The 230,686-nt window shown below is 62.0% G+C and carries 211 protein-coding genes, 3 tRNA genes and 6 pseudogenes (1 of these 220 cut by a window edge); 72 read left to right on the top strand and 148 right to left on the bottom strand.

Going from position 1 to position 230,686, the window contains the following annotated elements; genetic code table 11:
- On the top strand, positions 1-401 hold the 3' portion of the coding sequence (locus tag AAC071_RS01100; RefSeq protein WP_339828961.1) for a SprT family zinc-dependent metalloprotease. 316 nt of this gene lie to the left of the window's left edge; 401 of the gene's 717 nt are visible here — the last part of the coding sequence; its start codon lies beyond the left edge, outside the window; the stop codon is at positions 399-401.
- A 228-nt stretch (positions 402-629) separates the two neighbouring features.
- Here the strand turns inward: AAC071_RS01100 and AAC071_RS01095 are convergent, their stop codons facing one another.
- The 8 genes from AAC071_RS01095 to AAC071_RS01060 all read right to left on the bottom strand — a co-directional run bounded on the left by AAC071_RS01095 (position 630) and on the right by AAC071_RS01060 (position 10,793).
- Positions 630-1,523: an Abi family protein gene (locus AAC071_RS01095; protein WP_339828959.1), complete on the bottom strand. Its 894-nt coding sequence runs from the start codon at positions 1,521-1,523 to the stop codon at positions 630-632.
- Between the two features lie 500 nt (positions 1,524-2,023).
- Positions 2,024-3,064 (bottom strand): hypothetical protein, encoded by a 1,041-nt coding sequence (locus AAC071_RS01090; RefSeq protein ID WP_339828958.1) that lies wholly within the window; start codon positions 3,062-3,064, stop codon positions 2,024-2,026.
- Positions 3,065-3,066: 2 nt separating this feature from the next.
- Positions 3,067-3,285, bottom strand: a complete 219-nt coding sequence (locus AAC071_RS01085) for a KTSC domain-containing protein (RefSeq protein WP_339828957.1) — start codon at positions 3,283-3,285, stop codon at positions 3,067-3,069.
- Positions 3,286-3,301: 16 nt separating this feature from the next.
- Positions 3,302-5,194, bottom strand: a complete 1,893-nt coding sequence (locus AAC071_RS01080) for a DUF87 domain-containing protein (protein WP_339828955.1) — start codon at positions 5,192-5,194, stop codon at positions 3,302-3,304.
- Positions 5,184-6,386: an SIR2 family protein gene (locus AAC071_RS01075; RefSeq protein WP_339828953.1), complete on the bottom strand. Its 1,203-nt coding sequence runs from the start codon at positions 6,384-6,386 to the stop codon at positions 5,184-5,186. The genes AAC071_RS01080 and AAC071_RS01075 overlap by 11 nt, the downstream gene beginning before the upstream one ends.
- A gap of 353 nt (positions 6,387-6,739) precedes the next feature.
- On the bottom strand, positions 6,740-8,575 hold the full coding sequence (locus tag AAC071_RS01070; protein WP_339828951.1) for a ThiF family adenylyltransferase: 1,836 nt from the start codon (positions 8,573-8,575) through the stop codon (positions 6,740-6,742).
- Positions 8,568-9,614, bottom strand: coding sequence for a cyclic GMP-AMP synthase DncV-like nucleotidyltransferase (locus AAC071_RS01065; RefSeq protein WP_339828949.1), 1,047 nt, complete (start codon positions 9,612-9,614; stop codon positions 8,568-8,570). Before AAC071_RS01065 ends, AAC071_RS01070 begins: the two co-directional genes overlap by 8 nt.
- 3 nt (positions 9,615-9,617) lie before the next feature.
- Positions 9,618-10,793 carry a patatin-like phospholipase family protein gene (locus tag AAC071_RS01060; protein WP_339828947.1) on the bottom strand — a complete coding sequence of 392 codons (1,176 nt, stop codon included), beginning with the start codon at positions 10,791-10,793 and terminating at the stop codon, positions 9,618-9,620.
- A 130-nt stretch (positions 10,794-10,923) separates the two neighbouring features.
- Between AAC071_RS01060 and AAC071_RS01055 the strand changes: the two genes are divergently transcribed.
- The 9 genes from AAC071_RS01055 (at position 10,924) to AAC071_RS01015 (ending at position 20,047) form a co-directional block, all read left to right on the top strand.
- Positions 10,924-11,304: a helix-turn-helix transcriptional regulator gene (locus AAC071_RS01055; protein ID WP_339828945.1), complete on the top strand. Its 381-nt coding sequence runs from the start codon at positions 10,924-10,926 to the stop codon at positions 11,302-11,304.
- Complete coding sequence (locus AAC071_RS01050; protein ID WP_339828943.1) at positions 11,304-11,828, top strand: ImmA/IrrE family metallo-endopeptidase; 525 nt, start codon at positions 11,304-11,306, stop codon at positions 11,826-11,828. Before AAC071_RS01055 ends, AAC071_RS01050 begins: the two co-directional genes overlap by 1 nt.
- 4 nt (positions 11,829-11,832) lie before the next feature.
- Positions 11,833-13,200 carry an exonuclease domain-containing protein gene (locus AAC071_RS01045; RefSeq protein ID WP_339828941.1) on the top strand — a complete coding sequence of 456 codons (1,368 nt, stop codon included), beginning with the start codon at positions 11,833-11,835 and terminating at the stop codon, positions 13,198-13,200.
- A 798-nt stretch (positions 13,201-13,998) separates the two neighbouring features.
- Entirely contained in the window at positions 13,999-14,694 is a 696-nt protein-coding gene (locus AAC071_RS01040) for a TnsA endonuclease N-terminal domain-containing protein (protein ID WP_339828939.1), read from the top strand.
- Complete coding sequence (locus AAC071_RS01035) at positions 14,691-16,955, top strand: Mu transposase C-terminal domain-containing protein (RefSeq protein ID WP_339828937.1); 2,265 nt, start codon at positions 14,691-14,693, stop codon at positions 16,953-16,955. Before AAC071_RS01040 ends, AAC071_RS01035 begins: the two co-directional genes overlap by 4 nt.
- A 3-nt stretch (positions 16,956-16,958) precedes the next feature.
- The gene (locus AAC071_RS01030) at positions 16,959-17,927 is read left to right on the top strand and encodes a TniB family NTP-binding protein (protein ID WP_339828935.1); all 969 of its coding nucleotides are present in this window, start codon (positions 16,959-16,961) and stop codon (positions 17,925-17,927) included.
- A gap of 4 nt (positions 17,928-17,931) precedes the next feature.
- A complete protein-coding gene (locus AAC071_RS01025) occupies positions 17,932-18,894 on the top strand; it encodes a TniQ family protein (protein ID WP_339828933.1) in 963 nt (320 codons plus the stop codon).
- Positions 18,895-19,104: 210 nt separating this feature from the next.
- Positions 19,105-19,548: a hypothetical protein gene (locus AAC071_RS01020; RefSeq protein ID WP_339828930.1), complete on the top strand. Its 444-nt coding sequence runs from the start codon at positions 19,105-19,107 to the stop codon at positions 19,546-19,548.
- A gap of 4 nt (positions 19,549-19,552) precedes the next feature.
- Positions 19,553-20,047 (top strand): hypothetical protein, encoded by a 495-nt coding sequence (locus tag AAC071_RS01015; protein WP_339828928.1) that lies wholly within the window; start codon positions 19,553-19,555, stop codon positions 20,045-20,047.
- 54 nt (positions 20,048-20,101) lie between these two features.
- Here AAC071_RS01015 and AAC071_RS01010 read toward each other — a convergent pair whose 3' ends face one another.
- The 15 genes from AAC071_RS01010 to AAC071_RS00940 form a co-directional block, all read right to left on the bottom strand.
- Entirely contained in the window at positions 20,102-20,560 is a 459-nt protein-coding gene (locus AAC071_RS01010; RefSeq protein WP_339828926.1) for a hypothetical protein, read from the bottom strand.
- A 5-nt stretch (positions 20,561-20,565) separates the two neighbouring features.
- Positions 20,566-21,924 carry an MBL fold metallo-hydrolase gene (locus AAC071_RS01005; protein WP_339828924.1) on the bottom strand — a complete coding sequence of 453 codons (1,359 nt, stop codon included), beginning with the start codon at positions 21,922-21,924 and terminating at the stop codon, positions 20,566-20,568.
- Between the two features lie 97 nt (positions 21,925-22,021).
- On the bottom strand, positions 22,022-23,233 hold the full coding sequence (locus AAC071_RS01000; RefSeq protein ID WP_339828922.1) for an HlyD family efflux transporter periplasmic adaptor subunit: 1,212 nt from the start codon (positions 23,231-23,233) through the stop codon (positions 22,022-22,024).
- A 3-nt stretch (positions 23,234-23,236) separates the two neighbouring features.
- On the bottom strand, positions 23,237-25,600 hold the full coding sequence (locus AAC071_RS00995; RefSeq protein ID WP_339828920.1) for an FtsX-like permease family protein: 2,364 nt from the start codon (positions 25,598-25,600) through the stop codon (positions 23,237-23,239).
- 3 nt (positions 25,601-25,603) lie between these two features.
- On the bottom strand, positions 25,604-26,314 hold the full coding sequence (locus AAC071_RS00990; protein ID WP_339828918.1) for an ABC transporter ATP-binding protein: 711 nt from the start codon (positions 26,312-26,314) through the stop codon (positions 25,604-25,606).
- The gene (locus AAC071_RS00985) at positions 26,311-26,913 is read right to left on the bottom strand and encodes a hypothetical protein (RefSeq protein WP_339828916.1); all 603 of its coding nucleotides are present in this window, start codon (positions 26,911-26,913) and stop codon (positions 26,311-26,313) included. Before AAC071_RS00985 ends, AAC071_RS00990 begins: the two co-directional genes overlap by 4 nt.
- Before the next feature lie 64 nt (positions 26,914-26,977).
- Positions 26,978-27,634 carry an isoprenylcysteine carboxylmethyltransferase family protein gene (locus AAC071_RS00980; protein ID WP_339828914.1) on the bottom strand — a complete coding sequence of 219 codons (657 nt, stop codon included), beginning with the start codon at positions 27,632-27,634 and terminating at the stop codon, positions 26,978-26,980.
- Positions 27,624-27,878, bottom strand: coding sequence for a DUF2933 domain-containing protein (locus tag AAC071_RS00975; protein WP_339828911.1), 255 nt, complete (start codon positions 27,876-27,878; stop codon positions 27,624-27,626). Before AAC071_RS00975 ends, AAC071_RS00980 begins: the two co-directional genes overlap by 11 nt.
- A complete protein-coding gene (locus tag AAC071_RS00970; protein ID WP_339828909.1) occupies positions 27,859-28,326 on the bottom strand; it encodes a hypothetical protein in 468 nt (155 codons plus the stop codon). The genes AAC071_RS00975 and AAC071_RS00970 overlap by 20 nt, the downstream gene beginning before the upstream one ends.
- 23 nt (positions 28,327-28,349) lie before the next feature.
- Positions 28,350-30,872 carry a heavy metal translocating P-type ATPase gene (locus AAC071_RS00965; protein ID WP_339828907.1) on the bottom strand — a complete coding sequence of 841 codons (2,523 nt, stop codon included), beginning with the start codon at positions 30,870-30,872 and terminating at the stop codon, positions 28,350-28,352.
- The gene (locus AAC071_RS00960; protein ID WP_339828904.1) at positions 30,862-31,089 is read right to left on the bottom strand and encodes a hypothetical protein; all 228 of its coding nucleotides are present in this window, start codon (positions 31,087-31,089) and stop codon (positions 30,862-30,864) included. The genes AAC071_RS00965 and AAC071_RS00960 overlap by 11 nt, the downstream gene beginning before the upstream one ends.
- 2 nt (positions 31,090-31,091) lie before the next feature.
- Positions 31,092-31,373 (bottom strand): DUF5676 family membrane protein, encoded by a 282-nt coding sequence (locus AAC071_RS00955; RefSeq protein ID WP_339828900.1) that lies wholly within the window; start codon positions 31,371-31,373, stop codon positions 31,092-31,094.
- A gap of 101 nt (positions 31,374-31,474) precedes the next feature.
- Entirely contained in the window at positions 31,475-32,023 is a 549-nt protein-coding gene (locus AAC071_RS00950; protein ID WP_339829251.1) for a plastocyanin/azurin family copper-binding protein, read from the bottom strand.
- 101 nt (positions 32,024-32,124) lie between these two features.
- Positions 32,125-32,835 (bottom strand): copper resistance protein B, encoded by a 711-nt coding sequence (locus tag AAC071_RS00945; RefSeq protein ID WP_339828897.1) that lies wholly within the window; start codon positions 32,833-32,835, stop codon positions 32,125-32,127.
- Positions 32,835-34,604: a multicopper oxidase domain-containing protein gene (locus AAC071_RS00940; protein ID WP_339828894.1), complete on the bottom strand. Its 1,770-nt coding sequence runs from the start codon at positions 34,602-34,604 to the stop codon at positions 32,835-32,837. Before AAC071_RS00940 ends, AAC071_RS00945 begins: the two co-directional genes overlap by 1 nt.
- 729 nt (positions 34,605-35,333) lie before the next feature.
- Between AAC071_RS00940 and AAC071_RS00935 the strand changes: the two genes are divergently transcribed.
- Positions 35,334-36,098 (top strand): AraC family transcriptional regulator, encoded by a 765-nt coding sequence (locus tag AAC071_RS00935; protein ID WP_339828889.1) that lies wholly within the window; start codon positions 35,334-35,336, stop codon positions 36,096-36,098.
- A gap of 13 nt (positions 36,099-36,111) precedes the next feature.
- Here AAC071_RS00935 and AAC071_RS00930 read toward each other — a convergent pair whose 3' ends face one another.
- The 6 genes and pseudogenes from AAC071_RS00930 to AAC071_RS00905 all read right to left on the bottom strand — a co-directional run bounded on the left by AAC071_RS00930 (position 36,112) and on the right by AAC071_RS00905 (position 43,576).
- Positions 36,112-36,975, bottom strand: a complete 864-nt coding sequence (locus AAC071_RS00930; protein ID WP_339828886.1) for a sterol desaturase family protein — start codon at positions 36,973-36,975, stop codon at positions 36,112-36,114.
- Positions 36,976-37,071: 96 nt separating this feature from the next.
- Positions 37,072-37,254, bottom strand: a pseudogene (locus tag AAC071_RS00925) (MFS transporter); the annotation flags it as partial.
- A 107-nt stretch (positions 37,255-37,361) separates the two neighbouring features.
- Complete coding sequence (locus AAC071_RS00920) at positions 37,362-40,595, bottom strand: CusA/CzcA family heavy metal efflux RND transporter (RefSeq protein WP_339828883.1); 3,234 nt, start codon at positions 40,593-40,595, stop codon at positions 37,362-37,364.
- Positions 40,585-41,841, bottom strand: coding sequence for an efflux RND transporter periplasmic adaptor subunit (locus tag AAC071_RS00915; RefSeq protein WP_339828879.1), 1,257 nt, complete (start codon positions 41,839-41,841; stop codon positions 40,585-40,587). Before AAC071_RS00915 ends, AAC071_RS00920 begins: the two co-directional genes overlap by 11 nt.
- Positions 41,838-43,127 (bottom strand): TolC family protein, encoded by a 1,290-nt coding sequence (locus tag AAC071_RS00910; protein WP_339828876.1) that lies wholly within the window; start codon positions 43,125-43,127, stop codon positions 41,838-41,840. Before AAC071_RS00910 ends, AAC071_RS00915 begins: the two co-directional genes overlap by 4 nt.
- A gap of 53 nt (positions 43,128-43,180) precedes the next feature.
- Positions 43,181-43,576, bottom strand: coding sequence for a hypothetical protein (locus AAC071_RS00905; protein ID WP_339828873.1), 396 nt, complete (start codon positions 43,574-43,576; stop codon positions 43,181-43,183).
- Between the two features lie 48 nt (positions 43,577-43,624).
- Between AAC071_RS00905 and AAC071_RS00900 the strand changes: the two are divergent.
- A pseudogene (locus AAC071_RS00900) lies at positions 43,625-43,826 on the top strand (transposase); the annotation flags it as partial.
- 373 nt (positions 43,827-44,199) lie between these two features.
- Here the strand turns inward: AAC071_RS00900 and AAC071_RS00895 are convergent.
- The 5 genes and pseudogenes from AAC071_RS00895 to AAC071_RS00875 form a co-directional block, all read right to left on the bottom strand.
- A pseudogene (locus tag AAC071_RS00895) lies at positions 44,200-45,224 on the bottom strand (IS110 family transposase).
- A gap of 90 nt (positions 45,225-45,314) precedes the next feature.
- Positions 45,315-45,461 (bottom strand): hypothetical protein, encoded by a 147-nt coding sequence (locus AAC071_RS00890; protein WP_339828871.1) that lies wholly within the window; start codon positions 45,459-45,461, stop codon positions 45,315-45,317.
- Between the two features lie 96 nt (positions 45,462-45,557).
- On the bottom strand, positions 45,558-45,899 hold the full coding sequence (locus AAC071_RS00885; RefSeq protein ID WP_339828868.1) for a hypothetical protein: 342 nt from the start codon (positions 45,897-45,899) through the stop codon (positions 45,558-45,560).
- A 584-nt stretch (positions 45,900-46,483) separates the two neighbouring features.
- Positions 46,484-46,963, bottom strand: a complete 480-nt coding sequence (locus tag AAC071_RS00880; protein ID WP_339828865.1) for a hypothetical protein — start codon at positions 46,961-46,963, stop codon at positions 46,484-46,486.
- A gap of 112 nt (positions 46,964-47,075) precedes the next feature.
- Entirely contained in the window at positions 47,076-47,489 is a 414-nt protein-coding gene (locus AAC071_RS00875) for a helix-turn-helix domain-containing protein (RefSeq protein ID WP_339828862.1), read from the bottom strand.
- A gap of 84 nt (positions 47,490-47,573) precedes the next feature.
- Here AAC071_RS00875 and AAC071_RS00870 point away from each other — a divergent pair, with 84 nt between their 5' ends.
- From AAC071_RS00870 to merA, 4 genes are read left to right on the top strand one after another with little or no spacing between them, the layout of a single operon-like run.
- The gene (locus AAC071_RS00870) at positions 47,574-47,963 is read left to right on the top strand and encodes a mercuric transporter MerT family protein (RefSeq protein ID WP_339828859.1); all 390 of its coding nucleotides are present in this window, start codon (positions 47,574-47,576) and stop codon (positions 47,961-47,963) included.
- Between the two features lie 28 nt (positions 47,964-47,991).
- Positions 47,992-48,324, top strand: coding sequence for a cation transporter (locus tag AAC071_RS00865; RefSeq protein ID WP_339828856.1), 333 nt, complete (start codon positions 47,992-47,994; stop codon positions 48,322-48,324).
- Positions 48,317-48,562, top strand: coding sequence for a mercury resistance system transport protein MerF (gene merF, locus AAC071_RS00860; RefSeq protein ID WP_339828853.1), 246 nt, complete (start codon positions 48,317-48,319; stop codon positions 48,560-48,562). The genes AAC071_RS00865 and merF overlap by 8 nt, the downstream gene beginning before the upstream one ends.
- 4 nt (positions 48,563-48,566) lie before the next feature.
- Positions 48,567-49,988, top strand: coding sequence for a mercury(II) reductase (gene merA, locus AAC071_RS00855; protein WP_339828851.1), 1,422 nt, complete (start codon positions 48,567-48,569; stop codon positions 49,986-49,988).
- A 188-nt stretch (positions 49,989-50,176) separates the two neighbouring features.
- Here the strand turns inward: merA and AAC071_RS00850 are convergent, their stop codons facing one another.
- Together AAC071_RS00850 and AAC071_RS00845 are read right to left on the bottom strand one after the other, a co-directional pair.
- Positions 50,177-53,311: a CusA/CzcA family heavy metal efflux RND transporter gene (locus tag AAC071_RS00850; RefSeq protein ID WP_339828848.1), complete on the bottom strand. Its 3,135-nt coding sequence runs from the start codon at positions 53,309-53,311 to the stop codon at positions 50,177-50,179.
- Entirely contained in the window at positions 53,308-54,864 is a 1,557-nt protein-coding gene (locus AAC071_RS00845) for an efflux RND transporter periplasmic adaptor subunit (RefSeq protein WP_339828845.1), read from the bottom strand. Before AAC071_RS00845 ends, AAC071_RS00850 begins: the two co-directional genes overlap by 4 nt.
- A 209-nt stretch (positions 54,865-55,073) precedes the next feature.
- Here AAC071_RS00845 and AAC071_RS00840 point away from each other — a divergent pair, with 209 nt between their 5' ends.
- The 11 genes from AAC071_RS00840 (at position 55,074) to mazG (ending at position 65,897) form a co-directional block, all read left to right on the top strand.
- On the top strand, positions 55,074-55,286 hold the full coding sequence (locus tag AAC071_RS00840) for a hypothetical protein (RefSeq protein WP_339828842.1): 213 nt from the start codon (positions 55,074-55,076) through the stop codon (positions 55,284-55,286).
- A 413-nt stretch (positions 55,287-55,699) separates the two neighbouring features.
- Complete coding sequence (locus AAC071_RS00835; protein ID WP_339828839.1) at positions 55,700-56,044, top strand: DUF6634 family protein; 345 nt, start codon at positions 55,700-55,702, stop codon at positions 56,042-56,044.
- Positions 56,045-56,708: 664 nt separating this feature from the next.
- Positions 56,709-58,469 carry an acetate--CoA ligase gene (gene acsA / locus AAC071_RS00830; RefSeq protein WP_339828835.1) on the top strand — a complete coding sequence of 587 codons (1,761 nt, stop codon included), beginning with the start codon at positions 56,709-56,711 and terminating at the stop codon, positions 58,467-58,469.
- Positions 58,466-59,461, top strand: a complete 996-nt coding sequence (gene pdhA / locus AAC071_RS00825) for a pyruvate dehydrogenase (acetyl-transferring) E1 component subunit alpha (protein WP_339828832.1) — start codon at positions 58,466-58,468, stop codon at positions 59,459-59,461. Before acsA ends, pdhA (AAC071_RS00825) begins: the two co-directional genes overlap by 4 nt.
- Positions 59,413-60,450 (top strand): alpha-ketoacid dehydrogenase subunit beta, encoded by a 1,038-nt coding sequence (locus tag AAC071_RS00820; RefSeq protein WP_339828829.1) that lies wholly within the window; start codon positions 59,413-59,415, stop codon positions 60,448-60,450. The genes pdhA (AAC071_RS00825) and AAC071_RS00820 overlap by 49 nt, the downstream gene beginning before the upstream one ends.
- A complete protein-coding gene (locus AAC071_RS00815; RefSeq protein ID WP_339828827.1) occupies positions 60,447-61,709 on the top strand; it encodes a dihydrolipoamide acetyltransferase family protein in 1,263 nt (420 codons plus the stop codon). Before AAC071_RS00820 ends, AAC071_RS00815 begins: the two co-directional genes overlap by 4 nt.
- Positions 61,706-61,957 (top strand): acyl carrier protein, encoded by a 252-nt coding sequence (locus AAC071_RS00810; RefSeq protein ID WP_339828824.1) that lies wholly within the window; start codon positions 61,706-61,708, stop codon positions 61,955-61,957. The genes AAC071_RS00815 and AAC071_RS00810 overlap by 4 nt, the downstream gene beginning before the upstream one ends.
- Before the next feature lie 56 nt (positions 61,958-62,013).
- Positions 62,014-62,790 (top strand): glucose 1-dehydrogenase, encoded by a 777-nt coding sequence (locus AAC071_RS00805; protein ID WP_339828821.1) that lies wholly within the window; start codon positions 62,014-62,016, stop codon positions 62,788-62,790.
- A 96-nt stretch (positions 62,791-62,886) separates the two neighbouring features.
- On the top strand, positions 62,887-63,537 hold the full coding sequence (locus tag AAC071_RS00800) for an MBL fold metallo-hydrolase (protein WP_339828818.1): 651 nt from the start codon (positions 62,887-62,889) through the stop codon (positions 63,535-63,537).
- 129 nt (positions 63,538-63,666) lie between these two features.
- Positions 63,667-65,088 carry an MFS transporter gene (locus AAC071_RS00795; protein ID WP_339828816.1) on the top strand — a complete coding sequence of 474 codons (1,422 nt, stop codon included), beginning with the start codon at positions 63,667-63,669 and terminating at the stop codon, positions 65,086-65,088.
- 8 nt (positions 65,089-65,096) lie between these two features.
- On the top strand, positions 65,097-65,897 hold the full coding sequence (gene mazG, locus AAC071_RS00790; protein ID WP_339829249.1) for a nucleoside triphosphate pyrophosphohydrolase: 801 nt from the start codon (positions 65,097-65,099) through the stop codon (positions 65,895-65,897).
- A 78-nt stretch (positions 65,898-65,975) separates the two neighbouring features.
- Here mazG and AAC071_RS00785 read toward each other — a convergent pair whose 3' ends face one another.
- From AAC071_RS00785 to dusB, 10 genes are all read right to left on the bottom strand, one after another.
- Complete coding sequence (locus AAC071_RS00785; RefSeq protein WP_339828814.1) at positions 65,976-66,806, bottom strand: inositol monophosphatase family protein; 831 nt, start codon at positions 66,804-66,806, stop codon at positions 65,976-65,978.
- An 8-nt stretch (positions 66,807-66,814) separates the two neighbouring features.
- Positions 66,815-68,140, bottom strand: a complete 1,326-nt coding sequence (gene hflX, locus AAC071_RS00780; protein WP_339829247.1) for a GTPase HflX — start codon at positions 68,138-68,140, stop codon at positions 66,815-66,817.
- 104 nt (positions 68,141-68,244) lie between these two features.
- Positions 68,245-68,493, bottom strand: a complete 249-nt coding sequence (gene hfq / locus AAC071_RS00775) for an RNA chaperone Hfq (protein ID WP_339828811.1) — start codon at positions 68,491-68,493, stop codon at positions 68,245-68,247.
- 211 nt (positions 68,494-68,704) lie between these two features.
- Positions 68,705-69,562, bottom strand: coding sequence for a D-amino-acid transaminase (locus AAC071_RS00770; RefSeq protein WP_339828809.1), 858 nt, complete (start codon positions 69,560-69,562; stop codon positions 68,705-68,707).
- Positions 69,563-69,573: 11 nt separating this feature from the next.
- Positions 69,574-70,950, bottom strand: coding sequence for a Trk system potassium transporter TrkA (trkA, locus tag AAC071_RS00765; protein ID WP_339828807.1), 1,377 nt, complete (start codon positions 70,948-70,950; stop codon positions 69,574-69,576).
- Between the two features lie 25 nt (positions 70,951-70,975).
- Positions 70,976-72,370: a sigma-54 dependent transcriptional regulator gene (locus AAC071_RS00760; RefSeq protein WP_339828805.1), complete on the bottom strand. Its 1,395-nt coding sequence runs from the start codon at positions 72,368-72,370 to the stop codon at positions 70,976-70,978.
- Complete coding sequence (locus tag AAC071_RS00755; RefSeq protein ID WP_339828803.1) at positions 72,360-74,690, bottom strand: PAS domain-containing sensor histidine kinase; 2,331 nt, start codon at positions 74,688-74,690, stop codon at positions 72,360-72,362. Before AAC071_RS00755 ends, AAC071_RS00760 begins: the two co-directional genes overlap by 11 nt.
- A 170-nt stretch (positions 74,691-74,860) precedes the next feature.
- Positions 74,861-76,303, bottom strand: coding sequence for a nitrogen regulation protein NR(I) (gene ntrC / locus AAC071_RS00750; protein ID WP_339828801.1), 1,443 nt, complete (start codon positions 76,301-76,303; stop codon positions 74,861-74,863).
- A 13-nt stretch (positions 76,304-76,316) separates the two neighbouring features.
- Positions 76,317-77,447 carry a nitrogen regulation protein NR(II) gene (locus AAC071_RS00745; RefSeq protein ID WP_339828798.1) on the bottom strand — a complete coding sequence of 377 codons (1,131 nt, stop codon included), beginning with the start codon at positions 77,445-77,447 and terminating at the stop codon, positions 76,317-76,319.
- Entirely contained in the window at positions 77,444-78,466 is a 1,023-nt protein-coding gene (gene dusB, locus AAC071_RS00740) for a tRNA dihydrouridine synthase DusB (protein ID WP_339828796.1), read from the bottom strand. Before dusB ends, AAC071_RS00745 begins: the two co-directional genes overlap by 4 nt.
- Before the next feature lie 127 nt (positions 78,467-78,593).
- Here dusB and AAC071_RS00735 point away from each other — a divergent pair, with 127 nt between their 5' ends.
- Genes AAC071_RS00735 through AAC071_RS00725 form a run of 3 tightly spaced genes read left to right on the top strand, consistent with a single transcriptional unit; the run spans position 78,594 to position 80,730 of the window.
- Positions 78,594-79,742 (top strand): bifunctional 2-C-methyl-D-erythritol 4-phosphate cytidylyltransferase/2-C-methyl-D-erythritol 2,4-cyclodiphosphate synthase, encoded by a 1,149-nt coding sequence (locus AAC071_RS00735; protein ID WP_339828794.1) that lies wholly within the window; start codon positions 78,594-78,596, stop codon positions 79,740-79,742.
- A complete protein-coding gene (locus AAC071_RS00730) occupies positions 79,739-80,239 on the top strand; it encodes a phosphatidylglycerophosphatase A (protein ID WP_339828791.1) in 501 nt (166 codons plus the stop codon). The genes AAC071_RS00735 and AAC071_RS00730 overlap by 4 nt, the downstream gene beginning before the upstream one ends.
- Positions 80,236-80,730, top strand: coding sequence for a CinA family protein (locus AAC071_RS00725; protein ID WP_339828789.1), 495 nt, complete (start codon positions 80,236-80,238; stop codon positions 80,728-80,730). The genes AAC071_RS00730 and AAC071_RS00725 overlap by 4 nt, the downstream gene beginning before the upstream one ends.
- A 6-nt stretch (positions 80,731-80,736) precedes the next feature.
- Here AAC071_RS00725 and AAC071_RS00720 read toward each other — a convergent pair whose 3' ends face one another.
- The 10 genes from AAC071_RS00720 to eno all read right to left on the bottom strand — a co-directional run bounded on the left by AAC071_RS00720 (position 80,737) and on the right by eno (position 91,385).
- The gene (locus AAC071_RS00720) at positions 80,737-81,228 is read right to left on the bottom strand and encodes a type II toxin-antitoxin system RatA family toxin (RefSeq protein ID WP_339828787.1); all 492 of its coding nucleotides are present in this window, start codon (positions 81,226-81,228) and stop codon (positions 80,737-80,739) included.
- Between the two features lie 8 nt (positions 81,229-81,236).
- Entirely contained in the window at positions 81,237-82,199 is a 963-nt protein-coding gene (gene lipA, locus AAC071_RS00715; RefSeq protein ID WP_339828785.1) for a lipoyl synthase, read from the bottom strand.
- 82 nt (positions 82,200-82,281) lie between these two features.
- A complete protein-coding gene (locus AAC071_RS00710; protein ID WP_339828782.1) occupies positions 82,282-82,791 on the bottom strand; it encodes a PAS domain-containing protein in 510 nt (169 codons plus the stop codon).
- 62 nt (positions 82,792-82,853) lie between these two features.
- On the bottom strand, positions 82,854-84,401 hold the full coding sequence (locus tag AAC071_RS00705) for a sulfatase (RefSeq protein ID WP_339828779.1): 1,548 nt from the start codon (positions 84,399-84,401) through the stop codon (positions 82,854-82,856).
- Positions 84,402-84,426: 25 nt separating this feature from the next.
- Positions 84,427-85,824: a dihydrolipoyl dehydrogenase gene (gene lpdA, locus AAC071_RS00700; protein WP_339828776.1), complete on the bottom strand. Its 1,398-nt coding sequence runs from the start codon at positions 85,822-85,824 to the stop codon at positions 84,427-84,429.
- Positions 85,824-87,107, bottom strand: a complete 1,284-nt coding sequence (locus tag AAC071_RS00695) for a pyruvate dehydrogenase complex dihydrolipoamide acetyltransferase (RefSeq protein ID WP_339828773.1) — start codon at positions 87,105-87,107, stop codon at positions 85,824-85,826. The genes lpdA and AAC071_RS00695 overlap by 1 nt, the downstream gene beginning before the upstream one ends.
- Before the next feature lie 10 nt (positions 87,108-87,117).
- Positions 87,118-88,485 (bottom strand): pyruvate dehydrogenase complex E1 component subunit beta, encoded by a 1,368-nt coding sequence (locus tag AAC071_RS00690; protein ID WP_339828770.1) that lies wholly within the window; start codon positions 88,483-88,485, stop codon positions 87,118-87,120.
- Positions 88,475-89,536, bottom strand: a complete 1,062-nt coding sequence (gene pdhA, locus AAC071_RS00685) for a pyruvate dehydrogenase (acetyl-transferring) E1 component subunit alpha (protein WP_339828767.1) — start codon at positions 89,534-89,536, stop codon at positions 88,475-88,477. The genes AAC071_RS00690 and pdhA (AAC071_RS00685) overlap by 11 nt, the downstream gene beginning before the upstream one ends.
- Before the next feature lie 173 nt (positions 89,537-89,709).
- A complete protein-coding gene (locus AAC071_RS00680) occupies positions 89,710-90,027 on the bottom strand; it encodes a septum formation initiator family protein (RefSeq protein ID WP_339828765.1) in 318 nt (105 codons plus the stop codon).
- Between the two features lie 83 nt (positions 90,028-90,110).
- On the bottom strand, positions 90,111-91,385 hold the full coding sequence (gene eno / locus AAC071_RS00675) for a phosphopyruvate hydratase (RefSeq protein ID WP_339828762.1): 1,275 nt from the start codon (positions 91,383-91,385) through the stop codon (positions 90,111-90,113).
- A 186-nt stretch (positions 91,386-91,571) separates the two neighbouring features.
- On the opposite strand from eno, the gene queC reads away from it, so the two are divergent.
- From queC to AAC071_RS00645, 6 genes are all read left to right on the top strand, one after another.
- Positions 91,572-92,285: a 7-cyano-7-deazaguanine synthase QueC gene (gene queC / locus AAC071_RS00670; protein ID WP_339828759.1), complete on the top strand. Its 714-nt coding sequence runs from the start codon at positions 91,572-91,574 to the stop codon at positions 92,283-92,285.
- 11 nt (positions 92,286-92,296) lie between these two features.
- Positions 92,297-92,926, top strand: coding sequence for a 7-carboxy-7-deazaguanine synthase (queE, locus tag AAC071_RS00665; RefSeq protein WP_339828756.1), 630 nt, complete (start codon positions 92,297-92,299; stop codon positions 92,924-92,926).
- Complete coding sequence (locus tag AAC071_RS00660) at positions 92,923-93,294, top strand: 6-carboxytetrahydropterin synthase (RefSeq protein ID WP_339828753.1); 372 nt, start codon at positions 92,923-92,925, stop codon at positions 93,292-93,294. The genes queE and AAC071_RS00660 overlap by 4 nt, the downstream gene beginning before the upstream one ends.
- 13 nt (positions 93,295-93,307) lie before the next feature.
- Positions 93,308-93,769, top strand: a complete 462-nt coding sequence (gene queF / locus AAC071_RS00655) for a preQ(1) synthase (RefSeq protein ID WP_339829243.1) — start codon at positions 93,308-93,310, stop codon at positions 93,767-93,769.
- A 90-nt stretch (positions 93,770-93,859) separates the two neighbouring features.
- Positions 93,860-94,492 (top strand): TetR/AcrR family transcriptional regulator, encoded by a 633-nt coding sequence (locus AAC071_RS00650; protein ID WP_339828750.1) that lies wholly within the window; start codon positions 93,860-93,862, stop codon positions 94,490-94,492.
- Positions 94,479-95,387, top strand: a complete 909-nt coding sequence (locus tag AAC071_RS00645) for a phytanoyl-CoA dioxygenase family protein (protein WP_339828747.1) — start codon at positions 94,479-94,481, stop codon at positions 95,385-95,387. The genes AAC071_RS00650 and AAC071_RS00645 overlap by 14 nt, the downstream gene beginning before the upstream one ends.
- Here AAC071_RS00645 and AAC071_RS00640 read toward each other — a convergent pair.
- A pseudogene (locus AAC071_RS00640) lies at positions 95,384-95,551 on the bottom strand (3-deoxy-8-phosphooctulonate synthase); the annotation flags it as partial. The gene AAC071_RS00645 and the pseudogene AAC071_RS00640 sit on opposite strands and share 4 nt — an antisense overlap.
- Before the next feature lie 134 nt (positions 95,552-95,685).
- Here AAC071_RS00640 and AAC071_RS00635 point away from each other — a divergent pair.
- A complete protein-coding gene (locus tag AAC071_RS00635; protein ID WP_339828744.1) occupies positions 95,686-96,081 on the top strand; it encodes a response regulator in 396 nt (131 codons plus the stop codon).
- Here AAC071_RS00635 and AAC071_RS00630 read toward each other — a convergent pair.
- Genes AAC071_RS00630 through AAC071_RS00620 form a run of 3 tightly spaced genes read right to left on the bottom strand, consistent with a single transcriptional unit; the run spans position 96,073 to position 97,670 of the window.
- Positions 96,073-96,447 (bottom strand): response regulator, encoded by a 375-nt coding sequence (locus AAC071_RS00630; protein ID WP_339828740.1) that lies wholly within the window; start codon positions 96,445-96,447, stop codon positions 96,073-96,075. The two genes, AAC071_RS00635 and AAC071_RS00630, sit on opposite strands and share 9 nt — an antisense overlap.
- 24 nt (positions 96,448-96,471) lie before the next feature.
- On the bottom strand, positions 96,472-97,263 hold the full coding sequence (locus AAC071_RS00625) for a M23 family metallopeptidase (RefSeq protein ID WP_339828737.1): 792 nt from the start codon (positions 97,261-97,263) through the stop codon (positions 96,472-96,474).
- Entirely contained in the window at positions 97,260-97,670 is a 411-nt protein-coding gene (locus AAC071_RS00620) for a response regulator (protein WP_339828734.1), read from the bottom strand. Before AAC071_RS00620 ends, AAC071_RS00625 begins: the two co-directional genes overlap by 4 nt.
- Before the next feature lie 278 nt (positions 97,671-97,948).
- On the opposite strand from AAC071_RS00620, the gene AAC071_RS00615 reads away from it, so the two are divergent.
- Together AAC071_RS00615 and AAC071_RS00610 are read left to right on the top strand one after the other, a co-directional pair.
- The gene (locus AAC071_RS00615) at positions 97,949-98,941 is read left to right on the top strand and encodes a hypothetical protein (RefSeq protein ID WP_339828732.1); all 993 of its coding nucleotides are present in this window, start codon (positions 97,949-97,951) and stop codon (positions 98,939-98,941) included.
- A 156-nt stretch (positions 98,942-99,097) separates the two neighbouring features.
- Positions 99,098-100,126 carry an ATP-binding protein gene (locus AAC071_RS00610; protein ID WP_339828729.1) on the top strand — a complete coding sequence of 343 codons (1,029 nt, stop codon included), beginning with the start codon at positions 99,098-99,100 and terminating at the stop codon, positions 100,124-100,126.
- A gap of 2 nt (positions 100,127-100,128) precedes the next feature.
- Here the strand turns inward: AAC071_RS00610 and AAC071_RS00605 are convergent, their stop codons facing one another.
- From AAC071_RS00605 to tpiA, 9 genes are all read right to left on the bottom strand, one after another.
- A complete protein-coding gene (locus tag AAC071_RS00605; protein WP_339828726.1) occupies positions 100,129-100,788 on the bottom strand; it encodes a response regulator transcription factor in 660 nt (219 codons plus the stop codon).
- Positions 100,789-101,085: 297 nt separating this feature from the next.
- Positions 101,086-101,919, bottom strand: a complete 834-nt coding sequence (kdsA, locus tag AAC071_RS00600; protein ID WP_339828723.1) for a 3-deoxy-8-phosphooctulonate synthase — start codon at positions 101,917-101,919, stop codon at positions 101,086-101,088.
- Positions 101,920-101,941: 22 nt separating this feature from the next.
- Positions 101,942-103,570, bottom strand: coding sequence for a CTP synthase (locus AAC071_RS00595; RefSeq protein WP_339828720.1), 1,629 nt, complete (start codon positions 103,568-103,570; stop codon positions 101,942-101,944).
- A 103-nt stretch (positions 103,571-103,673) separates the two neighbouring features.
- Positions 103,674-104,081: a preprotein translocase subunit SecG gene (gene secG / locus AAC071_RS00590; protein WP_339828718.1), complete on the bottom strand. Its 408-nt coding sequence runs from the start codon at positions 104,079-104,081 to the stop codon at positions 103,674-103,676.
- A 153-nt stretch (positions 104,082-104,234) separates the two neighbouring features.
- Positions 104,235-104,429: a hypothetical protein gene (locus AAC071_RS00585; protein WP_339828716.1), complete on the bottom strand. Its 195-nt coding sequence runs from the start codon at positions 104,427-104,429 to the stop codon at positions 104,235-104,237.
- Complete coding sequence (locus tag AAC071_RS00580; protein ID WP_339828713.1) at positions 104,426-104,587, bottom strand: hypothetical protein; 162 nt, start codon at positions 104,585-104,587, stop codon at positions 104,426-104,428. Before AAC071_RS00580 ends, AAC071_RS00585 begins: the two co-directional genes overlap by 4 nt.
- 20 nt (positions 104,588-104,607) lie before the next feature.
- On the bottom strand, positions 104,608-104,832 hold the full coding sequence (locus tag AAC071_RS00575) for a hypothetical protein (protein WP_339828710.1): 225 nt from the start codon (positions 104,830-104,832) through the stop codon (positions 104,608-104,610).
- 55 nt (positions 104,833-104,887) lie between these two features.
- The gene (locus tag AAC071_RS00570) at positions 104,888-105,097 is read right to left on the bottom strand and encodes a cold-shock protein (protein WP_293506055.1); all 210 of its coding nucleotides are present in this window, start codon (positions 105,095-105,097) and stop codon (positions 104,888-104,890) included.
- A 207-nt stretch (positions 105,098-105,304) separates the two neighbouring features.
- Entirely contained in the window at positions 105,305-106,063 is a 759-nt protein-coding gene (gene tpiA, locus AAC071_RS00565) for a triose-phosphate isomerase (RefSeq protein ID WP_339828703.1), read from the bottom strand.
- Between the two features lie 584 nt (positions 106,064-106,647).
- Between tpiA and AAC071_RS00560 the strand changes: the two genes are divergently transcribed.
- The 4 genes from AAC071_RS00560 (at position 106,648) to AAC071_RS00545 (ending at position 111,372) form a co-directional block, all read left to right on the top strand.
- Positions 106,648-107,016, top strand: a complete 369-nt coding sequence (locus AAC071_RS00560; RefSeq protein ID WP_339828701.1) for a hypothetical protein — start codon at positions 106,648-106,650, stop codon at positions 107,014-107,016.
- 157 nt (positions 107,017-107,173) lie between these two features.
- The gene (locus tag AAC071_RS00555) at positions 107,174-109,066 is read left to right on the top strand and encodes a SurA N-terminal domain-containing protein (protein WP_339828699.1); all 1,893 of its coding nucleotides are present in this window, start codon (positions 107,174-107,176) and stop codon (positions 109,064-109,066) included.
- Positions 109,063-110,574: an anthranilate synthase component I gene (trpE, locus tag AAC071_RS00550; protein WP_339828697.1), complete on the top strand. Its 1,512-nt coding sequence runs from the start codon at positions 109,063-109,065 to the stop codon at positions 110,572-110,574. The genes AAC071_RS00555 and trpE overlap by 4 nt, the downstream gene beginning before the upstream one ends.
- Before the next feature lie 342 nt (positions 110,575-110,916).
- Positions 110,917-111,372: a CBS domain-containing protein gene (locus tag AAC071_RS00545; RefSeq protein WP_339828694.1), complete on the top strand. Its 456-nt coding sequence runs from the start codon at positions 110,917-110,919 to the stop codon at positions 111,370-111,372.
- A 30-nt stretch (positions 111,373-111,402) separates the two neighbouring features.
- Here the strand turns inward: AAC071_RS00545 and AAC071_RS00540 are convergent, their stop codons facing one another.
- Positions 111,403-113,634, bottom strand: coding sequence for a S8 family serine peptidase (locus AAC071_RS00540; RefSeq protein ID WP_339828690.1), 2,232 nt, complete (start codon positions 113,632-113,634; stop codon positions 111,403-111,405).
- Positions 113,635-113,894: 260 nt separating this feature from the next.
- On the opposite strand from AAC071_RS00540, the gene AAC071_RS00535 reads away from it, so the two are divergent.
- From AAC071_RS00535 to lexA, 7 genes are all read left to right on the top strand, one after another.
- Positions 113,895-114,488, top strand: a complete 594-nt coding sequence (locus AAC071_RS00535) for an aminodeoxychorismate/anthranilate synthase component II (protein ID WP_339828688.1) — start codon at positions 113,895-113,897, stop codon at positions 114,486-114,488.
- Between the two features lie 232 nt (positions 114,489-114,720).
- Positions 114,721-115,749 (top strand): anthranilate phosphoribosyltransferase, encoded by a 1,029-nt coding sequence (trpD, locus tag AAC071_RS00530; RefSeq protein ID WP_339828685.1) that lies wholly within the window; start codon positions 114,721-114,723, stop codon positions 115,747-115,749.
- Positions 115,742-116,539, top strand: a complete 798-nt coding sequence (trpC, locus tag AAC071_RS00525; protein WP_339828683.1) for an indole-3-glycerol phosphate synthase TrpC — start codon at positions 115,742-115,744, stop codon at positions 116,537-116,539. Before trpD ends, trpC begins: the two co-directional genes overlap by 8 nt.
- Positions 116,540-116,781: 242 nt before the next feature.
- Complete coding sequence (locus tag AAC071_RS00520) at positions 116,782-117,294, top strand: GNAT family N-acetyltransferase (protein ID WP_339828681.1); 513 nt, start codon at positions 116,782-116,784, stop codon at positions 117,292-117,294.
- Between the two features lie 2 nt (positions 117,295-117,296).
- The gene (gene moaC, locus AAC071_RS00515) at positions 117,297-117,782 is read left to right on the top strand and encodes a cyclic pyranopterin monophosphate synthase MoaC (protein WP_339828679.1); all 486 of its coding nucleotides are present in this window, start codon (positions 117,297-117,299) and stop codon (positions 117,780-117,782) included.
- A gap of 3 nt (positions 117,783-117,785) precedes the next feature.
- Positions 117,786-118,997 carry a gephyrin-like molybdotransferase Glp gene (gene glp / locus AAC071_RS00510; protein WP_339828675.1) on the top strand — a complete coding sequence of 404 codons (1,212 nt, stop codon included), beginning with the start codon at positions 117,786-117,788 and terminating at the stop codon, positions 118,995-118,997.
- Positions 118,998-119,116: 119 nt separating this feature from the next.
- Entirely contained in the window at positions 119,117-119,830 is a 714-nt protein-coding gene (gene lexA, locus AAC071_RS00505; protein ID WP_339828672.1) for a transcriptional repressor LexA, read from the top strand.
- Here lexA and AAC071_RS00500 read toward each other — a convergent pair.
- Complete coding sequence (locus AAC071_RS00500; protein ID WP_339828670.1) at positions 119,824-121,863, bottom strand: ComEC/Rec2 family competence protein; 2,040 nt, start codon at positions 121,861-121,863, stop codon at positions 119,824-119,826. The genes lexA and AAC071_RS00500 overlap by 7 nt on opposite strands.
- Before the next feature lie 387 nt (positions 121,864-122,250).
- On the opposite strand from AAC071_RS00500, the gene gltX reads away from it, so the two are divergent.
- Both gltX and gltA read left to right on the top strand, forming a co-directional pair.
- Positions 122,251-123,663, top strand: coding sequence for a glutamate--tRNA ligase (gene gltX, locus AAC071_RS00495; protein WP_339828668.1), 1,413 nt, complete (start codon positions 122,251-122,253; stop codon positions 123,661-123,663).
- Positions 123,664-123,775: 112 nt separating this feature from the next.
- Positions 123,776-125,092, top strand: a complete 1,317-nt coding sequence (gene gltA, locus AAC071_RS00490) for a citrate synthase (RefSeq protein WP_339828667.1) — start codon at positions 123,776-123,778, stop codon at positions 125,090-125,092.
- A gap of 53 nt (positions 125,093-125,145) precedes the next feature.
- Here the strand turns inward: gltA and lpxB are convergent, their stop codons facing one another.
- The 25 genes from lpxB to AAC071_RS00365 all read right to left on the bottom strand — a co-directional run bounded on the left by lpxB (position 125,146) and on the right by AAC071_RS00365 (position 151,768).
- Complete coding sequence (gene lpxB, locus AAC071_RS00485) at positions 125,146-126,324, bottom strand: lipid-A-disaccharide synthase (protein ID WP_339828665.1); 1,179 nt, start codon at positions 126,322-126,324, stop codon at positions 125,146-125,148.
- Positions 126,321-127,190 (bottom strand): UDP-2,3-diacylglucosamine diphosphatase LpxI, encoded by an 870-nt coding sequence (lpxI, locus tag AAC071_RS00480; protein WP_339828663.1) that lies wholly within the window; start codon positions 127,188-127,190, stop codon positions 126,321-126,323. Before lpxI ends, lpxB begins: the two co-directional genes overlap by 4 nt.
- Positions 127,191-127,207: 17 nt before the next feature.
- Positions 127,208-128,008, bottom strand: coding sequence for an acyl-ACP--UDP-N-acetylglucosamine O-acyltransferase (gene lpxA / locus AAC071_RS00475; RefSeq protein WP_339828661.1), 801 nt, complete (start codon positions 128,006-128,008; stop codon positions 127,208-127,210).
- On the bottom strand, positions 128,005-128,481 hold the full coding sequence (gene fabZ, locus AAC071_RS00470) for a 3-hydroxyacyl-ACP dehydratase FabZ (RefSeq protein WP_339828659.1): 477 nt from the start codon (positions 128,479-128,481) through the stop codon (positions 128,005-128,007). The genes lpxA and fabZ overlap by 4 nt, the downstream gene beginning before the upstream one ends.
- A gap of 53 nt (positions 128,482-128,534) precedes the next feature.
- The gene (lpxD, locus tag AAC071_RS00465; RefSeq protein WP_339828657.1) at positions 128,535-129,596 is read right to left on the bottom strand and encodes a UDP-3-O-(3-hydroxymyristoyl)glucosamine N-acyltransferase; all 1,062 of its coding nucleotides are present in this window, start codon (positions 129,594-129,596) and stop codon (positions 128,535-128,537) included.
- Positions 129,597-129,643: 47 nt separating this feature from the next.
- Positions 129,644-130,243, bottom strand: a complete 600-nt coding sequence (locus AAC071_RS00460; RefSeq protein ID WP_339828655.1) for an OmpH family outer membrane protein — start codon at positions 130,241-130,243, stop codon at positions 129,644-129,646.
- A gap of 57 nt (positions 130,244-130,300) precedes the next feature.
- Entirely contained in the window at positions 130,301-132,733 is a 2,433-nt protein-coding gene (bamA, locus tag AAC071_RS00455) for an outer membrane protein assembly factor BamA (RefSeq protein ID WP_339828653.1), read from the bottom strand.
- A complete protein-coding gene (gene rseP / locus AAC071_RS00450; RefSeq protein WP_339829241.1) occupies positions 132,730-133,884 on the bottom strand; it encodes an RIP metalloprotease RseP in 1,155 nt (384 codons plus the stop codon). Before rseP ends, bamA begins: the two co-directional genes overlap by 4 nt.
- 138 nt (positions 133,885-134,022) lie before the next feature.
- Positions 134,023-135,243 (bottom strand): 1-deoxy-D-xylulose-5-phosphate reductoisomerase, encoded by a 1,221-nt coding sequence (locus AAC071_RS00445; protein WP_339828651.1) that lies wholly within the window; start codon positions 135,241-135,243, stop codon positions 134,023-134,025.
- Positions 135,234-136,103, bottom strand: a complete 870-nt coding sequence (locus tag AAC071_RS00440) for a phosphatidate cytidylyltransferase (RefSeq protein ID WP_339828649.1) — start codon at positions 136,101-136,103, stop codon at positions 135,234-135,236. Before AAC071_RS00440 ends, AAC071_RS00445 begins: the two co-directional genes overlap by 10 nt.
- A gap of 3 nt (positions 136,104-136,106) precedes the next feature.
- Positions 136,107-136,853, bottom strand: coding sequence for an isoprenyl transferase (locus AAC071_RS00435; protein WP_339829239.1), 747 nt, complete (start codon positions 136,851-136,853; stop codon positions 136,107-136,109).
- A gap of 101 nt (positions 136,854-136,954) precedes the next feature.
- A complete protein-coding gene (frr, locus tag AAC071_RS00430) occupies positions 136,955-137,518 on the bottom strand; it encodes a ribosome recycling factor (protein ID WP_339828646.1) in 564 nt (187 codons plus the stop codon).
- Positions 137,519-137,560: 42 nt separating this feature from the next.
- Complete coding sequence (gene pyrH, locus AAC071_RS00425; RefSeq protein WP_339828644.1) at positions 137,561-138,286, bottom strand: UMP kinase; 726 nt, start codon at positions 138,284-138,286, stop codon at positions 137,561-137,563.
- Between the two features lie 118 nt (positions 138,287-138,404).
- On the bottom strand, positions 138,405-139,331 hold the full coding sequence (gene tsf, locus AAC071_RS00420) for a translation elongation factor Ts (RefSeq protein WP_339828642.1): 927 nt from the start codon (positions 139,329-139,331) through the stop codon (positions 138,405-138,407).
- 43 nt (positions 139,332-139,374) lie between these two features.
- Positions 139,375-140,133: a 30S ribosomal protein S2 gene (gene rpsB, locus AAC071_RS00415; protein WP_339828640.1), complete on the bottom strand. Its 759-nt coding sequence runs from the start codon at positions 140,131-140,133 to the stop codon at positions 139,375-139,377.
- A 239-nt stretch (positions 140,134-140,372) separates the two neighbouring features.
- On the bottom strand, positions 140,373-143,792 hold the full coding sequence (gene dnaE, locus AAC071_RS00410; RefSeq protein ID WP_339828638.1) for a DNA polymerase III subunit alpha: 3,420 nt from the start codon (positions 143,790-143,792) through the stop codon (positions 140,373-140,375).
- 180 nt (positions 143,793-143,972) lie between these two features.
- Positions 143,973-144,110, bottom strand: coding sequence for a hypothetical protein (locus AAC071_RS00405; RefSeq protein WP_339828636.1), 138 nt, complete (start codon positions 144,108-144,110; stop codon positions 143,973-143,975).
- A 260-nt stretch (positions 144,111-144,370) separates the two neighbouring features.
- Positions 144,371-144,613, bottom strand: a complete 243-nt coding sequence (locus AAC071_RS00400; protein WP_339828634.1) for a hypothetical protein — start codon at positions 144,611-144,613, stop codon at positions 144,371-144,373.
- Positions 144,614-144,732: 119 nt separating this feature from the next.
- Positions 144,733-145,446 carry an SDR family NAD(P)-dependent oxidoreductase gene (locus AAC071_RS00395; RefSeq protein WP_339828632.1) on the bottom strand — a complete coding sequence of 238 codons (714 nt, stop codon included), beginning with the start codon at positions 145,444-145,446 and terminating at the stop codon, positions 144,733-144,735.
- Positions 145,443-145,862 (bottom strand): DUF393 domain-containing protein, encoded by a 420-nt coding sequence (locus tag AAC071_RS00390; protein ID WP_339828629.1) that lies wholly within the window; start codon positions 145,860-145,862, stop codon positions 145,443-145,445. Before AAC071_RS00390 ends, AAC071_RS00395 begins: the two co-directional genes overlap by 4 nt.
- 67 nt (positions 145,863-145,929) lie before the next feature.
- Positions 145,930-146,640: an ABC transporter ATP-binding protein gene (locus AAC071_RS00385; RefSeq protein WP_339828628.1), complete on the bottom strand. Its 711-nt coding sequence runs from the start codon at positions 146,638-146,640 to the stop codon at positions 145,930-145,932.
- Positions 146,633-147,925 carry a lipoprotein-releasing ABC transporter permease subunit gene (locus AAC071_RS00380; RefSeq protein ID WP_339828625.1) on the bottom strand — a complete coding sequence of 431 codons (1,293 nt, stop codon included), beginning with the start codon at positions 147,923-147,925 and terminating at the stop codon, positions 146,633-146,635. The genes AAC071_RS00385 and AAC071_RS00380 overlap by 8 nt, the downstream gene beginning before the upstream one ends.
- Before the next feature lie 259 nt (positions 147,926-148,184).
- On the bottom strand, positions 148,185-149,504 hold the full coding sequence (gene proS / locus AAC071_RS00375) for a proline--tRNA ligase (RefSeq protein WP_339828623.1): 1,320 nt from the start codon (positions 149,502-149,504) through the stop codon (positions 148,185-148,187).
- A gap of 63 nt (positions 149,505-149,567) precedes the next feature.
- Entirely contained in the window at positions 149,568-151,268 is a 1,701-nt protein-coding gene (locus tag AAC071_RS00370; RefSeq protein ID WP_339828621.1) for a hypothetical protein, read from the bottom strand.
- 77 nt (positions 151,269-151,345) lie between these two features.
- On the bottom strand, positions 151,346-151,768 hold the full coding sequence (locus tag AAC071_RS00365) for a hypothetical protein (protein ID WP_339828619.1): 423 nt from the start codon (positions 151,766-151,768) through the stop codon (positions 151,346-151,348).
- A gap of 188 nt (positions 151,769-151,956) precedes the next feature.
- Between AAC071_RS00365 and AAC071_RS00360 the strand changes: the two genes are divergently transcribed.
- Positions 151,957-153,249, top strand: coding sequence for an NCS2 family permease (locus AAC071_RS00360; RefSeq protein ID WP_339828616.1), 1,293 nt, complete (start codon positions 151,957-151,959; stop codon positions 153,247-153,249).
- A gap of 298 nt (positions 153,250-153,547) precedes the next feature.
- On the opposite strand, the gene AAC071_RS00355 is transcribed toward AAC071_RS00360, so the two are convergent.
- The 20 genes and pseudogenes from AAC071_RS00355 to AAC071_RS00260 form a co-directional block, all read right to left on the bottom strand.
- Entirely contained in the window at positions 153,548-153,820 is a 273-nt protein-coding gene (locus AAC071_RS00355) for a DUF1467 family protein (RefSeq protein WP_339828614.1), read from the bottom strand.
- Between the two features lie 17 nt (positions 153,821-153,837).
- Positions 153,838-154,242 (bottom strand): methylmalonyl-CoA epimerase, encoded by a 405-nt coding sequence (gene mce / locus AAC071_RS00350; protein ID WP_339828612.1) that lies wholly within the window; start codon positions 154,240-154,242, stop codon positions 153,838-153,840.
- A 71-nt stretch (positions 154,243-154,313) separates the two neighbouring features.
- Positions 154,314-156,002 (bottom strand): ribonuclease J, encoded by a 1,689-nt coding sequence (locus AAC071_RS00345; RefSeq protein ID WP_339828610.1) that lies wholly within the window; start codon positions 156,000-156,002, stop codon positions 154,314-154,316.
- A 9-nt stretch (positions 156,003-156,011) separates the two neighbouring features.
- A complete protein-coding gene (locus tag AAC071_RS00340; protein ID WP_339828607.1) occupies positions 156,012-156,779 on the bottom strand; it encodes a biotin--[acetyl-CoA-carboxylase] ligase in 768 nt (255 codons plus the stop codon).
- Positions 156,780-156,785: 6 nt separating this feature from the next.
- Positions 156,786-158,234, bottom strand: coding sequence for an NADH-quinone oxidoreductase subunit NuoN (nuoN, locus tag AAC071_RS00335; protein ID WP_339828604.1), 1,449 nt, complete (start codon positions 158,232-158,234; stop codon positions 156,786-156,788).
- 12 nt (positions 158,235-158,246) lie between these two features.
- Positions 158,247-159,791, bottom strand: coding sequence for an NADH-quinone oxidoreductase subunit M (locus AAC071_RS00330; protein WP_339828602.1), 1,545 nt, complete (start codon positions 159,789-159,791; stop codon positions 158,247-158,249).
- Complete coding sequence (gene nuoL / locus AAC071_RS00325; protein WP_339828601.1) at positions 159,791-161,722, bottom strand: NADH-quinone oxidoreductase subunit L; 1,932 nt, start codon at positions 161,720-161,722, stop codon at positions 159,791-159,793. The genes AAC071_RS00330 and nuoL overlap by 1 nt, the downstream gene beginning before the upstream one ends.
- Positions 161,723-161,728: 6 nt before the next feature.
- On the bottom strand, positions 161,729-162,037 hold the full coding sequence (gene nuoK, locus AAC071_RS00320; RefSeq protein ID WP_339828599.1) for an NADH-quinone oxidoreductase subunit NuoK: 309 nt from the start codon (positions 162,035-162,037) through the stop codon (positions 161,729-161,731).
- A gap of 62 nt (positions 162,038-162,099) precedes the next feature.
- The gene (locus AAC071_RS00315) at positions 162,100-162,714 is read right to left on the bottom strand and encodes an NADH-quinone oxidoreductase subunit J (RefSeq protein WP_339828596.1); all 615 of its coding nucleotides are present in this window, start codon (positions 162,712-162,714) and stop codon (positions 162,100-162,102) included.
- A gap of 31 nt (positions 162,715-162,745) precedes the next feature.
- Positions 162,746-163,237 (bottom strand): NADH-quinone oxidoreductase subunit NuoI, encoded by a 492-nt coding sequence (nuoI, locus tag AAC071_RS00310; protein ID WP_339829237.1) that lies wholly within the window; start codon positions 163,235-163,237, stop codon positions 162,746-162,748.
- 38 nt (positions 163,238-163,275) lie between these two features.
- Positions 163,276-164,289 (bottom strand): NADH-quinone oxidoreductase subunit NuoH, encoded by a 1,014-nt coding sequence (gene nuoH, locus AAC071_RS00305; RefSeq protein ID WP_339828593.1) that lies wholly within the window; start codon positions 164,287-164,289, stop codon positions 163,276-163,278.
- 7 nt (positions 164,290-164,296) lie between these two features.
- Positions 164,297-166,339: an NADH-quinone oxidoreductase subunit NuoG gene (gene nuoG / locus AAC071_RS00300; RefSeq protein ID WP_339828591.1), complete on the bottom strand. Its 2,043-nt coding sequence runs from the start codon at positions 166,337-166,339 to the stop codon at positions 164,297-164,299.
- A gap of 4 nt (positions 166,340-166,343) precedes the next feature.
- Positions 166,344-167,630, bottom strand: a complete 1,287-nt coding sequence (gene nuoF / locus AAC071_RS00295; protein ID WP_339828589.1) for an NADH-quinone oxidoreductase subunit NuoF — start codon at positions 167,628-167,630, stop codon at positions 166,344-166,346.
- On the bottom strand, positions 167,630-168,250 hold the full coding sequence (gene nuoE / locus AAC071_RS00290; RefSeq protein WP_339828586.1) for an NADH-quinone oxidoreductase subunit NuoE: 621 nt from the start codon (positions 168,248-168,250) through the stop codon (positions 167,630-167,632). The genes nuoF and nuoE overlap by 1 nt, the downstream gene beginning before the upstream one ends.
- A complete protein-coding gene (locus AAC071_RS00285; protein ID WP_339828584.1) occupies positions 168,247-169,425 on the bottom strand; it encodes an NADH-quinone oxidoreductase subunit D in 1,179 nt (392 codons plus the stop codon). Before AAC071_RS00285 ends, nuoE begins: the two co-directional genes overlap by 4 nt.
- A 3-nt stretch (positions 169,426-169,428) precedes the next feature.
- Positions 169,429-170,031: an NADH-quinone oxidoreductase subunit C gene (locus AAC071_RS00280; protein ID WP_339829235.1), complete on the bottom strand. Its 603-nt coding sequence runs from the start codon at positions 170,029-170,031 to the stop codon at positions 169,429-169,431.
- A gap of 73 nt (positions 170,032-170,104) precedes the next feature.
- Positions 170,105-170,605: pseudogene (locus tag AAC071_RS00275) on the bottom strand (NADH-quinone oxidoreductase subunit B family protein); the annotation flags it as partial.
- 50 nt (positions 170,606-170,655) lie between these two features.
- Positions 170,656-171,021 (bottom strand): NADH-quinone oxidoreductase subunit A, encoded by a 366-nt coding sequence (locus AAC071_RS00270; protein ID WP_339828582.1) that lies wholly within the window; start codon positions 171,019-171,021, stop codon positions 170,656-170,658.
- A gap of 280 nt (positions 171,022-171,301) precedes the next feature.
- A tRNA-Asp gene (locus AAC071_RS00265) sits at positions 171,302-171,378 on the bottom strand.
- 103 nt (positions 171,379-171,481) lie between these two features.
- Positions 171,482-171,557: transfer RNA gene (locus AAC071_RS00260), tRNA-Val, on the bottom strand.
- Positions 171,558-171,706: 149 nt separating this feature from the next.
- Between AAC071_RS00260 and AAC071_RS00255 the strand changes: the two genes are divergently transcribed.
- A complete protein-coding gene (locus AAC071_RS00255) occupies positions 171,707-172,981 on the top strand; it encodes an MFS transporter (protein ID WP_339828580.1) in 1,275 nt (424 codons plus the stop codon).
- Between the two features lie 53 nt (positions 172,982-173,034).
- On the opposite strand, the gene AAC071_RS00250 is transcribed toward AAC071_RS00255, so the two are convergent.
- The 11 genes from AAC071_RS00250 to AAC071_RS00200 all read right to left on the bottom strand — a co-directional run bounded on the left by AAC071_RS00250 (position 173,035) and on the right by AAC071_RS00200 (position 187,214).
- Entirely contained in the window at positions 173,035-173,310 is a 276-nt protein-coding gene (locus AAC071_RS00250) for an HU family DNA-binding protein (RefSeq protein ID WP_304735974.1), read from the bottom strand.
- A gap of 193 nt (positions 173,311-173,503) precedes the next feature.
- On the bottom strand, positions 173,504-175,951 hold the full coding sequence (gene lon, locus AAC071_RS00245; RefSeq protein ID WP_339828575.1) for an endopeptidase La: 2,448 nt from the start codon (positions 175,949-175,951) through the stop codon (positions 173,504-173,506).
- Positions 175,952-176,205: 254 nt separating this feature from the next.
- Positions 176,206-177,471, bottom strand: coding sequence for an ATP-dependent Clp protease ATP-binding subunit ClpX (gene clpX, locus AAC071_RS00240; protein WP_339828573.1), 1,266 nt, complete (start codon positions 177,469-177,471; stop codon positions 176,206-176,208).
- A gap of 328 nt (positions 177,472-177,799) precedes the next feature.
- Complete coding sequence (locus AAC071_RS00235; RefSeq protein WP_339828571.1) at positions 177,800-178,432, bottom strand: ATP-dependent Clp protease proteolytic subunit; 633 nt, start codon at positions 178,430-178,432, stop codon at positions 177,800-177,802.
- A gap of 190 nt (positions 178,433-178,622) precedes the next feature.
- Positions 178,623-179,135 carry an N-acetyltransferase gene (locus tag AAC071_RS00230; RefSeq protein ID WP_339828569.1) on the bottom strand — a complete coding sequence of 171 codons (513 nt, stop codon included), beginning with the start codon at positions 179,133-179,135 and terminating at the stop codon, positions 178,623-178,625.
- 90 nt (positions 179,136-179,225) lie between these two features.
- Positions 179,226-180,509: a type III PLP-dependent enzyme gene (locus tag AAC071_RS00225; RefSeq protein WP_339828566.1), complete on the bottom strand. Its 1,284-nt coding sequence runs from the start codon at positions 180,507-180,509 to the stop codon at positions 179,226-179,228.
- Positions 180,510-180,808: 299 nt separating this feature from the next.
- Entirely contained in the window at positions 180,809-182,278 is a 1,470-nt protein-coding gene (gene tig / locus AAC071_RS00220) for a trigger factor (protein ID WP_339829232.1), read from the bottom strand.
- Between the two features lie 34 nt (positions 182,279-182,312).
- Positions 182,313-182,397, bottom strand: a tRNA-Leu gene (locus AAC071_RS00215).
- Between the two features lie 224 nt (positions 182,398-182,621).
- On the bottom strand, positions 182,622-184,148 hold the full coding sequence (locus AAC071_RS00210) for an NAD(P)H-hydrate dehydratase (RefSeq protein ID WP_339828564.1): 1,527 nt from the start codon (positions 184,146-184,148) through the stop codon (positions 182,622-182,624).
- 119 nt (positions 184,149-184,267) lie between these two features.
- On the bottom strand, positions 184,268-186,532 hold the full coding sequence (locus tag AAC071_RS00205; protein ID WP_339828562.1) for an arylsulfatase: 2,265 nt from the start codon (positions 186,530-186,532) through the stop codon (positions 184,268-184,270).
- 100 nt (positions 186,533-186,632) lie between these two features.
- Positions 186,633-187,214 (bottom strand): histidine phosphatase family protein, encoded by a 582-nt coding sequence (locus AAC071_RS00200; RefSeq protein ID WP_339828560.1) that lies wholly within the window; start codon positions 187,212-187,214, stop codon positions 186,633-186,635.
- Positions 187,215-187,411: 197 nt separating this feature from the next.
- On the opposite strand from AAC071_RS00200, the gene AAC071_RS00195 reads away from it, so the two are divergent.
- Positions 187,412-187,819 (top strand): PH domain-containing protein, encoded by a 408-nt coding sequence (locus AAC071_RS00195; RefSeq protein ID WP_339828558.1) that lies wholly within the window; start codon positions 187,412-187,414, stop codon positions 187,817-187,819.
- 61 nt (positions 187,820-187,880) lie between these two features.
- On the opposite strand, the gene AAC071_RS00190 is transcribed toward AAC071_RS00195, so the two are convergent.
- The 3 genes from AAC071_RS00190 to AAC071_RS00180 form a co-directional block, all read right to left on the bottom strand.
- On the bottom strand, positions 187,881-189,434 hold the full coding sequence (locus AAC071_RS00190) for an acetyl-CoA acetyltransferase (RefSeq protein ID WP_339828556.1): 1,554 nt from the start codon (positions 189,432-189,434) through the stop codon (positions 187,881-187,883).
- 121 nt (positions 189,435-189,555) lie between these two features.
- Positions 189,556-190,227: a phospholipase gene (locus AAC071_RS00185; RefSeq protein WP_339828554.1), complete on the bottom strand. Its 672-nt coding sequence runs from the start codon at positions 190,225-190,227 to the stop codon at positions 189,556-189,558.
- On the bottom strand, positions 190,224-191,399 hold the full coding sequence (locus AAC071_RS00180) for an aminotransferase (protein WP_339828551.1): 1,176 nt from the start codon (positions 191,397-191,399) through the stop codon (positions 190,224-190,226). Before AAC071_RS00180 ends, AAC071_RS00185 begins: the two co-directional genes overlap by 4 nt.
- A gap of 305 nt (positions 191,400-191,704) precedes the next feature.
- On the opposite strand from AAC071_RS00180, the gene AAC071_RS00175 reads away from it, so the two are divergent.
- Together AAC071_RS00175 and glnA are read left to right on the top strand one after the other, a co-directional pair.
- A complete protein-coding gene (locus AAC071_RS00175; RefSeq protein WP_293510435.1) occupies positions 191,705-192,043 on the top strand; it encodes a P-II family nitrogen regulator in 339 nt (112 codons plus the stop codon).
- 141 nt (positions 192,044-192,184) lie between these two features.
- On the top strand, positions 192,185-193,591 hold the full coding sequence (gene glnA, locus AAC071_RS00170) for a type I glutamate--ammonia ligase (RefSeq protein WP_339828543.1): 1,407 nt from the start codon (positions 192,185-192,187) through the stop codon (positions 193,589-193,591).
- Positions 193,592-194,109: 518 nt separating this feature from the next.
- Here glnA and AAC071_RS00165 read toward each other — a convergent pair.
- Positions 194,110-194,877, bottom strand: coding sequence for an MBL fold metallo-hydrolase (locus AAC071_RS00165; RefSeq protein ID WP_339828541.1), 768 nt, complete (start codon positions 194,875-194,877; stop codon positions 194,110-194,112).
- Positions 194,878-194,894: 17 nt separating this feature from the next.
- On the bottom strand, positions 194,895-196,196 hold the full coding sequence (locus AAC071_RS00160; RefSeq protein ID WP_339828539.1) for an NADH:flavin oxidoreductase/NADH oxidase family protein: 1,302 nt from the start codon (positions 196,194-196,196) through the stop codon (positions 194,895-194,897).
- Positions 196,197-196,349: 153 nt separating this feature from the next.
- Between AAC071_RS00160 and parE the strand changes: the two genes are divergently transcribed.
- Positions 196,350-198,386, top strand: a complete 2,037-nt coding sequence (gene parE, locus AAC071_RS00155; protein WP_339828537.1) for a DNA topoisomerase IV subunit B — start codon at positions 196,350-196,352, stop codon at positions 198,384-198,386.
- A gap of 6 nt (positions 198,387-198,392) precedes the next feature.
- On the opposite strand, the gene AAC071_RS00150 is transcribed toward parE, so the two are convergent.
- Complete coding sequence (locus AAC071_RS00150; RefSeq protein WP_339828535.1) at positions 198,393-199,505, bottom strand: ATP-binding protein; 1,113 nt, start codon at positions 199,503-199,505, stop codon at positions 198,393-198,395.
- A 378-nt stretch (positions 199,506-199,883) separates the two neighbouring features.
- Here AAC071_RS00150 and AAC071_RS00145 point away from each other — a divergent pair, with 378 nt between their 5' ends.
- Entirely contained in the window at positions 199,884-201,443 is a 1,560-nt protein-coding gene (locus tag AAC071_RS00145; RefSeq protein WP_339828533.1) for a DEAD/DEAH box helicase, read from the top strand.
- 72 nt (positions 201,444-201,515) lie between these two features.
- Here the strand turns inward: AAC071_RS00145 and AAC071_RS00140 are convergent, their stop codons facing one another.
- Positions 201,516-202,979: a coniferyl aldehyde dehydrogenase gene (locus tag AAC071_RS00140; protein WP_339828530.1), complete on the bottom strand. Its 1,464-nt coding sequence runs from the start codon at positions 202,977-202,979 to the stop codon at positions 201,516-201,518.
- A 306-nt stretch (positions 202,980-203,285) separates the two neighbouring features.
- Here AAC071_RS00140 and AAC071_RS00135 point away from each other — a divergent pair, with 306 nt between their 5' ends.
- The 3 genes and pseudogenes from AAC071_RS00135 to AAC071_RS00125 all read left to right on the top strand — a co-directional run bounded on the left by AAC071_RS00135 (position 203,286) and on the right by AAC071_RS00125 (position 206,109).
- A complete protein-coding gene (locus AAC071_RS00135; RefSeq protein WP_339828527.1) occupies positions 203,286-204,341 on the top strand; it encodes a GGDEF domain-containing protein in 1,056 nt (351 codons plus the stop codon).
- Positions 204,274-205,272 (top strand): annotated as a pseudogene (locus AAC071_RS00130) (enoyl-CoA hydratase-related protein). The gene AAC071_RS00135 and the pseudogene AAC071_RS00130 overlap by 68 nt, the downstream one beginning before the upstream one ends.
- A gap of 45 nt (positions 205,273-205,317) precedes the next feature.
- Positions 205,318-206,109 (top strand): enoyl-CoA hydratase/isomerase, encoded by a 792-nt coding sequence (locus AAC071_RS00125; RefSeq protein WP_339828524.1) that lies wholly within the window; start codon positions 205,318-205,320, stop codon positions 206,107-206,109.
- 89 nt (positions 206,110-206,198) lie between these two features.
- Here the strand turns inward: AAC071_RS00125 and AAC071_RS00120 are convergent, their stop codons facing one another.
- The 9 genes from AAC071_RS00120 to AAC071_RS00080 are packed head-to-tail and all read right to left on the bottom strand — an operon-like array spanning position 206,199 to position 213,867.
- On the bottom strand, positions 206,199-206,585 hold the full coding sequence (locus AAC071_RS00120; RefSeq protein ID WP_339828521.1) for a TfoX/Sxy family protein: 387 nt from the start codon (positions 206,583-206,585) through the stop codon (positions 206,199-206,201).
- Between the two features lie 5 nt (positions 206,586-206,590).
- Entirely contained in the window at positions 206,591-206,950 is a 360-nt protein-coding gene (locus AAC071_RS00115) for an iron-sulfur cluster assembly accessory protein (RefSeq protein ID WP_339828518.1), read from the bottom strand.
- An 11-nt stretch (positions 206,951-206,961) separates the two neighbouring features.
- On the bottom strand, positions 206,962-207,342 hold the full coding sequence (locus AAC071_RS00110; protein ID WP_339829230.1) for an SUF system Fe-S cluster assembly protein: 381 nt from the start codon (positions 207,340-207,342) through the stop codon (positions 206,962-206,964).
- A 25-nt stretch (positions 207,343-207,367) separates the two neighbouring features.
- Positions 207,368-208,612, bottom strand: coding sequence for a cysteine desulfurase (locus AAC071_RS00105; RefSeq protein WP_339828515.1), 1,245 nt, complete (start codon positions 208,610-208,612; stop codon positions 207,368-207,370).
- Entirely contained in the window at positions 208,609-209,961 is a 1,353-nt protein-coding gene (gene sufD, locus AAC071_RS00100) for a Fe-S cluster assembly protein SufD (protein WP_339828512.1), read from the bottom strand. Before sufD ends, AAC071_RS00105 begins: the two co-directional genes overlap by 4 nt.
- A complete protein-coding gene (gene sufC / locus AAC071_RS00095; RefSeq protein WP_339828510.1) occupies positions 209,933-210,682 on the bottom strand; it encodes a Fe-S cluster assembly ATPase SufC in 750 nt (249 codons plus the stop codon). Before sufC ends, sufD begins: the two co-directional genes overlap by 29 nt.
- Positions 210,683-210,705: 23 nt before the next feature.
- Positions 210,706-212,154: a Fe-S cluster assembly protein SufB gene (gene sufB / locus AAC071_RS00090; protein WP_339828507.1), complete on the bottom strand. Its 1,449-nt coding sequence runs from the start codon at positions 212,152-212,154 to the stop codon at positions 210,706-210,708.
- 1 nt (position 212,155) lies between these two features.
- On the bottom strand, positions 212,156-213,349 hold the full coding sequence (locus tag AAC071_RS00085; protein WP_339828504.1) for a cysteine desulfurase family protein: 1,194 nt from the start codon (positions 213,347-213,349) through the stop codon (positions 212,156-212,158).
- Positions 213,350-213,387: 38 nt separating this feature from the next.
- Positions 213,388-213,867, bottom strand: a complete 480-nt coding sequence (locus AAC071_RS00080) for an Rrf2 family transcriptional regulator (RefSeq protein ID WP_339828501.1) — start codon at positions 213,865-213,867, stop codon at positions 213,388-213,390.
- A 315-nt stretch (positions 213,868-214,182) separates the two neighbouring features.
- Here AAC071_RS00080 and AAC071_RS00075 point away from each other — a divergent pair, with 315 nt between their 5' ends.
- A complete protein-coding gene (locus AAC071_RS00075) occupies positions 214,183-214,839 on the top strand; it encodes an alpha/beta hydrolase (protein ID WP_339828497.1) in 657 nt (218 codons plus the stop codon).
- Between the two features lie 3 nt (positions 214,840-214,842).
- Here AAC071_RS00075 and AAC071_RS00070 read toward each other — a convergent pair whose 3' ends face one another.
- Complete coding sequence (locus AAC071_RS00070; RefSeq protein WP_339828494.1) at positions 214,843-215,958, bottom strand: anhydro-N-acetylmuramic acid kinase; 1,116 nt, start codon at positions 215,956-215,958, stop codon at positions 214,843-214,845.
- An 80-nt stretch (positions 215,959-216,038) separates the two neighbouring features.
- Between AAC071_RS00070 and tyrS the strand changes: the two genes are divergently transcribed.
- Positions 216,039-217,295 (top strand): tyrosine--tRNA ligase, encoded by a 1,257-nt coding sequence (gene tyrS / locus AAC071_RS00065; protein WP_339828492.1) that lies wholly within the window; start codon positions 216,039-216,041, stop codon positions 217,293-217,295.
- A 123-nt stretch (positions 217,296-217,418) separates the two neighbouring features.
- On the opposite strand, the gene AAC071_RS00060 is transcribed toward tyrS, so the two are convergent.
- Complete coding sequence (locus tag AAC071_RS00060) at positions 217,419-218,555, bottom strand: ferritin-like domain-containing protein (protein ID WP_339828490.1); 1,137 nt, start codon at positions 218,553-218,555, stop codon at positions 217,419-217,421.
- Positions 218,556-218,645: 90 nt separating this feature from the next.
- Entirely contained in the window at positions 218,646-222,182 is a 3,537-nt protein-coding gene (locus AAC071_RS00055) for an AsmA-like C-terminal domain-containing protein (RefSeq protein ID WP_339828487.1), read from the bottom strand.
- A 241-nt stretch (positions 222,183-222,423) separates the two neighbouring features.
- On the opposite strand from AAC071_RS00055, the gene bcp reads away from it, so the two are divergent.
- The 8 genes from bcp (at position 222,424) to AAC071_RS00015 (ending at position 228,706) form a co-directional block, all read left to right on the top strand.
- Positions 222,424-222,990, top strand: coding sequence for a thioredoxin-dependent thiol peroxidase (bcp, locus tag AAC071_RS00050; protein ID WP_339828484.1), 567 nt, complete (start codon positions 222,424-222,426; stop codon positions 222,988-222,990).
- 4 nt (positions 222,991-222,994) lie between these two features.
- Positions 222,995-223,816 (top strand): ferritin-like domain-containing protein, encoded by an 822-nt coding sequence (locus AAC071_RS00045; RefSeq protein ID WP_339828481.1) that lies wholly within the window; start codon positions 222,995-222,997, stop codon positions 223,814-223,816.
- A 100-nt stretch (positions 223,817-223,916) separates the two neighbouring features.
- Positions 223,917-225,308 (top strand): peptidoglycan DD-metalloendopeptidase family protein, encoded by a 1,392-nt coding sequence (locus AAC071_RS00040; protein ID WP_339828478.1) that lies wholly within the window; start codon positions 223,917-223,919, stop codon positions 225,306-225,308.
- A 28-nt stretch (positions 225,309-225,336) separates the two neighbouring features.
- Positions 225,337-225,858 (top strand): polymer-forming cytoskeletal protein, encoded by a 522-nt coding sequence (locus AAC071_RS00035; RefSeq protein ID WP_339828475.1) that lies wholly within the window; start codon positions 225,337-225,339, stop codon positions 225,856-225,858.
- A gap of 498 nt (positions 225,859-226,356) precedes the next feature.
- On the top strand, positions 226,357-227,196 hold the full coding sequence (locus AAC071_RS00030) for a DUF3883 domain-containing protein (protein ID WP_339828472.1): 840 nt from the start codon (positions 226,357-226,359) through the stop codon (positions 227,194-227,196).
- Positions 227,197-227,499: 303 nt separating this feature from the next.
- Positions 227,500-227,871, top strand: coding sequence for a hypothetical protein (locus AAC071_RS00025; RefSeq protein WP_339828469.1), 372 nt, complete (start codon positions 227,500-227,502; stop codon positions 227,869-227,871).
- A 3-nt stretch (positions 227,872-227,874) separates the two neighbouring features.
- Positions 227,875-228,300: a hypothetical protein gene (locus AAC071_RS00020; RefSeq protein WP_339828465.1), complete on the top strand. Its 426-nt coding sequence runs from the start codon at positions 227,875-227,877 to the stop codon at positions 228,298-228,300.
- A complete protein-coding gene (locus AAC071_RS00015) occupies positions 228,284-228,706 on the top strand; it encodes a hypothetical protein (protein WP_339828463.1) in 423 nt (140 codons plus the stop codon). Before AAC071_RS00020 ends, AAC071_RS00015 begins: the two co-directional genes overlap by 17 nt.
- Positions 228,707-229,213: 507 nt before the next feature.
- Here the strand turns inward: AAC071_RS00015 and AAC071_RS00010 are convergent.
- Entirely contained in the window at positions 229,214-229,936 is a 723-nt protein-coding gene (locus AAC071_RS00010) for a copper resistance protein B (RefSeq protein WP_339828460.1), read from the bottom strand.
- The coding region (locus tag AAC071_RS00005; protein WP_339828457.1) for a multicopper oxidase domain-containing protein at positions 229,936-230,686 on the bottom strand (751 nt) is incomplete at its 5' end. The genes AAC071_RS00005 and AAC071_RS00010, both read right to left, overlap by 1 nt.

The following is a 230,686-nucleotide window of genomic DNA, read 5'->3' as shown; positions in this document are numbered from 1 at the left end:
CGCTCATACGTGGCTTCATCACAGTGCAAACGCATCGGCCGGGACGACCGAACGTGACGCGAGATCTGGTTGAGGCATGGTATCGAGAGAAAGCGCATCTCAAATTTCGCGAGCGCATTGAGGCCAATCTCCAGCGCTTTTCGAATCCGGAAGCGTTCCGTCCAGAGGGGCTGATTGTCCGTCATCTGCGGCAGCGGTGGGGCTCAATGTCACCCTCACACCGACTGTTGCTCAATCATCGCCTTATTGAGGCGCCGGTCGGCGCCATCGACTACGTCATCACCCACGAGCTCTGCCACATAGCGGAACCGCATCACGGGGCAAAGTTTTTTGCTTTAATGGACCGCGCGATGCCCGACTGGCCCAAGCGCAAGGGACGACTTGAACGATTGATGGCATGAAAGCGCTATTAGTCCCGTCGTATGGCCGCCTTCTGCGTTTGGGGAATAAAAGGACAGGCTCATTCGAACCAGCCCTGATGGTCAATGTTGTTATTTGTTTGTGAGGCAGGAAGCCGTAACCTCACGCAAGCAGCTGCATTTTTATGTATAAGGGACCAAATTGAAGTGTTAAGGACAAAACGTCAGCTGGGCAGCTCAAGGCCCTAGCCTTGGATTGGCAATCTGAGGTTAAAATCCGGTCTCCGCCAAAAATATCTCGGGATATTGACGTAAGAGCCGACTAACCCTTGCCTCAACCCCTACGGAGGCGCCCCTTGCAGTCATCATGTAGTCTAGGCACTGCAATAAAGCTCGGAGCTTGTTATTCTGGCCGCCAGCACTAGTCGGCACCCCCCGAGTCCTGAAGATCTCCGGCTGCTTTTGGAAAGTCCGGTTGAAGAGCCGGTCGTGATGTGCGCAGATATTTCGCAAGTCGACCAGTGCCTCGACCCAGTTTTCTAGCATTTGGTCAGATGGCAGGCCGAAGTCCTTTGCGATCGCTGTGACCACCGGCCCATTCAACGCCTTGATCAGTTTTGAGGTTGTGCCGAAAGTGAGAAATTCTTTCAGCGTCCATATGGCCGGAAGGGGTGGGTTCGAGTAACTCTCCTTGTAGTGCTTGGCCCGCTTATCTTTTGATGCGTTGTAGACTGAACTGAGCTTCTGCATGGCGTCCAGATGCGCCTCCTTGCTCTTGAAGGCGCTCGTGTCGAAGTATGGGTGGCTACCGAAGCGAGTGCTCAGCTCTTCAGACAGCCGGTTCCGGAGGTGAATTTCGAACTGACCAACGGCTGCGAAGCAGATAGCGCGCAGTTTGGTGTCACATTCATAAATTCTAAGCACATCATGATAGCTCGTTCCAGGAGTGAACGGCTTACCTGGTGCGGTGGAGTCGCGGCGGCTCAGAAAGTAAATTCGTAACCGCTCATAGCCGATCAGCTCGATCTTTCTAGCAGCGACTTTCGGCCGAGGAACGATAAGCCCTTTGTTCCGTAAATGGAGAACACGGTCAGCCGGGGTAGCATGGCGCTTCGTAAACGCAGGAAGGGTCATCTGATAATAAAAGGGGCCGCCCTTTTGCACTCAGCAATTCGACCGAGTGTGGCGACCCATGACAAGGTTGAATATATACCGCAACTCATCACATTTCAAGTGGAATGTGAAAGTTCACAGGCATGGCTCTTTGTTAAGATAGGCTAATCAACATGTTGTCGGCAAGGCGGAGATGCCGCCTCATGGCATAATCCTTGGAGTTTCCGTCGAAGAAGCCTCTTGACTCGGGATGCGGCACATGTTTTGTTCTTGTTATGTTCTAATCATGTCCGTAATCTGCTTTCACTCAACAAGGAGGACGGGCCTGGACCACTCAGGGGGCCGGTCATTTGCGCTCTCGAAGATTTCTTCGGGAGTTAGTTGTCGGGATCGGCGCGCCTACGGACACCAAGCCCCGATTCAAAACAGGAAACGCCGGCAGATTACCGCCGGCGCTCCGTCGAATCGACATTTACTGTAGGGGCTGGCTCATTCGAACCAGTTTCCCGATTCCAAGCTGCGGCTAATGTCCCCGTCGCGCCAAGAGCGGACTATCCGACGCCAAGGGCATTGATTTCCTTCTCTATTAGACGAAAACGGTCCTTAATCTCTTCTCCCGCGTAGAAATCGAGCAGGTCTTCTTTTGAGAGCGTACCTTCGGCAAGAAACTTGACCAGATACCTCTGGCTAAACTCCATCAGAAGCATACTTTTCTCGATTTGCGCGATTATCTTCCTGCAGTTGTCTATGTTTGAATGCACAAGCGCCTTAATCGCCGTCACATCGTTTATATCCTTGATAATCCTGTTCATGATCACATTCAGGATTTCCTTATCGATCATCACTTCCTTGCTGTTGAGCGCTACGTCTCTTGCCAACATGTATGCGATAGCAAGATTTTTATAGTCACCCTTCTGGGAATCTATTATCGCGACGAAACCCACGGCCGGAATGAATCGGACGTCCTGCACTGCGCTTAAAATGGAGCTGTCTACGAGCGATAGATCAAAAACAATAATTCCGACTTTGCCTTCACGGTTAGCCTGAGCTTCCAGGAGTTGACTCCAAGCTGTATCAACCTTCTTCGTGAAAACGTCCTTGGTCTGAATGTCACCCAACCGAATGCCTTTATCGAATTTGCATTCGATGGCTATTTTCATCCCGCCGTCCCCGCTCAGATGACAGACGATATCTCCGGTCTTGTTCCGATGCAGTTTTCCGGCCACGTTGCCAAACAGCTCAATCCTGTCCGCAATTTTTTGTTTCGCCAAGAATTCAGCGAGAAAATTGGCGATGTCCTCTTCGGCAAGAACGCCTTTTACCGAGGTGCGGTAGAAAAGCTCCTTCTTCATGTCGAAGATGATCTTGAGACTCTCCAGTTCCGTTCCGAGTTCATTGGCCGTCTTGGCTAGGAAGCTGGACAGCCTGTCCTCCATGAGCGCCAGAACGCCGATATACAAAGCTTTGTGGAACTGCTCATCACGATCATTTACGCCGAGCTTGTTGAAAAATTCGAACAGTATCTTGTTCTCAACCTCGAAGGATGAGACCTGAACCCTGCCCGATTTTTGATCTAAGCTAACGATTCCCATGATCAGACTTTGCTGTACCGATAGTGCCCCTTGATTGAGGATGCGAGAAACGATCCTTTGGATTCGGCGCGTTCTAACTCATCTGCCACCTGAGATGGAACATCGTAGTAGTGATACGTACCTCCGTTGTGGAATCCGACCTCAAGTGTGGCCTGTTCATTGTCGTATCTTATCAATGCGATGTTGGAAGATGTGAATGAAGGAAAATCTCTCCACGCCATGATGTAGTTTCCTTTGCTATTTTTTTGTTAGAACAGGATTTTGCTGAAGCCATGTTTCGACGAAGTCGCTGTAGTCAGGTGTTTGCAGGCGCCGAATGTTCCATCCGCCCGGTGCCATGGATTCGTCCGGATGCACCTCATCGCACACCACCGGATCTTGGCTATCGGGCCGCCTGTCTTTGGATGGCGCCTGAATCATCGTTCTCATCGGAAGCCCCACTGCTTCGCCGAGGATGATCGCTTCCCCCGTCCGGAGTATGGGAAGCATATTGGTCAGCCCCTCTAGGTTGTCCGACAATGCTCCTGTCACATGCGAGCGATCAGTAGCATTGCTCAGCCGCATCGCGAAAAACGTGCCGCACTGCGACAAGATAGTTGGGTTGATTTCGGAGGGTCGCTGGCTGACTATCATTGCGCCAATGCCATATTTCCGTCCCTCTTTCACAATCCGTTGGGTAACGATCGATGCAGCTCCGTCGAAATTATCGTTGAGGTAGGCGTGTGCTTCCTCCATCACGACGAGCAGTGGCCGCTCGCGGCCGCCCTCGGAAAGTTTTCGCGCCCAGAATAACCCATCATAGAGCACCCTAAGAACGGTGCCGATGATGTCATTGGTCATCGAAGATGGAATGCCGGATAAATCCAAAATTGTGATCGGCCGGGAACTGCCCAACCATCCCAACATCAACTCGGCCAAGCCCTGCCGAACAACACCATTCAGATCGGGATGCCAATCGCCCGCCTTCAGCAAGAAGTCGTATCTAGAGACTCTGAGCTTGGAGCCGAGGGACTCAAGCGGCCCTCTAATGTTCAAAGAGTCGGGAATGTAATTAATCTTCTCAGTATCCTCCTTGACGTTTTTGACCTTTCTAAACCGAGGAGAGATGCCTCTTTCGGCGCTGCCCACAAGATCGTTTCCGCCGTCTCCATCCTTCTCATATGCCCAGTTGGCCGGATCGGTAGGGCTGCCTATGCTACTATAATACGTCCCGAACTCCGTGCAGTAGAGATCGTACCAAAGCCGGTTCAGAGAGAATGGAACGGGGCTGTCGGCGCTGACATCTTCTGCGGTGGCACCCCGGATCGGATTATCGATTAAGCTTTGGCGCTTCGCGGCGATCACTCTTTCCAGAATGACATTTCGCGCTTTCCCATCCGCGGGCAAGGGGCCGAAGGTGACACGAAGAAGCTCATCAAAACTTAACGCCCAAAACGGAATGCAGAGTTTGTATTCGTTCTCCGTATCGTGATCCGGACTGATCTTGAAGATATTTGCACGATCTCTGAGCGCTCGTGAATATTCGCCGTGAAGGTCGAGCACAACAATTCTGGCAGACGGGAACCGATCAGCGTTCGACAGAACGTTGAGAATGCCTGCCACGGTGGTGGATTTACCCGATCCGGTCGTACCCACAACGGCTGAGTGCCTGGTGATGAGCTTGTTAATGTCGACCAGTGCGTCGATTGATTCACTGCCCGCAATATGCCCCACCTTCACCAAGTGGTTTTGTTCTCCGAGCTTGCCGTAAATGGCCTGAAGATCCGTTTCTGAAACCAGATGGACCTCGTCATCAATGGTTGGATATTGCGAGATGCCTCGCTGAAACTTTCTGGATCTGAATCCTTCGCCAACCAGCTGGATGGTCATCCATCGCAAGCCATTGGGCATGCTCTGTGCCAAACTTTCGGGCACTGCGCTCGCTCCAACCTGCGAAACGATCCCGAACAGATCAACATAGCCCACCGGTATCTTCACGAAGCTACCGATCTGGCCAATCTTGTAGCCTTGGCCCTGAACGAAGCTCAGACCCGAGAAGCGGTCAGATTTCAATGTGACGCTCACGGAAGTCCCGCTCACGTCTTGGACGGTGCCGATTACCGTAGCCTTGCCGGTGCTTTCAATCTTCATTGGGCCCATCCTTCGCTCCGGAGACCCCGCGAAGAAGGCTTCCAAGCGCAGCGAAGTCACCGAGTTTCAGCGATATGATCGCGTCATCTTTGACGAGTATGCCCGGAGGCAAGGACAGAGCATTGACATCTTCCGTGTGCCACTCGCCCAAGTTGCGTCCCACAATACCTTTGTCAAAGGCCAGCATGCTCAAATTAGGTGTGGAGAATGCACACTTTCTTCCCAACGCATATTTCGGCTCATCCAACTTTCCGAATACGAACGCAAACACGTGGGCCGTTGGGTTTGTCTCCAAGCTTCTGCAAATGATGTCGTTGATATGCTCATCGGAAAAGGAATAACCGCAAATGAATAGCAGCGCCGATGGATTGAGCAGGAATGCCTTGAGCCGATCAAGCATCGCCAGATAAGGCATCTTCCGACTTTGATCGTATTTCAGATGCGACGGATAGATAAGGTAGGACTGCTTCTCGGTCTTTTCGTCACTTCGAATAACGGTCTTGCCATCCTCAAGCCGCCAGTTAAGCGAGCCATGGATCTTCCAGAGTCGGGTCCAACGCGGTGGTAGGAGGCGTTCGTCCTCCACCGCCCCCAAGTCGAAGAACGCCTTTCGAGATCCAATGAAGCCATCGAAGTAGGGTGTAGAGCTTTCTTCGAGCGCCTGCTCCAGCAAAAGGTCGTAGTTGGTCGTAAAAAGATGAACGGGCCGTTCGCGACTAATCGAACGGCTCCAGATCGCAAGGTTGTGGTACGGAGTATCTTCACGAGGCAGAAGCTTATTTACCTCCTCCGAGATCACCTTGCAGACCTGTTCATCCAGGTCGTCCAATTCCTTGGCTTCCATGCCACGCACAGTCCCCCCGCCCGCGACGCTCTTGAGAACGCGAATTTTGCTCAGTAGCTGCTCGATATTGTTGCTGTCGCCTCCATCCTCCTTCACGACATCTACGATCCTGTCCCAGCTTGAGGGGTTTTCTTTATCATCGCTCCTGAGGTGGCCGGCAATGATCTCCGTCAGTCCCGCGACATCCCTGATGAGAGGATCGCTTACGGTCTTGCCATTCTCTTGGCGTTCGTTGACGCGAACAGACAATGGGCATCCTGCACCGACGAAGAACCCTATCGGCTTTCGATTCTGTGACAGTGCTTGCTGTATGAAGCCGATCTGGCGAATTGGATCGTGTGATTGCATGCCCCGGCTGCCCCTAACATTGATGTTTCCGCACAATAGGCGGCTTTTGAATCTGTCAAACCACAATATGCCGTACGCCAAAACAGAGATGAAACGGAGTGTTCTCCTTCCTGCAGCCCTGATCAACTATAATTAGTTCGTAGACGTTGAGTTGCGTACGCGCTCATCAATGAGGAGGGTTGTTGGTGTCCGCTTCGGGTCAGAAGCTTCCTTCAAACGATGGGTCTGGCCGACTCGCCGACTCCGCACCAGAAGCTGACGTCGCGCCTCTGGCTGGCCAAGTGACCTGAATACGGCGCACCACACGATCAGTTCTCCGCCGGGAGGATATCGGTACCAGCACGGATTGCTTGTTAAGCCATTTTGATTGAGGTCTGGATTCCACATGCCGCGCAAGCCATAGGCGGCCAAGGCCTATCAAGGGTTCGAACACCAAGATCACCATGCCCTTGTTCAGCCAACCATTCATCGCTCCAGCGCCCACCGAGGGCGTCGAGACGACGCTGCGAGGTGGTGTATACGCGGTTGAAGGACCGAGTGGGTGGATCAAGAAGGCAATCCAGCGCGAGATCGCTGATCATCGTAGTCACGTGGTTGAGCTCGACAGGACCGTAGGGTTGATAGTGCGCACCGCAGGCGGGCTCTTCTTGACTTGCATCGCCGCCGTCCGGCCAGGCTACAACTCTGAACGAAGGCGATCCCGTTCGCCCGATATGGCACTGGAGACAACCTCCTTCACCGCTGACTACAACGGCATGCCCAGCGCAAGCATGTGCTTCCGTCCATCCGTAAAGAACTGGATAGTGCCGTCCTTGACCAACATGCCAATGGTTCAGGGCGCTCTCTGCACTCCAGCTGCCCGTCGCTGCGATGATCAGATGGGCATCCTTCAGAAGGTCGGCATCTGTTCGGATCACTTCGTGGAGGCCGCAAGCACGGCCTTCTACATGGAGGTGAGGAAAATCGACCTGCAATCGCTCGGCCAAAGCCTGGGCCTTGTTCCGGCCGACTGCCGACGCGCCAAGCGGGTGCCGACCGACGTTCGGCCAACTCAGAATGTCGGGATCCACGAGAATTATTTTCCCGATGCCAGCCTGTGCCAAGGTGCCCGCAACTGGCGCGCCAACTGATCCGCACCCAAACAGAACGACGGTTGCGCCAAGTAGGTGCTCGGTTCGAGCATCTTGCCCCCTACCATGTACCCAATTTGCGTCGGCCCGCTGGACACCGGTACGTATAACGGGCCCACTTCCGAAGTAGCGATTGAGCAAGATGGAAGGCTCAGTTTTGCCGGATCGAAATCCCTTCGATACTGGCACGGCGACCGATCGAGAATGGTGCCGCATTCGTTTGGGATTCGGCACCCTGACTCCGATTAACCCGGATCCTCGGCGACCTGTCGCACCCAAAACCGCGACAACATCGTCTGGTTCATCCAACGCGGCTTGCTCAAGTGTGGTCACTGCATCGGCACCAATCGCCGTTGCAAGTGCGTACAACTCAGATGCAGTTTCGGGATAATCTGTCGGGAGAGGCGCTTGGGGGAGCCACAGGAACGCGGCCTTCTCGGTGTTTGTTTTGACATTGGCGCCGAAACGGTGCTGGACCCAGCGGGTTAGACTCTCGGCATCCTCCTCCACGACTTCGATGCTGTTGCCCTTCCAGACCTGGACAACGCGGGACGGAGGTTCAGGCGCAAGCAAGCTAAAAAAGCGAGCCCCATCATTGTGGGCTTTGTACGCCCAATAGGTCAGGAACTCTTCCCGGAAGTCCCGCTCAATGATCGAGCCCTCGAGCAGTTCTTCTACTAACCGAATTGACCGCCCCAATAAGTTTTCGGCCACGGCCGAAGGATCGTCCGGATCGCACTCTGCCATATTGGGAAGGAGACACAATATTCCATCACTCTCGACGTGGGGCCATGTCATAAATTCGGGATGGTCGACCAACGCTGTTCGAACTGGAACCGACGGAAACGCTATGCTGGCCAAGACGTCGATACGCCGCACAATATTGTCTGAAAAGCTCACGCTGACTCGCCAACCTGCGACCCATGGTCGCCTCGGGTAGCAACGGTTGATCGTCTGTGCATCAAGACGCTCGGGAGCCTGCCCCGTTAATTTCCGCAGCCGCGCTTCGAGTTTTAGAGCTTGCTCTCGCCACTTGAGCGGGAGTTCTTCTTCAGGCATGGCGACCCCCGCCCGCACTACTCACCGCGGCTGCCGCCCGCGATGTCTCTGAGAGGAGTGCGGTAGAACTGACAATCGCAGGGGCGGCCACCGCAGCGCGCTTCTCGTTTTCAAGTTGTTCGCCGAAGAAGGTGGTAGAGAAAACCTTGCCCCAACACTTGAGCGCTTGATCGCGGGTGCAGTCCGAACCGAACAACGGTTGCAGGGTATCGATAGCTTCGGTGAGCTTGTCGCGAAAGCTTCGGGCTCGGGCATCGTCACTTCCGCTCGTAATATAGTCACCGGGTGTAACCGGATGGGCGATCTGGAGGTTCCATTTAAGTCGATCGCGAATCGACACCATGGTGTCATAGAGGGCACAATCTTCACGCTCAGATTGCCTGTAGCATTCGGTTATCAATACCGAGATGCCGAAGCCGCTGAGAATACCGCTACGCCAGCTGGAACGACTGCGGGCATATTTTTTCAAATCGCGGTTGATACGCCGAAGCTGCTGACCGTCTGCAGAATTCGAACGCTTGTCCTCGTACCAGTCAGAAACATCTCGCGCATCTGACCGCTTCCAGCCGCCGCCCGCAGCAAGCTCATAGTAGGTCTCATCACCGAAGATGGTTGATTTCATGACACGACGATAGACTGGCAGATCGACGTGATATCCAGCTTCGTAGAACACACGTACACAGTTGGGGCGCACTTCAGGGGGCTGTTTAAACTTGCCGTCGTCAACCGCGTCACGCACCATTTGCCGTGCTTGAAGAGTTGTCATTTCGGCGCCACGTTCGCCGACGAGATCCTCCTTGGCGAAATAGACACCGTCGTCGACGTCATAGTCGTTGTTCTGGTCACGGATCATCGTCTTCATGGCGTAGCTTCCCTGCTTGACAAACTCAAGCGGACCGGGCTTGCTCGCCTTCACGAGTCCGTTGCGCAACCGCGTTCGGTTGGAATTGCGCCGGTCACGCATCTGATCTTGCTCTGTCTTCGGCAGGGTCACATGCTGATCGTGATAAGCGCGGACCTCTTTGGCGCAGTCGAACATCACTCATCCTTTCACTGCATTGGTGGAGGTGCGGTCCCATACCGCTCCGGTCACCGGCATCGCCGGTAGGTCGTTCATGAGTCGCAGGATCATCTGGCCGTCGGCGTTGTTCCGATCGTCGCAGGCACTCTTAGTCAAGTCAGCGTCGGTGTGAGCCTGCTGGATCAAGCGATCCATCGCTTCCCGTCGGGTGTCATCCAGCGCCAAAAACGGCATCATGCTGGCCGGGACGGGTTTGTTGGGAAAGCGAACTCTGCGAATCGGGCGCCCGCAGTCGCTCATGGCGTTCGCCAGTAACCTCGCCATGTTGTCGAAAGCGAACTCCTGGGCAGAGATGCTCAGCGGCGCGACGTCAGCACCGAGCGACCAATCCAACATCGAACGGTGGGCAGTTTCGGCATCAAGGTGATCACCGTCGGGACGTGGACATGTTCCAAGCGAGAATATATCGATGGGCTGGTCAGGGGTGGCTATCGTCAGGGCGTCCACCAAACCGACCATGATGGGGTTATTGGCCCAGAGGCCGCCATCCGCGAAGACCTGCTGAGGTCCTCCTGGTGCATTCGGGTCGTTGATGGCCGCAAGTGATCGATAGATAGGGGCAGCGCTGGTTGCCATGCAGACATCCACGAGCGGATAGTTATCGTCGCGTACCCCACTTTGGGGGGTCTTCTTGAAGACCCATGCGCGATGCTCGCTCATCAAGACAGCGGGTATCGACAGAGAAATGCCCCGTCCACCAAACACATCAAGCATTGTGATGTCACCGAGCGTCGCCTTGAGCGCTTCTCGGAGTGCCCTGTCGCCCTGTCGCACATACCGGCTGCCTTGCGCAGCCCGAAATGCAGCACTCGCCTTCCCCGTAATCCGGTGCGGGAAAATCTTTGGGCCATGGTTGCGGTAGAGTTCAACGATTTCCGGCATGGGGCGACCGACGGCGAGCGCACAGCCAACGATCGCGCCGGTGCTGGTTCCGGTGATCAAATCGAAGCCGATTCCCAGATCGAGCGCTGGCTCACCTCTGATGCGGGCGAATTGATCCGTCAACCGAGCGAGGAAGGCGGCGGTATAGATGCCCCGCATGCCGCCGCCATCGAGGCTGAGAACGCGGAACGGGCGCGGTGCTTCGCCGCTATCAGCTTTCAGATCGGTGGGTGAGGAGTCATCAATGTTCGCCATATTCAAACCATGACTCCGCGAGAAAGCATTAGTCCATCAAAAAATACATTAATTTTTTGTCATGATTGTAATACAATCTAATTGTTTGTCCTGTTGACATCTGTTGCGAACAGGGCTTGCCTTGCACACTATGATCGAAGAAGACATCTATAAGCTCTTAGGACGTAATATTGCGTCGCAGCGTAAGCGCCGGGAGCTGACGCAGGCTCAAGTAGCCGAGCGCCTGGGCTTGACCAGGGCTTCGCTCGCAAACATTGAAACAGGACGGCAGCGGGCGATGTTGCACCACATTTATGAGGTGGTGGAAGCACTGGATCTCGATTCCATCGCAGACCTGCTTCCGGCCAAGCTTCCGGAGTCGTGGCGGCCGGCCGGTCGGAGCAAACCAGGTAGGCCTAGGGGAGAGACGGCAATGAAGTTTGTGGGCAAAACATTGAGCTCTGTCGAGAAGGCGCAGGTAGAAAATGTCATTACACAGGCGCTTGGCGCCAAAGTTGATCGGCGACGCTGATGCGCGCCGATACAGCAGGAGCGAGAGCCGCTGCCAGAGCAATGATCGTTGAGTACAGCGTAAAGACTGCTCCAGTGCCGGTAGAGCGGATCGCACGGATCATGAAGGTGAGGGTGCAATATTCACCGCTGGATGGTGACCTGTCGGGTATGGTGACGATCCATGATGGCGTTCCGATCATAGGCATCAACGCGCTACATCACCCCAATCGCCAGCGGTTTACACTAGCTCACGAAATGGGACATCTTGTCCTGCATCGCGAAATTCTCGAAGGCTCGGTGCATGTCGACAAGCAAATCTTGCATCGCGACATCATGACCGCGACAGGTGCTGATTGGCGAGAGATCGAAGCCAATGCGTTTGCCTCAGAGCTTCTGATGCCGGAACCTCTCATGCGCGTGCAAGCAACCGCGAACGTTATTGCCTTCGAGGATGACGAGGCCATTGCCTCGCTTGCAAAGAAATTTCGTGTGAGTGACGCAGCAATACGTTTTCGTCTCTTTAGTCCGGGGGTTAGGGAGTGATTCTATGGGCTTCGTACTCTACGACGTAGAGACGACCGGGCTGAACCCTGCCTTCGATCAGATCGTTCAATTTGCCGCGATCCGGACAGACAATCAGTTGCGTCCCCTAGATCGCTTTGAAATCAAGATCCGCCTGATGGATCACATACTCCCTAGTCCTGACGCACTCTGCGTCACCGGTACAGGAATCGACGAACTCCTCTCTCCTGCCAGACCTTCATTTTTTGAGGCGATGTGTCTTGTCTATCGGACGTTGCACTCTTGGTCGCCGGCGACATTCATCGGCTACAATTCGATCCGTTTCGACGAAGCATTTCTTCGTCACGCATTTTATCAGACGCTCCATCCCGCTTACCTGACAAGTCGGCACAATAATGGCCGCGGCGATGTGCTTCGCTTGGCTCGAGCGGTGGCGGCCCTCAGGCCCGAGAAACTCTTGCCGGGGATTAACGAGAGCGGAGCAGCCAGCCTGCGCCTCGGTGATCTCTGCGCGGCCAACGGTTATGCTCTGACAAATAGCCATGATGCTATGGCGGACGTAGAATCGCTACTGTGGCTATGCGACTTGCTCGCCAACGGCGCTCCGGACATCTGGTCCCAGTTCGCGCGTTTTACGAACAAAGCGGCAGCAAGAGATTTCCTAACAAGTGAAGACGCGTTTGTTCTGGTTGACCCCCGAGGGGCGGATCCCGGAATGAGGTTTCTGGCCTACCTAGGCGACAGTAAGAAAGACGCCAACCTGCCGTTCTGCGTAGACCTGACTTACAACCTGACCCCCCTGCGCCAACTGGATCATGATGCGCTCTTGCAGCACCTAGCATCGCGAGGCACGCCGATACGCAGAGTGCGAGTTAACGCCGGTCCGCTGATGATACCCATCTTCGAGGTGGAAGGACTACAAGGCGCACCGAGCGAAGCCGCATGCCTGGAACAGGCCACGCTGCTTAGGTCCGACCCAGACTTTCTAGAAAAGCTGCTCACCGCCGCGCGCGCAACGGAGGTCGCGTACCCGTCATCTCCTTATGTAGAAAGTCAGCTCTATGAGCGATTTGTTGACGAGGAGGGCCGCATGGAAGCTTTCCATCAGGCTTCATGGGAGGCCCGCCCTGCGCTCATCCGGGAATTCCAAGATGCACGTCTTTTCCAATTGGGACGCCGTATTCTCTTTGCGGAGCGCCCTGACCTGTTTGAGGAGGACGCACGACAGAAACTGGCCGCGGCAGTTAAGGAACGTCTTTCGGTCCCAAAGGACGTAGAAGTTCCTTGGATGACGATTGCGACCGCTCGTGCCGCGTTGGCCAATCGGCCTACGGACGAACGATACCAAGCGAGTATCCTCGACCCTTACATGGCCTATCTCGACCGCCTTTAGCCCGAGATGAGAACAACGCGTACCGAACGTCCGCTTCTGGCGCAAAGCGGACCTACGATGTAGGCACACTGCAAGGTGCTTATCCCGTTGTCCCATCTATTCAAGATGTTGAACCGACCGGATTGTGCGCAGTTTTGGTGTGGAGATTCAGACGCCGAAGGCGTGACTAGACGGCGGCGGCACGGCCCTATCGCGGATTGTCTAGATCAATGCTTTCTCAGCAGCCGGTCGGGCGCATCTGGTCGGTAGACCCCTATCTACAGTAGGTGGTTGGAACAACGACATAAGCCGCGTAGCCCGCGTTGCCCCCGCCCTATGCTCGGGGGCCCCGCCATTCCCAGCACTATAGGACTCAGGCCGGCCGGCGGGTTCCCCTTCTCACTACTCCGGCGCCCTCGCGGATGGACCATCTGACCTGCGTTGGCCCCTGCCCCGCCGGGACCGCGGCCGCCTCTGCCCGTTCACAAGAGATTTCGGGACGTACCGAAAAGACTTCGGGACGTACCGAAATCGTTCCGAAGCGAAATTCGGCCCTTGGCAGAAATTTTTTCGACCCATATCGACTCCGCGCCGGACTGCGTGAAGCCGGTCTCTGAGCCCGTTGAACCTGCATTGGGCCAAATCCGGATGTATTCGAAGCATACAAAACGCCATCTAAATTATTTCTAAAAAGAAAATACAGGTGTTTTTCCATTTACACTTTCGATTTATCAGCTTTGACTCCGACTGCTCGTTTTCTGTACTTTCTATGCGGATCTTATTACTGAACCTAACCTCGCAAGAAAGAAGGGGACGACCATGATCGAGGAAGCAGACCCGGGATACGCAGTGACGATCGAAAAGTTCGGGCCCGAAGGCGCCCGACCCGTCCTCACAGGACGACGCGATATCCCGACGTCCATGGTGGTGACGAAGTTCGGCAAGCAGGTCATCTGCGAGCACAATGTCGAACGGGATTTCGTGCGGATCATCGACTTCGATCGCCGGATCAAAGGCATTCGCCACCAGCCACACCGGCTCTCATTCGTCTATGCCGGCGAGCGCATCCGGTACACGCCCGATTTCGCACTCGAGACCGCGCATGGCGACATCATTGTCGAGGTCAAGACAAGGGCCGAGTTCCAGGCAAAGGAAAAAGTTCGCACGCGAATGGCCCAAGTGCGCGAAGTCTACCAAAGCGTGGCGATCCCGTTCCATATCGCATTTGACGATATCATCCGCGTCGAGCCACGCTTCTCGAATATCAACGAGATAATGCGCTATCGCACGGTCGCGGTCGCGAGCGAGGATCGGGCAAGAGTTCTTGCCCACCTCAGCGAACGCGGTTCCGACTGCTTCCGGAATTGCGCTGCCTTGATCCGGAGCGGCCAACATGGCCCCTCAGCGATCCGCGCGCTCGCCGCACGTCACGACATCGCTTTGGATATCTCCCTTCCAATATCGGAGGAGACGCTTTGCCTGCCGGGTTCAACGACCTGGGAGGCAAATCAATGAGCAATTCGAAAGCAATTGCCACGGCGACTGACTCCGAGGCCTTTCCGCTTCCGTTCAGGCTTTCCGGCGGCGAGATCGTCTCGATTGAAGGCGACCGATTCGAGTTTATGAAAAGACTCCCGACGGGGCGATACGAGTTACGTAACCTGAATACCGATGAGCCATTTGTCATCGACTCGCGCAAACTTCTTCTGCTCTTTATAGAGCGCAGGCTTCGCTTTCACGGCAACGGCGAAATGACGGCGGTCGAAATCAGCCGCATCGATCTCGATCTGAGCTTGCTGGAAGAGAAGGAAAAAGACGAGCTACAGCGCTGGCAGGCCTACATCAGACGCTTTCGCGAACAGCCGTGGAAGAAGACAGCGGAGGCGCTTGCGCCTCTTATCACCGCGGTTGCGGAAGAGATCAACGACCCCAAACCCCCGTCATGGACGCACCTGGTACGCAAGATCCGTGAATACGAAGACGCCGGATGTGACGCGCGTGCGTTGATCCCCCTGAATCGGCATAAGGGTTCACGTGGTCTGTCCCGGTTATCGCCGGAACAGGATGACATTATCGAGGAAGCGATCAACTCCGCCTATCTGACAGGTGCAAAACTCAACAAGGGCGCGACGGTCAATCGCGTCAAAAATCTGGTTGCCATAAAGAATATAGCCAGGGGACCGGGGATGACGCCCATTCCCGAGCCCCATCGGTCGACCATCTATCGGCGCATCAATCAGGTGAACAAATATATCGAGGCGGTCGCACGTGACGGACGGCGCGCCGCCGACGAAACGTTCAAACCGACCTATTTCACCCCGCGAGCAAAACGCATTGGTCAGGTCTATGAAATCGACCATCACCGCATCGACACTTCCATGATCGATGAACGCACCGGGTTTCTGCTCGGTCGCCCGTGGCTGACGGTCGTCGTCGATCGATATAGCCGGGCAATCGTGGGGTATTACCTGAGCTTTCAAGCGCCAAGCTGGCACTCGATTTCAATGGCCTTGCGGCATGCAATCGCTCCGAAGCCGAATGTTAGAGTTTCTACGGGAGGGACGTTCGTCAGTTGGGATGCGTTCGGTATCCCCGAAAGTATCGTCATCGACAACGGTCGCGATTTTACTTCGATAGCCCTCAAGCAGGCCTGCCTGGCTCTCTCGATCAACATAGAGTACGCGCCCCGATGGCGGCCCCAGTACAAGGGGCAAATCGAAGGCTTCTTGGGCAAGATGACAAAGCAGCTTGCACAGAAGTTTCCCAACACGACGAGGTCCAATCCCACGGAACTCGGAAACAATCAACCCGAGGTTCAGTACGCAGTCGGGCTTGAGCTTTTCAATGAGAAGTTCGTCGAATGGGTGCTCTGTGACTACAACCGGACCATCAACCGGAACATGAAATCAAATCCGGAGACGCGATGGCGTGAGGGGGCAGCGATGCACCCGCCCCTGCTTCCGAAGTCCATGGACGATCTGAATACGCTGTTAATGTATGTCAAAAAAAGAACGTTGCGCAATGACGGCGTGCAACTAGATCACCTTATGTACAACAGCAATGACGTTGCACGTATTCGCGCCGAATGCGGCGGAGAAGTCAGTGTGCAGGTACGATATGACAGGACAAATCTCAAAGAGATTTACATCACCGACCCGACGACGGGAAAGCAAATCCCGATTCCCTCTAAAGATCCCGAATATACCGACGGGCTTTCCTACGACATGCATCGCGCCGTCTGGGCCTATGCGACGGCGGCTGCGAAAAGGCAAGTAAACGCGACCGACCTAGCGCGTTACCGAGACGAAGTCACTCTCAGCCATCAGAAGGCGATGGGCGATCGAAAAATGACGGCCCGTCGAAAGGCGGCGATCATGCTCGGGTTGACTTCCACGGGCTATATGCCGGGGAAAGTTCGTGTCAGCGACGTTGAGAGCGGCATGAAGCTTTTCGACCAGATAACCGCGGAGGTCGAAACCGACGCGATCGAAGCTGAACCCCAGGAAAGCCATGCGCCGCAGTTCCCAGCGGTCCAGGCGTATTCCGCAACGGTGGTCAAGAAGCCGAAAGCGCCGGCCGGGAAGAAGTCGAAACGCCTGCAGCCGGTCGGTACAGCGCAACCGATCGACGCACAGGAAATACCTCCACCCATGTCGTCGTTGCTCAAGGACGAGCGTCTGACATTTATCACGGGGCTCGAAGACGGGACAACCGGCCTCCCGATGGCACAGTTGAACGCGCCGAAAAAGCGCCCTTCAGAAGAACAGGAGAGCTGATACGTGACCAATGACTCCGTGCAAATCGAGCAACTGACCCGGAAGCGCGCGCAGGCGATACGCGAAGCCGTGATGCTGTTTCCGAAAGTGGATCACGCGCTAAAGGAGATCAACATGCTGCACAAAAGAGGGGTCGTCGGGGAACGAGCGGATTGTCTCGTACTCTACGGCGAGTCCGGCGCGGGCAAGACACAAGCCCTGCAACTCTACCGTCAGAATTTTGCGCCGCATATCGCGCAGATGGCCGGAAACGGCGACCCTGCACACCGCGGCTCATTCCTGAAGAGTGAAGTCGTGTTTGTCGAGACACCCTCGCCGGCTTCACGAAGGGCTCTGATCGACAGGATACAGGCCTCCCTTGAGCCCGAACCCCTGTCAGTCAAGATGACGCTCGGACAGCGTCGGGAGCGCCTCATTAAAATGCTCGAGAAAGCAGGGGTCGAGCTGCTGATCATCGACGAGTTCCAGCATCTCTTCGATCGGAAAAGCCAACAGATCGTTCAAGACGCAGCCGATCTCATCAAGTCGCTGCTCAATGCCGCGGTGTGTCCGATTGTACTCGCGGGAACGCCGGATATCCTCAAAGTGCTGCAGGAGGCCACCCAGCTGAAGAACCGCATGTATTCCAGTCCGAAGCTATCAACTTTCAACTGGGATGACCCGAATGAACAACATCTCTTCTGTTCCTATCTGGCCGAGGTCGAGAAGAAGCTGGCGTTTGACGAGGACTCCAATCTCGCCGATCTGGATTGCGCAAAACGAATTCACTACGCATCGAGGGGGCTTATCGGAGAGGTCGCCCGGCTGCTCGTCAAGGCGTCCGACGTAGCGACCCGGGCCGGCCTTCCCCGCATTACAAACGAATGTCTGGCGGCGGCCATCGACTACGCATGGATTCTCGACAACAGCATGCCTGTCAATCCGTTCCGGCAGAAGACCTTGCCCACCCGTCAGATCGATTACGCGGCGTAAGAACATGTCCAATTTGCTGTTTCGTCTTGAGCCGATCCGCGATGAGAGCCTTCTGAGCTTCGTCGCAAGAACCGCCGATGCAAACCTGTTGAGACCCGGCGACATGGCCAGGCTGGCTGGCGTCAGCGCAGATGCGGTCCTGCCGCTGCTCCTTGGAAATTACGATTCACAGCACCTGGCCCAGCTGCTCGGTTGTGCGCGTGAGGAAGTCGAATACCGGCGGTACCTGTCGACGAGCGATGGTCAGCATTCCTTCTTCGGTGTCGCCGTTGATCGCGATCACCTGTGTCCGACAAGCAGACGTTTCGCCCCTCGTGCGCTTAGTCGGAGTGCATTTCATCGCGCGCACTGGGACATCTCATTCATCTTCACGGACCGCGACACAGGCGAACTGCTTCAGTCGCTGTGTCCGGAGTGCGGAACCGAGCAGACCTGGCGGAGTGGTTCGCTGGTCGAATGTCGGGAGTGCGGCTTCGACATCAGAAACGCGCCTGAACAGGCGACCCCCGCAGCCTTGAAAGACCTCGATGTCTTCCTTCACGGAATTGTCGACCCCTCCGCAGAGGTTCGCGAGAAAACGCGGGACTATCTCTCGCCGCCGCTGAGGTCGTCCGGCGTCACTTGTCTGATCGAGATCATGACGCTGATGGGCGGGTTGATGCTCAAACACCGTCCGGACAAAGCCCTCTGCATTCAGAACCTGATACTCGATCGGCAGATCGAGATGATGATGAATGGCCACAGGCTTCTTCCCGACTGGCCGTCTTCGGCAACCTTGCTGATCGAGAAGGAACTCAGCCAGTTTGCCAAAGGCCGTCAGAAAGAAGCCCTGACCTTCGCGGCAGCCGTCGCCTTTGCAAATCGTGCCCAGTCGAAGGAGGCGCAAACGTTGCTGGTCGAACTCATTTTTCGCTTTCTGATGAAAACAAATGCGGCCGGCAACCCCGGCCAGCCTGCCATCCGATGAAGCCCGACTTTGCCAGTCCAGCCGGTCCAAGGTTGGGGGGCAAGGTCATCATGGCCAGGACCATGCCTCAGGAAGGACCAAATCAAAGGGTGCAGGCCAAGATCCAACACTCAAGTGGAATTGCGCCAAATTTGTCGCCGGCTTGATTGTTTGCTCGAAAACCACCATGTTCCAGAAAGTTCCAGTTCTGCTTTTATGTGGTGACCGGCCATGACCAATCCGACTGCCGAAGACGACGCGCCGGCCTTTTCCGGGGATATCGACGCGCAGGCCTCGATCACGGTGAACCGAAAGGGCGGCTCTCTCACGGCCATACTGAAAAAGATTCTGGCAGACAAAATCGGCCTTCGCGGAAACCGCTTGTCGGCCGCCACTGTGGATATTGGGTCCGGCCACTCTGTCCTTCTGATGATGGGCGCGCGGGTCGCGTCGGGGCACGTGAAGGTTCTACGCTCCGGCAAGAACCGGGTTGAGCTCGTGGCCACGAATGACGATGAGGTTGAGATTGACGATGTAACGGAAGCCTTCCTCAATCTCAAAATCGCTCAATTCAAGAAAGGCGGATTGAATCTTACGGGTCCGGTGTCGCCCGAGGACTGGAAGGCGCGTTCGGAACAGGCTTTCGCCAGCGCGACGAAGGCACAAGAAACATAATCGATTGAATATGGCGATGCGGGGCACGGTGGACTTCTACATCGATGAGGCAAGCTTTGGAGGACCTCGTGACCGAACGATCAGTGAGGCCGTGTCGGCGTTGATTGGCGCTGGCCGCAAGGTGCGTGGCGCCAGCAAAGGAAGCGAAGCCCTCCAGCGGGATATTGAAGACCTGAAAGAATTCGACCGAAGACTCGAGGATCTCGTACGGACCGGAGAATTCAACAGCCTGCCGATCCTCAGGAACAAGTTCTGGCGGCGCATCGCGAATTGCCGCCATCTGACGGTCGGACCATGGCGTGGAGTGTTTCTTGTGGACTCCGGTGGTTCGGCGGTTGCCGGAATGCTGTTTTCGCATGAGCCGCATGACTTCTACGACCGGCTGGACGAACTGCTCGGCACTCATCTCGCAAGACTTCATGAGATGTCTTCGAAGAAGGCGGGACGATCTCTTCTTCCGGAGAATACCGCCTCTTCATCGTCCGTCGCCCTTCCATAGGGCCGGACTCTAAACCCATCTGGGAGAAAATCTCAATGGCCGGTCACGGCGCTTCTACTTTCCCCATACGCGGGCGATCCACCAAAAGGCCAGACCGGGCAGGACGATCCACTGGGCGACCGGCGAGAGGCCGGTATCGAGAACCGGGATCACCGGCATCAGGTCGCGATAGGCCCATGCGGCGCGGATCTCGATGTTGAGCCATTCGCTGAACAGAGTGTAGGCGAGGCCGATCGCGATGGTGGCGACGGCGACGCGGCGATAGGTCTGCGCCGGCCAGAAGCCGTTGCCGAACAGGAAGAGGGCCGCAATCAGTGCGGCAAGCGCGATCAGGATGTCGCCGCCGGTGCAATGGATCGCGGCGAAGGCGATTTCGCGCGGTGTTCCGGTTTCCCAGAGCGTGTAGAGCGGCATATGCGCGAATTCCCAGGCGAGATTACCCAGCGCCATGAGGGCGATGTAGCGCCGCAGGAAAGAGAGCCAGGCGCTTTGGCCGTTGTTCAATATCAACATCTGTCTCACAGCGTGAAGACCTGATCCTGACGGGGAACGGCGACGTTCCAGCCAAGCTCCCGGTCGATGCGGATGCGCAAGGCTTCCGAGGCGTCGGGCTCGCCATGGACGACAAAGGTCTGTTGCGGCGGGCGGCGAAGGCCGGAGAGCCAGCGCATGATTTCGTCGCCATCGGCATGGGCCGACAGCATCGGCAATTCCGCGACCTCGGCGCGGACCTGCACCCATTGCCCATGGATCTTGGTTTCGCGGGCGCCCTGCAGCATGGCGCGGCCGCGCGTGCCGGCGGCCTGAAAGCCGGAAAAGAGGATCGTGTGCTTGCGGTCCGGCGCGAAAGACTTCATGTGATGCAGCACGCGGCCGCCGGTCGCCATGCCGCTCGCGGAGATGACGATCTTGGGATAGGCGTTGGCCGTGACCTCCTTCGAGTCGTCGACCTCGCGCACATAGGTCGCGATGTTACAAATGTCCTTGCACAGTGGCGGCGACAGTCGGTGGTCGTCGAGATGGGCGCAAAGAAGCTCGCTCGCATTGATCGCCATCGGGCTGTCGAGATAGACCGGCACGTCGCGGAGGCGCCCGGCCTGCTTCAACGCCCAGATGTAATAGAGGAGCGACTGGGCACGGCCGACCGCAAAGGCGGGGATCACGACCGTGCCGCCGCGCGCCACCGTGTTCTCGATCACGGCGCCGAGTTGTTCGACCGGTTCGGCCCCGTCATGCGCGCGATTTCCATAGGTCGATTCAACGACGACATAATCGGCCTCCGGCACCGGTTCGGGATCGACCATCACCGGATCGTCATAGCGGCCAAGATCGCCGGAAAAGAGAATCTTCTTGCCGCCCCAGCCGATCTCGGCCGTGGCGGCGCCAAGAATGTGGCCGGCATGACGGAAGGTCAGCGTGGCGCCGCCGGGCAGTGAAACGGATTTGTGGTACGGGACGGCGGTGAATGCCTCGATTGCGCGCTCAGCGTCGCGGATGCCGTAGAGCGGCAGCGCCGGCTTGTGCTTCGAATAGGCCTTGCGGTTGGCATATTCGGCATCCTTCTCTTGGATGTAGCCGCTATCCTTTAGGATGAGCGCCGCCACTTCGCGCGTCGCATCGGTCGAGAAGATGCGGCCGCGGAAGCCCTCACGCACGATCTTCGGTAGATAGCCCGAATGATCGAGATGGGCGTGGGTGAGCACGATGGCGTCGATCGAGCTGGGATCGACCGGGAACGGCGCCCAGTTGAGCTCGCGCAGGTTTTTCAACCCCTGGAACAGGCCGCAATCGACGAGGATGCGGTGGCCGTCCAGCGTCAGCAGATGTTTCGAGCCAGTGACGGTGCCCGCGCCGCCCAGCGAAGTCAGAGTGAACATGTGACGCTTTCTTTTGTTGAATGCGGGCTCGATTGCCGGCCGCGTTTCCCCGTCCGGCTTGCGCCGGGATTATTCCGATCGGTCAGGCGCGGCGCGTTCAACGGATGACACGCTCGGCAACCGCCGTACCCTCTTCCACCCTGTCGCTCGGATGCAACACAACCCGGTCGCCAGCTTCGAGGCCGTTCTGCACCTCGGCGACGCGATTGTTCCGCCGGCCGATTTCGACGGGCGTGATCCGCGCGCGGCCGTCCCGGACCGCGTAAACGGCCCAGTTGTCGCCCTTGCGAAAGAGCGCCGCGACCGGAACAGCGACGGCCTCTTCGGCGCTCCATGCCGTCACGTGAACGACGACGTGGAAGTCGTGCCCGAGCCGCGACCAGGTTTCCGGCGGATCGACAAGATCGATGACCGTGCGGACCCGCTGTTCCTCAATACCGAGCGTCGAAATCTTCGTGAAGCCCGCAGGGTCGATGCGCGCCACCCTGCCCTGAACCGGCGCGCCGCCCCAGCCGTCGATGCGCACCGGGGAACCCTCCTCAATCTGCACGGCATCGGTGGACAGAAGGTCCGCCACCACTTCAAGGTCGCGCGGGTCACCGATCTCGATCAAGGGCGTCCCCGCATGGACGACCGACTCGCTCTCCTGAACGATCCGCAGGACCCGGCCGCTGACCGGCGCGCGCAGCTCGATGCGCCAGCCGGTCTCCTCGGGCGCTGCGTCGGTCGAGGGGTCGGTCAGGCGCGCCATGACGCTTGCCCGCTCGCCGCGCCGCATGTCGAGCTGCGCCTTTGCGCTGGCCAACGCGGCGACGCTGGTTTCGGCGTCGAAGCGCGCCTTGTCGAGCGTTCTCGGCGAAACCACGCCGCGGCGCGCCAGTTCCTCGGCGCGGCGAAGCTCGCTTCGGGCAAAATCGCGCGCGGCTTCGATGCGGTGGATTTCGTGTTCGGCGAGTTCGATACCCGCTTCGGCGGCGACAAGCGCGGCCTGCAGTTCCTCGCGCGTGCGTGCGTCGAGGAATGCCGGCGCCATGGGCTGCATCGCCGCCACGACCGTTTCGTCGACCACGACTTCGTCACCGACATAGCGTGGCGTCCGCAAGACCTTGCCGGCGATCGGCGCCGAGACGGTGTAGACGTGGCGCACGCGGGTGCGGCCGGTGTCCTCGACCGTGACCTCCATGGGACCCCGGACAATTTCCGCCATGTCGACCGCGACCGGTTGCGGCCAGGCGAACCAGACGAGGAATGCGGCGGCCACCGCGACCGCAAGGCCCGCCATTATTCTCTTCAACCCAATCGTCTGCATGATTCAATCCCGCGTTTTGAGAACGGCCACAAGATCCAGCCTGTTAATCCGGCGGCGCATGACAAGCGCCGAGAGCGTGGCCGCGGCGAGCACGACCAGACTGGCAAACACATAAGTCGCATTTTCGATGTTCAGCGGCGTGCGCATCAGCTCGCCGGCCATGTTGGCATTGAGGAGCCCGGCCAGGCCGTAGCCGATCGCCCATCCCGGCGGCTGGGCGATGAGCACGATGAGCGCCAGTTCAAGCAGCAAGAAGCGCAAGGCCTCCGCCCGGGAGAAGCCCAGGACACGAAGACTGGCCAGTTCGCGGGCCCGCTCCGAGAGAGAAATCCGGGCGCTGTTGTAGACCACGCCGAAGGCGATGACGGCCGCAAGCCCGGTGTAGATCGCCGCCATGGTCGTCACGATCGTGACCATGGCCTGGCGGAAATTCGCCAGCGAAACGCGCTGCAGGGCGACGCCGCTGACGACCGGCATGATCTTCAGCGCATCGTAGAGCGTGTCGAGCATGGTTTCGTCGAGGCTCAGATGAACGCCGTTCACCGTCGGTGCCTCGCGCATCAGACGCGACAGCGCATCGGCGTCCATCATGCCGCTGATGCCGAAATAATCCTCGACCCGCGCCGCGACCGGCAGCGAGACGGTTCGGCGCTGCCCCTCCAGAATATCGATTTCGACGAAATCGCCGACGCCGACATCAAGGACGGAAGCCAGCCAGTCCGAAATCGCCAGGCCCGTTTCGGGCGGGACGACGGGGCGCAGATCGACGTCGATGATGCGGCTCAGATCGGCGCTCCGCGTGCGGCCGCCGATCATCACCCGGCGCTCGATGCTGCCGTTGCGGATGCGCACGGGGACGCCGCGATAGGGCTCGGCGTCGAGAACGCCCGGCAGACGCGCCATCTGGAGGACGGCGTTGCTGGGCCGTTTCTCGACGAAGCTGACCGTTGCGTCCTGCCGGTCGGCCATGAAGTAGGTGACGTCGATCAGCTCATTCATGGCGTCGTTGATGAAGAGCGAGACGATGAGGATGCCGGTGCTGAACGCCATGCCGAGCACCGTCAGCGCGGCGCGCACCGGATGCTGGGTCAGGTTGCGCAGCATCATCACGGAGGGCTGCGAGAGGAAACCGCGAAAGGAAATGCCTTGCGGCAGCAAGCGCCGGAAGCGCGGCGGCGATGGCGGCTGCATTGCGACCGCGGGCGCCAGCCCAACGATGTCGCGGAGCGAGCGGGCGGCGCCGATGGTCGCGGCGGCGATGCTCAGTGCCGCGCCCGCCACATAGATGTCCGGGCTCTTGATGAAGACCAGAAAGGGGAACCGGTAATATTCGGCAAGGAGGCTCGTGATGTGCCCACCGAGCCAGGTGCCGGCGACGCTGCCGATCGCGAGGCCCGTCACGGCGATGGCAAGCACCAGCTTGAGATAATGGATGGCGACGGCCGCGTTTCCATAGCCGACCGCCTTCAGGAGGCCGATCTGCTCGCGTTCGAGCGCGACCAGCCGGCCGAGCGTGAGATTGACCAGGAAGGCGGTGAGAAGAAGGAAGATCGGCGGCAGCGTGCGGCTCATATTGCCAAGCATGTCGAGCGAGTGATCGAGAAAGGCGTGCGAGGTCTGGTTCTTCCGACCATAGGCCGCCGTACCGCCATAACGATCCAGCAAGGCGTCGAGTTGCTGAATGACCTCGCGTTCGGAGGCATCGCGCGAGAGCTTGAGGCTGACGGAGGAAAAGGCGCCTTCGAGATCGTAGATGCCGGCAAGCGCCTTTTTCGACATCCAGACAATGCCGAAACGGCGGTCGTCGGGCATGCGGTCGCCCGGCCCGATTGCGTAGACGAATTCCGGCGAGAGCGCGATGCCGACCACGATCACTTCGCGCTTGCGGCCGTTGAGGATCGCCGAGAAGCGCGAGCCCGGCGTAAAGGCATGGGCCTTGGCGAAGGACTCGTTGACGACGACCTCGTCGGCCCGGGCCGGGTCCGGCATCCGGCCGAGACGCAGATAGAGGCGGTTGAGAACCGGCTCGCCGCTTTCGGGCAGGGAGATGAACTGGCCGGTCGCCGGCTCGCGCACGCCCGCGATGTCGAGCAGGGCGAGACTGGCAACCCGCGTCTCGACCGCGATGACGCCGGGGATTTCCGCGATGCGCGCGGCGAGCGTGTCCGGCGCACGGCGGACCGTGGCGAAGACGTCGGCAAAGCGATAGCGCTCGTAATAGGCCAGGCGCGTCTCGTCGAGCGAGCGGTAGGACCCGACAGCAAGGATGATCGTGGCGACGCCGCCGGCGACGACCAGGGCGATCGCCAGCACCTGCGCCCGGAGGCGGATCAGGTCACGAAACAGCTTGATGTCGAGAATGCGCATGGCTCACCAGGTGATCTCGTCAGTCGCCTGCCGCCGTTCGTTCTCGACGGTCCCCGACACCCGGCCATCGGCAAAGGAGATCACCCGATGCGCGAGCTTTTGAATCGCCGCATTGTGCGTGATGATGAGGGTCGTGGTTCCCAGTTGCTCGTTGACGCCGAGCAGGGCTTCGATGACGCGCATGCCGGTCACGGAATCCAGGGCGCCGGTCGGCTCGTCGCAGAGCAGCACCTCCGGCCGCTTCGCGATCGCACGCGCCACGGCAACGCGCTGTTGCTCACCGCCGGAAAGCTGCGCCGGAAAATGGTCCATGCGCTGTTCAAGCCCGACCAGCGCCAGGGCCTCTTCCGGCGACATCGGGTTGTCGGTTATTTCCGTTACCAGCGCGACATTCTCGCGCGCCGTCAAGCTCGGGATCAGATTGTAGAACTGGAAAACGAATCCGATGTGCCGCCTGCGATAGGCGGTGAGGCCGCGGTCGTCCAACGCCGTGATGTCTGTGTCCCTGAACAACAGACGGCCGCTTGTCGCGTGATCGAGGCCGCCGGCGATGTTCAGCAAGGTCGACTTGCCGCTTCCCGACGGCCCCAGCAAAACGACCACCTCGCCGGTCCATATGTCGAGGTCGACGCCGCGCAGCGCGTGAACTTCCACCTCGCCCTGCGTGTAAACCTTCGTCAGTCCCTCGGCGGCGAAAAGTTTCTGCCTGGTCACGGCAGTTGCCGCACCAGACCCGGATGGCGGTTGAAGGCGAGCTTCTGGACCAGCGAACCATCGACGGTGACGATTTCGGCCGTGATGCCGCCATCAGCCGCCTTCGCGATCTTGCCGATCTTCAGGCGCGGGTTGGCGTGCCATTCGAGCCGCTTTTCGAGGAAGGTGCGGACGCTTTCGGGCGTCATCTCTTCCGATGCGCCATGCGGCATGCCGTAGAGCAGGCCCGGCCCGCCCATCATGCCCTGCATGTCGGCGCCGGCACGCATGCCCATCATCATCTGCATCGAAGGGCACATCATCATGGCACTTTCCATGTTCATGCCGCCCTCGCCTTTGGGCCCGCCCATCATGCCCTGCATCATCTTCATCATCTCGGGCGTCATCATGCCTTGCATGCCCTTCATGCCGGACATGCCCTGCATTCCCTCCATCCCGCCAGCCGCATCGCCAGCGGACGCAGCGGACGCAGCGGCCGGCGCTTCAGCGGGATGATGGGCGTCGTGATCGTCGGGGTCTGCAGTCTGGGCGGCGACGGCCCCCGCGCCGAAAACCAGCAGCGCGGCAAGCGCGGCCGCGCGCAGCGAATATATTCTCATGGCATATGTCCTCATGGATTTCGTGCTCCTCGTTCGGTGTTGCAGACGTCCGGCGTGGGCCGGGTCATGATGCGCCCTCGCCCGACAAGCCGGAGAGGCGGGGAATGAAGGCCGGAACGCGCGCGGCGTAGCGGCGGTAGATTTCGCCGAACTCAGCTTCCATCTCGCGTTCCTCATGCCTGGCGAGACGCCAATACATGACGAGAAGGACCGGCAGCATCAGGCCGGTCACCAGGGTCGGCCATTGCAGGAAAAAGCCGATCATGATCAGTGCGAAGCCGGCATATTGAGGGTGGCGCAGGCGGGCATAGGGCCCGGCCACCGCCAGCTTTCCTTCGCCCTGCGCTTCGTGGAGCCGGCGCCATGCGGCCGCGATCAGAACGAAGCCGCCGCCGATCAGCACGAAGCTCAGGAGATGGAACGGACTCCAATGCGGGTTCATGGACCAGCCGAAAAGCGCCGGCCATAGATGCCCCGCATCGTGGGACAACGGATCGAGTGCGGGGAATTGATTGCCGGCCCAGCCCGCCAGCAAATAGAGCGTCAGCGGAAAGCCGTACATTTCCGCAAACAGCGCCACGATAAAGGCGGAAAAGGCACTGAGCGAGCGCCAGTCGCGCGGCGTTTTCGGTTTGAAAAAGCTGAAGGCGAAGAGGATGAAGATCGCCGCATTGACGGCCGCCAGAAACCAGAGGCCATAGGCCGGTACGTCACCGTTCATCGCCCGGTCCTCCGTCGCTACCGCGGCGATCATGGCCGCCATGAGATCGGTGACCACCGTGACCACGGTGCATGAAGAAGTGCATGCCGCCGCACAGGAGAAGGAACAAGAGCGGCCACGCCCCCAGAAGATGTGCGCCGTGTTCGAGCACCAGAAAGAGCGCCCCGACCGCGAGGAAGACGCCGAGCGTCAACCCCGCAGGCGAGCGCCAGAAGACAGTCCTGTCATCGCGTCGGATGTTCATAGGAAAACTCCATGTTCACGGGTTGGCTCTGTTCCGGCAGGGAGATTGTCAGCCGAATACGATAAGGACCGTCGGCAAACATAAAATAGTTTCCATAGGTGATGGTCCCGGCGATGGTCATTGGATTGAGGGGTCGTGTCGTGCCGGCGAGACCCAGCGGGAACACGCGGGCCCGGACGGTGGCATTTTCAATCCGGCTTCCGGTCCGAGCGTCGAAGACCGCAACCGTCAAATGATGGGCATTGCGGCCGCCCGGCACACCACCATGCATCGACGTCTCCGCGTGGTCGACTTCATGTCCCTGAATCATGGCCGCCGGCAGCACGCCAATATAGACGGCAAAACCCTGTTCGACTTTGTAGCCGTCACCCGGCGCTGCGGCGGCGGGTGCAGCCAGAATCACGAACATGACCGATGCCAGCAGAACCGAGCGGTTCAATATCTTCACTGCGCTCCGGCGTATTCCGATTTTCATCTGTCCACTCCGAGCTTCGCGCGCTTCAGCAACAGCGAATTGCCGATGACCGAGAGCGAACTGACCGTCATGGCGACGACGCCGACCATCGGATGCAGCAGACCGAAGGCTGCGATCGGGATGGCCGCGACGTTATAGAACCAGGCCCAGAAGAGGTTTTCGACGATCTTGCGGAATGTCACCTTCGAGAGGCGGATCGCCTCGACGACCTTGGTGAGTTCGCCGCCCACCAGCGTGACATCGGCAGCCTCGATCGCAACATCGGCGCCGGCGCCGATGGCGATGCCGACATTGGACTGCTTCAGCGCCGGCGCGTCGTTGATGCCGTCGCCGACCATCGCAACCTTGTCGCCATATTTTTCCTGAAGTGCGCGAATGGCGTCGACCTTGCCCTCGGGAAGCACGGCGGCCATCACCTCTTCGATGCCAACCTGCCGGGCGACATGACGTGCGGTGCGCTCATTGTCGCCGGTGATCATCACAACATGGATTCCCATCTTCAGCAGGACGGCAATGGCGGCGGCCGAGTCGTCCTTGACGGTGTCGGCCACCGCGACGATTCCGGCCGCTCGATCGCCGATCGCCACCAGTACGGCGCTCTTGCCAGTGGTTTCGAGCTCGGCCAGCGGCTTTTCCAGCGCCGCAATGTCGATGCCGGCCTCGCCGAGATAGCGGCGGTTACCGACGCGCACATGCCTGCCGCCAACGCGGCCCTCGACGCCGCGTGCGACATGCGCCGTGAAGCCCTCGACCTTCGGAACATCGATGCCCCGGCCCCGCGCACCTGTAACCATGGCCTGACCCAGCGGATGTTCAGAGCCCGCCTCCACAGAGGCCGCGGCGGTAAGCACCTCATCTTCGGCGAAACCGTCGGCCGCCACGACATCGGTCAGCGCGGGCTGGCCGCGGGTGATGGTGCCGGTCTTGTCGAGCACAACCGCCCTGATGTCCTTCAGGGTCTGGATCGCCTCGCCGGAACGGATCAGCACGCCGCGCTCGGCGCCGAGGCCCGAGCCCACCATGATCGCGGTCGGTGTAGCGAGGCCAAGCGCACAGGGACAGGCGATGACGAGGACCGCGACGGCGGAGAGAATGCCGACCATCAGCGGCGACAATTCGGGGTTCACCCAGGGCAGGAAGGCAGCACCCCAGAAGAGGATCGGCCGCAGGCTCTCGCTGAAGAAAAGCCACATCGCGAGGCTGCCGAGGCTGATCAGGATGACCGCCGGGACGAAGCGCGCCGTCAGCCGGTCTGCGAATTCCTGGATCGGCACTTTCGAGCCCTGCGCCTCTTCGACCAGACGGATGACCTGCGACAGGAAGGTTTCCGCGCCGATTTTCGTGGCGCGGATCTTCAGCATGCCTTCCTTGTTGATGGTGGCGCCGATGACAGGGTCGCCCGGCCCCTTCTCGACCGGCACGGATTCGCCGGTTGCAATCGACTCGTCGAGATGACTGTCGCCCTCGACAATCTCGCCATCGGTCGGAACCTTGGCGCCAGGCCGCACGACCATGATGTCGCCCTTGCGGAGTTCGGCGACGGGCACCTCGACCTCGGCACCGTCGCGCAGCACGGCCGCGGTCTTGGCGCCCATGGTGATCAGCCGCTTGATCGCCTGACTGGCGCGACCCTTGGCGCGCGTCTCCAGATAGCGGCCCAGCATGTGAAAAGTCATGATGGTGGCGGCCATCTCGATAAACGACGTCATCGGATAAAAGAAACCGACAAGGCCGATCAGATAGGGCGGCAGGCTGCCCATCGAGATCAGCACATCCATGTTGGCGGTGCGATTGGTCAGCGAGAGCCAGGCCGAGCGATGCGTGGCGAAACCGCCGTAGAGAAACACCACCGGGAAGGCGAGAATGGCGACAATCGCCAGGTAACCCGGAATCGGCTGCCAGAACATGTGCGGCGCCATGATCAGCATGATTACCGATGTCGGGACCGCCGCTATCCAGAGCCGCTTCGAGGCCTGGGCCAGATATCGCTCCTCGACATCGTCCTGCCCCGCCGGCGACGATGCGCTTGCCTCGTCCACCGTTGCCACATCGTAGCCGGCCTGCTCAATGGCCTTGCGGATGCCCGCGGCGTCGATTCGGTCGCGGTCAAAGCGAACCGTCACGCGGTGATTGGCTATGTTCGTGCCGACATCGGTAATGCCGGGAAGCCGACGGATGGATTCCGAAACAAGTCCGGCGCAGTGACCGCTGCCCATACCGGGAACGACAAGATGAATCTCCGTACTTTCCCCTCGCTTGTCGGCATCGATCCGGTCGACCTCGTAGCCTGCCCGTTCAATAGCCTGTCTCAAGACATCGACGTTCAGACGATCCGGATCAAAGCGGACGCTGACCCGGTGATTGGCGATGTTGGTCGTTACGTCGCTAACGCCATTCAGCCGCTTGAGCGAGGTAGCCACAATGCCGGCACAATGATCGCTCCCCATGCCGGGCACGACAAAGTAGGCCGTTCGCTCTTCCGATTCCATGGCGCTGCCGGATGCACGACTACTGTTCATGATCATTCTCCGAAAGATCCCGCGGCTGTCGCTCGAGCATCAGCACCCAGATCACAGCAAGGGGGCAGGCGATCAAGAATGCAAGGACGACGAAACTCCACAGATTGAGCCCGAACAGGGCAAGAACCAGCACCGCTGCAAGCAGCCCGACAAGTAAGCATATCCGGAGCAAACGACCGCGTGTGGCAACAGATGTGGAACGGCTACCTTTCGACATGTTCAGGTGTTCCCGGATTTTTCGCCGCGCGCGACAAAGAAATTGTAGATCGGCGCGAAGATCACCGCGACGTACCAGCCGAGCACGAACATCCAGACAAGACCCAGCAGAAAGCTGGGCCATGTGAGCCATGTGAAACCAGGCAACAACGTCGACAAAAGTTGGTGCATCCCCTGGGACGACACCAGAAGTCCGAAGAGCACGCACAGAATGTAGGTGATGACGAAGAACGATGAAATGGTCATCCCCAGCGGGACGATCGCGATACGTCCGGTCTTGTTCATGGTCACTCTCCCTTGGTTCAAGTACGATCAATTTTTGGTGGCGCCGGATGGGATGCCTTTACGGCCACAATCCTTTTCGGTCTCGCCACCTTCGCCGCTGCTCAGTTCACAACGATCCCGCCCTTCATTCCGACCTCGGAATGACCGATCAGGTTGCAAGAGAACTCAAAGCTACCTGTCTCTGTGAAGGTCCAGACAATTTCCTTCGTATCGCCGACATCCAGCGTGACAGTGTTGCCGGCGGAGGCATGCATGGCGGCATGTTCCGGCGTGACCGGGTCCATGCCCATCTCGATCATATGCGCCATCGCCTGTCGCGCCCGTTCCTGATAGGCGGCGTCCCCGATCGTGAATTCATGCGGCTGCTCGCCATTGTTGACGATCACAAAACGTATCGTCTCGCCGACCTTGAAGTCGAGTTCGGCGGTATCGAACCTGATTTCAGAGGCTTCGATAATGACGGTCCTGGTCACCTTCGAGATGTCGCCTTTCCGACCGAACGCCGACGTGTCGGCCATCTGCCGATCCATCTCCTTCATCATCTCCGCCATATCCTGGGACATGCCGTGACCTGCACCATGTACCGAGCCATGACCATGGTCTTGCGCGGCGATGGCCGGGCTCACCGTCAGTCCCATGACGGCGGCCACCAAGAACGACTTCCGAATTGAATGTTTCAATTTCCTCTCCTTGAGGTTTGCTTTGCAGCTCCGCCTCATCGATCTCTTTTCGTGGCGGAAGCCTGTCGTTATCAAAACCAGGCCCTCACGCCGAAGCGCAAGGTGGTGTCCTCAACATCTTCGCCGTTCGCGCGGGCGATCGATGCTGTCTCGCCGAGCTTTCGTTCCCAGACCAGATCGAGATAGGGCGCGAATTTTCGGATGATTTCGTAGCGGAGCTGAAGACCGACCTCGATATCGCTGAAGCCGGCGCCGACGCCGCGCGCGGGCACGTCCTGCGCAAATACATTCACTTCGACATGCGGTTGGGCGATCAGCTTCTGCGTGATCGGAAGATCGAAGCTCTGTTCGAAGCGCGCCGACAGATCGCCTTCCGTCGATAGGTAGGCGGTAGCCTCGGTTTCGAAGAAGTAAGGCGCCAGGCCGACAATGCCGGTGGCCAGATATGTCTCGCCGCGCGGCTCGAAATCCTGCCGGACGCCGACCAGCAGATCCCAGAAGGGATGGACATTGCGGCCGTAGAAAAGCTGCGCTTCAGCCTTTTCGAAATCGCGGTCAACGATCTCGCCTTCCGCCCTGATCCAGAGGCGTTCGACATCGCCGCCGATCCAGCCATCGAGGTTTCCGTTCCAGAGGCCACCATGCCTGTCGGCGTAGTCGACCTCGACCTTGATCATATTGAAGAGATCGGGTCCATGATCGTCCGGCACAGGTTCCTGTGCGTGTGACGCCGAGGCGATGCCGACAGCGAGGATGAGAGCAAGCGCAGGGGGCTTTTTCATTACATGCCTCCATGCCCGGCATGCGACCCATGCGCCGCGCCGTCTGTCGTGACACCAATCGGCACGACCGTGCCATTCGGTGTGATTGCACTGTCGACTGTGTCCGGCGGCTCAACGATGAAAGTCGTCATCATGCCCGAGGCCATGTGATAGAGCAGATGACAGTGAAGCGGCCAGCTGCCGACTTCCCGCGCGGTCAACACAACCGAGACCGACTTTCCCGGCGGCACGATGACCGTGTCCTTCAGCGGCCGGCGATCCGGGCTGCCGGTTTCGAGTTCGAAGAACATGCCGTGCAGGTGCATCGGATGCGCCATCATCGTCTCGTTGACGAAGGTCAGCCTGACGCGTTCGCCATAGCGCACACGGATCGGTTGCGCCTCGACGAAGCGCGCATCGTCGAGCGTCCAGACATAGCGCTCCATATTGCCGGTGAGGCGCATTTCGATGGTCCGGTCCGGCTCGGCGTTGTCCGAATTAGGGCGCAACGCACGAAGATCCTTGTAGGCAAGGACCCTCGAATCCGGCGGAAAACCCGACTCCCAGCCGACCGGCCAGGTTTCAGGCGCGCCGTTCTCCATGGCCTTGCCCGGGGCCGCGTGGTCCATCGCGCCATGGTCCATAGTGCCGTGGTCCATGGCGCCGGATTCCATGCCTGCCATGTCATGTCCTGCGTGTGCCATGCCCATATCGGCCATGCCGAGCAGCGCGCGGGGGCGCCGTTCGGGGACCGGCCCCGCCTCGCCTTCCGACGTCGCGAGCGTCGCGCGCGCATAACCCGCGCGATCAATCGACTCGGCAAAGAGCGTGTAGGGCATATCCTCCTCAGGCGTGACGATGACGTCGTAGCGTTCGGCGACGCCGATCCTGAGTTCGTCGACCGGCACCGGGTTCACGTCGTTGCCGTCGGCGGCGACGACCGTCATCTTCAGGCCGGGGATGCGGATGTCGAAAAGGGTCATCGCCGCGCCGTTGATCAGGCGCAGGCGAACACGTTCGCCCTTGCGGAAGAGAAAGGTCTCGTTCTCTGCCGGTGTGCTGCCGTTAACCAGGAAGGAATAGCCGGTGACATCGGCGAGATCGGTCGGATCCATGCGCATGGCACCCCATTCGAGGCGGTCCTTCATGGCGGCGCCGAGGCCCGCGTCACGCGCGTCGCGGAAGAAATCGAGCAGTGTGCGCTTGTTGTAATTGTAGTAGCCGGGATCGGCCTTGAGATTGCGCAGCACCGCGTCGGAATTCTCGGGCGTGATGTCGCCAAGCAGGACGACATAATCGCGATCCGTCTTGAAGGGCGATGGCCTTGCCGGCTCGATCACGATGGCGCCCAGCACCGTCTGATCCTGTGTGCCCGAATGGCTGTGATACCAGTAGGTGCCGCTCTGGCGGATCGGGAAGGTGTAGGTGTAGGACGCACCGGGAGCGATGCCCATGAAGCCGTTGAAACCCGGGGAGCCATCCATGATGCCCGGCAGGAGAAGTCCGTGCCAGTGGACAGAGGTCGTCTCGCTCGTCTTGTTGACGACCGTGATTGTCGCGTCCTCACCCTCTTGCAGCCGGAGCGTCGGACCAGGGATGCCGCCGTTGATCATCATCTTGTCGACCATGCGGCCGCCGACCTCGACTCGAGCGTTCTCGACGGTCAGGTGGTAGACACCGGCGGCGGCTGGAGCGGCACCCGGCAGCGCCCAGAGCAGCGTGGCGCCAAGGATTGCAATCGTTCGTCCACGCAAAAGAAGCGCAGGGCCGAGAAAAATTTTCGGAAGCATCACGAAGCACTCCATTCAATGGCAGAAAGGACGCACAGGCGTCCCATTCCAGAGAATGGAAGCTCTAGATCAGCAGGCGCCCGGTGCGGGCGAAGGCCTCGGCATAACTGTGGAGGGAATGCGTTCGTCGTTCGGGCGGGCCCCGCGACGTGAACGCCCCTGCCGGGGCGGGAAAAGCCGCCTCAATCGCCGGGAGCAACGCGAAACTCTTCGACGAAGGATGATCCGGCCCCGATACTGAAGCCGGTGTCAGCGCCGGCGCAGACTCGTCGAGCGCACAGACTACCTCGTCTCCGATACAACCGTTGACCGATGCTTTTTCAGCCTGCCCGTGATGCTCATGCCCAGCGGTATGCTTATGATCATGATATTGTACTGTATCTGCGGGAGCGGCAGATGCATGAGCAACGGGCCAGCAATGACCAATCGCCACAAGCGCGACGCTCAGGACGTAAAGTCCTGATATATGTGCCCGGACCCGTTTCATATTTTTAGTATGCAACCTTCCCGCGCGGCAAGGTCAAGCAGCAAATGCACGAACGACAATCGGTCGCATCGAATATAGTCCGAAATCTTGCACAGGCTATGCGTGTCTCGACGGCACCACAGAATGTCATATGTGCTGACCCATTATGACTGTCTGCTTAATTTTTAGCGCATTTCTCGAACCATTCCCATTCCTGGTATAGCCTTCACCCGCGGCGACAGCCCCCAAACCGGAGACAAGATATGTGGGCTGGACAAATTTTGGTCGGAAACGGATGGGCGGTCTACAAAGGCCCCGCAGGCAGCACGGAAGTGCACGCACATCATGCCCTTCAGCTCACAATTTGTCCGCGCGGCGTATTTGCGGTCGACCTGCCCGAAGTACCAGGAATGAGTTCGCAAGGTATATTGCTCGCAAGTGGAGAGCGTCATTCTCTTCCAGCCCAATCTCACCCGCTCATTTTCGTCTACATAGAGCCGATGAGCAGGGTCGGACAGGCCGCACGCGAACTGCTTTGCGGACGTCGATATCTAAAACTCGATGAACAGCAGGTTCGACAGTTGATGACAGGTTGGCCATCGGTCACCGGTATTCCATTCGCACATTCGGCAGCGATCTTCCACGCGCACATCGCACGTACGCTGTTTAAGGTCGACACAGCAAAGATCGAACCAGGCGATGCACGGATCGCAGAGGCGCTTGAACACATTCGCGCGGGACTAGACGGACGCATGCGCCTCTCAGCAGTTGCTTCCAGGGTGAATCTCTCCGCGAGCCATTTTTCTCTACTATTTCGTCAACAGACAGGTCTGCCACTGAGAGCCTACATCTTGTGGCTTCGGCTGCAAAATGCGGTGGCGGCATTCGCTGCCGGGGGTAACGCAACCTCGGCCGCGCATGCCGCCGGTTTCTCCGATCAAGCCCACTTCACGCGTACATTCGTTCGCATGTTCGGCGTGACACCATCCACAAGCCTCCTTCGTAGCGAGGTGATCGATGCAAGATGACTCTCCCGCCGATTTATGTCGCTCTGCGTTGTCGACGAAATGGTTCGATAAGCTGGGCGCCGTAGCTCATCGGATAATCAGGCCGGTCTCCGATACCGAGGTCTTCGCTACGGAAGATCTTCTTTCGATCGAACCAGTAGCTTCCCAATATGCGGTCTCCTAATGTTGTGAACAGACCGAAATTAACATCGCCTGCACCGGCTTCCTTCTGGTGGTGAAACCTGTGTACCGAGTTGACTGCGAGAATGTACCGCAATGGTCCAACGGCATAACGCACGTTGGAATGCTGGAGTAGAAGCTGAACCAGTACAGCCAGCCCCAGGACGGCACCGACATTGTAAGGAAGGCCGATCAACACCAGCGGTGCGGTGCCCACTGCCATTTCAATCGACTGGTGTACCGGATGCTTCATCAAACCATTGAAGCCATACATTCTCTTGACGCTGTGATGCACAGCGTGGAACCGCCAGAGAAACGAGATTCTATGGCTGGCAAAGTGAGCAAACGTGATTCCAAGGTCGAGAATCAGGATTGCACCAAGCGCCTGGAGCCAGAACGGCCAATCGCTGGGCCAGAGGTCAAACAAGGCAAGATGGACAGCGATGACCGGCACTGATGCGATGCTGGCGATGTTGAGCGCTTCATTGACAACGGCGTGCCATGCATCACGCCGTCCATCGCCGATATTCCGATTCCAATCGTCGCGGTAGGGAACCACTCGCTCGGCCATAAAGGATATCAGAATGGCGAGAATTCCGAGTGGCACGAGAGACCATTTCGGCCACCCCCATTCAATCAGCAGAATACCGCTGCCGATTGTACCGAGCAGCATTGCCGGGAGATACAGATAGCGAAGCAGGAACCGTACGAATGCCATTTTACTCACCCATTTGGTCATGTGATGGCATCACGATGAATACACATGCCGGTATGACGCTTGAACGAATGAACGATGGACCACCTCTCAGGGGCTGACCAAGACGCACAGCGTCCTTCGCGGCGAGTGCGCCGCTAAGGCCGTCGTAACCGGAGCTATCCCAAAATAGGCAATCATCTTGATCGCAAGCGCCGTTCCGAGAACGGCGCCGGCCTCGGCACCGGCGATCTCATAGGCGAGGAGGCCAAGAGCCACCATTGCGAGGCCGGTGACGATCAGGGCGAGCGCCTGCGCGACGAATAGATGTCTTTAAGTTTTTTTCCTGAGTACTCGGAGCATGACGCCACCTGAAGAGTGGCACTACGTGTTCCAGCGAGGGAGTTTTCCTACCTTCCATCGGGCCGACCTCCCGCCGGGATCATACGCGGATCGGCCTTCGGCTCGCCAGTTCCTCGCTCGTCTTTCGCGTGCACAAGACGATAGAGCGCGGGAAGAACAAGCAGCGTAAGTATCGTCGAGGACAGTATACCACCGATGACGACGGTCGCGAGTGGCCGTTGGACCTCGGCTCCCGCTCCGACATTGAATGCCATCGGCACAAAACCGAGGCTTGCGACAAGCGCGGTCATGAGTACCGGCCGCAATCGTGTCAGCGCACCTTCGCGAATTGCCGAGTCGAGGCCGCTGCCGTCGGCGCGAAGCTGACGGATGAAACTGAGCATCACCAGACCATTAAGGACGGCGACACCAGAGAGGGCGATGAAGCCGACGCCGGCCGATATCGACAGAGGAAAGCCTCGCAACAGCAAGGCCGCGACACCGCCGGTAAGGGCCAGCGGAACGCCGGAAAAAACAATCGCGACATCTCGCGCAGACCGGAACAGGGCGTAGAGCAAGCCGAGAATCAACAACAAGGCAGCTGGAACGACCAACCTCAATCGCTGTGCCGCGGATATGAGCTGCTCGAATGTACCACCATAGCTGACCCAATAGCCGGCAGGGATTTCGACTTCCACATCCATGCGGTCGCGCAACTCGTTCACAAACGAGCCGAGATCGCGGCTGCGGACATTGGCGGTGACGACAACCCTTCGCTTGCCGTCCTCCCGGCTGATCTGGTTGGGACCGATCACGATGTCGATTGCCGCCAGGTTCTCAAGAGGCACAAACTCGCGCGGCCCTGACCCCGACAGGGGAAGCGGCACGCGCAATCTTCCGATCCGGTCAATATCGCGCCGCTGGGCTTCGGGCAAACGCACAACGATATCGAACCGCCTGTCCCCGTCGAATATCTGCCCGGCGGTCCTACCGCCAATCGATATTGAAATGACGTCCTGGACATCGCTGATATTGAGACCGTACCGAGCGAGCGCTGCGCGATCCGGCGTAATCTGCAACACCGGCAACCCGGTGATCTGCTCAATACCTACATCGACAGCGCCGGGGATGCCACTTACCACGCTCTCGACAGCCTCACCGAGACGCAACAGTTCATCGAGATCATCGCCAAAGACCTTGACGGCGACATCCGCACGGACGCCGGACAGAAGTTCATTGAACCGCATCTGGATCGGCTGGGTAAATTCATAGTTGTTGCCAGGCACGGATTCGGCGGCAGCCTGCATTTCCGCAACGAGCTGCGCGCGCGGCTTTCTCGGGTCCGGCCATTCGCTGCGGTCCTTGAGCATGATGAAAGTATCGGCGACCGAGGGCGGCATCGGATCCGTTGCCACTTCCGCGGTCCCCATCTTCGTCACGATCCGTTCGACCTCCGGGAAGGGCGCGAGTTCTGCCTCGAGCACCTGCTGCATCCGGATCGCCTGACTGAGGCTTGTCCCCGGAATGCGCAAGGCATGTAGAGCTATATCGCCTTCGTCCAGGTTCGGGATGAACTCCGATCCCATCCGGCTCGCCGCAAGTGCCGATATTACAACCAAGACGACAGCTGCTGCGACCATCGAGATACGAAATTTCAACGCAGTATCGAGGACCGGGGCATAGAGCCGCCGTGCCCAGCTCATCAACCGGCTGTCCTTTTCCTCAACCTTTCCGGTTACGAACATCGCAACGGCCGCCGGAACGAAGGTAAGGGACAGAAGGAGCGCGGCCGTCAACGCCATGACGACGGTAATCGCCATCGGATGGAACATCTTTCCTTCGACGCCGCTCAGGGCGAAGATCGGTAAATAGACAAGGGTGATGATTGTCACGCCAAACAGCGAAGGCCTGATGACCTCGCTGGCGGCGGATGCCGTAAGCACGAATCTCTCGTCCCGGTCGAGCAACCGTCCCAGGCGGTACTGGGCCTCGCCCAGCCGGCGCAGACAGTTCTCGACGATAATGACCGCGCCATCCACAATGAGCCCGAAGTCGAGCGCACCGAGGCTCATCAGATTGCCGGAGACTTTCGACTGCACCATCCCGGTGACCGTCAGCAGCATCGAGAAGGGAATGACGGCGGCAGTGATCAAGGCCGCGCGGATATTTCCGAGCAGCAGAAAGAGAACCACGATGACGAGCAGCGCCCCTTCGAGTAGGTTCTTTTCAACGGTCCGGATCGTGCGTTCGACGAGGTCCGTGCGGTCGTAGACCGCTACGGCCTCGACACCGGGCGGCAAGGCTTTCGCCGCCTGTGTGAGACGCTCGGCCGCGGCGCGCGCCACGACGCGGCTGTTCTCTCCCGCCAGCATGAATACCGTCCCGAGAACCACCTCGCGACCGTTCTCGGTTGCCGCCCCCGTTCGCAATTCCTCGCCTGTCGCGACACCGGCGACATCCGCAATGCGGATCGGCGCTCCAGAGCGATGAGCAACGACGATCTGCTGCAAATCCTCGATCGCCGATGCCTGACCGGGAACACGGATCAAGTATTGCTCACCGTAGCGTTCCACATATCCCGCACCGACATTGGCGTTGTTCTGCTCGAGCGCGGCGACGATTTCGCTCATCGTGATGCCATATGCCGACAGCCTGTCCGGATAGGGCGTCACGTGGTATTGTCGCACGAAACCACCGATGCTGTTGACCTCGGTAACGCCCGGCGTGTTCCTGAGCTGCGGACGGATGACCCAGTCCTGCAGGGTCCTCAAATCCTCGGATGTATAAGCAGTCCCATCCGGTTTGCGCGCCTCGGGATGTGCCTCAAGCGTGTACATGAATATCTCGCCGAGGCCTGTCGCAATGGGACCCATTTCCGGACTGACGCCTTCCGGCAGCTGACTGCGCGCGCCCTGCAGCCGTTCGTTGACGAGTTGGCGGGCAAAATAGATGTCGGTGCCGTCGTCGAAGACAGCCGTCACCTGGCTCAGTCCGTAGCGGGAGATCGAGCGCGTGTAGTGCAAACCGGGGAGGCCCGCGATGGCCGTTTCGACCGGAAAGGTAATGCGCTGCTCCGACTCGAGCGGCGTGAAGCCCGGTGCCTCGGTATTGATCTGGACCTGGACGTTGGTGATGTCCGGCGTCGCGTCGATCGGCAAACGCTGGAAGCTCCAGACGCCGATGGCTGCGGAAAGCAGAACAAGCGCCAGCACCCCCCAGCGGAAACGTATGGAACCGGCGATGATGCGTTCGAGAAGTGGCGGCCTCGTCGCACCGACCCCGGCATTTGCGTCAATGGTCATGGCTGGCTCCCGACTTCTCGATATCAGCGCGGATCAGGAAGGCGCCGTCTGTCACATATTCGGTGCTGGGTTCGAGTCCGCCCAGCACTTCGGTCCATTCGGGAGTGCGTCGTCCGAGATCAAGCATCCGCACCTCGTAGGTGTCGTCGACCCTGGCGTAGACAACGATGAAGTCGCGGAAACGCTGCAACGCTCTGGTACGAACGGCGAGAGGAACCTCCCCGGATGCAACCTCGACGGAGGCTTCAACGCTCATGCCGGGGCGGAAATTTTCCGCGGCCGATGGGGGCAAGGCGACATGTGCAACAAGTGTCTGACTGTTGACGTCGGCGACAGGCAATACGACTTCGACTTCGCCCCGCGTCCGGGCGTTGTTCGAGAAGCCCCGAACGTCAACGGTCTGACCGGCTCGGATCTTTTCGGCATCCCCCGGATAGACAAAGAGTTCGGCATGAAGCCGAGTTGGGTCGGTGACGACGAACATCGGTCGGTCGCCCGTAAGGTCACCAATATTGGCGCCCTTCGCGACGATCACGCCGTTCATCGGCGCGAGAACGGAATATGCCCGAAGGCTGTGGCTTGCCTCGATGCGGGCAAGAATTTGCCCCTCGCCCACTACCTGTCCCAGTTCGGCCCGCATTTCCAGAATGCGCCCGGGATACTGGGCGCGAATCTCGTTTTTGCCTTCCGGCACAATTTCGACCCGTCCGGCCAGATCGACGAGGTGGCTGATAGTTGCGGGGCCGGCAATTTCCGTTTCGATTCCGCCGGCACGTGCCGCCTGCGCCGAAATGATCGTCCGGCCCTCATGGGATTCGTAGGACCACTCGTGCTGCAGGCCGCTCTCCGCTGCCCGGACATGGACATCGAATGAATGCGGCTCCACGACCACGCCGTCCCCGCGAAGATAATCGTCCTGGGGAGTAAACGCGAAGCGGTCGACACGCCCTCCGAGTCGGTGGAGCTCAATGTCGAGATCGATGCTGGCCGGAGCGATCGGCTTATCCGACCGGTAGGCGTAGACACGGAACTCCGGATCTGCCCGATCCTCGAAGATGGTGATTTCTAACGCGAAATCGTCGTGGCGAAGCATTCGGCCACGATGAGGGCCACGCTCATAATCCTGATCCACCGAGAGTTCGTCATGGCCGTGGCCACGCCCGGAAGAAGGAGAATCGTCACAACCCGCGATCATCGCGAGCACTGTGATCGCCGCCATCAGGCGGCCGATGAAGGCATGAGTCATTGGTTATGCTCTACATTGGAAAGGATGGAAGCGTGGCGGTCCCTTAGGCGATCGAGACGCATGCCGTCGAGGTGGAAACGGCGGAGCAGTTCGATCCGGCGGGAATACGCATCGGTCAGGGCGCGTTGGATTTCCGTTACCTCAAGGAGCGAGAAGGCGGTGCCGCCCCGGTTGAACCCCTGGCGGACCAGCTCTACCGCCCGTTCAAGTCGGGGAAAGACCTCGGCATCAAGCTGTCTGATTTCATCGGCACCGGCGGATTGCGCGGCAATCAGCCGGGCTATCTCACGCTGTCGTCTGTTCCGCGCCGCGGCGATCTCGATCTCCGCCGCCAGCTGTTCGGCTTGAGCACGCTCGATTCCGCCCCGGTTGGTATCGTAAATACCGAGAGGTATCGACACCCCGAAAACAACCGCGACATCGTCGTCGGCCGAGAAGTGGCGAAGTCCCGCGCGCAACGAAACGTCCTGGACGCTATTGGCTCTTTCGAACCGGACACGAGCGGCTGCCGTCTCACGCGCCGCCGTCAGGAGGGCGAGGTCTGTGGGATCGTCGTCGAGTTCTCCGTACATCGCGAGCCGGGTGAACTCGGTCTCATCCAGCCGGAAATTCCCGTCCCCTCCCCAATAGGAGGCGAGCGTCGCGCGGGCGGTCTGCGCGGTCAGCACTGCCTGCGCACTGTCTATCTGCGCCTGAGAGAGCGTTGCAAGGATACGCTCATGCGCGAACTGCGGATCGAGAGCCCGGTCGGTGCGGCGTTGAAACTCGCGTCCAATCTGTTTGACCGCCGCGAGACGATCTTCGGCAAGCGTCGCCGCGACCTGCGCCGCAAGCGCTTCAATCCACGCGGCCTGCGCCTCGGCTGCCAGATCGAGCAGGTTGGCGGTTCTTCGCTTTTCGGCCAGTGTCAGTTCCGCTCCGGCGATATCCGTTCGAGCTTTTCGTTTGCCGCCGCGCTCCCACAACTCCTCGTAATAAAGTGTGGTCGACGTCTCGTCAAAACGCGAATAATTGCCCGATCCGGCGAAATCCTCCATTTCGATACCGAGAACCGGATTGGGCCTCGTATCGGCCTGGTCGAGATTGGCCTCGGCGGCCCGGATACGTGCGGCACCGGCTCTCGCTGTCGGGTCGTAACTAATTGTCCGCGCGAGGACGTCGGACAAGGTTAGAGTCTGAGGTTGTGCGACAGCGTCGGTCCCTGAAAACAGTGCGAGAAGTGCACCACCGAACGGTAACACAAGCCGGTAGAGCGCCAGACGGCGCGCATCGCGGATGAGCGGCATGATATGATCTCACAGGCAGACATGAATTAGGCCGCATCCGGGGATGCGGGCGGTCAAACGCTGGCTGAGAGATGTTTGGGAGGACGTTCGGGGCCGTAGATTGGCATATCGGACAAGGCGCGCTCCGGCGCAATCGCTAACCTGTCCTCGTTCCGATCAATGCATATGCCCGCGCTGGCCCAGATGGGCAAATTTGGCTGACCGTCCCCATGGTGATGATGTCCGGGGCCTGCAGTGCCATCCCGGTCCGCCTTGTCGCCGCTTCCGTCGATTCCGGCGAAGGCAGCAGCAAGCTGATTGACCGGATGATGATCGTGTTCGCCCGCCGCGTCCCACTGATGCTCCAGTTCGTGCAAGGCCTGCACGGTGGACGCCGCTGAAAAAGTGGCCATCAAGACAATGCACAGCACCGTCAAGGAAGCTTTCAGCGAGGATTGGCGGCGCGTCATCCGGCGATCTTATGGACGAAGCGCAAAGATGGCAAGGCTCCGCAACCCTTCATCGAAAGCCTCAATAGCAAGTTCCGGGCGGAGTGCCTGAATGCCAACTGGTTCCTGAGCCTCGACGAAGCGCGATCAAAAACGCGGGGCTTGGCGTAGAGACTACAACGAGGTCCGACCGCACAGTGCGATCGGAAACGAAGTGCCGATCAAGCTTCATCTTCCGGCCGGCAACCCCGGCCAGCCTGCGGTCAGATGAAGCCGGAATTTACCAGCCCACCCGGTCCAAGGTTGGGCAAAAGTTCTTTGACTAGAATTTTCAGGCTTCAAACGGTCCAGTTTCCAAGGGGCATGTGTGGACGGCCCCCTTTTGGCAAGGACTTTTGGATAGAGAACGCTTGGGTCGGTGGCGGTCATGTGTCCGGCCTTTGATGTGCGGCAATGTTATGCCGCTGGCCATGATGAAGTCCGCAAGATCAGATCCCATTCAGGTCATCGCGTTCAAAGACGCAGCCACTGTTAGACGGGTTCTTCTGATCCCGGGTGTCGACCCGTATCGTCATCACATCCTCAGCACCTCACCAATTCACTGTCCATCAAGTTCAAGTCAAGTCAACGTCGTCCCGGCGATGTCAGCTTGCCAGCCGTGGCCGGAACTCTTCCTGTCGCGTCATGACCGCCCAGACGATCCGCGCCATCTTGATTGCCAGCGCCGCGGCGGCGACCTTGTAAGGCTTGCGGCTGAGCAAGTTCGCCGCCCATTGTGTCGTTCGACCGCCTTGCCCTTTGTGGGCAAACCGCAACATGGCAATGGCACCGGTGATGAGCAACCGGCGGAGATAGCTGTCACCCTTTTTGCTTATGTGCCCCAGTCGTTCCTTGCCGCCGTTCGAGTTCTGGCGGGGAACAAGGCCAATCCAGGCGGCGAGGTCTCGGCCGCTGCGGAAGAGGGTGGGATCCGTGATCGTCGCCACCATCGCACTCGCTGTGATCGGTCCGATCCCGGGGATGGTCTCAAGCCGCCGGCTCTCTTCATTTGAACGATGCCAGACCAGGATTTGCCGGTCGATCACCGATATCCGTTCATAGGCGTCGCGCAACTGAGCCACCAAACTCAACAAGGCTTCCCGGGCAATCTCCGGGAAGAGGTCATGCTCGTAATCTTCGACCAGCGTCATCAAGGTCGAGACCCCGGCGATGCCTTGCCGCATGACGATCCCGAACTCCGCCAGATGCGCCCTCAGTCCATTGATCAGCATCGTTCGCTGGCGGATAAGGAGCTCCCGACTTCGGTGAAGCATCAACACGCCCTGCTGCTCGGCTGACTTCACTAGCACAAACCGCATGTTCGGCCGGGTCACGGCCTCGCAGATTGCCTCGGCGTCCGCGGCATCGTTCTTCTGACGCTTGAGATAAGCCTTCACATAGGTCGGCGGCATCAGCTTCACCTCATGACCCAGTTCCATCAGAACTCGAGCCCAATAATGCGAAGTCGCGCAGGCTTCCATGCCAACCAGGCAGGGGGTAAGCCAAAGAACCCAGCTACATCCCCGCGCCTCAAGTTCCGGCGGATAACGATACCTCCCGACCCATCAATCCCGTGAACCTGAAATACGTTCTTGGCGATGTCCAAACTGATCGTGATAATCTCGCTCATGGGCGGCTCCCCTGATTGTGTTGAACAGCAAACCCAATCTTGGCACTCAAATGCCGAAGGCGGGAGCCGTCCACACCTTCAGGTCAGGAGCTATCCCTTCCTCGGACCTGAAAACAGATACTTCACAAGGGCGGCGACGCCGAGGACGAGGAGGGCGATAACGAGGATCCAGAAGAATCCCATCCCCCACATCATCCAGCCCATTCCCTCCATATTCATGTTGCACCACTCAGCCATCTGATATCTCCGTGCGTTGCGGTTGACGCCGTCCATCGGCGTGGCGAGGGAGAATGGAACCGCGAGGCAGTGCCCCGCGGTTCCAGGCTTGGTCGGCTACCGCTTCCGGTAGGTGTTCGCCGGCTGGCCGGAGCCATGCACACTCATCGGCACGCTCTCCTGCGCGTCGGCTCCGTGCATCATCCGCCTCATGGCAGGCGCGCTCTTGCCATAGCGCTGATGCGTGACGCGGCAGCACGCCGTCATGCGGTCATGGCTCATCATGACCGTCCCTGCCGGCGCCTTGGCCGCCACGGGCGCAGCCGGCCGGCCGTCGATCGGTACGGTCTGCTGGCCGTGCTTGACATTCGAACCGGCGAGCGCCGCCCCGCTCATCAGAAATGCGGCCGAAAGACCGATAACGCCGGCCATGACAAAGGTTTTGAACGTTCTGGACATTTTGTCCTCCTGGTTTGGGACGCAAATTGCGCCCGATTGTTTTGTTCATCGACTTGGCAAAGCTCCTAGGCAGGCCTTCGGCGGTGGCGGGTCCGGACGCCGCGTAACGAACGAGACCCACAAGGGCAGCGTTGCGTTGGCGGCTACCTGCTGCCTCTCTTCCATCTGCCCCGTCGGCGACAGGATGGCGTAGCAAGCAGCCGAGGTCGCACAGAGCAGGCCGACCGCGTGCTCGTCAGCGGCGTCCGCGGGAGCGCTCTCGACGGGTAAATGCGTCATCGCGGCCGGCGATGCGGCAGCCGACATGGGGGCAAGGCAGAACCCCGAGAGGACGGCGCCCAGCCACAGGGCAAGCGCGGCAAGAACGGCGACACCTCGCCAGTGCCGCAAACCGGCAAGACCGTTTCCTGCTGTGGTATGTCTGCGCCGCCTCGTCATTCTCCTCTGCCTCCGTAATGTGCGCGCGAAATAACAGGAGTCGCGGTGGAACACGGCAGGCGCCGTCATGGGCGGCTTGCACGCGTCGCTCCAGCCTTGCCGTCCCGGAACACAGCCAAGGCTGCGTCCGCGAGCGTCAAAGGGATTTACGAGAACCGGGGAGGAGTAAGGTTGGGGGAAGCCGGACGGCCGCTCCGATGAAAATGCACGGAGCGGTATGCGCTCTGAGCGCCGAGCGCGGACAGGACCAACATCTCGGGCAGGTTCAGCGCACCGGCCGACTGGCAGAAAGACCCCATGCTGGTGCATGTGCTATCGGCGGGTTCATTGCAGCCCGGGCACATTCCATTTGCCGTGTCGGCGGTCATGCCGCCTCTTTCGGCGCAGGCGCCCATGTCGGCACTGGCGCCCGAGGCTACCACCGACGCGCCGATTTCCACAAGTTCGGCCGCCACGCCGCGCGCCGCCGCGAGATTCGTTCCCGCCGCCAGGCAAACTGCGAGGAGGATGATGAACCAGCGCTGAGGCGACCGTCTGACCATGCGGCAATTGTAAGAGGGTTGGCCGCCGGAGTAAAAGTCAAAATAGTCGTGAAGATCGTCGGGCGTCGATGGAAGCCGCGTCAAATCGACCTTCCCACGCGGGAAGGTTGGACAGAGCGTTTCCGGACGGCGAGAAGGTAGCAGCCCGCTCGGCCCTCGAAAACGTTCGGCAACGCGGATAGCGTTGCCATTCGGTTCAACGCGCCAATGCCTCCAGCACGGGGCAGTGCGGAACATCTTCGCCGGAGCATTGCGCCGCGGTCGCCGTCAGCACCTCCTCGATACGCATCAGGTCCGCGATCTTCGCGCGCACATCGGCCAGATGCCGCATGGTTCGCTCCTCGACCTCGGCACAGGTTTGCGTGCCGCCGTCCACGAGGTCGAGCAGCCCCCGAACCTCCCGGAGGGAGAAACCGAGTTCGCGGGCGCGCAGGATGAAGCGGAGGCGGGCGGCATGTCTCTCGTCATAGACCCGGTACCCTGCGGCGGTGCGCGGTGGATCGGGGATCATGCCGGTTTTCTCGTAATAGCGGATGGTTTCGAGATTGCAGCCCATCAGGCGTGCCAATTTGGCCCGCTGCAATTTCCTCCCGGAATTGTGATCGCTCATCGGCCGGAACCTTCTTGAGTCTGTAGTCGATACAGACCGTACGCTGCCTTCATCGAAAAATCGAGGACCGCGAGGATTGGACATATGAGCAGGACGGAAACCGGAACGACTCCACTGGAAAACGAGGCGGATCGAAAGAAAGACTGGTTCGCGGCCGGTGGCATCATCGGTGCGATCCTGGCATCGGCCTGCTGTGTGGTGCCGCTGGCTCTGGTGACGCTCGGCATCTCCGGCGCCTGGGTCGGCAACCTTACGGCGCTCGAACCCTACAAGCCCTACGTTGCAACGGTCACACTCGCTCTAATCGGGCTCGGATTCTGGCATGTCTATTTCAGACAGAAGCCCGAATGCGTCGAGGGTTCCTATTGCGCGCGGCCTCAATCATCGCTCATCACGAAATCGGCCCTCTGGATCGCAACGGTTCTGGTTCTTCTGGCGCTCTCGATCGACTGGTGGGCGCCGCTCTTCTACTGACCGCATATCGACAAAAGGAGAAGCACATATGAAACGACCCCTCATCATCGCCGCCGGCGTCCTCGCCCTCGGCGCCGCCGGCATTCTGTCCATGATGGCCGTGTCGCCGATTTCCGCGCAATCGGCATCGACGCAAGTCGCGACTGTTGAGACCGAGACCTTCGCCATCGAGAACATGACCTGCGCCCTTTGCCCGGTCACTGTGAAGAAGGCGATGCAGGGCGTCGACGGCGTCCGCTCGGTCGACATTGACTTCGATGCAAAGACGGCAACCGTCGCGTTCGATCCGGCGTTGACGAACGCGGACACGATTGCCGCTGCGTCCACGAATGCGGGCTATCCGGCCAGCTTGCGTGGTTGAAGGCGTGTCTGAGCATAGTGCCCGCAAGCTGGTCGCAGTGGGAATCATCGGCACACTGATCGTAGCGTTGTGCTGCTTCACGCCGGTGCTGGTGGTGCTGCTTGGGGTGGTGGGGCTCTCGGCGGTGCTCGGATGGATCGATTTTGTGCTGCTGCCGGCACTCGCCTTCTTCATCTTACTGACGATCTACGCCGTCTGGCGGCGGCAACAACGACTGAATATCCGAAAGAATGGATGATCCAATGAATAACGATTGTTGCACGCCCAAAAGCAATTTCGATCTTGCCGTGATCGGTGCGGGGTCGGCCGGCTTCTCCGCCGCGATCACGGCGGCCGAGGCCGGCACGCGCGTGGCACTGATCGGGCACGGGCTGATCGGCGGGACGTGTGTCAATGTGGGCTGCGTGCCCTCCAAGGTGATGATCCGCGCCGCCGAGGCGATCCACGGCGCGAAGGTAGCGAAGCGGTTTCCCGGGCTTTCGGGTATGGCGCAGGTCGATGACTGGGCCGCGCTGATAGCGGGCAAGGATGCGCTTGTGACGGGCTTGCGCCAGAAGAAATATGCAGATCTGCTGCCGGGATATGAGAACGTCACCTATATCGACGAGGGCGCGGCGCGGTTGGTCGAGGGCGGCGTGCAGGTCGGTACGCGCCGGATCGCTGTGCCAAAGATCGTCATCGCCACCGGCGGCCGTCCATCATTGCCCGCAATTCCGGGGATCGCCGATGTGCCGACGCTCGACAGCACCTCGCTGCTGGCGCTGGAGACCCTGCCCGAAAGCCTCGTCTTTCTCGGCGGCGGCTATATCGGCGCAGAACTGGCGCAGATGATGGCGCGGATGGGAGTCAAAGTGACGGTGGTCTGCCGCTCGCGTCTGTTGCCGCAGGTCGAGCCCGAGGTATCGGAAGCGCTGACGCAGGTGTTCCGCGGCGAAGGCATCGCAATGCATTGCGGCGTGACCTATGACGCCTGTCACGCGGACGGAGGTCGCGCGGTGCTGTGCATCGAAGAGGATGGCCGCCGCCTGGAACTGACCGCCGAACATCTCGTCGTCACCGCCGGGCGGGCGCCCAATACCGAAGGATTGGGGTTGGCGGAAATGGGCATCGAAACGGACCGGCGTGGCGCGATCATGGTTGGCGACGACATGGCGACATCACGGGCGGGCGTCTATGGCGCGGGCGATGTCACCAACCGCGATCAATTCGTCTACATGGCCGCCTATGGCGCAAAGCTCGCGGCGACGAACGCCATGGGCGGAGCGGAGCGTTATGACAATTCCGCCATGCCTTGGGTGGTGTTCACCGACCCGCAGGTGGCGGGCGTCGGGCTGACCGAGGAACAGGCCATTGCCGCGGGATATGAGGTGAAGACCTCCGTCCTCGGCCTCGACAACGTGCCGCGCGCGCTCGCCGCACGCGACACGCGAGGGGTCATCAAGCTGTTGGCAGACACAAAAACCGACCGTCTGCTCGGCGGGGTGATCATGGCGCCTGAAGGGTCGGACAGTGTTCAGACCCTTGCCATGGCGCTGAAGTTCGGGATGACGGCGAAAGCCCTCGGTGAGACGATCTTCCCCTATCTCACGACGGTCGAGGGGCTGAAGCTCGCCGCGCAGACCTTCGACAAGGATGTGGCGAAGCTGTCCTGCTGCGCGGGATGACATGGACCTTCGTATTTCATTTTGATCCGTATCAGGAAGACAGCCACGCCGATAACCTGCTCCCCGGAAACTGGACCGTTTGAAGCTGGAAAATTCTAATTTTGCGTCCTCGGTCGGGCGGCGTATCGTCGAGCCCCTTGTCCAAGCGTGGAGGTGGGCGCGGTCGATCGAGGTGCTTTCACTCGCGCTCAGCCGCCGCCTCCGGCGTTGTCATCGGGCAACCTCATACCGTGGACGATGGCATAGATCGCCGGGATCACCACCAGCGTGAGGATGGTGGACGACACCATGCCGCCGATCATCGGCACGGCGATGCGCTGCATCACCTCGGCGCCGGTGCCGGTGGCCCAGAGGATCGGCAGCAGGCCCGCCATAATGGTGATGACGGTCATCATTTTCGGCCGCACGCGCCCGACGGCACCCTCCATGATCGCGCCGTTGAGGTCGGCGCGGGTGAAGGCCCGGCCCCCGGTTGCGGCCAGCGCCCTGGCATCCCGCAGGGCGTGGTCGAGATAGAGCAGCATCACGACGCCGGTTTCGGCCGCAACCCCCGCCAGCGCGATGAAACCGACAGCAGCCGCGACGCTCATGTTGAAATCCAGCGCCGCCATCAGCCAGAGGCCGCCGACCAGCGCGAAGGGCAGCGACAGCATCACGATAAAGGTTTCGGTCAGCCCTTTGAAGTTGAGATAGAGGAGGAGGAAAATCACCAGCAGCGTAACCGGAATGACGACGGCAAGGCGCTGCTGGGCGCGCGCCAGATATTCGAACTGGCCGCTCCAGGCGATCGTGTAGCCGGGCGGCAGCGCGATTTCGCCGGCAACCACGCGCCGCGCCTCGCCGACATAGCCGCCGAGATCGCGACCGCGGATATCGACAAAGACATAGACGACCGGCTGGCCGCTTTCGGTGCGCACCATGGTGGGGCCGCGCGCCCGCGTGATATCGGCGATCTCGCCGAGCGGAATGGCGGCCCCTGCGGGCGTCGTGACGAAAACCTCGCGCGCGATCGCCTCCGGATCGGCGCGCGCGGATTGCGGATAGCGCAGCACCACGTCATAGCGCTCGCGGCCCTCGACCGTGGTGGTGAGGACCTTGGCGCCCAGCGCCATCGCGATCGTCTCCTGCACCGTTTCCATCGAGAGGCCGTGGCGGGCGATGCGGTCGCGGTCGGGCTTGATGTCGAGGAAATAACCGCCATTGACGCGCTCGGCATAAGCCGACGAGGTGCCGGGAACGGCGCGCAGGACGGTTTCGACCTCGCGGGCGAACCGTTCGAGTTCGACGAGGTCGGGCCCGAAAATCTTGACGCCGACCGGCGTGCGGATGCCGGTCGATAGCATGTCGATGCGGGCCTTGATGGGCATCGTCCAGGCGTTGGAGACGCCCGGAAACTGGAGTGCGGCATCCATCTCGGCGATCAGCTTGTCGAGATTCATGCCCGGCCGCCAGTCGCGTTCGGGTTTCAGATTGATGATGGTCTCGAACATTTCCATCGGCGCCGGATCGGTCGCCGTATCGGCGCGGCCCGCCTTGCCCCAGACCGAGGCGACCTCGGGAAAACCGGCGATGATCCGGTTCTGCGTCTGCAGCAGCTCGGCCGCCTTGGTCACCGAAAGACCCGGCAGCGTCGTCGGCATGTAGAAGAGCGTCCCCTCGTTGAGGTTCGGCATGAATTCCGAACCGATGCGGCTGAGCGGCACCACCGTGACGGCAAGCACGAGAACGGCGGCGAGGATGGTGACGCCCTGGGCGCGCAGCACCAACGCGATCACCGGCCGGTAGAGCCAGATCAGCGCCTTGTTGAGCGGATTGCGGGCTTCCGGCACGATCCGGCCACGGATGAAGAGCGTCATCAGCACCGGCACCAGCGTGATCGAGAGCAGAGCCGCCGCCGCCATGGCGAAGGTCTTGGTCGCGGCAAGCGGCTTGAAGAGGCGGCCCTCCTGCGCCTCCAGCGTGAAGATCGGCAGGAAGGAAACGGTGATGATCAGCAGGCTGAAAAAGAGCGCCGGGCCGACCTCTTGCGCCGCCGCGATGATGACAGCGCTGCGCGAGGCGCCGGGCGGCGCATGTTCGAGCCGCTTGTGGGCGTTTTCGACCATCACGATCGCCGCATCGACCATGGCGCCGATCGCGATCGCGATGCCGCCCAGGCTCATGATGTTGGACGGGATCCCGAGCGCATGGGTCGCGGCCAGCGCCATCAGAATGCCGACCGGCAGCGTGACGACGGCAACAAGCGCGCTGCGCGCATGCCAGAGAAAGAGGAAGCAGACCAGCGCCACGACGATGCTTTCCTCGACCAGCGTGCGCACCAGCGTGTCGATGGCGCGGCGGATGATCTCGGAGCGGTCATAAACCTCGACGATTTCGGTGTTGCCGGGCAGGCTCGGCGCAACCGCCGCCAGCTCGCGCTTGACGTTTTCAATGACCTCGAGCGCATTGGCGCCATGGCGCTGCAGGGCGATGCCGGAAACCGCTTCGCCCTCGCCGCCCATTTCGGCGACGCCGCGCCGCTCGTCGGGCGCGAGTTCGACGCGCGCCACATCGCGCAACAGCAGCGGCGTGCCGCCCTCGGCGCGGAGCACGATCCTTTCGATATCCTCGATGCCGCCGAGATAGCCGCGGCCACGGATCATGAATTCGGTTTCGGCAAGCTCGATGGTGCGGCCGCCGACATCCATGTTGCTGGCCCGCACCGCGCCGGCGATATCGGCCAGCGTCAGCCCTGTGCTTTTCAGCAGCAGCGGATCGACGATGATCGCATATTGCCGGACGAAGCCGCCCACCGTTGCGACCTCGGCGACGCCCTCGGCGCGCGAAACGGCGAAGCGGACCTGCCAGTCCTGCAGCGAGCGGAGTTCGGCAAGGTTCAGTTCCGAGGATTTCAGCGCATATTGATAGACCCAACCGACACCGGTCGCGTCCGGCCCGAGTGCCGGCGTGACGCCGTCGGGCAGGCGCTCCGATGCCGCGCTCAGATATTCGAGGACGCGGCTTCGCGCCCAGTAGAGATCGGTGCCATCCTCGAAAATGATATAGACGAAGGAAACGCTGAAGAAGGAAAAGCCGCGCACAACACTGGATCGCGGCACGTTGAGCATCGCGGTCGCGAGCGGGAAGGTCACCTGGTCCTCGACAACCTGCGGCGCCTGGCCGGGATAATCGGTGACGATGATCACCTGCGTGTCCGACAGGTCCGGTATCGCATCGAGCGGAATGCGCGCGATCGAGTAAATGCCGGCGACGATCGCAAAAAGCGTGCCGATCAGCACCAGTACGCCGTTGCGCGCCGACCAGCCGATGATGCCCGCGATCATGGCGCCGCCGCCTCCGTCGTGAAGACCGAAAGCGCGGTCTGGAGATTGCTCTCGGCATCGATCAGGAAGATGCCGGAGGTGACGATCTCCTCGCCGGCGGCAAGCCCCTCCTTGATCGCGACATCGGCGCCGGCGCGAGCGCCGAGCCGAACGTCACGCGGTTCGAAAAGCCCGTCGCCGCGTGCGACAAAGACGATCTGGCGGGCACCATCGTCGATGACGGAGGCAACCGGAACCGCGAGCGCCGCTTCGTCGCCGACCGGCGCTCCGATCTCGACGCGCACGAAATGGCCGAGCTTGAGGCGCCCGTCCGCATTGGGCACGACGAGCCGGACCCGGCCCGAGCGGGTCGTCCTGTCGATATCGGGATAGACGAAATCGACAATCGCCACGCGCCTTTCGCCGGGCATGGCCGGCATCGACAATTGCGCGTGCTGACCGGGCCGGACAAGCGCGAGGTCCTGTTCGGCGATTTCGGCCATCACCCAGAGCGTCGACAGGTCGGCGATCCGGAAGAGCGTATCGCCGGCCGCAAAGCGCATGCCGTCGAGCGAGGGTTTTTCGAGGACCGTGCCGCCGAGCGGCGCCTCGAAGGTCACCACCCGCGCCGGCGCGCGCGTGCGCGCCATTTCGGCGATGGTGGCGTCGGAAATGCCGAAGAGGCGGAGGTTTTGCGCGGCGCGCTCGATGTCGCGGCCGCCGCGCGACAACGCCGAGAGATAGTCGGCCTGCTTGCGCAGCAATTCGTCGCTTTCGATCCAGGCCGTCAGAAGCGGCTCGCCCGCCGCCACCGTACCGCCTGTCGTGCGGACATCGAGACGTTCGACGAAGCCGTCGAAACGCGCGGTCACCAGCGCGACGCGGGCTTCGTCCGCCGTCACGGTGCCCGCACCCCGGACCCGACGGACGAGATCGCGACGCTCGACCGCCACGGTCCTTACGCCGGCGCGCTGCATCTTTTCGACGCTGACGCGGACGGTTCCGGCGGTGCCCGCCAGTTCATCCTCGTAAACGGGAATGTAGTCCATTCCCATCGAGTCCTTCTTCGGCACCGGCGATATGTCGGGCAGGCCCATCGGGTTACGGTAATAGCGTATCTTTCGGTCCCCTGCCGCTGGCGCGGCAGGGGTTGCATCGGCTTTTTTCTCGACGGCCGTGTAGATGACGACGCCCTTGACGGGCGCCGGAACACCGTCGACTTCCACTTCGATGGTGAGCGCCCATCGGCCGGCCATCACGATCTTCGTTTCGAAGGCCAGGACATCCGCGCTGTCGGCGGGAACCGGCGTGAGCGGTGTATCCATCATCGCCATGCCGTCGGGACCCATATCGAGCCGCGTCGAGACGACATCGACGTTCTCCGACGGTACCGGCTTTCCGTCGGGATCGAGCAACCGGACCTCGATCCGAACGCCCTCGCCGACAGATATTTCATCCGACACGGCCTCGAATTTATAAGCTTGAGACTGCGCGCCGGCGACGCTCCATATGCCGGCCGCCGCCGCAACCGCTACAAGCACGGCGATCGCGGACGCTTTGGGTAAGCGAACCATAAGACTCTCCTGAAGCTGATGTGACGATGGACGCGCGCCGGGAAAGCCGCGCGCCGGCGTGTCACACCGCTTTGGGAGGCCGTCGCAAGGGAGAGGGAGAAAGATCGGCCCGGCCGATATCCGGCGCGCGAACCGCCCTGATTGCATGCCTGGCCGGGACAAATCCGGAGGCAGCGGCGAGTTGAAGCGGCAGCTTGCCGCAAGCGGTCATGCAGAGGGCCGAGCTGTCGCAGCTTGTCGTGTCGGCACGATCGCAATCGTCGCAGCACGGCCCCGCCATCCCGGTGATGGCATCCGCCGCAGGCGGCGCGGTGCCGCTGTCGGCCATCATGTGTGCCGACATCATCATATTGAGGCCGGTCATCGGCGCCGCGACACCCGTCAACAGCACGGCAAAGGCCAGCAGCGCCGCGAGCCAGTGACGGCGGCGGGCGACACACCTGTTTCGAGGGCGGCCGAGGCTTCGTTTCATGCGATCAGGTTAGCACGGACATCTTTACGGCGGGCTACACAAAAATGTCATAGGATTAGAGCGCCCCGGCCACGCTTCAGGCGAACGTTGCCGCGATTGACCAGACCCCGAAAGCTGGACCGTTTGAAGCTGGAAAATTCCAGTCTCCAGTCTTTGGCCGGGGGCAGCGGCAGTCCGTTGACGTCACTCCGCTTAGGTAAGACCCGCACTCAACAAAAAAGTCCGGCTTTGTGATCTCGAAAACTGGCGTAATCCCTCATGTTTTCGCTAGGAGTATTCCCCGACTCGGGATATCGCCCATATCTTTGTTCTTGTTGTGTTCTAGTCGTGCCGATAGCCTGCCCTCAAACACGGAGGACAGATATGCTCATCTATGTCGGACGAGACGGCGTTCAGCGTCCTGAACATCTGAACGAAGAACTGGCGTGGCTCAAGTCACTTTGCATCGATCTGGAGTGTCTACGAGCCGGTGTTCCACCATCATCCGCCAAACTGGACGCCGCGCCCTTCATTGACGACTATGAGTTCGCTCAACGCGGTGTGACGGTCCTCGCCGGAGAGGTCACCGGTCATCCCCCATTCAAGACAACCAGAACCATCACGTCGGATCTGTGCCTATTCGCACCGGATCTCGGCTGGGCGCGGACATTCTCTCGTTACTACAGGCTCGGCTCACCGTCCCACAAGATCGCGCGATGGTTCACGTAACCAGGGGTATCAATGTTCGCCATCGATCCACACACTATTGTGCTTCCGGCGGCAAGGTTCCTCGCCGGGCGTTGTGGCGCGGCAGGTGTCATCCGCGTTGCGGACATGGCAGCGCCACTTTATGCTGACGTTGTCGCTTCCGCTAAACGAAGCGAGGATGTCCCGGAGACCCGTTTGATCTCAGCCTGTTGAATGCTTTGGCGTGGCGGTTGAGCAAGACGAGCACCATCCGTGTTTCGAAAACCGCCAAAGCCGGAAAGGCTTGAAATTCAATGGGTTGTGTCTCGACGTTGACCTGACCGGCTACCGCGATCGTTGTAGCTGAGCCTTTGATTCATTTTCTGCGCAACGGAAGGTCAATGGATTCAACTTTTGTGCGAATAGATTCATATTCCAGGCGACATCCCCTCCAGAAATTTCAATAACTTACAGACCGGCAAGATTCGCTTTCTATGCGAAACGCCAGACGGCTTCGACCAAGGCACGCGGCGACACCCCTGCCGCGGCTCATCTGCAGTGCCGCGCCAGACCAATTCGTCCTGACAGCCGTCGGCGTTGCCGTCCGAGTGACGTGCTGTCGCAGGACTGGATGCCGCGTTGATCGCAACGCGACAACCGCCCATCATCCATGCGGATCGCGGCGCCGCCGCGCGGGAGGATCAGCATGGCAGGACATCCGATCATCCATCAGGCGCCTTCGCCCGACCGGCCACCCAATGTCGAGGACTACCAGGCGCTGTGCGACCGGTTTCGCTGGGCGGATGCCGCGGCCGAGCTCGACGGGCTTCCCGGCGGCAAACTCAACATCGCCCATGAAGCCGTGGACCGGCATGTGCAGCATGGCGCCGGCGACAAGACGGCCATTCGCTGGATCGCCAAAGACGGGACGGTGCGGCCGATCCGCTATGCGGAACTCAAGGAGCTGAGCGACCGCTTCGCCGCCCTGCTCCATCGGCTCGGGATCGAGAAAGGCGACCGCGTCTTTTCGCTGCTGGGCCGCGTGCCCGAACTCTATGCGGCGGTGCTGGGAACGCTGAAGGCCGGCGCCGTCTATTCGCCGCTCTTCCCCGCATTCGGTCCGGAGCCCGTCAAGGCGCGCATGCAGATCGGCGCCTGCCGCCTGCTCGTCACCACCGAGACCTTCTACAAGCGCAAGATCGCGCCCATTCGCCAGGAGCTTCCGGCGCTGCGGCATGTGCTTATCGTCGGGCCCGTTTCCGAAGCGCTGCCGGAGGGCGTCCATTCCTTCGACACGCTGATGGCGCAGGCGGACGGCGGAAGTGAAATCACAGCGACCGTGCCGGAGGACCCGGCACTGCTGCATTTCACCAGCGGCACGACCGGCAAGCCGAAAGGCGCCATCCATGTGCACCAGGCCGTGCTCGCGCATCACATTTCCGGCAAGCTGGCGCTCGACCTGCATCCGGACGACATCGTCTGGTGCACCGCCGATCCCGGCTGGGTGACCGGGACGTCCTACGGGATCATCGCGCCGCTCACCAACCAGACGACGATGATCGTCGACGAGGCCGAGTTCGATGCCGCGCGCTGGTATCAGATCCTGCAGGATCAGAAGGTTTCGGTCTGGTACAGCGCGCCGACGGCCATTCGCATGCTGATGCGGGCCGGCGCCGAACTGGCGGCAAAATACGATCTCTCGGCGCTGCGCTTTCTGGCCAGCGTCGGCGAGCCACTCAATGCCGAGGCCGTGCTGTGGAGCCAGGCGGTTTTCGGCCGCGCCTTTCACGACAATTGGTGGCAGACCGAGACCGGCGCGATCATGCTGGCCAATTATGCCAGCGGCGACATCAAGCCCGGATCGATGGGCCGCCCCCTGCCCGGCATCACGGCCGGGATCGTGGAACGTCTGCCGGATGGCGGCGTGCGGGAAATCACCGACCCCGACACACCCGGCGAACTGGCGCTGCGCAGCGGCTGGCCGTCGATGTTCCGCGGCTATCTCGGCGAGGAAGAACGCTACCGCAAGTGTTTCGCCGATGGCTGGTATCTGACAGAGGATCTCGCCAGCCGCGACGCCGACGGCTATTTCTGGTTCGTCGGCCGCGCCGACGACATGATCAAATCATCCGGGCATTTCATCGGTCCGTTCGAGGTCGAGAGCGCGCTGGTGGAACATCCTGCCGTCGCCGAAGCGGCCGCGATCGGCGTGCCCGACGAACGGGCCGGCGAAATCGTCAAAGCCTTCGTGACGCTTCATCGCGGCCATGAGGCCAGCGCCGAACTCGAAAAGGAGATCATGGCGCATGCGCGCAAGCGGCTCGGGCCGGCCGTCGCACCGCGCATCATCGCCATCGCCGACAGCCTGCCCAAGACGCGCAGCGGCAAGATCATGCGCCGGCTGCTGAAGGCGCGCGAGCTCGGGCTTCCCGAAGGCGATACCTCGACACTGGAGGCATTCGCATGAGTGCCGGCAAAGCCGAGGCGCCACATCCCCGCCTGACACGCGCACATTGCCTGCACCTGCTGAAGCAGATGATCCGCATTCGCCGGTTCGAGGAGAAGTGTGCCGAACTCTATACGCAGGAAAAGATACGCGGCTTCCTGCATCTCTATATCGGCGAGGAAGCGATTGCGGCCGGCGTGATGGACGCGCTGGAAGACGACGACGCCGTTCTGGCCACCTATCGCGAGCATGGACATGCGCTGGCGCGCGGCCTGCCGATGAACCAGGTGATGGCGGAAATGTATGGCAAGCGCGACGGCTGTTCCGGCGGCCGTGGCGGGTCGATGCATATCTTCGATGCCGAGAAGCGGTTTATCGGCGGCAATGCCATTGTCGGCGGCGGCCTGCCGATGGCGGTGGGGCTTGCGCTTGCCGACCGGATGCAGGGCCGGGCGCGTGTGACAGCCTGCTTCTTCGGCGAAGGCGCCGCCGCCGAAGGCGAGTTTCACGAAAGCATGAATCTCGCCGCGCTTTGGAAACTGCCGGTGCTGTTCGTCTGCGAGAACAATTTCTATGCGATGGGCACAAGGCTCGATCTCTCGGAATCGGAAACCGACATTCACGCCAAGGCGGCCAGCTATCGCATGCCGTCGGAGACAGTCGACGGCATGAACATCGTCGAGGTGGAAGCCGCTGCGCGGCGCGCCGTGGCCGCCGTGCGGGCCGGCGACGGGCCCTATTTCCTCGAATGCCGGACCTATCGCTTCCGCGCCCATTCGATGTTCGATCCGCAGCTCTACCGCTCCAAGGACGAAGTCCGGGAATGGGAGAAGAAAGGCCCGATCGTGCGCTTCCAGGGCTGGGTGCTCGATGCCGGCATCCTGCATCAGGACGATGTCGATGCGATCGAAGCCGAAGTGGCGCAGGAAATCGAGGCGGCGGTCGCCTTTGCCGAAGCCAGCGAATGGGAGGCGGTCGAGACATTGCTCGAGCATGTGGGGGCCGCGCCGTGAGCGAGGAGATCACCTATCGCGAGGCCGCGGGGGCCGCCATTCACGACGCCATGGCGGCGGATTCGCGCGTCTTCATCATGGGCGAGGATGTCGGCCATTATGGCGGCACCTATGCGGTGACCAAGGGGTTGCTGGAGACATTCGGTCCCGAGCGGGTGCGCGACACGCCGCTTTCGGAATCGGGCTTCACCGGTGCCGGCATCGGCGCGGCGATGGGCGGGATGCGGCCGATCGTCGAGATCATGACCGTCAATTTCAGCCTGCTGGCGCTCGACCAGATCGTCAACAACGCGGCCACGCTGCGGCACATGTCGGGCGGGCAGTTCAACGTGCCCGTGGTGATCCGGATGGCGACCGGCGCCGGGCGGCAGCTGGCGGCGCAGCATTCGCACAGTCTCGAAAACTGGTATGCGCATGTGCCGGGGCTGCGCGTGCTGGCGCCGGCGACCGTGCAGGATGTCTATTCGATGCTGGCGCCTGCGCTTGAGGACCCAGACCCGGTGATCCTTTTCGAGCATGTGATGCTCTACAACCGGAAAGGCCCGCTGGACCGCAATGCCGCCGTCGATCTGCGTTCGGCCGCAATCCGCCGCGAAGGCCGCGACATCACGCTGATCAGCCATGGCGGCAGCCTGTGGAAGACGCTGGATGCGGCGGCGCTGCTGGCCGAAGACGGCATCGAGGCCGAAGTCGTCGACCTCCGGGTGCTGCGGCCGCTCGACAGCGCGACCTTCCTTTCGTCGGTGCGCAAGACGCGGCGCGCCGTGATCGTCGATGAGGGCTGGCGGACCGGCAGTCTTGCCGCCGAAATCTCGGCGCAGATCATGGAAGAGGCCTTCTGGGAGCTGGATGCGCCGGTGGGCCGGGTCTGCGCGGCCGAGGTGCCGATCCCCTACCCGCGGCATCTCGAAGAGGCCGCGTTGCCGCAGGTGCCCGCCATCGTTGCCGCCGCCCGCGCCGCGCTGGGTAAAAAGGGAGGGCCCGCGTGAGCATTTTCAAGATGCCCTCGCTCGGCGCCGACATGGATGACGGCGTGCTGGTCGAATGGGACGTCAAGCCCGGCGACCATGTCAGCCGCGGCGACATCGTCGCCGTGGTCGAGACCCAGAAAGGCGCCATCGAGATCGAGATCTTCGAGAGCGGGACGATCGCCCGGCTGCTGGCCGCGCCGGGCGACACGGTTGCCGTCGGCGCGCCGCTGGCCGAACTCGACGGTGCGGCAGGGGTTGCCGGGAAAGCCGAAGCGGCCGAAGCTGCCGCCGAAGCGGCACCCGAAACGCCCGTCGAAACGCCGTCCGAAGAGCCGTCTGTACCGGCGGCCGAAACACCCGCCGCGCCGGAAGCACCGCGCAAGACCCCGGCGCCGGCCGCAAAGGCTGCGCCGGCCGCAGAAGCGGCAGTCGCCAGCCGGGTCCGGGCTTCGCCGGCGGCACGGCAGCTTGCGGCCGAACGCGGCATCGATCTCGCCGGCATCCGGGGCACGGGCCCCGACGGCGCGGTGGTGCGCGACGACGTGACCGGCGCGCGCCCGGCCGCCCCGGCAAAGACCGCCGACACGGCGGGACCGGCGCGGCGCGGCTTCGATGTCGAGGAGATGCGCAAGGCGATCGCGGCCGCCATGTCGCGGTCGAAGCGCGAAATTCCGCATTACTATCTCAGCCACACGATCGACATGCGCGTGGCCAGCGGCTGGCTCGACGCAATCAACGCACAACGTCCGCCCGAAGAGCGGGTGCTGATCGGCATGCTGCTGCTCAAGGCCACAGCGCTGGCGCTGACGCGGTTTCCCGAATTCAACGGGCGCTACGAGAACGAGGCCTTCGCGCCGGCCGCTGCCGTCCATGTCGGCATGGCGGTGGCGATGCGCGGCGGCGGCCTCGTCGCGCCGGCGCTGCATGATGTCGACCGGCTGTCGCTGGAAGAACTGATGGCCAGGGCGCGCGACCTGGTGGCGCGCGTGCGCAGCGGCAGGCTGCGCAGTTCGGAATTCACCGATGCCGGCATCACGGTCACCAGCCTCGGCGAGCGCGGCGTCGACACGGTCTATGGCGTCATCTACCCGCCGCAGGTCGCGATCGTCGGCTTCGGCACCGTGGCGCTGCGTCCGCTTGCGACCGAAAACGGCGTCGATGCGGTGCCGGCCGTCTGCGCCACGCTGGCCGCCGATCACCGCGTCAGCGACGGCCGGCGCGGCGCATTGTTTCTGCGCGAAATCGAAAAACTGCTGCAGGTTCCGGAGGCATTGTGACAGACCAGGAATTACGCCAGATCTTCATCGAGGAACTGATGTCCATCGCGCCCGATATCGATCTTGCGGGCGTGCCGGACACGGCCGATCTGCGCGATGCCGTGGATCTCGATTCCATGGACATCATGAATCTGCTGATCGCGCTGCATCAGCGGCTGGGCGTGGAAATTCCCGAGGCCGATGCGATCCAGCTCACCACGCTGGGCGGCGCGGTGGCCTATCTCGCCGAAAGAACTGCCGCAACATGAGCAATCCAGCGCCGCATCGCACGATGCGGCCTCATCCTCGAACCCGGGAGAAGCAGATGGGACGCGTCGAAAAGAAGGTTTGCATGGTCACGGGCGCCGCCATGGGGCTCGGCGAAGCGACAGCACGGCTGCTCGCCCGCGAGGGCGCCCGGGTCGTGCTGACCGATCTGAAAGATGCCGAAGGCGAAGCGGTGGCGGCCAGCATCCGCAAGGCGGGCGGCGATGCGCTCTATCTGCATCACGACGTCGCCGACGAAGGCGCCTGGGAAGAGGTGATGAAACAGACCGTCGCCGCGCATGGCCGGCTCGATGCGCTGGTCAACAATGCCGGCGTCGTTCGCGCCTGCCCGCCGCATGAACAGACGCTGGAAAGCTGGCGCTGGCTGATGTCGATCAATCTCGACGGCGTGTTCCTGGGCACCAAACACGCGATGCGGACGATGATGGCGGCCAATCCGGGCACGGGTTCGATCGTCAACCTGTCGTCGATCGCCGGGCTTGTCGGCATTGCCGATATCAGCGCCTATTGCGCCTCCAAGGGCGCGGTCTCGACCTACAGCAAGGCCGTCGCACTTTATTGCGGACGGGAGAAACTGGGAATCCGCGTCAATTCGGTGCACCCGGCCTATATCTGGACGCCGATGGTCGAGAACCATCTGAAGTCGCTCGGCGATCTGGCGGAAGGACGCAAGGCGGCCGATGCGGCGCATCCGATCGGTCATATGGGTGCGCCCGACGACGTCGCCTATGCGGTTCTCTATCTCGTTTCCGACGAGGCCAAGTTCGTCACCGGCGCCGAAACGGTCGTCGATGGCGGCTATACCGCGCAGTAGCGGCGTGCGGCGGTCCTGTCGCGCGACCGGGTTGGACAAGAGGAAACGCTGCCCCTACCCTGCGGGCATCGATATTGCCAATCTGCGAGTTGTTCCATGAGTCTCAAGGCCGCCATTCTTCCCGTGACGCCGTTCCAGCAGAACTGCACGCTGGTGTGGAACGACGAAAACATGCGCGGCGCCGTCAGCGATCCCGGCGGCGATCTCGACCGGATCAAGGCGGCAGCCGCCGAGACCGGCGTTACCATCGAGAAGATCCTGCTGACGCATGGCCATCTCGACCACGCGGCGGCGGCCGGCGATCTGGCGCGCGAACTCGGCGTGCCGATCGAGGGGCCGCACAAGGACGATCTCTTCCTGATCGAGGCGCTGCCGCGCCAGGCGGCGCAATACGGGTTTCCGCCCGTCGGTGCCTTCCTGCCGGACCGCTGGCTCGAAAACGGCGATACGGTGGAGGTCGCCGGCCTGACCTTCGATGTGCGCCATTGCCCGGGTCACACGCCCGGGCATGTGATCTTCTTCCACGCGCCGTCGCGGCTGGCGCTGGTCGGCGACGTGCTGTTCCAGGGCTCGATCGGGCGCACGGATCTGCCGCGCGGCGATCATGGCGCGCTGATCGAATCGATCCGGGCCCGGCTGTGGCCGCTGGGCGACGATGTGACCTTCGTGCCGGGGCATGGGCCGCTTTCGACCTTCGGTGCCGAGCGGCGGAGCAACCCCTTTGTCGGCGACGAAAATTTCGCCTGAGGCCCGGCCCGCCCCTCCGGAAACGATAGACAAATGAACGGCAATCGGGTTCCTTTGCCGGACTGACAATTCGTCAACAAGAACGTCCAAAGGACGCGGAACGGTTTGGCCGGCGGCCAAGGGAAGCGCATGCAGCAACAGAAAAAGGTGACGCGGTGGCAGATCGGCGCCTTCGCCCTGCCCTCGATCCCCATGGCGGCGCTGGGGCTGCCGATCGTGGTCTATCTGCCGCCCTTCTATGGCCACGAAATGGGCATCGGCCTCACCGTGGCGGGCACGGTGTTCATGCTGGCGCGCTTCTGGGACGTGTTCACCGACCCGGTGCTGGGCATGGTGTCGGACCGGTTTCCGAGCCGCTGGGGACGGCGGCGACACTGGATCGTGCTGTCGACGCCGATCCTGCTGCTGGCGGGCTACATGCTGTTCATGCCCTCGCCGCCTGTCACCTGGGTCTATCTCGCGGCCTGGATGTTCGTGCTCTATATCGGCTGGACGCTGCTGACGATTTCGCACATGTCGTGGGGCGCCGAGCTTTCGGCCGAGTATGACGAACGCTCGACCATCCAGGGCGTGCGCGAGTTCCTGCTGATCCTCGGCATGTTCGCGGTGCTGGCGCTGCCGGCGGTGATCGAGGGGATGTCGGAAGACGGCGCCGGCGGGCGCGAAAAGGTCGCCGCGATGGGCTGGTTCATTCTCATCCTGCTGCCGATCACGGTCGGCATCGCGGTCTGGCAGGCACCGGAGTTCAAGAGCGCACCACAGGCGCAGATCCCCTGGCAGAAGGCCTGGGGCATCATCGCGCGCAACCGGCTGCTGCAGCGGGTGCTGGTGGCCGATCTGCTGGTCAATATCGCGCCGGCGATCACCGGGTCGCTCTATATCTTCTTCGCGGCCTATGTGATGGAGCTGCCGCGGCATGCGAGCCTGCTGCTGCTGATCTATTTCATCTTCGGCTTTGTCGGGATTCCGTTCTGGATCCGCCTCAGCCACATGGCCGGCAAGCACAAGACGCTGGCAATCGCCATGGTCTATGGCGCGGTGGCGCTGCCGCTGGTGATCTTCTTCCCGCGCGGCGAATTCTGGTGGCTGTTCATCGGTAACTCGCTTTACGGCATCGCCTATGGCGCGGGCTCCTTCCTGCTGCGTTCGATCATGGCCGATGTCATCGACACCGACTATCTCGAAACCGGCCAGCGGCGGACGGGGCTTTATTATTCGCTACTGACCATGACGGCCAAGATCGGCGCGGCGCTGGCGGTCGGCATCACCTATCCGCTGCTCGATCTGATCGGCTTCGTGCCGGGCGGCGGCAATTCGCCCGAGACACTCGACAATTTCATGCTGATGTATGTGACGCTGCCTGCGATCACCATGCTGGCGGCCGCGGCGGTGATGTGGGGCTTTCCGCTCGACCGCAAGGCGCAGAACGCGCTGCGCGACCGCATTCGCGAAATCGAGGGCGAGCACAAGCCGCATGATGCGGCGGATGCGGCGGCCGCCGTGGTGCAGGTCGGCTCGGCCGGCGGCATCGTCGACCGCAGCGGCGACTAGGAGACGGTATCTTGAGCGCGCGCCCCATCGACAGGCTTCTCGGGATCATGGCGCGGCTGCGCGACCCCAATGGCGGCTGCCCCTGGGACCTCGAACAGGATTTCGCCTCGATCGCCCGCTACACGATCGAGGAGGCCTATGAAGTCGCCGAGGCGATCGAGCGCGCCGACATGGGCGAGCTGAAGGACGAACTCGGCGACCTGCTGCTGCAAGTGGTTTTCCATGCGCAGATGGCCGCCGAACAGGGATCGTTCGGCTTCGACGATGTGGCGCAGGCCATTTCCGACAAGATGGTCAGGCGGCATCCGCATGTCTTCGGCGACGAAACGCAGCGGGCGGCCGGCGCCGTCAAGGAGCGCTGGGAAGAGATCAAGGCCGAGGAACGCGCCGCCAAGGGCGGCGGGGCGACGAGCATTCTCGACGACGTGCCGCTCGCCCTGCCCGCGCTGTCGCGCGCGGTCAAGTTGCAGAACCGCGCTGCACGGGTCGGCTTCGACTGGCCCGAGACGCGCATGGTGATCGAGAAGCTCAACGAGGAGATGCTGGAGCTTTCGGAAGAAATCGCCAAGGGCGGCGATGCCGACCGGCTGGAAGACGAGATGGGCGACCTGTTGTTCGTCTATGCCAATCTGGCGCGGCATCTGAAGATCGATCCGGAAGCCGCTCTGCGGCGCGCCAACGCCAAGTTCCGACGGCGGTTCGGGCGGATAGAGGAAAAGCTCGCGGCCGCAGGCAGGCGCCCCGAGGACTCGACGCTTGAGGAAATGGACGCCTTGTGGGATGAGGCCAAGGGCGAGGAACGGCGTTAGAGCGAGATGTCGCTCCAGCCTTCTTGCTCTTGCGGAATTCCGGACCGAAAACCGGATTCCACTTTTCCTGGAACAGCCTTAGAGATGCGCGCGCAGCGCGCGGATGCGGGCTGCCGTCTGTTCCCAGCTGTCCTCGTCGCGCGCTACGAGATGTGGGCCTTTCAAGGTGCGGGGCGCATAGTCGAGACCGGTTTCGATGTCGCGCACTACACCACCCGCTTCGCGCAGGATCAGCGTGCCCGGTGCGTGATCCCAGGGCAGCATGCGGTAATAGGTGACGAAATCGTGGCGGCCGCGCGCGACCGATGTGTAGTCGAAGGCCGAGCAGAGATTGGATTCCTTGCGACCGATGCCGCCGGCATGCCGCTCGATCGGTCCCTTCCAGTCGTCCGGCATGAAGCGGACATAGAAACTTGCCGATTGATCGGCGGCGGCAGGCGCCGCGCGCCCCGAAGCCATGCGTGCCGTCGAGCCCCCGGCCATCCAGAAGGCGCCGGCGCCGCGCTCGGCCACAGCGACTTCATCCGTGACCGGAAGATATATCCAGGCGTGGGTCGTTTCGCCCCTCTCCGTCAGCGCGATCATGACGCCGAAGGTCTCGCGGCCGGCAACGAAATTTCCTGTGCCGTCGACCGGGTCGACCGTCCAGAGTGCCCGGTCATCGGCCAGCCGATCAAGCAGCGCCGGATCGGCGGCAGCGGCCTCCTCGCCCAGCACATGCGAGCCGGACACCAGCGCCTCAAGGCGCGGCGTCAGCCAGCGTTCCGACGCGCGGTCGGCGACCGTCACCAGATCGCCCTTCGATTTTTCCTCAATGTCGCTTTCGGCCAGCGCCCGGAAACGCGGCATGATTTCGCGTGCCGCGACTTCCCGCATCAAGGCGGTCACCTGATCCGCGAGGGTTGACATTCGCTGCTCTACTCTGCCGCTTCGATTGTGTCGATCGCGGCTTCGCCGAGGCGGCGCGCCAGATCCGGAAAGCGCTTTTCGAAGCGTCCGGTCATGATCGGCGTCATGCCGATTTCGAGACGGACGACGCCGTCGTCGCGATCCTCGCGCTGGCGGACATGGGCGTGGGCATGGAGCCAGGCGATTGCCTCGCCTTCACCCGCCGGCATGTCGAAAGCGACCATCCGCTCGTCGTCGACGATCAGACTGTCGATCAGCTGCAGCAGTTGGGGCACACCCTGCCCCGTCAGCGCCGACACAGCGACCGCGAGCGGCGCGCGGGCAGCCGCGTTGAGCGCGGCGGCGCCGGCTTCGTCGAGCAGATCGATCTTGTTCAACACATCGACGACATGCTGACCGCTGGCGGCGGAGGATTCCTTCGTCACGCCGAGCGAGGCCAGCACCTGTTCGACGTCCTTCTTCTGCAGTTCGGTTTCCTCATGCGCCGCGTCGCGAACATGAAGGATCACTTCGGCTTCCAGCACCTCTTCGAGCGTGGCACGGAAGGCGGCGACCAGATGCGTCGGCAGATCGGAAATGAAGCCGACCGTGTCGGACAGGATGATCTTGCGGCCGCTCGGCAGCAGCAATGCGCGCATGGTGGGATCGAGGGTCGCGAAGAGCAGGTTTTCGGCGAAGACGCCGGCTTCGGTCAGCCGGTTGAAGAGCGTCGACTTGCCGGCATTGGTGTAGCCGACCAGCGCGACGACCGGGTAAGGCGCCTCGCGGCGGGTCTTGCGGTGCAGTTCGCGGGTGCGTTTGACCGTTTCGAGCTGGCGCTCGAGCTTGGCGATACGTTCCTGGATCAGGCGGCGGTCGGCCTCGATCTGGGTTTCGCCGGGGCCGCCGAGAAAGCCGAAGCCGCCGCGCTGGCGCTCGAGGTGGGTCCAGCTGCGGACGAGTCGGGTTTTCTGGTAGTTGAGGTGGGCGAGCTCGACCTGCAGGGTGCCCTCGCGCGTGCCGGCGCGCTCGCCGAAGATCTCGAGGATCAGGCCGGTGCGGTCGAGCACCTTCAGGTTCCAGGCCTTTTCGAGATTGCGCTGCTGACCGGGACCGAGCGGTCCGTCGACGATGACGAGTTCGACCCGCAGTTCGGCGAACTGGCCTTTCAGTTCCTCGACCTTGCCCTCGCCGAACAGGGTGGCTGGCCGCGGATTGGCCAGCGGGACGACCGCGCTGCCGACGACATCGAGCGCAATGGCGGCGGCAAGCCCGACCGCCTCATCGAGACGCGATTCCGGCGAGCGAGCGCCCTTGCCCTCGCCTTTGGGGCGGGATTTCAGCCAGGGGACCAGAACAAAGGCCCGCGTCGGTTGCTTCGGCTTCAGGCCGGAACCGCGTTCGGCGCGTTTGCGCCCGCCATGGCCGATCTCAGTTTCGTCGTTCAATCGCGGTCTCTTCAGGCCTCCTCGCCGTTCGTTTCGGGTTCGAATAGCTGAACGGGCTGGGCCGGCATGATGGTGGATATGGCGTGCTTATACACGAGCTGCGAATGGCCGTCCCGGCGGAGCAACACACAAAAGTTGTCGAACCAGGTGACAACGCCCTGAAGCTTGACGCCGTTGACCAGGAAGATGGTCAGCGTCGTCTTGTGCTTGCGCACATGGTTCAGGAAGGTGTCCTGGAGGTTATGGGTCTTCTCGTTCATGGGTAAACCCCATTTGTCGGTCGATGGGGCCGGGCCTTCGCCGCGCGGACCGGCTTTTTGTTGGCACCCCGGCCGAGGCATGGCGAGGGGCTGCGGCTCTCAGTTCTACAGTCGGGCGTTTCAATTCATGCTGCAAGTGCGAAATTGGCTTTCGCACCCGCAATCGGAACGATTCCGCCCAGGCACCCATCCATTCGGGCGGTTTCCGGACTCAGGTCAGGCGCCCGACGCGCCGATAGGCTTCGCGCAAGCGAAGCGTCAGCGATCCGGGCTCCCCATTTCCTACGGGCTGGCCGTCGATCCGGACCACCGGAATGATAATCGCTGAGGAGGCGCTGATGAAGGCTTCGCGAGCCGATCGGGCCTCGTCGGGCGTGAACGGCCGCTCGACGACCTCGATCCCCTCGGCCCTGGCGGCTTCAAGCAGGACCTGGCGCGTGACGCCGTTCAGGATGTCGTGGCCAGCCAGCCGGGTGATCAAGCGGCCGTCGCGGTCGACGATCCAGGCATTGGTCGAGGCGCCCTCGGTCACGAAGCCCTCGGGATCGACCAGCCAGGCCTCATAGGCGCCGGCCTCGCGGGCGGCCTGTTTGGCCAGAATGTTGGGCAGCAGCGCCACCGACTTGATGTCGCGACGGGCCCAGCGGATGTCCGGCATGGTCATCACCGCGACGCCCTTTTCGACGGCCGCGGCAATCCGCGCCGCATTGAGGCGCTTTGCCGTCACAACAAGGGCCGGCAGCACGGGGATCGCCGGAAACGGGTGATCGCGCGGGGCGACGCCGCGCGTCACCTGAATGTAGACAAGGCCGTTCGAAATGCGGTTTCGTCGTACGACCTCGCGCAGGACATGGCGCAGCGCCGTCTCCGGCATCGGCATGGCGATGCGCAGTTCGCTCAGCGAGCGCGCAAGACGCTGAAGATGCAGCGCCTCGTCCATGAAACGCCCATCGCGCAGACCGCAGACTTCGTAGATGCCGTCGGCGAACTGGTAGCCGCGGTCCTCGATGTGAACCGCCGCCTCGGCATGGCGCAGGTAGCGGCCGTTGACATAAGCGATACGGGACAAGTCCTTGACCTTCAGAAGAACTCGAGGCTGACGCGGAACATCTGTTCGACCTTCTTCACCTGATCGGACCGCGCAAAGATTACGACACGGTCGCCCGCCTCGATTTCCGTGCTGCCACGCGGGATGATCACCTCGCCGTCGCGAATGACCGCGCCGACCAGAATGCCGTCCGGCAGATTGACTTCGCGCAGCGGCTGGCCGACCAGCGGCGAGGTTTCCAGCGCTTCGGCCTCGATGATCTCGGCGGCACCGTCATGCACCGACTGAAGTCCACGGATGCGACCGCGGCGCACATGCTGCAATACTGTCGAGACGGTGGTGCCGCGCGGATCGATGAACGCGTCGATGCCGAGCGAACGCATCAGCGGGGCATAGGTGTTGTTGTTAATCAGCGCCATGGTGCGCGAGCAGCCTTCACGCTTGGCCACAACGCAGGAGAGGATGTTCGCCTGATCGCTGTTGGTCAGCGTCACCATGATTTCGGTTTCCCCGATACCGGCCTCCTGCAACAACTCGGGATCGAGCCCGTCGCCGTGCAGCACAATGGTGCGCTTCAGCCTGTCGGCAACATGGATCGCACGCTCGCGATCGCTCTCGATGACCTTGACGCGGACGCCTGGATGATTTTCCTCGAGCTCGCGGGCGACATAGAGACCGATATTGCCGGCGCCGACAATGATGACCCGGCGCGCAGTCCTTTCCTCATGGCCAAAAATGCCGAGCGTCCGGCGCACGTCGCGTACGTCGGCGGCAAAATAGGCCTCGTCGCCGACCAGCATCTGGTCGTCGCTCTGCGGAACAAAAAGCTCGCCGCCGCGCACGATGCCGACGACGCGGGAGCGGAGATCCGGAAAGAGATCGGTCAACTGGCGCAGCGGCGTGTTGACGATCGGGCAGTCTTCCTCCAGCGACACACCGACGACACTGACCTTGCCGTCGGCGAAATTCAGAATGTCGAGTGCACCCGGAATGGCGAGACGGCGCAACACGGCCCGGCCGACTTCAAGCTCCGGCGAGATCACGACGTCGATCGGCAGATGATCCTGCGAGAAAAGATCCTGAAAGCCGGGCTGCAGATAGGACTGCGCGCGGATACGTGCGATCTTGGTCGGCAAATGGAACAGCGAATGCGCCACCTGGCAGGCGATCATGTTGACTTCGTCGTGAAAGGTCACGGCAATCAGCATGTCGGCCGACGCCGCACCGGCGCGCTCCAGCACATCGGGATGGGCGCCATGCCCCACGATCGCGCGCACATCGAGTGCGTCGGATATCTGATGCACAAGCTGGGGCGACTGATCAATGACCGTCACGTCGTTCTGTTCGGCCGCGAGCTGACGCGCGATGCCAAAGCCGACCTGACCGGCGCCGCAAATGATGACTTTCATGGTCTCGCCTCGGTTCGCGAAAGGGTCATGCCGGCATGTCGAGCCGATTGGCGGTCGCGACGCCGAGCGATTTCAGTTTGCGATGGAGCGCCGAGCGCTCCATGCCGATGAAAGCAGCCGTCCGCGAGATATTGCCGCCGAAGCGGCTGATCTGTGCCATCAGATATTCACGCTCGAAGGTTTCACGCGCTTCACGCAAGGGAAGCGCCATGATGTGGTCTCCGCCGGCGCCGTTGACCGTCATCTGAGCCGAGGCCCCAACTTCCGCAGGCAGCATGTCGGCCGTCACCACCGCATTGGGATCGCCCGATGTCAGGATCAGCAGACGCTCGATATTGTTGCGGAGCTGGCGGACATTGCCTGGCCAGTCATGGGCCTGCAGCGCAGCCAGCGCATCTTCCGAAATACGGCGCGGCGGCAGACCGGTCGCGTTCGATATCTGGCCCATGAAATATTCGACCAGCAGCGGAATATCCTCGCGCCGGGCCGAGAGCGGCGGCACGGCAATCGGCACGACATTCAGGCGATGAAACAGGTCTTCACGCAGCCGGCCTCTGGCGATCTCGTCGAGCAGGTCGCGGCTCGACGAGGAAACAACGCGCACATCGACCTTGACCTTCGGACCGCCGCCGACGCGCTCGAAAGTCTGGTCGACCAGGACACGCAGAATCTTGCTCTGCGTTTCGATCGGCATCTCAGCAACTTCATCGAGAAACAGCGTGCCGCCATGCGCCTGTTCAAACACACCGACCTTACGCGGCCCGGCGGCGCTCTCCTCCGTGCCGAACAGTTCCACTTCCATCCGTTCGGGCGCCATGTTGGCCGCGTTGATCGCCACGAATGCGTTGACGGCACGTCGCGAGCGCGCATGGAGAAGCCTTGCGACAACCTCCTTGCCGCAACCGGACGGACCCGTGATCAGCACACGGCTGCCGGTCGGTGCCACCTTGTCGATGGTCTGGCGCACCTGTGCCATGGCGGGCGAAAAGCCGATCAGGGTCGTGTCATCGCCGGCGCGGGCGCGCAACTCGCTGTTCTCGCGGCGCAGACGGAATGCCTCCAGGGCGCGGCGCACGATCAGGATCAGGCGGTCGGCCTTGAATGGCTTTTCGATGAAATCGTAGGCACCCTTCTTGATGGCCGACACCGCGGTTTCGATATTGCCGTGACCGCTGATGATTACAACCGGCACTTCGGGATGACGCTCCCGAATGATATCGAGAAGTTCGAGACCATCGAGCTTGCTACCCTGCAGCCAGATATCGAGGATGACCAGCCCCGGACGACGCGCCTCCAACGCCGCCAGCGCGCGATCGCTGTCGGCGGCGCTGCGGGTGTCGTAGCCTTCATCGTTCAGGATGCCCGCAACCAGTTCGCGGATGTCCCCCTCGTCGTCGACGATAAGAATATCAGACGCCATTCACAGCCTCTTTCACTTCATTCGTGCCCGCGGCGCTATCTGCTGCGTCGCCAGACGACGTCTCATCCTGTCCCACCACGCGGCGGCGCGGGAATACCAGTTTCACGCGCGCGCCCGAGTCCCAACCGTCGCTCCGCGGCGCATCTTCCAGAATCAATTCGCCGCCATGCTCTTCCATCACCTTGTTGACGATCGCAAGACCGAGGCCCGTGCCCTTGGAGCGTGTCGTCATATAGGGCTCGGTCAGACGCGTCCGGTCTGTCTCGGGAAGCCCGCAACCTGAATCGGTTACAACGATCTCGACATCGTCATCTTCCATTGTCAGCGCAATCTCGATGCGACCAATCTTGCTGTCGCCCGACGGCACCGCTGCACGTCCATCCTCGTCATCGTCGTCGTTTCCGCGGATCGCCTCGGCCGCATTCTTCAGGATGTTCGTCAATGCCTGGCTGACCAGACGCCCGTCGCATTCCAGGATGACGGGATCGTCCGGCATCTCCATCCGGTATTCGATGTCTGGATGACCGACGCGCTGCAGGAACACCGATTGACGAAGAATTTCGTTGATTTCAAGCGGCTTCATGGCGGCCACGGGCATGCGTGCGAAGGACGAGAATTCATCGACCATTCGGCCGATATCCGCCACCTGACGAATGATCGTTGCCGTGCACTGCTCGAATATCTCGGGGTCGGACTTGATCTCCTTGCCATATTTGCGGCGCAGACGCTCGGCCGACAGTTGAATCGGCGTCAGCGGATTCTTGATCTCATGGGCAATACGACGCGCCACATCGGCCCAGGCGGACGTACGCTGCGCCCGTACAAGCTCGGTGATATCGTCGAAGGTCAGAACGAAACCGCCCTGTCCCGAGTCGGTGACTTCGCGCGTGATGCGCAAATTCAGTGTGCGATCCTGGCCTTCGCTCGCGATCATGATCTGCGCCTGCGCCCGGCGCTCCGGATGGGCGCGTGCATCGATGACGACCGTGGCCATTTCCGGTGCCGCGGCGGTGATGTCGCGACCGATCATGCCGGCCTCCGGCTTTCCGAAGAAACGCTGGGCCGCCCTGTTTGCGTGGGTAATACGCCCTTCATTGTCGAGTCCCAACACGCCGGCACTGACGCCCGACAGGACCGCTTCCGTGAACTGGCGGCGCTCGTCGAGCTGATGGTTCGCCGCGATCAGGTCATTGCGCTGGCTTTCGAGCTGGCTCGTCATCCGGTTAAAGGCGCTGGTCAGCATGTCGAGCTCGTCGCCGGTCTGACCAACATTCACCCGGGCGCGCAGATCGCCGGCACTGACGCGTTCGGCTGCGCGAACAAGCTCCGATATCGGATCGACGATGCGGTTCGCGGCCCAGAGCCCCAACCATATGGCCGCGAGCAGCATGATCAGCGAGAATATCACGTAGATCAAAGCAAAGGTGACCTGGAACTGGATACGGCGGCTTTCGAGGCTTTCATATTCATCGACCGCCGCGCGCGTCTCGGCCAGGTGATCGAGTACGCGCGCATCAACCAGACGTGCGACATAGAGATAGGTATCGTCGAGCGTCGGGATCGTCACCAAGGCTCTTACCTGGCTATGGTCTTCGACGGTAAAGAGTGCCGCATCGCCCTTTCGGGCCACATCGAAAAGTTCATCCGCCGGCATGCCCAGTTCGACGCTGCCGCGCGCCTTGGTCAGAATCCGGCCATCGGAATTGATCAGATAGGCACCATTCAGGGCGCGCAAATGCATCTGGTCCGAAACCAGCTGGAAGAACAGGCCCGGATTGCTGGAAAGAAGCCCTGAGTTGCGGTTGATGTCGTTGGCCATGGCAAGCGAGTCGCCGCGTAGCACATGGTGATGCTCGCTCAAATAAGCCTCGGCGACCGTCTCGGCATTGGAAATGATCAACTGCACGCGCTCGCTGAACCAGGTGTCGAGGCCGCGGTTCAGAGTCATGGCCGCGAAGGCGGCCACGATGATGGCTGGCATCACCGCCACAATGGCGAACATGGTGACGAGGCGGGCATGAAGCTTGGCGCCCGTCGTGCCACTGACGCGCGCCATGATCAGCCGGATGACGCGCCACGAGATCAGCCCGAACAGGACCAGGACGATGGTCAGATTCGCCAGCAGGAGCGAGATCAGAATGACGCGTGTGGGGGCGAACGGCGTCAGGCCGGTCAGCAGCATGTAAGTGAAGGAGCCGAGCAAGACAGCCGCCACGACCAAGCCGACCGATACGCCGGCCGAGAACCCGCGACGGCCGACCAGCCGCCAAAGCCGATCCTCCCAGCTCGCTGATCTATCGATCCGATCCGTGGCCGTCATCCTGTTTCCCGAGCGGCGGCAACCGGTGTCGATACTGTCGACGTTTGCGTCCGGTCATGTGCCTAATCCGCCACGCTCCCTTGCGGCAGGGCGACATTCTGTATCGGCAAGAGATACCGTTCAACAACAATGTTGCCGGATTACATCAGTGTAAGTTGTCTGGATGCCTGTTATTTCAGCCCACGCATGACCTGAATATCGAGTTCCCGAATCTTCTTCCGCAATGTATTACGGTTAATCCCAAGCAGATGCGCTGCCTTGATCTGGTTGCCGCGCGTTGCTGCCAGGCTCAACCCGAGAAGCGGTCGCTCGACTTCCTGCAACAACCTGTCATAGAGGCCGGGCGGCGGGAGCGAATCGCCATGGGCGGCAAAGATGCGGCCCAGCGTTCGCTCGACGGCGGCGCTCAGCGGTTCATCCACGGCCGGCTGTTCGGCCGATTTTCCAAAATCAGGTTCGGCCAGCTCGGCCTGAAGGATCGTCGCTCCGATGACTTCCTCGGTGTAGAGCGCGGCCAGCCGGCGAACGAGATTTTCCAGCTCGCGCACGTTGCCCGGCCAGCGATAGCGCTTCAACAGCTCCATGCCTTCGGCGTCGATCGTCTTGGGCGGCAGGCCCTCATCTTCTGCCTGACCAAGAAAATGGCGAATGAGATCGGGAATATCTTCCGAACGCTCACGCAATGGCGGCAGGCGGATCGGCACGACGTTCAACCGGAAGAAAAGATCCTCGCGGAACAGGCCCTGATTGATCAGCTGGCGCAGATCGCGATTGGTCGCGGCGACAATACGGACATCCGTCTTGATCGGCGTCCGGCCGCCAACCGTCGTGTATTCACCCTGCTGCAATACGCGCAGCAGGCGAGTCTGCGCTTCCATCGGCATGTCGCCGATTTCGTCCAGGAAGAGCGTGCCCCCCTCGGCCTGCTCGAACCGTCCCGTGGCGCGCTGGCTGGCCCCGGTAAATGCCCCTTTTTCATGGCCGAAGAGTTCACTCTCGATCAATTCACGCGGAATGGCGGCCATGTTGACCGCGACGAAGGGACCGTTGCGACGCCGGCCATAGTCATGCAGGGCACGGGCAACCAGTTCCTTGCCGGTGCCACTCTCGCCAGAGATCATCACCGTCAGATCGGTCTGCATCAATCGCGCAAGCACACGGTAAATGTCCTGCATCGCCGGCGATCGGCCGATCAGCGGAATCTTCTCGTCTTCCTCCGGTTGCTGACGCGACACCGCCGGCTCGCGCGGCGCCGTCAAGGCCCGGTCGACGACCCGGATCAGTTCGTTGAGGTCGAAAGGTTTGGGCAGATACTCATAGGCGCCGCGCTCTGCTGCCGTGATGGCGGTCTTCAACGTATTCTGTGCGCTCATCACCACGATCGGAAGCTCGGGACGGACGCGCTTGATGCGGGGGATCAGGTCAAACGCATTTTCATCGGGCATCACCACATCCGTGATGATCAGGTCGCCTTCGCCCTGACTGACCCAGCGCCACAGCGTTGCCGCATTGCCGGTCGAGCGAACATCGTAACCGACCCTGCCGAGCGCCTGGTTGAGTACCGTGCGGATGGCCGCATCGTCGTCTGCAAGAAGAATGGTTCCGCTGGGCATCTCTGTTTTCCTGTCAGTGCAACGCTTCGTCCTTGATGACGGTCGCGCCGGTATGCATGGGCAGCAAGACACGGAAGACCGTGCCGCGTGGCAGGCTCTCGCACTCGATGATCCCGCCATGATCGCCAATGATCTTGGCGACGAGCGCAAGGCCAAGGCCGGTGCCTGACGCTTTGCTTGTCACAAAGGGGTCGAAGAGATGTTCCATGATGTCGAGCGGCACGCCGGGACCGTCGTCGATCACACAGATTTCGAGCGGCAGGCTGACACGGTCGCGACTGCCCGGCATCGAAAGCCGCACACCCGGCCGGTACGCGGTCGTCAGCACAATCTCGCCGTCAGGCTTGCCGATCGCTTCGGCCGCATTCTTGACCAGATTGAGGAAAACCTGAATGAGCTGGTCCTTGTCACCGAGTACCGGGGGCAGCGACGGATCGTATTCCTCGACAATGCGGATGCCCCTGGCAAATCCCGTGGCGGCCAGCTGCTTCACATGCCCCAGGACCAGATGGATGTTGACCGGTTCACGCGGCACCGGCCTCTCGTCGGAAAAGACTTCCATACGATCGACCAGCTTGCAGATACGGTCAGTCTCCTCACAGATCAGCCGCGTCAATGTCTTGTCCTCGGTCGAGGCAGCCAGCTCAAGCAACTGCGCTGCCCCTCGAATCCCGGAAAGCGGGTTCTTGATCTCATGCGCGAGGATCGCTGCCATGCCGGTGACCGAACGGGCGGCACTTCGATGCGTCAACTGCCGGTCCATCTTGTGCGCCATGGTCCGCACCTGGAGCAGCAGCAACACATGGCCCGGATACTCGGCAAGAGGCGTCACCTGAATATCGACCTGCCGGTCGCCCATGCGCGGGGTTCCGATCTCGACGCCATACTCATTGACCGACACGCCGCGCTCGAATACCTGCTCGATCAGCGACAGGACCGGACTGCCAAAGGCGACAACATCGCTCAACGGATGCCCGACAAGCATTGCCGAACTTGCTGCGAAAAACTCTTCCGTGCTGTCGTTGACATATTCGATGCGACTGTCCCGATCGACGAGGATCACCGGATGGGGAATCGATTTGAGAATGACCGTTGCCTCGGGCGGCGCGCCTATGGGGACACTCTGTACAGCCTGGGACGTCATGCTGCCTCCCTCGATGCCGGGCCCGGTTCGCGTCGAACGGCCTCACCGTAGAATGCGTCGAGCGCCGCCAGCACATCGTCCGGCTCGCTCATGCGTACAATATTTCTTCGCGTCGCCAGCGCTTCCTCCGGAAATCGGCGCGAGGCCTCGTCGAGGTACCAGACGAGATGCTTGCGGGCGACACGCACCCCCAACGCCGAACCATAGTGATCCAGCATGTCGCGGTAGTGGCCGGTCACGATGCTGTGCTGCGTGTTCCATGACGGTGCGGGCAGGCGGTCGCCGGTCGCGAAGTAGTGTGCGACCTGGGCGGGGAACCACGGCCGGCCCTGCGCCCCACGGCCGATCATCACGCCATCGGCTCCCGAGACGTCGAGGATCGCACGTGCGTCGTCCTCGCTCACGATGTCGCCATTGGCCACCACCGGAATCGAGACAGCCTTCTTGACCTCGGCAATGAAACTCCAGTCGGCACGCCCCTTGTAGAACTGGCACCGGGTCCGGCCATGGACGGTGACCATCCGGATTCCGGCCGCCTCGGCGCGATGCGCGAGTTCTGGCGCGTTGCGCGTTCCCTCGTCCCAACCGGTGCGCATCTTCAGCGTGACCGGCACAGAAACGGCACCGACCGTGGCTTCGATCAGGCTTTCCGCGTGGTCAAGATTCCGCATCAGGGCCGAGCCGGAAAGACCGGTCGTCACCTGCTTGGCCGGGCAGCCCATGTTGATGTCGATGATGTCGGCACCAGCGGCCGCAGCCAGCCTGGCGCCCTCCGCCATCCAGTGCGCCTCGCGTCCTGCCAGTTGAATCGCCAGCGGCTCGACTTCGCCGGCACCGGCAGCCCGGCGCAGGACATCCGGCCGCTCGCGGACCAGTGCATCGCTTGCGACCATCTCCGAAACGACCAGCCCTGCGCCAAGCCTGTGCGCCACGCGGCGAAACGGCAGATCGGTCACGCCAGCCATCGGCGCGAGCAGAACCGGATTTGCCAGAACGTGACTGCCAATTGATATGGTCAAACTTTAGGCACCCTCATTAAGTGCACAAATAATATTCAAAATAGCGCCTGCCTAAAGTTCGGGCAAGGCAAATCGACAGGCACAAATCCGCTTGCGAAAGGCGGGTCGGGGTGCGAAACGAGCAGATATGATCGTCGTTGCCCTCATTGTGGCGGCCGGCCGCGGCAACCGTGCCGGACCGGGTGCGCCCAAACAGTACCGTCTACTCGACGGTGAACCGGTCCTGCGCCGGACCCTGGCAGCCTTTGCCGGGCATTCCGGCATCGATGCCGTGTTGACCGTGATTCACCCGGATGACCGGACCGACTATGAGGCGGCTGCCGCGGACCTGCCGAAACTGCTTCCGGCCTGCATGGGCGGCGATACGCGACAGGCCTCGGTACGGTCCGGGCTCGAAGCCCTGGCCGCCACCAGACCGACCCATGTTCTGATTCATGACGGGGCTCGGCCCTTCGTGTCGTCGCGCCTGATCTCCGCCTGCATCGACGCACTCGCCACGCATCGCGGCGTACTGGTGGCCCTGCCCGTCACCGACACCTTGCGGCGTGCAGCAAACGGGCTGGCGGATGGCACTGTTTCGCGCGAGGGTCTGTGGCGCGCGCAGACCCCGCAGGGATTCCAGTTCGAGGCAATCCTCAAGGCGCATCGGCAGGCCGACAGACAGTCCGCCACGGACGATGTCGAGATAGCGACCATGGCGGGTATCGAGGTGTCGATGATCGAAGGCGACGAAGACAACTTCAAGATCACCAGCCATACCGACATGGCGCGGGCAGCACGCATCGCCGCAAGGGGCGGCGAAGTGCGCACAGGATCCGGTTTCGACGTGCACCGTTTCGGTCCGGGCGACCATGTCTGGCTTTGCGGCGTCAGGGTGCCGCATTCTGCAGGACTTGTCGGCCACTCCGATGCGGATGTCGGATTGCATGCACTGACCGATGCCATCCTCGGTGCCATCGGTGCCGGCGATATCGGCAAACACTTTCCGCCCGACGAAGCGAAATGGGAGGGAGCGGCTTCCGATATCTTTCTCGCGCATGCCGGCAACCTGGCGGCCCGCGCCGGAGCGCGCATCGCCAATCTCGACGTGACGCTGATTTGCGAACGACCGAAGATCGGTCCGCATGCCGAAGCGATGCGTGACCGGATTGCCGAAATTCTCGACATCGAAAGAACGCGCGTCAGCGTCAAGGCGACGACGACGGAAGGTCTCGGATTCACAGGACGTAGCGAAGGCATTGCCGCACAAGCCCTCGCTACTCTGATATTCGGATGAACCGCTTCACCCCCCTGCCCGCCGGCCTTGCTTTCCGCCATCCGGCGACACTTCTTGCAACGTGGTTCGGCGCCGGCCTTCTCCGCCCCGCGCCCGGCACGTGGGGCTCCATCGCCGCTGTTCCGTTTGCCTATGCGATTGTGCATTTTCTCGGCGCGCCGGCGCTTGCATTCGCAGCACTCACCGCCTTTGCAGTCGGCATCTGGGCGTCGGAACGCTATTGCACCGCAGCCGGAACGGAGGATGCTTCCGAAGTCGTCATCGACGAAGTCGCCGCGATGTGGCTGGTGCTGGCGGCCCTGCCGCTGTCGCCCGTCAACTGGATCGCCGGATTTGTCCTGTTTCGAATCTACGATATCTGGAAACCTTGGCCGATCCGCAATGTCGAACGGCGCTTCAAGGGCGGTTTCGGCATCATGGCCGACGATATGATCGCGGCAATCTATGCAGTGTTGGCTTTCGTCTTTTTCGACATCCTGATCACGGTCATCGCATGAGTATCTTTCCGCGCCGCCTGATTCATCTTGCCGAATTGACGCTTGCCGATGCGCGCGAGGCCAAACTGAAGATCGTGACCGCCGAATCCTGCACGGGCGGATTGATTGCCGGTCTTCTGACCGAGATCGCCGGTTCGTCTGATGTCGTGGAGCGCGGATTCATCGTTTATTCCAATGAGGCCAAGCGCGACATGCTGGAAGTACCCGGCGACCTCATCGCGGATTTCGGCGCCGTCTCGGAACCCGTGGCGCGGGCCATGGCTGAAGGCGCATTGAAGAATTCACGTGCACATATTTCTGTCTCGGTGACCGGCGTTGCAGGACCGGGCGGCGGTACGCCGATGAAACCGGTCGGCCTGGTTCATTTCGGTGCCGCACGGGCCGGACGCAGCATTCTTCACGAAATGCAGCGCTTCGGCGACATCGGGCGCGAAGAGATACGCATCCGCAGCATCGAGACGGCGTTGAATCTCGTCCGGCGCATGATGTGAGGCTGGCTATTCGGCTGAAGAGACGGGAGCGCCAAATGCTGGGGTTGCTTGTGCCCCGTGCAGTGCATCGGCGCGATCGACAAAGGCCTGCATCAGACGGCCGAAGGCCTTGGCAAAGACCGCATTCATCATCTTCTGCAACGTCTTGCTGCGGAATTCGAAATCGATAAAGAAGTGTATGCGTGTTCCACCGTCCGCCAGAGGTTCGAAATGCCACTTGTTGTGAAGGTGGCGAAAGGGCCCCTCGACATAGGCCACATCAATCAGGCGCGCCGTACGGTCGAGCGTGACCTTGCTGGTAAAGCGCTCACGGAACAACTTGTACGACACGATGAGATCGGCCAGCAGCACCTCCTTGTCGTCCTGCGCATCGCGGCGGCGAATGCGCGCGCCGCCACACCACGGAAGGAATTCCGGGTAGCGCTCGATAGCGGCAACCAGCGCGAACATGTCGTCCGCCGCGTGGGGAACATCGCGGGTCTGTTCGTGAGCCGGCATGATTTTTTCTAACCCTGCGAGAGGGCGGCGTTGCGCGCCGCGCTCAAGCGCGCGAAGTCCTCATCCGCGTGATAGGATGAACGGGTCAACGGACTCGATGAAACCAGCAGGAAGCCCTTCGTCCGTGCAATTGTTTCGTAGGACCTGAATTCATCGGGAGTCACGAAACGATCAATCGCGGCATGTTTGCGCGTCGGCTGCAAATACTGTCCGATGGTCAGGAAATCGATGCCGGCCGAGCGCATGTCATCCATCACCTGCAGCACTTCCTCGCGCGATTCGCCAAGTCCCACCATGATGCCGGACTTGGTGAAGATCGTCGGATCGATTTCCTTGACGCGCTGGAGCAAGCGCAGGGAATGAAAGTACCGCGCCCCGGGGCGAATGTTCAGGTAGAGCCGCGGCACGGTCTCAAGATTGTGATTGAAGACATCGGGCTTCGCCGCCACCACCATTTCGATAGCGCCGTCCTTGCGCAGGAAATCAGGCGTCAGTATCTCGATTGTCGTCCCCGGTGAACGGCGGCGGATCGCCTCGATCACTTCGACGAAATGACGTGCGCCGCCATCGTTCAGGTCGTCGCGGTCAACCGAAGTGATCACGACATGCCGCAGCCCAAGCATGGCCACCGCATTGGCGACATTCTCGGGTTCCGAAGCATCCAGCGGCGCCGGCAAACCGGTCTTGACGTTGCAGAAGGCGCAGGCCCGTGTACAGGTGTCGCCCATGATCATCATGGTCGCATGCTTCTTGGTCCAGCATTCGCCGATATTCGGACAGCCGGCTTCCTCGCAGACAGTGACGAGATTGTTCTCGCGTACGATGCGGCGGGTCTCGCTATAGACCGGCGAGCCCGGCGCCTTGACGCGGATCCACTCCGGCTTGCGCAGGATCGGGGTATCCGGCCGGCGAGCCTTTTCGGGGTGCCGGGGCCGCGGCGCGTCCTTCAGCGTATCGATGACGGTGACCATAAGTTTGCTCGGGTGTTCCTGTCGGGACATGGATAGACGGTCAACCCGATTCAAGCAAATCTGCCCGATTCTGGTGATTTTATCAGTCCGGCCGGGCCAGATCGTAGAGCCCGCCTATGACCTGAAGCCCAGTCTCCGCCAACGCCGGCAGATAGATCGCCTCGAAGCGCGCATATTCAAGGTCCACCCCCAGAAAGCGGCCCCGAAGGACCGCTGGCATCCGCGCCTCCATGACGCGGTTGTGCAGGGCGATCTGGATGGAGGCCATATGCGCGATATAACACTCGGAAAAAAGCCTGCCGGTGAAGGTCATGCCGAGGCGCCGCTCGTTTGCTGCGCCGACCAGCCGGTAGCGCATATCGAGCCCGCCGTCGACGGGTTCCACAACGAACATCCCGCCCATCAGCCGCGGCATGTCGAGCGGATTGAAGTCGCAGCGCGACAGCAAGCCGTCGGAACGGCGCCGCGCCCGCCAGTAGTCGAAAATCTGGCAGCATTTCGGATGTTGTGGCTCCGCCATCTCGACCACTTCGTGGTCGATTTCCGAGCCTTTCGGCACGGCCGACGGACGTCTTTCGAGAACTGGCGCCATCTCCAACCTCCGCCCGAAAGCGTAGGGCGGCAAAAGTTAAACAATCCTTATTTTACCCATGATCAGGCGAGGCCGAGTCGCTCAAGCTGCGCATCGGGAGCCCCGATTTCAATCAGGGCCGCACGCAGGCGCTTCGCGTATTCGGCCGCCAGCGGTGTCGCCGCCAGGTTCTCTTCCTCTGTCGGATCGGTTACCAGATCGTAAAGATGATCGCCGGAAAACCGGGCGCGCGCCCAATAGGGTATCGCATCGTCTTTTTCCCAGCGCTGGTGAATGACGGGAATGCCGCTGCCCGGCATCCGATCGAGAAAGGCCCGTTCATCAGGCAGCGGCAGTTCCTGCTCGCGGGTCAGGAAATGGGTCGGCATGGTCGACCACCGGTTCGACATCATCACCAGCGGCTGGTTGTCTCCCGACGGCGCGCGCGCATATTTGAAGCGGTCGTCGATGTAGTGGACCTCGCGCCCCCAGACGCCGGTCAGCAGCCAATCCCGAATGCCGGTCTTCTCGCCGCGGAGCAGCGGCAGCAATGAGTGCCCATGAGTGCGCTGACGAACCGTCGCGCCAAACAAATCGGCCAGCGTCGCAAACAGGTCGACGCTTGTGGTCAACGCATCGCAGGTGCCGGGCGCGACGCCTGGATGAGCAATCATCAGCGGAATGTGCCCCAGCGTTTCATAAATCGGAACGCCAGGTTTCCCCCAGATGTCCTTTTCACCAAGATAGTGGCCGTGATCGGTACAGAGGATCACCAGCGTATCGTCCCAGAGATTGTTGCGATCGAGTTCGTCCAGCACCCTGCCGAACCAGCGGTCGATCATGGTCAGCTTGCCGCCATAACTGGCGCGAATTTGCCGTGCCTGCCGCGCGTCGATCACGCCCTTTTCGATGCCGCCTTCGACGTAGGGCGGCCAGATCAGATGAGCCCCCTCCCATTCGGCATCATACATCGAGGCATAGGGCTCGGGCGTGTCGAACGGCTCGTGCGGGTCGAACTCGTCGACGAAGAGCATGAAGCGCTCATGCCGACCCGCATTGTCAGCGAGCCAGCGCGCGGCCGCGCCCATCGTCCTCGGGCCCGGAAAATCGGCCTCGCCACGAAAGTAGCCACGGGAATCGTCATAGGGCATGTGCTTGCGCATGAAGTTCGGAGCACCGGCCCAACTGGGATCCGCGACCGTCTTCCAGGGGTCGCCTTCATGACCGCGCTGATAGTCCCATGCGGTGAAATCGACATGGTAGTTCTCACCGCCGGTTTCGAAGAGATGCGGGTGGTCGGATATCAACTGCGTGACGACGCCGGTCTTGCGCAATTCGTAGGTGATCGCGTCTTCCCATATCTCGACCGATCCCCATGGGCGCCAGAGAAAATCGAGGGCGCCGCAGAGAATGTCGTGACGCGCCGGCATGCAGGGCAAGGAGCCGGTGAAATGTCGGATAAAGCGCGTGGCGCGGGTAGCGAAGCGGTCGAGGTTGGGCGTCGCGAATTCGGCACCGCCATAGGCACCGAGCATATGCCTGTTGAGACTGTCGAGAAGGATGACGACTGCGTTTTTTGGCGCATTCTCCGGCGCATTCGGCGATGCGCCGGCCGCTTCTTCTCCGCCCATGATTTCTCCCCTTGAGCCGTTTCGCTCAAGTATGGAGAACGCGACCTTCGGCGTCGAGCACGGCTTCGCTGATCATTTCGGAGAGCGTCGGATGCGGGAAGACCGCGTGGATCAGGTCGGCCTCGGTCGCTTCCAGCGTCCGGGCGATGCCAAATCCCTGAATGAGTTCTGTGACTTCGGCGCCGATCATGTGAGCGCCAAGAAGCTCGCCTGTTTTTGCATCGAAGACGGTTTTGACGAAGCCCTCGGTTTCGCCGAGCGCGATGGCCTTCCCATTGGCGCGGAAGGGGAAGCGGCCAACCTTCACTTCGTAGCCCTGCTCCTTCGCCTTCGCTTCGGTGAGGCCGACGCTGGCAATCTGTGGCGTCGAATAGGTGCAGCCGGGGATTTTCGTCGTGTCGATGGGATGGAGGCCCTTCAGGCCCGCCATGTGTTCCGCCGCGAGCACACCCTCATGGCTCGCCTTGTGCGCCAGCCAGGGCGGACCGACCAGATCGCCGATGGCATAGACGCCCTTTGCGCCCGTCTCCAGCCATTCATTGACAACAACATGGGTCTTTTCGACCTCGACGCCGGCGTCCTCCAGTCCGAGATTCTCGACATTCCCGACAATACCGACGGCCGAGATGACGATTTCCGCGTCGATATTCTCTGTCTTTCCGCCGCGCGCAATCGTCGCGGAAACGCCGTGCTTGCCCTTCTCGACCCTTTCAACGGTTGCGCCCGTCAGCAGACGGATGCCGCGCTTCTTGAAGGCCCGTGCCGCCTCTTTCGAAATCTCCTCGTCTTCGACGGGAAGAATCCGCTCAAGCATTTCGACGACCGTTACCTCGGTGCCGAATGCGCGATAGAAGCTCGCGAATTCGATGCCAATGGCGCCGGAGCCGACGACGATCAGCGATTTGGGGATCGATTTCGGCACCATCGCCTCACGATAGGTCCAGATGCGCTCGCCGTCCGGTTCAAGTCCGGGAACGGTGCGCGCGCGGGCACCGGTGGCGAGGATGATGTTTTTCGTGGTCAGTTCGCTTTTCTTGCCGTCCTTGCTTTCGACCGCGACCTTGCCTGCGTCGGCGAGTTTTCCGCTGCCCTCGATGACGTCGATCTTGTTCTTCTTCATCAGGAACTTGACGCCATTCGACAGCTGCGCGGCAACCTTGCGGCTGCGTGCGACGACGGCCTCGGCATCGAAACCGATATTGTCCGCCTTCAACCCAAACTCGTCGAGGCGATGCAGCGTTTCGTAGATTTCGGCCGATCGCAGCAGCGCCTTGGTCGGGATGCAACCCCAGTTGAGGCAGATGCCGCCCAGCGCGTCACGCTCGACAATCGCCGTCTTGAGTCCGAGCTGCGCGGCGCGAATCGCGGCGACATAGCCGCCGGGGCCGGAACCGATCACAACGAGGTCGTATTGATCCGCCATCACAGCAGCATCCTTGCCGGATATTCGACGAATGACTTGAAAGCTTCGAGGAACTGCGCGCCAAGCGCGCCGTCGACTGCCCGGTGATCGCAGGACATGGTGACCGTCATTACGGTCGCCACTTCGAGCTTGCCGTCATGCACGACCGGGCGCTCCTCGCCCTTGCCGACGGCGAGGATCGCTGCTTGCGGCGGGTTGATGACGGCGGTGAAGTGCTTGATGCCGTACATGCCGAGATTGGAAATCGAGAAGGAACCGCCTTCATATTCCATCGGCTTCAGCTTGCGGTTGCGTGCCCGTTCGGCGAGCGATTTCGCTTCGGCGGCAATTTCGGCGAGGCCCTTGGTTTCGGCGGCGCGGACGATCGGCGTGATCAGACCGCCTTCCAGCGCCACGGCAATGCCGATATCGGCATGCTTGTGTTTCAACAACGCATTGCCGGCAAAGCTGACATTGGCCATCGGCACCTTCACCAATGCCAATGCGGCTGCGCGGATCAGGAAGTCGTTGACCGAGAGCTTGATGCCATCGCCAGCTTCCTCATTGAGCTTCCGGCGCACCTTCAACAGTTCGTCCAACCCGCAATCGACGGTCAGATAAAAGTGCGGAATCTCCTGCATCGACTGGGTCAGGCGGCGCGCGATGGTCTTGCGCATCCCGTCGAGTGGAATTTCCTCGTAAGTGCCTTCGGCGTAGAATGCGCGCGCGTCGATGGTGGATGCCGGGGCAGGTGCGCCGGACGTTGTGGCGGGTTTGCGAGTGCCGGGCTTGGCACTTTCGATGTCTGCCTTGACGATGCGGCCGCGCGGGCCGGAGCCTTGCACGGACGAAAGGTTGATGCCTTTCTGTTCGGCGATGCGGCGTGCCAGCGGCGAGGCAAAGATGCGACCGCCTTTTCCGTTGGCCGGTCCGACCGGTGCCGGCTTCTGTTCTGCCTTCGTCTCGGCCTTCGGCGCTGCCGGCGCCACAGTCTTTTCCACGGGTTTCGGCTTCTCCGGCGCCCTTGTCGCTTCAGGCATCTTCACGTCGGACGCGCTTTCGCCTTCCTCGAGCAGAACGGCTATCGCCTTGTTGACGGCGACGCCTTCTGTTCCCTCGGCGACCAGAATTTTTTCAATACGGCCCTCCTCGACCGCTTCGACTTCCATCGTCGCCTTGTCGGTCTCGATCTCGGCAATCACGTCGCCTGCCTTCACCTCGTCTCCCTCTTTCACCAGCCACTTGGCAAGCGTGCCTTCTTCCATCGTCGGCGAGAGCGCGGGCATCAGGATTTCGATCGGCATGTATGCCCCCTCAGCGGTAGCAGACGGCCTTCACCGCCTCCACCACCTCATCGGCGCTCGGCAGCGCCAGTTTTTCGAGATTGGCCGCATAGGGCATCGGCACGTCCTTCTGCGTCACGCGCAGGATCGGGGCGTCGAGGAAATCGAAGGCGTCGGCCTGCACGCGCGCGGCAATTTCGGCACCGATGCCGCAGACCGGCCAGGTTTCCTCGACCGTGACCAGACGGTTGGTCTTCTTGACGGAGGCAATGATCGTACCGATGTCGAGCGGACGGATGGTGCGCAGATCGATCAACTCGACATCCAGACCCTCTTCCTCGAGTTTTGCCATCGCCTCAAGGCAATAAACGATGCCATGACTGTGCGAGACCAGCGTGACATCGCGGCCTTCCTTCATCACGCGCGCCTTGCCGATCGGCAGAACAAAATCGTCGAGCTTCGGGACCTCGAAGCTCTTGCCGTAAAGCACCTCGTTCTCGAGGAAGATGACCGGGTTCGGATCGCGGATCGCTGCCTTCAGCAATCCCTTGGCGTCGGCCGCCGAATAGGGCGCGATGACGATGAGGCCCGGAATATGCGCATACCAGGCCGCATAGTCCTGACTGTGCTGGGCGCCGACGCGCGAGGCCGGACCGTTCGGACCGCGAAAGACGATGGGCGACGACATCTGTCCGCCCGACATGTAACGCGTCTTGGCGGCGGAGTTGATGATCTGGTCGATCGCCTGCATGGCAAAATTGAACGTCATGAATTCGACGATGGGGCGTAACCCGGCGAAAGCCGCGCCGACGCCGAGGCCGGCGAAGCCATGTTCGGTGATCGGCGTATCGACCACACGCCTGTCGCCGAACTCGGCGAGCAGGCCTTGCGTGACCTTGTAGGCGCCTTCGTATTGCGCGACCTCTTCGCCCATCACGAAGACGCTTTCGTCGCGACGCATTTCCTCCGCCATCGCGTCACGCAACGCCTCGCGAACGGTCTGCGTCACGAATTCGGTGCCTTCGGGAAGTTCGGGGTCGGCCGCGGTCTCGACAGCAGGCGCTTTCGGCGCTGCCTTTCCCTTCTTCCTTTCGCCTTTGCCGGGCGCAAGTTCGGCCTCGGCAATCGGCGCCGGCTTTTTCGTCGCCGTCACGGCCTCGTCGCCCGCCAGCAAGGCAATCACGGCATTGACCTTGACGTTTTCCGTACCCTCGGCGACCACCAGCTTCTCGACGGTCCCCTCGTCTGCCGCCTCGACTTCCATCGTCGCCTTGTCGGTTTCGATCTCGGCGATTACGTCGCCCGACTTCACCTCGTCACCCTCTTTCACCAGCCATTTGGCCAGTGTGCCCTCTTCCATTGTCGGCGAAAGCGCGGGCATCAGGATTTCAATCGGCATCGCCGCACACCTCCGCCAGCACGTCGGTCCAGAGTTCCGACGGATCGGGCTCCGGGCTCGACTGCGCGAATTCGGCCGCGTCGTTGACGATGGCCTTGATCTCCTTGTCGATCTCCTTCAACCCATCCTCTGTCACCTGCTTGTCGCCCAGAAGACGCGTGCGAACCTGTTCGATCGGATCGTGCTCCTGACGCATTCTAGCGACTTCTTCCTTCGCCCGATATTTCGCGGGATCGGACATCGAGTGGCCGCGATAACGATAGGTCATCATTTCCAGAATGTAGGGGCCCTTGCCCGAACGGCAGAATGCGACGGCCGCTTCGCCGGCCGCGCGCACGGCCCGCACATCCATGCCGTCGACCTGCTCGCCGGGGATGTTGAAGCTTGCACCGCGTTTCGAAAGGTTGGTCTGGGCGCTGGAACGCGCCACACTGGTCCCCATCGCATATTGATTGTTCTCGATTACATAGACGACCGGCAGTTGCCAGAGCTCGGCCATGTTGAAGCTTTCATAGACCTGGCCCTGATTGGCCGCACCGTCGCCAAAATAGGCGAGGCAGACGCGATCGTTGCCGCGATAGCGGTTGGCGAAGGCGAGGCCGGTGCCGATCGGGACCTGCGCGCCGACAATGCCGTGGCCACCATAGAAATTCTTGTCGCGGCTGAACATGTGCATCGAGCCGCCCTTGCCGCGCGAATAGCCGCCTTCACGGCCCGTCAGTTCGGCCATCACGCCCTTCGGGTCCATGCCGGTCGCCAGCATGTGACCGTGGTCGCGATAGCCGGTTATGACCTGATCGCCCTCCTCTATCGCCATCTGCATGCCGACCACGACGGCTTCCTGGCCGATATAGAGGTGGCAGAAACCGCCGATCAGTCCCATGCCGTACATCTGACCGGCCTTCTCCTCGAAGCGGCGGATCAGCAACATGTCGCGATAGGCCTGCAGTTCGGCCTCTGGCGACAGCGTGGTGGCCGCTTTATCCGGTTTGGCAGAAGGTTTCTTCGCCGGTTTGCGTGATGCAGATCTGCCGGGAGTTCGGGACGCCATTCAGATGCCTCGGCGACGTTGAAACACGGTAGCGAAATGGCTAGCGCGGTTCGCCAGCCCGTTCACCATACTTTAGAAGTGTATGATAAAGGTTTGGTTTCAATGCAAAAATGTCGAATTAACTTGATTTCAGTTAAATGACATCGGAGCCGGATGTCTCACGCCAGACTGCTTCAGCGGCGATCGAGAAAAATCACCACCTCATTGGGGCCGGCATAGCCGAGCGCCGCACGGGCCCTTTCGTCCAGCAGATCCGGATCAAGGCTTTCGGGCCGCAGCAGTGCCACCTGGCGGTCGAGCTGTTCGCGCTGACCGCGCAGCTCGACCAGCTGATGTTCCAGCGTGTCGACGCGATTCTGAATGTCGAGCCAGGCGATGAAGCCATGACGGCCATAAACGGCATGATAGGCAAAATATCCGAGGACCACGAGACAGACGAGCGGGATCAGTGCCTGTCTCAGGCGCAGCGGCTCGCGGGCTCGAATCAGCAACTCGTTTTCCATCCACAGCAGGGAATCACATAGCGATTCCAACGGTCAAGCGGGATTTCCCGATTTCCGCAACAAAGCGCCGATCAGGCCCTCAGAATGCTGCGTCCCGCATACTCGGCGGACGGACCAAGAAGCTCCTCGATACGGATCAGCTGATTGTACTTGGCCAGGCGGTCGGACCGCGCCAGCGACCCCGTCTTGATCTGCCCGCAATTTGTCGCGACCGCCAGATCGGCGATGGTCGCATCCTCGGTTTCGCCCGAGCGATGCGACATGACGGCCGTGTACCGCGCCTTGTGCGCCATTTCGACGGCACCCAGGGTTTCGGTCAGCGAGCCGATCTGATTGACCTTCACAAGGATCGAATTGGCCGTTCCGCTGGCAATGCCATCGGCGAGGCGCGCTGTGTTGGTGACGAAAAGATCGTCGCCGACCAGCTGCACCTTCGAACCGATGCGTTCGGTCAGCGCCTTCCAGCCGTCCCAGTCGTCTTCCGACATTCCGTCCTCGATCGAGATGATCGGGTACTTGCCCACCAGCGCTGCCCAATAATCGACCATGCCGCCGGCATCGAGCTTCTTGCCTTCACCTTCCAGATTGTAGACGCCGTCCTTGAAGAACTCCGTCGCGGCAGCGTCGATGGCGAGGCAGATGTCGTCGCCGGGCTTGTAGCCGGCCTTTTCAATCGCCTTCATCACGAAGCCGATCGCCTCTTCGGTCGAGGCAAGGTTTGGCGCGAAGCCGCCTTCATCGCCAACATTGGTATTGTGGCCGGCGGCCTTCAACTCGGCCTTCAGCGTGTGGAATACCTCGGCACCCATCCGTACCGCATCGGCAATCGATGCGGCGGCAACCGGCATGATCATGAATTCCTGGATGTCGATCGGATTGTCGGCATGCTGGCCGCCATTGACGATGTTCATCATCGGCACCGGCAGGATGCGGGCCGCAGGGCCACCGAGATAGCGGAAGAGCGGCTGGCCGAGCGACGCCGCTTCGGCCTTGGCGACTGCCAGCGACACGCCGAGAATCGCGTTGGCGCCGAGCCGCGCCTTGTTCGGCGTTCCGTCGAGATCGCACATGGTGCGGTCGATCAGAATCTGCTCGCTGGCGTCCATGCCACCGATCGCGTCGAAAATCTCGCCGTTCACAGCCTCGACGGCCTTCAGCACACCCTTGCCCTTGTAGCGCGGGCCGCCATCCCGCAACTCGACGGCCTCGTGCGCGCCGGTCGAGGCGCCGGAGGGAACCGCCGCACGGCCCAGCGCGCCATCCTCGAGCAAAACATCAACTTCAACCGTCGGGTTGCCCCGGCTGTCCAGAATTTCCCGGCCAATGATGTCGATGATGGCAGCCATGTCCGTCCGCTCCAGTCTCTCAGCTTCGATGTGGCGGTTTCATAGCGGAGAGGGAACGGCAGCGAAAGGGGCTATATCAGCCGCACCGGGCGATTCCAGCAGGTTAACGCCGGGTCCTCGGCCCGCTCTGCTGCTTGACGCAGCTGGGCCCCTCCTGTTCAACACCCTTGAACGGAGCGCGCGATCATGGCGAAACACGAAAATTCCAGGGCACTGGTACTCTTCTCAGGCGGGCAGGATTCGACCGTCTGCCTCGCCTGGGCGCTGGCCCGCCATGATGTCGTCGAGACGGTCGGCTTCGACTATGGCCAGACCCATGCGGTAGAGCTTGCCTGCCGGGAAACGCTCAGGAACGGCGTTTCCGCGCTCTCTTCCGACTGGGCGGCACGGCTGGGCTCCGACCATCTGATCTCGCTGCCGGAACTGGGCGCGCTCAGTGAAACGGCCCTGACCCGCGAGGTCGAGATCGAAATGGGTGAAAACGGCCTGCCCACCACTTTCGTGCCCGGCCGCAACCTGCTGTTTTTTACCTATGCGGCGGCGCTGGGCTACCGCCGGGGGGCGTCTGTACTGGTCGGCGGCATGTGCGAAACCGACTATTCGGGCTATCCGGACTGCCGCGCGGATACGATTGCAGCGCTGGAACGGGCAATATGTCTCGGCATGGACCGGGAATTCCGGCTTGAAACGCCCTTGATGCGGATCGATAAAGCCGCCACATGGCAGCTTGCCGAGGAACTCGGCGGCCAGGCGCTGGTCGAGCTCATTGTCGAGGAAAGCCATAGCTGCTATCGCGGCGACCGGTCGCAGCGCCATGACTGGGGCTATGGCTGCGGCACCTGCCCCGCCTGCGAGCTGAGGGCGCGCGGTTATGCAGCCTATGCCGGCGGCAAGGCCTAGAGAAGCAGACGATGTATTCGGTGAAGGAAATTTTCTACACGTTGCAGGGCGAGGGCGCCAATGCCGGGCGCGCGGCCGTGTTTTGCCGTTTTGCCGGCTGCAATCTCTGGTCGGGGCGGGAGGAAGACCGCGAGAGCGCCGTCTGCCGTTTCTGCGACACCGACTTCGTCGGTACGGATGGCACGGGTGGCGGCAAGTTCGCCGATGCAGCGGCGCTGGCCGCTGCCGTCGAAGACAAGTGGGAAGGCGCAGACGGCGCGCGCTTTGTCGTCTGTACCGGTGGCGAACCGCTGCTGCAACTCGATGCAGCACTGATCGCCGCCCTGCATGCGCGCGGCTTCGAGATCGCCGTCGAGACCAACGGCACGATTGCGGCACCCGACGGCCTCGACTGGATCTGCGTCAGCCCCAAGGCCGCGGCGCCCTTGAAACAGACACAGGGCGACGAGTTGAAGCTCGTCTACCCGCAGGCGACGGCAAGACCGGAGCTTTTCGAGGCGCTCGACTTCGAGCATTTCTTTCTGCAACCGATGGATGGCGACCGGACCGACGAGAACACTCGGGCGGCGACGGCCTATTGCCTCGCACATCCGAAATGGCGGTTGAGCCTGCAGACACACAAGCTGATCGGTATTCCATGACCCGCATCTACAAAGAGTTCCATTTCGACGCCGCCCATTTCCTTCCCTATGCGGAGGAAGGCCATCCCAATCGCCGGATGCATGGGCATTCGTTTCGCGTCGTCGTCTGGCTGAAGGGCAAGCCTGCGCCGGAAACCGGTCTTGTGCGGCATTTCGAGGATCTCGAGCGCGAAGTCATGGCCGTGCGCGAGAAACTCGACCACCATCTTCTCAATGAAGTCGCCGGCCTCGAGTTGCCGACGCTCGAGCGGATTGCGGCCTGGATCTGGCATGAGCTGGCAGCCCCCCTGCCCGAGATCGCATGCGTCGAGGTCCATCGCGGCTCGTGCCGCGAGGGTTGTGTCTATGACGGTCCGCAGGACGAATGAAGGAGCGCGCATGATGGCCAAAAAGCCGACAGGACTGACTCAGCTCGGCAAGGCGTCATCGGTCCCTTCGATGCCCGACAAGGCCGATCTCGAACGAGTAGCCAATCCGCACCCCGACACCGACTATGTCGCCCGCTTCACCGTGCCGGAGTTCACGTCGATCTGTCCGGTGACCGGCCAGCCGGATTTTGCCCATCTCGTCATCGACTATGTGCCCGGCAAATGGCTCGTCGAGTCGAAGTCCCTGAAGCTCTATCTGCAGTCCTTCCGCAATCACGGTGCCTTTCACGAGGACTGCACCGTTGCCATCGGCAAGCGCCTCGTCGACACATTGAAGCCGAAATGGCTCCGCATCGGCGGCTACTGGTATCCGCGCGGCGGCATTCCCATCGATGTCTTCTGGCAAAAGGGCAAGCTGCCGGCCGGCGTCTGGGCACCGGATCAGGGCGTCGCACCCTATCGCGGGCGCGGCTGATCGAACCTCATCCAGGTTGAAGCGCCTGCTGAAAGGGATCTTCGGCATATCCCTCTTGCCTTGGCGCATGATTTTTATATAATCACGGTTATGCCAAAACTGATCGACCATGACGCCCGTCGCAGAGACATCGCCAGAGCTGCCATTGCGGTGATCGGCGACCAGGGCATCGACAATACGCGGCTCGTCGATGTCGCCCGTGCGGCGAATGCCACGACGGGCGCGATCACACATTATTTCGAGGACAAGGACGCAGTCCTGCTCGCCGCGCTCGATCATGTCGCCCAGGGCATACTCTTCATGCTCAAGCATCCTGAGAAACCGGATGATCTTGTCGCGCTTGCGCAACTCATTCTGCCTGTGGACGAGGAACGGCTGCGCGACTGGCGCGTCTGGATGAGTTTCTTCGGCCGCGCGATCGGCGATCCGGCCCTGGCCCGGATCAACAAGGCCTATTACGACGAATTCCGCGACGGTCTCGCCGCCATCATCCGCCGCCACCAGCGCGAAGGCAGGCTTGCCGCCCATATCGATCCGGCCGTTACGGGCGACGCCATCATCTCGATCATCGACGGCTTCTGCATCCGTGCCACGCTCGAACGCGAGGACTGGCCGGCGAAGCGGCAGAAGGCGCAACTCGAAGCCATGCTGCGGCCCTTGCTGCCGAAACCGGAAACGCCGCGCCGCAACGCCAGGAGAGGAAAGAAAAATGCCGAAACTTGAAACGCTGCCTGCGACTGCACCGACCGACGAAATCCTCGCCGTCCTGAAGCGCGATGGCGCGCTGATCCTGAAGGACGCGCTGACGCCCGCGCAGCTTGCGCAGGTGCGCGACGAGACCATGCCCTATATCGAGGCGACCGATTTCGGCCGCGACGATTTCACCGGCGACAAGACGACACGTACCGGCGCGCTGGTCGCCCGCTCGCCAGCCTGCCGCGGCATGGTGGCCAACAAGACCATCGTCGAGGCGGCCAATGCCTTCCTCAAGCCCTTCTGCGAGCGCATCCAGTTGCATCTGACGCAGGTCATCCGCATCACGCCCGGTCAGAAGAAACAGCAGATCCATCGCGACCGCTGGGCCTGGGGCACCTACCTCAAGGGCATCGAGCCACAGTTCAACACGATCTGGGCGATTACCGATTTCACCAAGGAGAACGGCGCGACGCAAGTCTGTCCCGGCAGCCTCGACTGGCCGGACGATTATCAGCCCTCGGACGAAGAGATCGGTTATGCGGAAATGAGCGCCGGTTCCGTGCTGGTCTATTCGGGCGGCGTGTTTCATGGCGGCGGCGCAAATGTTTCCAATGGCGACCGCATCGGCATCAACATCACCTACACGCTGGGCTGGCTGCGGCAGGAGGAGAACCAGTACCTCTCCTGCCCGCCCGAAATCGCGAAGACACTCGACCCCGAATTGCAGGCGCTGATCGGCTATGCGATGGGAAGCTATGCGCTGGGCTATTACACGCCGCCGCTGCCGGCCGGTCAGGGTCCGGAAGTGGTGCCGCCGGAATTCGCGCTGGGCAAGCTCGATGCCAATGCCGCACAATTCGGCTCGGCCGAATTGCTGGCCGAGGTGTCAGCGCAGATCAGGGGCGAGAAACAGACGGCCTAGGCGGCCTTGGCGAGTGCATCGAACCGCTTGAGGCGCGCCAGCAGCGCCTCAAGTTCCGACAGCTTGACCATGTTCGGTCGGTCGGAGGGCGCATTGTCCGGGTCCTGGTGGGTTTCCATGAAGCCCGCGCCGATGACGACGGCAGCGGCGGCGATCGCCGGCACCATGCGCCGGTTGCAAAAATGCGCCAGCACGGCACTTTGTCGCTCGCCTGCCGGATCGATTCGGATCACCATTCCAGGGTGATTTGCAGGAAATCGGGGCGTAACAATCTTGCGACAATTGGAGGAAATTGCTGATGTCGGGTTCAGGCGACGGCACGCGTCCAACCGTGCTTCTGGTCGAGGACGACCGGACCGTAAGCACGGTCGTGAGCGAAATGCTCGCGGCGCTGGGATACTCCGTCATCAGTGCAGAAAGCGGCGACGAAGCACTTCAGTGCCTTGAGGCTCACTCGACAATTGAGCTCGCCCTCACTGACCTCACGATGCCTGGCGGGATATCGGGCGATCAACTCATTCCGATGATCGAGGACCTTCGACCAAAAGTACGCTGCATCGTCATGTCAGGGTACATTTCCGCCGATCGACGCCATGCATTGATGCAGCGACCGGATATCGTGGTTCTACCGAAGCCCTTTACGATGGCTCAGCTGAAAAATGCCCTTGAAGAAGCCGACTTGCGTTTACCTTGAAATGCAGTGGTCGATCTTCATTTTCATCTGCTGAATAGTAAAGGGCTTCGCAATAGAATCATCGGCACCCAGGGCACATGCGGCCTCGAGGTAGAATGTTCTGCCAAGTCGCCGCCACCCCGACATGACGATGACTGGTGTTTGCGGTGAGGCCTCCTTGATCTTTCGAAGGACCCCGATGCCATCGATCTCCGGCATGACGATGTCAGTGATGACCAGCGCCACGTCTTCGGCCAGGAATTTTCTTAACCCCTCCCGACCATCTGATGCCGTGATGACACGATAGCCCTGTGCCGCAAGGGCGAAATTCAACGTCTCGCACATGGCGTTTTCGTCATCGATCACGAGAATTGATAGCGGCACCATTGATGATTCCATTGTTATGAACGGTCAGGAGAGAGCCGCAAGCCAGACCAGCGGATCGCGGGGACCATTTTTTGACATCACATCGAGGTACAGGATTACCCGGCCACTCGGGTTGAATTCCTCGTCAAGCGCAGCGGCATTCTTGTGTGTTGTGCGGCCAAGTTCCGCCCCCTTCCCTATATGGGCGCCGCGGGTGACCATCAGATTCGCAAGGCCGGCAACGATCAGATATTCCGATATGCCATGCTTCACGATAATCGTCTGTCCATAGCCCGAGAAGCGCTGCGCAAAAACCACTTCGCCGCCGATCGGACTGCGGATCAAGCAATTCCCCGGCACGACGACCGCAACGCCCGATTTCCGTGTTGTCGATATCACCTCGGCATGGTGACCTCCGTCCTGTTCATGATGTTGTTTCTTCCCGAGAAGAAGATCTGGTTCCCATGTGCACCCCCGCACCGGTCGCTCAATCGGCACCGGAAATGCCGTCCGGCGCAGCGCGACATTTTCCGGAGCCGTCCATTCCCGTCGATCCGGCGGAGACAATGGCAAGGCAGCGCGTTCGGCCGACTTGCCTACGGATCGCTGTTTGTCTTGCCCCTGTCGTTGTTGCAGGGCCTGACGTCCGGCCGACATAACGGGGATCCGCAGGTCATTGCAAATGTTGGTCGGATCGACAGTTACCAACTCCGCACGCAGACAATTTGCCAGATTGGGAAATGCCGACATCTCGTCTCCTGCCTGTGCCATGGGACCGGCGATGATCGTGGCAATGGCGGCCAGAAACACCAGGCAAGGCGATCGCTCCGACGTCATGATGCAAGCCGACATTGTTCCGGACATGAGGGGCGGATATGGCTCATGACTCGAACGAGAGCGGTCGCAAGATCAAGCCGTGTGAACGGCTTGCGCACCGTCACCAGCGCACCAAGCATCTCAGCACTCTTGAGAGGATTGAATTGCGGCAAGAGCACGCTTCCGCCCGATATAGCAAGAATGGGTGTGCTGGGAAGATGTTGCCGGGCGGCCCGAACGACCTCGATGCCGTCGCAGTCCGGCATGAAGATATCTGTGATAAGAAGATCCCAGTGCCCGCCTCGTATCAAATCGATTGCAGATGTTCCGTCCGCGACAGCCAGGACGTCGCAGCCGGCGTCTTTTAGAAATTCGCAGATGATCTCGCGCACTTCGTCATTGTCGTCCACTACAAGTACTGAATACATCCGAGTTCCCGCTATCTTTCTGCGTACCCCCGAAGACCTTAGCGTCATGTCCGCCGAAAGATCACGTGCGATTCGGTCGGCCCACAAAGGTGCATCGGTATAGCACTGCCATACGAACGTATATGCCTTTGGAAAGGCGGCGGTTTGGATACGTTGGTATGCATACGTCTTCATCATTCCCGATTCAGCGCTTGTTTACTGTCGCCGCCGCCTCATGGCGTCGAGGGGTACATCTCCGATCCGAACTTGTCGGACGTATGAAATTCAGGGTGACAAGGATGAACGACGCAGCTTTCGCCAGCGAGGAATGGGGCGCGGATGCTGAAATGCCGCCATGGAAAGGGCGAGAAATGCCCTCTTTTGCCATTCTTGGACTGGTCACACTGGGAATCCTGACAGCGGGAATACTGACCCTGTCATCTGTGTTCCCGGTATTTCCCAATCTGCAGCCCGTAGCGACCGCGTCGGCGTCGGTCGGGACCGCTTCGACACAGACGCCCACGCAGTCCACGAGTGCACGGATCGCACATTCGGCACTGCCACCTGCCTATGCCATTGCCGTCAGCTCGGAAGCCACGCTTACTGGCCTGCGCAGCTATCTCCTGAGCGGTGAGGACGAATTCCATGCAGGCTGGGCCAAAGCCGTCGCGCAGCTTCGCAGCGAGATCGACCGTCTTCGCGAGGCGTCAAGCCACTGGTCTGACGGCGAAGATCTTCGTCATCTCAGGCAATTCGAGACCAGGATCGAGACCCTGTTGAGAGAACAGGGCGTCATAGCGGCTCTTGTCCACAGTCCGAACCGGTTTCCCGGATACCGTCTCTACCGCGAAGATGTGGAGCCGCAGCTTCATGAAGCTGAGCGCCTTTGCGAGGAACTTCTTGCGACTCTTCTGTCACGTTCCACAGAGGCCAACGCCGGTACAATTGACATCCTGGCCAGATTGCGTGCTTCCCTGCGCAATACTTCAACTGATATCGCGCGTTTCGTTGAGCTGGGCACAAGGATTTCCCCGGATGAAATGGCCGGACGTGTCGTTGAAATGGAGGAAATCGCGACGCTCCTCAGCGAGGAAATTCGTCGCCTGCCTCCTGCCGATGGCGAGGTCGCGCGTCGGCTTCATGCCGCTGTGAGCGCCATGACCGGGCCGCTCGACAAGATCATGATACTGCGAACCCAGCCTCAATGGGACTATGCACGCTTCGTCTTTGATGAAAAAGTTCTTCCCGAGTACCGCGATATGCTCGTTGCGCTGAAACGATTTGAACAGTGACATAACCCCACGCCTGAACGGCATCAACGACAGGGCTCCACAATGGATCGCGGCGCAGATTCGGCTCTCGAGTTCACACGACGGTTTGCGCGAACGCTTGCGCATGACGCCAATAATCTCACTGGCGCTATCCTGGTCTTGTCGGAACTTCTGCAGATGGCGGACAGTGGAAATCAGGCGCGCGTCAGAGATCTGGCACAGAAGATCCGCAAGGCATGCTGGCAGCTTCAGATCAGGATCAATCAACCCGTTGCACTGGATCACCTCGTTTGGGCGGGACGTGGCCGCGTCAGCGTGGAGAGACTGCAGGCGATGGCGCATGATCTCGTGGCATCGCTGGTTCCGAAAAAGGTTTCCGCGCGCATTGAGGTTTCGGCGGCCGATATCTCGATTGAAGGGACTGAACTTCTTCTCGCAATCGCGATGTTCAATTTGCTGCGCAATGCGGTGGACGCACTGGACGAAACGGGCGGCGAGATCAATATTCGTCTCGTTCGGCACGATCCTGCTCACGAGTCCGAAGGTAAGATTCTTCTCCAGCACGGAACGCTGGCGGGGGAACGCCGGTATCTGCGCCTCACGATCGAAGACAGCGGACCGGGCTTTACGACCGAAACAGCCGAGATTGCCTTTCTGCCGTTCTACACGTCCGACGAAACCGGCCGGAAGCTGGGCCTTGGTCTGCATTTCGTTGAAACGCTGATCGACGGGTTGGGCGGCGTCATCACGCTGAGGCAGGTGCCGGCGACGTGCTTCGACATATTTCTTCCCATTGCCGAAATACGGAATGCCGAACCGTCGGACCCGGCCAGCGACCTCATTCCGGTCCTGCGCCATGTTGCTGTTGTGTCGGCCGACAGTGCCTGGGCGGGGCGTTTCACGACGCTGGCCACGGCCATGGGTGCCCGTGTTTCAGTGTTCAACGAACCTGCGGTCGTCGACCCGCAATCCGACACGGAGCGCTCCTTCTCAGCCCTTGTCCTGGTCGGCGAAGGCGCGCTGAGCCCCGCCCTGATCGAGGAGATGCAGCAGATGCGCGTTCCCTGCATTGCCATTGCCGATACGACATCACCGGCGGCAAGGACCCGGATCGGAGACATTCGCCCGATGAACCTGATTGACCCGTCGGACGCATCTCCGGCCGAGACGCTCCATCGCCTTCTGGCCCATGGCGCCATCCAGTAAGATTATTCGTTAAGTGGAACAAGGCCCTCGGCGATGGCAAGAGACACAGCCTGAACGCGATTGCGAACGTTCAGCTTGTCGAAAATCCGGCTGGTATGCATTTTTATTGTGACTTCCTGCAAGCCGAGCTGCCTCGCAATCTCCTTGTTGGTCATGCCTGATGCGAGGTGCTGCAGTATTTCCCTTTCCCGCGCCGTCAGATCCGGATGATCGCGTGCCGGAGCCGTCGGACGGTTGCGACCGGCGACCGGTTCCGATGCCTGCTCATCGCGCGCGGGCCTGTAGGTTCCGCCATTCATCACGACCGAAATCGCACTGACGATCGCTTTGCCGCTCATCGACTTCGGAACGAATCCCTGCACGCCGGCAGCATGTGCCTCCCGAATTTCGATATTGTTGATGAACCCCGACAGAATGACCATCGACACATTCGGGAATTGCTTCCGGATATGTCTCACAGAGGCAATGCCGTTCATTCCCGGCATATCCCAGTCAAGAACGAGAACCCCGACGTCGTTGCTCTTGAGCTCGTCAAGTGCGGCATCAAGCGTCTCGACACAAATACAGTGGGCCCCTTCGACGACGGATGCGATCTGATCCGCGATCGCCTCGGAGAACAGCGGGTGATCGTCCGCGATCAGAATTCTCAACTGCTGGTCCACTCTCCCTCCGGAGACAATACCTGCCTGGCCTCCACCCGCCCTCAATGTCCGTTCGAGTTTCTTGTTCCGCTTCGATGAGCATGACTGCTTATATAATCCAGTATATAATAATGGCTTGGAACGGGCCTGCCGGCAAGAAACGCCTCACGTTGCGCTTGCCTGGTTGCAGTGTCGAGGATCGGGTGCCGGACCTGCCGGCCTTCACGAAAGGCATGGGAAATCTGCCTTTCAAACCCGCTCGCGCGGTCGGGAGGCAAATCGGCTTCTCTCGTGGTCGTTCGGAACGGTCAGGACGGCCTAGGCGGCCTTGGCGAGTGCATCGAACTGCTTGAGGCGCGCCAGCAGCGCCTCAAGTTCCGACAGCTTGACCATGTTCGGTCCGTCGGAGGGCGCATTGTCCGGGTCCTGATGGGTTTCCATAAAGACCGCGCCGACGCCGATGGCGACGGCAGCGGTGGCGATCACCGGCACCATGCGCCGGTCGCCACCGGAGGCCGTGCCCTGCCCGCCCGGCTGCTGCACCGAATGGGTCGCATCGATCACGACCGGGCAAAGGCACTGCTCCTTCATGATCGGCAGCGCGCGCATGTCGTTGACCAGCGTGTTGTAGCCGAAGGAGACGCCGCGTTCGGTCGCCAGCACGTTAGGATTGCCGGCGTCGACGATCTTGGCGACGACATTCTTCATGTCCCAGGGCGCCAGGAACTGACCCTTCTTGACATTGACGACCTTGCCGGTCTGGGCGGCCGCTTCCAGCAGATCGGTCTGGCGGCAGAGAAAGGCCGGAATCTGCAGCACGTCGACGACGCTCGCGACCTCGGCACATTGTTCGCGCTCATGCACGTCGGTGAGCACCGGCAGGCCGAGTTCCTGCTTCAGATCCGCAAAGATCGGCAGCGCCAGATCGAGGCCGAGGCCGCGCGTCGCGTTGCGGCTGGTGCGGTTGGCCTTGTCGAAGGAGGTCTTGTAGATGAAGCCGATGCCGAGCCGATCGGTGATCTCCTTGACCGCGCCGGCCATGTCGAAGGCATGCTGGCGCGATTCCAGCTGGCAGGGCCCGGCGATCAGCACGAAGGGCTTGTCGTTGGCGATCTCGAGCTTGCCGACCTTGACGGTCTTGTTGGCGGACATGGAGGCGCTCTTTCTGTACGAACTAGACCAGCCGGCTCTGCTCAACCGCCGCTTCCACGAAGGAGCGGAACAGCGGATGCGGGTCGAAGGGTTTCGACTTCAGCTCCGGATGGTACTGGACGCCAATATACCACGGATGTTCCGGTATCTCGATGATCTCGGGCAGGAGGCCGTCGGGCGAAACGCCGGACATCACGAGGCCGGCCGCCTCGATCTGGGCCCGGTAGGTCATGTTGACCTCGTAGCGGTGGCGGTGGCGCTCGTTGATCCGGGTCGCGCCATAGATCTGCGCCACGCGACTGCCTTCGGTCAGCACCGCGTCATAGGCGCCGAGCCGCATCGTGCCGCCGAGATCGCCATGGGCGGCGCGCTTGACCAGTTCGTTCTCGCGCATCCATTCGGTCATCAACCCGACCACCGGTTCGCCGGTCGGCCCGAATTCGGTCGAGCTTGCGCCTTCGAGACCGCCGATATGGCGCAGCGCCTCGATGACGGCCATCTGCATGCCGAAACAGATGCCGAAATAGGGCACGTTGCGGGTGCGGGCGAATTGCGCCGCGCGGATCTTGCCTTCCGAGCCGCGCTCGCCGAAACCGCCTGGCACCAGGATGCCGTGCACATCCTCGAGATAATAGGCCGTGTCCTCGGTGTCGAAGACTTCCGACTCCACCCATTTGACGTTGACGCGCACCTTGTTGGCGATGCCGCCATGCACCAGCGCTTCGGAGAGCGACTTGTAGGCGTCCTTGAGGCCGGTGTACTTGCCGACGATGGCGATGGTCACGTCGCCTTCGGGCTCGCGGATACTGTGGGTGATGGTCTGCCACTTGGCGAGGTCGGGTTCGGCCGCGTCCCTGATACCGAAGACTGCCAGCACCTCGCTGTCGAGCCCTTCCATGTGATAGGCATGCGGCACGTCGTAGATCGTGTCCACATCCATCGCCTGGATCACGGCCGTCTCGCGCACATTGCAGAACAGCGCGATCTTGCGGCGTTCGTCCCTGGGTATCGGCCGGTCGCAGCGGCACATCAGCACATCGGGCTGGATGCCGATCGAGCGCAGTTCCTTGACCGAATGCTGCGTCGGCTTGGTCTTCATTTCGCCGGCCGAGGGGATGAAGGGCAGCAGCGTCAGATGGATGTAGCAGGTCTGGCCGCGCTCGAGTTCGTTGCCGAGCTGGCGGATCGCCTCGAAGAAGGGCAGGCCCTCGATATCGCCCACCGTGCCGCCGATCTCGCAGAGCACGAAATCGACATCCGCGTTGCCGGCCAGCACGAATTCCTTGATCGCGTCGGTGACATGCGGGATCACCTGCACCGTGCCGCCCAGATAGTCGCCGCGGCGTTCGCGGGCAATGATGTCCTGATAGATGCGGCCGGTGGTGATGTTGTCGGCGCGGCTGGCCGGCACGCCGGTGAAGCGCTCGTAATGGCCGAGATCGAGATCGGTCTCCGCCCCGTCATCGGTGACATAGACCTCGCCATGCTGGATCGGCGACATCGTGCCCGGATCGACATTGAGATAGGGGTCGAGTTTCCGCAGCCGCACGGAATAGCCGCGCGCCTGCAGAAGCGCACCGAGCGCTGCGGAAGCGAGACCCTTGCCGAGGGAGGAAACCACGCCGCCGGTGATGAAGATGTACCGCGTCATGGGCCCCTAGATTACAGCAAGCAAAACGATTCGAAGCACCAAACAGCGCCCCGGCGGAAAATAGTCGGCCGGGGCCATGGCGGCCCGGGCCAGCGGCAGCGGGTTATTCGGCCCGGGGCACAGCCGGTTCGGCCGGTTCGGCCGGTTCGGCCGGGGCGGCTGGTTCGGGATCGGCCACGGGGGCCGCGGGCACGAATTCGGAGCCGAGCGGCGCCGGCACCTCGGGCAGGTCTTCGTCGGAAAGCGTCTGGGGAGCGACCACCCGGTCGAGCACCGAATTGGCCGAGCCGCCGCGCGAGGCCAGGATGCCCAGCACAAGGCTGGTGGTCATGAACATGGCGGCCAGGATGGCGGTGGTACGGGTCAGCATGTTGCCGGCGCCGCGGTTCGACATGAAGCCGTCGCCACCGCCGCCGATCCCGAGCGCCCCGCCCTCCGAGCGCTGCAGCAGCACGGACGCCACCAGCGCGATCGCGATCATCAGATGGATTATGAGAATGATGGTCGCCATGATGCTCCGCGGGGTCCGAAATATCGCCAGATGGCCATCCGACCGGCCCTTGCGGGCCGGCCGGTCGCGGCCGGGTTGTAGCGCATGAGCGCGCCGGTTTCCAGCCCTCGTTGCGGCCGCCCGGAAAGGCGCCCGAGGGGCCGGTCCGGCCGGTTAGCCCAGCTGGCCTTCGCGGACCATGCGTTCCTGGCCGTCGGTCACACTCTTGATGCGGTACTGGTAGTCGACGCCTTCGGAGGGGAGCTGGCGCAGCACGATATAGCTGCCGCGCGCCGCCGGCGGGTAGGAGCCGCCGGGATTGAACTCGACCGTCTCGCCGATATCGAATTTGTGCTTCTGCGACGTCATTCCGCGGATTCCTCTTCAGGCGCGGCGTCATTGCCCTCGCCCGGAGCCTTGCGCAGCGCGGCTTTTTCTTCGCGCTCCCGGGCCTTCTTTTCGGCCTTGGCGGCCTTGGCGCGGTTGCGTTCGGCGCGTTCGTGATTGTAGTTGGGCTTGAAGGCCATCGGTTCTCCGTTCGGGCGGATTATTTCCGGCCGGCGCGGTCGATCGACTTGACGCGGCCTCTCGGTCTGCCGGATTTCTCGGCGATCTCGCGGTCCTGGGCCTCGATGATCGCGCGCGCGGTCGCGGTATCCTTGACGCCTTCGAGTTCGGCGGTCGGCACTTTCCGGTTCGAGCTCAGCGAGCCGTCCTCATAGACGACGTTGAACATCAGGAAATCGCCGTCCATCGGCTTCTTGCGCGCCATTACGTGCTGCTCCGGATAAAAAAAAGGGGCGCCGAAGCGCCCCTTTTTCGGGCAATCAGGCCGAGCGCAGATTCGCGGCCGAAACCTTGCCGCTGCGCTGATCGGTCTCGAGATCGTAAGCGATCTTCTGGCCTTCGTTGAGCGTGCTCATGCCGGCGCGTTCAACCGCCGAAATGTGGACGAAAACGTCCTTGTCGCCGCCGTCCGGCTGGATGAAGCCGAAACCTTTTTGACCGTTGAACCACTTAACTGTTCCGTTCGCCATAGTTGGCATTCCTTCGTGTGTTGAGATAGTGCCGCCGTCGCACGTGCGACAGCGAATCAAACCTTGCGGGATCGGGAAAGACAGGTCCGGCGCTCGATCGCGAGCGTGGAGAGCAGCCGAACCAGTAAAATTCGATTTCGGGTATATAGGCGCTTTGCCGCCAACTTACAAGGATTATAAGAAATCCGCGGCTTTCGGCGGCTTTATTCAGCAATAAGCCGAAATGATCCCCCAGAAATCATCCGCTTTCAGGCTCGCCCCGCCGACCAATGCGCCATTGACGTTGGCGACACCCATCAGTTCGGCGGCGTTGGAGGGTTTCACCGAGCCGCCATAGAGAATGCGCATCTTCGCGCCTTCGGCGCCGAAGCGCGCTTCGAGCGCCTTGCGGATCGCGGCGTGGACCTTTGCCACATCGTCGGCCGTCGGCGTGCGCCCGGTACCGATCGCCCAGACCGGCTCATAGGCGACAACCGTCGTCCTGGCGGTCGCGGCGTCGGGCAGCGAACCCTTCAACTGGCCCTTGATGATCGCCAGCGTCTTGCCGGCGTCGCGCTCGGCTTCCGTCTCGCCGACACAGACGATGGCGACGAGGCCCGCCCGGTGCGCGGCTTCGGCCTTGGCCTTCACCATGGCATCCGTCTCGCCGTGATCGGCGCGGCGCTCGGAATGACCGACGATGACATGGCTGGCGCCGGCATCCTTCAGCATCTCGGCGGCGATGTCGCCGGTATGGGCGCCCGAGGCCCGCGCGTGGCAGTCCTGGCCGCCGATGGCGATCTTCGATCCCTTCGCCGTTTCCTTCAGTGTGCCGATCAGTGTCGCCGGCGGGCAGACCAGCACGTCGCAGGCCGGCTTCTTCCTGCCGGCCAGCTTGCGCTTCAGCGCGGCCACTTCCTTCCGCGCGGCCTTCAGGCCGTTCATCTTCCAGTTGCCTGCCACCAACGGTTTGATCCGCGCCGCCATTCGTGCCTCTCCATCGCCTCGAAATTCGTCGCGCATCCTTTACCAGAGCGCCGCACCAGCGCCAACTGGTGCCCTCTGCGATAAATGGAACACAGCGGCGACAAAATTCTCCATTGCCATGATTATTTGTTTGGCAAGTAAACGACTCGGGCGTAGCTTGCGCGCCATGACCAAGCACCTCATGCATTGGGCCTTCGGGGCCACCGTTCGACACTACTCGCCTTCGGGGCCGGGTCGCTTGCGCGCGCGCTGATACAGCCTGCAAAATCGACACTTTCGAGCCCCATCCCACCAGATCGGGGCTCTTGTGTTTTCAGGGTTCCGGTCCGTGATCCAGTCTCACGTTTCCGGAGTTCCGTCATGCCTTTCCAATACTTCGTCCGGCCCGCGCGCTGCGGTCCGCGCCATTCCGTTTCCGGATCGATCCCGGCATCGGAAATCCGCGGCCCGCCGCCGTTCTAGGTCACGACCCGGCGGACAGCCCGGCAGGCCCGGCTTCGGCCCGCGGCAGAGGGGCTCGCCGCGAATACTTTGCAATGACTTGTGACCTTCTTCGTCTCGGCGAAGAGGGAAGGAGAAGACTCATGACCAGCTTCACCATCCGCGCGGCCCGGCACCCGGCGCTCTGGCTCGCGCGCAACCCGCGGATCGGCGGCGTCGGCGCGGCACTACCCGCCTTCCTGATCCTGGCGCTGCGCGGCCGCCCGCCCGGCGATGCGCTGGCGGCCCTGATCGTCATCGTGCCGGCGCTGCAGGCCGCCTTCTTCGCCTTCATCGCCGCCTGCGCGGCCGAGGATCGCGAGGCGCCGGGCGGCGCGGCGGCGCTGCGCGACTTCGTCCTCTGGTTCGGGGCCAGCTTCATCGTCATCTGGATGATCGTCGCCTCGACGCGGGCCAGCATCGATGCCTATGTCCGCTTCGGCGCGCCGCCGATCGTCGGTTACGCCTGGTGATGCCCGCCGGGGCTGGCGGGGCCCGTTTTCCCAAGAAAATCAAGCCGGAAGCCGCCGCGATCCGCTTGCGGGGGGCGGGCCCCGCACCTATCATGCCGCCCCTCAAGGAAGCGCCGCGCGCCGCCCGACACCACGACCGGAAAGAGAAAGACCAGACATGCTCGATATGCTGCGAAAAAGCGCCTCCGGCTTCATCGGAATCGCCATTATCGGCCTGCTGGTCATTGCCTTTGCGCTCTGGGGCATCAACGACATCTTCACCGGCTATGGCGGCGATACGGTCGCCACTGTCGGCGACGAGAAGATCGATGCGGTATCCTACCAGCGCGAGCTGCGCGCCGAGATGGATCAGTTCGGCCAGCGCCTCGGCCAGCCGGTCACGCTGGAAACGGCGCGACGCTTCGGCATCGACCGCCTGGCACTGTCGCGGCTGATGAGCCTGGCCGCGCTCGACGGCGCCACCCGGCAGATGGGCCTGACCGTCGGCGACGAGATCGTCGGCGCCGACATCGTCAACGACCCGGCCCTGACCGGACCCTTCGGCAGCTTCGACCGCGAACTCTTCCGCCAGGCCCTGCGCAACCAGGGCGTCAGCGAGGAACGCTTCGTCGAGCAGCGGCGCAAATACATGGCCCGCCGCCAGTTGATCGACGTCATCGACAGCGGTGTCGTCGTGCCCGAAACGATGATCGGCGCGGTCAGCCGTTTCCAGGAAGAGACGCGCACGGTCGGCTACGTCATCCTGCCGCCGGCACTGGCCGGCAATCTCGGCGAACCGGACGAGGAAACCGTGCAGCGCGTCTATGAGGCCGGCGCCGCGGCCTTCACCCTGCCCGAGACCCGCGATTTCAGCTTCATGGTGCTCGAACCCGAAGACATCACCCATACGGTGACGATCTCCGACGAGGAACTGGCCGAAGCCTTCGAACAGCGCCGCGGCGACTACGACCGGCCCGAACGGCGCGACATCGTCCAGCTTCCCTTCGCCAGCGAGGCGGCCGCGGCCGAGGCGCGGGCGAAGCTCGCCGACGGCACCCCCGTCGCGGCCATCGTCGCCGAACTCGGCCTTTCCATGGCCGATGTCGAACTCGGAACGGTCACGCGCGACGCCCTGCTTTCGGACGAGCTGGCGGCGGCCGCCTTCGCGACGCCCGAAGGCCGGTTCAGCGAGCCGGTGCGCGGTCCGCTCGGCTGGGCCGTCCTGCATGTCCGCAAGATCGAGCCCGGAATGCTTGTCGACCTCGAAACGGTCAAGGACGAGCTGCGCGCCGCACTCGAACTCGAGATGGCCCGCGACCAGGTCTACGACATCCAGAACGCGATCGAGGACGAGCGCGCCGGCGGCGCCTCGCTCGAGGAAGTTGCCGCGCGCAACAATCTGACCGTGCGCCAGATTGCGGGCGTCACCGCCGACGGCAAGACGCGGGCGGGCGATGCGGTCGAACTGCCCGACCTGCCCGAATTGCTGCGCCTCGTCTATGAGACCGAACTCGGCGATGCGGCACCGCCCCATCACACCGATGACGGCTACTACTGGATCCATGTCGACGACATCGACCCGCCGCTGCTGCGTCCGCTCGACGAGGTGCGCGAGGAAGTCGTGCGGCTGTGGCGCGAACAGACCCGCGATGCGAAACTGATCGAACTGGCCGAAACGCTGACCGAGCGCGCCAACAAGGGCGAAAGCTTCGAGGCGATCGCCGCCGAAATGGGCCGCGCCGTGCTGACGGCGCCGGGCATGCGCCGCTATGGCCAGAGCGACACCTTCTCGCGCCAGGCGGTGGCCAAGGCCTTCGCAACGCCGGAAGGCGGCACCACCTGGGGGCCGGTCGGTCTCGGCGACGGGTTGGTGCTGATGCAGGTCAGGGACATCAGCGACCCGGAAATCGATCCGGCGTCCGACGCCTATGCGCAGACGCGCGATCAGGTGCTCGACGCCATCAAGTCCGACATGGTCTCGACCTTCATTTCCGGCTACCAGAATGAATTCGGGTTCGACATCAACACGCGCCTGTACGAACAACTGACGGCGACGGATTCCGGACTATGATCTCGCCGTCTTTCGACGAATTCGAGCGTGTCCATGCGACCGGCGCGGCGCAGGTCGTCTATCGGCGCCTGGTCGCCGATCTCGACACGCCGGTATCGGCGATGCTGAAGATCGCCGACGGCAAGCCCAACAGCTTCCTGCTGGAATCGGTTGAAGGCGGCGACGCGCGCAACCGCTATTCGATCATCGGCCTCAATCCCGATGCGGTCTGGCGCGCCCGGGGCGATTCTTCGGCGATCAACCGCAAGGCCCGCTTCGACGCCGACGCCTTCGAGCCCTGCGAAGGCGGCGCGCTCGCATCCTTGCGCGCCTTCATCGAGGAAAGCCGCATCGAGCTGCCGGAAGACCTGCCGCCGATGGCAGCCGGCGTCTTCGGTTACATGGGCTACGACATGGTGCGGCTGATGGAGCGCCTGCCGGACGAGAATCCGGACGCGCTCGGCCTGCCCGACGGCCTCTTCGTGCGGCCGACGATCATCGCGGTCTTCGATTCCGTGAAGGACGAGGTGACGCTGGTGACGCCGGTGCGCCCCGAGCCGGGCGTCACCGCAAAGGCGGCCTATGCGCGCGCCGAGGAACGTCTCAACGATGTCGTCGCCGATTTCGACCGCGCGCTGACCCATGCGCCGCAGCAACTCGATGTCGAAGCACTCGCCGAGCCGGCATCGAACACGCCGAAGGAACATTATTTCTCGATGGTCAGCCGCGCGAAGGAATATATCGCCGCCGGCGACATCTTCCAGGTCGTGCTGTCGCAGCGTTTCGAGACGCCCTTCGCGCTGCCGCCCTTCGCACTCTACCGGGCGCTGCGGCGGATCAATCCGTCGCCCTTCCTCTATTTCCTCAACTTCGCCGATTTCGCCATTGTCGGCTCGAGCCCCGAGATTCTGGTTCGTGTGCGGAACAACCGCGTCACCATCCGCCCGATCGCCGGCACGCGCCATCGCGGCCGGAACCGCGCCGAGGACGAGGCGATCGGCGAGGAATTGCTGGCCGACCCGAAGGAGCGCGCCGAACATCTGATGCTGCTCGATCTCGGGCGCAACGATGTCGGCCGCGTCTCGAAGATCGGCTCGGTCGAAGTGACCGAGAAATTCGCCCTGCAGCTGACCTCGCATCTGATCCACATCGTCTCCAATGTCGAGGGCGATCTCGACCCGGCTTACGATGCGATCTCGGCGCTGGTCGCCGGCTTCCCGGCCGGCACGGTGTCGGGCGCACCCAAGGTCCGCGCGATGGAGATCATCGACGAGCTGGAACTCGAGAAGCGCGGGCCCTATGCCGGCTGCGTCGGCTATTTCTCGGCCGCCGGCGAAATGGACACCTGCATCGTGCTCCGCACCGCCATCGTCAAGGATGGCCGCATGTATGTGCAGGCCGGCGGCGGCGTCGTCGCGGATTCAAGCCCTGAAGGCGAGTACGAGGAAAGCGTCAACAAGGCCAAGGCCCTCTTCCGCGCCGCCGACGAAGCCGTCCGCTACGCCTCGCAGGCGGGCAAGCGGCAGTAGGCGGGATTTTTTCTCTGTATTATTGGCCAAAACAAAAGTGTCACCCCCTGAGTTCACAAACGAAGTGCAACACCAGCCTGGGCACAAGGTGTTGCGATCGGGCACAAATACAGACAGTTCACTCTCGAAGACCGGTGCGAGATTGCCCGCCTGCGTGGCGAGGGCCGCACGATCCGGAGAATCGCTGCCGCTCCGGATCGGCTGCCTCGGCCTGTCGATCACGCATCTTCCCGGACAGCGCACGCCAATGCACGGACATGTGATGCGCATTGATTGGGCCGGGCGGCGATAGAGATCGAAACTCCGGGGGAGACAGCATCAATCCACCCCAGGAGCATCCAGATGATTATCGACGATATTCTCAAGGCCAGCGAGTCCGGCCTGGTGACAGCCAGCGGCGACACGCCCATGCAAGATCTGCTTTCCATGATGATGTCGGCTGGCGTCGGCTCAGTGGTCGTTCTCGGTCCCGGTGCCGCGGCACTTGGCATCGTGACAGAGCGGTCCATCATATCGGCCCTCGCGCGGAACGGGTCCGGGACATTCAGCCAGACAGCGCGCAGCTTGATGACGTCACCCGCACCGACATGTCGCCCGGGTGACAGTGTCCGTCAGGCCATGCAGACAATGACGCAGCTGCGGACAAGACACCTGCTTGTTACATCGGAACGGAAACTGCTCGGCCTCGTCAGCATCGGCGACCTTGTCAAATTTCGCATTCGCGATACCGAGCTGGAAAACTCGGTACTGCGCGATCTTGCCGGGGCGCATATGCTCGATTCCGGTCTTCGCGATTGACGGTCCCGCGTCCGTGCAATCCGCCTTCGCCTAGAAGTTGAGGGCGAACCCGGCGCCAAGCGCCAGGCCGGTTTCACCGTCGCCGCCAAGATCGCTGTCGATCAGATCCAGCGCCAGACCGAAAGTGCCGGCCCGTGTCGCCGCGAAATACTCGATCCGCGCCTCGACCGGCAGCGCATTGCCGTCGAAGCTCGAACGGCGCCGGTCGTAATTGACCGTGCCGTCAAGTTCGCGGCCCACCGGCACGCGGGCCGAAACCGTACCATCCGTGATCTGCAGCGGCTTGACCAGCGACAGCCGCAACAGGCTGTTCTCGTGGAGAACGTTCTTCGCCGCAAAGGTTGCGCCGAAATGATCGGCGGTCCAGCCATCGGCGGCGTCGAAAAGCGAACCGGCCGTGCCGAAGCTGTCGATGCTGGCGCGCGTATAGAAGGCGCTCACCGAATAGTTTTCGTCGATCTCGCCGGCAATGTTCAGACCCTGGAACTGTGTCAGCGCCTCTTCGCCGAGCGAGAGCGCCCCTTCCGAGACGATGCCGGCGACGCTGCCGCGCTCGTGAAGCGCCGCATAGGAGGCACCGACCGACCAGCCGTCGGCAATGCGATACGAAAGACCAAAGGCAGCAAAGCGGCTGTCGCCCTCGTTCTCGCCGGAGTTTTCGAGCAGGACCGGCGCATAGGGATCGTCCGCCGCGCCCGCCGCCGTCATGCCGAAGAACAAACCGTCGAGCCGCTCGGAAATCGGCGCCCGGAAGCTGACCGACATGGCGTTTTCGAACAGCAGGCCCGCCTCGCCGAGCGAGGAGAACATGACCTGCGAGAAGCGCTGCGGCGCGGCCGCGCGATTGTCGCTGGGCATCTCGGTCAGGAAAAGCTCCGGCGAGCCGAGGCCGGCATTCAGTTCATAGCCGTCGGCGACCATGTGGATGGCCGAACTCGGTTGCCCGTCGAGGCCGGTCACCGTCCAGGCCAGGACCGCCCGCTCGCCGCTGTCGAAATTGATCGTCTCCTGGCGCGAGACCAGACCCAGCACCGCGAGGCCCCGGCGCGACAGCGCGCGCGGCGCGGGTTCGCTCAGGCTGGCGGGATCGGCTTCGAAGGGACGCTCGAAAGCGTCGAACACGACGAGGCCCGAAAGCAGGTTCGGATCGCCGGCGCCCCGACGCGAGAAGAACGGCCGCCGCAGCCGCGGCCGGCGTTGCGCCGCAGGCGGCGTGACGGTCGGTCCGGTCGCAATGGTCGTGCCGCCGACCGCGGACAGCGCCGCCGGAACGTTGAGCAGGCCCCAGCCATAAACGGCATCGACGCCTCTTGCGCCGAGATCGGTCGCCGACTGCTTGATGATCGAGGCGATCTGGGACGGCGTCAGCGCGACATTCTTGTTGAGGCCGTCATGGGCAACCAGCGCAACGGCGCCGGCCACATGCGGTGCGGCCATCGAGGTGCCCGACGCCCAGGCAAGCTTCTGTCCCGGAATGTCGGACAGGATATCGTCGCCGGGCGCCACGATGAAGAAGTTGGCGATCCTCTCGCTGGCCGCACATCTGTTTCTCATCGCGATGCAGGCATTGCCGGGCCTGTTCGAAAAGCTCGAGATCCTGTTGTTGGCATCGACGCTGCCGACAATCAGCAGATGCGAGAGATCGGCGCTTGCCGTTCCGTTGTAACGCACGAGAGCCGCATTGGCGCCGTCATTGCCGGCGGCGCGGACGATGACGAAATCGTCCTTGTAGCCGGCAAAGAGCGGCAGCTCGCCATTCATGAAGATGACGCGGTAGGCCGACGGCCCGTAGCTCATGTTGACGGCCTTGATATTGGCACCGCTCACATTCTGCTGCCTGACGCTGTTGAGCGCGGCGCGCGCACCGTCATCCGCCACCCACCAGCGGTCGTCGAAGACGGCATAATTGTGGATATAGGCACCCGGCGCGACGCCGACGATGCCGATACCGTTGGCGCTGCCGCCGGCGATGCCCGAGACATGCGTGCCGTGGAAGTCGAACGCCGTGTAGGTGCCGGGATAGAGGATGTGGTTGGTGGTCTTGCCGGTCAGATCGACATGATGGCGGTCGGCCAGTGAGTCGAAGACGGCAATGCCGACGCCGGTGCCGTTGACCGTCTGGTGCAGCGTCCGGGTCACACCGATCTGTCCGAGATTCTTCTGGTAGGTCGAGGAATACTCGAAATCACTAGCCGTCGCGCCGAAGGCCGCGACGCAAACCGAAAGTCCCGCTGCAAATGCCGTGATGCCTGACCGTGTCATGTCTCTGCCCCTCGCTGTGCCCCCGCCGGGGCATGTAAGGTGCCGAATGCGGCTCCTGCCATATTGAGCCCTTTTCCGGACGAAGGAAACGTTAACGACGATGCTCAAATCGTCATCAATCGTGATTTCCTGCCGGGCTCCCGCACACGGGGACCGCAAGGCCCCGACCGCCGCCGCTTCGCCTTGCCCCGGAAGGCCCCGAAAGCCTATATAAAGCCTTGCGCGGCTCCCTCCGGGGCGGCAATCCGGGGATTTCGGCCATGCTGGTGCTGATCGATAATTATGACAGTTTCACCTACAACCTCGTCCATTTCCTGGGCGAGCTTGGGGCGGAGACCCGCGTCCACCGGAACGACAAGATCACCGTCAATGAGGTTCTGGCTGCCGCGCCGCAGGCCATTGTGCTGTCGCCCGGACCCTGCGACCCCGACAAGGCCGGCATCTGCCTCGATCTCATCCAGGCGGCCGCCGCCCACCGCATCCCGCTTTTCGGCGTCTGTCTCGGCCATCAGGCCATCGGTCAGGTCTTCGGCGGCAAGGTCGTCCGCGCGCCGACCCTGATGCATGGCAAGCTCAGCGCCATCCATCATGGCGGCAAGGGCGTCTTTCAGGGCCTGCCGAGCCCGATCGAGGCGACGCGCTACCATTCGCTGACCGTCGAGCGCGAGAGCTTTCCCGATTGCCTAGAAATCACCGCCTGGACCGCCGACGGCGTCATCATGGGCGCGCAACACAAGGAGCTGCCGATCCACGGCGTCCAGTTCCACCCCGAAAGCATCGCGTCCGAACACGGCCACGACATCCTGCGCAACTTCCTGCAACTCGCCCGCGTCAACACGCGCGAACTGGCGTGAGAGGGCGGCCTGCGATGAACGGTTCGAAAGCATCGGCGTTCGGCATCTCTTCCCACCCGCCCCTGGGGGGCGGGTCGAAAAATTCGAGCGCAAGCGAAGAATTTTTCGGGGCGGGGGCTGGGCTTCGACGGCGACCCCGCCCCGAAATTTGTTCCGCTCACGCTCCACAAATTTCGACCCTCCCCCAAGGGGAGGGTGGTCTTTCCATCGAACCTGCGAGAGCGCCGGCTCCATGACCGATCTCAAACCCACCATCGCCCATCTGGCGGACGGCAAGACGCTCGACCCGGCGGAAGCGCGCGCGGCCTTCGAGATCGTCATGTCGGGCGCGGCGACGCCGGCGCAGATCGCGGCCTTTCTGATGGGCCTGCGGGTGCGCGGCGAAACCGTCACCGAGATCACGGCCGGCGCCACCGTCATGCGCGAAAAGGCGCTGCGCGTCACGGCGCCGCGCGAGGCGATCGACATTGTCGGCACCGGCGGCGACGGCGCGGGCACTTACAACATCTCGACGGCGACCGCGCTTGTGGTTGCCGCCTGCGGCGTGCCGGTCGCCAAGCATGGCAACCGCAAGGCCTCCTCGCTGTCGGGCACCGCCGACGCGCTGGAGAGCCTCGGCGTCAAGCTCGATATCGGTCCCGCCGTCATCGCCGACTGCATCGACCAGGCCGGCATCGGCTTCATGTTCGCGCAGGCGCATCATGCGGCGATGAAGCATGTCGCGCCGGTGCGCGGCGAACTCGGCATCAAGACGATCTTCAACATGCTGGGCCCGCTTTCCAATCCGGCGCTGGTCAAGCATCAGCTTCTCGGCGTCTTCGACGCAAAATGGGTCGAGCCCTTCGCCGAAGCGCTGCGCAATCTCGGTTCCGAAAGCGCCTGGGTGGTGCATGGGTCCGACGGCCTCGACGAATTGACGACTACGGGGCCGAGCACGGTCGCCGAACTCAAGGGCGGCGAGATCCGCGTCTTCGAGGTGACGCCGGAAGAAGCGGGCGTCAAGCGCGCAAGCGCCGCCGAGCTCAAGGGCGGCTCGCCGGCGGAGAACGCGCAGGCGATCCTGCGTCTGCTCGACGGCGAGAAAGGCCCCTATCGCGACATCGTCATCCTGAACGCCGCAGCGGCGATGATCGTTGCCGGCAAGGCGGCGACGCTGAAGAAGGGCGCCGAACTTGCGGCGCTCGCCATCGACAGCGGCGGCGCGAAAGCCGCGCTCGACACACTGATCGCGGTTTCGAACGGGAACCCGTTCCATGGCTGACATTCTCGAAGAGATCGGCGCCTACAAGCGCGACGAGATCGCGGCGGCCAAGCGCGCCCATCCGATTGCCGATGTCGAGGCGGCGGCGCGCGCGGCCGCGCCGGTGCGCGGCTTCACGGCGGCGCTCCGTGCACGGATCGATGCGGGCGGTTACGCGCTCATTGCCGAAATCAAGAAGGCCAGTCCCTCCAAGGGTCTGATCCGCGCCGATTTCGATCCGCCTTCGCTCGCCCGCGCCTATGAGGCCGGCGGCGCCGCCTGCCTCTCGGTGCTGACCGACGGCCCCTCCTTTCAGGGCGCGCCGGATTATCTCGCTGCCGCCCGCGCCGCCGTGTCGCTGCCGGTCATCCGCAAGGATTTCATGTATGACGCCTATCAGGTCGCCGAAGCGCGTGCGATGGGCGCCGACGCGATCCTGATCATCATGGCCGCCGTTTCCGACGCGCAGGCGCGCGAGCTCGAAGACGCCGCTTTCGGCTGGAAGATGGACGTGCTGGTCGAGGTTCACGACGAGGCCGAGCTGACCCGCGCGCTTGCGCTCAGCAGCCCGCTCCTCGGCATCAACAACCGCAACCTCAAGACCTTCGAGACGACGCTTGAAACGACCGAGCGTCTGGCTCCGCTGGTTCCGGCCGGCCGGCTGATCGTCGGCGAGAGCGGCATCTTCGCGCCGGCCGACCTCGCCCGTCTCGCGAAAGTCGGTGTACGGACGTTTCTGGTCGGCGAGAGCCTGATGCGCCAGGCCGATGTGGAGGCAGCGACCCGCGCATTGCTGGCCGGTCCCGCCTGACCCCCGGGGACAAGTTGCGGGCATTTTTTGCGCCGCAACATCAAAACCGGGGATAAGTCCGACTTATCCCCGCCTCCGGGACCCCTCTCACCGGGTCTCGAAAATGGTTTGTGACAGTTTTGTGACAGTTGCGTGACAGAGGGGGGGTCTGCTGCCGATTCCACTGTCTCTCCGCCGTCACTTATCCCCGGTGCGCTGCTTCCGTGTCACCCTGTCATGCTGCCTGGAATCCGGAACGGAAAATGACCTGTGAAATCCGAAAGGCGCGTGCGGACGAGCTTCCGCTGTTCGCCGAAATCGAAATCGCCGCCGGCGCGCTCTTTGCGGAGGCCGGTCTCGGCGCCATTGCCGAGCATGGCGCGGCCGAGCCGCGCTTCGTTCAATCCGTTGCCCGTGCCGCAGGCATTTTCGTCGCCGTGACGGAGGGCAAGCCGGTCGGTTTCATCCTCGCCGCGCCGCTCGATCTTCATCTGCATATCTACGAATTGTCCGTACACCCCGATCACGGTCGGCAAGGTCTCGGCCGGCGCCTGGTGGAAGCGGTCTGCGCGGATGCCGCGGCGCGCGGTTTCAGGGCCGTCACGCTCTCGACCTTCCGTGACATCGCCTGGAACGGACCGTTCTATGCCTCATGCGGCTTCCGCATTCTCGACGAAAGCGAGTGGACGCCCGCCTTCTACCTCGCGCATTATCACGAAGAGGAACTCGGATTGCCGCTCGAACGCCGCTGCTTCATGCGCAAGGATCTGGACTGACGATGGCGAAGAAACCGAAGCTGACGCATCTTGATTCAAAGGGTGCCGCGCGCATGGTGGACGTTTCGGCCAAGCCCGCCACCTCGCGCAGCGCGACCGCCAAAGGCCGCGTGACGATGAAGCCTGCGACGCTGAAGCTCATTCTCGAAGACGGGCTGAAGAAGGGCAATGCGCTCGAAGTGGCGCGACTGGCCGGCATCATGGCGGCCAAGCGCACAGCCGATCTCATTCCGCTCTGCCACCCGCTGGCGATTGCGAAAGTCGAAGTCGATCTTCGTCCGGATACGAACAATTCATCGGTCGAAGTCGTGGCGACTGTGAAAGTGACCGGGCAGACCGGCGTCGAGATGGAAGCGCTGACCGCCGTCAGCGTCGCCTGCCTGACGCTTTACGACATGGCCAAGGCCGTCGACAAGGCGATGACGATCGGCGACATCCGGCTGACCGCCAAGTCCGGCGGCAAGTCGGGCGACTACAAGGCGAAATAGCAGATGGGACAACAACCTCTTCTTGCTGTCGATGAGGCGCGGACGCGCATTTTCGCCGCGCTTTCGATCACCGGCAGTGAAACGGTTGCGCTGTCCGACGCGCTCGGCCGTGTGCTGGCGGAAGAAGCGATTGCCCGCCGCACGCAGCCGCCGGCCGATCTCTCGGCGATGGATGGATATGCCGTGCGCGCCGATGATGTGACGCAGATCCCTGCCCGGTTGCGTATCGTCGGCGAAGTTCCCGCCGGCGGTTTTCACGACGGCACTGTCGGCAAGGGAGAGGCGGTGCGCATCTTCACCGGCGCACCGCTGCCGAATGGCACCGACAGCATTGTCATTCAAGAGGACACGGCGCGCGACGGCGACGTCGTTGTCGTCAACGAAGCGGGCGCGCGCGGCCAGCATGTGCGCGTTACCGGTCTCGACTTCCGGACCGGCGATGCCGGCCTTCCCGTCGGGCGCAAACTTTCATCCGCCGACATTGCCTTCGCCGCGGCGATGAACCTGCCGACGCTCGCCGTTCACAAACGCCCCGTCATCGCCTTCTTCTCGACTGGCGACGAACTCGTGCCGCCGGGAACCGAACCCGGACCGAACCAGATCGTCTCCGCCAACAACGCCGGGCTCGCTGCGCTGGTTGCCGAAGCCGGCGGCATACCGCTCGACCTCGGCATTGCCCGCGACGACGAAGACGATATTCGCGCCGTCGCCGCGCGCGCGGCCGATGCCGACATGCTGGTGACGCTCGGCGGCGCCTCGGTCGGCGAACATGATCTCGTCCAGCGGGCCCTCGCTCCCGCGGGCCTCGACATCGATTTCTGGAAGATCGCGATGCGTCCCGGCAAGCCGCTGATGTTCGGCAGGCTCGGCGATTTGCCGATGCTCGGTCTGCCCGGCAATCCGGTGTCGGCCTTTGTCTGTGCGACGCTGTTTCTCCGTCCCGCCATTGCGCGGATGCAGGCCGGCGACAGCGCACTCCACACCGCGCAGGCGCGGCTTGGCCGGGCGCTCCCCGCAAACGGCGCGCGCGAGGACTATATCCGCGCCGCGCTCGACCATGTTCCAGACGAGCTTCCGGTCGCCACGCCCTTCGAAACGCAGGACAGTTCGATGCTCTCGGTCCTCGCCCGCGCGGGCTGTCTGGTGATCCGGCCGGTTGGCGCGCCCGCCGCGCAAGCCGGTGAAACCGTTACGGTTTTGCCGCTGCGCGCCTGACTTATCCACAATTGCGCTTGACAGGCCATTGAGAACCAAACTAGAACGTTTCATGTCGTTTTTGTTTTGTTCCCGAGGTGCCCTGGGTGTCCCGCGAACATGGGGAGAGGCTGCAATCGATGCTGACACGCAAGCAACACGAACTGCTGATGTTCATCCATGAGCGGATCAAGGAGAGCGGCGTCTCACCCAGTTTCGACGAAATGAAGGAAGCGCTGGACCTGCGCTCCAAGTCCGGCATTCATCGCCTGATCACGGCGCTCGAGGAACGCGGCTTCATCCGCCGTCTGGCGCATCGGGCCCGCGCACTCGAAATTCTCAAGCTCCCCGAATCCGCCTCGCCGAGCCTCGCCACCATGCGCGGCAAGGGTTTCTCGCCCAGCGTCATCGAAGGCGGCGGCCGGGCCAAGGCAACCAGCCGCGACCTTGCGCCGGCGCGCAATGCCGAGGAGACGATGACGCTGTCGGTGATGGGCCGCATCGCCGCCGGCACGCCGATCGAAGCGCTGCAGGAAGAAAGCCATCAGGTCAGCGTTCCGCTCAACCTGCTCGGCAGCGGCGAGCACTATGCGCTCGAGGTCAAGGGCGATTCGATGATCGAGGCCGGCATTCTCGACGGCGATACGGTACTGATCCAGCGCTGCGATACGGCGGCGAGCGGCGACATCGTGGTCGCGCTGGTCGACGGCTATGAGGCAACGCTGAAACGGCTGCGCCGCAAAGGCGCGTCGATCGCGCTCGAAGCGGCCAACCCCGCCTATGAAACGCGCATCTTCGGTCCCGACCGCGTCAAGGTTCAGGGCAAGCTTGTCGGGCTGCTGCGCCGCTACTGATTCCGGTTTGCGAACTGGCGCTGCACCCAGGGACGGGCGCCGCGCATCTGCCGCGCTGTGGCGATATCGATGCCGCCATCGGTGCCGAAGGTCAGTGTCGTTGCGCCGCCCCGCCACAAATCGAAGTAATCCAGAACGAGTTCCGCACCGCATGACCGCCGGATACGGGGCGGGATCGGCACTTTGGCAATGACAATGTCGGCGAGCGTGCAATCGTCGATCGCACCTTCCAGAGTCGAGGCAAAGGCAACGATCGGACGGCCGGCCTGACGATAGACACAGCCATCGGCATCGCAGTTCATGTCGGGCGAACGCGCAGCCTCGCCGGGCGTGCGGTTGTCGCCATCATGCCGAAGCCATTGTTCGGCCGTATAGGCAGGACGGGCGGCAGCCAGCACCAGTCTGCCATCCGTGGCACGAACGGCAAGAAGCGCGGCATCGCGATCGATCAGCACGTCGGGCCTTGGCGTGGCTCCCCAGAGCGCGAAGCCGAGCAGCATTGGCGCCAGCCCCAGATAGCGCCAGCTCTCGCGCCAAAGGGCCAACCAGAGTCCGCCGAAGACCAGCAGCAACAGGGCAAGAAACGGCGCGTCGGCAACGAAACTGTCGGCCCCCTCCCAGCTTGCAACCTCATGGGCGACGCGCAGCATGCCATCGACTCCGGCGCCCATCACCCAAAGGGCCGGCGCATCGAGACCGAAAGGCATCAGCAGCAGCGCCAGCAACGCCATCGGCATCACCACGATGCCGACCAGCGGCATGGCCGCCATATTGCCGGCAAGGCCATAGACCGCGACACGATTGAAGTGAAAGGCCCCGATGGCACCGGTCGCGGCGCCTGCGACGATGCTGGTGAAGGCGAGGCCGAGCGCATAGGCCCCGATTCGGCGCGGCAGGTTTTCCAGTCCAAGTCGGTTCGGGCTCGATGTCAGCCGGCGCACGGTTTCGCTTTCATAGAAGGCGATCAGCGCCACGACGGCGGCGAACGACATCTGGAAACTTGCGCCAAGCAGGCTCTCCGGCCGCCAGAGCAGAATGACGATTGCGGCCAGCGCCACATTGCGCAGGCTGAGCGCCGGCCGGTCGAGCATGATGGCGACGAACATCAGCGTGATCATGATCCATGCCCGCTGCGTCGCGATGGCAGCACCTGAAATCGCCAGATAGAAGGTCGCCCCGACAAGCGCGACCGCCGCCGCCCATTTCTTGATCGGATAGCTGAGCGCCAGGCGTGGCACCAGTGCGAGACCGGCGCGCACCAGCCAGAAGACCGAACCGCCGAAAAGCATCATGTGCAGGCCGGATATGGCAAGCACATGCGCCAGACCCGCCGCGCGGAGGTCGGCGGCTGCGGCCTTCGGGATCGCCGCGCGCTCGCCGGTCACCAGTGCGGCCGACACTGCGCCCGCCGTGCCGCCGATCACCTCGCGGATGCGGGCACCGATACGCGTGCGCATGTCGGCCAGCATCGCCGCCGCGCCGTCCGGCGGCTCCACCTGTTCCGGCGCCGTGAACGCAAAGCCGACGCCGCCCAGGCCTTCGAACCAGACCTGTCGCGCATAGTCGAAGCCGCCCGGCATGACCGGTTCCGGCGGCGGCATCAGTCGTGCCCGAAGCCGCACCACAGCACCCGGCTCGATCATCATATCCTTCAGCCGAATGTTGACACGGACCCGCCTCGGCAAACGGTTGGCGGGCAATCCTGCAAAGGATCGCGGTGCAATGATGGCGATGCGTCCACCGGTGTCGGTCTCCTCAACCGCATCAACCCGTCCGACCAGTTGACCGGCCAGGGGTTTATCGAGGACCGGTCCGGCAACCAGATGCGTGCGTAACGAGGCGGCGGCAAGGCCGAGTGCCAGGCAAAGCAGGCCCGCCGTGAGGGGCGCCAGCAGCCCTCGCTGGCGAAGTGCGACATACCCGCCGGTCAGGACCGCCGCAAGCGCCCAGAGGATCATCGGCGATGGCTCGAAACCGACCGCGAAATAGGCCGCCACCCCCGTGGCGAGCAGAACCGGTGTCCAGAGAAACATCCGGTCGCCGTCCGCAACCATGCAGGCCCGCAGCCATGAAGCCGGTCCGGCTCTGCCGCCGGCAAACCCGATCCCGCTGGTCCAGGGCCATTGCCTGCTACTGTGCCACCCTGAAAGCACCAATCCGTCCTCCCTGGTAAGGAAAACAGGCGACAGCCAGCCTTAAAAGGCCGCTCCAAGACACCGGGAACAAAGGCGTTTTCGCTCCGCCATGAAGCGGGACGGGGGAGCGCGTTTCGGGCTTACGCTGCGTTGCCGCAATGTGCTAGAAATCCCCCTGCCCGCAGCGGACCCCAAGGCCTCGCGCCCCAGTTTCCGGGTCGAAGCTTGCCAACATTTACCGGAATTGCCTAGCCGCGCGGCCGCGAAGCCGGATCGCAGGAGATGATGAGCGAAAAGAAGACAGTCATTACCCGCTTCGCACCCTCGCCGACCGGCTATCTGCATATCGGGGGTGCGCGCACGGCCTTGTTCAATTGGCTTTTTGCGCGCCATCACCAGGGACAATTCCTGCTGCGCATCGAGGATACCGACCGGCAGCGCTCGACCGAGCCGGCCGTTGCGGCCATTTTCGAAGGCCTGCGCTGGCTCGGGCTCGACTGGGACGGCGAGGTCGTTCATCAATTTTCCCGCCAGGCCCGTCATGTCGATGTGGCCAACGAGCTTCTGAAGCAGGGCAAGGCCTATTACTGCTATGCCAGCCCCCAGGAACTCGACGAAATGCGCGAGAAGGCTCGCGCCGAGGGTCGGCCCGTGCGCTATGATGGCCGCTGGCGCGACCGCGACCCTTCCGATGCGCCTTCAGACATCAAACCCGTCATCCGGTTTCGTTCGCCCGACGAAGGCGAAACCATGGTGCGCGACAAGGTGATGGGTGATGTCCGCTTCCCGAATGATCAACTGGACGATCTCATCATTCTGCGAAGCGATGGCACCCCGACCTACAACCTCTCCGTTGTGGTGGACGATCACGATATGGGCATCACCCATATTGTTCGCGGTGACGATCATCTGACCAATGCCGGGCGCCAGAGCCAGATTTATGCGGCCCTTGAGTGGCAGGTGCCGGAATTCGCCCATGTGCCGCTGATCCACGGACCCGACGGCGCGAAGCTTTCGAAGCGCCATGGGGCACTTGGTGCCGAAGCCTATCGCGATATGGGGTATCTGCCGGAGGCCATGCGCAACTATCTGGTCCGCCTCGGGTGGAGCCATGGCGACGACGAAATTTTTTCGACCGAGCAGGCCATCGAATGGTTCAACCTCGAAAGCATCGGCCGCTCACCGGCCCGCTTCGATTTCGCCAAGCTTGAGAATCTGAACGGCCACTATATCCGCGAGGCCGACGATATCCGGCTTGCCGACGATACCATTGCCCTGATGCAGCGGCTTGAAGGCTGGGCGAACGATGCCGCCCTGCGGGCCAAGCTGATCGCCGCCATGCCCGGTCTGAAAGAGCGGGCCAAGACGCTGCTGGAAATCGGCCAGGGTGCGGCATTCCTGCGGGCCCAGCGGCCCATCGTCCTCGACGACAAGGCGTCGCAGCTTCTTGACGGCGAGGCGCGCGCCTTGCTGAAGCGTCTGCTTGACCGGCTCGAAGTTCGGAACGACTGGGCGGTTGGCGATATCGAGGCTACCGTGCGCGGTTTCGCCGAAGACGAAAATCTGAAACTCGGCAAGGTCGCGCAACCTCTGCGCGCAGCTGTGACCGGAAGTTCGGTCTCTCCGCCCATTTTCGACGTACTCGCAACACTTGGCAGGGACGAAGCGCTCGGCCGGATCAGGGATCAGGCCGCCTGATCCCTGCCTTCAGCAGGGTGACGGCCCAAACAAATATGGTATTCAACACACGGACCGGCCCACCACGAGATCAAGGCGGTCCGGGCAGACAGACAGGGACAGGCAGGCAGACATGACAAAATTCGGAACCAAGGCCGGCGCGATTTCGAACGCGACCCTTTCGGTGGACGGCAAGTCCTACGAACTTCCTGTCTATGGCGGATCGCTTGGCCCGAGCGTCGTCGACATCTCGTCGCTCTATGGCAAGAGCGGTCACTTCACCTACGATCCGGGTTTCACCTCGACAGCAAGCTGCGAGTCCGACATCACCTATATCGATGGCGAGGAAGGCATTCTGCTGTATCGCGGCTACCCGATCGACCAACTGGCCGATCATGGAAATTTCATCGAGACCTGTTACCTGCTGCTGAATGGCGAGCTTCCGAATGCAGAGCAGTACCGAGAGTTCGAACGCGCTATCACCATGCACACCATGGTGCATGAGCAGATGACCTTCTTCCTGCGTGGCTTCCGTCGTGATGCCCATCCGATGGCCATCATGTGCGGTATGGTTGGAGCCTTGTCGGCCTTCTATCACGACTCGACCGACATCAACGATCCGCTGCAGCGCATGATTGCGAGCCGCCGTCTGATTGCCAAGATGCCGACCATCGCTGCGATGGCCTACAAGTACTCGGCTGGACAACCGATCGTCTATCCGCGCAACGATCTCGATTATGCCGAGAATTTCCTCCATATGTGCTTCTCGGTTCCGGCCGAAACCTACAAGGTCGATCCCATCCTTGCGCGCGCAATGGACCGCATCTTCATTCTGCATGCCGATCACGAACAGAATGCCTCGACCTCGACGGTTCGTCTTGCAGGCTCCTCGGGTGCAAATCCGTTCGCCTGCATTGCAGCCGGCATTGCCTGCCTCTGGGGGCCGGCGCATGGTGGCGCCAACGAGGCTGCGCTCAACATGCTGCAGGAAATCGGTACGGTCGATCGCATTCCTGAATACATCAAGAAGGCGAAGGACAAGGATGATCCCTTCCGTCTGATGGGCTTCGGGCATCGCGTCTACAAGAATTATGACCCACGCGCACGGGTCATGCAGCAGACCTGCCACGAAGTGCTGAAGGTCCTCGGGATCAAGGACGATCCGATGCTGGATGTCGCGCTGGAACTCGAGCGGATCGCCCTCAACGACGAGTATTTCATCGAGAAGAAGCTCTATCCGAACATCGACTTCTATTCGGGTATCACACTCAAGGCGATGGGCTTCCCGACGACGATGTTCACCGTTCTCTTCGCCCTGGCGCGTACCGTCGGCTGGGTCGCGCAATGGAACGAGATGATCGAAGATCCGGGCCAGCGCATCGGCCGTCCGCGGCAGCTCTATACCGGCGCACCGCAGCGCAACTATGTCGAGGCTGGAAAACGAAAATAATTGAGCGATGGCCGTTCGAGAATCCGGGGCGCCTCGAAAGAGGCGCCCTTTGTTCATGACGGAGGCAGATCAAGTACTTCGAGAACGGCACGCGCGGCCCGTCGGCTCGGCGCTTCTCCGCCCACACCCATACGGCCCCGCAGCTCGTCCAAATCTGCCAGTGCACGCGCACGCGCCGGCGTATCGTGCAGCAATGGAATCAATCCCTCAGCCAGCGCATCCGGACGACACCGGAATTGAAGATATTCCTGCACCGATGGCCGGTCCAGAATGAGATTGACCAGAACCACCGAGGGTATCTTCAGAATGTTGAGCGCAAACCACCCGACGACAGCCTCTGCGCGATAGGCGATAACCATCGGGACGCGGGCAAGACCAAGCTCCAATGACACGGTTCCGGATGCCGCAAGCGCCGCAGTTGCCGCATCGAATGCCGCGCGTTTTTCCATTTCATCTTCGACGATCGTCACCGCAACCGGCCAGTCAGCGACCTCGGCCTCCACGCGCTCGCGGACATGCGACACCACTGGAAGAATGACCTGCAGACCCGGTACGTCCTTTGCCAGTCGCGTGACGGTCTCGCCGAATATGCCAATCAGATGCTTGACTTCATTGAGGCGGCTGCCCGGCAGAACCAACAACAGGGGGGCTTCTTCCGGCAGGCCGTGCTCCGCCCGAAAGCGCCTGCCCGCACCCTGCACCGGCAGGCGATCGATCGCCGGATGACCGACATAGACGCAATCGACGCCGACCGTTCGAAGAAAGGCCGGCTCGAATGGCAGCAGCGCCAGAACCCGACGGATGTATTTCCTCATGGCGCGTGCGCGGCCGCGTCGCCATGCCCAAACGCTCGGGAGAACGTAATCAATGATCGGAACAGACGGCGCGCGCCGGGCAACGCGCCGAGCTACCATGTGCGTAAACTCTGGGCTGTCGATTACGATCAGGACATCCGGCCGTTCGATCACAGCATGTCTTACCGTCTGACGGATGCGATTGAAGATGAGCGGCAGGCGCGGAATGATTTCGCGTGGCCCCATCACCGAAATATCCGTCATCGGGAAGATCGAGGTAATTCCCTCGGCGCTCATGCGCGGGCCGCCGACTCCCGAAAAGCGAACCCTTCCGCACGTCATGTCGCGCAGAGAGGCCATCAGTTCCGCTCCGAGCGCATCGCCCGAGGGTTCGCCCGCGACCAGCATGATGTGCAGATCGTTGTCCGTGGCATTCATCGACGTGCATCCGCGATACGACGCGCACCGAACCCAACGACAAAAATGCCGCGGGCATTCGCGGCCGCGGCGACAGCCTCACTGTCGACAATCAAAGTGCCGCCGGCCTCTACAGCGATGCCCGCAAGCCCGGCATCTGCAGCGTTCTCGACCGTTTTCACGCCGATTGTCGGCATGTCGACACGTCGTTCCTGCCCGGGCTTTGTCAACTTGACAAGAACTCCGGCCGGCCGGCCCGGCTGACCGCGCATGGCCGGGTCCATTTCTGCCACCCGTGCGAGCATGGCGTCGGTGCCTGCCGCATCTTCGCACGCGAGCACGGCACCGCGACAGGCGACGGCACCCTGTCCGATATCACGCGCTCCAATATCCAGCGCTGCGTGAATCGCGAGGTCGATGTCGGCTTCATGCTGCGGTTCCGGGGCAGCTCTGGTCAGCACCGCTTCCGGTGCCAGCAGGCTGTCGGCCACCTCATGCGCCCCGATGACGCGAAGACCATGGTCCCTTTCGAGATATTCGGCAATGCCCCGAAGCAAACCATCATCACCCTGTGCCAGCCAGCGAACCAGGCGCGGTAATAGCTTGATGCCGGCAAAATCCAGACCGATCTTCGTCAGATCCGGGCGATTGATTCCGCCGATCAGCACAATATCCTGACAGCCACTTTCCTTCAGCAACCGCAAGAATTCGCCATGGGCACCGATACGAACGCGGGCATGGGGATATCGATCGATCTCACTGCTTGTTTCACCGTCGATCGCGATGATGAATACGTCGCGCCCTGCGGCCACTGCCGCGTCGGCCAGCGCGACCGGCAGCGGCCCACGTCCCGCCACAATACCCAGTTTCCGGGGCTTACCCGTCATGACGGCGGCGCATGGCGCTACCCGGCCCGATCGGATCTGGGCATGCAGATTGCCCGGTCCGATTCCGCCCGGATGAAATCGACGATCTCCATCACGGCGGTATCGGTCGCATAGCGCTCGGCGACACGCGCCAACCGATCACGCAACGTGCTTTCGTCGGCAAACAATGCACCATATGCGTCGCGCATCGCATGAATCTGCTCGCGAGAAAATCCCCTGCGCTTCAAACCGATCAGATTGAGGCCCATCAGAACAGCGCGGTTTCCGACGACAAGTCCGTAGGGGATGACATCATTCTCGACGGCACTCATGCCGCCAACAAATGCGTGTTTACCGACCCGGCCGAACTGGTGAAGCGCGGCACCACCGCCAAAGATGACGTAGTCGCCAATCTTGCAATGCCCGGCCAGCATCACATTGTTCGAGAACACCACATGGTCTCCAATGATGGAGTCGTGCCCGACATGCGAGCCCGCGAGGAATGCGCAATTGCTGCCAACCCGCGTGACCATTCCGCCTCCCTCCGTTCCGGGATTCATGGTCACATGCTCACGGATGAGATTGTCAGCCCCTATGTCCAGCCGGCTCGGTTCGCCCTTGTACTTGAGATCCTGTGGCGCATGACCGATGGATGCAAAAGGGTATATCTGCGTCCGCGCCCCGACGCTCGTTCGCCCTTCGACAACAACATGTGAATGGAGCACAACCCCCTCATCCAATGTCACGTCGGGCCCAACGAGACAATAGGGACCAATACGAACATCCGGCGCCAGCCGGGCTTTCAAATGGACGGTTGCTGTCGGGTGGACTTCCGTCATTTCTCTGACCGGCTAGCAATCATTGCGCCAAGGTCGCATTCGGCGACAAGCTGCCCGTTGACGCGCCCCTCGCCATGAAACTTCCAGACCGTGCCGCGACTCTGCAGCTTGTTGACATGTATGTGCAGCACATCGCCAGGCACGACCGGCTTGCGAAACCGCGCGCGATCAACCGTCATGAAATAGACGAGCTGATTGGTGCCCGATGTACCGAGATGATTGACGACAAGCGCGCCGGCCGTCTGCGCCATCGCCTCGACAATCAGGACACCTGGCATGACCGGATATCCCGGAAAGTGACCCTGAAAGAAAGGCTCGTTGTTGGTGACGTTCTTGATTCCGATCGCCGATTCATCGCCCTTCATCTCGATAATACTGTCGATCATCAGCATCGGATAACGATGCGGAAGCAACTCCAGCACACGTTGAATATCTGCGCTTCCGAGTTTTTCCGTTGCCTCTGTATCGCTCATGCCTTGCGTCCCTCAAAGATCCGCACCAGATTCTCGCAGCCTTAGGCCGCACTTCATTTGCCGTCGTCCCGGGCCGGCTTGGGTCGCCTGCCGAGCCTTCGCAGTTCCACGACCTCTCGGCGCCATTCTGCAATCGGACGTGCCGGCACACCGCCATACTGCTGGCCGGCCGGAACGTCATGCACCACAGCGCCCCGCGCTGCAATCTGTGCACCGGAATTGACTGTCAAATGGCCCGTCACACCGACCTGCGCCGCAAGCACCACATAGTCGCCCAGCTTCGCGCTGCCGGCGAGTCCGGTCTGAGCGGCGATGACGCAATGGCGACCGATCTCGACGTTGTGACCGATCTGCACGAGGTTATCAATCTTGCTTCCTTCGCCGATCACAGTATCCGGACCGGCCCCGCGGTCCACCGTCGAGTTGGCGCCGATCTCGACGTCATCCTGGATGATCACGCGCCCGAGTTGCGGCACCTTTTCGTGGCGCGGCAGCCCCATGGCAAAGCCAAAGCCGTCCTGTCCGATACGTACGCCGGGGTGCAACAACACGCGGTCGCCGATATGGGCGTGGCTGATTGTGACGTTAGGGCCGATGAAACAATCCTTCCCGACGGTGCACCCCTTGCCGATACTGGCGTTGGCACCAATCACCGAGCCGCGGCCGATTTCGACGTTTGCGCCAATTGCGACACCGGGCTCGATGGTTACGTCGGGCGCCAACCGCGCCGTCGGATGAACCGCAGCCCGTGCATCGACCAGCGCCGGCGCGCCGAAGGTATCCGCGCCCTTGACGGTTTCGGGATGAAACATCTGCGCCGCAAGCGCATAGGCCCGATAGGGCTGTGGTGACAGAAGCAGCAACAGACCGGGCGGCGCCCTGTCCGCAAAACGCGGATGCACAATGCAGGCGCCTGCCGATGTTGTTGCAAATGCGCCGGCATATTTCGGATTGTCCAGAAAACTGAGTTCATCCGGACCGGCCGCATCGAGTGCCGCAACGCCGTCGATGCTTCGCGTTCCGTCAACACCCGGAGCAAGCTCCGCACCTACCCGTTCGGCGATGACACCGAGCGAAAAAGGACCGCTATTCGCAAAGAAGCGTTTATCCGCCATGGCCGTCGCATCTCGGCGGCCGCATCCCGGCACGCCTCTCCGTCAGATTAATTGCCGCTCTGTTGCTGCGCCTGCAATTCCGCAAGAGAAACCGGCTTCACCTCAATCGTTGTCATCTTCTCATTCAGACGCTTCAGCACTTCCGCTGTAATGTCGAGATCCGAGCCGCCCGCAAGCACAACCTGCTGGTCGAGCAGAACCGTGGCACCTTTCTCCCTCATGACATCCGCGAAGATCGGCTGCATAGCAGCGCCGACCTTGTTCTCGGCCTGCTTCACGCCCAGTTGAAGCGCCTGCCCCTTTTCCTGCATCGACTGCTGATATTCCATCACACGCTTCTGCAGCGCCTGGGCCTTCTTCTGAAAATCCTCCGGCGAAAGGAGGGCCCGCTCCTCACCCAACTTCTTGTCGTCGGCCTGCAATGCGCTTTCGGTCTTGGCGCTCTCGGCCTGGAGCTTCTTGGCCTGCTCCTGAAACTGGGTGCGGATGCTCTGCCCCACCTTCGACTGCGCATAAACCGACTCACTGTCGACAATCAGAATGACGGCCGGTTCGACGGCGAGAGCCGGTGCCGCAGTCAATGGAACCGCAACCAGCGATACAATCGCAGCTGCCGCGAGGGTACGCGCAATTACAGACTTCAACATCATCTCGAAGCATCCCTTGCTGTGTTGGTTACGTGTTGCCGGCGGCGCCGACAGACATCAGAACGACGTACCGGCACTGAACCGGAACGCCTCCTTTTCATCATAAGGTTCATCCAGAAGCACGTTCGCGAAATCGAGCCGTATCGGCCCGAAGGGCGATTGCCAATAGAGGCTGAGGCCGACCGAGGCGCGCGGCGCGAAGTCGTCGACGATATTCGACCCCGGAAAGAGTGATCGGTCATAGTCAGAGATTCCGATGTAGCCGCCATCGACGAACACCGACGTGCGGATTCCGAGTGCCTCGGGCAGGCCGTTGGGAAAGGACAGTTCCGAAGTACCGAAAATATAGGCCGTCGCGCCCACAGCGTCTCGGTTCGGCGAAGCAAGGTCGCGCGGACCGACGCCAGCGCGTGCAAATCCGCGAATCGTGTTGCCACCCTTGAAGAAATGATCGTTCAGCTGGACATCCTGACCTAACCCATAAATGTAACCGCCGTCGAGGCGCCAACTCGTCAGGAATCCCTCGGTGATTTGATAGTAGTAGCGCGCCAGAACTTCGGTCGACACATAACGGACGGTGCCGCCCAGACCTGCAAAATTCTGCGTAAAGAGGAAGTCCCAACCGCCAGTGGGGTCAACGGGATCGTCGCGATTGTCGTAGTAGTAGTCGTAACCGACGATCGAACGGTATTCGGTGCCCTCTGCAGCAAGAACAATCGGAGAAGTGGATGTTACGTTGAATATCTCATCAAAACGGAACTGGTAGCGTGCGAGGAAGCGGCTCTTTTCAGACAGCGGAAAACCGAACCGGAAGCCGAAGCCCTGCGAACGGGAGTCAAACGACGACTCGTTCTGGAAGTTGGTTTCGCTGCCGAAAATGTCGATACCGCCAACAAGATCACGATCCAGGAAATAGGGATCCGTGTAGTGGAACTCGACCAGCTGGCGGCGCTTCGAAATCGAAAGGGATGTGCTCAACTGGAGACCACGGCCCAGGAAGTTTCGTTCGGAGAGCTGAATGCCCGCCACAGCATTGTCCAGCGTCGAGAAGCCGGCGCTCAATGACAGCGAACCTGTTGATTGCTCCTGAACATCAACGTTCAGGATTGTCTTGTCGGGCGCTGTGCCTGGATCCTGCGTTACGGTGACCCGGCTGAAATACTGCAGAGCACGAATATTTTTCTCCGAGTCGTCCAGCAACACCTTGTTGAACGCATCGCCTTCGGACATCCGCATCTGCCGGCGCACAACCTTGTCCAGCGTGCGTGAGTTGCCGGTGATGTTGATTCGCTCGACATAGACCCGGGGGCCCTCGGTGATCTGGAACGTCAAGTCGATGATACGCTCATCCGGACGGCGGCTGACGCGCGGCCGAACTTCGGCGAACGCATAGCCGCTGGTGCCGGCGGCAAAGGTCAATGCGTCAATCGTCTTGTCGATCAAGCCGGCATTGTATATCTCGCCAGTCTTGGCCAGAACGAGACTCTCGAGCTCTTCCTGATCAAGTTTGTCGATTGCCGTCGCGACCTTGATGTCGCCGAACTCGTAAACCTCGCCCTCATCGACCGTAAAGGTGATGTGGAAGGCCGCGTCATCGCGGCTCAGATCGGCGACGGCCGAAACGACGCGGAAATCGGCATAGCCACGCTGCAAATAATAGCGGCGCAGCAATTCACGGTCATAAGTCAGACGATCGGGATCGTAGGTGTCCGATGACGACAGAAACTTCCACCAGGCCGACTCCCCGGTCGATATGACTTCACGCAGCTTTCCGTCGCTGAACTGGCTGTTGCCGATGAAATTGATCGACGCAATCTTGGTCTTGGGACCCTCGGCGATCTCGAAGACGAGATCGACCCGGTTTTGAGGAAGCTGAATGACCTTGGGCTCAACCGTCGCGGAAAAGCGTCCGCTGCGACGATACAGCTCAATCATGCGGGTAACATCCGCCTGAACCTTGGCACGCGTATAGACAACGCGCGGCTGAAGTTGCACTTCTTTCTGAAGGTCCTCCTCCTTGAGCGCACTGTTACCCTCGAAGGCGACACGGTTGACGATCGGGTTCTCGACGACCGACACGATCACGCGACTGCCTTCCTGGCGCAGCGTGATGTCGGCAAAAAGGCCTGTGCCGAAGAGCTGTTTGAGAGAAGCGTCGGCGATCGACGGATCATATGGCACGCCCGGACGAAGCAGCATATACGACCGCACGGTATCGGATTCGATACGCTGGTTGCCCTGTACTGCTATCTCTGTGATGACAATCCCTGTCGATGAATCCTGCGCCCGTGCGGCGCTGAAATCTCCGACACCAGAAACTGCTCCAGCGAAAACAAGTGCGACGGCCATCCCGCCGACACGCGCCATCCCGATTACCAATCCGGCCAGTCGCCCCATCCTGTCCCCTGCCTGTCCTTGATGCGCCGGTCTACAGCCAGCGACATAATCCACATCGCCCTCGCCGTCAGCCGGCGAGAGCGAAACACTCAACTAAAAAGGCCTGTCAAAAACGAAAAGACCTGAAGATGAACCAGGTCGTTCCATGTCGCAAAAACCATCAACATCATCACAAGCGCAAGACCGATCCGGAAACCGTATTCCTGCGCCTGCTCTCCCAGCGGGCGCCCCCGTATGGCTTCCACCGCGTAATACAGAAGATGCCCGCCATCAAGCAGCGGTACCGGAAAGAGATTGAGCAAACCAATGCTGACCGAGAGTACCGCCACCATGCTCAACAGCGCCATGAAGCCGATGGTCGCCACCTGTCCGGAAACCTGCGCAATACCGAGAACACCGCGCAACTGATCGGCGCTTTCGCGGCCGGTAACAATGCCACCCAGATAGTTCAGCGTCCTCTCTGCAACAAACCAGGTTTCCTTGGCACCAAGCCAGAGCGCATTCACGGGGTCGCTGCGAACAATCTCGATATTGCCGGTGCTACCGTGACGCTGGATACCAAGGCGCGCAACACGATGGACATTGCCGAAATTGTCGACGACTTCCTGGACTTCCGGGGTCGCACGGAGCAGCACCTCGACACCACCCCGGTCCACACGGAAATTAAGCTCCGACGAGCTAGTCGATACGACGCGTTGCATCTCTTCAAAGCTCGCAACAGGCCTGCCATCGATCGAAATGACCCTGTCGCCCGCCACAAACCCGGCCGCAGCCGCCGGACTTCCCGGCATGACTTCATCCACAAGCGGTGTTGCCACTGTGCGTCCCACGAATGTGAAAACGCCCGCAAAAATGACGATGGCAAGGATGAAATTGGCAATCGGTCCGGCGGCAACGATCGCTGCGCGCTGGCGCAATGGCTTGAAATGGAAAAGATGCTCGCGGTCGCCCGCCGGGATTTGCGCCAGCCGTTCACGATCGGGAACACTCGCGGCATTCTCGTCGCCGGCAAACTTCACGTAGCCGCCAAGCGGAATCCAACTGACTTTCCAGCGCGTCCCATGCCGGTCATTCCAGCCAAAGATTTCGCGTCCAAATCCGATCGAAAAAGTGTCAACCTTTACGCCGCACCACCGCGCCACCAGAAAATGCCCGAGTTCGTGGAAAAAGACCACGACCGTCAGCACGAACAGGAAGGGAATGAGGTAGCCTCCAAGGCCACCGATACCTGCAAGAAAATCCATCGCGTTCAAGCCACAATCCCACTCATACCGATCCACGCCACCCTTCATCTCGTCGAGAGAAGAGCGCCCCCTGTGCCTGCAACTGTCGCCGCCCATCCGACGCGGATCAAGCGTGGCCGTCCGGCGACACAGCCTACGTCAGCGGCCGCTTTTTTGCACCATTTCCTCGGCACGAATCCGGGCAATTCGGTCAAGTTCGTAAACTCCAGCAAGGTCCGCAGGCGCGGTCCCAAGCGCTTCAGTATGCCCCAGGACAGCCGCCGTGACCGTCACAATCTCGGAAAATCCTATGCGTCCCGCCAAAAATGCGGCAACGGCGACCTCATTGGCAGCGTTGAGGACCGTCGGGGCACCACCAGCGGTCCTCAGCGCCTCGCGCGCCAAGGTCAAAGCCGGAAATCTTTTTAAATCAGGTGCTTCGAAAGTTAACTGACCAATTTGCGCGAGGTCAAGGCGGGCAGTCGGTGCCGCCATCCGCCGGGGCCATGCCAAGGTATAGGCAATCGGTGTCCGCATGTCGGGCATGCCCAGTTGGGCAAGCACGGATCCGTCAATATAGGCCACCATGCTGTGCACAATGGATTCAGGATGAATGACAACATCAAGGCGTTCTTCGCCCACGGGAAATAGATAATGGGCCTCGATCAGCTCGAGTCCCTTGTTCATCAATGTCGCTGAATCAACCGAAATCTTCGCTCCCATGTCCCAGCGCGGATGGGCAACTGCCTGCGCTGGCGTGGCCACAGCCATCTCGGCGGCGTTCCAGGTCCGAAAAGGACCACCTGAAGCCGTCAACACGATCCGCTCAACCGACTCCAGCCGATTGGCGTCGAGTACCTGAAAAATCGCATTGTGTTCAGAATCGACGGGTAACAGCGTTGCGCCAGAGCCGTTCACTTCCTTGAGGAAAAGCGGGCCGGCCGAAACAAGGCATTCCTTGTTTGCAAGTGCAACACAGGCCCCCTGCTTGACCGCCGCAAGCGTCGGTGCCAGTCCGGCCGCCCCAACGATCGCAGCCATGACCCAATCTGCAGGCTGGGAGGCAGCGGCAATAACCGCCTCAGCGCCCGCCGCGATCTCGATCCCGGTACCTGCCAGGCCGGCTTTCAACTCCGGGTAGCCGGCCGGGTCAGCAACGACGGCAAGGCGCGGTCTGTATTCCCTTGCCTGCTCGATCAGTGTGCGCACATTGCGGTGGGCGGTCAGCGCAACAAGATCGAAGTGCGATCGATTACGTCCGATCAAATCAAGGGTCGAACAGCCGATAGAGCCCGTCGACCCCAGAATGGTCACGGCTTTTGTTCCGGCGGCAATTACCTCGGTTGGGCTGTCCGATTGCGCTTCGGCTGTCAGGGCCAAATCAAAACTCCCGCACCCGGATGAGCGGCATTGTGCAGAAATGCCAACAGGGCCGAGCCAACAGCGACCGCCACCAATCCATCCACGCGGTCGAGGATACCGCCATGACCCGGGATGAGATTACCTGAATCCTTGACGCCGGCGCGGCGTTTGAGGGCGGATTCGAAGAAATCACCCGCCTGCTCGATCACCGTCATGCCCACGCCGATCAAAGCCAGCAACAGTGGCGATCCAATTCCGATCCAGAGTGACGTCGCAATGCCGACCATCGCTGCCCCGGCCATACCACCCAGGAGTCCGGCCCAGGTTTTTTTGGGCGAAATGCGCGGCGCGAGCTTCGGTCCGCCGATGAAGCGGCCGGCGAAATAGGCAAAAACGTCGATGGCCCAGACCGTGGTCAGCAGCCAGAAGATTGCGGCAAGCCCCCATTCGGGGTCGCTTCGTAGCCAGATCAACGCCACAAGCGCCAGAACCAGATAGGGATAGGCAACAAGCGGTGGCCCAAAGCTGCGGCCTGTCCAGCTTCGGCCGGCCAAGGCGAAAGCCAGTATGGCACCGCCCGCGGCCAGCGCACCAGCCGGCATTCCGGCCGTAGTCAGAACGATTGCGGCCAGCCCCGCGACCACCAGACCCGCCGATCCACGCCAATCGACAGGTCCGACTTCAGGATGACCGTAGAGGAGCCGCGTCAATTCCTGTGCCATGAACACCGCGGCAATGGCCAGCAAGGCCGAAAAGTACCACCCCCCGGCCCAGGCCGCAGCCAGCGCGACGGGCGCGAGGAGAGCCGCCGACACAATGCGCTTTTTCAGTTCTGCGCCAGGATTCCCGGCGGGCCGATCCGTGCTGTCGGCTGTCATTGGCTATCCCTCGCCGAGCGTTGGCGCATCCGATCCGGAGCCGCCGTATCGACGGCTGCGGCGCCGAAATTCATCTACCGCCGCGCGCAGCCCGTCCGGCGTGAAGTCCGGCCAGAGGTCGTCGGCAAAAACGAGCTCGGAATAGGCGCTTTGCCAGAGCAGAAAATTCGAAAGTCGCATTTCGCCGCTTGTCCGGATAATCAGATCGGGATCCGGAACTCCGGCGGTATCGAGGTGGTCCGAGACTGTTTCGGGCGTAATTGCTTCAGGATCGAGGCTGCCCGCCTGAACTTTGCGCGCAATGCGCCGCACTGCGGACGTGATCTCCGTCTGACCACCATAGTTGAAAGCAATTATGAGCTTCAGCCGATTGTTGTCACGGGTCAATGTCTCGGCCTCGCCGATCATCGCGACGATATCGGCATCGAGATGATCGCGTTCGCCAATCACGCGAACCTGGACGCCATTCTGATGCAATTCCGCCAGGTCACGACGAATAAAGAGCCGGAGCAACCCCATCAAGTCGCTGACTTCTTCAGGCGGACGCTTCCAGTTCTCCGAACTGAAACCGTAGAGCGTCAGGTATTCGATCCCCAACTCGCCGGCCGCACGGACGATGACACGAACGGTCTCCACGCCCTGCCGATGACCGGCGACCCGCGGCAGATGCCGCTTTGCCGCCCAGCGTCCGTTGCCATCCATGATGATCGCGACATGCCGCGGCACCGTGCCCGGTGCGGGGTCGCTCATCGTGTGGCTGGATCTCAGCATCATCGTTCAGAGCTTTTCCTTGAAAGACACACGGTTACCGCATTATCTCCATCTCGCACAGCAAAGTGTCCGCACGCAGCCTATACCTGCATGATCTCGGCTTCCTTGTGAGCAAGGGCGGCATCGATCTCACCAATGATCTTATCGGTCAGTTTCTGGACCTTGTCGGTCCAGGCCTTGTGATCGTCCTGCCCCATCTGCCCATCTTTCTCGAGACGCTTCAACTCGTCCATCGCATCGCGCCGCACATTGCGTACGGCCACACGCGCCTGCTCAGTGTACTTGGCGGCGATCTTTGAAAGCTCGCTGCGTCGCTCCTGATTGAGCTCCGGGATCGGCAAACGGATCAGTGTGCCGTCGATGTTCGGGTTGAGGCCAAGCCCCGAGTTGCGGATCGCCTTCTCGACGGCGGCAACCATTCCCTTGTCCCACACCTGCACCGTCAGCATGCGGGACTCGGGAACGCCGATCGTGCCGACCTGATTGATCGGCATGCTCTGACCATAGGCCTCTACAATGATTGGCTCGAGCAGGCTCGCAGAAGCGCGGCCGGTACGCAGGCCGCCAAATTCCTGCTTCAGCGCCTGTAATGCGCCACGCATCCTGCGTTCGACATCGTCGAGATCGAAATCAGTATCAGCCATTTCCTGTCCTTCCGGTCTTTTCCGTCGTCGGTCGTGGCACGTTCAGGCCGCGTCCGAAATGATAGTGCAGCGGCCCGCACCTGTCAGAACGTTGATGAAACCACCCGCGTCGTCGATCGAATAAACGATGATCGGAATGCCGTTTTCGCGCGCCAGAGAGATTGCCGAAGCGTCCATCACCTTCAGATCGCGGGACAGCACATCCATGTAGGTCAGGCGCTCGTAGCGTTCGGCATTGGCCACCTTGTGAGGGTCCGCCGAGTAGACGCCGTCAACCTGTGTACCCTTCAAAAGGGCGTCGCATCCCATCTCGACCGCCCTCAGGGCGGCAGCCGTATCGGTGGTGAAGAACGGGTTGCCGGTACCGGCCGCAAAGATTACAACGCGACCTTTTTCCATATGGCGAACCGCACGACGACGAATATAAGGCTCGCACACCGTCATCATCGGAATCGCCGACAGGACCCGCGTCGGAACCCCGATGCTTTCGAGCGATTGCTGCATAGCCAGAGAATTCATGACTGTCGCCAGCATGCCCATGTAGTCGGCACTCGCCCGCTCCATGCCCTTAGCCGCCCCGGACAGGCCACGAAAAATGTTGCCGCCGCCGATAACCAGGCATACCTGGACGCCTGCATCGGTCACCTGCTTGATCTCGTTCGCGATGCGCCCGACGGTCTCGACGTCAATGCCGTATTGCCCGTCCCCCATCAGGGCCTCACCCGAGACCTTCAGCAGAACACGTGAATAGAGTGTTTTCGGGGGCATGGTACCTATTCCATCAAGACGTGACAGGGCAGCCGGATCGAATCCGCAGGACGTCCCAACAATAACGCCCCCGACGCACAATGGCGAAGGGGGCGTCAATGCGAATGCCGAAACCCGCCTAACCGCGCGCGGCCGCTGCCACTTCTGCGGCGAAGTCCGAATCTTCCTTCTCGATACCTTCGCCCAGCGCGAAGCGCACGAAACCGACGACATTGACGGGAGCGCCAATACCGGCTTCGGCAGCCTTGACCGCCTTTTCGACGGTATTGTCGGGGTCAATGACAAAGGCTTGCGAGAGCAGAACGACCTCCTCGTAGAACTTCCGGATCCGACCCTCGACCATCTTCTCGATGATGTTATCGGGTCGGCCGCTTTCCTTGGCTTCAGCGATCAGGACGTTGCGCTCGCGCTCAACGACTGCCGGATCGAGTTCGTCAGTCCGGGTCGCAAGCGGATTGGTCGCTGCGATATGCATCGCGATCTGGCGGCCCAACTCCGAAAGCTTCGCCTTGTCACCAGTCGACTCGATGCCAACGAGGACACCGATCTTTCCAAGCCCCGGCACGACCGCATTATGCACATAGGCTGCGACGATTCCGTCGGAGACTGAGATCGAACCGACACGGCGCACATTCATGTTTTCGCCGATGGTGCCGACCATTTCGGTGACATAGTCTTTCACCGACTTCGAGGTTCCAGGATAAGTCGAGGCGATGAGCTTGTCGAAATCGCCGTCGACCGCCAGCGCAGCGGTTGCGATGTCGCTTACCATCGTCTGGAACTGCTCGTTGCGCGCAACGAAGTCGGTCTCGGAGTTGACTTCGACGACGGCACCCTTCGTGCCCTCCGCAACGACGCCAATCAGACCCTCAGCCGCGACGCGGCCGGCCTTTTTGGCCGCCTTGGCAAGACCCTTGGTACGCAGCCAGTCGACCGCCGCCTCCATGTCGCCGCTCGTCTCGTTGAGCGCCGACTTGCAGTCCATCATACCTGCGCCGGTCTTTTCGCGCAGTTCCTTCACCATGCTCGCGGTGATGTCAGCCATTGAATTTCCTCGATAATCGTTTGAAGCGGTGCAGCCGGACGCCTTATTCAGCGGTTGCCGGCACCTCGACAACAGGCTCGGCCTCGGCGCCGACATCCACGCCTGACGCGACATGGCTCTGCGAAATGCCATCAATGACCGCGCGCGAAACCAGGTCGCAATAGAGAGCGATCGCACGCGCGGCATCGTCGTTGCCGGGCACGGGATATGCGATGCCGTCGGGATTGGAATTCGAGTCGAGGATCGCGACAACGGGAATGCCGAGCTTGCGGGCTTCCTGAATCGCGATTTCTTCCTTGTTGGTGTCGATCACGAAAATCAGATCCGGAAGGCCGCCCATGTCCTTGATGCCGCCAATGGCACGCTCGAGCTTGTCGCGTTCGCGCGTCAGGTTCAGGACTTCCTTCTTGGTCAGGCCGCGGGCCTCGCCGGACAGCATCTCGTCGAGCTGGCGCAGGCGCCGGATCGAATTCGAAATGGTTTTCCAGTTGGTCAGCATGCCGCCGAGCCAGCGATGGTTGATGTAGTACTGCGCGCACTGGCGGGCCGCCGCGGCAACCGGGTCGGAGGCCTGGCGTTTGGTACCGACAAACAGAACACGTCCGCCACCGGCAACCGCATCGCGCACCGCGACAAGCGCCTGATGGAGGAGCGGCACGCTCTGTGCCAAGTCTATGATATGTATGTTGTTTCGGCTGCCGAAGAGGAAGGGTTCCATCTTCGGATTCCAGCGATGTGTCTGGTGGCCGAAGTGAACGCCGGCTTCGAGAAGTTGACGCATAGAGAAATCGGGAAGTGCCATGGCACTTTTGCTCCTTTTCCGGTTGAACCTCCGCGGGGAGTGAACGACTTGGCGTCGCACCGGACCGACTAACCCTATGTTTTCCTTGGTAAAAAGGAAGTGGGTGCGCCGAACCCCGCGTGTGGAATGGCGCCTTGATAGGCGCAAAACGGGCAAAAAGCAAGCGCTGACAGGCCGTTAGCACAACAGCGCTGACGACAGCCGTACCCCCCCTCTGTCACGCAACTGTCACGAAACTGTCATATTTCCTGAACCTCGACGATGCCGGGGATCGCCTTGACCGCGCCACGGACCTGCGGCGTCACCCGGTAGCGTCCCTTGAGACGCAGCTCGACCTCGCGCCCGCCCTCGCCCATCAGCACCAGCGAGACCAGGCCCTTGCCGCGCTCGCCGAGACGCGCCCTGATGGGCTCAAGCGCGGCCGGATCTTCGAGGAAGATCCTCAGCCCCTCGCCGGCATCCTTCACCACCTCGTCGACGGTGCGGATCGACTGGGCGCGCAGCTTGACCTCATCGCCGGCGCGGTCGATCTCGACGCCGATCACCACCGAACTGCCCGGCTCCATCAACTGGCGCGAGCGGGCCAGCACTTCGGAAAAGACCACGACCTCGAACTGGCCGCTCGCATCGGAGAGACTGAGAAAGGCAAAGGGGTTGCCCTTTTTCGACTTGCGCTCCTGGCGGGCGGTGACGGTGCCGGCGACGAAGCCGGCCTGCACGCCGCGGGCCAGCAATTCGGCGATGGTCGCCACCCCGGCGCGACGCAGCGAGGTGCGGTAGTCGTCGAGCGGATGGCCGGAGAGATAGAAACCGACCGCATTGAATTCCTCGGTCAGGCGCTGCACCGCCAGCCAGGGCTCGACCGACGGCAGGGCCGGATTGGCCGGCTGGGCGCCGCTGTCGCCGCCGAACAGGCTGTCCTGCCGGCTCTCGCGCTCCTGGGCAGACGCATTGGCCGTGCCCAGCACAAGATCGACGGCGGCCAGCACCTGGGCGCGGTCCGGGTTCAGACAATCGAAGGCGCCGGCGCGGGCCAGATTTTCGAAGGCACGCTTGTTGACGATGCGCGGATTGATGCGGCGGGCGAAATCGAACAGGTCGCGGAAGGGGCCGCCCTCGCGGCGGACCTCGACCAGATGCTCCATCGCCTGGCGGCCGACATTCTTGATCGCGGCCAGCGCGTAGAGGATTTCGCCATCGGCGACGCCGAACATCGCTTCCGAGCGGTTGACGCAGGGCGGGCGCACCGCAATGCCGAGACGCTCGGCCTCCTGCTTGAAGAGACCGAGCTTGTCGGTGTTGCCGAGATCGAGGCTCATTGAGGCGGCGAGAAACTCGACCGGATGGTTGGCCTTCATCCAGCCCGTCTGGTAGGCGACCAGCGCATAGGCGGCCGCATGCGACTTGTTGAAGCCGTAACCCGCGAACTTGTCGACCAGCTCGAAAATGTTTGACGCTTGTCCCTTGTCGATCCCCTTGGCGACGGCGCCGCTGACGAAGCGTTCCTTCTGCGCCTCCATTTCGGCCTTGATCTTCTTGCCCATGGCGCGGCGCAGGAGGTCGGCTTCGCCAAGCGAATAGCCGGACAGGATCTGCGCGATCTGCATCACCTGTTCCTGATAGATGATGACGCCGTGGGTTTCCTTCAGCACCGGTTCGAGCAGCGGGTGGAGATAGTCCGGCTTTTCCTGCCCGTGCTTGCGGCGGACATAGCTCGGAATGTTGTCCATCGGCCCCGGGCGATAGAGCGCGACCAGCGCGATGATGTCCTCGAAGCGGTCGGCTTCGAGCTTCCTGAGCACGTCGCGCATGCCCGAACTTTCAAGCTGGAACACGCCGATCGTCTCGCCGCGCCCCAGCATCTGGAAGGTCTTTTCATCCGCCAGCGGAAGATTGAGCAGGTCGATCTCGATGCCGCGGCGGGCGGCGAGCTTCACCGCCTGGTCAAGCACGGTCAGCGTCTTGAGGCCGAGGAAGTCGAACTTGACGAGACCGGCGGGCTCGACCCATTTCATGTTGAATTGGGTGACCGGCATGTCCGAGCGCGGATCGCGATAGAGCGGGACCAGCTCGTCGAGCGGCCGGTCGCCGATAACGACTCCGGCCGCATGGGTCGAGGCGTGGCGGTAGAGCCCTTCGAGGCGCAGACCGATTTCGAGCATGCGGGCGACGCCCTCATCGCTTGCCTGTTCCTCCTGCAGCCGCGGCTCGTCGCGGATCGCTTCGGCCAGTGTGACGGGCGCCGCGGGGTTGTTCGGCACCAGCTTGCAGAGCCGATCGACCTGACCATAGGGCAGTTGCAGCACGCGGCCGACATCGCGCAGCACGGCGCGCGCCTGCAGCTTGCCGAAGGTGATGATCTGGGCGACGCGGTCCTTGCCGTAGCGGTCCTGCACGTAGCGGATCACCTCGTCGCGGCGGTCCTGGCAGAAGTCGATATCGAAGTCCGGCATCGAGACGCGTTCAGGGTTCAGGAAGCGTTCGAAGAGCAGGCCGAAGCGCAGCGGATCGAGGTCGGTGATGGTGAGCGCCCAGGCGACGACCGAGCCGGCACCCGAACCGCGGCCGGGCCCGACCGGAATGCCCTGCCCCTTGGCCCATTTGATGAAGTCGGCAACGATCAGGAAGTAGCCCGGGAAATCCATCTTGATGATGACGTCGAGCTCGAAGCGCAGACGGGCCCGATATTCCTCTTCGGGGGCGACGGTTTCGAGCGTGGCGAGACGCTGCGTCAGGCCCTCCTCGGCCTGGCGGCGCAACTCGTCGGCCTCGCTGGTGCCGGCAGCGAATTTCGGCAGGATCGGGTCGCGCTTCATCGGGCGGACCGCGCAGCGGCGCGCAATCTCGACCGTGTTCGCGATGGCCTCGGGCAGGTCGGCAAAAAGCGCGACCATCTCGGCCTGCGTCTTGAAGCGATGTTCGGGCGTCAGGCGGCGGCGGTCGGCCTGCACGACATAGGCGCCTTCGGCAATGCAGATCAGTGCGTCATGGGCCTCGTAGTCGGCCTCGGCGACGAAATGGGGTTCGTTGGTGGCAACCAGCGGCAGGGCATGCGCATAGGCCATGTCGATCAGGGCCGGTTCGGTCTGGCGCTCGCGGGGCTGCCCGTGGCGCTGCAACTCGACATAGAGCCGGTCGCCGAAGGTCGCCTTCAGCTGCAGCAGCAGCGCCTCCGCCGCCGGGCGCTGCCCATTCTCCAGCAGCCGGTTGACGATGCCGTCCGGTCCGCCCGTCAGGCAGATCAGGCCGGCCTGAAATTCCGCCAGAAGCGCCAGCGGCACATGCGGGGCCTCGCCGGCCTCCGGACCGAGGAAGGCGCTGCTCGAAAGCTTCATCAGGTTGAGATAGCCCTGCTCGTCCTTGGCCAGCAGGGCCAGTGTGCCGGAGGGTTCGCGGCGCAGCGGGCCGCGGGCCGGTTCCTCGCCCTCGTCGAGCAGGATCGGCAGGGTGCAGCCGATAATCGGCTGGATGCCGGCCTCGGAGAGGGTTTCGGCAAATTCCAGCGCGCCGAAGAGATTGGCCGTATCGGTGATGGCAACGGCCGGCATGCCGTCGGCCTTGCAGAGCTTCGGCACGTCCTTGACGCGGATCGCGCCCTCCAGCAGCGAATAGGCGCTGTGGAGGCGCAGATGGATGAACTGGGGGGACGAGTCGGGCATGGGGCATTGTCGGGCGCCCTGCCCGGAGAGTCACGCGGGGAGGACGGCGGAGGCGTGCCAAAGCTGTGGAGAACCCCTGCTTGGCAGCCCTCAAGCGTCGAGTCAGCGCCCCCGTCCCGAAATTTGCGAGAGCAAATTTCGACCCGCCCCCAGGGGCGGGTGGGAAGGCGAGATCGCCCCTCAGCCAACCAGCGCTTCGGCAATGCCGACCCAGGCGCCCGCCGCCCAGATGAAGGCGGTGACCGACACCAGCGCCGCCACGTCCTGAAGCCAGCCGCCGGCCTCGCTGTCCACTGTCCGGTTCCACAATCCGCGCATCGCTCGCCCTCCAGATGAGTTCATGTAATGTTCTCATCCGGAGAGTTGCCTGTTTGTTCTTTCCTGTCAACTGGCCGGCGGCGGTCCAACCTCCGTTCGGAGGACATGGGCTACAGGCGTTCGGAGAGATGGGTTACAGAATCCGCGCCCCGCGCAAGCCGCGACCGGCGCAAAACACGCCGACCCACGGGCGGGCCATCGGCGCATGGATACCGGCTTGCTCCAACGGGACCGTTTTCGGCCTTCCGGCCGACCGTGCCCTAGCGGCGCTGGAGCCGGGGACCGAAGGCCGTGCGAACCGGCCGGGCCGCGGAAGGCCCCTTCGCCGAGCGCCCCGCCGGATGAAGCAGCAGCGCATATGCAAACAGCATCACCGCGACCGCAATCCAGCCCCAGGTCGCCAGACCCGCATCCGCGGGTACCAGCGGCGCCACGCGATCAACCAGGGCCGCAAAGGCGCCATGGATGTCGTCGGCGACAAGTTGTTGCGTCTCCCCCCTCAAGGATTCGCCCTCCCTCGTTATCTCCCACGCAACGATGCTAAGCCGATTTCCCGACTCGATGAAAGGGTCTTTTGCCATTGCACTGCAGCAATCGTATGCATGCCGAACCGATGGCGGCGCTACCAGGGGACGGGCTTGCCATGATGGTCGAAAAAGCCGCCGGACTGTTCCGGACCCAAGGCAGCGAGCACGGCCAGAAGGCGGGCGGCGGCGGCGGCCGGCGACTGAATGTCTCGTCCGGTGCCGGCGAAGGGCGCCGACAGGCCGGTCGCGACCGTGCCGGGATGGAGCGCGACACAAAGGGCCTCCGGGCGCTTGCGGGCCAGCTCGACGGCGGCGGTGCGCAGAAGCTGGTTCAGCGCCGCCTTCGAGGCGCGGTAGCCGTACCAGCCGCCCAGACGGTTGTCGCCGATGCTGCCGACCCGTGCCGACAGGGTGGCGAAGACCGCCCGCCCCTCGCGCGGCAGCAGCGGGAGCAGATGCTTCATCAGCAGTGCCGGTCCGATCGCATTGACCGCGAAGGCATGGGCCAGCGCGGCCGGATCGAGTTCGCGCCAGCTCTTTTCGGGCCGCCGGGTTTCGTCGTGGAGGAAGCCGGTCGCGTCGATCACCAGGCGCAATTCGCTGGCGGCGGCGATTTCGGCTGTCGCCGCCGCGATGCTCGTCTCGTCCAGCAGATCGATCGGCGGCGCCGTGTGGCGGCCGAGAGCGATGACGCGGGCAAAGGCCCCTTCGGTGCGCAGCCGATCGAGCAAGGCGGCGCCGATACCGCCGCCGGCACCGACAACAACCGCCACTGCATTCGGCGGCGGTGCGGCCGGCCGCGCGGTCATCTGCGTACCCGGCCCGCAAGCCGGCCGGCGCACCATGACAGAAACGGCCGCAGCGGAAGGAACAGACGATAGCCGGTTTCGAGCAGCCACATCGCGCCCGGCAGGCCGGCCAGACGCGCCGCCCAGCGCCAGCGCGGCAGGAGCCGCCAGATGGCGACGAAGGCCGCCGCGCCCGACAGAAGCGAGCCGTCGGCGCTACGCACATGAAAACGCGCCATGGCCTGTTCGCGCGTCAGGCCGGGACCGAGCGGGCCCGGCGCATGCGCGACATCGCGAAAGCAGAGTGCCGCCGCGCCCTCTTGCGCCGCGTAATGCGCAATCTCGGCGCGACAAAGCGGACAGGCACCGTCGAAATAGACCGTGGCCTCGGGAGCGCCCGCGCCGCTTGCGATTTTCGTTTCCGCCCGTTCCGGCATGCCTTCACCTTCCGCTTCGATCCTTGTACGGCGGGGGAACGGGCATGGACCAGTCGGTGTGCGGCGTTCAGAGGCTCTGGAAGGCGGCTGCCAGATCGGCGCCTTCATGGAGGCGGCCTTCATGGAGCAGGACGATGCGGTCCATGTGGCTCGCCAGATCGAGATTGTGGGTGGCGATCAGCGCCGCGACGCCCTGATTGCGGCAGATATCGAGCAGCTCGCCGAAGACCATGCGCGCCGTCTTCGGATCGAGATTGCCGGTCGGTTCGTCGGCCAGCAGGATGCGCGGGCGATTGGCCAGCGCGCGGGCGATGGCGACACGCTGCTGCTCGCCGCCGGAGAGCTCGGCCGGACGGTGGACGGCGCGATCAGCCAGACCCATGCGCGCCAGCAATTCGCGCGCGAAGGTTTCGGCGCGGCGGCGGGGCACGCCGGCGATCATCTGCGGCAGGACGACGTTTTCGAGCGCGGAGAATTCGGGCAGCAGATTGTGGAACTGGTAGACGAAGCCGATCTCGCCGCGACGGATCGCGGTGCGGCGCGTATCCGACAGCTGGACGGCCTCGTGGCCGCCAATCCAGACTTCGCCTTCGTCCGGCGCTTCGAGCAGGCCGGCAATGTGGAGCAGCGAGGACTTGCCGGAGCCGGACGGGCCGACCAGCGCGACGATCTCGCCGGCGAAGACATCGAGATCGGCGCCGGCGAAAATGCGCAGCACCTCCTCGCCCTGCTTGTAGGTGCGGGTGATCGAACGGAGGCTCAGAACGGCGTCACTCATAGCGCAGCGCCTCCACCGGATCGAGCGAGGCGGCACGCCAGGCGGGATAGAGCGTCGCGGCGAAGGAGAGGAAAAGCGCCATCAGCACGACGGCCGTGACTTCGCCCGGGTCGATCTCGGCCGGCATCCGGCTCAGGAAATAGACTTCGGGCGAGAAGATCTCGGTGCCGGAGAGTCGCGACAGCCATTGCCGCAGGGTTTCGATGTTGAGGCAGAAGAGCGTGCCGAGCGCAAAGCCCGCCAGCGTGCCGGCAACGCCGATGGAGGCGCCCGAGATGAAGAAGGCACGCATGACGGCGCCGCGGGTGGCACCCATGGTGCGCAGAACGGCGATGTCGCGCCCCTTGTCCTTCACCAGCATGATCAGGCCCGAGACGATGTTGAGCGACGCGACAATCAGGATCAGCGTCAGGATCAGGAACATCACGTTGCGTTCGACCTGCAGCGCGCTGAAGAAGCTCTGGTTGGTCTGCTGCCAGGTCAGAACGTCGCAGCAATTTCCGGCGGCGGCGCGAACAGCCGGCGCGACCGCGTTGACGCGGTCGGGATTGTCGATGCGGATTTCGAGCGCGCTGACGCCTTCGAAGGTGCGGAAATAGTTGCGCGCCTCATCGAGCGGCATGAAGACGAAGCTCGCGTCATATTCCGACATGCCGATCTCGAAGACGGCGACGATTTCGTAGGCAGCGACGCGCGGCGCGGTGCCGAAGGGCGTGATGGCGCCGCGGGGCGAGAGCAGCGTGATGCTGTCGCCGACGATCAGGCCCAGCGACTGGGCGAGACGCGAACCGATGACCACGCCGCCCTCGTCGAACCCGTCGAGCGAACCGGCCACAATGCTGCTCGAGACGGTCGTCAGGCCCTTCAGGTCGCGTTCGCGCATGCCGCGGACGATGGCACCGCCGGCATTCTGCGGGCTCGATACCATCACCTGGCCCTCGACCAGCGGCATGACGCTGACGACGCCCGGTATCTCGCCGATGCGGCCGGCCATGTCGTCATAGTTCATCACATGGGTGCCGACGCCGCGCACGAACATGTGGCCGTTGAGGCCGAGAATTTTCGACAGCAATTCGGTGCGGAAACCGTTCATCACCGACATCACGATGATCAGGGTCGCGACGCCGAGCAGGATGCCGGCAAAGGAGAAGCCGGCGATGACCGAAATGAAACCCTCGCGGCGGCGGGCGCGCAGATAGCGCATGGCCAGCAGCCATTCGAAGGCGCCGAAGGGGCGGCTTTTTCCGGTGGGGCTTCCTTCGCGAGGATAAGAGGCGTCAGTCATTTTCTATCCTGCCTTGTGCCCGGCTGAAGTTCAGGGCAGCACCCTTCTCTTGAACGAGGGTCGAAGTTTGCGAGCGCCAGCGCAGTAAATTTCGGGGAGGGGTCTCCGCCATCGGCGGATGACTCGCCTCCCGTTTCCCTCGCTTACCCCTCCCCAAAATTTGCGATGCAAATTTTGACCCTCCCTCAGGGGGAGGGTGGTCCAGATGGAAAGGCTTGCGGGTTACATTCAACAGTCTCGTTTCAACCTCTATCAGCTTTCACCCAGCGATCCGGGCCAATGCCGCCTCGGGCGACAGTTCGGCGCGCTCGCCGCTGGCGCGATTCTTCAACTCGACTACGCCGGATTTAAGGCCGCGCGGACCGACGACCAGCTGCCAGGGCAGGCCGATCAGGTCCATGTTCGAAAATTTGGCCCCTGCCCGTTCGTCGGTGTCGTCGTAAAGCGTGTCGATGCCCGCCATGGCGAGCTTCGCATAGAGGTCCTCGCAGGCCGCGTCGGTGTCGGCATCGCCCGATTTCAGATTGATCAGGCCGACCTTGAAAGGCGCGACCGCTTCCGGCCAGACAATGCCGTTTTCGTCGTGACTCGCCTCGATAATGGCGCCAACGAGGCGCGAGACGCCGATGCCGTAGGAGCCCATCTGGGCCGGGACTTCCTTGCCATCGGGGCCGGCGACGACGCAGCCCATGGCGGCCGAATATTTCGTGCCGAAGAAGAAGATGTGGCCGACCTCGATGCCGCGCGCCGCCAGACGCTTGTCGGCCGGCACCTCGGCCTCGAAGCGGGCGACGTCGTGCTTCTCGTCGGTCGCCGCATAGAGATCGGTGCGGGCGCGGATGACGGGCTCGAGATCGCTCTCATAGTCGATATCGTCGCCGGGGACGGCCATGTCGACCAGATCGCGGTGGCAGAAGACGGCGCTTTCGCCGGTCTCGGCCAGGATGATGAATTCATGGCTCATGTCGCCGCCGATGGGGCCGGTATCGGCGGCCATCGGGATCGCCTTCAGGCCCATGCGCTCGAAGGAGCGCAGATAGGCGACGAACATCTTGCGATAGGCGCGGCGCGCGCCCTCGACATCGATGTCGAAGGAGTAGCCGTCCTTCATCAGGAATTCGCGGCCGCGCATGACGCCGAAGCGCGGGCGGATCTCGTCGCGGAACTTCCACTGGATGTGGAAGAGGTTGCGCGGCAGGTCGCGATAGGATTTCACGGCGCCCTTGAAGATGTCGGTGATCATCTCCTCGTTGGTGGGGCCGAAAAGCATGTCGCGCTCGTGACGGTCCCTGATGCGCAGCATTTCGGGGCCATAGGCGTCGTAGCGACCCGACTGGCGCCAGAGATCGGCCGATTGCAGGGTCGGCATCAGGAGTTCGATGGCGCCGGCGCGCGCCTGCTCGTCGCGGACGATCGCCTCGATCCTGCGCAGAACGGCCAGCCCGAGCGGGAGCCAGGCATAGATGCCGGCCGCCGTCTGGCGGACCATGCCGGCGCGCAGCATCAGCCGGTGCGAGGGAATTTGCGCCTCGGCGGGGTTTTCCTTCAGGGTGGGCAGAAAATATCTTGAAAGGCGCATGATCACCTGACCGCGGGGCACCAGCCTTGCGGCGGCCGCCGAGGCTTCGGATTGGCCCAAGTTTTAGGGGGTTGCGACCGGATTCGCAATGTCCGCCGCGGCCGCCGAACGGCGGGCCACCAGGCCCTCCAGATAAGCCTTCACATCGATCTCGGGGCCCTCGACGACGCCCCGACCGGTGCGCGGGCCCCAGGGGCCGCGCTCCAGATCGTCGATGGTGTAGCCCATATCGACGTCATAGGTGCGGTCGATCTGGTTGCGCAGGAAACGCTGGGCCTCGTACCAGCGGGTCTTCAAGACGCTGTCGTTGCAGGTGGCGAGTTCCTCACCGCTGGCGCCCCAGCGGCGCTCGATGCATTGATAGGGATCGAAGGAGAGGTCGTAGAGACGGCCGACGATGTCGTCGACGGTCAGCGTGACGGTGCGGCCGGCGGAGTTTTTATAGTCGATGCGGCAAAGCCCGTTCTGCTCGTGCCAGGCCGCCAGCAGATCGCCCGGCAGGTCGTCGCCCTCGTAGTGGAGGCGCGGCGCATCGACCAGGTCCATCCTGATGAAATCGACGACCAGATCGTACATCTCCTTGAAGGCGGTCTTCAGGCGCGCGTCGCGCGAGGGCGTCGAATAGAGTTCCCAGACGCCATGCGTGCCATAGATGTTGTCCGGCAGGCGATGGGGCGGATCCTGGTTCTGAATGCCGCGGGCGGTTGAAATCTCGATCGCGTGCTTGCGGGCGCGAAGGTCGAAGCAGATCGACTGCATCATGCCGCGCAGTTCGACGACCGGATGGTATTCGAGTTCGCCGATCGACATGCGTGCGCGCAGATAGGTGTAGAAGTCCATGCTCTCGCCGTTCCAGACCCATTGCGCGGTGCCCCAGGCATAGGGATTGACGGGCGGATTGCCGGCATATTGTTCGAGCGAGAAATCCTCCAGATCGGCATTCATCACCGGCACGATGCGGCCGCCGACCAGCGCGCCGTTGGCCGCGCGCTTCGCACCGACCACCTCGATCGGGCGGAACTTCTGGAAGATCGAGCCGAGTTGCGGGCCGGTGCGCAGGAATTCCTTGCCCAGAAAGGTGCGGCTCAGCGAATGATCGGGATGGGAGGAAAAGATCAGGATGCGGCCGCCGGATTCGACGCGCCAGACCAGCGAGGCATGACCGTTGACGTCATAGGCGATGGTGCCGGGACGGATCGCGGCGCGGTCGAGGCGCGGCGAATAGGTGTCGGTGAACATGACCGGATCGTCGATGGTCGCGTCGCGGCGGAACATCGCGGTCGAGACGAAGTTGACGATGTTGTGCAGGATCGGCACGGCGCGGACGCCCGATGCCGTGCGCGGCACGGAATCGCGCGCGACAATGGTGTTGCCCTCAAGCGAATAGCGAATATCCGTTCCCGGACCATCATCCGCGCGCATGGCCGACTGCCAGGCGAAAGGCAGGCCGTTCTTCCAGGCGAAATAGGCGCGCAGGACATAGGGCATGTCGGCGCAATCGGCATAGAACTTCGTGCGGGGATCGGTGTGACGGTAGGGATTGGCCGGGCTTTTCAGGCACGCGTCGAGGGTCCAGCAATCGGCCGCACCGAGGCCGGCGACGAAATCCTCCCAGGCCTTTTCGTCGGCCGCGTCCCAGCGCTCCTTGGTGATGCGCCAGAGACCGTCGCCCGCCGCAGCCGCCGGCGCGGCCGCCAGCAGGACCAGCGCGGCGAAACCGACGCACAAAGACAGAATGCCGGATATCCGGCGCCGGAAACGCATGATGCCACCCACCCTTCGAGGCGCCAAGCCTGTGGGCGGGGGACGCCGGTGTCAACAAGAGCCGGATCGTGACAGCGTCATTTCACCGACTTGTGATGCAATCTTGCACAGGCTTCGGCGACGGCATGGTCGGCGCCGGCGACGTCGTGGCCGTCGATGGTCATGCGGCCGGTCGCCATGTCGATGCGGACGCGCGCAACCGCCATCTGCGTTGTCGACGCGAAGGCGGGATTGAGGGCCGCGACCGGGTCGAGCGTGATGTCGAATTCGTAAACGGGGCGCTGGCCATAGCGATGGCCGCCATCGAGATCGGCGGGCGCGACCGCGCTGCCGTCGACGGCGACGCCCGGCACATAGTCGGCGCCGCCCGGCAGATAGGCGGCAATGGCGGCGCAGTCGGCGGCCGAGACATATTCGATGTCGGCGCCGGCCAGTTCCCCGGCCAAGGCCGGGAGCGCCAGCAGAAAGACCGCGCCCGCGATGATGACCTGTTTTCTCATACTTCCATCCTGCCCGGCTTCGCCTTAAAGGAGTGTTGCGGGGATTTGCCGCCGACACAAATGGGGATCGGCAACGGTACCAAAAACCAACATGGAGAGGGGTGGCACCGCCGCGACCCCGCCCCGAAATTTGCGATGCAAATTTCGACCCTCCCCTTGGGGGAGGGTGAGAAAAAAGGGGAGCAGATATGGTTTTCGAGCGCGTGTTCAATCTCAGCGCCAACGGGACGAATGTCCGTACCGAGATTCTTGCCGGCGGCACGACCTATCTGACCATGGCCTATATCATCTTTGTCAATCCGACGATCCTGGCGGCGGCGGGGATGGATTTCGGCGCGGTGTTCGTCGCCACCTGTCTGGCGGCGGCGACGGGCTCGGCGATCATGGGGCTCTATGCCAATTATCCGGTGGCGCTGGCGCCCGGCATGGGGCTCAACGCCTATTTCGCCTTCACGGTGGTGCCGGCCTTTGGCGGCGACTGGCAACTGGCGCTGGGCGGGGTTTTCCTGTCCGGCGTTCTGTTCTTCCTGCTGTCGCTTTCGCCGCTGCGCGAACGCATGGTCAATGCGATCCCGCTTTCGCTGAAATATGGCATCGGTGCCGGCATCGGGCTGTTCCTGGCGCTGATCGGCCTCAAGAATGCCGGGATCGTGGTTGCCGATCCGGTGACACTGGTGACGCTGGGCGATGTCGGCGCGCCAGGGGCGCTGATGGCGGCGGGCGGCTTCATGGCGCTGGTGGCGATGCAGGCGCGGCGCGTGCCCGGCGCGATCATGCTGACGGTGATCGGCGTGACGGCGGTTGCGATCGTGGCGGGGTTTCAATCCTTCACCGGCGTCGCGGCGCTGCCGCCCTCGCCGCTGCCGACGCTGCTGCAGATGGATATTGCCGGCGCGCTGCAGATCGGGTTCGTCAGCATCATTTTCGTCTTCCTGCTGGTCGATCTCCTCGACACGACGGGCACGCTGGTCAGCGTGGCGCAGCGGGCCGGACTGCTGGACGCCGAAGGCCGGCTGCCGCGCATCCGCAAGGCGATGCTCGCCGATTCGACCGCGACGATGATCGGCGCCGCGCTCGGCACCTCGACGACCACCAGCTATATCGAGAGCGCGGCCGGCGTCGATGCCGGCGGGCGGACCGGGCTTGTGGCCGTCACCGTGGCGGTGCTGTTCGTCGCCAGCCTTGTGCTGGCGCCGCTGGCCGCGGCTGTGCCGCCTTATGCGACGGCGCCGGCGCTGCTGCTCATCGCCTGCCTGATGGCGCGCAGCCTGGCCGATATCGACTGGCCGGATGTCAGCGAGGCGGCCCCGGCCGTCGTGACGGCGGTCGGCATTCCGCTGACCTTCTCGATCGCCGACGGGATCGGGCTCGGTCTCGTCACCTTCGTCGCGGTCAAGCTGCTGGCCGGGCGGCCCGGCGCGATCCACCCGGCCGTCGCGCTGCTCGCCGCCGCCTTCACGGTCAAGCTGGCGCTGCAATGAACGCGCTTCCGGCGCCCGGTTTTCGACCGGAAATTACCGACGGCGCGACTCGGATTTACGGAAATTGCGCGGCGGAACAAAACCTGCGTGACACGTCGCCGCAGGGTCGGTATAGTCCCCACACAAAAGAGGGAAAGCGCAGCAAGCGCGGCCCAGGTTTAGGGAGGAAACGCTGACTTTGCCCGCCGGAAACGGGCGGCAGAGGCGCGACAAGAGGGAACACTACGACAAGCAAGGCCGCGCGAGCGACCTTGCTTTTTTTTGCGCTCTGTCCGCTCCGCGGACGGGGGGCAAGACTTCAGTAGCGGTCGCCGAAAGACGGCATGAAGGGAATGCTGTCGAAGGAGAGCGGCTGGGCGATGATCAGCCAGGCAATCAAGGCCCAGACCAGCGCCGCCAGGACGGTGGTGACGATCACCTTGCGCAGCAGCAGCGGCGCGGCCGGCGCGCCGGGCTCGACGCCCGGCGACAGTTCGGACGACGTCTGCGGCCGGACGCCCCAGGGCAGAACCGCAAAGAGCACGGTCCACCAGACGACGAAATAGATCGCGAGGCCGGCCGTCCAGGTCATTCAATGTCTCCCGCGGCTCACGCCTGTTCGAGTTCGACCAGCGTGCCGTTGAGGTCCTTGGGGTGCAGGAAGACCACCGGCTTGCCATGGGCGCCGATGCGCGGCTTGCCGGTGCCGGTGATGGTGACACCTTCGGCGTTCATCTTCTCGCAGGCCGCGTCGATGTCCTCGACCTCGATGCAGATGTGATGGATGCCGCCCTTGGGGTTCTTCGCCAGGAAGCCGGCGATCGGCGAATTCTCACCCAGCGGCTCCAGCAATTCGATCTTGGTGTTGCCGAGATCGACGAAGACGGTGGTGACGCCGTGATCGGGCTGCGGCACCGCGTCGGAAACCTTCGCATTGAACTTCGTGCGATAGGTCTCGGCGGCGGCATGGATATCCGGAACGGCGATGGCGACGTGGTTGAGAGGGCCAAGCATCGGTTTTTCCTCGGGCTTCGGGTTCTGATCGTTCCTGTTTAGGCCGGTTTCGGCGACGGAGCAAGGCAGGCTCAGATGCGGGTCACGACGACCGCCACCTGGGGTTTCTTGCCCCATTCGCGGCGCAGCGCCCCGCGCACGGCGCGGCGCAGGAATTCCGCAACGGCATCGTCGTCGTCGCGGCGCTTCGCCGGCAGGCGGTCCAGCGCCTCGTCGATGGCATCGAGGGCGCGGTCCTCGAAGTCGAGGCCGGTGCCGTCGGTTTCGGGCAGGCCCATCAGCCGGACCTGCGGGTCGCCGCGGACCTGACCCTTGCCGTCGAGCACGATGCTGACGAAAACCGAGCCTGCGAAGGCGAGGCGGCGGCGCTCCTGCACCGCGCCTTCGTCGGACGCGGTCAGCACCTCGCCGTCGAGATAGAGCCGGCCCGACGGCGCCTCGTCGACGATTTCGGCCGGGCCGGGCGCCAGACGGACCATCAGACCGTTGCGGATGACGACCTGCTGCGGCACCTGCAGTTCGCGCGCCAGCGCCGCATGTTCGGCCAGGTGGCGGGCCTCGCCATGAACGGGGATGGCGATTTCGGGCCTGATCCACTGATACATGCGCGCCAGCTCGTCGCGGCAGGGATGGCCCGAGACATGAACGAAGTGATCCTTCTCGGTGATCACGCGGACGCCGCGCAACGCCAGCGTGTTCTGCAGATCGAAAATCGAGATCTCGTTGCCGGGGATGACGCGCGAAGAAAAGATCACGCTGTCGCCCTGTTCCAGCACGATGTTGGGATGGCTGTCCTCGGCGATGCGGGCCAGCGCGGCGCGCGGCTCGCCCTGGCTGCCGGTGCAGATGAAGAGCACCTTGTCGCGCGGCAGATAGCCGGCATCGTGTTCGGTCAGGAAGGGCGGCAGGTCGTTGAGGTAGCCGGCATCGCGCGCGGCGGCGACGACACGAAACATGGCGCGGCCGACCAGCACGGCATGACGGTCGCAGGCGGCGGCCGCGCGCGCGATGCTTTCGAGGCGAGCGACGTTGGAGGCGAAGGTGGTGACGGCCACCCGGCCCTCGAGCGGCCGGATCAGTTCGATCAGGCTCGTCGCGACATCGGCCTCGGACCCCGAACTGCCGGGCGAGAAGACGTTGGTCGAGTCGCAGACGATGGCGCGGACGCCCTCGTCGCCGATCTCGGTCAGACGTGCGATATCGATGTCGTCGCCAAGCACCGGATCCGGGTCGATCTTCCAGTCGCCAGTATGCATGACGAGGCCGAGCGGGGTGCGAATGGCCAGGGCATTCGGTTCAAGGATCGAATGGGTCAGCGTCACCAGTTCGATGTCAAAGGGCCCGAGATCAAAACGATGGCCGAGCGGAATGATGTGCATCGGCACTTCGCTCTCGATGCCGGCCTCGATCAGCTTGCCGCGCACCATGGTAGCGGTGAAGGGCGTCGCATAAACCGGGCAGCGCAGGCGCGGCCAGAGATGCGCAACGGCGCCGATGTGGTCTTCATGCGCATGGGTCAGCACAATGCCCAGCAGTTCGTCACGGCGTTCCTCAATGAAGGCAGGGTCCGGCATGATCAGATCGATGCCGGGCGTGCGCTCGTCGCCGAAGGTGACGCCGAGATCGACCATGATCCACTGGCGGTCATTCTCCGGCCCATAGCCGTAGAGATTGAGGTTCATGCCGATCTCGCCCGAGCCGCCAAGCGGCAGGAAGACAAGTTCGTCGGCGGTGCGGGAAGCGGCGGAAGATTTGTTCATAGGACTAAACTAGTGCGGCGCGGGGGCAAAGAACACATCGCCGGCCGAAACTTGACGGAGACTTCCATCCACCAGCCGCAACTGCAGTGCGCCGTCGGGCGCAAGACCCTCGAATACCCCCTCGAAGGTCTCCTGTGCGAGGCGGACCGTGAGGCGCTCACCGAGGCCAGCAGCACGGTCCAGCCACGCTTCGCGAATGGCGGCAAATCCCTGAACGCCGCGCCAGACGCCGAGCCAATGCTCGAAGGCAGCCATCAGCGCCGCCAAGGCATCGTCCGGGGCCGGCGGCGGGGCCCCGATGGCGGGGAATGAAGTCGCCGGAAATTCGACGCCTTCGGGATGTCCCGCCAGATTGATGCCCATGCCGATAGCAAGCCAGGCGACCTCGGCACCAGCAATGCCGGACGACTCGAGCAGGATGCCTGCCAGCTTGCGTCCGCCATGCAGAAGGTCATTCGGCCATTTCAGACGGAGTCCGGCGCGGGCCGGCGGCGGCAGCAACGACGCGACCGCGTCGGCGACGGCGACGGCCGCAACAAAGGACAGCTCACCGGCCTGTCGCGGGCCGCAGCGCGGGCGCAGGTAGAGCGTGCCCATGAAGTTGCCGGGTGGCGACACCCAGCTTCGACCGCGCCGGCCGCGGCCGGCGGTCTGCCGCTCGGCCACGATCCATATGGGACCCTCGGCGGCCGCATCGCCGAGCCGGCGCGCCTCTTCATTGGTGCTGTCGATCTCGACGAAACGGCGAACCGCGACACCGTGAGGAAGCGCACTCATCGCCGCCTACGGCAGCAACGCGCCGACCGCGACCTGCGACGCGACGATGAGCGGTGCCGGATAGACGAAGAAGAACAGCGTGAAGACGCTGGAGATGCCGAGAACGGTCGACAGCTCGGCCGGCATGGGGAGCGCAAAGGCCTCGGCAGGTTCGTCGAAATACATGATCTTGACGATACGCAGATAGTAATAGGCCCCGACGACGCTCGAGAGAACGCCGATGACTGCCAATGCGTAGAGCCCCGACTGTACGGCGGCCATGAAGACATAGAACTTGCCGAAGAACCCGGCGAGCGGCGGGATGCCTGCCAGAGAGAACATCAACATGGCGAGAAGGAAGGCGACCATCGGCTGATTGCGCGACAGACCCGCCAGATCGCCGATCGTCTCGACATAGCCTTCGTCGCGGCGCATGGCGAGAATGCAGCAGAACACACCGGCATTCATGATCACATAAATGACCAGATAGATCAGCACGCCGCGCACGCCTTCCGGACTGCCGGCAGCGAGGCCGACCAGCGCAAATCCCATATGAGAAATCGAACTGTAGGCCATCAGGCGCTTGATGTTGGTCTGGCCGATCGCTGCAAAGGCACCGAGTACCATCGAGGCAATGGCTATGAAGACAATGATCTGCTGCCATTCGGCCATCATTGACGGGAATGCACCGAACAGGATGTTCAAGATCAACGCCATGGCCGCCACTTTGGGTGCGCCCGCGAAGAAGGCGGTCACGGGCGTCGGGGCCCCTTCATAGACGTCCGGCGTCCACATATGGAAGGGAACCGCCGATATCTTGAATGCAAGCCCCGCCAGCACGAAGACAATGCCGAAGATCACGCCGATATTGGGACCGTCGGCCGCCAGCACACCGGCAATCGCATCGAAGTCGACGCTGCCGGTAAAGCCGTAGATCAGAGAGGAACCGTAAAGCAGCATGCCGGAGGCAAGTGCGCCGAGGACGAAATATTTCAGGCCGGCTTCCGATGCCCGGCCGCTGTCACGATTGAAGGCCGCGACGACATAGAGCGCAAGGCTCTGCAACTCGAGGCCCATGTAGAGGGCAATCAGACCATTGGCCGAAACCATCATGAACATGCCGAGCGTCGCCAGCATGATCAGAACAGGGAATTCGAAACGGTCCATGCCCTCACGACGGATATAAGTAAGGGACATCACCAGAGCGGCTGCTGCCGCCAGCAGGATCAGCAACTTCATGAATCGCGTGAAGCCATCGACCACGAACATGCCGCCAAAGGTCTGAACGGCGACGCCCGGTTCCACAATCAGCAGCGCAGCGACCAGCAGAAAAATTCCGAGAGCTCCGAAGCTTGCCTCGCGGGCCGTGCAATTCTTGCGAAAGGCCCCATACATCAGCAATGCCATGGCCCCGATCGCCATAACGATTTCGGGCAATGCCGGCAGGAGCGCGGGGATAGCGGTTGTGTTTTCCATTTTCCCGTTCTCCTATCGGCCCGTGAGGAGTGCGGTGAGATGTGTCATCGCCCCTCCCCCCTCGGCCAACCGATGTGCCTCAACGGCCGCATTGTAGTTCGACACCAGATTTTCGACCGATACCGCCGTTACATTCATGATCGGCGCCGGATAGATCCCGAAAAACAGCGTGGCGGCGAGAAGCGGCGCAAGTGTCGCGACCTCGCGGCGGTTGAGATCTGCAATCGCCTTCAACGATTCCTTTTCCAGCACACCGAACACGATCCGCCGATACAGATAGAGCGCATAGCCTGCGGCCAGAATGACGCCGGTGGCCGCAATCGCACCAACCCATGTACTGACCTTGAAGGCGCCGATGATCGTCAGGAACTCACCGACGAAGCCGCTGGTGCCCGGCAGACCAACATTGGCCATCGTGAAGACCATGAATGCCAGCGCGTAGAGCGGCATACGATTGACGAGACCGCCATAGGCCGCAATCTCACGCGTGTGCATGCGATCATAAATGACGCCAACGCAAAGGAAGAGCGCGCCGGAGATCCAGCCGTGGCTCAGCATCTGGAAGATGCCGCCCTGCACGCCCTGCTGATTGGCCGCGAAGATCCCCATGGTCACGAAGCCCATATGGGCCACGGACGAATAGGCAATCAGCTTCTTCATGTCTTCCTGAACCAGCGCAACCAGCGACGTGTAGACGATGGCGATCAGACTGAGGCCGAAGACCAGCCAGGCGAGGTCGGCCGAAGCAACCGGGAACATCGGGAGCGAGAAACGCAGGAAACCGTAGCCGCCCATCTTCAGAAGGATGCCAGCCAGGATCACCGAACCAGCCGTCGGCGCTTCGACATGCGCATCCGGCAACCAGGTGTGTACCGGCCACATGGGCATCTTGACCGCAAAGGAGGCAAAGAAAGCAAGCCAGAGCCAGAACTGCATGCTGGCTGGGAAATCATGTGCCAACAGCACCGGGATGCTGGTCGTGCCGGCATGCCAGTACATCGCCATGATGGCGAGCAGCATCAGTACCGATCCCGCCAGCGTGTAAAGGAAGAACTTGAAACTCGCATAGATGCGGCGCTTGCCACCCCAGACACCGATGATCAGGAACATCGGGATCAGGCCGCCCTCGAAGAAGAGATAGAACAGCACCAGATCAAGCGCGCAGAACACGCCGATCATCAGCGTTTCCAGCACCAGGAAGGCGATCATGTATTCCTTGACGCGCGTGTCGATCGACGTCCAGCTCGCCAGGATACATGCCGGCATCAGGAAGGCTGTCAGGATAACAAAGAGCATCGAAATGCCGTCGACGCCCATATGATAGTCGATGGCACCGCCCAACCATTCCGACTTCTGCACAAACTGGAAGTCGGATGTGGTCGGATCAAATTGCGCCCAGATATAGAGGGACAGAACGAATGTAACGGCCGTGGTCCAGAGCGCCACATAGCGGGCGTTGCGCGCCACGACGGCCTCGTCACCACGCACGGTCAAGATGATCAGCGCACCGACCAGCGGGAGAAACGTAACCAGCGAGAGAATGTAGCCGTCGGCCATTACCGTGCCCCCCCGAGCATGAACCAGGTGACCAGGCCGGCAACGCCAAGCAGCATGGCAAAGGCATAGTGATAGAGATAGCCGCTCTGCAGGCGGACAACGCCCCGCGTGATGTCGAGCACCCGCGCCGAGATACCGTCCGGTCCCCAACCGTCGATAATGCGACCGTCACCCTGCTTCCAGAGAACGCGGCCGACCCAGAAGGCCGGACGGACAAACAGGAAGTCGTAGATCTCGTCGAAATACCATTTGTTGAGAAGGAAGTTGTAGATCGGTTCATGCGTGCGCGCCAGCTGCTTCGGGATGTCGGGACGCGCGATATAGAAGAGCCAGGCGGTCGCGAAGCCGATGATCATCATCAGCGTCGGCACAAAGGGCACCCAATCGGGCACTTCATGCATGGCGTGGATGATGTGGTTCTCGGCGCCACGGTAGATCGCCTCAAGCCAGAAAGCCTCATAGGCATGGCCGATGAAGAGCGGCGCAAACAGGAACCCGGCGCCGAGCGCACCCGCCGCCAGAATGAACAGCGGCACCAGCATGACGAGCGGCGACTCGTGCACATGTGACAGCGTTTCGTTGGAAGCGCGCGATTCACCATGGAACGTCATGAAGACAAGACGCCAAGAGTAGAAGGAAGTCAGGAGCGCCGCCGCCACGGTGAGCGCGAAGGCGTACATGTGCGCGGCGTTGTGCCCGGCGAAGGCTGCTTCGATGACGGCATCCTTGGAATAGTAACCGGCCGTGAAGGGGAAGCCCGTCAGCGCCAGCGTTCCAATCACCATCATCAGCCATGTGACCGGTATCATGCGATAGAGGCCACCCATCTTGCGCATGTCCTGTTCGTCGCTCATCGCATGGATGACGGAGCCGGAACCAAGGAACAGCAGCGCCTTGAAGAAGGCATGGGTGAAGAGGTGGAACATGGCCACCTCGTAGGCCCCTACACCGACGGCAACAAACATGTAGCCGAGCTGCGAGCAGGTCGAATAGGCAATGACGCGCTTGATGTCGTTCTGAACAAGACCGACGGTAGCGGCAAAGAATGCTGTTGTCGCGCCGATGACCGTCACGACGGTCAGCGCATAGGGCGAGAATTCGAAGATCGGCGACATCCGGGCCAGCAGGAAGACACCGGCCGTGACCATGGTTGCCGCGTGAATCAGCGCCGAGACGGGCGTCGGCCCTTCCATCGCATCCGGCAGCCATGTGTGCAGGAAGAACTGTGCTGACTTGCCCATGGCGCCCATGAACAGCAACAGGCAGGCCGTGGTGACCACCGGCACGTCATAGCCAAGGAATGAGAACGTCTCATCTGCCATTTCCGGTATGGCCTTGAACACCGTATCGAAATCGACCGAGCCGATGGTCAGGAACAGCGTGGCAATACCGAGGATCAAGCCAAAGTCGCCGACACGGTTGACCACAAAGGCCTTGATGGCCGCGGCGTTGGCACTGGGCCGCTGATACCAGAAGCCGATCAGCAGGTAGGACGCGAGGCCCACACCTTCCCAGCCGAAAAAGAGCTGCACGAAGTTGTCTGCCGTCACCAGCATCAACATCGCGAAGGTAAACAGCGAAAGATATGCAAAGAAACGCGGCTGATGCGGATCGTGGCTCATGTAGCCAATCGAATAGATGTGCACGAGCGCCGAGACGGATGTCACGACAACAAGCATTACCGCCGTCAATGTGTCGATACGCAGCCGCCAATCCGCCTCGAAGGCGCCGGAACTGATGAAACTCAGAACCTGAACGGTGGTCGTTTCGCCACGCAGGCCGACAGCGACCAGCGCAACCACCGACAGAAGCGCCGAAATGACCAGCAAGCTGGATGTGACGACCTGTGCGCCGCGCGGACCGAGCCAGCGACCAAAGATGCCGGCGATCAGAAAGCCAATAAGCGGCAGGAAGACGATGGCAGAATACATTCTTCCTTACCCCTTCATCACGTTGATGTCCTCAACCGCGATTGAGCCGCGGTTGCGGAAATAGACGACAAGGATGGCCAGGCCGATCGCCGCCTCGGCCGCCGCAACAGTCAAGACGAAGAGCGCGAAAACCTGACCGACCAGATCGCCGAGATAGGCGGAAAATGCGACCAGGTTGATATTGACGGCGAGCAACATCAACTCGATCGACATCAGAATGACGATGACATTCTTCCGATTGAGGAAAATGCCTAAAATGCCGAGCGTGAAAAGGATCGCCGCCACAGTCAGATAATGCTCGAGGCCGATTGCCATTCTCTATCTCCCGCCCCTTGCGCAAAGTGCGCCGGGACCAGTCCCCTCATTCGTTGCGCCGTTCAGAGCCCCTGACCGGGTTCGACCTTCTTCAATTCCACTGCCTGTTCACGCGTTCGCGCGACCTGATCGGCAATGACCTGCCGCTTTACATTCGGCTTGTGACGCAGCGTCAGCACAATGGCACCGATCATCGCCACCAGAAGAATCAGGCCAGCGGCCTGAAACAGGTAGGCATATTGCGTATAGATGAGCTGACCCAACGCCCGCGTGTTGTGCACATCCGAGATGGCGGGCGCCGGCGCCGCTGCAACGCCCGCGGCTTCGGGCGAAATGATCCAGGCGCCAAGCACCAGCATCAGCTCAATCAGCAAGATCAGGCCAACCAGCGCGCCCACCGGCAGATACTGCAGAAATCCTTCGCGCAGTTCCAAGAAATCGATGTCGAGCATCATGACGACAAAGAGAAAGAGGACCGCCACTGCGCCGACATAGACAATGACAAGGATCAAGGCCAGAAACTCTGCACCCAACAATACAAACAGCGCTGCTGAATTGAAGAAGGCAAGAATCAGAAACAACACCGAGTGAACGGGATTGCGCGAAGCGATCACCATGAATCCCGCGGCAACGGTTATCGCCGCGAAAAAATAGAATGCAATGGCGGTGGCAATCATATGGACCCCTCGTCCCCTCGACGATCTTCGTTCAACGATAGGGCGCGTCGAGCGCGATGTTGGTCGCGATCTCGCGTTCCCAACGGTCGCCGTTCGCCAGCAGCCGTTCCTTGTCGTACATCAATTCCTCGCGGGTTTCGGTCGCAAACTCGAAATTCGGCCCCTCGACGATCGCATCGACCGGGCACGCTTCCTGGCACAGACCGCAATAGATGCACTTCGTCATGTCGATGTCGTAGCGCGTGGTCCGGCGCGTACCGTCATTGCGGCGCGGACCGGCCTCGATGGTGATGGCAAGCGCAGGACAAACCGCTTCGCAGAGCTTGCAAGCAATGCACCGCTCCTCACCGTTGGGGTAGCGACGCAATGCATGTTCGCCCCGAAAGCGCGGGCTGAGCGGTCCCTTTTCGAAGGGATAGTTGAGAGTCACTTTCGGCTTGAAGAAATAGCGCATCGCCAGCGCGAAGCTCGAAACAAACTCCATGAGAAAGAGCGATCGCGCCGACCGGCCCAGCCAGGTCATTTTCTCGGTCCTTTCCGAATACGTCATCGTGTTCTCCCTCAACGCTGCGGCACGATGTCAAAGCCGACCAGAACGCCAGCCGTCAGGACTACCCAGAAAAGCGAGAACGGCAGGAAGACCTTCCACCCCAAGCGCATCAACTGGTCATAGCGGTAGCGCGGCACAAATGCTTTCACCATCGCAAACATGAAGAAGACCAGGAGAACCTTCAGCAGGAACCAGACAATACCAGGCACCCAGTTGAACGGCGCAATGTCGAAAGGCGGCAGCCAACCGCCGAGAAACAGGATCGTCGTCATGGCGCACATCAGCAGGATCGAGACATACTCACCGAGCATGAACATCATGTAGGTGGTCGAGGAATACTCGACCATGAATCCTGCCACGAGTTCCGATTCAGCCTCGACCAGATCGAATGGGGGGCGATTGGTTTCCGCCAGCGCCGAAATGAAGAAGATCGCAAACATCGGAAGGTGCGGAATGAAATACCAGACGGTCTTCTGCGCCTCGACAATCTCGGTGAGGTTCAATGTGCCGGCCGTCAGCAGGACGCAGACAATGACAAAGCCGATCGAGACTTCATAAGAAACCATCTGCGCCGCCGCGCGCAGCGCCGACAGGAACGGGTACTTCGAATTCGATGCCCAGCCCGCCATGATAACGCCGTACACTCCAAGCGAGGAGATCGCGAAGATGTAGAGCACACCGACATTGATGTTGGAGAGAACGACGCCTGCGTCGAACGGAATCACGGCCCAGGCGGCAAGCGCCAGCGTCACCGTCACCAGCGGCGCCAACAGGAAAACGCCCTTGTTCGCGCCGGCCGGAATGACGACTTCCTTGAACACGAATTTCAGCAGGTCGGCGAAGGATTGCAGCAGACCGAAGGCGCCGACGACATTGGGACCACGGCGCAGCTGCACAGCCGCCCAGATCTTGCGGTCCGCCAACAGCACATAGGCCGTGACCAGCAGGATCGCGACAATGAGCGCCAGCGATTGACCGACAATGATGGCGAGGGGAATGCCGTAAGTCGTCAGAAACTCGGTCATGCCATCCTCACTCCGCCGCCTGGACGCGCGCGCCCAGATGTTCTGCCGAACAGCGCGCCATCACCGCGCTCGCGCGAGCAATCGGGTTTGTCAGATAGAAATCCTTCACCGGCGTTTCGAACGGCGCGGCATCGATCTCGCCAACCGGGAGATCGGGCAGCGCGCCCGCGGGTGCTGCGATGTCGATGTCGGCAAAATGCGGCGCATCCGAAATCATCGCGGCCTGAAGCGCGGCAAGGTTGTCGTAGGGAAGCGTATGGTCCAGCACCGCCGACAGGGCACGGAGGATGGCCCAGTCCTCGCGAGCGGCACCCGGCGGAAAGACGGCGCGCCGGCCCCGCTGCACGCGGCCTTCGGTGTTGACCCAAGTTGCGTTCTTTTCGGTATAGGCGGCACCCGGCAGAATCACATCCGCCCTGTGTGCACCAGCATCGCCATGCGTTCCCTGATAGACAACGAATGCCGAACCCAGGCGTCCCATATCGAGTTCATCGGCGGCGAGGAGATGTACAAACTCGATTTCGCCATTCGAGGCGCCTTCGAGAATTGCTTCGACATCGCGCCCGCCCTCCCCCGGCACCAGGCCAAGGTCCAGGCCGGCGACGCGGGCCGCCGCCGTGTGGAGAACGTTGAACCCATTCCAGTCGTCGCGGACCGCGCCGACCGATTTCGCCAATGCAATGGCCGATGCCAGCACCGCCTTGCCGTCCTTGCGTGCCAGTGCCCCCTGTCCAACCACGATCATCGGGTTGGATGCGTTCTTCAGAACATCAGCAAATGCGCCGAGGTCCTTCAGCGATTGCGGGCCTGCGCCAAGATAGTCGTAGCTGTAGGACAGATCGGACCGCGGTCCGATGACGCCGACCTTGAGACCACCCATGCGGGCACGCTTGAGAATGCGCGCGTTGAGGATCGGCGCCTCCCTTCGCGGATCGGTTCCGATCAGCAGGATTGCATCGGCCGTTTCGATACCCGCGACGGTCGTGTTGAACAGGTAGGCGGCGCGCGTCGACGCGTCGATCCTGGCGCCATCCTGCCGGCAATCGATATTCGCGGAACCGAGCGCCGCGTAAAGATCCTTCAGCGCCTTCATGGATTCGGCACAGGCCAGATCACCGGCAATGGCCGCCACGCGTTCGCCGCTCAGGCCTTTCAGACGCGTAGCGATCGCGGCAAAGGCCTCATCCCAAGTGGCGGCGCGCAGTTTGCCGTTCTCACGAACATAGGGTGTGTCGAGACGCTGCGTCCTGAGCCCGTCCCAGACAAAGCGCGTCTTGTCGGAAATCCACTCTTCGTTCACCTCCTCGTTGAGGCGAGGCAGAATGCGCATCACTTCCCGTCCGCGGGCATCGATGCGCACATTCGAGCCGACAGCGTCCATCACATCAATCGACTCTGTCTTGCGAAGTTCCCATGGCCGCGCGGTATAGGCGAAGGGATGAAAAGTCAGTGCGCCAACCGGGCAGAGATCGACAACATTCGCGGAAAGCTCCGATGTCAAAGCGTGCTCGAGATAGGTCGTGATCTCCATGTCCTCGCCGCGTCCGATGGCGCCGAGTTCCGGCACCCCGGCAACTTCCTGAGAAAAGCGGATGCAACGGGTGCAGTGGATACAACGGGTCATCACCGTCTTGACCAGTGGTCCCATATACTTGTCTTCGACGGCCCGCTTGTTCTCGTGGAACCGCGACCCGTCGACACCGTAGGCCATTGACTGATCCTGCAGATCGCACTCGCCGCCCTGATCGCAGATCGGGCAATCGAGCGGGTGATTGATCAGCAGGAATTCCATCACACCCTCGCGGGCGCGCTTGACCTGTTCGGTCCGGGTGTGCACGACCATGCCATCGGCTGCCGGCATGGCGCAGGAAGCCACCGGCTTCGGCGATTTCTCGACCTCGACGAGACACATGCGGCAATTGCCGGCAATCGAGAGCCGCTCATGATAACAGAAGCGCGGAATTTCCGCGCCAGCGTCCTCGCAAGCCTGCAACAGCGTGGCGCCGTTCTCGACCTCGACCTCGATGCCATCGACGATAAGTTTCGGCATGCCCCTACTCCGCCGCCTGCGCTACGCCGCGTTTCGACGCAATACGCTCTTCGATCGTGCCCCGGAAATGGCGGATCAGCCCCTGAACCGGCCAGGCGGCCGCGTCGCCAAGCGCACAAATGGTGTGACCCTCAACGCGCTTCGACACGTCAAGCAGCATGTCGATCTCCTCGACGGCCGCCTCGCCCGTGACCAGGCGTTCCATCACGCGCCACATCCAGCCCGTGCCCTCGCGACAGGGCGTGCACTGGCCGCAGCTCTCATGCTTGTAGAACGCCGAAAGCCGGGCGATCGCCTTGATGACATCGGTCGACTTGTCCATGACGATGACAGCCGCCGTGCCGAGGCCCGTCTGCACGGCCTTCAAGGAGTCGAAGTCCATCAGCACGTCGTCGCAGACCGACTTCGGAATGAGCGGGACCGACGAACCCCCGGGGATCACGGCCAGCAGATTGTCCCAACCACCGCGCACACCACCTGCGTGCTTTTCAAGAAGCTCGCGCAACGGGATACCCATTTCCTCTTCGACGTTGCACGGATTGTTCACATGGCCCGAAATGCAGAACAGCTTCGTGCCCGTGTTGTTCGGACGCCCGAGACCGGCAAACCAGGTGGCGCCGCGACGCAAGATCGTCGGCGCGACGGCAATCGACTCGACATTGTTGACCGTGGTCGGCGCGCCATAAAGTCCGACATTGGCCGGGAAAGGCGGCTTCAGGCGCGGCATGCCTTTCTTGCCTTCCAGGCTTTCGAGCAGCGCCGTTTCCTCACCGCAGATATAGGCACCGGCACCATGGTGAACGTAGATGTCGAAGTCCCAGCCGGACCCCGCCGCGTTCTTGCCGACCAGGCCCGCCTCATAGGCCTCGTCGATGGCGGCCTGAAGCTGCTCGCGTTCGCGGATGAATTCACCACGGACATAGACGTAACAGACATGCGCGCCCATCGCGAAGCTAGCGATCAGGCAACCTTCGATCAGCTTCTGGGGATCGTGACGCAGGATGTCCCGGTCCTTGCAGGTGCCGGGCTCGGACTCGTCGGCATTGACGACCAGGTAGTGCGGGCGGCCGTCGGATTCCTTCGGCATGAAGGACCATTTGAGGCCGGTCGGAAAACCAGCGCCGCCGCGACCGCGCAGGCCCGACTTCTTCATTTCGTCGAGAATCCAGTCGCGGCCCTTCGCGATGATTCCGGCCGTGCCGTCCCAGTCGCCGCGCGCCCGCGCGCCGGCGAGCCGCCAGTCCTGATGGCCGTAGAGATTGGTGAAAATCCGATCCTTGTCTTCCAGCATCATTCGCTCCCGCCCGACCGTGCGTCGACCGATGTCAGGCTGGTCAGCTTGCCCAGAGGCTCGGAAGAATGTCGTGCGCTTTGGGGGCCGGGCTTCACATCCTTCCCGTCACGCAGATCCGCAAGAATTCTTTCGAGCGTTGCCGGATCAAGGTCCTCGTAGAAGTCGGCATTGATCTGAACCATCGGCGCATTGACGCAGGCACCGAGACACTCGACCTCGAGCCAGGAGAGCTTGCCGTCGGCGCTGACCTGCCCTTCCGGACCGATATGCTTGCGGCAGACTTCTTTCAGTTCATCTGCACCGCGCAGCCAGCAGGGCGTCGTGCCGCAGAGCTGCACATAGTGCTCACCGACCGGGGAAAGATTGAACATTGTATAGAATGTCGCCACTTCCAGCGCGCGGATGTAGTCCATGCCGAGCAGATCGGCGACATAGCGGATTGCCGGCTCCGGCAGCCAGCCCCCATGCTGCATCTGGGCCCGCCAGAACAACGGGATGATGGCCGATGCCTGCTTGCCTTCCGGAAACTTCGCAATCTGCTTCTTTGCCCATTCGACATTCTCGGGCGTGAACGCGAAGCTTTCCGGCTGGTTGGGGTCTAGTCTGCGAACGCTCACCGATCCACCTCTCCAAACACGATATCGATGGAGCCGAGAATGGCGGCGACATCCGCCAGCATATGGCCCTTGCACAGATGATCCATGGCCTGAAGATGGGCATAGCCCGGCGCGCGGATCTTGCACTTGTAGGGTTTGTTGCCACCGTCCGAAACGAGATAGACGCCGAATTCGCCCTTCGGCGCCTCGACGGCCGCATAGACCTCGCCTTCGGGCACACGATAGCCCTCGGTATAAAGCTTGAAGTGATGGATCAGCGCCTCCATCGATCGCTTCATGTCGGCGCGGGAGGGCGGAACGACCTTGCCATCTTCGGCGTGGACCGGTCCACCCGGCATCATCTCGATGCATTGCTTCATGATGCGCAGCGACTGACGCATTTCTTCCATCCGGATCAGGTAGCGATCATAGCAATCGCCGTTCTTGCCGACCGGAATGTCGAAATCGAGCTCCGAATAGACTTCGTAGGGCTGCGAACGGCGCAGATCCCAGGCCATGCCGGAGCCGCGCACCATGACACCCGAAAAGCCCCAGGCCAGCGCATCTTCCTGCGAGACAACGCCGATGTCGACGTTGCGCTGCTTGAAGATTCTGTTGTCGGTCAGCAGCCCTTCGAGGTCGTCCAGGACCTGGGCACAGGGATCGCAGAAGTTGTAGATATCCTCGAGAAGTTGCGGTGGCAGGTCGCGATGCACGCCGCCGACGCGGAAGTAGTTGGCGTGCAACCGGGCACCCGATGCGCGCTCGTAGAAAATCATCAGCTTTTCGCGCTCTTCAAAGCCCCAGAGCGGCGGCGTCAGCGCGCCGACGTCCATGGCTTGCGTCGTCACATTGAGCATATGCGCAAGGATACGGCCGATCTCCGAATAGAGAACGCGAATGAACTGTCCGCGCCGCGGAACTTCAAGCGCCAGAAGCTTTTCGGCCGCAAGCACGAAAGCGTGCTCCTGATTCATCGGCGCGACGTAATCAAGACGGTCGAAATAGGGCGTCGCCTGCAGGTAGGTCTTGTACTCGATCAGCTTCTCGGTACCGCGATGCAGCAGGCCGATATGCGGATCGACACGCTCGACCACTTCGCCATCGAGTTCCAGCACCAGACGCAGCACACCATGCGCGGCCGGGTGCTGCGGACCGAAATTCAGGTGGTAGTTGCGGAGTTCCTGTTCGGCCACGATCTAGTTCTCCGCCTTCTCGTCGCCCGGCAGCAGATACTCGACACCTTCCCACGGGCTGGCGAAGTCGAAGCTGCGGAATTCCTGAACCAGTTTGACCGGCTCGTAGACGACGCGCTTCGCGTCATCATCGTAGCGAACCTCGACATAGCCGGTCAGCGGGAAATCCTTGCGCAACGGATAGCCATTGAATCCATAGTCAGTCAGGATACGGCGAAGATCCGGGTGATCGCTGAACAGCACGCCGTACATGTCGAAGGTTTCGCGCTCATACCAGTTGGCCGCCGGATATATGCCCGCCACGCTCGGCACGGGCGTTTCCTCATCGGTCTCGAGCGTGACCCGAATCCGCTGGTTCTGATGCATCGAGAGCAGGTGATAGACGACATCGAAACGCTGCGCACGCTGCGGGTAGTCGACGGCCGTGATATCGATGAGCGTGGCGAAATGGCAGGCGGGGTCGTCCCGAAGGAACTTCAGCACCCGCACGATCGAACGCGCCTGTACCCGAATAGTCAGTTCGCCATGTGCCACATCGTAGCGCAACATCGATTCCTCGATGCCACCGAGAATGTGCTCGCCCAGTTCTGTGAGACTTTCGTCCATCGATGCGGTCTCGAAACTCATGGGCAGGTTTTCGCTTCCAGCGCGGGAGCTATCTGCTGCCTGTCGGTGAAATTCAACGGTCGAGTGTGCCCGTCCGGCGAATTTTCTTTTGAAGGGCGAGGATGCCGTAGAGCAGCGCCTCGGCGGTGGGCGGGCATCCGGGCACATAGATGTCAACCGGAACGATCCGGTCGCAACCGCGCACCACAGAGTAGGAATAGTGATAGTAGCCTCCGCCGTTCGCACAGGATCCCATCGAGATCACATAGCGCGGCTCGGGCATCTGATCGTAAACTTTGCGAAGCGCCGGGGCCATCTTGTTGGTCAATGTACCGGCCACGATCATCACGTCGGACTGACGCGGGCTCGCGCGCGGCGCAACGCCGAATCGTTCCGCATCGTAACGCGGCATCGAGGTGTGCATCATTTCGACCGCGCAACAGGCCAGCCCGAACGTCATCCACATCAGCGAGCCGGTGCGCGACCAGTTGATCAGATCGTCCACCGTCGTCAGCACAAAGCCCTTATCGGCCAGCGCGTCGGATGCCTGACGAAAGAAAGCATCGTCCTGCCCACTGCCTGCGACCACGCCGCCGCCCGGGACGGCAACATTTCCGGTTTGCATCACTCCCATTCCAGGGCGCCCTTCTTCCACTCATAGGTGAAGCCGATCGTCAGCACCGCGAGGAAAATGATCATGGACCAGAAACCAAACATTCCGACATCGCCCAGTGCGACAGCCCAAGGAAACAGAAAGGCCACTTCAAGATCGAAGATGATGAAGAGAATGGCGACGAGATAGTACTTCACGTCGAACTTCATACGCGCGTCATCGAAGGCATCGAACCCGCATTCGTAAGCGGCAAGTTTCTCCGGATCCGGCTTGCTCGGGGCTACAAAAAACGGTGCGACCAGCAATGCAAGACCAATCACGAGCGACAGCCCCATAAAAATCAATATGGGCAGGTACTCGAGAAGCAGATCTTCCATCGAATTGTCCTCAACAAGAAACCGTTGCCTTTCGGCTCCGGCCGGGCACCATTTCAAACCGCGCTGGCACGCGGCAGGACGATCGGCTCGTCCAGAATTTGGCTGCCCAATTCGGCGCGCAGTATAGCTTCCGCATACGCGAAATCAAAGGCCAGCTGACGATTTGTCGGGGCAAAAACCTCTGGCTTTGCGGCCTTCCGCAGGGGCTTGCATGCAGCTAACGTCATGCTCGCCCATGCATGTCGATGGCCACCACGAAGGCCCGATGAACTGGAGATGATGGCGGGAGTGACGGGGCTCGAACCCGCGACCTCCGGCGTGACAGGCCGGCGCTCTAACCAACTGAGCTACACCCCCTCAAGGCGCTGAAATCGCCTGAAAGGTGGGCGTCTCGTAAGCCAAGCCCCCCTCGCTGTCAAGGCGGATCGCAGATGCGGCACGGCAGATGGCCAGTCCTGCCTGGTGGGCGGTGACGGGCTCGAACCGCCGACCCTCTCGGTGTAAACGAGATGCTCTACCAACTGAGCTAACCGCCCTTGCCGCACAGGGAGAAATTTCCGCCGGGCCAGTGCCGCAACTCCTAGCGAATGACCGCCGGCATTGCAATCGGCGCCATTGCATTGGGACCCCAAACGCCCGATCTTGGGGCGTCGTCCTTCGTCTCACCGAAAGCCCGGTTGTCCCGTTGACTCGTACACTCGCTCCCATCTTTTCGCTGTTGATGGCCACGGCCATCCTGCTGGTCGGCAACGGGCTTCTCGGCACGCTGATCCCGATTCGTGCCGGTTATGAGGGCTTTGCGACCATCACTGTCGGCGTTATCGGCAGTTTCTATTTCGCCGGCTTTCTCGCAGGCTGCTTCGCGACACCTCATATTGTGCATCGGGCGGGCCACATCCGCAGCTTCGCCACCTTTTGTGGACTGGCGGCAGCAGCGCCACTCATTCATGCAATGTCGTCCGATCCGGCCATCTGGGCATTGATGCGGATTTTGACCGGTTTCTGCTTTGCCGGGCTCTACATGGTCATTGAAAGCTGGCTCAACGAGCAGTCCACCAACGATACGCGCGGTCGGATTTTCGCCATTTACGTCGCAGTCAACCTGACGGCGCTGGCCGGCGGTCAATTGATGCTCAACGCGGCCGATTCGACCGGCTTCGTTCTCTTTGCCATTTGCTCGATTCTGACATCCCTGGCCTTGGTCCCGGTTGCGATGACAACATCCGTTCAGCCAATGCCTATCCAGAGCACCCAGATCAATATCTGGAACCTCTACGCCCTGTCGCCCGTCGGACTGGTCGGATCTTTTGTGGTCGGCCTGACCAATGCGCCCTTCTGGACGCTGGCGCCACTCTTCGCAATGGAGAGCGGGATCGGCGAAAGCGGAATTGCCGCCTTCATGCTGGCCGCCATCGCTGGCGGCGCCATCGCGCAATGGCCGATCGGCCGCATTTCGGACCGTATGGACCGCCGGCGCGTCATCGTTGCACTCTGTCTCGGGGCTGCAATTGGCGAGGTCGCTCTGGTTGTTTCCGGCATCAGCGGCAGCGTTGTGGCCATCATGCTTTCGGGCGTGCTGTTCGGGGTCTTTGCGCTGACGCTTTATTCGGTTTGTGTGGCGCACATGAACGATCACGGCCAGAGCGAGAGCTTTGTTTCAATCTCGGGGGGGCTGCTGGTTGTCTATTCGGTCGGCGCCATCGTGGGCCCAACGGCCGCATCGCTCGGCGTCAGCAGTTTCGGCATTTCCTCGATATTCGTATTTCCAGCCGTTATTCATTTGCTGTTTGCCGGCTACACGGCCTACCGCATCGCCTCGACGCCGGCGCTGACGGGAGCGCAGCGGTCCGACTTCGTCGCCGTTCCCTTCCCTCAGGTCCACCCGCTGCCAACCGAACTCGACCCACGCGCTGCGGACGAAGACACGACGCCGGCCGAACCGGATGCCGCCACCCCATGAAAAAGGCCGGCACGCTTTCCAAAACGGCCGGCCCTCAAACTCGCGGTTTTTGTTCAGCTGTTAACAGCGTCCTTGAGCCCCTTGCCGGCCTTGAACTTCGGCTGCTTCGAGGCCGGTATCTGGATCGTCTCGCCGGTACGCGGGTTGCGGCCCTCGGTAGCCGCCCGGTTCGACACGTTGAACGTGCCAAATCCAACCAGCCGGACCTCTTCGCCCTTTTTCAGCGAGTCCGTGATGATGTCGAACACGTAGTCGACGGCCTTGGTCGCATCGGCCTTGGATAGACCGGTCCGGTCCGCCACTTCTGCAATGAGATCGTTCTTGTTCACGTCGGGCCCCTTCTGATGCGATGGCGGGGAATCGGGATTCCCTCAAGCGTTGTGAGTCTACTCGTCTGCCAAGAAGGGGGTCAAAGTAAAAACAAAGGATTTCTGCGGAAAATTCGAAGCCGTCCACGCAAAAACGGGAGCCTTTCGGCTCCCGTTTCCAATCTTCGACCAGCTTGGTGGTCAATTCCACCCCTTAATGTGCCATAATCTTCTCGGGGGTGTCGGGCCGGTTGCGACCGGCGGCGGCCTGCTCCGCAAGCCAGGCATCCTCGTCCCACTCGATCGGATCCGGCATGCGTGTCAGCGCATGCTTCAATGCTTCGTCGATCGTATTGACCGGTACGATCTCCAGACTGTTCTTCACATTGTCCGGAATCTCGGCCAGATCCTTGGCATTGTCCTGAGGGATAAGCACCTTCTTGATGCCGCCCCGCAGCGCAGCCAGAAGCTTCTCCTTGAGGCCGCCGATGGGCAACACCCGCCCTCGGAGCGTCATCTCGCCCGTCATGGCGACGTCCTTGTGCACCGCGATTCCGGTCATCACGGAGACGATGGCTGCCGTCATCGCCACGCCCGCCGAAGGACCATCCTTGGGCGTCGCACCTTCCGGCACGTGGACATGGATATCTCGACGATCGAAGAGCGGCGGCTCGATACCGAAATGGGTCGCGCGGGAGCGAACATAAGAACTCGCTGCCGAAATCGACTCCTTCATCACGTCACGCAGATTGCCGGTCACGGTCATACGGCCCTTGCCCGGCATCATGACGCCTTCGATGGTCAGCAACTCGCCGCCAACCTCGGTCCATGCCAAGCCCGTCACGATACCGACCTGATCCTCGCCTTCTGCTTCGCCGAACCGGTATTTCGGGACACCGGCATATTCGGCAATGTTCTCCATGGTGAGCTTGACCGCCTTTGTTTCAGGATCGGTCAGAATGCGCTTCACCGCCTTGCGGGCAAGGTTGTTCAATTCCCGCTCCAGGTTGCGAACGCCCGCCTCACGCGTGTACACGCGGATCAGATGGCGCAAGGCATCGTCGTCGATCGACCACTCTCCCTTGCGCAGACCATGACCGTCGATCGCCTTCTGGATCAGATGGCGGCGCGAGATCTCGACCTTTTCATCCTCTGTGTAGCCAGCGATGCGGATAATCTCCATCCGATCCATCAGCGGCTCGGGGATGTTGAGCGTATTTGCGGTCGTTACGAACATGACATCCGAAAGATCGTAGTCGACCTCCAGATAGTGGTCAGCAAAGGCGTTGTTCTGCTCGGGATCAAGTACCTCAAGCAGTGCCGATGACGGATCACCACGGAAATCCGATCCCATCTTGTCGATCTCATCGAGAAGGAACAGCGGATTGGTGTGCTTCACCTTCTTCATCGACTGAATGACCTTACCGGGCATCGAGCCGATATAGGTCCGACGGTGACCGCGAATCTCGGCCTCATCGCGCACGCCACCAAGCGACATACGCACGAAATCACGACCGGTCGCACGCGCAATCGACTTGCCGAGGGACGTCTTGCCGACACCGGGCGGACCAACGAGGCAGAGGATCGGCCCCTTCAACTTGTTGGCGCGGTTCTGGACAGCCAGATACTCGACGATCCGTTCCTTGACCTTGTCGAGGCCGAAGTGATCGGCGTCGAGAATTTCCTGCGCGTTCTGGAGCTCCTTCTTGACACGACTCTTCTGCTTCCACGGCACCGAGAGCAGCCAGTCGAGATAATTGCGGACTACCGTTGCTTCCGCCGACATCGGGCTCATCTGCTTCAGCTTCTTCAATTCGGCCACCGCTTTCTCGCGTGCCTCCTTGGAAAGCTTCACCTTCTGAATCCGCTCTTCGAGCTCGCGAATTTCCTCACGTCCGTCGTCGCCATCACCAAGTTCCTTCTGAATGGCCTTCATTTGCTCGTTCAGATAGTACTCGCGCTGCGTCTTCTCCATCTGGCGCTTGACGCGGCTGCGGATGCGCTTTTCGACCTGCAGCACACCGATCTCGCCTTCCATCAGCGAATAGACGCGCTCCAGGCGCCCCGCAACGGACGACATTTCGAGAAGCTCCTGCTTCTCGGGAATCTTGATGTTGATATGGCTGGCGACCGTATCGGCAAGCTTCGCCGGATCCTCGATCTGTCCGATCGATCCCAGAACTTCCGGCGGAACCTTCTTGTTGAGCTTCACATAGCCTTCGAACTGGGAGACGACAGAGCGCGTCAGGCCCTCGATCTGATCACCATCCGCGTCGGACTCGTCGATCGCCTCGACCTCGGCTTCGAAGAATTCGGGATTGTCGATGTAGCGCTTGACGCGCGCGCGGCGCACGCCCTCCACCAGCACCTTGACCGTATTGTCCGGCAATTTCAGGAGCTGCAAAACGGTACCGATGGCACCGATTTCGTAGATATCATCTGTATTCGGATTGTCGTCCGCCGCATTCTTCTGGGCGACCAGCAGGATCTGCTTGTCGTCCTGCATGACGTTTTCAAGCGCACGCACCGACTTCTCGCGACCGACAAAAAGCGGCACGATCATGTGCGGGAAAACCACGATATCGCGTAGCGGAAGCACCGGCAGCACCAGCTTGCCCGGGGCTTCGGCCACATCCTTTTCGCGCTCGTTTTTTTCAGTCATATCAACTACCTGCCTTTACCTGACTCGACTGCCGCCCGCAGAGGGAATCCAGCCTAGCATTCGTTTCTGAATGAATGCTGATGGCCGTCCGCCTCGCCAGAATAACCGGATTCGCGGGCGCCGCCCCTATTTCGGGCGGTTGAGACCCGCCAGCGGATATCGCCACGGATCATTGGTTAAAAAGGAAATGGCCCTGAAAGACCACGCTTTCAAGGCCATTCCCGGATCGTTGAAAAATAACGGTTTCAGTCCCGTCAGGCGCTTGTCCCAACGTCACCCTGCCGTTCGGCATAGATATAGAGCGGCCGCGCCTTGCCCTCGACGACCTCACCGCTGATGACAACCTCTTCAACACCCTCAAGGGTTGGCAGGTCGAACATCGTATCGAGCAGAATCGATTCAAGAATCGACCGCAGTCCGCGCGCGCCGGTCTTGCGCTCGATCGCCTTGCGCGCAATCGAGCGCAGCGCTTCCTCGGAAAAGGTCAGGCGCACATTCTCCATCTCGAACAGCCGTTCATACTGCTTGACCAGCGCATTCTTGGGCTGGGTCAGGATGGTCACCAGTGCTTCTTCGTCCAAGTCCTCCAGCGTGGCGAGAACCGGCATTCGTCCAACGAATTCCGGAATCAGGCCGAATTTCAGAAGATCTTCCGGCTCGAGATCCTTCAGGATGTCGCCGGTTCGGCGATCTTCAACTGACTGGACCTTTGCACTGAAGCCGATACCCGCGCCCTTGCCACGCTGACCGATGATCTTTTCCAGACCGGCAAAGGCGCCACCGCAAATGAAGAGGATATTGGTCGTGTCGACCTGCAGGAACTCCTGCTGCGGGTGCTTGCGCCCACCCTGCGGCGGCACGGAGGCAACCGTGCCCTCCATAATCTTCAGCAAGGCCTGCTGCACGCCCTCGCCCGACACGTCGCGCGTGATCGAGGGGTTGTCGGACTTGCGGCTGATCTTGTCGACTTCGTCGATATAGACAATGCCCCGCTGCGCGCGCTCGACATTGTAATCGGCCGACTGCAGCAGCTTCAGGATGATGTTTTCGACATCTTCGCCGACATAGCCCGCTTCAGTCAGTGTCGTCGCGTCTGCCATCGTGAACGGCACATCGAGGATGCGCGCCAGTGTCTGTGCGAGCAGCGTCTTGCCGCAACCCGTCGGACCGATCAGCAGGATATTCGACTTGGCAAGCTCGACGTCGTTGTTCTTTGCCGCGTGATTGAGCCGCTTGTAATGATTGTGAACAGCGACCGAGAGCACGCGCTTCGCATGCTGCTGACCGATCACGTAATCATCCAGCACCGCGCAAATTTCCTGCGGCGAGGGAACACCGTCACGGGACTTCACCAGCGAGCTCTTGTTCTCCTCGCGGATGATATCCATGCAGAGTTCGACACATTCGTCACAGATAAAGACGGTCGGTCCCGCAATCAGCTTCCTGACCTCATGCTGGCTCTTGCCGCAAAAGGAACAGTAGAGCGTGTTCTTGGAGTCGCCGCCGCTCACCTTGCTCATAAAAACTCCTTAGTAACCCGCAAGCCGGATCGGGTCTCATCAAGCGCCCTGGACCGACCGTGCCCGCCTTCCGATGCCCGATCAAGCCATCCATATTTTCTATACGCGACTGTATGAAAACCGGATGTATCGCCGTTCATCATTGAGACATACGAGCATGTTATTCGCTGAGGGATCAACATTTCATTACCCCTCATAACGGCGCAGCGGTGCCTTTCCGTCGCGGCGGGGTAGCCTCCAAAGAGCCCGATTCCCCCGCTCCTGACGCAAAACCCTGCTGAACCTGCATCCTGGCCGGCAAGTGCCCCCCGGCTGGAAAGCGTCTGTTTCAGGCCTTTTTGCCTTCGTCTGCCGCCGGACGCACAACCCCGACATGATCGATAATGCCGAATTCCTGGGCGCGTTCGGGACTCATGAAATTGTCACGTTCGAGGGCGTCTTCGACGACCTTGAGGCTCTGGCCGGTGTGCTTCACGTAGATGTTGTTAAGGCGCTCGCGAATCGCGATCGTTTCGCGAGCATGGATTTCGATATCCGTCGCCTGCCCCTGAAAGCCGCCCGATGGCTGATGAACCATAATGCGCGCATTCGGAAGCGCGAAACGCATGCCTTTTTCGCCAGCCGCAAGCAGAAGCGATCCCATCGATGCCGCCTGCCCCATGCATACCGTCGAAATCGGCGGGCGGACGTGCTGCATCGTATCGTAGATTGCAAGCCCCGAGGTCACGATGCCGCCCGGCGAATTGATGTACATCGAGATTTCTTTTTTGGGGTTTTCCGCCTCGAGGAAGAGAAGCTGCGCCGTCACAAGCATTGCCATGCCGTCTTCGACAGGGCCGGCGACGAAGATAATGTGCTCCTTCAACAGGCGCGAAAAGATATCGTAGGCGCGCTCGCCGCGATTGGTCTGTTCGACCACCATCGGCACGAGGTTCATGTAGGTTTCGATGGGGTCTTTCATTATGTCTCCTGAGCGTCGGCCTGTTTCCTGCGATATGCGAGCGTCGGAATCGCGGTGCCCGCCAGGAATCGCGTAGAACCGGAATATCCTGATTCGGTAAATGGACGGTTCCGAACTCTAGCGCAAGACCAATATAAGGTCAGTTGCGGTCGATTTCGCCCCCTGCGTCAAAGGGACTATTGCCGCAGCGTCAGGCAACCTTATCCAGTACCTGCCTGTCCGGCAGGCCGATCAGCCCACAAACCCCCGACAGCGCGCCGGAAACCAGTTCGCGCGCCAGAAATCGGGCAGCGTCGTACTGTCCCGGCAGGTCCAGGCGCCGCGCCAGCGACCGCACAAAACCGAAGCGGCGGTAGTAGGGCTCGTCGCCCACCAGCACGACGATGCGGTGCCCCTGCGCGGCCGCGCGCGCAAGGCCGGCGCGCATCAGGCGGCTGCCGATCCCCTCGCCTTGTCGGTCGGGTGCGGTCACCAGCGGACCGAGCAACAAGGCCGGCGTGCCGCCAGCGATCTCGACCGGCCAGAAGCGCAAGGTGCCAACCACCACGCTTCGATCGATAGCGACCAGCGCCAGAGACGCATCATGCGCAACACCTTCGCGCAGCCGGTAGACTGCCTTCGCGAAGCGTTCCGGGCCGAAAGCCTCGGCGACCAGCCGCTCGACCTCGGTATTGTGAATTGTCTTTTCGGTGACGATCTTCATGTCCGTTTCCATGCGATGCAACGGCGGCGGCGCGATCTGCCCGCGCGGCCGTTCCACCATGAAATGTGTGTGAGCGAGCTTCTTCCGACCTCAGATACAGACGCTGGCAAGCGGCGGGAAGCCGTTGAAGCCGACGGCCGAATAGGTCGTTGTGTAAGCGCCCGTTGCCAGTATCCAGACCTTGTCGCCGGCAACCAGTGCCGTCGGCAGGCGATAGTCCGTCTTCTCGTAGAGAATGTCGGCGCTGTCGCAGGTCGGCCCGGCCAGTACGACCGGCGACGTCTCACCGCCATCCCGCGAGGTCAGCAGGCGGTACTTGATCGCCTCGTCCATGGTCTCGGCCAGGCCGTGGAACTTGCCGGCGTCGAGATAGACCCATCGTCGGTCGTCGTCTCCGCCCTTCTCCGAGACCAGAACGATCTCGGCCTGGATCACGCCGGCGTCGCCGACGACCCCGCGGCCCGGCTCGACAATCACCTCAGGCATGCTGTCGCCGAAGTGACGCGCGAGCGCCTCGCGGATCGCGGCTCCATAGGCCGGAATCGAAGGCACGTCCGTGCGATAGCGCGAGGGAAAGCCGCCGCCCATGTTGACCATGCGCAGCGTCACACCGCGCGCCGCGAGGTCGCGGAAGAGCGAAACCGAGAGCGCAAGCGCCTTGTCATACTGTGTCAGATCGGTCTGCTGCGAGCCGACATGGAAGGAGAGTCCATAGGCATCCAGTCCGAGGGCCTTCGCGCCGGCCAGCAGGTCGACGGCCATTGCGGGCTCACATCCGAACTTGCGCGAAAGCGGCCATTCGGCACCGTCGCACTCCATCAGCACGCGGCAATAGACCTTAGACCCCGGTGCAACACGGGCGATTTTCTCGAGTTCCGGCCGGCTGTCGAAGGCGAACATACGCACACCCTTGGCGTAAGCCGCGGCGATGTCGCGCTCCTTCTTGATTGTGTTGCCGAAGGAGAGACGGTCGGGCGACACGCCATGGCTGAGGCAGAGATCGATCTCGCCCATGCTGGCCGTATCGAAGGCCGAACCGAGACGCGCGAGGCGCGCGACGATTTCGTCGGCGGGGTTGGCCTTCACCGCATAGAAGATGCGCGCTTCGGGAAGCGAGCGGGCCAGCTCCTCGAAATTGTGCGCGACGATGTCGACATCAACGATAAGACAGGGCGACGGCAGCTCGGCCGTCGCGATGTAGCGGGCAATCTTGGGTGGCAGCCCACCGCGTTCCAGCGGCAACTCGGCCGCCTGCGGCACAAGACGCAAGCGTGGCTTGCGGCCCTTGCCCGCCTTCGCGGACGGAACGGACTTTGCGATTGCTTTGGAAGAGGAGCGCGAACGGGCACGGCGGCCCTGCTCGGAGGCGAACATCGTCAACACCCTTTTTCAGACCCGGTACTCAGACCGGCGTGATCCAAAAAGGACGCTTCCGTCGTTGCATAAACCTGCCAGGGGCCAGTGGCACGTGCGTGTGCGTCTTGTGATGCGCGGAGATATAGGTATCGATGAGTCTGCGCAACAGGTATTTGGGTCGTCGGCAAAGTTTTTTGCTAACAAATTCCTAATGCGCCTCGATGCGCGCGGATTGAATTGCGGCGACAATGCGGCGGCGGAAACGACAAAGGCCCGGAGGGTTGCTCCGGGCCTTTGCCGTCAACGCATCATGCGCGTCAGTCTTCCTTCTTTTTCTTGGTGGCCGGCTTCTTCGCGGCGGGCTTTTTGGCGGCGGCCTTTTTTGCCGGCTTCGCCTCGCCATGATCATGGTCGTGGTCATGGTCGCAGTTCTCGTCGTGGACATGCTCTTCAGCATCGGGGTCCGCGAAAAGTTCGTCACGGCTCACGGGCTTGTCCGTGACATCGGCCAGTTCGGCGATGAAGTCGACGACCTTGTCTTCGAAGATCGGCGCGCGCAGTTCCTGCACGGCTTGCGGGTTCTGCTGGTAGTACTGATAAAGCTGCCGTTCCTGACCGGGGAACTGGCGGGCGCGTTCGGCCAGCGCCTGGCTCAGTTCCTGCTCGGTGACCGAGATGCTGTTCTTCTCGCCGACTTCGGCCAGCACCAGACCGAGGCGAACGCGGCGCTCGGCGATCTTGCGGTATTCGGCCTTCACCTCGTCCTCGGGTTCGTCGAGATCGTCGGCCGTCTTGTTCTGGTGGCTGAGCTCGTGCTGGAACTGCTGCCAGATCTGTTCGAATTCCTGCTCGACCATCGAGGGTGGGAGTTCGAAATCATGCAGTTCGTCGAGCTTGTCGAGCATGGCGCGCTTCATATGGGCACGCGACATGCGCGTATAGTCCGATTTGATCTGTTCGGCGAGCGCTTCGCGCAGCTTGTCGAGCGCGTCGAAACCGAAGCGCTTGGCCAGTTCGTCGTCGATCGCGACCTCGGCCGGTGCCTTGACTTCCTTGACCTTAACGTCGAAGACCGCGTCCTTGCCGGCGAGCTGTTCGGCGCCGTATTCGGCCGGGAAGGTCACATTGACGGTCTTTTCGTCGCCGACCTTGACGCCGACGAGCTGTTCCTCGAAGCCCGGAATGAAGCGGCCCGAACCCAGTTCGAGATTGGCGTCTTCGGCCGAGCCACCGTCAAAGGCGACGCCGTCGATCTTGCCGACGAAGTCGATCGTCAGCAGGTCGCCGTCTTCGGCCTTGGCACCTTCGGCGCGGGGTTCGAAATTCTTCTGGTTCTCGGCAAGCCGCTTCAGCGCTTCGTCGATGTCGGCGTCCTTCACCTCGGCCACGAGGCGTTCGACGGAAACCTTTGAAAAATCTGCAAGATCGAAGGTCGGCACAACCTCGAAGCTCATCTTGAAGGTGAGGTCGGCCTTGCCGTCCATCACTTCCTGAATCTCGCCCTCAAGATCGATCGAGGGTTGAAAGGCCGGCCTAAGTGCTTCATCGGCCAGCGCTTTCTGGCTCGACTCGCCGACGGCTTCCTGGATGATTTCGCCCATGACCTGCTTGCCGAAGGTCTTGCGCAAATGGCTGACCGGCACCTTGCCGGGACGGAAGCCCTTGAGGCGAACCTGGTTTTTCATCTCCTCGAGCTTGGCGCCGAGGCGGGCTTCGAGATCCTGTGCGGGAACCTGAATCTTCAATTCGCGCTTCAGACCGTCCGTGTTGGTGACCGTGACCTGCATCTTCCAATCCATTGTATTTCAAGGGGTTTCGGTCTGGTGCGGGCGGAGGGACTCGAACCCCCACACCTTGCGGCACTGGAACCTAAATCCAGCGCGTCTACCAATTCCGCCACGCCCGCCATGGGCCGACGACGAGGCCCGACAAGAGCCAGCCGCTCCCCAATTTGGCGCTCTCTATATCAAGGGGTTCGGGCGATTGCCAGCAAAAGAGCACAGCGGAAAACAGCAGCAGACCCCCCCTCTGTCACGCAACTGTCACGGAACTGTCACAAAGGCTCCGGCGGCGGCTACGCGGGCGGGACCAGAATAATCTTGTCCCCGGGTTTATCGGACAAAGACGAGGTCAGCCGAGTTCGGCCGGCAGGTCGCGCAGAACGGCGGGCAGCATTTCGGGAATATCCTCGGCGATCAGACCGGGCCCGAAGGCGGCGCCGGCCTCGCCATGCAGCCAGACGCCGGCGGCGGCGGCCTCGAATGGCGGCATGCCCTGTGCCAGAAGGCCGAGCACGATGCCGCCCAGCACGTCGCCGGAACCGGCGGTGGCCAGTTCGGGACCGGCATTGATATTGATGGCGGCACGGCCGTCGGGCGCGGCGATGACGGTGTCGGCGCCTTTCAGCACGATGACGGCACCGGCTTCGGCGGCGGCGCGCCGTGCACGGACGAGTTTGCTCTCGCCGGAGGCGGCCAATGCCGGGAAGAGCCGCGCGAATTCGCCCTCATGCGGCGTCAGCACGACGGGACCGGCGAAATAGCCCTTGATGGCGACGAAGAGGTCGCGCGGGATTTCGGCGAAGGCGGTCAGCGCATCGGCGTCGAGCACCATCGCGGCGCCGGACAGCAGCGCCGCCAGCACGTTTTCGCGCGTCGCCGCGCCGACGCCCGCGCCGGGGCCGATCAGCAATGCGTTCTTGCGCTTGTCCTCGAGGATGGCGGTCAAGCCGTCGGCACCGTCGAAGGGCGCCAGCATGATGGCGGTCAGATGCGCCGCATTGACAAGCAGCGCCGCGGGCGGCGTCGCGACGGTGACCAGGCCCGCCCCTGCCCGCAAGGCGCCGCGCGCGGCAAGCCGCGCCGCGCCCGTATGCGCCGCGCCGCCCGAGACGACGACGGCATGGCCGCGGGTGTATTTGTGGCCGTCAACCGAAGGGCGCGGAAAGTCGGCCGCCCAGAGCGGCGGATGGTCGATGAAGGTCTGCGGCGCGATCTCGCCCAGCACGTCGGACGGGATGCCGATATCGGCGACCTTCAACTCGCCGCAGAGACGGCGGCCCGGCAGCAGCAGATGACCGGGCTTCAGTCGGAAGAAGGTGACGGTCAGCGTTGCCTTGAAGGCCGTACCGCGCGGCTGACCGCTGTCGCCGTCGAGACCGGTCGGCACATCGACGGCGGCGACCGGCAGGCCGGCGGCCGCGACGCGGTCGATCAGTTCGGCGACGATGCCGTCGACGTCGCGGGCGAGGCCGGCGCCGAAGATCGCGTCGATGACGAGGGCGGCGCCGTCGGCGGCATCGGCGGTCAGCGGGCGCATCTCGCCCGGCCAGCGGGCGGCCGCCTCGGCGGCGTCGCCTTTCAGGCCGTCGCGCGGGCCGAGCAGGAAGAGCGTCACCGGCCAGCCCTGTTCGGCAAGCAGGCGCGCGGCGACGAAACCGTCGCCGCCATTGTTGCCCGGCCCGCAAAGCACCGCGACGGGGCCCGGCGGAAAGCGAGCGGTCACCGCTTCGGCCACGGCGCGGCCGGCATTTTCCATCAGGACGGATCCCGGACGGCCGCGCGCAATTGTCAGCGCGTCGGCGCGTCCCATCTCGGCGGTGGTCAGCAGCGCGCCCGAGAGGATTTCAGGCGACAGGGAATCGGCGGCGGATGTCATGTCGCCACTATAGGCCCGCAATTGCGGCGGCCAATGGGCGCCGCGGTCCAAAATTGCAGGCCGGTCGCGCGAACGACAGGGCAAGGCCCGCCCCTGATGACGTCGATCGTCCCCCTCTCCTATTGCTGCGACATGGCGGCACGGACCTGGGCGACGGCTTCGCCCCGGCGCTCATGGGCGGGGATGTCGAAGATGACGGTGCGTATCCGGCCCGGCCAGGCGAAGGGCTCGACGTAATCGTGGCAGACCGGCGAGAGGCTGCGGCCGATATCCATGCCGGTGGAAGAAATCATGAAGAGAAGTTTCGGGATCGTGCCGGCGGCGACCTCCTGACCATCGACCAGCAGGGAGACGTCGCCGCCGCCATCGGGACGGCGCGCGACATCGAGCTCGATCATGTGTGCGCCCGGCGCGAGCGGCGCGGCAGCGGCGACCACCGTGTGCTGGTGGAAACAGTTGTAGTCGAAATGCGGCCGGCCTTCCCTGATGTAGAGGACGAAGCCCGAATTGATGCTGCCGCGTGCGACAAGGGCGCCGTCGCCCTTTCCCGCCGGATGATCGATGTCGGCCGTCATGCGCCAGCCGCGCGCAACCGGCGGGCAGACATCGGCGACGATGTGGGAGACCGGCGGGTGATAGACGAAGCGGCGGCGCGACGTCGGCATGCCGGGACGGCGCGAGGCGGCAAAGAGCGCGAGGCCGTTGCGGTCGTCGAGCGGCAGCGCGCCCTGTGCTTCGGCTTCGGCCCACCAGAGATCGATCAGCGCCTTCAGCCGTTCGGGTTCGCTTGCGGCGAGGTCGTTGGTCTCCGAGAAGTCTTCGGCGAGGTTGTAGAGTTCCCAGCGGTCCTCGTCGAAGGGCTTGCCCTGTTCGTGGCGCGTCACGGCCTTCCAGCCATCCTGCCAGATACCGCGATGGCCGAGCATTTCGAAAAACTGCGATCCGCGCGCAATCGTTGCTTCAGGATCGGCGATGGCGGATTTGAGACTGACGCCATGCACCGGCATTTGCGGCACGCCGGCGACGACGGAGGGCGTTTCGATGCCGACGATGTCGAGCACGGTCGGCGCGATGTCGACCGCGTGGCAGAACTGGCGGCGGCTGGCGCCAGGCGCGGCGAGGCCGGCCGGGAAGTGCATGATCAGCGGATCGCGGACACCGCCACCATGGGTGTTCTGTTTGTACCATTTCAGCGGTGTGTTGCCGGCCTGCGCCCAGCCCCAGGGGATGTTGCAGTGGCTTTCGGGACCGCCGATGTCGTCGAGGCGCGCGACCGCCGCGTCGACATCTTCGGGCATGCCGTTGAACCATTTCATCTCGTCGAAGACGCCCTTCGGCCCGCCTTCCTGGCTGGCGCCATTGTCGGACAGCAGAACGAAGAGCGTGTTGTCCCAGCGGCCGATCGATTTCAGGAAGTCGATCAGTCGGCCGATCTGGACATCGGTGTGTTCGAGCATGGCGGCGAAGGCTTCCTGAAGCCGGGCGGCGAATGCCTTTTCGTTCGACGAAAGCTCCCCCCACGGACGAACGCCGGGATTGCGCGGTGCCAGCGCCGTGTCCTTCGGGATGACGCCCATCTGCTTCTGGCGCTCGAACCATTCCGCCCGCACCACATCCCAACCGGCGTCGAACCTGCCGCGATATTTGTCGAGATAGGCCTGCGGCGCCTGATGCGGCGCGTGCATGGCGCCGAAGGCGAGATAGAGGAAGAACGGGCGCTCGGGCACAAGCGAGACGATGTCGCGGATCATGCCTGCCGAACGGTCGACGATGTCTTCGGAGACGTGATAGCCGTCCTCGGCGCGGCCCGGCACATCTACAAAGTGATTGTCATGCGTCAGCTCGGGATAGAACTGATCGGTTTCGCCCTGCAGGAAGCCGTAATAGCGGTCGAAGCCCTTTTGCAACGGCCAGTTGGCGAAGGGACCGGCGGCCGAACATTCGCTCATCGGCGCGAGATGCCATTTGCCGGCGGCGAAGGTTGCATAGCCCTTGTCGCGCAGGATCTCGGCCAGCGTCGCGGCACTTTTCGGGATCGCGCCGCGCATGTTGGGAAAGCCGGTGTCGAAATTCGAGACGCCGCGCATGCCGACCGCATGATGGTTGCGGCCGGTCAGAAGGCAGGCACGCGTCGGCGAGCAGAGCGCGGTGGTGTGGAAGCCGGTGAAGCGCGCGCCTTTGGCGGCCAGCGCGTCGATGTTGGGAGTGGCGATGGTCGAGCCGTAGCAGCCGAGATGGGCGAAGCCGGTGTCGTCGAGCACGACCATCACGACATCGGGGGTGCCGGCCGCCAGTTTTGGCTCCGGCCACCAAGGCGTCGATTCCGCGACGGTGCGGCCGATGACGCCGCCGAATTCCTCGCCCGATGGATGCCTGTAGGTCATCGCCCGTCCCTCCCCGGTTCGCGCCTGTTCTAATGGTTATCATTAAATAGGTGCGGCCGGCGAAGAACAAGCGGCGATTACGAGGTTCCCGAAGGCGGCGCTAGTTGACCTTCGTTTCGGCTTCCCTGCCCTGCTCGACCAGCTTCAGCGCCGTGCCCGAGGTCTCGAAGATGGTGACCGAACAATTGTCGGGGCGGAAGGAGATCAGGCGGTCGTCGCCGAGGGCGGCGCCGGTGGCGACGTTGATGGCGATGAAGTGGGAGAAGATCACCGTGTCCTCGCGGCGCTCCAGCAGCGCATCGACGACCGCCTGCCGCCAGGCCGCCAGATCGACCTTGCCGTGACCGGTGTTGTCCGGCGTCAGCGCTTCGGCCCAGCTGCCGGCCATCAGGCGGCGCAGCCAGGGGCCGCGTTCGGCGAGGTCTTCGATCGGCGAGGGGATTTCGGCGACGCGGGGCTCGATGGCGGCGCTGTCGGCCCAGCTTGCGGCCAGCGGTTCGCTGGTCTCGCGGCAGCGGCGAAGCGGCGACGACAGAAGCGGCAGCTTGCGGCCGACACGCGCCTCGATCTCGCGGGCGACGGCTTCGGATTGCGCGCGGCCCCTGTCGCTGAGGCCCGGATCGGTATCGGCGTCCCAGCCGGCAGCGGCCTCGCCGTGGCGGATCATGTAGATGGTGGGCATGGGTGGAGTCCTTGCACATTCAATATTCGATGCAGAGGGAGTATCGCCCTATTGAACTAGTAGCAAGACTGCTGCCGTCAGCGGCCAAACAGCTGATGGTCGTAATGAAAATAAAGAGATACATTCACTATGAAAATTTATGACAGTACAATCTTGATCGGTGAGCGAAAGTATAGACCAACTTGGGGGAGACCAACGTGGGATATGTGGCAGAAGTCCTTGAATCGGACGAACAGGTATTAGGGGAGGCGCAGATACATTGGATTTATCTGGTCTTCGCTGCGATCATCTTCATCATAGGTTTCACAATAATCATAGGTCCCATCATCGCCGCATATATGGTGTTGAGCTACTACCTGAAAGAATTTGTCATCACCAATAAGCGGGTCATCTACAAGCGGGGTGTTATCTCCCGGAATGTTGACGAGATCGACATTAGGCGGATTGAGGGGACAAACCTGCGACAAGGCATTCTTGGTCGAATGCTTGGATATGGACGCGTTATTGTTCGAGGAACAGGTGTTGGAAATATCAACTTTCCGTTGATTGCGACACCGATTGAGTTCAAGCGACTTGTAGAGAAGGCCACAAAACCGGCCGTGTGATCTGTGCTTCTGGATTGCCGGGTCACGGACCTTCGGTTCGACCCGGCAATGACGTCTTTATTTAATCAGGCGTGAAGATGTTGACGCTGCCGTCGGCGAAGGACTGGACGGTGCCGGGGCGGCCGAGCTGGTCGCGGGTCAGCATGTCCTGAAGCGTCGCCGGATCGTTGGGCGTGTGGGCGACGAAGCGGGCGTCGCTGTCGGCCATGCGGCCGAACAGGATCGCGAATTCGGCGCCGCCGCGGCCATGGACCACGGTGTAGGTCTCGATCTTCGCCTTGCCGTTGGGCTTTTCCTCGACCTTCGGATGCTTTTCGGCGTCGATCTCGGCCTGATAGGTCGCCGGGCTCTCGCGCTCCCATCTGCCTTCGCGCGGCGTCGTCGAATAGAGGCCGAGGCCGTGCTTCGTGACGTACCAGCCGTTCGAGGTGCAGAGGCCTTTGCTGCCCGGCTTCGCGCGCAGCTTGTCCATCATGGTCGCGATCGAGTGCATGACGTAGTTGTTGCCGGCGCCGCCGAAATAGGGAAGGCCGCCGGTGACGGTCAGCGGGCGCGGATCGTCTTCGGCGATGCCGAGTTCGTCGCGGCCGATCTGCACGGCCGAGGGGAAGCAGGAATAGAGATCGAAATAGTCGATCTCGCCAATGTTCCAGCCCGACATCGCGAAGGCCTTGCGGCCCATCATGCGGATGGCCGGCGAGGAATGGAAATTGACGCGCTCGGTCGGATACCAGAGATCGTTGGCATCGGCGCAGCCATGCAGGAAGACCCATTTCGATTGCGGAATGCCAAGCGCGCGCGCCTTCTCGACCGACATCATCACCACCGCGGCGGCCTGATCGACCTGCATGATGGCATTCATGTATTTCGTGTAGGGGAAGCCGACATAGCGGTTGTCGTCGGTCGGGGTGGCGATTTCCTCTGCCGTGCGGGCGATGGGGAACCAGGCCTGCGGGTGCTTCGCCGCGACTTCCGTGAAAGGCGCCATCAGCCGGCCGACGGCAAGCTGATGATCGCGGACGGAGCGGCCCCTGGCGCCGCGAATGGCGTTTTCGAACATCGGATAGATGTTGACCGGGAATTGCAGCTTGTGGCGCTTTTCGGTTTCGGTGACGCCGGCCTTCTCGGTGCCGATGTCGATGCGGGTGCCGCCGGGATTTTCGTCGTGCCAGGGGAGCTGCTTGCCCTGCCCCAGCGCGCGCATCAACGTGCCGAAACATTCCGAGCCGGCGACCAGCGCCACTTGCGTGTCGCCGCGCGCGATCAGCTCGGCGGTGTGGTTGACCAGCATTTGCGGCGTGTTGCCGCCGGTCGGGCCGTAGCAGGTCTTTGCCGGGTTGGCGCCCAGCATGTTGGCCAGCGTCTTTGCCGCATTGGGGTAGCGGCCGAAAGGCAGCCTCCCCGAATCCGGGCTGTCGGTGATGAAGCGCACCGTCGTGACATTGTCGATGGCGGCCCAGAGCTTGTCGCCCAGCCCGGTGTCGGCAGCGGCGGCGCGGGCGGCATCGGCCATCAGATGCATCGGCGAGAGCGCCTTTTCGACATCCTTTTCCTTCTGGACCAGCTGGCCGCAGCCGACCAGCACGGGCATGCGGGGGTCGAGTTTGTCGGACATGAAAGGCGCTCCCTCGGATTTTCTGACGAATTTTAGTTCGTGATGCTAACCATTGGCGGCAGAGAATAACCGCTCGGCCCGCGCTGTCCAGCGGCGGGCCGCGCGGCACGGCGCCGCTGCGTCAGCCGGCATCCGGGGCGGCGTGACGGGCGCGGAAGGCGAAGGCCGAGAGCAGGAAGCGCGCGCCATAGATCAGCGCATCGGCATTGACCTCATGGCCGAGGCCGGGGATCGGCAGGCCCTGACAGACGACACCCGCCTGGGAAAGCGTCTTCACCGACATCATCATGCCGTAGAGCGGCGCCAGCGCATCCTGTTCGCCATGCACCAGCATGACGGGCGGCTTCGAGGTCATCTCGGCGGCCAGCCTGTCGGCGCCGACAAGGCCGCCCGAAAAGCCCAGCACGGCCGCCGGCGCGACGGCACGGCGCAGACCCAGATGCAGCGCCATCACCGTGCCCTGGCTGAAGCCGACAAGGGCGAGGCGTTCGGGACCGAGATTGTTCTTCGCGAGTTCGGCGTCGAGAAAGGCATTAAGCGCCGGCGCGGCCTCGACCGCATCGTCGTAGAGGCGCGGGTCGCCGGCCGGGCGCTTGCCGATCCACTGGAAGCCGCCATCCCTCGCGGGCGCCGGACCGTCCGGCGCGGCGAAGGCGACATCGGGCATCGAGGATTGCCAGTAGTCGGCGAAGGACATCAGCTCGGCGCCGGAAGAGCCATAGCCATGCAGGAAGACGGTCAGCCAGGCGGGCTTGCCGGAGACGGCGGGACGGCGCTGCGCAGCCAGCGTCACGCGCCCCTGCCCTTCGCCCAGACCTTCAACCGCGCACTCGCCTCATCGAGCACCGCGTCCTGCTTGCAGAAGCAGAAGCGGGCGAGGTGTTGCGGCGCCTTGGCGGGGTCGGCGTAGAAGGCCGAGACCGGGATCGCCGAGACTTTCGCCTTGACGGTGATCTCGCGGCAGAAGTCGTCGTCGCTGCCATTGAAGCCGAGAGCCCTGAAATCGGCGGAGATGAAATAGGTTCCGTCCGTGGGCAGAACATCGAGGCCGGCATCGGCGAGGCCCTTCGCTAGCCGGTCGCGCTTGGCCTCCAGCGACGCGGCGAGGCTCGCGAAATAGGCGTCATCCTGTTCGAGGCCCCAGGCGATGGCCAGTTGCAGCGGCGGCGGCGTGGTGAAGGTGACGAACTGATGGGTCTTTGCGACCGGCGCCAACAGGGCGGCCGGACCGGTGACATAGCCGATGCGCCAGCCGGTCAGGGAAAAGGTCTTGCCGGCCGAGCCGATGCGCAAGGTCCGCTCGCGCATGCCGGGCAGCGTCATCAGCGGGATATGGGCGGCGCCCGAAAAGACCAGATGTTCATAGACCTCGTCGCAGACCGCATAGGCATCGTGACGGATCATCAGGGCGGCGATGGCCTCGAGCTCGGCGCGGGCGAAGACCTTGCCGGTCGGGTTCATCGGCGTGTTGAGCAGGATCAGCTTGGTCCGGTCGGAGAAGGCCGCCTCAAGCGCCTGGAGCGGCAGCGACCAGTGCGGCGGCTCAAGGGCCACGGTCACGACTTTCGCGCCCACGGCCTCGATAATCGGCCTGTAGCTGTCATAGGCGGGTTCGATCAGGATCGCCTCGTCGCCGGGGTTCAGGAGGCCCATCAGGCAGTCGGCCAGGGCCTCGGTGGCGCCGGAGGTGACCATGACTTCGGACTGCCAGTCGATATCGAGGCCGTAGAAGCGCCTGTTGGCGGCGGCGACGGCCTGGCGCAGCGCGGGCATGCCCATCATCGGCGGATACTGGTTGGGGCCGTCCATGATCGCCCTGGCGGCGACGGCGCGGATATCGTCGGGGCCCTCGTCGTCGGGGAAGCCCTGGCCGAGATTGATGGCGCCATGCTCGGCGGCCAGCGCCGACATGGTGGTGAAGATGGTCGTGCCCAGACCCGCAAATACCCGGCTCGCCGCCCGCATCGCCCTCGCCTTTTCACGTGAAACGTCGCGGCGTTTGTCGCGGGGCCGGCCGAGGCTGTCAATCACCCGCCGAAAGGATCGGATGCGCCGCCATTCGAGCCAGCATTAACCCGCTGCCTGTTTTTGCACCTTACTGACTATTTCTTGTGCATTTCATCTGCACAACAGACGGGCAGCGATTCGCGGCATTTCACCCAAGCCATTGATTCGAAATATCTTTCCGGCACCGAAAGGGTTGGCACGGGCCGTGCTAACCATCAGGGGCAACGGAGGGCGGCGAGCCCGGGAAGCAAGGAAGCGAACGAATGAAAAAGATCGAGGCGATCATCAAGCCGTTCAAGCTCGACGAGGTGAAGGAAGCGCTGCAGGAAGTGGGGCTGCAAGGCATCACGGTGACCGAGGCCAAGGGCTTCGGCCGGCAGAAGGGCCATACCGAGCTCTATCGCGGGGCCGAATATGTGGTGGATTTCCTGCCCAAGGTGAAGATCGAGGTCGTGCTCAACGACGACCTGGTGGCCAAGGCCGTGGAAGCGATCCAGCAGGCTGCGCGCACCGGCCGCATCGGCGACGGCAAGATCTTCATTTCCTCGGTCGAGGAAGCGATCCGCATCCGTACCGGCGAAACCGGCGTGGAGGCGATCTAGCAACGCAGACGCGGTTCCGGCGCCCTGGCGCCGACGACAGACGACGCGACGCGGGCCCCAGGGCGCCGCGGGCGATTATCAAAGGCGGGCGAGAGCCCGACGCATGTACCCCCTAAAGGACAACAGGGAAAAGAGGATCAAATGGCCGGCAAACCTATTCAGCAGCTCATCAAGGAAAAGGACGTCAAGTATATCGACCTGCGCTTCACCGATCCGCGCGGCAAGATGCAGCATGTCACCTTCGACATCGGTTTCTGCGACGACGACTTCTGGGCCGAGGGCACGATGTTCGACGGCTCGTCCATTGCCGGCTGGAAGGCGATCAACGAGTCCGACATGGTGCTGCTGCCCGATACGGCGACGGCGGTGATCGATCCGTTCTATGCACAGACGACGCTGGCGGTGTTCTGCGACATCCTGGAGCCGTCGACCGGCGAGGCCTATGCCCGCGACCCGCGCGGCACGGCCAAGCTCGCCGAGGCCTATCTCAAGTCGACCGGTGTCGGCGACACAATCGTGTTCGGCCCGGAAGCCGAATTCTTCATCTTCGACGACGTCAAGTTCTCGACCTCGCCCTACAAGACCGGCTTCGAGATCGACTCGGTCGAACTGCCGACCAACACCGACACGGCCTACGAGACGGGCAATCTCGGCCATCGTCCGCGCACCAAGGGCGGCTATTTCCCGGCCAACCCGATCGACTCGTGCCAGGACCTGCGCGGCGAAATGCTGACGGTCATGGAAGAGATGGGCGTCAAGATCGAAAAGCATCACCATGAGGTGGCCGCCGCCCAGCATGAACTCGGCACCAAGTTCCAGACGCTGACGACCGCCGCCGACCACATGCAGATCTACAAGTATGTGATCCACAATGTGGCGCAGGCCTTCGGCAAGTCGGCGACCTTCATGCCGAAGCCGGTGTTCGGCGACAACGGCTCGGGCATGCATTGCCACCAGTCGATCTGGAAGGACGGCAAGCCGCTTTTCGCCGGCAACAAATATGCCGATCTCAGCCAGGAATGCCTGTGGTATATCGGCGGCATCCTGAAGCATGCCAAGGCGCTCAACGCCTTCACCAACCCGTCGACCAACAGCTACAAGCGGCTGGTGCCGGGTTATGAAGCGCCGGTGCTGCTGGCCTATTCGGCGCGCAACCGCTCGGCGTCGTGCCGCATTCCGCACGGTACCTCGCCGAAGTCGAAGCGCATTGAGATCCGCTTCCCCGATCCGACGGCCAATCCGTATCTCGCCTTCGCGGCGATGCTGATGGCCGGCCTCGACGGCATCGAGAACAAGATCGATCCGGGCGGGCCGATGGACAAGAACCTCTACGATCTGCCGCCGGCCGAGCTGAAGGAAATCCCGACGGTTGCGGGCAGCCTGCGCGAAGCGCTGGTCGCGGTCGATGCCGACCGCAAGTTCCTGACCAAGGGCAATGTCTTCACCGACGAACAGATCGACGGCTATCTCGAGCTGAAGTGGGAAGAATGCATGCGGTACGAAATGACGCCGCATCCGGTCGAATACGACATGTATTATTCGGTCTGATCCTCCGGGGACAGACGAAGGAAAGGCCGGCGCGCAAGCGCCGGCCTTTTTCGTTGCGCGTCAGGTGCCCTGTTGATCCGTGTACGGTATTGCCGCGAAATCGGTCAGCAGGACTGACTCAAGCAATGCGCCAGAAACCCTTATTTCTCTTGACCTTTTTGCGAATAGAGGCGTAGCATTTTCCTGTCTCACGAAGGAGGAGGTTTCGAAGATGGCTCCACCGACGCAGGTTGCATCCCTGTAAAGACAGACGATGCGATCCACTGCCAAGACCCGACGCTGTTCTCATGCGTGACCGGTCGGTAAACCGTTTAGGCCAAGGGAAAAGCGCGGAAAAACACCGACGCCAGCGTGACGCTAATTGAGCGCGCGGGCAGACGGCACGGAGATAGGCCCGGCTTTATAGCACGGGCGAGTGCGAGCAGCACATCCAAAAGCAACCCCGCGAGGGAACGCCCGACAGGAAAATCCGGGGCTTCCGCCAGAGCGGGGTTGCGCCGTATGAAAATTCCCGAAATTCAGATATCGCGCCGCGCCAGGTAGTCGTCGCAGAGTTCGACGAGGCGGGCGCCGTCGAAGCTCGGGTCGTGGCCGCCATGGACGATGCGGGGCGCCATGCCGCGCAGACGGCGGATGGTCTTCAGATAGGCCGCGATGTCGGAACCCGGCAGCTCGTCGAGCAGCGGGCCGTCATAGATCGCGTCGCCCGAAAAGAGCGTCTGCGTTTCCGCTTCCCAGAGGCCGATCGAGCCCGGCGAATGGCCCGGAAGATGCAGCACCTCGAAGCGGCGGTCGCCGAGATCGACGGCGTCGCCCTCGCCGATCAGGCCTGTGGCCCGCGTCGAGGTCACGTTGTAGGCGGCGATGTCGAAGCCTCGATGGGGCAGCGCATCGATCAGCACCTCGTCGCGGCCAAGGCCGTAGCCGGCCAGCGCCTCGCGGATCTCTTCCGGGAAGGCGGCGGCCGAGAGCGCCGCGAATTCCTCGTAGCGTTCCATCTGCGCGGCTTCGCCGGGATGGAGCAGCCGGTTCTCGAATTCATGCAGCGAGCCGACATGGTCGTAATGGGTGTGGGTCGCCACCGCGACCAGCGGATTGCCGGTGAGGCCGGCGATCTCGGCGGCCAGCGACGAGACGCCGGTGCCGGTGTCGATCACCAGGTCGCGGTCGCGGCCGCGCACGAACCAGATGTTGCAACGGATGAAGGGATGGACATGCGGCTCGAAGATCAGCGTGACGCCGTCATCCATCTGCCGCCGCTCGAACCATCGTTCCGCAATTTTCACGCTGTCTCCTTCGATGCTCAGGGCCGCTGCAGGGCGGCCGCTGCGCGCGCCTCGTTCCTGGCGTAGTTGCGGAAGGCCGAGAAGACGCCCATGCGCGGATCGGGGTCCTCGCCGGCGCCCATGCGCAGCAGCTGCAGGCAGAACCAGCCCTGCTGGCCCCAGCCATTGAGCGCCTTGACCAGATTGATGCGGCTGTGCGGCCCGAGCAGGCCGGGGCCGAGGCGCAGCGTCTTCTCATAGGCAGGCGTTTCCGCGGCCGCGCCGGACAGGAGCTTTGCGGGTATGGCCGGATCGACGCAGAGCGGACGGGCGATGCCGACCACATCCATCGTGCCGCTGGCCAGCGCCGCGTTCATGCCGGCGGCGGTACGGAAACCGCCGGTCACCATCAGCGGCATTTTCACCGCCGCGCGGATGTCCTTTGCGTATTCGAGGAAATAGGCCTCGCGGGCGATGGTGCTTTCGCGGCGCGGCTCGGATTTCTCGGGATGCAGCGTCATGTCGTCGAGACCGACCAGGCGCGGCTGCTCGTAGGTGCCGCCGGAAATCTCCAGCAGGTCGAGGCCTTCGGCGTCGAGCCAGGCGGCGACGCGGATCGCATCGTCATGGGAGAAGCCGCCGCGCTGGAAATCGGCCGAGTTCAGTTTTACCGAGAGCGGGAAATCGGGGCCGACCGCCTTGCGCACCGCGCGGACGATCTCGAGCAGCAGACGGGCGCGGTTTTCGAGGCTGCCGCCCCATTCGTCGCTGCGGCTGTTGACGTCGGGCGAGAGGAATTCGGAGATCAGATAGCCGTGGGCGCCGTGGATCTGGACGCCGGTGAAGCCGGTGTCGCGGGCGATGGCGGCGGCATGGGCGAAGCGGCCGATCACATCCTCGATCTCGGCGCCGGTCATGGCGCGGGGCTTGCCGAACTGGGCGCCCGGCATGTCGAGCGGCTTTGCCGAGGGCGCGACCGGCTCCTTGTTGACCGAGGCCGGCGTCTGGCGGCCGGCATGGGAGATCTGCATCCAGAGATGGGTGCCGTTTTCGGTGCCGGCCCTGGCGTAGTCGCGCAAGGCGGCAATCGCCTCGTTCGACTGGGGGCCGTCGATCGCCACATTGCCGGGGCGCTCCATGTAGCGGCGGTCGACCTGGACATTGCCGGTCAGCAGCATGCCGGCGCCGCCCGCGGCCCAGCGGCGATAGAGCCGGACATGGGCCGCGGTCGCGCGGTTCTGCACATCGCCCAGCCCTTCGGTCATGGCGCCCTTGGCGAGGCGGTTCTTCAAGGTGGCGCCGCAGGGCAGCGTCAGCGGCGCGGCTATGGTGACGGACATCGTTTTCTCCCGAATTGCGCGATGACCGACTGTGGCACATCCGGCTACGCTGACAAGCCGTTCCGACACATGATATTGAACGCCGCAGCATGGCGCCTGCCATCCCCCCGCCCTACAATCCCGATTGATTCTCTCTCATAAAGTTCCGAGTTCATGGCCGCTCCCAAGTCGCGCAAACCAGCCGATACCGACGATCTCTTCTCCGTCGCCGCCAGCCCGGCGAAGGCCGGCAAGCCCGCGCCCGCCCGGGCCGCCAAGGGCGACGGGACCTATTCGGCCAAGGATATCGAGGTGCTGGAGGGGCTGGAGCCCGTCAGACGGCGGCCTGGCATGTATATCGGCGGCACTGACGAGAAGGCGCTGCATCATCTCTTCGCCGAAGTGCTCGACAACTCGATGGACGAAGCCGTCGCCGGGCATGCCAACTGGATCGAGGTGACGCTGGACGCGGATGGCAGCTTGACCGTGGCCGACAACGGGCGCGGCATTCCGGTCGACCCGCATCCGAAATTCAAGAACAAGTCGGCGCTGGAAGTGATCCTGACGACGCTGCATTCGGGCGGCAAGTTCGGCGGCAAGGCCTATGAGACGTCGGGCGGATTGCACGGCGTCGGCGTGTCGGTGGTCAATGCGCTGTCCGACCGGTTCGAGGTCGAGGTGGCGCGCGACCAGACGCTCTACACCCAGTCCTATGTGCGCGGGACGCCGACCGGCAAGCTCACCGACCAGGGCCGCGTGCATAACCGGCGCGGCACGCGCATCAGCTTCCATCCCGATCCCGAGATCTTCGGCAAGGGCGCGCGGTTCATTCCCAAGCGTCTCTACAAGATGGCGCGCTCCAAGGCCTATCTCTTCGGCGGCGTCGAAATCCGCTGGAACTGCGCGGCGGCGCTGATCGGCGACGACACGCCGCAAAGCGAGGTGTTGCATTTTCCGGGCGGGCTGGTCGACTATCTCAAGACCTCGCTCGAAGGCTACGACACGGTGACGGCCGATGCCTTTACCGGCAAGGTGTCGAAGGCCGGCAGCCACGGCTCTGTCGAATGGGCGATCGCGTGGTTCGGCGGCGGCGACGGCTTCGTCCACTCCTATTGCAACACCGTGCCGACGACCGAAGGCGGTACGCATGAAGCCGGCCTGCGCGCGGCGCTGGTGAAGGGCCTCAAGGCCTATGGCGACATGGTGGGCAACCGGAAGGCCGGACAGATCCAGGCCGACGACGTGATCGGGACGGCGGGTGCGATGCTGTCAGTGTTCATCCGGGAACCGGAGTTCCAGGGCCAGACCAAGGAGAAGCTCTCAAGCCCTGAGGCGCAGCGGCTGGTCGAGAAGGCCATCGGCGATCATTTCGACCACTGGCTGACGGCGGCGCCGCAACAGGCCAACAAGCTGCTCGACTGGGTGATCGACCGCGCCGACGAGCGGATGCGACGGCGACAGGAGAAGGACGTGGCGCGCAAGAGCGCGACGCGGAAATTGCGCCTGCCCGGCAAGCTCGCCGATTGCAGCCAGTCGGCAGCCGATGGCTCGGAAATCTTCATCGTCGAAGGCGACTCGGCCGGCGGTTCGGCCAAGCAGGCGCGCGACCGCGCCAGCCAGGCGATCCTGCCGCTGCGCGGCAAGATCCTGAACGTCGCCAGCGCCAGCGGCGCCAAGCTTGCCCAGAACCAGCAGATTTCCGACCTGATCCAGGCACTCGGCGTGCGCACCGGCTCGCACTACCGCGAGGCCGATCTGCGCTACGACAAGGTCATCATCATGACCGACGCGGATGTCGACGGCGCGCATATCGCCTCGCTGCTGATCACGTTCTTCTACCGGGAGCTGCCCGAGCTGATCCGGCAGGGGCATCTCTACATGGCGGCGCCGCCGCTCTACAAGCTGACGCAGGGCGGCAAGACGCTTTATGCGCGCGACGATGCGCACAAGGACGAACTGCTCGAAAAGGAATTCACCGGCAAGGGCAAGGTCGAGGTCAGCCGCTTCAAGGGGCTTGGCGAGATGATGCCGGCACAATTGAAGGAGACGACCATGGCGCGCGGCAAGCGCACGCTGCTGCGTGTCGTCGTGCCAGCCGACGAGGCCAAGGAAACCGGGATTGCCATCGAGCGGCTGATGGGCAGCAAACCCGAGTTGCGCTTCCAGTTCATTCAGGAACACGCGGCCTTCGCGCGCGATCTCGATATCTGAGCGTTCTCAACTCGCCAGGGCGGCTTCAACCGGCGGCGTCGCAACACGGGTGCCCGGGAAAACCAGAACCACGGCCGTACCGGCTCCCTTCTCGCTGCGGACCATCAGGCGCCCGCCATGCAGTTCCATCATGGCCTTGGCAAGCGGCAGGCCGAGGCCGGTGCCCGATTGCTGGCGCGTCATCGTGTTGTCGGCCTGACCGAAGGGCGTCAGCGCCAGCTTGACCTCTTCGGTCGACATGCCGATGCCGGTATCGGCGATCGAGATCACGAAACTGCCATGCGGTCGATACTCGGCCGACAAAGTCACCAGGCCGTTCCGGTCGGTGAACTTGAGCGCGTTCGACAGAACGTTGATCAGCACCTGACGCACCATCCGCTCGACACCGCACAGTTTCAGATGGCCGTTGTTGATGTCGACGGCGAGATGCACGCCACGCGTATCGGCCAATGGCCGCACCATGCGCTCCGCACTTTCGATCACCTTGTCGATCTCGAACTCGTTCTCGGCTTCCATCGTCGCATGACCGGCCTCGATCTTCGCCAGATCGAGAATGTCGTTGATGATCCCGAGCAGATGGATGCCGCTGTCATTCACGTCGCGGGCATAGTCGCGATAACGCTCGTTGTTCATCGGACCGAAGCGCTCATTGCGCATGATATCGGAAAAACCGATGATCGCATTCAACGGCGTCCTGAGTTCATGACTCATGTTGGCCAGAAAATGCGACTTCGCCTCATTGGCCCGTTCGGCATTGTGAAAGGCCCAGGCGAGGCGCTCGGTCATCTTGCGCAACATCCGGCGCGAAGACTTGATTTCGCGAATGATGATCTGTGAATAGACGATAATCGGGAAGCCGGTGAGAACGGTTACTATGGCGGTCGCGGCGAATATGCGCCAGGTGAAGTCGATCAGGCCGATCTGGCCCAGCATCCAGTTGAGCGATATGGCCAGAACCACCGCGACACCGGTCAGCAGCGTCGTGGTGGCCAGAATCGGCATGCGACCGAGAAGATGGTTGATGAGGGAAAACAGTCCCTGCCGGGAACCACGGCCTGTGCGGTCCATGGGTCCCAGATCGCTCAAGCGCTCCGGCTCATCCATCAATTGATCGGTCATGCCTGCAATCGGCCCAGTTCGCCGCTGTGATCCAGAAGGATGGACCGAAAGCATTAACTTTCGGGAAATCGGCATGTGACGAATCGACCTGCCCGCGGCCCGCAAGACCGGCAGAGGTGCGCCGTTTTCGTCACAATTTTGCTGAATATGGCACCGGACCGGCGGTCGGGACGCCCGCCACGCCCGCTGACAAGGGCATTCTGTTGACAATTGGACCGCAGCGCCTATGGTCCGCGCCTATAACGAAGCGGATCAGCGCGACCGTCGAACAACGCGCATTTGCTGCTCACCCTCCCCGATCCGTTCGCGGAGGTCCGTCCACGGGCCCTGAAAGTGGGCCACCACGGGCAGCGCAACACTGGTGCACAGGGCTCCTGAATGACATTTGACGAACTCGGCCTCACGCCTGAGGTCCTGAAAGCCGTAGCCGAAACCGGCTACACAACGCCGACGCCGATCCAGGCAGAGGCCATTCCCCATGTACTGGCTGGCCGTGACGTGCTCGGCCTCGCGCAGACCGGTACCGGCAAGACTGCCTCCTTCACGCTTCCGATGATCGACAAGCTGTCGCGCGGTCGCGCCAAGGCGCGGATGCCGCGCTCGCTCATTCTCGAACCCACGCGCGAGCTTGCCGCGCAGGTTGCCGAGAACTTCGAGAAGTATGGCAAATACCACAAGCTCTCGATGGCGCTGCTGATTGGCGGCGTCTCCTTCGGGGACCAGGAAAAGAAACTCGATCGCGGCGTCGACGTACTGATCGCAACGCCAGGCCGTCTGCTCGACCATTGCGGTCGCGGCAAGGTGCTGCTGACCGGTGTACAGATTCTCGTCATCGACGAGGCCGACCGTATGCTCGACATGGGGTTCATCCCCGATATCGAGGAAATCTGCAAGAAGATCCCGTTCACACGCCAGACCTTGTTCTTTTCGGCCACCATGCCGCCGGAAATCCACCGGCTGACCGAGACTTTCCTGCACAACCCGGTCCGCGTCGAGGTGTCGAAGACATCGTCCACCAGCGCGACGATCAAGCAGGTTCTGGTCAAGACGACGCGCGACGGCAAGCGCGATCTTCTGCAAAAGATCATCGAGGACGAGAACGTCAAGAACGCCATCATCTTCTGCAATCGCAAGCGCGACGTCTCGACGCTCGAACGCGCGCTGTCGAAGAGCGGGTTGTCAGCCGGCGCCATTCACGGCGACCTCGACCAGGCAACGCGAACGCGGACTCTGGAAGGCTTCCGCAACGGGACGATCCGGCTTCTGGTCGCCAGCGACGTTGCCGCGCGCGGCCTCGACATTCCCGATGTCAGCCATGTCTTCAACTATGACGTTCCGAGCCATGCTGAAGACTATGTGCACCGCATCGGCCGCACCGGCCGCGCTGGCAAGGCCGGCACAGCCTATACGCTAGCGACCCGCGAAGATGGAAAATATCTGACGGCCATCGAAAAACTGATCGGCAATCCAATTCCTGGTCCGGACAGCGCGACGCCACAATCGGCGCCGGAGCTTCCCGGCGAGACACCGGCCGCGCCGGCAGCGGATACCGATGGGGACGCCTCCAAAGCAGAAGCGCCGGCCGAGAAACGAAGCCGTGGACGGCGCGGCGGGCGCGGGCGGAAGGACAAGGAAGCGGCGGCGAAGGCTGATACGCCTGCCTCGGATACCGAGGCCACGGCCGATGTACCTGCCATGGCAGATTCCTCCGCCGCCGAAACGCACATACCAGACCGCGAAGCACACCGGCGCGACGACGACAGACCGGCTCGGCGCGAGCGTGGTGGCCGCGGACGCGGCCGGGACGAGGATGACGGCCCGCGTGTCGTCGGCCTGGGCGACCACGTGCCTGCCTTCATGCTGCGTGCCGTCAAACTGCCGAAGAAAGGCAGCAAGGACAATGACGAGGAAATGGAAAGCGAAACCGAAGAGGCCTGATGGCCTGCCCTCGTGCTCCACAAAAAAGGGCGGCTCCAACGAGCCGCCCTTTTCGCTGGCCGATTTTCCAGCCTATTTCTTGATCTGCGATGCCAGCATCTTGCGCGTCTTGTCGCCGTAGGGCGGGCGGAACATTTCCGCGACCATCTTTGCCTTGGACTGCGTATACACCGCCTTGGCGTGGCTGAAGGTCCGGAAACCATCGATGCCGTGATAGGCGCCCATGCCCGACGGACCAACGCCACCGAAAGGCAGGTCCTCCATCGAAACATGCATGATGACGTCATTGACGGTCACGCCGCCCGACGTCGTGCGATCGAGCACCGTACGCTCCTCGCTCCGGTCGTCGCCGAAATAATACAGCCCCAGCGGACGGTCATGGGCATTGACGTAGCCCAGAACCTCATCGAGATGCTTGTAGGTCTTGACCGGGAGTACCGGGCCGAAGATCTCGTCCTGCATGACCTTCATGTCATCGGTCGGATTGAGCACCAGCGTCGGCGGAATCTTGTGGGCCTGCTGCTGGCTGAAATCCTCGTTGGCTGGATTGATTTCGACCAGCTTCGCACCCTTGTTCTTCGCATCCTCGATGTAGCCGTTGATACGGTCATAGTGGCGCTGGTTGATGATCGATGTGTAATCGGGATTGTCCTTCATGGTCGGAAACATCTTCGTCACCGACTTTTGGGCCGCCGTGACAAATTCATCGACACGGTTCTCGGGCACAAAGACATAATCCGGCGCGAGACAGATTTGCCCGGCATTGAGCGTCTTGCCCGTCATGATCTTGGCCGCAGTCTCGTCCATCTTTGCGGTCTTTGACACGATCACCGGCGATTTGCCACCGAGCTCCAGTGTCAGCGGCACCAGGTTCTCGGCGGCGGCGCGCATGACGTGATAGGCAATCGAGGTCGCGCCCGTGAAAAGCAGATGATCGAACGGCTGGCGGCTGAAGGCTTCGCCGACCGCCGGACCACCGGTGACAACGGCCACTTCGGTTTCGTCATAAGCCGAGCGCAGCATTCGTGCCATCAATTCCGATGTCGCCGGTGTGAATTCCGACGGCTTGATCATGGCGCGGTTGCCGGCGGCAAAAACGCCGGCCAGCGGCGTCCATGTCAGGTTCACCGGAAAATTCCAGGGGCTGATGATACCAACCGTGCCAAGCGGCTGGTACTCGACCCGTGCCCTGGCGCCAAGCAGCCCGAGCGGGAACTGTACCTTACGCTTTTCCGGCTTCATCCACTGACGCAGGTGTTTCTTTGCATGCTTCAGGGGGCCAATCGAACCCATGACGTCTGTCAGCAATGTCTGTTCGTGGCTGCGATGACCAAAATCCGAGGCCAGCGCCTCGGCAATTTCCTTTTGATTGTCAACGATCAGGGCAATGGCGCGGTCGATCCAGTCAATGCGCCGTTCGGCACTCGCCGGCCCCTCGTTGATGTGTGCCGATTTCTGACGGTCGAGAATCGCCCGGATCGAGGCGCCAATGGTTGCCGAGTCGGTTTCGTGGGTCGTTTGCTCCGCCAAGCTCATTTGAAATCCTCCTGATGCGCCGACCTTTTTCGGGCCTGTCCTGGGGGCGGCCCTTATTGCTCGCACTCTCCCGGGCCCTTCCAGCCCTTGCTGGATTCGCCCGCCGATTTTCCTGAAATATACAGAAGCCGGAGGCGTTTGAGAGCCCCCTACGGGCCCCCCATGGGCGGTTTCGGCCCGAACGCAGCGGACACATCAAAAAAATGGCGGTTTTCCGCACCGATTTACAGTGACGTAACCCAATTGACCTAGGTTTCCAAAGACAGAGGCAGTTGCGGAAGCGGCAAGTGGGGGACGGTGTTCGGTATGAACGGAGAAGAGATCGAGTTTGCCGCGGCATGGAGCGCGGAGGCCCTTCGGCTGATGGCGGAAAACGGGGTTCCCCCCTGTCCGGAGAACTATGCCATCTGGTTCCACTATGCCTCCGGCCGCACGCCCGATCTCAACAAGGAGATCGATGCCCGGATCGCCCGGCATGAACCCCTGGACATGAATGCGACGGCCGAACTGCGCGAGCGCCTCACGGGCGAAGGCAAGCTGGCCGACATGACGCTGGATACCGGTGCAAAACTGAACACCGAAGTCGACCGCATCCTGAAAATCATCGGGGAGACTGCGAGCAACTCGAGCACTTTCGGCCAGTCGGTCCGCGCCGCGAGCGAATCGCTGACCCACCAGTCGACGCCGAACGACGTGGCGCACGCCGTCGAAGCGATTATCGCAGCGTCGCGCAAGATGGAAGAGCGCAGCGCAGAGCTTGAGGAGACGCTGCACGCCACCAAAAGCGAACTCAACGACCTGCAACAGAATCTCGCGAAGGCGCACAGCGAGGCGCGTACCGATGCGCTGACCGGTGTCAACAACCGCAAGGCTTTCGATGAGGCGCTGGCCCGCGAAATGGCGGCGGCAAGCAGCAGTGGCCAGGCGCTCTGCCTTGTCATTGGCGATATCGACCATTTCAAGAAGTTCAACGATACATTCGGCCACCGAACGGGCGACCAGGTTTTGAAGCTCGTCGCCAACTGCCTCAAATCCGGCGCGCTGGAACAGCATTTCGTCGCGCGTTACGGCGGCGAGGAGTTCGCCATTGTCATGCCCGCCACCGAAATCGAGATGGCCGAGGCCATTGCCAACAAGATTCGGCAAACAGTGCAGGCACGTGAACTCGTCAAACGCTCCACGGGCGAGTCACTCGGACGGGTCACCATGTCGATGGGAATCGCCCTGTTGCGACCGGGCGAGACCAGCGCCGGCCTGATCGAGCGCGCGGACAATTGCCTCTATACGGCAAAGCATGCAGGCCGGAACTGTGTCATCACGGAGTTGCACGAAACCGGCATGCCGGAAGCCAAGGCCGGCTGAGCAAAAGTTCCATTCATTGACGCTACGGAAGATTGGGCCACACGGACGCCATCTCGCATGGCCTTCCGTCACAGGCGGCGCCCGACTATGCTGCCCCGGAAACGGCGGAATTCGCCAGAAATCCGGGAAGGCGCGTCACATGGAAACCATCACCCTCGAAATCGAAAACAGCATCGCCCTGCTGACGCTGAACCGGCCTGAGGTGTTGAACAGCATCAATACCCAGCTCATCGCCGATATGCGCGCCGCCGTGGCCGAGGTCGCGCAAAATCCCGATGCGCGGGTGCTTGTCGTGACCGGCTCCGGACGCGGCTTCTGAGCCGGTGCCGACCTGGCCGCGCAAGGCCAGCGCGAAGAAGGCATGACCATCGGCCAAGGGGTCGCCCATGGCATGACCGTCGGCTTCAATCCAATGATGCGCGAACTCTATGCTCTGCCCAAGCCGATCGTCGCGGCCGTCAATGGGGTGGCCGCCGGCGGCGGCGTCGGCCTCGCACTTGCGGCCGATATCGTCATCGCCTCGCATTCGGCGTCCTTCGTTCAGGTCTTCGGACCGCGGCTCGGCCTGATCCCCGATCTCGGCTGTACCTGGCACCTGCCGCGCCTTGTGGGGCGCGCCCGCGCGCTCGGTCTGGCACTGACGGGCGACAAGCTGCCCGCCGAAACAGCCGCCGAATGGGGCCTGATCTGGAAATGCGTCAAGGACACGGCGTTGATGGAAGAGGCGATGACAGTCGCCACCAAGCTTGCCAACGGGCCGACCAACGCTTTCGGCGAAATCCGCAAGGCGATCGATGCCGGCGCGCGCAACGGCTATGCCGAACAGCTCGACTATGAGCGCGACGTCCAGGGCGTGCTGGGCGACCACCCGAATTTCGCCGAGGGCGTCAAATCCTTCCTGACAAAGAAGGAACCGGCGTTCAAGGCCTGACAATAATCTTTCAGAATATCATCCTACCAAAACAGGGAGACGGACATGGAATTCGAGCGGGTCAAACTCGATGTCGAAGGCAATGTGGGCATCTTGACGCTCAATCACCCGGAAGTGATGAATGCCGTTTCGCCCGAGATGCTGGGCGGACTGATGAAGGCAATGGATGCCGTCGAAGATCCGAAGAACGGGATGCGGTGCCTCGTGATGACCGGTGAAGGTCGCGGCTTCTGCACCGGCGCCAACCTGCAGGGACGGGGCGACAACTCCGGCGCGCGGCCCGATGCCGGGTCTGCGCTCGAAACCATGTACCATCCCTTCCTACGACGTCTGCGCAACCTGCCGATGCCCTTTGTCACCGCCGTCAATGGTCCCGCCGCCGGCGTCGGCATGAGCTTCGCGTTGATGGGCGATCTCGTTCTTTGCGCACGCTCGTCCTACTTCCTCCAGGCGTTCCGGCGTATCGGCCTGGTGCCGGATGGCGGATCGACATGGATCCTGCCGCGTCTTGTCGGCAAGGCGCGGGCCATGGAGCTGTCGCTGCTGGGTGAAAAGCTGCCGGCCGAAACGGCACTGCAATGGGGCCTCGTCAACCGTGTGTTCGACGACGCGGAATTGATGGCCGAAGCGCGCAAGCTTGCAACCGACCTTGCCAACGGCCCCACCAAGGCGCTGGGCATGATCCGGCAGCTTTACTGGGAGAGCACCGACAACACCTATGAAGAGCAGCTCAATCTCGAGCGTCAGCTTCAGCGGACAGCGGGCAATGGCGACGATTTCAAGGAAGGCGTGCGTGCCTTTCTCGAGAAGCGACCGGCGCAATTCAAGGGCAACTAAGCAGCCCGATCAGCCAATGATGCAGCTTGCCAACAGGGCCAGGAACATCACGGCGATAAAGAAGATCATGTGAGGCATGGCCGCGCGTCCTATTTCTTCGGGCGCGCGGCCTTTTTGCGCGCGGCTTTTGCCTTCGGCCCCGTGGATTTCGCGGCCAGCGCCGCGTCAAGCGACTTGCGCGCCCAGACGATCAATTCGTCCGGTTCATCATAGAGCCTCTCCGGCAATTCATAATACGACATGGCGACAGGTCTGCCGGATGGCGGCGCATAGACAAAGGGGCTGCATTCCTCAGCCTCGAAATCGGCTCGATTGCGATCGTCGACCTTGAAGAAAAGCGTTTCAGCCACGATCAGGGCGAACATCAGGTCGTCCAGATAGACCCCGGCCCCACCGAACATGTTGCGAATCCGCACCGGGCCCAGTGGAACAAGCTGTTCGACGATGTATTCCCTGTATTCGCTGCTGACGGCCATGACGATCAGACGGTGGCAGGAACAATGGTCACGCTCTCGCCACAGCCGCAGGCGTCCGTCTGGTTCGGATTGTTGAAGCGGAAGCCTGAGGCAAACTTGTCCACCTGATAATCCATTTCCGTGCCGAGCAGGAACAGGATCGCCTTCGGGTCGATCAGGATTCTGACGCCCTTGTCCTCCACGACCTCGTCGAGCGGACTGGCGGCTTCCGCATACTCCATCGTGTATTCCATGCCCGCGCAACCGCCATTTTTCACGCCGATCCGAACACCGATGTACTTTCCGTCTGACTCCGCCATGATCTCCTTCATGCGCGCAGCAGCGGCTTCGGTCAACGTGATCGCCTTGGGCATCTGCCTCGCCATCGTCGCCTCCATCAGAACATGTTCAGCGCGACGCGCGCTTCGTCGGACATACGGCTCGGGTCCCATGGCGGGTCGAAGGTCATGTTGACGCGCACATCGGCAATTCCCTCGACAGTGCGCACGGCATCCTCGACCATGATCGGCATGGTCCCTGCAACCGGACATCCCGGCGCCGTCAGTGTCATATCGATGACGACATCGCGATCGTCAGAGATGTCAACCTTGTAGATCAATCCGAGCTCGTAGACATCGACCGGAATCTCGGGATCGTATACTGTCTTCAACGCCGCAATGATATCGTCGGTGATCTGATCGATCTCATCCTGCGGAATCACCGATGCACGCGGCGCCTCGTTTGCACCTGTGGCGGGCTCATCCGGCTTCTCGATCATATTTGTGTCTTCGGCCATGACCCGCCTACCCAAAGAATTTCTTGCTATCGATCAAGGCATCGACCAATCGATCGACCTCCTCGAGCGTATTGTACATCGCGAAGGACGCACGCGTCGTTGCGCCGACGCCGAAGCGTTCCATCACCGGCTGGGCGCAATGATGCCCGGCACGAACCGCAACACCCGCACGGTCGATCACCGTCGCGATATCATGCGGATGGGCATTGTCCATCACGAAAGAGACGATACTGCCCTTTGTCTTCGTCGTGCCGACGATGCGCAGGCCGTTGATCTCGGAGAGCCGCCGCGTCGCATAGTCGCGCAGCTTGAGTTCATGGACGAGGATGCGTTCCCGGCCGACAGTCTCGATATAGGTAAGCGCCGCGCCCAGGCCAATGGCCTGCACGATAGCCGGCGTTCCCGCCTCGAAGCGGTGCGGTGGCGCGGCATAGCTTACATTATCGAGTGTCACCTCGCGGATCATCTCGCCACCGCCGCGATAGGGACGCATTCGCTTCAGGTGCCCGGCCTTTGCGTAAAGAAGGCCGATGCCCGTCGGGCCATAGAGCTTGTGGCCAGAGCAGACGAGGAAATCGCAATCCATCTCGCGCACATCGGTGGGTATATGGACGACGCTCTGGCACCCGTCGACAAGCACGGGAACGCCGTGCTCACGCGCCGTGCGGATCATGTCCTTGATCGGTGTGATGGTGCCAAGCGCATTCGACATATGCGTCATTGCCACCATTTTCGTGCGCGGGGAGAAAAGTGCGCGATAGGCGTCGATGTCGAGCGAACCGTCGTCCAACGCGGGCACGAATTTCAGCACCGCGCCATGCCGTTCCCGCAGGAAATGCCAGGGTACAATATTGGAGTGATGTTCCAGCACCGAGAGAATGATCTCGTCGCCCGGCCCGATCATCGGTTCGGAGAATGAGGACGCCACGAGATTGATCGCGTCAGTTGCACCGGAAGTGAAGACGATCTCGTCGGTCGAGCCGGCATTGAGGAAGGCGCGCGCCGTCTCCCGCGCCTGCTCGAATTTCTCCGTTGCGGCATTGGAGAGATAGTGCATGCCGCGATGGACATTTGAATACTCATGGCCGTAAGCCTCTGCAATCGCGTCGATCACCGCTTGCGGCTTCTGTGCCGACGCAGCGTTGTCGAGATAGACCAGCGGCTTGTCATAGACCTCGCGTGCAAGAAGCGGGAAATCGGACCGGATGCTTGCGACATCGTAGATATCGGATTCGAGAGCGGGACTGTTCATCTTCCTCCCTCCCCGCCGGCAAACCAGCCGACGGCCAGATCCTTCAACGCCTCGCGCGCCGCTTCATGTGGCACGAGATCAAGCGCTTCGTCGAGAAATGCCGACACGAGAAGCTGGCGCGCGCGCGCTTCGGGAATGCCACGTGAGCGCAGATAGAAGATCGCGTCACGCGAGAGCTCACCCACCGTCGAACCATGGGCGCATTGAACGTCATCGGCGTAAATCTCAAGCTCGGGCTTGGCATTCATCGCCGCATCGCGCGAGAGCAGCAGCGCATGCGTCATCTGCCGACCATCCGTCTTCTGAGCGCCGGGCCGGACAATCACCTTGCCCTGGAAGACGCCCTCGGATGCGCCGTCCAGCACCCCCTTGAAGAGCGTTTGGCTGGTACAGCCCGGTACCGCGTGATCGATAACGCAAAACTGATCGGCATGCTGCCTCGATTTCAGTGCATAGGCACCGTTGACATGCGCTTGCGCGCCCTCTCCCTCAAAACGAATGAAATTCTGGGTGCGCGACACGCCGCAGCCGAGCGTAAAGGTGAAATTCGACAGACGGGATCTTTCCGACAAATGCGCACGCAGCGTCGCCATGTGAATGGCGCCTGGAGCCTCATCCTGCAGCTTCACATGCGACAGCCCCGCGGCGGCACCAAGCGAGATGTCGGTCACAATATCGGCAAAGGCCGTGGCTGTGCCGACATGGCTCTCGAAAATCGTCGCTTCGGCTCCCTCGTCCAGCCGGATCAGGTTGCGGGTGTGGGATGCGCCATCATCGGCCGACAGGAAGACCAGATGCAACGGCTTGTCGAGCCGGACGCCCTTGCGGATGCGCAACGCCACACCGTCCTGCATCAGCGCCGTGTTGAGATCGACAATATCCTCGGACTGGCGCGCCGCATCAAGGCGGCGTTCAACGAGATCCTTTGCCCATTGTTCAGGGAGAACTTCCACCAGCGGATGAAGCACCACACCCTTGGGCAGACGTACGGCTCTCGACATGTCGGCGCGATGACGCCCGTTGACGAAGACCAGCACGTGTCGATCGATCGACGCGAAGGCCGAGGCCACCGCGGTATCGGGCAGGACAACCGCCCCACCGTGCACCGGGCTCGCTGCAACTCCGGCCTTTTCCAATGCCTGGCGCAAATCGGTGTATTTCCACTCTTCCAGCCGGCGATGCGGCAAACCGGCCTCGGCGAACGACGCCCGCGCCGCTTCCCGCTGGCGCGCCAGCCACGTATCAGCGCCCGGAAGCGTGCTGCGCTCCCGTTCATAGGTATCGATGAATATCTGTGCGGCGCGGTCGTTCATCTCTTCCTCATGCCGCATCGGCGCCGTAGGCGGCATAGCCGGTCTTCTCCAGCTCGTGCGCCAGATCCTTTCCACCGGTCTTCACGATGCGGCCGCCGGAGAGAACATGGACCATGTCGGGCACGATATAGTCGAGAAGCCGCTGATAATGCGTGATGACCAGCATGGCCCGCTCGGGACTCCTGAGCGCATTGACACCGGCCGCAACCGTTTTCAGCGCATCGATGTCGAGACCGGAATCGGTCTCGTCGAGCACCGCCAATGCCGGCTCGAGGAGCGCCATCTGAAGGACTTCGGCGCGCTTCTTTTCGCCGCCCGAAAAGCCAACATTCAATGCCCGTCTGAGCATATCGTCCGAAACATTCAGCGGTTTGGCCTTCTCTCGCACAAGCTTCAGGAAACGCACCGCATCAAGTTCGTCTTCTCCGCGCGCCTTGCGCTGTGCATTCAGCGCCGTCTTCAGAAAGGTCATCGTTGTAACGCCGGGAATCTCGATCGGATACTGGAAAGCCAGAAAGAGACCAGCCGCGGCACGTTCGTCGACATTCATTGCCGTCAGGTCCTGCCCCCTGAAGCGGACCGCTCCTTCCGTTATCTCGTAACCTTCACGACCCGCGAGCGCATAGGACAGCGTCGACTTGCCGGAACCATTCGGCCCCATGATCGCGTGGACTTCACCTGCACGGATATGCAGATCGATCCCTTTCAGGATTTCCTTGCCGTCCACCTTCACATGCAGATTTTCGATCTCGAGCATATTTCTACTTTCACATTTCCGCGTCAGCCGACGCTGCCTTCGAGGCTGATACCGACCAGTTTCTGAGCCTCCACAGCGAACTCCATGGGCAATTGCTGCAGCACGTCGCGGCAGAAGCCGTTGACGATCAGGGCCACAGCCTCTTCTTCGCCGATACCGCGTTGCATGCAATAAAACAGCTGATCGTCGCTGATTTTCGAGGTTGTCGCCTCATGCTCCAGAACGGCCGTCGGGTTCTTCGTCTCGATATAGGGCACCGTGTGCGCCGAACAACGGTCGCCGATCAGCAGGCTGTCACATTGCGTGAAATTGCGGACATTTTCGGCCTTGCGATGCACACTGACAAGACCGCGATACGTGTTGGACGAGCGGCCAGCCGAAATCCCCTTCGAGATGATCCGGCTCGAGGTGTTGCGACCGAGATGGATCATCTTGGTGCCGCTGTCGACTTGCTGGCGCCCGTTCGAGATCGCGATCGAGTAGAATTCTCCGCGCGAATTGTCGCCCCGCAGAATGCAGCTCGGGTATTTCCAGGTTATGGCGGAACCCGTTTCAACCTGGGTCCATGAAATCTTCGAATTCACGCCACGGCAGTCGCCACGCTTGGTCACAAAATTATAGATGCCGCCCTTTCCGTCCTCGTCACCCGGATACCAGTTCTGGACGGTCGAGTACTTGATTTCGGCATCGTCGAGCGCAACCAGCTCGACAACGGCTGCGTGGAGCTGGTTCTCGTCGCGCTGCGGTGCCGTGCAACCCTCGAGATAGCTCACGTAAGAGCCCTTCTCTGCAATAATCAATGTCCGTTCGAACTGTCCGGTCTGCTTTTCGTTGATGCGGAAATAGGTCGACAACTCCATCGGACAGCGGACGCCTTCGGGAATGTAGACGAAAGACCCCTCCGAAAAGACTGCCGAGTTGAGCGTCGCATAGAAATTGTCCGACGTCGGCACGACGGAACCGAGATATTTCTTCACCAGCTCGGGATGATCGCGCACCGCCTCGGACATCGGGCAGAAGATGACTCCGACTTCACGCAGTTTCTCCTTGAAAGTGGTCACGACAGACACGCTGTCGAACACTGCATCGACTGCAACGCCGGCCAGCATCTTCTGTTCGGTCAGCGGGATGCCGAGTTTCTTGTAGGTTTCGAGAAGCTTCGGATCGACCTCGTCGAGACTGTTCAGCTTCGCCGACTGTTTTGGCGCCGCATAGTAATAGGCATCCTGAAAGTCGATCGGCGGATAGCTGACCTTCGCCCATTTGGGTTCGTCCATGGTCAGCCAGCGACGGAAAGCAGAGAGGCGCCATTCGAGCAGCCAGTCGGGCTCGTTCTTTTTCGCCGATATGAACCGCACCGTCTCTTCCGTCAGGCCGAGCGGGGCCTTGTCCGATTCAATGTCGGTGGTGAAGCCGTATTTGTATTTCTCGACTTCGCCAACCGTCTTGACGGTTTCTCTCACGGCAACCATGTCAACTCTCCACAGCCGCGAACCGGGCGATCGACGCCCCATCCACGTTCACAAGTTCCGATGTTGCCAGACGCCGGCGCCGATGAGCACGCAGCCAGCTATCGACGAAACGGTCGATGTCGTCCGGTTCGCTTGACCAGCCGAGGCTGACACGAACCGCGCCGCGCGCCAGAGCAGGTTCGACGCCCATCGCTTCCAGCACACGTGGACGCCCAACCTTGCCGGATGAGCAGGCGGCGCCTGCGCTGACGGCAACACCATCGAGATCAAGCGCCATCAGCAGTGTCTCAGCGTCAAGTCCTGGCGCAGCGATGTAGCTCGTATTGGGCAGGCGCTCGGCCCCTTGTCCAAAGAACACCACATCGGGCACCGCGACGGCCAATCGCGCTTCCATCCGATCGCGCAAGGGCGTCAATCCGGCAAACGCATCCATGCTTTCCAGCGCGGCGCGCGCCGCCGCACCGAAACCCGCAATACCCGAGACGTTCTCGCTGCCGGCACGCCGGCGCATTTCCTGGCCGCCACCGACCGCTTCGGCCGCGAAGGGCAATCCTTCACGAACGACCATCGCACCAACGCCCAGCGGCGCGCCGAGCTTGTGGCCGCCCAGCACCATCATATCCGCGCCCAGGCTGGAAAAATCGAGCGGAACCTTGCCGGCGGCCTGAACCGCGTCGCAAAGCAGCAGACCGCCAGCCTTGTGCGCAAGCGCTGCAGCTTCCGCCACCGGCTGAAGGACGCCAGTCTCATTGTTGGCATGCATCACGGCGACCAGTGTAGGCTTTTCCGACGCGGCCAGAAGCGAGGCAAGCGCAGCAAGATCAAGCCGGCCCTTGCCGTCGACCGGTGCGATCTCGACGTCCAGTCCCGACGCCTCGGCCGGGGCCAGCACCGCATCATGTTCGATCGCCGAAACAATCAGACGCTCAATGGCCTGACCGGTCCTGGCCGCATGGAACGCAAGACGTGCGGCCTCCGTGCCGCCACTGGTGAAGACGATTTCGGCCGGCTTTGCGCCCACGAGCAGGGCGACATCGCGCCGTGCCTCCTCGATCAATCTGCGCGCCATTCGCCCTTCGGCATGAACAGACGATGGATTGCCCGTAACATCCAACGCACGTAGTACCGCCGCACGCGCCTCCGGGCGCAGCGGCGACGTTGCATTGTGGTCGAGATAGGCACGCTTCATCGTCATCGCGTGGCGAGGCTCCCATTCATGGACTTGGTTTTCGGTCAGTCGGCGGCGTTGGCAATGCTGGCCGATTTGCGGCGCGCGTCCGGAACGACAATCTGACGTTCCGCAACGCGACCGTCGATGACATCGCCAAGCGACACAGATCCCAGATAGAACTGAATCTGGTGACTGAGACCTTCCCATAAATCATGCGTGATACAGCGGCCCGATGACGGCAGACAGCCCTTGGGCGATCCCAGCTCGCAGCGGGTTGCCTTGATCGGCTCGTCGACCGCCAGGATGACGTCGGAAATCCGGATATCGTCGGCAGCCCGCGACAGCAGGTACCCGCCGCCCGGTCCCCGAACGCTCTTCACGAGATCGCCGCGGCGCAATTTGGCAAACAGCTGTTCCAGATAGGACAGCGAAATTTCCTGCCGGTCGGCGATCTCAGCCAGTGCGACCGGGCTGCCGTCGGAATGCCGCGCCAGGTCGGCCATGGCCATCACGGCATAGCGCCCCTTGGTTGTGAGCTTCACGGCCAACTCCTTCGTATGGCGGGCAAAGGGCGGTCAAAAGCTTGCACAACCGGCCATTGCCTGTGTTAAGAACATCCGCCCCGGAGCACCTGAGACTGCGCCAGCGATAGATCATGACGCGGGCGGCATCTAAGGATCGGCGGGGCGCCCAGCGCAAGGCTCTATTATTTCCGAGCGCTGTAGTCAACTATCTAGCACCCTGCGACGGATTTTCCAGAGGTTTTGACGAAATACGGGAAAATATCTCCTTGTCCAATGGTGGGAGATTACCCGTTCGACACCTCGCCGGCCGCATAGCCCGAGACAGACCCAGATATGCCTGAAGTGATTTTCAATGGTCCGGCCGGCCGGATCGAGGGCCGCTACCACCACAGCAGAAAGGCCAATTCGCCGGTCGCGCTGGTATTGCACCCGCATCCGCAATTCGGCGGAACCATGAACAATCCCGTCACCTATGCCCTTTATCAGGCCTTTGTGAACCGGGGTTTTTCGGTGCTGCGGTTCAACTTCCGCGGGGTCGGACGAAGCCAGGGTGCCTTCGATTCCGGTATTGGCGAGCTGTCGGACGCCGCATCGGCCCTCGACTGGCTGCAGTCCCAGAATCCGGATGCGGCGCAGTGCTGGATCGGCGGTTTTTCCTTTGGCGCCTGGATCGCGATGCAGGTCCTGATGCGTCGTCCTGAGATCGAGGGTTTCATCTCCGTCGCGCCGCTCGCCAATATGTATGACTTTTCCTTCCTGGCACCCTGCCCCTCGTCGGGCATCATTATCAATGGCAGCGCCGATCAGGTCGCGCCGCCGGCCGATGTACTGAAGCTGGTCGAACGGCTGAAGACGCAAAAAGGTATTACCATCGAACATGCATCGGTGGAGGGCGCCAACCACTTCTTCGAATCGCATCTCGAACCGCTGGCCAATACGATCGGTGCCTATCTCGACAAACGGCTGGCCGCAGCTCCCGAAAAGGCCTGAACGTCACCCTTCCAGGGTCTTGCCTGCCCGATGGAGTGTGCCGCCAGGCATTGGCTCGGGTACGCCAGTCGTCGTCGGCAGACTCAGCGGCAGGCCGCGCAGCGAGCGGACGGCCAGATAGGCAAAGGCCTCTGCCTCGACATCGTCTCCCCGCCAGCCGAGATCCTCGGCTGGGAGGACACCGCCCTGCAACCGACGTCTCAACATCGCCATCAGAACCGGGTTATGGCGTCCGCCCCCGCATATGACGAAGCGCGACGGAATGCCGGGGACGTGGGCCAGACCGCGCGCGATCGACTCGACGGTAAAGGCCGTCAGCGTAGCGGCACCATCGGGCGGAGAGAGATGGCTTACGGCATCGGGAGAGAAAGAGAAGCGGTCGAGCGATTTGGGCGGCGGCGCATCGAAAAATTCATGCGACATCAGGCCTTCCAGAACCTCCATATCGACGTCGCCGCCCGCTGCCAGTGCGCCGTCCCTGTCGATCGGTTCGCCTGTATGCTCCAGTGCCCAATCGTCGATCAAGGCGTTGCCGGGGCCGGTATCAAAGGCCAGCAACGTGCCGTCGGGCGAGACATAAGTGACATTGCCGACACCGCCGATGTTGATGATGGCGACCGGTTCCACAATGCCCGTGCTGCCGACAAGCGCCCGATGATAGAGAGGCACCAATGGCGCGCCATGACCACCAGCAGCGACATCCGCGCTTCGGAAATCATTGACGACGTCTATGCCGGTCAGGCGCGCCAGGACATCACCGAGACCGATCTGGACTGTCCGTCGGCGTTCCGGCTGGTGCAGGACCGTCTGCCCGTGAAAGCCGATCACCGAGATGTCGGCCGGCCTCAACCCGGCTTCCGCCAGCAGCGCCCGCACCGCCAGCGCATTGGCCAGCGTCAAATGACGCTCGGCCTCGGCCACCTCTTCCGGCACCGGATCGTCCGGCTCCCAACTTTTCGCCGCCTCGAGCGCCATGCGCAACAGCAACCGCTCTTCCGGCTTGTAGGGGACGACCATCGACGCGCCGGGCCGCACAGCCCCTTCGCCATCGGTTTCGATGATGGCGACGTCGATGCCATCGAGCGAAGTGCCGCTCATCAGTCCCAAAGCGCGGATCACGGGTGTTTGTCCATTTTTCCCTCGGCCAAAGCGTGATACACCAGCCGCGTTTCCAAGCATATCCGAAACCCGAGCCGACCATGACCAGATTCAAGTCCGACTTCCTGCGCGAGCTTTCCGTCCGCGGGTTCATCCACCAGACCTCCGACGATGCAGGCCTCGATGAGCGTCTGCTGGAAGGGCTGTTGACGGGCTATATCGGCTTCGATGCGACGGCGCCGAGCCTCCACGCCGGCAGCCTGGTCCAGATCATGCTGCTGCGCTGGCTGCAGAAGGCCGGCCACAAGCCGATCGCACTGATGGGCGGCGGTACAACGCGGATCGGCGACCCGAGCTTTCGCGACGAAGCGCGCCCCCTGCTGACCGACGAAATGATCGACGCGAATCTCGACGGCATCAAGACCGTATTCTCGAAGTTCCTGACATTCGGCGCCGGCAAGACCGATGCCATCATGGTCAACAACCGCGACTGGCTCGATGATCTCAAATATATCGACTTCCTGCGCGACTATGGCCGCCATTTCTCCGTCAATCGGATGTTGTCCTTCGAGAGCGTGAAGATCCGGCTTGAGCGGGAACAGAACCTGTCGTTCCTCGAATTCAACTACATGATCCTTCAAGCCTATGATTTCGTGGAGCTTAACCGCAAATATGGCTGCACGCTGCAATTGGGCGGCTCCGACCAGTGGGGCAACATCGTCAACGGGATCGAACTCGGTCGCCGCACCGACGGTACACAGCTCTACGGGTTGACCAGTCCGCTGCTCACGACCTCGTCGGGCGCCAAGATGGGCAAGACGGCATCGGGCGCGGTGTGGCTCAATGCCGACATGCTCTCGCCCTATGGCTACTGGCAATACTGGCGCAATACCGAGGACGCCGATGTCGGTCGCTTCCTGCGGCTGTTCACCGAATTGCCGATTGAAGAGATTGAGCGCCTGGAAAAACTGCAGGGCTCGGAACTCAACGAGGCAAAGAAGATACTCGCCACCGAGGCGACTGCAATGGCACATGGCCGTGCCCAATCCGGGAAGGCGGCCGAGGCGGCCCGCACGGCCTTCGAGGAAGGTGCGATCAGCGCCGACCTGCCGACCGTCGAGATCGACGTCAATGCGCTCGATGTCGGACATGGGCTCCTCAATGCGCTCGTTCAGGCCGGACTGGTTGCCTCGACCAGCGAAGCCCGACGTCAGATCAAGGGCGGTGCTGTGCGTGTCAACGACGCCCAGGTCGGCGACGAGAAAATGGTCCTGGTCCGGCAGAATCTGACGCCCGAGGGTGTCGTCAAGCTTTCGCTCGGCAAGAAGAAGCATGTGCTGCTGAAGCCGCGGGCCTGAACTACAGGCGCCGAAACGAATGAGCCCTCCCCGGTCGCCCGGGGAGGGCTTCTTCCTGAACGCTCCCTGAAGTGCGTTCCACGGCTTATTGGGCTGCCGCGTTTATGGCTCCATCTGGTTCGTCTATTCGGCTGCTGTCGAGGCGCCGAGCGCGAAAATCGCCGCATCGCCTCCGGCGCCGTTGATCGCCTGAAGATACTTGATGCCTTCCTCGGCAATGTCGTCGCCGACCATGCGGTCGCCTTCGCCATAGAGTTCGGCCATGTCGACATAGGCCGCATACATCGGCGCCGTACGGCTGGTCACGATGCCGGCCTTGACCAAGGTCTTGATAAGGACGCGGAAGATGTTGGTCGCTTCCTGCAACTCGCCACGCATGTTCTTGTCAGTCAACGCCTCGGCCAGCGCGCCTTGCACCCAGCGCCAGTCCAGACCGACCTTCTCGTAGATCGCCTTTTTCTGCTCTGGTCCGGTCGAATTGCGCATCAACGTCATGAAGACCTCGAGCGCCCAGTCCTCGATCAGATCGCGCTCCGCCGGTGGCAGGTTCGGCACCGTGCGGTCGGCCCAGATCTTGCCGAACTTGTGATGGAAGGCCTCGTCGGTCATGGTCAGCTGCATCAGGCGCCGCAGCACCGGATCAGTGGTCTTGGCATAGAAAGTCGCAAAGGCGCCCATGGCCAAACCTTCGACGATCATCTGCATGCCGACCAGTTTCTTCCAGACCAGCGGTGTCGAAACGATCTCGCAGAGCAGCTTCTCGAGTACGACCCCGCAAGCTGTCGGCTTGCCCCAGCGCGCCTGAATATACCTGGCAAAGCCGGTAACGTGGCGCGCCTCTTCGCGCGTCTGGTTGGCCGCATATTCCTGCGCACCGGGATCCTTGAGGATGTGGCAGAGGCTCGCCGACAGCGCCAGCGCGCCCTGCTCGCCATGCAGAATCGACGACATGCTCCAGCGGACGTTCTCGTTGACGAGATAGATCTTCTGCTTTTCATCGAGTTTGTCGGATACAGCCGTCTTCAGTTCCATACTGAAATCGGCGGGCATCAGCGCGGCATTGTCGAGATCCCAGGGCTGGGAGAAATCGATGTATTTCGTATCGAGCGGATCCCAGAAATGATCGTGGGTCGCCGAAATGATCTTGTCGAAGGCCGTCGATCGCTTGCCGTAACGGTCGATATCCATCATGGCCGGGAAATCATCCGGCGAGACCGCCTCATAGGCCGCGTCCATCGTCATCTTCTGATTGGTGGACATGGGTTTCCTCCTCCCCTTGCCTCGTCAACAGCAGAGCCAGAGCTTACATATGCGGAGGATTACTCCGCAATCCTGAATCGTACGGATTTGTCAGTTTTGCGGTACAGGAAGAGTGTCTGAATCCCGGTTTTCTGCAGCACTTTCTTCGGGAGACACACCAGATTCCACGGCAGGCGCTCCCGTTGGCTCAGGCGCCGCCTCTGGCGCGGGCATTGCCGGCGGCGCGCCGCCGAACTCGAACATGCGCCGCAGAAAGCCGGGCGCCAGGGCGGAGAGCGGATTGACGGTCACGGACGGGTCATCGGAAGGTCCGCGGACCCGGTAAGTCAGCGCAAATATTCCTTCGCCTTCCCGGCCGACGATCAGCGGCCCGAAGACAGGCACCTGCCCGAGAAATGAATTGATCGTATAGGCAGGAACCATCGTTCCTTCCATATCGATACGATCCGTCACCCGGTCGACATGACCCTTCAATGTCAGCCCGATGGCCGGACCCGAAGTGCGGGCTTCCTCGATGTCGATGCGCCCTTCGGTAATGCCAAAGACCAATTCCAGACCGTTGAACAGAATTCCCTCGCCGTTCAGCGTGTCGCGTATCCCCGTCAGCGATCCCACCGTCAGAATGTTTGCCAGTACCGGAGCATCGACGATGCGGTAGGTACCGATGGTCACAGCGCCTCGCAGCGGCGATCCGGCAATCGTGTCGTCATAGGTGCCTGTCGCACTGAGCACCCCGCCCCTCATGCTGTCGGTGAAGTCGAGCGCGCGGAAGACGCTTCCGGCGTCGTTCGACGCCAGCGACAGCTGCCTCACACCGGAGTCATCGGGAGCTATCCTGACCGTCAGCGGCGTCTCCTGCAGATCGACTGCGGTCACGTTCAACGTCCAGATACGATCGTCCACCTGAACGACATGGGCGCTGACGGCGTTGAACATCGTATCGTTGTTGCCGACGACCCGCGCGATTTCGGCGCGTATCGCCGTTCGGCGCGCCGGGTCGGCCACAAGCTCGGGCGACAACAGCGGAGGGCCTGCCTCTTCCGTTGCCGCATCTGCCTCTTCTTCGCTATCACCCTTCGAGCCGACGATCATGTCAGCGAGAAGCCGGCGCGCGTCGAAGCGCGCACCGGTGACAGTCATCGTCACCGATGTGTCGTCCGTCGCGCCTGCCATGAACGAGAAATCATTGTCGGGCCCCAACTTGACCACCGGCAGGTTGGCCTCGGTCAACCGGCCGTTGGCTCCAAGCGAGAAGTCGCCACGCGCGTCGATACCATCTCCCGCGAGTTCGAAGCCAGACACACGAAATCCGCCGCCGCGCAGAAAGGCAAGCCGAAGTTCGGCCGCCGCGCCAATGCCTGGAGGCTTCGACCAGCCGGCATAGTCCAGTTTGACGATCGTGTCGGTCAGGTCGGCCTTCACCTCGGCTCGGTTCACCTCCCTGCCGTCGCCCGAAAATCTCGCATCGAATGTTGCCGGACCGTCGAGAAACGCGCCAAGCCCGATCCCGAGTGCTTTACGGCCCTCATTGTCGAGTACGCCGGTCAATCGATAGGTCGAACCGCCGCTCCCACGCTCGAAGGCCTCCTGCCATGTCAGATCCAGCTGCGGCGCGCCGTTGATGCCGACAGGTCCTCTTGCGACAAGTTTCGCACGCGACACGTCGATATCGAGTGCGCCGGATGTGATGGAAAGCCCGCGCTGGATATTCGGAATGGCGATATCGTCGGCATGGGCCATGCCGGAGAAATCAACCTCTTCCATGGTGACGTCTTTCACCAATGGCAAGGCAAGATTACCGGTAATACGGCCTGTGCCGGCGACGTCGCGCGGATCGATGCCGAACTTGCCGATCAGGCCCAGCGGTTCGTGGTCCAGCACGGCAAGAATGTCGGCTGTCGCGCCGGCGACCGTGAAGCGGATATGACCGGTCGCACCTTTCCGATGCAGATCGTCGACGTGGAAATGCCCATCGCTGACCGCAAGCGATCCACCACCATCGACATCGATGCGGGCAGACGAAACCCAGGCGTCAAAGCGGTCACCCAGAACCAGACCGCGGGCCTCGACCTCCTGCATCGGCGGCAACTTGCCGAGATACGTCATTGTCGTGCCGCCCACCGCAAACTCGAAGCGAAGGTTCTCGGAGGGTATCGGCACGCGATTTGCCGCATCATCGATCATTCCGGCCAGCATATCGATTTCGAATGTTCCGCTGACGACATCGCCACCCGAGAGATTCTTCCCGACCCATTCGCGTGCACCTTTTGCAAGAGGGAGTGGCCAGATGGCCTTGAATGCATCGAGCGGCATCGCGTCGATGCCGCCGGAGACGCGCACGGCCGGCGAGCGCTCTCCGTCCCGAACGGCACCGCTCAGCGAAATTCCGCCGCCCGCCGTTCCGACCGAGAGTTCCTCGATGATGGCTGTCAGGGCGTCGAAATCGAAACTGCCCTTCAACCGCGCCCTTTCGAGATCAACGGGCCCCACAAAAAATCCAGGTACTTCCGTATGAATACGATCGGCAATCAGGTCGACGGTCGCACCGGCTATGTTGAGGCCGTCGCCAATGCGGTAGTCGAGCCGTCCGGCCAGCGACGCAAAGTGCGGTCCGGCATGGAATGTCAGACCGATGAGATCGATCCGCCGCGCCATGCCGTCGAATTCGACTTCGGCTCGCGCCTTTTCGATCGGTATCGACGTATCCCATGGACTCGGCAGATCAATCTCGCCGCGCCCCGCGTCGAGTGTCAGCTGCGCACCCAGCATGTCACCATTGGCCTTGATACGAAGTGTGCCGCGCGCCTCGATGGGCGCATCCAAGATCGCATAATCGGCAAATGCCGATGACATGCGCGCAAAGGCAGCCGGAACGACATTGGTTGCGCGTGCTTCGATCTGGGCCGCATCGGCACCCGACGGCAGCAGCCCGTTCATCTCGATGGCTGCTGTGGTGTCGTCAATGCTGATGTCGGCGCGCAGGGTGGCAGCAAGACCTCCCTCGCCGCGGAACATGATCAGATTTGCGGAAGGCGCGTCGAACGACACGCCGTTGACCTCATCGACGAGCCGCAATGTTCCGTCGCGAATGCCGACATGGGTCAGATAGTCCAGCGGCGTGCCGGTTTCCTCGCCGGCGGACAGCGCCTCGATCAGCCGGCCGACAAAGGCGGCGGATTCGGGGTCGACCGACTGCGCCGGTGTGCCGACGCCCGCCATGGCCAGGGTAATGCCAGCATCGGGTCGGCGGAGGACGGTGGCGCTGACACCGAAGAAATCAACAGCCGTCGGCGCCAGTACGCCGCGAAACAGTGCCGGCAGGCTGATCTGGAAGGCCAGTTCGGGAACGAAGGCGATGGCGTTTTCGTCGGCGCCGGCCAATCTGACATCAACAAGGCGCAGGGACAGCCGACGGTCGTCGGCCGACCAGCGCAGGACTGTGTCACCGATGTCGAGCGCGCCGCCCTGAAGCGAGGGCGCGGCCGCGTTTTCGATCATGCCCCCGAGAAAGGTCACCGAAACCGGGCCGGAAGAAAGGCGCCATGCAAGGACGGCCAGCAGGACGGCCGTCGCCGCGACGGCAACGCCTACAACCTCCAATGCGATTTTACTGGTCCGGCGGATCAAGAAGCGACATCTCTCCCTGTACTGCCCGCCATGCAGACAGCAGAAATAAGGCAAAAGCGCGTCGGTCTTCTATCTAGCCGCAGTCCGACGCCAAGTCTGCAATTTTGGCGGCCTGCGGCGCGACCTTGCGCAAACAGGCTTAACACGGCTGGCCTCGCAGGCCGCGGCGCTCCATATTGTGCCCTGCCCGACCAAAGGCGGGCATAACATTCCCCTGCAAGAGACAATGAGGCTGATTTCCATGGCGAAGGCACCCGCGCGCAAAACGGCCAAGGCCGCTCCGAAACCCGCCGCAAAGGCAGCCACGAAAGCCCGCCCGAAGGCGGCGGCCACCGCCAATGACGCGCTTCCCGCCGAAGGCGCCAAGGCACCCGCCTTCAAGCTTCCGGCGGATGATGGCAGTTCAGTGACGCTGAAGAGCCTCGCCGGCAAGAAGGTGGTGCTTTATTTCTACCCCAAGGATGACACGCCGGGCTGTACGACCGAGGCCATCGCCTTCAGCGCACTGAAGAAGAAGTTCGACGCCGCCGGCGCCGTTGTGCTCGGCGTTTCGAAGGACACGATCGAGAAGCACTGCAAGTTCCGCGACAAGCACGGCCTGACGGTGCGGCTGCTGTCGGACGAGGATGGCAACATGCTGGAGGCCTATGGCGTCTGGGGCGAGAAGAGCCTCTATGGGCGGAAATTCATGGGCATTACGCGGACGACATTTCTGATCGACGGCAAGGGCGTGGTGCGCCGGGTCTGGCCGAAGGTCAAGGTCAGCGGTCACGCAGAAGACGTGCTGGCCGCGGTCAAGGAACTCTAGGCCGGTGACGTCGCTTGTCGAAGGCGCCCTGTCGGTGCTGACCTGCGCAGATGCCGATGAAAAGGCACGTCTGGCGGAGCGCGTCGCCCGGGCGTGGCGCGCGTCGGCGCTGACCCTGCTGCCCGCGGATGGCGCGGCGCCGGCCCTGCCCGACCGGCCATCGCGCCCTGCGACCCCGGCACTTCTTGCGCCGCGCGACATGCCGCGGCGGACCTTCCGGGGGACGCGCGGGCGCATCGCGCTGCTGCATTCGCTGGCACATATAGAACTCAATGCCATCGATCTCGCCTTCGATCTCATTGGACGGTTTGCCCCGCTCGACCTGCCGCGCGCCTTTTTCGACGACTGGGTCGCCGTCGGCAGCGATGAGGCTCGGCACTTCGCGATGCTGCAGACGCGGCTCGCGGCACTGGGCGCGCGCTATGGTGACCTGCCGGCGCATGACGGGCTGTGGCAAGCCGCGACCGAAACGCGGCACGACCTGATGGCGCGGCTCGCCGTGGTGCCGCTGGTGCTCGAGGCGCGCGGACTGGACGTGACGCCCGGCATGATCGAACGGCTGGACGCGGCCGGCGATACGGAGAGCGCAGCAGTGCTGCGGACGATCTATCGCGAGGAACAGGACCATGTGCGCGCTGGCGCGGTCTGGTTTTCCCATCTTTGCCGCGCCGAGGGCCGCGAGCCGTGCGCCACCTTTCAACGGCTGGTGCGGCTGCATTTCCGCGGTGTCCTTAAACCGCCCTTCAACAGGGCGGGACGGCTTGCCGCCGGGCTCGATCCCGCGTTCTATGAGCCGCTGGCAGAGCCTATGGTGAATCCAGATTAACCATTAACATCAATTGTTAAGGCGGGTATGTTGTAATCCTGTCCCAATTTGGGTGAGATGGGACTGCAATTCAGAGGGGGGTCGTGGGGCATTGAGGGGCATGCACCATAAGGCCGGATGGGCCGAACGCGTTCGAGATTTTCTGCGCCACAATTATGTGGAGCGGCAGATCTATATCCGTAGCCACGGCCATGTTCAGTTCATTTCGCTGTCGCCGCTGACGCAGGCGGCCTTTGCGACGATCGCGCTCGCCTTTTTCGGCTGGATCGCCTTCGCCTCGGTCAATGTGGTGTTCAAGGAGCAGATCATCGCTTCGAAGGACCGCCGCCTGGTCAAGATGCAGGGCGCCTATGAAGAACGCATGGCGCAGCTGCAATCGGCCTATGACGCGCTCAACGGCCAGCTGGTGATCACCGAGGAGCGGTTCCTGGCCACGACCATGCAGCTCGAAGACAAGCACCGCCAGCTCGCCGCGCTGATGAGCCAGCGCCAGACCGCCAGTTCCCTGCTCGAGACGATGCGCCAGCGCCATGCGGCCACGACCGGCAGCACGGCCGGGGCCGAACGCGGCAACAAGGTGCTGATGCGGGTCGAGCGGCATTCGAGTGCGCCGGATCTCGCCGACACCACCACCGGGCCGCGCCGGATGGCCGATACCGGCCGTTTCATCATCGATGCCGACGAGAATGTCGGCGGCACGGTCGATCTTGCCGGGCTCAGCGAGCTGACCGGGCTGGCCGGCGACACCCGGAACGGCACCGTGGCGCAGATCGACACCCGGCTGGCCCAGATCGACCGGGCGCAGCAGACGCTGATCAACAATATCGAGGAAGTGACCGACCGGCGCGTCCGGGAGCTGAAATCGATCATCGGCATGACCAAGGTGATCGACCCCGAGGTGCTGATCGAGCGCCGCCGCAAGGCCGACAGCAGCGCCCAGGGCGGTCCCTTCATCGACCTGGCCGACCATGAGGCGCTGGCCGGCGGGACCAGCGACAACGGCTTCGGCAAGCAGCTTTACAGGGTCAGCCAGAATCTCAAGACATTGGCCGATCTTGAGGAATCCATTGCGAAAATGCCGCTTGCGGAACCGCTGGTCAATTACCGGCGGACCAGCAGCTACGGGTCGCGCCGCGACCCCTTCAACGGCCGCATGGCCTTCCATTCGGGCGAGGATCTGGCGGCGCCGTATGGCGAGATCGTCTATGCGCCCGGCGCCGGCACGGTGACCTTTGCCGGCTGGCGCGGCGGCTATGGCCGCCTCATCGAAATCGACCACGGCAACGGCTTCCGGACCCGCTACGGGCATCTTGGCCGCATGAACGTCAAAACTGGCCAGAAAGTTGCATTCCGGGAGATCATCGGCAAAGTAGGGTCTTCTGGCCGCAGCAGCGGGCCCCATCTTCACTATGAGGTCTGGTTCGACGGTATCGTTCGCAACCCCTCCAAGTTCATTGAGGCAGGGCATTATGTTTTCGCGAAGCAAGGATAGAGACACCGACAAGGCAGCAGCCCCCGCAATGGCGGCTCCCGCCCCCATTCCGGGCAAGCGCCCCGGCACGCGTAGCGTGCCGTCGATCATCTCCGGCGATCTGGTGGTCCATGGCAATCTGACCGCGACCGGCGATATCCAGGTCGACGGCACCGTCGAAGGCGACATTCGCAGCCAGTCGCTGACCATCGGCGAAAAGGCCTCGATCACCGGCGAGATCGTCGCCGAGGATATCGTGATCCGCGGCCGCGTCATGGGCACGATCCGGGGCCGCCGGGTGCAGCTTTCCTCGACCTGCCATGTCGAGGGCGACATCCTGCATGAAGCGCTGGCGGTCGAGACCGGCGCCTTTTTCGAAGGCAATTGCCGCCATTCGGACGATCCGATCGGCCAGGCCTCGTCGGGCGCCAGCCTGCGCCAGCCGCCGAAACCGGCCAATAGCGGCGGTCCGGCCGACGCGCCGCGCCCGGCGCCGCGCGCCGCCCCCGGCGACAGCCCGGTGGTGGTCAATGATGGCGGCGTCGTCGTCAAGCGGCCGGCCGCGCAGTAGCACAGCAACACCGTTCTTCGGGGGGAGAACGGCAAAACCGGGGCCGGCGCCCAGCGCGCCGCCCCGGTTTTTCATTGCCTGACGGCACGGACTGTCATCGTACTGTCGCAAAACCCCGGGGCAGCGCCGGAAAGCGCAACGGTTTCAGCAACTTGCGTCGGATTTCCACGCCGTTCACGCAGAGCGGCACAGCCGTGCACCCCCCTCTGTCACGGAACTGTCAAAAAACTGTCACAAACGGCCTTCGGACCGCCGGCGCGAGCGCCGGCAGACCGGGCGTGTGACGGCGCCGGTGCCGGCGCGGTCTCTCCCGGATGTCCCTTTGCGCGCGGCGACTGTTCCGGATGTGCACAGGGGCGTGCGCCGGAATGTGCCGGAACGGTACATTTCCGGGGGACGGGAACGGTGCGCAACGGCCGCAGGGGGACAGGTGCCCCCATCTCATTTTACAGCCTCAGACGATCCGCCTAGCCTGGCCTCTCGATGCGCGGGGGACGGATGGCGGCGAACGACCGGACGGGCGAGGACTGGAACGAGCAGGAGATCGACCTGATCGTCGCCGACTATTTCGACATGCGCGACAGGGAGCTTCGCGGCGAGCCTTACGTCAAGGCGCAGCGCAATGCCGAATTGCAGAAGCTGACCGGGCGCTCGAAAGGCTCGATCGAATTCAAGCATCAGAATATCAGCGCCGTGCTGATGTCGCTCGGCGAGCCCTGGATCGCCGGCTACAAGCCGATGGTCAATTTCCAGAAGGCGCTGCTCGACGGCGTCGAACGGTTTCTCGACCGGCGTGCGGATTTCGTGCTGCCGCTGCCCACGAAGGAAACGGCGCTGGCCGAACAAGGCGCGCTGTTCATCGGCGAGGCGCCGGCCAAGATCGAGCGGCCCGAAGATGCCCACCCTGCCCTCGCCCGGCTCGTGCGCAAATTCGATCCGGCGGCGCGCGACGAGCGCAACCGCGCGCTTGGGCGGCTTGGCGAGGAGCGGGTTTTGAAATCCGAGGAGGCGCGGCTGCGCGCGGCGGGCCGCGACGATCTCGCGCGCAAGGTCAAATGGGTGGCGCAGGAGGAAGGCGACGGCGCCGGCTACGACATTCTTTCGTTCACCGCGCGCGGCGCGGAGCGCTATCTCGAAGTCAAGACGACGACCGGCGGCGAACAGACGCCGTTCTTCCTGTCGCGCAATGAAAAGAATTTCGCCGAGGAGCGGCCGGAGGGGTTCCGGATTTTCCGGCTCTATGATTTCGCGCGCGCACCGCGGGCGTTCGAGATCGCGCCGCCGCTGGAGAATGCGCTGATCCTCGAAGCGGCAAACTACAAGGCGTCGTTTCGGTGAGGGGTGGGGTTTTGGATTGCGTCAATATTACCCCACGAAAGCTCGACTCACGATTTTGGGTTTGGGACGATTTGGCGCACCTCAGCGCATCGTCGGATTCGTCGATCGCCGCCGCAAAAACCGAGGAGAATGGCGGCGGTATGAGCTATTGCGACCGAATTCTGGGACCCACACTGCTTGTGGAACTCATAATTTTGTGGACACTTAAACACGGCGTTAGGGTCGATTCTGCCTAAATGAGTGTTTATAACAGTGCGCAGACGCTGGGTTGGCTTGCGCACGCATCTAGGATGCAGATATCTGATGACCGACGAAGCATGGCTTGATCCAAAGCTCAAGCCTTCTGACGACGAAGTCGCTATTGACTACATAAAATCCCATAATTTTGGTGTAATATGGGCCGACGGCGCATTGGGAAGTCTCACGCCAAACGGGATGGTTCACTTTGTGCTCTACGCTGAAAGAGCGGCTATTCCTCGGCGCCAGGTTTTTCGAATTGAGAAAATCAGCGACCACACGGGCACTTTGGGCGACGAGATAGTTGAGAAGCAGATTTCACGTGGTTCAATCGTGCGGGAGATGGCATGTGATGTTTTTCTGTCTGTTCAGTCTGCGGAGAACTTAGCGCGTTGGCTACTCGATCGAGTCGAAGAGGCCAAGGGGGGAAGCAAATAACAGATGCGAAGCCTTGCTTTAAATACAACGATTGGGGCAAATGGTCGGTATACCGGGCGAGCACAACTGTCATCGTCGTCGCGTTCAAGTGGTCGCTATGTTCCTTCTCCAAACGATTTCATTGCATCGTTCTATGCAATTTTAAGGCGCTGGAAAAGCGAGACGGCTTTTTTGTCTGATCCGGAGGAGATTACGGATCACCCGAGCTTTAGAGCGATAGTGGAAAATGCGAATTTAGTCGCGCCGCTCATTTTGTCAGAACTGAAAACCGGGCCGTCATTGTTGGTTTGGGCGCTTGATGATGCACTCAACGAAAATAGGTTGGAAGTCGGCAAAGAGCGTCCTTACACACAATCAGCGGTTGGCGACATCCAAGCGATGACCGATGCTTGGATCGCTTGGGGCGAGCGAAATGGCTACTCAATTTAGCCAAGCCTTTCCACTTCTGACAGACGTGGCTAAGAAAATCACAAGTCCGCAAGATGATCGCTACAACTGCATAGCTTGGGCCTTCGAAGACAATAGGCGGTTTTGGTGGCCTACTTCCCGCGCATTCTGGCCAATGGATGCCCGTGGCAAAACCACAATGGAAGCCTTTGAAGATTGGTTTGAGGCTGACGGTTGGGAAGAAACAACCTCTGCATCAGTAGAACGCGGATACAAGAAGGTGGCGCTTTACGCACTGGCCGGTCAACCTACTCATGCTGCACGACTGCTCAGTAGCGGAAGGTGGACCAGCAAGCTTGGTCGGAACATTGATCTTTCGCACGATTTGCCGGAATTGAACGGGCCTGAGTACGGTCAAGTTATAAAGATTTTCAGAAAACTAATCTGAGCGCGGAGGCGCTTCGCCGACCTACGAGAAGATTCAACAAATTCGTGGGTGCGCTGCTTTGGCTTTCGCCGGGTTGACATCTGTGGTGGGGCGCGCGCGGCGTTTCGTCCGCAGGAAGATTCCTTGCGAGGCGGGACGGTGCGGCTTGTGCCGCGCCTTCCGGGTTGCCGGGTCACGGCGCTTTGCGCCGGCCCGGCAATGACGATGCGGAGGGAGCGGGCTCGGGCGTCATTGACTGCTGCGGCAGGAGGCACCGCGCGTGGGCCCCGGGGACAAACCCCGGGGTGACACCGAGAATTTGTGAAACGGTGAGGATCAGATTGAGCGTCGTGCCCCCGCCCCGTAATTTGCTCGCTACCGCTCGCAAATTCCGACCCGCCCCCAGGGTGTTTGTACCGGGGAGATAGCTAACAGGCGTTCGGGGACGAAAAGGTCCACTGGACCTTTTCTTCTGTCCTCTCACCCCTCTCCCCGCAGGGGAGAGGGATCGAAGGGGCATCGCTCGCCTCAGAACCAGGTGCGCAGGCCGATGCGGAGCGTCGTGTCGTCGACGCTGTCGCCGGCGGCACGCGCGAGCGAGGCGGTTTCGCCGAGCTTGCGTTCCCAGACCAGATCCAGATAGGGCGCGAATTTGCGCGTGATCTCGTAGCGCAGTTGCAGGCCGGCCTCGATGCTGCTGAAGCCGGCGCCGATACCGCGTTTCGGCATGTCCTGCGCGTAGAGGTTCAGTTCGAGATGCGGTTCGGCGATCAGTTTCTGCGTGACCGGAATGTCGAGGCTCTGTTCGAAGCGGGCCGCGACATCGCCTTCTGTCGAAAGCCATGCGGTCGCTTCGGTCTCGAAGAAATAGGGCGCGAGGCCGACCACGCCGGCGGCGAGCCATGTTTCGTCGTCCGGCTCGACATCCTGACGGACGCCGACCAGCAGGTCCCAGAAGGGATGGACGTTGCGGCCGTAGAAGAGCTGCAGTTCGGCCTTCTCGACCTCGCCATCGGCGATCTCGCCGGCGGCGCGGATCCAGAGACGGTCGACATCGCCGCCGATCCAGCCGTCGAGATGGCCGTTCCAGAGGCCGCCATGCCGGTCGGCATAATCGACCTCGAGCTGAATGCGATTGAAGAGCATCGCTTCATGCGCGTCATGCACAACTGCCGGTTCTTCGGCGCGGGCGAAAGCCGGGACGGCGATGGCAAGGATCAGTGCGAGCGTGGGGACAAGAATGTTCTTCATCACATGCTCCCATGGCCGGCATGGGCCGCGTGCGCCGCGCCGTCTTTCGTGACGCCGATCGGCAGGATGGCGCCGTCGGGCGTGATGGCGCTCGCGGCGGTTTCGGGCGGTTCGACGATGAAGGCCGTCATCATGCCCGAGACCATGTGATAGAGCAGATGGCAATGCAGCGGCCAGGCGCCGACCTCGCGCGCGGTCAGGACGACCGAGACCGACTGCCCGGGCGGCACGATGACGGTGTCCTTCAGCGGGCGGCGATCCGGGCTGCCGTTTTCCAGTTCGAAGAACATGCCGTGCAGATGCATCGGATGCGCCATCATCGTCTCGTTGACGAAGGTCAGGCGGACGCGCTCGCCATAGCGCACGCGCAGCGGCGGGGCTTCGCCGAAACGCGCCTCGTCGAGCGTCCAGACATAGCGTTCCATGTTGCCGGTCAGGCGCATCTCGATGCTGCGGGTGGGCGCCGCATTGTCGGGATTGGGGCGCAGGCCGCGCAGGTCGGCATAGGCCAGCAGTTTCGCGTCCGGCGGAAAGCCGGAAGTCCAGCCGACCGGGCGCGCGGCGACGGATGAGGCGGATGCATGATCCGCATGGTCGGCATGGTTCATCGTGCCGCGGTCCATGGTGTCGTGATCCATGGTGCCGTGGTCCATCGTTCCGTGGTCCATCGTGCCGTGGTTCATCGTGCCGTGGTTCATCGTGCCGTGATCCATTGTGCCGTGGTCCATGGTGCCGTGATCCATCGTGCCG

It is taken from the genome of uncultured Parvibaculum sp. (genome assembly GCF_963975745.1).
GTDB lineage: Bacteria > Pseudomonadota > Alphaproteobacteria > Parvibaculales > Parvibaculaceae > Parvibaculum.
Note: the sequence above shows the minus strand (reverse complement) of the source record. Positions and strands in the feature narration are given on the sequence as shown.

Excerpts from the sequence above, each read along its gene's own strand:
- AAC071_RS01090 (WP_339828958.1), bottom strand. The coding sequence starts at position 3,064 with ATGGGAATCGTTAGCTTAGATCAAAAATCGGGCAGGGTTCAGGTCTCA.
- AAC071_RS01085 (WP_339828957.1), bottom strand. The coding sequence starts at position 3,285 with ATGGCGTGGAGAGATTTTCCTTCATTCACATCTTCCAACATCGCATTG.
- AAC071_RS01080 (WP_339828955.1), bottom strand. The coding sequence starts at position 5,194 with ATGAAGATTGAAAGCACCGGCAAGGCTACGGTAATCGGCACCGTCCAA.
- AAC071_RS01075 (WP_339828953.1), bottom strand. The coding sequence starts at position 6,386 with ATGCAATCACACGATCCAATTCGCCAGATCGGCTTCATACAGCAAGCA.
- AAC071_RS01070 (WP_339828951.1), bottom strand. The coding sequence starts at position 8,575 with ATGCCTGAAGAAGAACTCCCGCTCAAGTGGCGAGAGCAAGCTCTAAAA.
- AAC071_RS01065 (WP_339828949.1), bottom strand. The coding sequence starts at position 9,614 with ATGTTCGACTGCGCCAAAGAGGTCCGCGCTTATCACGATCAGCATGTG.
- AAC071_RS01060 (WP_339828947.1), bottom strand. The coding sequence starts at position 10,793 with ATGGCGAACATTGATGACTCCTCACCCACCGATCTGAAAGCTGATAGC.
- AAC071_RS01055 (WP_339828945.1), top strand. The coding sequence starts at position 10,924 with ATGATCGAAGAAGACATCTATAAGCTCTTAGGACGTAATATTGCGTCG.
- AAC071_RS01050 (WP_339828943.1), top strand. The coding sequence starts at position 11,304 with ATGCGCGCCGATACAGCAGGAGCGAGAGCCGCTGCCAGAGCAATGATC.
- AAC071_RS01045 (WP_339828941.1), top strand. The coding sequence starts at position 11,833 with ATGGGCTTCGTACTCTACGACGTAGAGACGACCGGGCTGAACCCTGCC.
- AAC071_RS01040 (WP_339828939.1), top strand. The coding sequence starts at position 13,999 with ATGATCGAGGAAGCAGACCCGGGATACGCAGTGACGATCGAAAAGTTC.
- AAC071_RS01035 (WP_339828937.1), top strand. The coding sequence starts at position 14,691 with ATGAGCAATTCGAAAGCAATTGCCACGGCGACTGACTCCGAGGCCTTT.
- AAC071_RS01025 (WP_339828933.1), top strand. The coding sequence starts at position 17,932 with ATGTCCAATTTGCTGTTTCGTCTTGAGCCGATCCGCGATGAGAGCCTT.
- AAC071_RS01020 (WP_339828930.1), top strand. The coding sequence starts at position 19,105 with ATGACCAATCCGACTGCCGAAGACGACGCGCCGGCCTTTTCCGGGGAT.
- AAC071_RS01010 (WP_339828926.1), bottom strand. The coding sequence starts at position 20,560 with ATGTTGATATTGAACAACGGCCAAAGCGCCTGGCTCTCTTTCCTGCGG.
- AAC071_RS01005 (WP_339828924.1), bottom strand. The coding sequence starts at position 21,924 with ATGTTCACTCTGACTTCGCTGGGCGGCGCGGGCACCGTCACTGGCTCG.
- AAC071_RS01000 (WP_339828922.1), bottom strand. The coding sequence starts at position 23,233 with ATGCAGACGATTGGGTTGAAGAGAATAATGGCGGGCCTTGCGGTCGCG.
- AAC071_RS00995 (WP_339828920.1), bottom strand. The coding sequence starts at position 25,600 with ATGCGCATTCTCGACATCAAGCTGTTTCGTGACCTGATCCGCCTCCGG.
- AAC071_RS00985 (WP_339828916.1), bottom strand. The coding sequence starts at position 26,913 with ATGAGAATATATTCGCTGCGCGCGGCCGCGCTTGCCGCGCTGCTGGTT.
- AAC071_RS00980 (WP_339828914.1), bottom strand. The coding sequence starts at position 27,634 with ATGAACGGTGACGTACCGGCCTATGGCCTCTGGTTTCTGGCGGCCGTC.
- AAC071_RS00975 (WP_339828911.1), bottom strand. The coding sequence starts at position 27,878 with ATGAACATCCGACGCGATGACAGGACTGTCTTCTGGCGCTCGCCTGCG.
- AAC071_RS00965 (WP_339828907.1), bottom strand. The coding sequence starts at position 30,872 with ATGAACAGTAGTCGTGCATCCGGCAGCGCCATGGAATCGGAAGAGCGA.
- AAC071_RS00960 (WP_339828904.1), bottom strand. The coding sequence starts at position 31,089 with ATGTCGAAAGGTAGCCGTTCCACATCTGTTGCCACACGCGGTCGTTTG.
- AAC071_RS00955 (WP_339828900.1), bottom strand. The coding sequence starts at position 31,373 with ATGAACAAGACCGGACGTATCGCGATCGTCCCGCTGGGGATGACCATT.
- AAC071_RS00945 (WP_339828897.1), bottom strand. The coding sequence starts at position 32,835 with ATGAAAAAGCCCCCTGCGCTTGCTCTCATCCTCGCTGTCGGCATCGCC.
- AAC071_RS00940 (WP_339828894.1), bottom strand. The coding sequence starts at position 34,604 with ATGCTTCCGAAAATTTTTCTCGGCCCTGCGCTTCTTTTGCGTGGACGA.
- AAC071_RS00935 (WP_339828889.1), top strand. The coding sequence starts at position 35,334 with ATGTGGGCTGGACAAATTTTGGTCGGAAACGGATGGGCGGTCTACAAA.
- AAC071_RS00930 (WP_339828886.1), bottom strand. The coding sequence starts at position 36,975 with ATGGCATTCGTACGGTTCCTGCTTCGCTATCTGTATCTCCCGGCAATG.
- AAC071_RS00920 (WP_339828883.1), bottom strand. The coding sequence starts at position 40,595 with ATGACCATTGACGCAAATGCCGGGGTCGGTGCGACGAGGCCGCCACTT.
- AAC071_RS00915 (WP_339828879.1), bottom strand. The coding sequence starts at position 41,841 with ATGACTCATGCCTTCATCGGCCGCCTGATGGCGGCGATCACAGTGCTC.
- AAC071_RS00910 (WP_339828876.1), bottom strand. The coding sequence starts at position 43,127 with ATGCCGCTCATCCGCGATGCGCGCCGTCTGGCGCTCTACCGGCTTGTG.
- AAC071_RS00905 (WP_339828873.1), bottom strand. The coding sequence starts at position 43,576 with ATGACGCGCCGCCAATCCTCGCTGAAAGCTTCCTTGACGGTGCTGTGC.
- AAC071_RS00890 (WP_339828871.1), bottom strand. The coding sequence starts at position 45,461 with ATGGCTGAGTGGTGCAACATGAATATGGAGGGAATGGGCTGGATGATG.
- AAC071_RS00885 (WP_339828868.1), bottom strand. The coding sequence starts at position 45,899 with ATGTCCAGAACGTTCAAAACCTTTGTCATGGCCGGCGTTATCGGTCTT.
- AAC071_RS00875 (WP_339828862.1), bottom strand. The coding sequence starts at position 47,489 with ATGAGCGATCACAATTCCGGGAGGAAATTGCAGCGGGCCAAATTGGCA.
- AAC071_RS00870 (WP_339828859.1), top strand. The coding sequence starts at position 47,574 with ATGAGCAGGACGGAAACCGGAACGACTCCACTGGAAAACGAGGCGGAT.
- AAC071_RS00865 (WP_339828856.1), top strand. The coding sequence starts at position 47,992 with ATGAAACGACCCCTCATCATCGCCGCCGGCGTCCTCGCCCTCGGCGCC.
- merA (WP_339828851.1), top strand. The coding sequence starts at position 48,567 with ATGAATAACGATTGTTGCACGCCCAAAAGCAATTTCGATCTTGCCGTG.
- AAC071_RS00850 (WP_339828848.1), bottom strand. The coding sequence starts at position 53,311 with ATGATCGCGGGCATCATCGGCTGGTCGGCGCGCAACGGCGTACTGGTG.
- AAC071_RS00845 (WP_339828845.1), bottom strand. The coding sequence starts at position 54,864 with ATGGTTCGCTTACCCAAAGCGTCCGCGATCGCCGTGCTTGTAGCGGTT.
- AAC071_RS00840 (WP_339828842.1), top strand. The coding sequence starts at position 55,074 with ATGCAGAGGGCCGAGCTGTCGCAGCTTGTCGTGTCGGCACGATCGCAA.
- AAC071_RS00835 (WP_339828839.1), top strand. The coding sequence starts at position 55,700 with ATGCTCATCTATGTCGGACGAGACGGCGTTCAGCGTCCTGAACATCTG.
- acsA (WP_339828835.1), top strand. The coding sequence starts at position 56,709 with ATGGCAGGACATCCGATCATCCATCAGGCGCCTTCGCCCGACCGGCCA.
- pdhA (WP_339828832.1), top strand. The coding sequence starts at position 58,466 with ATGAGTGCCGGCAAAGCCGAGGCGCCACATCCCCGCCTGACACGCGCA.
- AAC071_RS00820 (WP_339828829.1), top strand. The coding sequence starts at position 59,413 with ATGGGAGGCGGTCGAGACATTGCTCGAGCATGTGGGGGCCGCGCCGTG.
- AAC071_RS00805 (WP_339828821.1), top strand. The coding sequence starts at position 62,014 with ATGGGACGCGTCGAAAAGAAGGTTTGCATGGTCACGGGCGCCGCCATG.
- AAC071_RS00800 (WP_339828818.1), top strand. The coding sequence starts at position 62,887 with ATGAGTCTCAAGGCCGCCATTCTTCCCGTGACGCCGTTCCAGCAGAAC.
- AAC071_RS00795 (WP_339828816.1), top strand. The coding sequence starts at position 63,667 with ATGCAGCAACAGAAAAAGGTGACGCGGTGGCAGATCGGCGCCTTCGCC.
- AAC071_RS00785 (WP_339828814.1), bottom strand. The coding sequence starts at position 66,806 with ATGTCAACCCTCGCGGATCAGGTGACCGCCTTGATGCGGGAAGTCGCG.
- hfq (WP_339828811.1), bottom strand. The coding sequence starts at position 68,493 with ATGAACGAGAAGACCCATAACCTCCAGGACACCTTCCTGAACCATGTG.
- trkA (WP_339828807.1), bottom strand. The coding sequence starts at position 70,950 with ATGAAAGTCATCATTTGCGGCGCCGGTCAGGTCGGCTTTGGCATCGCG.
- AAC071_RS00760 (WP_339828805.1), bottom strand. The coding sequence starts at position 72,370 with ATGGCGTCTGATATTCTTATCGTCGACGACGAGGGGGACATCCGCGAA.
- AAC071_RS00755 (WP_339828803.1), bottom strand. The coding sequence starts at position 74,690 with ATGACGGCCACGGATCGGATCGATAGATCAGCGAGCTGGGAGGATCGG.
- ntrC (WP_339828801.1), bottom strand. The coding sequence starts at position 76,303 with ATGCCCAGCGGAACCATTCTTCTTGCAGACGACGATGCGGCCATCCGC.
- AAC071_RS00745 (WP_339828798.1), bottom strand. The coding sequence starts at position 77,447 with ATGACGTCCCAGGCTGTACAGAGTGTCCCCATAGGCGCGCCGCCCGAG.
- AAC071_RS00735 (WP_339828794.1), top strand. The coding sequence starts at position 78,594 with ATGATCGTCGTTGCCCTCATTGTGGCGGCCGGCCGCGGCAACCGTGCC.
- AAC071_RS00730 (WP_339828791.1), top strand. The coding sequence starts at position 79,739 with ATGAACCGCTTCACCCCCCTGCCCGCCGGCCTTGCTTTCCGCCATCCG.
- AAC071_RS00725 (WP_339828789.1), top strand. The coding sequence starts at position 80,236 with ATGAGTATCTTTCCGCGCCGCCTGATTCATCTTGCCGAATTGACGCTT.
- AAC071_RS00720 (WP_339828787.1), bottom strand. The coding sequence starts at position 81,228 with ATGCCGGCTCACGAACAGACCCGCGATGTTCCCCACGCGGCGGACGAC.
- lipA (WP_339828785.1), bottom strand. The coding sequence starts at position 82,199 with ATGGTCACCGTCATCGATACGCTGAAGGACGCGCCGCGGCCCCGGCAC.
- AAC071_RS00710 (WP_339828782.1), bottom strand. The coding sequence starts at position 82,791 with ATGGCGCCAGTTCTCGAAAGACGTCCGTCGGCCGTGCCGAAAGGCTCG.
- AAC071_RS00705 (WP_339828779.1), bottom strand. The coding sequence starts at position 84,401 with ATGGGCGGAGAAGAAGCGGCCGGCGCATCGCCGAATGCGCCGGAGAAT.
- lpdA (WP_339828776.1), bottom strand. The coding sequence starts at position 85,824 with ATGGCGGATCAATACGACCTCGTTGTGATCGGTTCCGGCCCCGGCGGC.
- AAC071_RS00695 (WP_339828773.1), bottom strand. The coding sequence starts at position 87,107 with ATGCCGATCGAAATCCTGATGCCCGCGCTCTCGCCGACGATGGAAGAA.
- AAC071_RS00690 (WP_339828770.1), bottom strand. The coding sequence starts at position 88,485 with ATGCCGATTGAAATCCTGATGCCCGCGCTTTCGCCGACAATGGAAGAG.
- pdhA (WP_339828767.1), bottom strand. The coding sequence starts at position 89,536 with ATGGCGTCCCGAACTCCCGGCAGATCTGCATCACGCAAACCGGCGAAG.
- eno (WP_339828762.1), bottom strand. The coding sequence starts at position 91,385 with ATGGCTGCCATCATCGACATCATTGGCCGGGAAATTCTGGACAGCCGG.
- queC (WP_339828759.1), top strand. The coding sequence starts at position 91,572 with ATGGCGAAACACGAAAATTCCAGGGCACTGGTACTCTTCTCAGGCGGG.
- queE (WP_339828756.1), top strand. The coding sequence starts at position 92,297 with ATGTATTCGGTGAAGGAAATTTTCTACACGTTGCAGGGCGAGGGCGCC.
- AAC071_RS00660 (WP_339828753.1), top strand. The coding sequence starts at position 92,923 with ATGACCCGCATCTACAAAGAGTTCCATTTCGACGCCGCCCATTTCCTT.
- queF (WP_339829243.1), top strand. The coding sequence starts at position 93,308 with ATGGCCAAAAAGCCGACAGGACTGACTCAGCTCGGCAAGGCGTCATCG.
- AAC071_RS00650 (WP_339828750.1), top strand. The coding sequence starts at position 93,860 with ATGCCAAAACTGATCGACCATGACGCCCGTCGCAGAGACATCGCCAGA.
- AAC071_RS00645 (WP_339828747.1), top strand. The coding sequence starts at position 94,479 with ATGCCGAAACTTGAAACGCTGCCTGCGACTGCACCGACCGACGAAATC.
- AAC071_RS00635 (WP_339828744.1), top strand. The coding sequence starts at position 95,686 with ATGTCGGGTTCAGGCGACGGCACGCGTCCAACCGTGCTTCTGGTCGAG.
- AAC071_RS00630 (WP_339828740.1), bottom strand. The coding sequence starts at position 96,447 with ATGGTGCCGCTATCAATTCTCGTGATCGATGACGAAAACGCCATGTGC.
- AAC071_RS00625 (WP_339828737.1), bottom strand. The coding sequence starts at position 97,263 with ATGACGTCGGAGCGATCGCCTTGCCTGGTGTTTCTGGCCGCCATTGCC.
- AAC071_RS00620 (WP_339828734.1), bottom strand. The coding sequence starts at position 97,670 with ATGTATTCAGTACTTGTAGTGGACGACAATGACGAAGTGCGCGAGATC.
- AAC071_RS00615 (WP_339828732.1), top strand. The coding sequence starts at position 97,949 with ATGAACGACGCAGCTTTCGCCAGCGAGGAATGGGGCGCGGATGCTGAA.
- AAC071_RS00610 (WP_339828729.1), top strand. The coding sequence starts at position 99,098 with ATGGCGGACAGTGGAAATCAGGCGCGCGTCAGAGATCTGGCACAGAAG.
- kdsA (WP_339828723.1), bottom strand. The coding sequence starts at position 101,919 with ATGTCCGCCAACAAGACCGTCAAGGTCGGCAAGCTCGAGATCGCCAAC.
- AAC071_RS00595 (WP_339828720.1), bottom strand. The coding sequence starts at position 103,570 with ATGACGCGGTACATCTTCATCACCGGCGGCGTGGTTTCCTCCCTCGGC.
- secG (WP_339828718.1), bottom strand. The coding sequence starts at position 104,081 with ATGGCGACCATCATTCTCATAATCCATCTGATGATCGCGATCGCGCTG.
- AAC071_RS00585 (WP_339828716.1), bottom strand. The coding sequence starts at position 104,429 with ATGACGTCGCAGAAGCACAAATTCGATATCGGCGAGACGGTCGAGTTC.
- AAC071_RS00580 (WP_339828713.1), bottom strand. The coding sequence starts at position 104,587 with ATGGCCTTCAAGCCCAACTACAATCACGAACGCGCCGAACGCAACCGC.
- AAC071_RS00575 (WP_339828710.1), bottom strand. The coding sequence starts at position 104,832 with ATGGCGCGCAAGAAGCCGATGGACGGCGATTTCCTGATGTTCAACGTC.
- AAC071_RS00570 (WP_293506055.1), bottom strand. The coding sequence starts at position 105,097 with ATGGCGAACGGAACAGTTAAGTGGTTCAACGGTCAAAAAGGTTTCGGC.
- tpiA (WP_339828703.1), bottom strand. The coding sequence starts at position 106,063 with ATGGCGGCGCGGATCAAACCGTTGGTGGCAGGCAACTGGAAGATGAAC.
- AAC071_RS00560 (WP_339828701.1), top strand. The coding sequence starts at position 106,648 with ATGACCAGCTTCACCATCCGCGCGGCCCGGCACCCGGCGCTCTGGCTC.
- AAC071_RS00555 (WP_339828699.1), top strand. The coding sequence starts at position 107,174 with ATGCTCGATATGCTGCGAAAAAGCGCCTCCGGCTTCATCGGAATCGCC.
- trpE (WP_339828697.1), top strand. The coding sequence starts at position 109,063 with ATGATCTCGCCGTCTTTCGACGAATTCGAGCGTGTCCATGCGACCGGC.
- AAC071_RS00545 (WP_339828694.1), top strand. The coding sequence starts at position 110,917 with ATGATTATCGACGATATTCTCAAGGCCAGCGAGTCCGGCCTGGTGACA.
- AAC071_RS00540 (WP_339828690.1), bottom strand. The coding sequence starts at position 113,634 with ATGACACGGTCAGGCATCACGGCATTTGCAGCGGGACTTTCGGTTTGC.
- AAC071_RS00535 (WP_339828688.1), top strand. The coding sequence starts at position 113,895 with ATGCTGGTGCTGATCGATAATTATGACAGTTTCACCTACAACCTCGTC.
- trpD (WP_339828685.1), top strand. The coding sequence starts at position 114,721 with ATGACCGATCTCAAACCCACCATCGCCCATCTGGCGGACGGCAAGACG.
- trpC (WP_339828683.1), top strand. The coding sequence starts at position 115,742 with ATGGCTGACATTCTCGAAGAGATCGGCGCCTACAAGCGCGACGAGATC.
- AAC071_RS00520 (WP_339828681.1), top strand. The coding sequence starts at position 116,782 with ATGACCTGTGAAATCCGAAAGGCGCGTGCGGACGAGCTTCCGCTGTTC.
- moaC (WP_339828679.1), top strand. The coding sequence starts at position 117,297 with ATGGCGAAGAAACCGAAGCTGACGCATCTTGATTCAAAGGGTGCCGCG.
- glp (WP_339828675.1), top strand. The coding sequence starts at position 117,786 with ATGGGACAACAACCTCTTCTTGCTGTCGATGAGGCGCGGACGCGCATT.
- lexA (WP_339828672.1), top strand. The coding sequence starts at position 119,117 with ATGCTGACACGCAAGCAACACGAACTGCTGATGTTCATCCATGAGCGG.
- AAC071_RS00500 (WP_339828670.1), bottom strand. The coding sequence starts at position 121,863 with ATGTTTCTCTGGACACCGGTTCTGCTCGCCACGGGGGTGGCGGCCTAT.
- gltX (WP_339828668.1), top strand. The coding sequence starts at position 122,251 with ATGAGCGAAAAGAAGACAGTCATTACCCGCTTCGCACCCTCGCCGACC.
- gltA (WP_339828667.1), top strand. The coding sequence starts at position 123,776 with ATGACAAAATTCGGAACCAAGGCCGGCGCGATTTCGAACGCGACCCTT.
- lpxB (WP_339828665.1), bottom strand. The coding sequence starts at position 126,324 with ATGAATGCCACGGACAACGATCTGCACATCATGCTGGTCGCGGGCGAA.
- lpxI (WP_339828663.1), bottom strand. The coding sequence starts at position 127,190 with ATGACGGGTAAGCCCCGGAAACTGGGTATTGTGGCGGGACGTGGGCCG.
- lpxA (WP_339828661.1), bottom strand. The coding sequence starts at position 128,008 with ATGACGGAAGTCCACCCGACAGCAACCGTCCATTTGAAAGCCCGGCTG.
- fabZ (WP_339828659.1), bottom strand. The coding sequence starts at position 128,481 with ATGAGCGATACAGAGGCAACGGAAAAACTCGGAAGCGCAGATATTCAA.
- lpxD (WP_339828657.1), bottom strand. The coding sequence starts at position 129,596 with ATGGCGGATAAACGCTTCTTTGCGAATAGCGGTCCTTTTTCGCTCGGT.
- AAC071_RS00460 (WP_339828655.1), bottom strand. The coding sequence starts at position 130,243 with ATGTTGAAGTCTGTAATTGCGCGTACCCTCGCGGCAGCTGCGATTGTA.
- rseP (WP_339829241.1), bottom strand. The coding sequence starts at position 133,884 with ATGGATTTTCTTGCAGGTATCGGTGGCCTTGGAGGCTACCTCATTCCC.
- AAC071_RS00440 (WP_339828649.1), bottom strand. The coding sequence starts at position 136,103 with ATGACAGCCGACAGCACGGATCGGCCCGCCGGGAATCCTGGCGCAGAA.
- AAC071_RS00435 (WP_339829239.1), bottom strand. The coding sequence starts at position 136,853 with ATGAGCGACCCCGCACCGGGCACGGTGCCGCGGCATGTCGCGATCATC.
- frr (WP_339828646.1), bottom strand. The coding sequence starts at position 137,518 with ATGGCTGATACTGATTTCGATCTCGACGATGTCGAACGCAGGATGCGT.
- pyrH (WP_339828644.1), bottom strand. The coding sequence starts at position 138,286 with ATGCCCCCGAAAACACTCTATTCACGTGTTCTGCTGAAGGTCTCGGGT.
- tsf (WP_339828642.1), bottom strand. The coding sequence starts at position 139,331 with ATGGCTGACATCACCGCGAGCATGGTGAAGGAACTGCGCGAAAAGACC.
- rpsB (WP_339828640.1), bottom strand. The coding sequence starts at position 140,133 with ATGGCACTTCCCGATTTCTCTATGCGTCAACTTCTCGAAGCCGGCGTT.
- dnaE (WP_339828638.1), bottom strand. The coding sequence starts at position 143,792 with ATGCCCGACTCGTCCCCCCAGTTCATCCATCTGCGCCTCCACAGCGCC.
- AAC071_RS00405 (WP_339828636.1), bottom strand. The coding sequence starts at position 144,110 with ATGCGCGGATTGTGGAACCGGACAGTGGACAGCGAGGCCGGCGGCTGG.
- AAC071_RS00395 (WP_339828632.1), bottom strand. The coding sequence starts at position 145,446 with ATGACCGCGCGGCCGGCCGCACCGCCGCCGAATGCAGTGGCGGTTGTT.
- AAC071_RS00390 (WP_339828629.1), bottom strand. The coding sequence starts at position 145,862 with ATGCCGGAACGGGCGGAAACGAAAATCGCAAGCGGCGCGGGCGCTCCC.
- AAC071_RS00385 (WP_339828628.1), bottom strand. The coding sequence starts at position 146,640 with ATGAGTGACGCCGTTCTGAGCCTCCGTTCGATCACCCGCACCTACAAG.
- AAC071_RS00380 (WP_339828625.1), bottom strand. The coding sequence starts at position 147,925 with ATGACTGACGCCTCTTATCCTCGCGAAGGAAGCCCCACCGGAAAAAGC.
- proS (WP_339828623.1), bottom strand. The coding sequence starts at position 149,504 with ATGCGCCTTTCAAGATATTTTCTGCCCACCCTGAAGGAAAACCCCGCC.
- AAC071_RS00370 (WP_339828621.1), bottom strand. The coding sequence starts at position 151,268 with ATGCGTTTCCGGCGCCGGATATCCGGCATTCTGTCTTTGTGCGTCGGT.
- AAC071_RS00365 (WP_339828619.1), bottom strand. The coding sequence starts at position 151,768 with ATGAGAAAACAGGTCATCATCGCGGGCGCGGTCTTTCTGCTGGCGCTC.
- AAC071_RS00360 (WP_339828616.1), top strand. The coding sequence starts at position 151,957 with ATGGTTTTCGAGCGCGTGTTCAATCTCAGCGCCAACGGGACGAATGTC.
- AAC071_RS00355 (WP_339828614.1), bottom strand. The coding sequence starts at position 153,820 with ATGACCTGGACGGCCGGCCTCGCGATCTATTTCGTCGTCTGGTGGACC.
- mce (WP_339828612.1), bottom strand. The coding sequence starts at position 154,242 with ATGCTTGGCCCTCTCAACCACGTCGCCATCGCCGTTCCGGATATCCAT.
- AAC071_RS00345 (WP_339828610.1), bottom strand. The coding sequence starts at position 156,002 with ATGAACAAATCTTCCGCCGCTTCCCGCACCGCCGACGAACTTGTCTTC.
- AAC071_RS00340 (WP_339828607.1), bottom strand. The coding sequence starts at position 156,779 with ATGAGTGCGCTTCCTCACGGTGTCGCGGTTCGCCGTTTCGTCGAGATC.
- nuoN (WP_339828604.1), bottom strand. The coding sequence starts at position 158,234 with ATGGAAAACACAACCGCTATCCCCGCGCTCCTGCCGGCATTGCCCGAA.
- AAC071_RS00330 (WP_339828602.1), bottom strand. The coding sequence starts at position 159,791 with ATGGCCGACGGCTACATTCTCTCGCTGGTTACGTTTCTCCCGCTGGTC.
- nuoL (WP_339828601.1), bottom strand. The coding sequence starts at position 161,722 with ATGTATTCTGCCATCGTCTTCCTGCCGCTTATTGGCTTTCTGATCGCC.
- nuoK (WP_339828599.1), bottom strand. The coding sequence starts at position 162,037 with ATGGCAATCGGCCTCGAGCATTATCTGACTGTGGCGGCGATCCTTTTC.
- AAC071_RS00315 (WP_339828596.1), bottom strand. The coding sequence starts at position 162,714 with ATGATTGCCACCGCCATTGCATTCTATTTTTTCGCGGCGATAACCGTT.
- nuoI (WP_339829237.1), bottom strand. The coding sequence starts at position 163,237 with ATGACCTGGCTGGGCCGGTCGGCGCGATCGCTCTTTCTCATGGAGTTT.
- nuoH (WP_339828593.1), bottom strand. The coding sequence starts at position 164,289 with ATGACCGAGTTTCTGACGACTTACGGCATTCCCCTCGCCATCATTGTC.
- nuoG (WP_339828591.1), bottom strand. The coding sequence starts at position 166,339 with ATGCCGAAACTTATCGTCGATGGCATCGAGGTCGAGGTCGAGAACGGC.
- nuoF (WP_339828589.1), bottom strand. The coding sequence starts at position 167,630 with ATGCTGGAAGACAAGGATCGGATTTTCACCAATCTCTACGGCCATCAG.
- AAC071_RS00280 (WP_339829235.1), bottom strand. The coding sequence starts at position 170,031 with ATGGACGAAAGTCTCACAGAACTGGGCGAGCACATTCTCGGTGGCATC.
- AAC071_RS00270 (WP_339828582.1), bottom strand. The coding sequence starts at position 171,021 with ATGGAAGATCTGCTTCTCGAGTACCTGCCCATATTGATTTTTATGGGG.
- lon (WP_339828575.1), bottom strand. The coding sequence starts at position 175,951 with ATGACTGAAAAAAACGAGCGCGAAAAGGATGTGGCCGAAGCCCCGGGC.
- clpX (WP_339828573.1), bottom strand. The coding sequence starts at position 177,471 with ATGAGCAAGGTGAGCGGCGGCGACTCCAAGAACACGCTCTACTGTTCC.
- AAC071_RS00235 (WP_339828571.1), bottom strand. The coding sequence starts at position 178,432 with ATGAAAGACCCCATCGAAACCTACATGAACCTCGTGCCGATGGTGGTC.
- AAC071_RS00230 (WP_339828569.1), bottom strand. The coding sequence starts at position 179,135 with ATGAAGATCGTCACCGAAAAGACAATTCACAATACCGAGGTCGAGCGG.
- AAC071_RS00225 (WP_339828566.1), bottom strand. The coding sequence starts at position 180,509 with ATGTTCGCCTCCGAGCAGGGCCGCCGTGCCCGTTCGCGCTCCTCTTCC.
- tig (WP_339829232.1), bottom strand. The coding sequence starts at position 182,278 with ATGCAGGTCACGGTCACCAACACGGACGGTCTGAAGCGCGAATTGAAG.
- AAC071_RS00210 (WP_339828564.1), bottom strand. The coding sequence starts at position 184,148 with ATGACATCCGCCGCCGATTCCCTGTCGCCTGAAATCCTCTCGGGCGCG.
- AAC071_RS00205 (WP_339828562.1), bottom strand. The coding sequence starts at position 186,532 with ATGACCTACAGGCATCCATCGGGCGAGGAATTCGGCGGCGTCATCGGC.
- AAC071_RS00200 (WP_339828560.1), bottom strand. The coding sequence starts at position 187,214 with ATGCCCACCATCTACATGATCCGCCACGGCGAGGCCGCTGCCGGCTGG.
- AAC071_RS00190 (WP_339828556.1), bottom strand. The coding sequence starts at position 189,434 with ATGTCCGACAAACTCGACCCCCGCATGCCCGTGCTGGTCGGCTGCGGC.
- AAC071_RS00180 (WP_339828551.1), bottom strand. The coding sequence starts at position 191,399 with ATGCGGGCGGCGAGCCGGGTATTTGCGGGTCTGGGCACGACCATCTTC.
- AAC071_RS00175 (WP_293510435.1), top strand. The coding sequence starts at position 191,705 with ATGAAAAAGATCGAGGCGATCATCAAGCCGTTCAAGCTCGACGAGGTG.
- glnA (WP_339828543.1), top strand. The coding sequence starts at position 192,185 with ATGGCCGGCAAACCTATTCAGCAGCTCATCAAGGAAAAGGACGTCAAG.
- AAC071_RS00160 (WP_339828539.1), bottom strand. The coding sequence starts at position 196,196 with ATGTCCGTCACCATAGCCGCGCCGCTGACGCTGCCCTGCGGCGCCACC.
- parE (WP_339828537.1), top strand. The coding sequence starts at position 196,350 with ATGGCCGCTCCCAAGTCGCGCAAACCAGCCGATACCGACGATCTCTTC.
- AAC071_RS00150 (WP_339828535.1), bottom strand. The coding sequence starts at position 199,505 with ATGACCGATCAATTGATGGATGAGCCGGAGCGCTTGAGCGATCTGGGA.
- AAC071_RS00145 (WP_339828533.1), top strand. The coding sequence starts at position 199,884 with ATGACATTTGACGAACTCGGCCTCACGCCTGAGGTCCTGAAAGCCGTA.
- AAC071_RS00140 (WP_339828530.1), bottom strand. The coding sequence starts at position 202,979 with ATGAGCTTGGCGGAGCAAACGACCCACGAAACCGACTCGGCAACCATT.
- AAC071_RS00135 (WP_339828527.1), top strand. The coding sequence starts at position 203,286 with ATGAACGGAGAAGAGATCGAGTTTGCCGCGGCATGGAGCGCGGAGGCC.
- AAC071_RS00125 (WP_339828524.1), top strand. The coding sequence starts at position 205,318 with ATGGAATTCGAGCGGGTCAAACTCGATGTCGAAGGCAATGTGGGCATC.
- AAC071_RS00120 (WP_339828521.1), bottom strand. The coding sequence starts at position 206,585 with ATGGCCGTCAGCAGCGAATACAGGGAATACATCGTCGAACAGCTTGTT.
- AAC071_RS00115 (WP_339828518.1), bottom strand. The coding sequence starts at position 206,950 with ATGGCGAGGCAGATGCCCAAGGCGATCACGTTGACCGAAGCCGCTGCT.
- AAC071_RS00110 (WP_339829230.1), bottom strand. The coding sequence starts at position 207,342 with ATGATCGAGAAGCCGGATGAGCCCGCCACAGGTGCAAACGAGGCGCCG.
- AAC071_RS00105 (WP_339828515.1), bottom strand. The coding sequence starts at position 208,612 with ATGAACAGTCCCGCTCTCGAATCCGATATCTACGATGTCGCAAGCATC.
- sufD (WP_339828512.1), bottom strand. The coding sequence starts at position 209,961 with ATGCCGCCTACGGCGCCGATGCGGCATGAGGAAGAGATGAACGACCGC.
- sufC (WP_339828510.1), bottom strand. The coding sequence starts at position 210,682 with ATGCTCGAGATCGAAAATCTGCATGTGAAGGTGGACGGCAAGGAAATC.
- sufB (WP_339828507.1), bottom strand. The coding sequence starts at position 212,154 with ATGGTTGCCGTGAGAGAAACCGTCAAGACGGTTGGCGAAGTCGAGAAA.
- AAC071_RS00085 (WP_339828504.1), bottom strand. The coding sequence starts at position 213,349 with ATGACGATGAAGCGTGCCTATCTCGACCACAATGCAACGTCGCCGCTG.
- AAC071_RS00075 (WP_339828497.1), top strand. The coding sequence starts at position 214,183 with ATGCCTGAAGTGATTTTCAATGGTCCGGCCGGCCGGATCGAGGGCCGC.
- tyrS (WP_339828492.1), top strand. The coding sequence starts at position 216,039 with ATGACCAGATTCAAGTCCGACTTCCTGCGCGAGCTTTCCGTCCGCGGG.
- AAC071_RS00060 (WP_339828490.1), bottom strand. The coding sequence starts at position 218,555 with ATGTCCACCAATCAGAAGATGACGATGGACGCGGCCTATGAGGCGGTC.
- bcp (WP_339828484.1), top strand. The coding sequence starts at position 222,424 with ATGGCGAAGGCACCCGCGCGCAAAACGGCCAAGGCCGCTCCGAAACCC.
- AAC071_RS00040 (WP_339828478.1), top strand. The coding sequence starts at position 223,917 with ATGCACCATAAGGCCGGATGGGCCGAACGCGTTCGAGATTTTCTGCGC.
- AAC071_RS00035 (WP_339828475.1), top strand. The coding sequence starts at position 225,337 with ATGGCGGCTCCCGCCCCCATTCCGGGCAAGCGCCCCGGCACGCGTAGC.
- AAC071_RS00030 (WP_339828472.1), top strand. The coding sequence starts at position 226,357 with ATGGCGGCGAACGACCGGACGGGCGAGGACTGGAACGAGCAGGAGATC.
- AAC071_RS00025 (WP_339828469.1), top strand. The coding sequence starts at position 227,500 with ATGACCGACGAAGCATGGCTTGATCCAAAGCTCAAGCCTTCTGACGAC.
- AAC071_RS00020 (WP_339828465.1), top strand. The coding sequence starts at position 227,875 with ATGCGAAGCCTTGCTTTAAATACAACGATTGGGGCAAATGGTCGGTAT.
- AAC071_RS00015 (WP_339828463.1), top strand. The coding sequence starts at position 228,284 with ATGGCTACTCAATTTAGCCAAGCCTTTCCACTTCTGACAGACGTGGCT.
- AAC071_RS00010 (WP_339828460.1), bottom strand. The coding sequence starts at position 229,936 with ATGAAGAACATTCTTGTCCCCACGCTCGCACTGATCCTTGCCATCGCC.